Source organism: Streptomonospora nanhaiensis (assembly GCF_013410565.1).
Classification (GTDB): domain Bacteria; phylum Actinomycetota; class Actinomycetes; order Streptosporangiales; family Streptosporangiaceae; genus Streptomonospora; species Streptomonospora nanhaiensis.
The window spans coordinates 1,540,308-1,770,993 of sequence record NZ_JACCFO010000001.1 but is presented as its reverse complement, the minus strand read 5'-3'; the positions used below and the strand labels follow the sequence as shown (position 1 = coordinate 1,770,993).

Sequence of the window (230,686 nt, the reverse complement as noted above, 5' to 3'; positions counted from 1 at the left end):
ACCGCCACAAGACCTACATCACCTTCCAGCTGCCCGGGAGCAGCGAGGAGGAGCGGGTCGAGCACTACCAGAACACCGACTTCGAGGCGCTGCTGGAGGTCGAGGAGCTGGAGGAGCGCTTCGGCGGGCTGATCGCGGTCAACGACCAGTTCAACGGCATCAGCGCCGAGGACCTGGGTGTCATCGAGCTGGTCGCCACGCCGCTGCTGCTCGTCCTGCTGCTGTTCGTCTTCCGCAGCGTGATCGCCGCGCTCCTGCCGCTGTCCATCGCCATCGTGGTGGCCGTCGGATCGCTGGCCGTGCTGCGCCTGGTCGGCGGGTTCGTCGACCTGTCCACCATCGCGATCAACGTCGTCATCGTGCTGGGCCTGGGCCTGGCCACCGACTACGCGCTGCTGATCGTCAACCGGTTCCGCGAGCAGCTGGCCAAGGGCCAGCCGGTGGCCGAGGCGGTCACCCGCACCATGGCCACCGCCGGGCGCACCGTGGTGGTGTCGGGTCTGACCGTCGCCGCCACGCTGGGCGGCCTGCTGGTGTTCCCGTCGCGGTTCCTGATGTCGCTGGCCTGGGCCGGTGTCAGCGTGGTGATCTTCGCGGTCATCGCGGCCGTCACCGTGCTGCCCGCCCTGCTCTACATCGTCGGCCCCCGGGTCAACTCCCTGCGGGTGCCGCTGCCGCGGTTCGGCCGCCGCCGCGACGCGCGGCACGGCGCCGAAGGCGGCGGCCAGGGCTGGTACCGCACCGCCCACGCCGTCATGCGCCGGCCGGTGCTCACCACCGTGTCGCTGGTGCTGGTGCTGATCACCCTGGGCCTGCCGCTGCTCAGCGCCAACTGGGCGCGGCCCGCCGAGTGGGCGCTGCCGCCGGGCACCGACAGCCTGGTGGTCACCGAGGAGCTGGCGGAGGACTTCGGGTTCGACCCCAGCAAGATCGTCACCGTGGTCGTGCGCATGCCCGGCTCCGCCGAGACGCCCCAGGCGCAGGCGCAGCTGGAGGAGTTCACCGACGAGATGGTGGCCACCGAGGGCATCACCCGCGGCTCGGTCACCGGCACCGACGGCGACCTCGCCCGGATCACCCTGTACTACCTGATGGACCCCATGGGCCCCGAGGCCGGGCCCATGACCGAGGAGCTGCGCGCGCTCGACCCGCCGGAGGGCGCCGAGGCCCTGTTCACCAACCGCCCCTTCGGTGTCGTCGACATGCTCGACATGCTCTGGGAGCGGCTGATCTGGATGGGCCTCATCATCGCGGTCGTGTCGTTCGTGGTGCTGTTCATGGCCTTCGGGTCGGTGATCCTGCCGATCAAGACGCTCGTCCTCAACGCGCTGTCGCTGTCGGCGGCCTACGGCGGCATGGTGCTGATATTCCAGGAGGGATACCTCTCAGGCCTGCTGAGGTTCGAGTCGCCCGGTTACATCGACGCCAACATGCCGCTCCTCGTTGCGGCCGTGGCCTTCGGCCTGGCCATGGACTACGAGGTGTTCATGCTGGCCCGCATCCGCGAGAACTACCTCAAGACGGGCGACACCGTGGAGTCGGTGGCCTACGGCGTCCAGCACACCGCGCGCATCGTGACGGCCGCGGCGATCCTGCTGGGCGTGGTGGTCGCCTCGTTCATGCTCACCCGCATCAGCGTGCTGATGATGATCGGCGTCGGCCTGGTGATCGCACTGGCCGTCGACGTCACCATCGTGCGCGGACTCCTCGTGCCCGCCACCATGCGGCTGCTGGGCCGGTGGGCCTGGTGGGCGCCGGCGCCCATGGCCCGCTGGTGGCAGCGCTGGGGCATCCCCGAGGAGAGCGGCGACGACGATGACGACCCGGCCGCGCCGGGGACCCCGCCGTCGCCCGCCCGAGACTCGGCCGTGGCCCCCAAGGGCCAGACCGCCGCGACCTGACCCCGCGCGGCCGGCGGCTCCGTCCACCGCCGAGACCAGGAGCCCGCCGCCCCGGCCCAGCCGGGACGGCGGGCTCCGCCGTTGCGCGCCCCGGGGGCGGGCGCACGCCGGTCCGGGGGTGGGTGGCTGGTGTACGCGGCGTGGCGGCGAGGGGGTGGTGGGAGCCCTGGGTGTCTCACCATGTGGTCACTCGGACTTCCGTGTGGCCTGGTGGGTGCCTTCGGGATGACCCTGCGAGGGCGCGAAAGGGGCAGAGGGCGACAAAGCGCCGTCCTGTATACCGGCGACATCCGGGTTTCGGTCACCGTCCCGGCCGCATCATCCGCCAAGCCTCCACGCCGCCGACCTTACGTCTTCACGGCGCGGCCCCTCCCCGCACGCCCTCGCCGCCCCCGACGCGACCGCAGCCGACCACGAACAGCGCCGCTTATCGGTGTCCTCGGCCCCTGCCTGCCGTCGCCGCCCCGTTGGCGCCCTGACCCCCGCTGTGAGGACCGTTGCTCGCCGCCCCGGGCCCTGCTCACCCTCGCCGCCCTCGTCGCCGCCTCGGCCCCCGCCGCGAGGTCCGGTGGTCGCCGTCCCAGACCGGAAGTCCGCCGGCCACCATGTCCTGTCCTGGCCTGCCCTGTCGCGCCGAAGGGCCGCCCGGCGCCGGGCGCCGGGCGGCCCTCCTTCGTCGGTCAGGCCCGGGGCCCGGCCCCCGGTGCCGGGCCCCGGGCCGCCGGTCCGGCGCCGGGCGCCGACGCGGCCCCCGCACCCCCCGGACCCCCAGCGGCCCCCGCGGGCGCGGGCCGTCCGTAGGTCAACCGGCGCAGCAGGATCTCGGCCGGGCCCCGGTGCGCCGCGCGGCGCATCAGGTCGGCCAGCACCAGGGAGGCCGTCCACACGCCCACCGCCACCAGGGACGCCTCGGTCACGCTCAGTTCGGCGCCCAGGTTCAGCGCGTAAGGGGTGAACAGCAGCACGAACACCACCGACTGCAGCAGGTAGAAGCTCATCGACCGCTGGCCCAGCGCCTCCACGGCGGTGGCCAGGCGCCCCCGGGCCGCGTCCAGCCGCAGCGCCAGCAGGCCCATCAGCGCCGCCCAGCCCAGCCCGCCGGCGAACCCGGCAGGGTAGTGCAGGGTCGCCAGCAGTTGGTCCAGGGGCGCGGGCGGCGGCGTCCACGCGCCCGAGTACATCAGCGCGGCCGGCAGCCCGCCGACCACGGCGGTGCCCAGCCCGGCCACGGCGGTGACGACCAGGGGGCGGCGGTAGCGCGCCGGCTCGTCCAGGATCCGCCGCCGCGCCGCCCAGAAGCCCATCAGCAGCGCGGGGGTGACCCCCAGGATGCGTCCGGCGAACTCCACCGGCAGTGACTGGAACCGGTGGGCGGCCGACACCCAGGGGTCCTGCATGGTCATGGAGGTGGTGATGATCCCCGGCTCCCCGGCCAGGGCGCCGCCCGCCACGATCCAGCCGATGGCCGGCGTGGGCAGCATGGCCAGGCCGGCCCCCCACAGCAGCGCCCGGTCGGAGACCCGCAGCAGGCCCACGAACAGGATCGACACCAGCCCGTAGACGGCGATGATGTCCACGAACAGCAGGGTGTGGGCCAGCCCGATGACCACCATCCACAGGCCGCGGCGGCTGATGATCCGGCGGATCGGCCCCCACTCCTCGGCGCCGCGCGCCTGCTGGCGCAGCATGATCTGCACCAGGCCGTAGCCGAACAGGAAGGCGAACAGCGGGCGGGCCCGCTGGTCCACGAGCAGCGTGCGCACCGTCTCCACCATCCGGTCGGCGCCGGTGGCCTCACCGGTGGCGATGAACAGCGGAGCGTGGGCCAGCGCGATGAGCAGCAGCATGTAGCCCCGGGTCAGATCCGGCGCGAGCGAGCGCGTCCGGACGTCCACCGGGCCAGGTGCGGGTCCACCTGTCGATTTCACGTTGTCTCCTGTTCCTGACCTTCGGTCATGGCGTGCGGGTACGGGTGGGTGCCCGCCTCGGGGACGGGGCGGGGGGTACCCGCGGGGACGAACGGGGCGGGGGCGTCCGGGCGGGGCGTCCCGGCGCCGGCCGGCGCTCCGGCGAACCGGGGGCGCCGCCCGCCACCGCGCGCCCCCGCCGCGGCCAACCGAAAAGAACCGGGCGGGTCGGCCCGGTTCTTCTCGGCGCCGGACGGGGGCGCTCAGGGGTCTGCGTGCGGGCCCCGCGGGGCGGTGGTCGGTCGGAGGAGGGGCGAGGGCGGCGGACGGCAGGGGCCTCACTCGGCGATGCGGGTGCGCCCGGTCCACTGGAAGACGGGGGGCCGGCCGCGCCCCAGTGTGGAGACCACGCACTCGAAGTGCTCGTAGCCGCCGTTGTGCAGGAGCTTGATCGTGGACTCCCCGGCCCGGAGCCGGTGGACGCGCAGTTCCGCGGGGATGTCCGCGGGCCCGCCGACCAGGACGACCTCGGTGGCGTCCTCGGCGTCGCCGGTACCGGGGACCTCCGCGACCGCGGGCACGCTCACCTCCCCGGAAGGGGGGTCAGCTCGACCCGCCCCTCGGCCAGGCGCTTGCCGAACTGGTGCAGCCCCACCTCGACGGTCACGGCCCCCTCGGCCGACACCTCGGCCACGGCCGCCGTGCACTCCAGCAGGGAGTCGAACTCCCCGAAGCTGGTGAAGCGGGTGGAGCAGCCGGTGACGGCCATCAGCGGCGAGTCCGCGGCCCCGGTGCGGGTGGCGGTGACCAGCGCGGCCTGGCGGAACCCCTCCACGATGAAGGGCCCCGGCACGTGGTCGTAGTCGTGGTCGAAGAACGAGGGGTGGGTGCGGTCCACGACGAACGCGAACCGCGCCTCGCCGGCCCCGCTCGCGGCGGGGGAGTCGCCGACGACCACGTTGCGCCGGTCCAGCCGGCCCACCAGCTCCGGGGCGAAGGCCGGCGGCGGGGTGTAGGGCTCCCCGGCGGGCTTGCGCGAGAGCTGGAAGCGGCGCAGCGCGGCGTAGTCGTCGCGGGCCAGGAACACGACGTCGGCGTCGATCGTCATGGCCTGCCGCCCGCCGACGGCGACCTCGCCGCGCAGCCGCATCTGGCTGAAGTCGGCGCCCCGGTCGGCGCGGTCGGCCACCGTGTAGCGCAGAATCCCCTCCAGTGGGGCGGTCCCGCTGTCGCGGTAGCACTCCAGGTCCGCCACGGCGAACTCGAAGCGCTGCAGGGTGAAGGGCAGCCCCACCGGCACGCCCAGGTGCCGGTGCAGGGCCACGAACGAGCCCTGGCGGGCGGCCTCGGCCACCGAGAAGGTGTCGTGGAAGGGCGTCGTCCGGTCGAACCACAGCGTGTGCGCCCGGGGCAGCTGGAGGGCGAGGAAGACGTCGCCGTCGGGGCCCGCCGCCGAGTCGGCGACGAACACCTCGCCCAGCGCCCGGCGGTGGGCCACCGAGCACGGCACGGTCTGCTCGAAGCTGAGGGCGTCGAGGGGCGGCGCGAGGGCCTGGGTCGATTCGGTCATAGGGCGTGATCTCCTGCTCGGCGCGGACTGCGGATCGAATACGGGGTCGGGGTGCCCGCCGGGAGCGCCGGGCCGCGCGGGCGGCCCGGCGCCGTCCGCCCCGGCGCGCGGCGCGGCCGCCGCGCCGCGCGCCGGGGCGAAGGGCGCGAACGCGCCCGCCGGTCAGGCCGGGCGGACGACGCTGCGCCAGACGGTGTCCAGCACCCGGGCCGGGGCGTTCTCCAGGTAGAAGTGGCCGCCGGGGAACAGGTGGGCCTCGAAGCCCGCGCGGGTGTGGTCGCCCCATCCCGCCAGGTCGGCGGCCGACACCGTGGCGTCGGTCTCGCCGCCCAGGGCGGTGATCGGGCAGGGCAGCGCCGGGCCGGGCCGGTAGGTGTAGGAGTTGGACAACTCCAGGTCGGCCCGCAGGATCGGGGTGAAGTGGTCGCGCAGCTCGGCGGAGTCGCGCACCGCCGCGGGCACGCCCGCGTAGGCCCGGTCGACCGCGTCGAGCAGTTCGGCGTTGCCCGCCGGCAGGTCGATCCGGAAGCGGGGCTGCTGCGGCGCGGTGCGCGCCGACACCAGCAGGTGCACCGGCGGCTCGCCGGCGCGGGTCATGGCCCGCGCCACCTCGAAGGCCAGGGCGGCGCCCAGGCTGTGGCCGAACAGCGCGACCGGGCCGGGCACCTCCTCCAGGACGGCGGCCGTGGCCTCCTCGACCAGCGGCCCCCACGCGCCGGCCAGCGGCTCGCGGGCGCGCCCGGCGCGGCCGGGCAGGGTGACCGGCCACACCTCGATGTCGGGCGCCAGCGCGGCTGCCCAGCGGTGGTAGGCGGCGGGGCCGCCGCCGGAGTGCGGGAAGCACACCAACCGCACGGTCGCGGCCGGCTGCGGCGCGGCGGCCCGCAGCACCGCCGGGCGGGTGCGCAGCAGGGCGGCGGTCTTTCGCGGTGCGGAGGCGATGGTCATCTGGACTCCCTCCCGGCGGCCGGGGCGGACCCGGCGCCGGACTCGGCTCGGTCGGGGGTGGCGGAGGCGCCGTCGGGGGCGCCGGCGGCGGTCATCGGGCCTCCCCGGCGGCGGCCGGCGCGGCCACGGCGGCGCGCGTGTCGGCCTCGTCGGCGGCGATGGCGCGGGCCAGGTCGTCGACCGTGCCGCCCTCCAGCACCTCCAGCAGCGTCTGCAGGCGCACCAGCGCGCCCAGTTGCGTCTCGACCTGGTTCTTGAGTTCGACGATCACCAGCGAGTCCAGGGCCAGCGTCTCCAGGACGGCGTCGCCGGGCACGTCCTCGGCGCCGGGCCGGCCCAGCGCCTTGGCGATGCGCTCCCGGACGAACAGCGACAGCGCCGCCACCCGCTCCTCCAGCGGGACCTCGGCCCCGGCGGCGCCCGGGGCGAGCGCGGGGTCGGCGGCGGGTGCGGCGGCCTCCTCGGCCGCCTCGGCGGCCGCGGCGTCGACGACCTCGGCGGGCAGCCAGTGCCGCTCCCGCTGCCAGGGGTAGAACGGCAGCGCGACCGGGGCCGGCGGCACGCCCAGCACCGCCTCCCAGTCGGGGTCCAGCCCGGCGGCGTAGAGCCGGCCCAGCGACGCGTCCAGCGAGGTGGCCGGGGCGTGGCCGCGCCGCAGGCTGCCCACCGCCACCGGCGCGGCACCGGCGCGCTCGGCGGTGGCGGCGATATCGCGGACCAGCACCGGGTGCGGGCCGATCTCGACGAACACGGTCACCCCGGCCTCGGCCAGAGCGGTGACCGCCGGGGCGAAGAGCACCGCGTCGCGCAGGTTGCGCGCCCAGTGGGCGCCGGTGAGCGCGGCGGCCTCCAGCCGGGTTCCGGTGACCGTGGAGTAGAAGTGGATCCTTTCGGCCCCGGTCCGGGCCGCGATGTGGCCCACGGCCCCGGCCAGCTCCCGGCCCTGGGCCTCCAGCAGCGGGCTGTGGAACCCGTACTCCACGCGCAGCCGCCGGCTGGCCGCGCCGCGCTCGGCGACACGCGCCAGCACCGCCTCGACGCCCTCGGGCGCGCCGGAGACGACCGTGGAGCGCGGGCCGTTGACGGCGCCGATCCCCACGCCGGGCACCCCGGCGACCAGCGGCTCGACCTCCTCCAGCGGCAGCGCGACGCTGGCCATGGCGCCGCCGCGCGCGCCGGTCTCGGTCAGCCGCGCCCGCTTGAGCAGCAGCTCCACCGCCTGGTCGCGGTCGAGCAGGCCGGCCGCCGCGGCGGCGGCGATCTCGCCCATGCTGTGCCCCACGACCGCGTGGGGGCGCACCCCCCAGGAGCGCCACAGGGCGGCCAGCCCGGCCTGGAGCGCGGCGATGGTCACCTGGGCGACCTCGGTCTCGTTGACCCGGCTGGCGTCCTCGCCGGCGGTGAGCTGCTCCAGCACCGACCACCCGGCGCGGTCCAGGACGGCGGCGTCCCAGGCCGCCACCTCGGCGCGCACGACCGGCTCGCGGTCCAGGACCGCGCGGCCCATGCCCGCCCACTGCGATCCCTGGCCGCTGAACACGAACGCCACGCGCGGCCGGGTGCCCGCGCGCACCGGCACCGCCGGCGCGGCCACCGACGCCAGTTGCGCGCGCAGCCCCTCGGCGTCGGCGGCGCTCAGCGCGACCCGGTGGCCGTGGTGGCTGCGGCCGGTCGCGGCGGCGGCGCAGACCCGGGCGGCCTCGGCGTCGTCGGCGCCGGCCAGGCGCTCGGCGTAGCGGTCGGCCAGCGCCCGCAGCGCCGCGCCGCCGCGCGCCGACAGCGCCAGCAGCAGCTTGCGCGGCTCGTGCACGGCCACCGGCTCGGCCGGCGGGGCCGCCTCCAGCACGGCGTGCACGTTGGCGCCGCCGAACCCGAAGCTGCTCACCGCGGCAAGGCGCGGCCGGCCGTCGTCGGGCAGCGGCGCGGGCGCGGTGGGCAGCGTCATGCGGCTGCCGGCCAGGTCGATCTCGGGGTTGAGCCGGGTCAGGTGCAGCAGCGGCGGCACGACGCCGCGCTCCAGCACCAGCAGCGACTTGATCAGCCCGGTGATCCCCGCCGCGGCCTCCTGGTGGCCGAAGTTGGTCTTGACCGAGCCGACGGCGCAGGGGCGGTCGCCCTTGCCGTAGACCTCGCGCAGGCCCTCCACCTCGATGGGGTCGCCCAGCGGGGTGCCGGTGCCGTGCGCCTCGATGTAGACGACGTCCTCGGGCGCGGCCGAGGCGTCGGCCAGCGCCCGCCGCAGCAGGTCGGCCTGGGCGCGCGGGTTGGGCGCGGTCAGGCCGTTGGTGCGGCCGTCGTGGTTGGCGGCCGTGCCGCGGATGACGCCGCGCACGCGCCCGCCCCGCTCGCGGGCGTCCGACAGCCGGGACAGCACCAGCATGCCGCAGCCCTCGCCGCGCACGATGCCGTCGGCGGCGGCGTCGAAGGCGCGGCAGCGCCCGCCCGGCGCCAGCGGCAGCACCCGGCCGGTGACCTCGGTCGACAGCGGGGAGAGCACCAGGTTCACCCCGCCCACCAGGGCCAGGTCGCAGTCGCCCTGGCGCAGCGCCCGCACCGCCAGGTGCACCGCCATCAGCGAGGAGGAGCAGGCGGTGTCCACCGCGACGCTGGGGCCGTGCAGGTCCAGCAGGTAGGACAGCCGGTTGGCGGCGATGCTGTGCGCGCCGCCGGGCGCGGTGTAGGCGTTGATGCCGGTGCGGGTGAGCTGCATCGTCAGGTAGTCGGTGCCGTACACGCCGAGGAACACCCCGGTGGTGGACTCCCGCAGCCGCTCGATCGGCAGGCCGGCGTCCTCGGCGGCCTCCCACGCGGCCTCCAGCACCAGGCGCTGCTGGGGGTCCATCCGGTCGGCCTCCTCGGGGGAGATCCCGAAGAACCCGGCGTCGAAGGCGTCCACCCGGTCCAGCTGGCCCGCCTGGTGGCGGACGGCCGGGCGCTCGGCGACCGGCGGGCGCACCCCGTCGGGGCTGTCGGTCAGCGGCGCGACGGTGTCGGCGCCGGTGCTCAGCAGCTCCCAGAAGGCGTCGAGGTCCTCGGCGCCGCCGGGCATCCGCAGGCCGGCGCCCAGCACGGCGACGGGCTCGCCGCGCACCCGCTCGGCCGCCTCCAGGCGGGACCGGGTCTCGCGCAGTTGGCGCACCGCCTGCTCAAGCAGCCGGCGCTGGTCCTGGGGGGCTCGCTGGCTCATTGCTCCTCCATCGTGTCGAGCACGCCCAGCTCCTCGGCCAGGAGCGCGGAGAGCTGGTCGTCGTCCAGTTCGGCGAGGCCGTCGGCGTCGTCGCCCGGGCCGTCCTCGGCCGCCGCGCCGGGGCCCTGGGCCGCGGCGGCGGTGATGTCGGGGGCCAGCCGGTCCAGCAGGCCGGCGGTCAGATCGTCCACGGTGGGATGGGCGAAGACCATCGTGGCCGAGAGGCGGACCTCCAGCGCCGACTCCAGCCGGTTGCGCAGCTCCACCGCCATCAGGGAGTCGAAGCCCAGCTCCTGGAAGGGCACCCCGCTGTCCAGGCGGGCGGCCGGGGCACCCAGCACCGAGGCGACCTGCTCCAGCAGGAAGCCGCGCAGCGCCTCGGCGCGCCGCTCGTGGGTCTCCAGCGCCAGGACCGCCGCGCGGGCGCTGCCGCGCAGGGCCGCGGCCGCGCCGTCGGCGGGCAGCAGGTCGCCCAGCAGCAGCCGCACGCTCGGCAGCGCACCGGTGCGGCTGATGTCGGCCCAGTTAAACGCCGCCGCGACCACGTTGGGCGCGCCGCCGCGCATGGCCTCGTCCAGCAGTTCGAAGGCGACCTCGCCGGTCAGCGGCGGCACACCGCGCGCCGCCAGCCGGTCCACGCCGCCCGCGCTCACCGCCAGGCCCGAGCCGCCCCAGGGCCCCCAGTCCACGCACAGCGCGGGCAGGCCCAGCGCGGCGCGCTCGCCGGCCAGCGCCGCCAGGAACGCGTTGGCGGCGGCGTAGGCGCCCTGCCCCGGTGAGCCCAGCACCGCGGCCATGGACGAGAAGAGCACGAAGTGCTCCACCGGCCGGCCGCGGGTGAGGGTGTGCAGGTTCCAGGCGCCCAGCGCCTTGCCCGCCATGGCGCGGCGCAGGCCGTCGCCGCCCAGGTCGGCGACCAGGGTGTCCTCCAGGACCCCCGCCAGGTGGAACACCCCGCCCAGGTCGGGGGAGTCGGTGCCCAGCCCGGACAGGACCGCGCCCAGGGCGGCGGCGTCGGCGATGTCGGCCTGCTCCACGCGCACCCGGGCGCCGTCGGCGGCCAGTTCGGCGACGGCGGCCCGCGCCTGCTCCGAGGGCGCGGAGCGGCCCAGTAGGAGCAGGTGCCGGGCGCCGCGCTCCACCAGCCAGCGGGCGGTCTGCAGGCCAAGAGCGCCCAGGCCGCCGGTGAGCAGGTAGGTGCGGTCCGCGCGCACGGGGGCCTCGGCCGCGGCGGCGGCCGAGGGCAGCGGCGCCAACCGGGGCGCGAACGCGCCGTCGCGCAGCACCACCTGGGCGGGGGGGTCCTCGGCGCGCAGCAGCGCCGCGAACGCCTCCAGGTCGCCGCGCCGCACCGGGCGGTCCAGGTCGACCACGGTGCAGCCGGTCTCGGGGTGCTCGTTGGCGACCACGCGGCCCAGGCCCCATAGCGCGGCGCCGGGCAGCCCGGCGCCGCCGGAGCCGCCGAAGGCGGTCTGGGCGCCGGAGGTCGCCAGCCACAGGCGCGGCGCCCGGCCGGCGCGCGCGGCCTCGGCCAGGGCCCGGGTCAGCTCCAGCGCCTCGGCGGCGTGGCGGCGCAGCGCCGCCTCGTCCAGCGCCGCCTCGCCCGCCGGCTCGGCGCCGCTGGCCGGCAGCGCCCGCAGGTCCACCGCGCCGCGCAGCGGCGCGCCCAGCGCGGCGGCCTCGGCGAGCAGGCCGGCGTAGCCGGCCTCCTCCAGCGAGCGCTCGTCGGGCGCGGCGGGGGCGCCGGGGACGGCGACCAGGCTGCGGTCGCCGGCCCGGGCCAGCAGGTCGGCCAGGGCGCGCGCGGCGCCGCCGCGGTCGGCCAGCAGCAGCCAGGCCCCCGCGCCGGCCGCCGGGCGCGGTGGCTCCACCGGCTGCCAGCGCACCTGGTAGAGGCGGCCCTCCTCGGCCGCGCGGCGGCGCGCGGCCATGGTCACCCGCAGCCGCCGCGCCGACCACACCGGCGTTCCGGCGTCGTCGAACACGGCGACCTCGGTGTCCACGTCGCGGCCCCGGGCCGCCACCACCCGCGCGTGCACCCAGCCCGCGCGCAGCGGGGCGGCGTCCTGGCGCGACCACACGTGCTCGGCGCCCGAGGGCAGCGGCAGCTCGCCTTGGCGCTCGCCCACGGCCGCCGCGACGGTGTGGAAGCAGGCGTCCAGCAGCGCCGGGTGCAGCGGCGGCGCGCCGGCGCCCAGGCCGTCGGGCAGCGCGATCCGGCCCAGCGCCTGCCCGGAGCCCGCCCACAGCTCGGCCAGCCCCCGGAAGCGCGGGCCGTAGTGCAGGCCGGTGCCGCCCAGCCGCTCGTAGAGGGCGTCCACGGACTCCGGTGCGGAGCAGGCCGCCCGCAGCTCCGCCAGCGGCGGGTGCTCGGGCGCGCCACCGGCGGCGCCCAGCACGCCCCGCGCGTGGACCACCGGGGCGCCCGCGCGGAACGAGGTGATCAGCAGGGTGTCGCCTCCCTCGTCGGAGGGGCGCAGGGCCAGCTGCAGGCCGGGGTCGCGCTCGCCCACCAGGGGGCAGGGCTGCACGAAGGCCACCTCCTCCAGCAGCACCGGCCCGCCCGGCGCGGCGGCCGCGGCCGCCTGGGCGGCGGCCGAGAGCCAGTAGGCGCCGGGCACGACCGGGATGTCGTCGACCACGTGGTCGGCCAGCTCGGGTGCCGAGGCCAGGTCCAGCGGCAGGCCCCACAGCCGCAGGGCGGGGTCGGCCCCCACGGGGATGCGCGGGCCCAGCAGCCCGTCGGCCGCCGCGCCGGCGCCGCCTGCGCCCGGCAGCCCGGCCGGGGTGCCGGTGGGCCGCAGCAGCGGGAAGCGCCGGTGGTCCCAGCCGTGCGGGGGCAGGTCCACGTGTTCGGCGGTCCCGCCGTAGAGGGCGGTCCAGTCCACCGCCACGCCCACGGTGTACAGCTCGCCCAGGGCGCGCAGCATGCCGCGCGCCTCGTCCTCGTCGCGGCGCACCGAGGACACCACCGCCACGTCGGCGCCGCCGGAGGCGCCGGCGGTCTCGGTGACCGAGCGGATCAGCACCGGGTGCGGGGCGACCTCGATGAACGTGTCGTGGCCGTCGGCCAGCACCCGCTCCAGCGCCGGGGCGAACCGCACCGTGGCGCGCACGTTGCGCTCCCAGTACTCCGGCCCCAGCTCGCGGCCGTCGACGGGCTCGCCGGTGACCGTGGAGTAGAGCTCGGTCTCGGCCGGGCCCGGCGCGATCCCGCGCAGCGCCGCCCGCAGGCGCGGCTGCAGCGGCTCCACCTGGGGGCTGTGCGCGGCGAACTCCACCGTGATGCGGCGGGCGAACACCCCGCGTCCCTCCAGGTCGGCGATGACCCCGTCCAGCGCCTGGGGGTCGCCCGAGAGCACGGTCGCCCGGGGGCCGTTGAGCGCGGCGACCGCCAGCTCGTGCTCCCGGCCGCGCACCATCGCCTCGGCCTCGTCCAGGTCCAGCTCGACCAGCGCCAGCCCGCCCTTGCCCGAGAGCTCGGTGAGCAGGCCGCTGCGCTCGACCACGATCCGCGCGGCGTCGGTCAGCGACAGCGCCCCCGACACGTGCGCCGCCGCGATCTCGCCCATGCTGTGGCCCACCACGGCGGCCGGGGCCAGCCCCCACGCCAGCCAGGTGCGGGCCAGGGCGACCTCGATGGCGAACAGCGCCGGCTGCACCTCGGCGGTGCCCTTGGCGACCAGCCCGGTGTCGTCGCTCCACAGCGAGCGGCCCAGCCAGCGCGCGATCTCGGCGTCGCAGCGGCGGATCGCCGCGCGGAACGCCGGCACCGACGCGGCCAGCAGCCGGCCCATGCCCTCCCACTGCGAGCCCTGGCCGGGGAACACCAGCACCGGGCGGCGGGCCCGGCGCGACACCGTGTTGGGGCCGCAGACGTCGGCGGCCCGCTCGCCGGCGGCGAGCGCGTCCATGCCGGCCGCCAGTTCGGCGGCGTCGGCGGCCACCACGGCGGCGCGGTGCCGGTCGTGGTCGCCGCGCAGCGCGGCAGCGGCGGCGGCGCGGGGCAGCCAGGACGGGTCGTCGGCGTTGGCGCGGGCCAGGCGGGCCCACGCCGCGGCGCGGCGGGCCAGCGCGGCCTCCGTGCGCGCCGACACCGGCACCAGGTGGCTGCGCACCGGCGCCTCGGGTTCGGCGCCGCGCGCGCCGGCCGCGGTCTCGGCGGCCGCCGAGACCGCCGCGCCGGCGGCCGGCTCGGGCCCGGCGGCCAGCACCACGTGGGAGTTGGTGCCGCCGAAACCGAAGGAGCTGACCCCCGCCAGCGGGGCCCCGCCCGCGCGCCCGGGCCAGGCGGCCGCCTCGGTCTGCACGGCGACGGGCAGCCGGTCCAGGCCCAGCATGGGGTTGGGCCTCTGGAAGTGCAGGCTCGGCGGCAGCGTGCGGTGGTACAGCGCCAGAGCGGTCTTGATCAGCCCGGCCACGCCCGCGGCCGCCTCCAGGTGGCCCACGTTGGACTTGGCCGAGCCCACCCGCAGCGGCCGGTCGGCGGGCCGCCCGGCGCCCAGCACCGTGCCCAAGGCGCCCACCTCGATGGGGTCGCCCACGGCGGTGCCGGTGCCGTGCGCCTCGACGTAGTCGACCTCGGCGGGGTCCACCCCGGCGGCCGCGTAGGCGGCGCGCAGCACCGCCTCCTGGGCCAGGCGGTTGGGCGCGGCCAGCCCGTTGGTGCGCCCGTCCTGGTTGACGGCGCCGCCGCGCACCAGCGCGTAGATCCGGTCGCCGTCGGCCAGGGCGCGCGAGAGCGGCTTGAGCACGACCGCGCCCACGCCCTCGCTGCGCACGTAGCCGTCGGCGCGGTGGTCGAAAGTCTTGCACCGGCCGTCGGGCGCCATCAGGCCGCCCTTGCTGAAGCTCAGCGCGATCTTGGGGCTGGTGATCACGTTGACGCCGCCGGCGATGGCGAGGTCGGCCTCGCCGTTGCGCAGCGCCTGGCAGGCCAGGTGCACGGCCACCAGGGAGGACGAGCAGGCGGTGTCCACCGCCATGCTGGGGCCGCGCAGGTTGAGGCAGTAGGACAGCCGGTTGGCCACCACGCTCAGCGCGCCGCCCGTGCCGTCGTAGGGCTCGGACTCCGCGCCCGAGGACAGCAGCGCCGCCCCGTGGTCGTAGGTGGAGGCCCCCATGAACACGCCGGTGGCCGACTCCGCCAGCCCGGCCGGGGCGATCCCGGCGTCCTCCAGCGCCTCCCAGGCGACCTCCAGGACCATGCGCTGCTGGGGGTCCATCCGCCCGGCCTCGCGCGCGGTCAGCCCGAAGAACTCGTTGTCGAAGTCGGTGACCCCGTCGACGAACCCGCCCCAGCGGGTGTTCATCTTGCCCGGTACCGCGGGGTCGGGGTCGTAGAGCGCCGCGGCGTCCCAGCGGTCGGCGGGGACCTCGCTGATGGCGTCGACGCCCTCCAGCAGGGTCTTCCAGTAGCCCTCCAGGCCGCCGCCGCCCGGCATGCGGCAGCCCATGCCCACGATCGCGACCGGCTCGCCGGCCGACACCGCGGGCCGCTCCGCGGCCGGCGCGGCCTCGGGCGCGGCGCCCGCGGCCTCGGCGGCGACGAACGCGGCGGCCTCGGCGATGGTGGGGTAGTCGTAGGCGAAGGTCGGGGGGATGGTCAGCCCGGTCCAGCGCTGGAGGTCGTCGGTCAGCTCCACCGCCTGCACCGAGGACAGGCCGATCTGCATGAACGGGGTGTCGGGCGCCACCGTCTCGGCGGGCACCTCCAGCACCTCCGAGATCCGCCGGATCAGCCAGTCGGCGACGGCATCGCGGTCAAACATCACTTGGCTCCCTCGAATTGCCGCGACCCCTGGGCGGACGTCCCGCGGGCCGGGGTCAGCGCGCCCTGCTCGAACGCGGCGCGGCAGGCGCGGCGCTGCACCTTGCCGCTGGTGGTCTTGGGTACGGCGCCGGGCGCCACGAAGGCGACCTCCCCGACGGGGACGCTGTGCGCGCCGGCGACCGCGGCGCGCACCGCGCGGTCCACCTCGGCGAGGTCCACGGTCCGGTGGGCGGGGTCGATCTCGGCGACCACCACCAGGTGCTCGGCGTCGTCGCGCTCCACGGCGAACGCGGCGACGCAGTTGACCCGCACGGCCGGGTGCGCGGCCTCGACGGTGGCCTCGATGTCCTGCGGGTAGTGGTTGCGGCCCTCGACGATCACCACGTCCTTCAACCGGCCGCAGACGAACAGTTCGCCCTCGTGCAGCACGCCCAGGTCGCCGGTGCGCAGGAACGGGCCCTCGCCGGTGTCGGCCAGGTGCGCCCGGAAGGCGCGCTCGGTCTCCTCGGGGTTGTTCCAGTAGCCGGCGGCCACGTCGGGGCCGGCCGACCAGATCTCGCCGACCGTGCCGGGGGCCGCCTCCAGGTGGGTCTCGGGGTCCACGATCGCCAGCCGCCGGCCCTCCAGGGGGCGGCCCGAGCCCACGAGCCGGTGCCCGCCGCCCAGGGCCAGGCGGCGCTCGCTCTGGAGCACCGCGAGGTCAACCGCCAGGGTGACCGGGGGGTCGGCGATCCGCGAACCGGTGACCATCAGGGTGTTCTCCGCCAGCCCGTAGCAGGGGTAGAACGCGCGCCCGTCGAAGCCCTGGGGGGCGAACTCCGCGGTGAAGGACTCCAGGGTGGCGGCCCGCACGGGCTCGGCGCCGTTGAACGCGATGCGCCAGCCGCTGAGGTCCAGCCCCTCGCGGTCCTCGGGGCGCACGCGCCGCACGCACAGGTCGTAGCCGGAGTTGGGGCCGCCGGCCACCGTCGCCCTGTAGCGGCTGATGGCGCGCAGCCAGCGCACCGGCCGCTGCACGAACGCCAGCGGCGGCATCAGCACCGCCTCCAGGCCCACGTAGACCGCCGGCAGCACGGTCCCGATCAGGCCCATGTCGTGGAACAGCGGCAGCCAGCTCACGATCACCGTCTCGGGGGTGTAGTCCCCGGCGCGGCGGATGTACTCCTGGTTGTGCATGAGCGCCTCGTTGGTCACCACCACGCCCTTGGGCAGGGCGGTGGATCCCGAGGTGTACTGGAGGAACGCCACGTCGGCGGGCCGGGCGCGGTGCGGCCGGTAGTCGGCGGCGTCGTGGTCGGGGACGGCGTCCACCGCGATCCACGCGGCGGCGGCCAACTCGGGGGCGGCCGTGGCGAAGTGCGCCCGGTAGCCGACGGTGGAGCTGGACAGCACCGCCGCGACCCCGGCGTCGCGCGCGATGGCGCGCAGTGTCTCGGTCTTGCGAAGGGAGTTCAGCGGCAGCGGCGGGTAGACCGGCACCGCGATCACCCCGGCGTACTGGCAGGCCAGGAACGCGCGGATGAAGTCGGCCGACTCGGAGGTCAGCACCAGCGCGCGCTCGCCGGGGGCCACCGCCCGCTGGATGTGGGCGGCGATCGCCCGCACCTCCAGGTCGAGCTCGGCGAAGGTCAGCGCGCGTTTTTCGTTCTCGCCGTCCGGCAGGAACCGGTAGACGGTCGCCGAACCGCGCTCCCGCGCCTGTGCGGAAAGCGATTCGGCGAGAGTCGACGCCTTCGGGACAACCTTCATCTACGCCTACCCTTAGCTGGCCGGTGACAGAAATCCAAAGACAACGGGAAAGCTGGGAAATCGACGGGGAAATCCGCGGAGGGGGCCGCGTCAACGGTGCCGGCTCTTGCTGGATTCGCCATCGAAGCCATAATCTAGCTGCGGCGATGGCCTGCGCAAGCGGCGTCATTGCGGTGTAGGGGGACCTGTATGGCAACTGCACCGCGCTTTGATCCGCAATTCACCGCTACTTGAGTGCGCAGTGCGAGAATCCATTGGCAAAGTAATTCACAGCTGGTTTCCGGCGGGTTTGCCGCTACTCTCGGCCACCGGACGTGCGCAAAACAGCCGGGGCCAGGCAAAACAACGGCGCACACCGAGCGGCGACCCGGAGGGAATCCGAGGAGGCAGGCCACATGGACCGCAGCACCGTTCTCGGCCGGGATTCCGGCCCGCTCAGCGCCGGCAGCGGAATGGCGTCGCAGCGCGACGACTGGGTGACCGTCCTGCTGGGCGGCGTCATGACCATCGGCGTCACCCTCGACGGCTGGGCGCACAAGAACGTCATCGAGACCCTGGAGGGCTTCTTCACCTGGTGGCACGCCGTGCTCTACACCGGGTTCCTGGCCACGGTCGCCTGGACGTTCCTGCTCGCCTACCGGCGGCGCGACCGCCATCCCCGCTGGTGGTGGGACGGCTGGCCCAACGGCTACCGGGTCGGCGCGCTGGGCGTGCTGGTCTTCGGCGCCGGCGGCGTGGGCGACATGCTCTGGCACGAGATCCTGGGCATCGAGATCGGCCTGCTGCCCTCCTTCAGCCCCAGCCACACCCTGGTCAGCATCGGCGGCCTCCTGCTGGTCACCAGCCCGCTGCGCTCGTGGTGGGCCTCGGGCGAGAACGGCTGGCGGGCGGTGACCGGGATCGTGTCGGCGGCCATGTCCGCCATCGCCGCCACCGTGCTGCTCACCTACGTCTCGGCCTTCATGACCGGCGCGCCCACCGTGGCCTACGCGCCCCAGCTCGGCGACTACGGCGGCATCGTGGACACCCCCGACGAGTACGTCGCGGTGCAGGGCGTGACCGCCTACTTCATCACCACGCTGCTGCTGACCATCCCGCTCATCCTCATGCTGCGCCGCCGCGCCGCCCTGCCGGGCATGGGCACCGCCGTGACCACCGGCGTGATCGTCTACTTCCTGGCCATCAACCAGCTGCCCGACGTGCACACCCTGGCGGCCGTGCTGGCCATCGCCGGCGCCGCCGCGGCCGACGGCCTGCTGGTGCTGCTGGACCGGCGCCGGGGCACCACCGCCCTGCTGCGCCTGCCGCTGGCCGGCGCGCTCTTCCCCGCCCTGGTGTGGTCCTTCCAGATGCTGGGCCTGCACCTGGCCGAGGGCATCCGCTGGCCGGCCGAGATGTGGACCGGCACCGTGGTGTTCACCGCCTGCCTGGGCGCCCTGCTGGGCGGCCTGGCCACGCGCCCGGCCGAGTACGGCGCGCCCGCCGCGGGGCGGGCCGCGGCCGACCGCGCCCCCTCCTCGGCGCCGGCGGCCTGACCCCCCGCCCGCTGACTCTCGCGACCCGGCTGCCGGGGCGGGCGGCCCGCCGCCCGCCCCGGCAGCCGCGCCCCGCCCGGCGGACCCCCGCTGACAGGCCCACGCCGACCATCCACGCCCGAACCCGCGCCCACGCGCACGCACAGTTGAACGGGGACACCCCAGTGACGATCGAACCGACCACCATCAAGGCCGTCTGGACCGACTTCGGCGGTGTCCTCACCCCGCCGGTCGAGCACACCTTCGCCGCGTTCTGCGCCAAGACCGGGCTGCCGCCCGAACCGCTGATGCGGGCCGTGTTCGCGGTGACCGCCCGCTACGGCACCGACGACATGATGCTGCCGCTGGACACCCCGCTGGTGACCGAGCAGGAGTGGCTGGGCGAGGTGGCCCAGGTGCTGCGGGACTCCGACGGCATCGACGCCTCGCTGGTGTCCCTCGCCGACACCTGGTTCGACGACCGCGAGACCAACGAGGTCTGGCTGGAGGAGTTGCACGCGCTGCGCGCGCGGGGCGTGTTCGTCGGCATGCTCTCCAACATGCCCCCGGCCTGGGACGCGCACTGGCGGCGCATGGTGCCGCCGGAGTCGGTCTTCGACGACGTGGTGATGTCGTTCGAGGTGGGCCGGCGCAAGCCCGGCAAGGACATGTTCGACCTCGCCGCCGAGCGCGCCGGGGTGCGGCCCGAGGAGTGCCTGCTGGTCGACGACCTGGCCAAGAACTGCGAGGGGGCCGTGGCGGCGGGCTGGCAGGCGATCCGGTTCGCCGGCACCGGCGCGGCGGTGGCGGAGCTGCGCCGGCTGATGGCGCCGGCGCCGGCCGCCGGATGACCGGCGCGGTGCCCGCCCGCGCGGGGGCACCGCGCCACCCGTCAGGACTCCGGTGCCGGGCCCTCGGGTCCGGTGCCGGAGTCGTCGGCGTCCGCGGAGGTGCCGCCAGGGGCCTCGCCGGAGTCGGGCAGCCGGGGCGTGGCGGCGCTCTCCTGGGCGATGCGGCGCAGCGCGCTGAACATGACGTCGCCCAGGGCGATCCACACGACCAGGCCCTCGGCCAGGCTGTCGAGGTCGGGTCGGCGCAGCAGCACCTCGATCTCGTCGTCGACGATCCGCTCGGCGGCGTCGGCGTAGCTGTCGAGGAGGTCGAGCTTGTCGGTCTGGCCCAGGCGCTGGAGGGTGGCCAGGACCGAGGCGAGGGTCTTGCGGGCGGGGTTGGAGGGCACCGAGCGCCAGCCCCGGCGCTCGATCAGCTCGTCCACGCGGCGCACCGCCTCGTCCCACACCTCGTCCTCGACGGTGGCCGAGGGCGGGGTGGACATGGCGAACTGCACCTTGCCCAGGGAGGTGAGCAGGCCGTGCTCGGGGGCGTCCATGCGGGCCAGCACGTCGCGCGCGGTGGCGATGGACAGGCCGCCGACCTCGACCAGGGCGCGCACCAGCTTGATGCGGCGCACGTGGCGCTCGTCGTACTGCGCCTGGTTGCGGCTGGTGCGCTCGCCCGGGGGCAGGAGTCCTTCGCGCAGGTAGTACTTGATCGTCGGCGCGGGCACGCCTGTACTCCGACTCAGCTCCGCGATCCGCATGGACCGGCCTCCCTACGTTGTCGCCGCCTTCGGTGGCCACGCGCACGGTCCACTGTGATAGCGGACAGTATCGCTATCCATAAGGTTACACTCTCCGTGCCGCGGATCCCTAGGCGGCCGTCCCGTTGCCCGCTGCGCGTTTCGGGCGTACCGGCGTGTATGGTAGCCCACTTCGCCTGGTGGCCGGTGCGGCGCACCGCGTGGTCGCCAGGGGCGGCCCCCGCCGGAGCCGGCCCCGCGGAGCCGGGCGGCGGGGTGCGGGGAGAAGGAGGGGAGCGGGCGGGGGCGGGCGCTCAGGCCCGGCGGTGGTAGCGGTCGGCCACCACGGCCTTGTTCTTGTTGACCGCGTCCATGCGCGACTCGGCGCCGAGCTTGCCGAAGATGTTGCGCAGGTGCCGCTTGACGGTGCCCTCGGTGATGGACAGCCGCATGGCGATCTGCCGGTTGCTCATGGCCACGGCCACCAGCGACAGGACCTCCTGCTCGCGCTCGGAGAGCAGGCCCGAGGAGTTCGACCCCACCGACACCATGGTGTCGCGCGAGACCGACATCGTGACCTGCTGCTGGCCGTTGGCCGCGCTGTGGATGGCCGCGATCAGGTCGCGGCGGCTGATCCCCTTGTGCAGGTAGCCGCTGATGCCCACCTGGAGCATGTCCTTGACCAGTTGCGGCTCGTCGTACATGGTCAGCACGATCACGGCCGTGCCCGGCGACACCGCCTGCAGCCGGGTGGCCGTCTGGACGGGGGAGCTGCGCGGCATGTCGACGTCGAGCAGGACCACGTCGGGCCGCACCCGCGAGACGCACTCCACGACGGACTCGCCGTCGCCGGCCTCGCCGACGATCCGGAAGTCGCCTTCCGTCAACAAAACCTCACGGAGCGCTTCACGCAAAAGTGTGTGGTCGTCTGCCAAGACAATCCGAATAGTCAACGGAACCTCACGGAGCGCTTTGCCGGAAGTTGCGGTGGGCCATGAACGGAATGCACTGTGCGATCGGCGCCGGTGCGGGACGGGGGAGAGGGGGACTCGGCTGCGTTCCGGACTTTACCATCATGACCGTGAGCCATTCCTCTGCGTGTTTTGGCAGTGAACCGGGCGGGTGGCCGCGGTAGCCGGAGTTCACGTGCCGGGGGCGCTGGGATACCGGGCTCGACAGGTACCCCGCTGCGACTCCACCATAGCGGCGGCGATGGCCGGGTGAACAGGAATTGAAGACTCATTCATGCTTTCGGATTTTCTATCACGGCCTGATTTCCCTGTCCTGCTGCTATTGTTTCGGGAAGTTGAAGTTTCGGGGCCCGGAGGGGTCGGGCCGTGCGGAGCATATGCCGTGGTGGAACGAGTGGGGCCGCGCCGTTGCTTTCCCCGGCCGGTGCGGTCATTGCGAACCGCCCGCACGCGATCAGCATAGGCCACGGCCTGGTCGGCCCCGGCGATATGCCGGTGATAACACGGCGCGTTCGCCTGCCGGTCGGGCATTTCCGCGCGCCGCCCCGGAATTCGATCATGGTCTGACCTGCCGGGGGCCGGTGACCTCTCCCTTTGTATCCTGGCATGCACGCAAGGTGGCCGCCGCTCACCGGCCGATGTCGGCCAGCGGCCGAACTCATTGCCGTTGCCCCGCGTCCGCGACCGGAATGCCGACCCCGCAGACGAAGATCAACTCCCGGCAATTCCCCCGCCGCGTTTGCCGCCGCATGGGCGATCCCGGGCGAACCAGCAGGAAACAGCGCGGTTGCCCGCGCATTGGGCGATGCGGCGCGCGGGCGCGGCTCGCCGCCTCCGGCGTGACCCTCGGTGAACGGCGCCGGTCCGCGCTATTCTCAGGGCGGAGGCGCCGCGTGAATTGCGGGGGCGCACCGCCGCCGAACGGTATGTACACCTCCTCTCCGGTAAATTCGGTCGGTCCCTTTCCAGTGGTCTCGGGCCCGCCGGGTACCCCGGTTTCCCGCACTTCACACCGGGAATGTGAAGGAATTTCGCGATTTCCGGGACGTGGTGAATATCCGACCGCCGCGCGCCGGCCGCGCCGGCCCCGCCGACCGCGCGGCTCGGTAGTCTGCCCTCGGTGATCACGCCCGCGGCGTGGGCGGACTGTGGGAAGGCAGCCATGACCGACGACCCCTCCACCGCGGCACCGCCGCGCGTGCGCGACCCCGAAGCCCTGGCGCGGCGCCACGGCGCGGCCGGCCTGCGGCTGGTGGGCGCGGGCCTCCAGACGGGCGACCCCCTCGCCGACGCCGCCGCCGCCGAACTCGCCGACCGCGGTTGGGCCGGGCCCGCCCGCGCCGCGCTCGCCGCCGGCCTGCGCGACGGCCTGGCCGCCCTCACCGACCCGCCGCCCGCCGTGGCCGCGCTGCTCGCCGACTCCGAGGCCGCCGTCGCGGCGGCCGACCCCGCGCTCCTGGACCGCGGCGACCTCGCCTCCATGACCGTCGACCCGTTCTGGAGCCGCATGGGCTTCGCGCTGGGCTCGCTGGTGCACACCTACAGCTCTCCCGCCATCGCCCGGGTCCTCACCGGCACGGGCCGGCTGACCGGCGACGCCGCGCGGCGGCTGGCCGAGACCGGCCTGTGGCGGGCCAACGCCATCGTGCCCGGCGGCCTGCGCCGGGGCGCCCCCGGCTACACCGACAGCGTGCACGTGCGCCTCATGCACGCCCGCGTGCGCGCGTCCGCCCGCCGGCGCGGTTGGGACACCGCGCGCTGGGGCGTGCCCGTCAACCAGGTCGACCTGGCGCGCACCTGGCTGGACTTCACCGTCGTGCCCTTCCGCGCCCTGGAGCGCGTGGGGATCGTGCTCACCCCCGACGAGGAGCGCGGCCTCTACCGCTACTGGCACACCGTCGCAGCGCTGATGGGACTCGACCCCCGCTTATACGCCGAGGCCGCCGACCACGCCTCGGCCGGCGCCCTGCTCGACCTCGTGGAATCGGCCAACGACGCCCCCGACGACAGCGCCCGCGCCCTGGTGCACGCCCTCATCGAGGCGCTGGCCGGCGGCCGGCTGGGCTCGGTCCTGGGTCTGGAGGCCCCCGCCGCCCGCCGCATGCTGCACGCCCTCACCCGGCTGCTGCAGGGCGACACCGCCGCCGACGCGCTCGGCCTGGCGGCCGAGGACATCGGCCCGTTCGCGCCGCTGCTGGCCGTGTCCAACGCCCGCGTGCGCGAGCTGGAGCGCGCCACCCCGGAGTCCTGGGAGCGCGCCCTGGCCGGCTACACCGCCTACCGCCGCACCGAGTTCGCCCACCTGGAGACCGCCGAGTACCGCGCGGCCGCCGCGGGCGCCGACACCGGCGGGTAGCCGCGCCGCGCCCCCGGCGGGGCGGCGTGGCCGCCTCCGGCCAGCGGCGCGACGCCGGTCAGTGCCGTAATCTACCGTTTCGCTGCAAGGCCACCCTCACGACCGGTGTGTGGACGCGCGCGGCGGCGCGGTCCGCTGAATCCCGTCCGTTCCGCGGCGCGACGGCCGCGGCGGCACACACCCGGTCCGCCGGTGCCGCGCCGGTGCGGCCGGGCCATCCCGACCCCCGGCGCGCCACCGCGCGCCGGCGGCCCGAACCACCCAGAAAGGCCCCCGACCCCATGAGCGGCGCCTCCGCCACTCCCGGCGAGCCCACGGCCCCCCACACCGGCGCACCCGCCCCGGCCCCGCCCGCCGCCCCGCTCCCCGTGGAGCTGAGCCCCCTGCGGCCCGAGGACCCGCGCACCGTCGGCCCCTACCGCGTCATCGGCCGCATCGGAGCCGGGGGCATGGGCGCCGTCTACGGCGGCCTGGACGAGCACGGCCGGTGCCTGGCCGTCAAGACCGTCCACGCCGAGCACGCCGCCGACCCCGGGTTCCGCGCCGCCTTCGCCCGCGAGGTCGCGCTGCTGCGCCGCGCCAACGGCGTGTGCACGGCCGCCGTGCACGCCGCCGACCCCGACGCGCCCAGCCCGTGGGTGGCCACCGACTACATCCCCGGCCGCAACCTCCACCAGCACGTCCGCCAGGTCGGCACCCTCGACGGCGCGATGCTGCGGGCGTTCGCCGCCGGCACCGCCGAGGCGCTGGCCGCCGTCCACGCCGCCGGGATCGTGCACCGCGACATCAAGCCCGGCAACGTCATCCTGGCGCCCGACGGCCCCAAGATCGTCGACTTCGGGATCGCCACCGCGCCCGACGACGCGCAGGGTCCCGATGCCGCCGCCTCCTACGGCACGCCCGGCTGGGTGGCCCCCGAGCGCTACCGGGGGGCGCCCGCCGCCCCGCCGGTGGACGTGTTCGCCTGGGGCGGCCTGGTCGTGCTCGCCGCCACCGGGCGCGCCCCCTTCGGCACGGGCACGCCGGCCGAGCTGAAGGAGCGCGTCCTCACCGGCGAGCCCGACCTCGACGGGGTGCCCGAGGACCTGCTGCCGCTGGTGGAGCGGGCCCTGGCCAAGCGGCCCGAGGACCGCCCCGCCGCGCTGGAGGCGTTCACCGCGCTGCTGGACCTGGTGTCCGACGCGGAGGGCGCGGACGCCGCCGCCGGCGGGCTCGCCGAGCGCACCCGGCCGCTGGCCGACCGGCTGCGCTCGGCGCTGGCCCGGTACTGGCACGGCGTGGACGCCGGATGGCACGAGCCCGCGCTGTGGGCGGCCGCGGCCGGGATCACGCTGGGGGCCGGCGCCGCGGCGGCCGGCGCGACGGTCGCCGGGGCCGCCGCCCTGGCCGGCGCGGCGGGCGGGGCCGGCGCCTCCGGTACGGGCGCGGGCGGCACCGCCGGAGGCGCGGGGGCGCTCGGCGGGCTGGGCGGCCTGGGCGGCACCGGCGCGGGCGGGGCGGCCACCCAGGGGGCCACCGGCATCGCGCTGGGCAAGATCGCCGCCGCCACCGCCACCATCGTCGTGGGCGGGGGCGTGGTGGCCGGCGGGATCGCCGGCTACACCGCCTGGGCCGGGCCGAGCCCGGAGGAGGCCGTGCAGACGGCGGCCCAGCACCTGGAGCAGGGCCGGGGGTTCTCCGCCGAGGTCGTGCGCCAGTACACCGCCGAGTACGCCGAGCAGGAGGCCGCCGCCCAGGGGGTCGCCCCCGAGGAGCTGGTGGAGCAGAGCCGCTCGGAGATGGTGTACTCCTACGCCGGCGGGGAGCGGCCGGTGTTCCTCGCCAGCGGCTACTTCCTGCCGGGCGACGAGTCCACCCGGGGCCGCGGCGTGCCCCAGGAGTCGGTGGTGGCCGTGGCCAACGTCGACGGCGCCGTCTACGTCTACGGCACGGTCGCGGAGGACCCCCTGGCCGAGCCCACCGACCCGGCCGACCTCGCCGACCCCGCCGACTACCCGGCCGCCGCCTACGGCCCGCAGCTGATCGGCGACTCCCTCGCCTCGCTGGCGGAGTCGGGCGAACTGGCCGAGCAGGAGGAGCCCGAGCAGGTCGGCGCCTCGGCCGCCCGGGTCTACTCCGGCCCCATGACCGCCCAGGTGCTCTCCGAGGGGCGGGTGGAGCGCTCGCAGACCACCGGGCGGCTGTGGGTGGACCCCGAGACCGGGCAGCCGCTGCGGCTGGAGCACACCCACGAGGAGTGGGAGGTGCGGATCGACTTCACCGCCGTCGACGAGGCGGTCGAGGTCAGCGACCCCCAGCCCGCCGACACCACGATGGCGAGCCAGGACGCGCTGCCCCAGGTGAACGCCGTCATCGTGTCGCCGGTGTGCGGCCGGGTCGAGGCCGAGGGCGCGTCCTACGAGGTGCGGCCCCAGGTCTGGGACATGTCCTGCCCCGAGGCCATGGACCTGGCGGAGTCCTTCGCCGCGGGCGAGGGCGAGATGCTGATGGACTACTCCGGCACCGGCGTGCAGACCCTGCTGATCGGCGAGTACGCCTGCGAGCAGATCACGCCCTCCCTGCCGGAGGGCGGCCACGGCGGCCGGATGCTGGGCAACTGCACCACCGCCGAACCGGTGGAGGACCCCGGCGCCACGGGCTTCTCCCACCACCTCGGCACCAGACCGGTCATGGCGCTGGCGCCCACGGAGGGCTAAGGCGCGCCCCCGCCGGTCCGCGCGCCGCGGACCGGCGGGGGCGCCCTCCCTGCCCCGGCGGCCGCGAGCGTAGGATGCGCGGGTTCGCGCGCCCGCGGGGTAGCGGGCGCCTCAGCAGCGCGACGCGACGGGGGGAAGTCATGAGCGCTGAGGGAAGCACACGCGCGGTGGTCACGGCGCTGGGCGCCAACCTGGGGATCGCCGCCACCAAGTTCGTGGCCTATGTGCTGACGGGGTCGTCGGCGATGCTGGCGGAGTCCATCCACTCCGTCGCCGACTCCGGCAACCAGGCGCTGCTGCTGGTGGGCGGGCGCCGGGCGCGCCGCCGGGCCGACGCCGAGCACCCCTTCGGCTACGGCCGCGAGCGTTACGTCTACGCCTTCCTCGTGGCCATCGTGCTGTTCTCGCTGGGCGGGTGCTTCGCCCTCTACGAGGCGTGGCACAAGATCGCCGACCCGCACCCCATCACCGCCTGGCACTGGGTCCCCGTGGCGGTGCTGCTGGTGTCGATGGCGATGGAGGGCACCGCGCTGCGCACGGCCGTGCGGGAGTCCAACGCGGTGCGCGGCGACGCCGGATGGTTCGCGTTCATCCGCCGCGCCAAGGCGCCCGAGCTGCCCGTGATCCTGCTGGAGGACACCGGCGCCCTGCTGGGCCTGGTGTTCGCGCTGCTGGGGGTGGGCCTGACCCTGGCCACCGGCAACGGCGTGTGGGACGGCCTGGGCACCGGCGCCATCGGCCTGCTGCTGGTGGCCATCGCCGTGGTGCTGGCGGTGGAGGTCAAGAGCCTGCTCATCGGGGAGTCGGCCAGCCCGGAGCACGTGGGGCGCATCCGGCGGGCGCTGCTGGCGGGCGAGGACGTGGACACCGTGATCCACATGCGCACCATGCACCTGGGCCCCGAGGAGCTGCTGGTGGCCGCCAAGATCGCCGTGGACACCGAGGACGACGCGGTCGACGTGGTGCGGGCCATCAACGCCGCCGAGGAGCGGATCCGCGCGGCGGTGCCCATCGCCGGGCTCGTCTACATCGAGCCCGACCTGCTGCGCGCCGGGGGCGCCGCGCAGCAGGGGCCGGTACCGCGCACGCCCTAGCCCATCCCCATCAGGAAGCCGATGCCCAGGGCGTAGAAGGCGAACATCGCCACGCCCTCGAACCCGATGCCGTGCTCCTGGCGGCGGATCAGCCCGGCGGCCACGAGCAGGTTGAGCACGATGCCCAGGGACACCAGCAGCACCACGCCCTGGGTCATGGCGCCGTAGAGGGAGCCCTCGCGGTAGGCGACGTCGCTGGCCGACAGGAACAGCACGTCGAACCCGTTCCCGCCGATGATGTCGCCGATGGCCAGGTGCAGGGCGCGGATGCGCACCGCGTAGAGCACGGTCACCAGCTCGGGCAGCGACGTGACGAACCCGGTGACCACCGCGCCCACCACGCCGCTGGACAGCCCCGTCTGCTCGGTCAGCGCCAGGCCGGCCTCACCGGTGGCGTATCCGGTGAGGGCCACCAGCGCGGCGAGGCCGGCGAACTTCAGCCACATCGACCGCAGCGACTCCCCGGGCCGCCGCGACGCGGGGTCGGGCTCGTCGTGCTGGGTGTTGCGCGTGGGCGTGACCCGCCACATGGGGTCGTCGCCGACCTTGCGCGACAGCCGCAGCCAGTACCAGTACAGGAACACCAGCAGCACCGACACCGGGTGCACGCCCAGCACGGTGACCTGCGGTCCGGCGCCGGCCAGCAGCACGGTGGACAGCAGGATCGACAGCCCGATGGGCGCGAGGAGGTTGGGCAGCGAGGCCGCGGCGTGCTCCAGGTTGGCCCGCCGGTAGAACACGTCGGCCAGGGCGATGAACACCGTCTGCAGGGCGATACCGCCCAGCGCGTTGTTCATGGCGAACTCGGCGTCGCCCCGGGCCGCGCCCAGGACGCTGGTGATCAGGCCGGGCAGCGCCGTCACCGCGCCGACCAGGATGATCCCGGCCATCGTCCCGCCGAGCCCGGTGCGGTCGGCGAGGCGGTCCACCAGGCGGGTGAACGGCCCGCCGCCGATGAGCAGCGCCGCGGCGGCGGCCGCCATCACCAGGGCGCTGGCCCACAACGGCCACCCCTGCGTGCACGTGGTCCCCTTTCTTGAGGCGGTGCGGTCCGCAGGGTCCCGTACCCGATATATCGCCCTCGACCGTCGAGCGGCCGGCGCGTTGAGTGGGGTGCGTCACGACGCGGAGCGTCACTGCAGTTCCCGCGCGGTGTCCGCATGCGGTCGCCGCGCGCGCCGCCCGCCGGGGAACCCCGGCGCCCCCGGATCGATCCCAGAGGGTATGAGGCGGGCGATGGGGGCGGGGGCGGCCGCGGGGCGCGCGGCGGGCCGCCACGGGGCGCGGGCCGCGCTGCGGGCGGCCGCCGCCGGATGCGCGGCGGCGGTGCTGGCGCTGGCCGGGCCGGGCACCGCGGCCGCGGCCGCACGGGGCGGGGCGGCGGCCGAGGGGCACGCCGTCACGCGGCTGGACGTGGACATCACCGTCACCGGCGAGGGCGCGGTGCGGGTGCGCGAGGAGGTCACCTTCCGCCTCGGCGCGCCGCCGCACCGCCCGGTGCGCCGCGAGATCCCGGCGCGCGGCCGCGTGGACGGGCAGACCCGGCCGCTGGGCCTGGCCGGCGTGCGCGTCGCCGACGACGCCGGCCTGGGCCCGGTCGCCGTCACCGCCACGGCCGCGGCCGTCACGGTCCGCCTGGGCGGCGCGGGCGCCGAGGGCCAAGGGCCGCGCACGGTCGTGCTGCACTACCGCTACGACCGCCTGCTGTTCCCGCTCCCCGACGGCCGCCCGCGCCTGGAGCACGCCCTGTGGCCGGCCGGCGGGGCGCTGCCGGTGGAGCGCGTGCGCGCCGAGGTCCGCGCGGCCGGGGGCGTGGCGGCGGCCGACTGCCGCGCCGGCGCCCCCGGCGCCCAGCGGCCCTGCGCCGCGCGCCCCGGCGGCACACGCGCGCGGTTCAGCGCCGGCCCCCTCCGGGCGGGGGAGGGCCTGCTGCTGGGCGCGACCCTGCCCCCGGGCGCGGCCCCGGTGCCCGCGGGCCGGGGCGTGGACGCCCCCACGGTCCTGTGGATGGTGGGGGTCGGGGTCGCGGTGTTCGCGATCCTGCTGATGCTGGCCGTGGCCGAGCGCCGCTCCGGCGCCGCCCGCCCGCGCACCCGGCGCGCCCTGCGCGGGTTCGCCGACGACGAGGGGTTCGACCGCTACCGGTGAGCCCGCCCGCGCGCGCCGGGGGCCGGGGCGGCGCCCCCGGCGCGTCCGGCGCGCCGCCCGCCGGGCGGTGCCGCGTCCCGGCGCCCGCTGCCGGGCCGCGCTCAGCCGCGCGCGTCGCGCTCCTCGGCCGTGTCGACGATCTCGGCCAGGCGCTCGGGCATCGACAGGAACGGCGAGTGCGAGCAGTCCAGTTCCACGATGTCGGTGGCGGTGCGGGGGAAGCGGGCGTCGGCCTCGGCGATGAAGCGGCGCTGGAGGCCGGGGCGGAGGGCGTTGTCGCGGGTGCCCACCACGTAGGTGCGCGGCACCGAGCCCCACCCCTGCTCGGTTGCCTCGGGGGTGCCCGCCATCACCCCGATGGGGCCGTCGGGCGACAGCAGGGCGATCGCCGCGTCCGCCACGGCGGCGTCGACGTCGTTGTAGAACAGGTCGCGCAGGTGCACGCGGTAGTCGGGGTCGGGCGAGCCCGGGTCCAGCCGCATCGTGCCCACGGTGGAGGGGTCGGCGCGCAGCGCGGGCGTGGCCTTCTCGCCCGCGTTCTCCGGCGCCCCGATGTAGGCCATGGCGGGCAGCCCGGCGGTGGGCATGAACGCGCACACGTACACGACGCGGGCGAACAGGTGCGGCGCCTGCTCGACCGCCTGGACGGCCACCGGCCCGGCCGCGCTGTGGGCCACCAGCACGCACGGCCCGCCGCCGCCCACGTGCGCCACGCGCGCCACCACGTCGGCGGCCGCCGACTCCAGGGTGATCCCCGCCGTCAGCGACGGCTCGGTGGCGAAGGCGTCGGGGTCGAAGGGCCGCGCCCGCGCCGAGACCGGCGGGCGCGTGTCCAGGCCGTGCCCGGGCGGGTCCACCGCGACGGCGCGCCGCCCGCGCGCGGTGAGTTCGGCGGCCACCGGTGCCCAGCACCAGGTGCCGTGCCAGAAGCCGGGCAGCAGGACGACGGGCGGTCGGGAATCGTGGTGGGGCATGGGCGTGCTCCTGGTCCGGGCCGCGCGGCGGCGGCGAGGGGTGGTGGAACCGGAGCCGGCGGTGGGGTCCGCACGGTCGTCCCCGGCACCGCGCCCGCGCGCACGTCCGGCGGGCGCCGCGGGATCAGGTACCCGCCCCGCCCGCCGCTACCCGCCGGCCGCGCCGCGGGGCGGGCGGCGCGGACGCGGCCGAGTCTAGGGCCGGCCGGCCGCGGTCAGCAGGTCGTAGGCGGCGCCGGCCGCGGCGGCGTAGACGGCGTGGTGCAGCAGGTCGACGCCCACCTCGGCGGCGCCCCAGCGCCACGCCGGGGGAGCGGAGCCGGTGGCGGGCAGCACGGCCTGCTCGGCGCCCCAGACCACGAGCAGGTGCGCCAGGGCCGCGGGCACCCCGGCGGCGCCGGTGGCCGCGCCGATGACGCCGCGCACGGCGCCCCACATCGTGCCGTAGCCCCAGTGGACCAGCGTGTTGAAGCGCCGCTCGCCGCTCTCGTCGCGGGGCCGCACGCCCAGTACGGCGCCCGCCGCCTGCTCGGGGGTGCTGCTGCCGCCCCGGCCGCGCAGCCGGGCCTCCAGCGTGCTGGAGACCGTCATGGCGGCCGTGCCCGCGACCCCGGCGAGCATGCCCCGCCCCGCGGCCGAGGCCAGGGCGGCGAGCGTTGCGGTGGTGTCCATGGGGGGACGCTGCCCACCCGCCGCCCGCCCATGCGCGCGTCCCCGCCGCCTCCACCGCGCTCCGGGCGCGGGGAAGGGCGGCGGGAACGGCGGCCGGGGCGGGGGTGGGGGCGCCCCGGCCGCCGCGGGCCGGCCGGTGGGGGTCGGTGTGCCCGGCGCGGCGAGGCCGCGCCGGGGCTCCGGCCGGCCCGCCGTCAGGCGCAGGTCTCGCCGTTGACGGTGAACTCCTCGGGCGCGGGGTTGCTCCCGCTCCACCGGCCGTTGAAGCCGGCGGTCACCGAGGCGCCCGGGGCGATGTCGCGGTTCCACGACATCCCCTTGGCCGTGACGGTGGCGCCGCGCTGCGCCCACTCGGCGCTCCAGCCGTGGGTGAGCGTCTGGCCCGCGGTGAAGTCGAACGCCAGCTCCCAGGCGCGGATGGGCGCGTCACCGGTGTTGGTGACCGTCACCGACCCGGTGAAGCCGCCGCTCCAGTCGTGGGTGCGGTAGTCCACCGCGCACGTCTCGCCCCCGCCGCCCTCGGGGGAGGTGGTGAACGTGACGCTCGCGCTGGGCTCGGACTCGTTGCCCGCGCCGTCGCGGGCGACGACGCGGTAGGTGTACTCGGTCTCGGGCTCCAGACCGGTGACCGCGAACTCCGGCTCCCGGGTGGTGCCGACCCGCTCGGCGCCGTCGCCGGTGACCCGGTAGACGTCGTAGCCGGCCAGGCCGCTGCCGCCCTCGTCGGTCGCCGGCTCCCAGGCCAGGGTGGCGCCGTCGGCGGTGACGTCGGAGGCCTTGGGCGCGCCCGGAGCGCTGGGCGGCGTGCGGTCCTCGGGGTCGCCCCCGCCGCCGGTCTGGTCGGCGACGAAGGAGGCCACGATCGCCAGCGGCGCGTTCCAGTTGATGGTCAGCTCGTTGGTGGCCCAGGACTCGATGTCGTCGATGTAGCAGAACTGCGGGGCGCAGCCCTCCAGGTTCTCCTGGGCGACCGGGTCCCACGTGCTCTCCACCGAGTTGGGCCCGCCCGAGAGCGTGCCCGGCGGCGGGTTGGGCAGGTCCGGGTCGAGCTGGTGGGCGTACCAGCGGCTGTGCTGGTTCTCCGCCGCGTTCTCGCCGTAGCCGGTCACGTAGGACTGGTTGAGGGCGTTGCGGCCCAGGATGTAGTCCATGCCCTCCACGACGCCGTCGCGGTAGGCGGTGTCGCCGGTGAGGTCGAAGGCCGCGGCCATGACCACCATGTTGTTCAGCACCTGGCTGTTGGAGCCCCAGACGAACTCGCCGTCCTCGGGGGCGTAGGGCAGGCCGTAGGGGTGCTCGGCCACGGTCTCCAGGTACCGGTCGGCGCCGGCCACGACCGAGTCGACCACGCGGTCGCGGTCGGGCAGGTCGTTGGGCACCGCCGCCAGGTTCATCCGGCCCAGCGGGGCCACCGCGCCCCAGCTGAAGCCGGCGGCGGTGAACACGTCCTCGGTGTGCTGGGGGGAGTCCATGACGGCGTCCTCGTAGACCTGCTCACCGGTGGTGATGAACAGCTCGGCCGCCGCCCAGTAGAACTCGTCCTCGACGTTGTCGTCGTTGTAGGGGCCGCCGCCGACACCGGTCGCCGGGGCGTAGACCTCGGGGTTGTCCAGCGCCGCCTGCCACGCGGTCTCGGCCGCCGCCAGGCAGCGCGCGGCGAAGTCGGCGTCGTAGGGCTCGAACACCCGGGCGCACTGGGCGCCGGTGGCCGCCAGGTTCAGCGTGGCCGCCGTGGAGGGCGGCTGGAGGTAGCGCGGCTGGGGGTCGTCGGCCGGCATCAACGGCAGGCCGGTCCACTCCGCGTCGTGGATCTTGTGGTGGGCCATGCCCGCCAGGTCCTCGCCCTCGGGCACCTGCATGCTCAGCAGGAACTCCATCTCCCAGCGCGCCTCGTCCAGCACGTCGGGCACGCCGTTGTCGTGCTCGGGCAGCGGCAGGGTGTTGTCGCCCAGGCGGTCGGGGCTGGCGGTGTCGGCGTAGGTGGTGCGCTCCCACACGCTCATGACCTGGGAGGCCGAGATGCCGCCGTTGACGACGTACTTGCCGTGGTCGCCGGCGTCGTACCAGCCGCCGGAGACGTCCAGCTCGTAGTCGCAGCCCGACCCCGGCGCGCACGGCACGCTGGTGTCGCCCTGGTTGGGCGGCACGCCCACGTGGCCGGCCTCGCGGCCGTAGCCGGGCATGATCTCGTCGCTGATCTCGATGCCGCTGCGCTGGGGGTAGTACAGCGACAGCGCGTCCACCCGCAGGTCCTCGTAGAAGGCGCCGGAGATGTCGAAAGGGTGGCTGGTGGCGCCGTCGGCGGTGAGCGTGTACCCGGTGCCCTCGCCGGTGTAGTCGCCGAAGTCGATGGAGTGCACGTTCTCGCCGGAGCTGGGGTCCACGCCCTCGGGCACGGTCTCGCCCTCGGCCACCACCTCGCCGGAGGCGTCGGCCAGCTCCCAGGGCAGCGCCGTGGTGGCCTCGGTCACCAGCGTGGCGTTCTTGGGGCCGTCGGGCAGGTAGCCGACCTGGTTCACCCGCACCGGCGGGCCGGTGTCGGGGTCGTACTCGGGCGGCTCGGCGCCGCCGGTGAGCGACACGTCGTCCAGGCAGAAGGTCCACGCCTCGTCGGCGCCGCCGAGCTGGAAGGCGAGCTGGGCGTCGTCGCGGGTGGTGGTGGAGGTGAAGACGTAGCTGAAGGTCTGCGCCTCACCGCTCAGCACGGGGCGCTCGGCGAGGTAGGTGGTGTAGGGCGCGACCGGCTCCTGCACCAGGGCGCGGACGGCCACGTCGGTGGTTGCCGAGGCGGTGAAGGTCAGCTCGTAGGACTCGCCCTCGGCAAGGTCGATGTCGTCCTGGCCGACGATGGCGTCCCAGGCGTTGACGGTGCCGCCCTCGACCTCGGCGCACAGGCGGCCGTCGACCACCTGGGCCGGGGTGTTCTCGGTGTGCCACCAGCCGGTGGTGCCGTTGTCGAAGCCGCCGTTGACGACCTGCTCGGCCTCGTCGGCGGCGGCGGGCGCGCCGGCGAGCAGGGAGAGGGCCAGGGCGGAGGCGGCCGTGACCGCCCCCGCCGCGTGTCGGACGCGGGGGGAAACTGGGCTCATTGAGAGTCCTCGCGTTGAAAGGGATGGGGGATGAGGGGGATGGACGGGGTTCCTTCGCGGGTCTCCGAGCGTGCGGGAGCGGATTGGGAGCGCTCCCATGCGTAGCCGAATCGTGACAGCGGCATTGCGGATGTGTCAATGCACACACAGTGAGCACCGGCGCGCCGCCGGCCGTCGAATCGGTTCACCTGCTAGCGGGGCGCCGTTTCCCAGCTCGGCTTCCGTCCCCGAGGCGGATGCTCCGTAACAAACCGGTCTCAAGTGCGGCACGGCGGTAACCCGCACCCGTTGGGCCGCGCGGCGGCGGCCGGTGCGCGCGGCGGCGCGGACGGGGCCGGGGGAGGGGCGCGGCGGCGCGGCCGGCCAGGTTTGTCAGTCCAGTTCGTAGCACTGCGCGCGGGCGTTCCACGGCAGGTCGTGGTCGTCGACGCGCACGCGCCACACGGCGTCGGGGAGCGCGCGGCGCATCAGGGTCAGCATCGCCACCAGGTGCTCCACCTGCACGATCACCGGCTCCTCGCCGCACCCGGAGTGGGAGACCTTGCTCGCCCCCGCGAGGATCTCACCGGGTTCGAGGGAGTCCTCGGGGTAGAGGCGGGGGCCCTCGGCGATGAGCTCGGGGCGGTCGAGGGACGGCGGGACCTGGGCGCGGGCGTGCCAGTCGGGCAGGCGGCCGCGCAGGTCGTCGCGCAGTGCCTGCCACGTGCGCTCGGCCAGCGCGGCCAGGCGCGCGCGTTCGCCGGCGGTGAGGGCCCGGCCGCGCGTGGCGGAGTAGTGGAGGAGAACACCCATGCGGCCAGTGTGCGCCATCCCACTGACAGGCGCGGCGGGGCCGGTCGGAGCGGTCGGGCCTAGGCCGCGGGGTCGTGCGCGCCGACGAGGGCGGCGGCGGCCCCCTGGGCGAGGCGGTCCAGGTAGTCGGGGGAGACCGGGCTGCGCGTGACGGCCACCCGCCAGTACAGCGGGCCGAAGACCATGTCCAGGGCGAGTTCGACGTCGGTGTCGGCGGGAAGTTCGCCGCGCTCCACGGCGTTGCCGATCATGACGGCGCTGACCCCCTGCTGGGTCTCGCGCAGCGCCTTCTCCAACGTGTCGGCGATGTCCGGGTTGCGGGCGGCCTCGGCCAGGAGGTCGGGTACGATCTGCGAGGCCAGCGGGTGCCGCATCGCCTGGGCGCCGGCGTCGAGCAGTTCGCGGATGTCGCCGCGCAGGCTGCCGGTGTCGGGCACCGGCATGACCTTCACGGCGGCCGTCGAGACCACGTCGATCACCATTTGCAGCTTGGAGTTCCAGCGGCGATAGATTGCGGTCTTGCCGACACCCGCGCGGCGGGCGACCGCCTCGATGGACATCCGCCCGTAGCCGTGCTCGGCCAGTTCGGCGAACACCGCGGCCTGGATCGCCAGTGTGACATCCCGTTGCAGCACCGCCGCCCCGGCCGGGGCGCGGCGCGACGAGGGTTTCTCAGCGGCGGTCACGCGGCCATACTAGCGTAGGGACGAAACGGTTGCGTTCTGTCCTACTCCGCCCTACGCTACGAGGCGACGAAACGGTTGCGTTCTGTCGTATGCGCTTGGGCGCCGGGCCGGCCGGGAGCACGGCGCCACCCTTAACCGCTGAAAGATCCGAAGTGAGCAGACGCGTGGCACTAGACGGAGTCGCCGCACACGAGCGGCCGGAGTCCGACGCCGCGGAGCGGGCCGCCAGGTACGGGCTGTCCGTCAGCGGCGCCCGGCCCCACCTGGTCGAGTACATTCGCAGGTTATGGCGGCACCGCCACTTCATCACGGAGTTCGCCAAGGCGCGCTCCACGACGAAGTACACCCGCGCCCGCCTCGGCCAGCTCTGGCACGTCTTCACCCCGCTGCTGAACGCGGCGGTCTACTACCTCATCTTCGGCCTGCTGCTGGGCACCAGCCGCGGGGTCCCCGACTTCATCCCCTTCCTGGTCACCGGCGTCTTCATCTTCGACTTCACCCGCAAGTCGGTGATGGCGGGGGTCAAGGCGATCTCCGGCGACCGCGGCCTGATCCGGGCGCTGCACTTCCCCCGCGCGGCCATGCCGGTCTCGGCCGTCCTCATCCAGCTCCGCGAGATGCTGGTCTCGATGGCGGTCCTGCTGGTCATCGTGCTGGCCATGGGGCAGCTCCCCCGGGTGCACTGGCTGCTGATCGTGCCGATCCTGGTGGTGCAGCTGCTGTTCAACACCGGCCTGGCCATGTGGGCGGCGCGCATCGGCAGCAAGGTGAGCGACGCCTCGCAGCTGCTGCCGTTCGTGCTGCGGACCTGGATGTACGCCTCCGGCGTCATGTACAGCATCGACATCATGGCCGCCGACGCGCCGCGCTGGGTGCAGGTCGTCCTCGACGTCAACCCCGCCGCCGTCTACATCGACCTCATGCGCTTCGCGCTCATCGACAGCTTCACCTCCGCCCAGCTCCCCCCGCACGTCTGGGCGCTGGCGCTGGGCTGGGCCCTGCTCGCCTTCATCGGCGGATTCATCTACTTCTGGCGGGCTGAGGAGGAGTACGGCCGTGACTGAGCAGCGCACCGAGAACGGCACCGCACCGGTGACGCAGGCGGGCCCCGCCGCCGAGGCGGCCGCGGCCACCGAGGAGCGGCAGCCCACGGTCATCGTCGACAACCTGCACGTGGTCTACCGGCTGCGCGGCGCCGGCGCCAAGGGCCGCGCCGTCCCCGCCGCCAAGGAGAGCGCCCGGGCCCGGCTCAAGCGGTTCGTCACCGGCCGCCAGCCCAAGCGCGGGCGCGAGGTGCACGCCGTCAAGGGCGTCAGCTTCACCGCCTACCGGGGCGAGGCGATCGGGCTGATCGGCTCCAACGGCTCGGGCAAGTCCACCATGCTGCGGGCCATCGCCGGACTCATGCCGCCCGAGAGCGGGCGCGTCTACACCAACGGCCAGCCCTCGCTGCTGGGCGTCAACGCCGCGCTGATGAACGACCTCAGCGGCGAGCGCAACGTGATCCTGGGCTGTTTGGCCATGGGCATGACCCCGGAGGAGGCGCACGCCAAGCGCGACGAGATCATCAAGTTCTCCGGGATCAACGAGAAGGGCGACTTCAGCTCGCTGCCGATGCGCGCCTACTCCTCGGGCATGGCGGCGCGGCTGCGGTTCTCGATCGCCTCGGCCAAGAAGCACGACGTGCTGATGATCGACGAGGCGCTGGCCACCGGCGACCGCAAGTTCCGCAAGCGGTCGGAGGCGCGGATCCGCAAGCTGCGCGAGGAGGCCGGCACGGTGTTCCTGGTCAGCCACAGCAACAAGTCGATCAAGGACACCTGCAACCGGGTGCTGTGGCTGGAGAGCGGCAACCTGGTGATGGACGGCGAGACCGACGAGGTGCTGGCCGCCTACGAGGAGTTCATGTCCTCCTGACGGAGGCGTGGGAGCGGGCCGGGCGGTGGTGTTTCGTGGGTGCCACCGCCCGGCCTCGCTGTGGGCGGTGGCGCGCGGCGCCGGGGCCGGGAGTCCGGCTGCCGCGCACACCCCGCTGGAAAGTCTGCGCGAGACCCGCCGCGGCTGTCAACACTCCTCGTAGTCACGTGTTTACAGAAAAGAGTCGGACGCCGTACCCTCGTTGAGGGCGACGTGCCGCCGCGCGGGTGTGGAAAGCGGTTCCCGTGCGTTCGCCCGGCCGCGGCCCCCCGCGGCCCGCAGGCGCCGGCCGCCGCTCCTCGGGGCGGCGGGTCCGGCGGGATGGGGAGGCGCTACCCCGTAGCGCCGCACGCCGCAGCGGGTGCCCGCGCCGCCTCTCGTGCCTCCGGGCGGCCGGCCCCGCTGCGGCGGAGCCCCCGCCCCCGGGGAGCCCTCCGCACGGCCACCGCTCCGCCCGCCCACCCCCGCGCGGGCCGGGAATCCCGCGGCTTGCGCGCCGTGTTGCCGGAGGTATGCGAGTCATCGGAGTAGCCGAGTACGGCGGACCGGAAGCACTCCGCCCCTTCGACGTCCCCGAGCGCCACGCGGGGCCCGGCCAGGTGCGGGTGCGCGTCCACGCGGCCGCGGTCAACCCCACCGACACCTTCGTCCGCAACGGCGCGCGGGCCAGGCACCAGCGCAAGGACCCGCCGCCCTACGTCCCGGGAATGGACGCGGCCGGGGTCGTCGACGAGGTCGGCGCGGGCACCGACACCGACCTCGCCGTGGGCGACCGGGTCATGGCCGTGGTGGTGCCCGACGGCGCCCACGGCGCCTACAGCGAGAGCCTGGTCCTGCCGGCGGAGTCGGTGGTGCGCGCACCCTCCGGCGCCGACCACGCGGCGGCGGCCACCCTGCCCATGAACGGGCTGACCGCCCGCCTGGCGCTGGACGTGCTGGACCTGCGGCCCGGCCAGACCATCGCGGTCGCCGGCGCGGCGGGCGCCTTCGGCGGCTACGTCGTGCAGCTGGCCAAGGCCGACGGCCTGCGCGTGGTGGCCGACGCCGCGCCCAGGGACGAGAGGCTGGTCGCCGACCTGGGCGCCGACGTGGTGGTGCCGCGCGGCGCGGACGTCGCCCGGCGCATCCGCGAGGCGGTCCCCGAGGGGGTCGACGCCCTCGCCGACGGCGCCGTGCTCGACGCGGCGGTGTCCGGCGCGGTGCGCGACGGCGGAGGGATCGCCACGGTGCGCGGGTACGACGGCGCGGGCGACTCCGCGGCCGCCGAGCGCGGGGTCTCCTACCACCCCGTGCTGGTGGTGCGCTACGCCCGCGAGCGGGCCAGGCTCGACCGGCTGCGGCAGCAGGCCGAGGACGGCGTGGTGACCCTGCGCGTGGCGCGCACCCTGCCCGCCGAGGAGGCGCCGGAGGCCCACCGCCTCCTGGAGGCCGGGGGCGTGCGCGGGCGGCTGGTCCTCACGTTCTAGCGGCCGCGCGCCCCAGGGCGGCCCCGGCCGGACCCGATCTCGGGACCGGTCCGGTCGCGGTCCTGAGACGGCGGGCAGCGGGGGACGGCCGGACGGCGCGGGGGAGCGCGGCGGGCGGGGGCGGGCGCACCGCCGGGGTCAGGCCCCGCCGCCGGGCTTGCGCACTTCGTAGCCGCCGTCCCCGTCGAACACGAACACGGTGACCTCGCTGCCGTAGACGTCGCGGTAGTGCCCGCCGTAGCCGGAGTGGTCCAGGTGCGGCGCCACCAGTTCCAGGACGTCGCAGACGCGGCCGAGGTCGTCGTCCAGCCAGTGGCTGCGGCTGTACAGGCCCCACGCGTGGCGCTCGCCGCCGTCGAGCAGGCGCTCCCGCAGGCCCGGATCGGCGTCGGGCCCGTGGGAGTCCGTGCGCGACTGGCGGCGCAGGTGCCCGACGTCGCCGCCCGGAAGCGGGCTGTCGGGGTCGGGGTCCAGCAGGGGGGCGGGGCAGCGGTCCAGGTCGACGGTCTCGGGCGGCTCGTCGTCCACGCCCAGGTGCCAGCGCAGCTCCGCGAGGACCGAGCGGGGGGTGTCGTCACGGAGGAAGCAGGAGAAGACGACTTCGTAGTGGTCACTCATGACCGGCATTCTCCGCCATGGGGGCCGGGCCGGTCGGCGCAGCCGGGCCGCCCGGTGGTGGGACGTCCGATATGAGAGCCTGTTCCCATGTCACGGCCATCGCCCACCAGTACGGCGGCGCGGCGCGGCCGGCCGGGATACGACCAGGAGGCCGTGCTCCGCCGCGCCATCGACCTGTTCAACCGGCGCGGCTACGACGGCACGAGCGTGGGCGACCTCGCGCGGGAGCTGGGGCTGACCAAGTCGGCCATCTACCACCACTTCCCGAGCAAGTCCCACCTGCTCCAGGCGGCGCTGGACGAGGCGCTGGACGCGCTGACGGCGGTGATCGACGCCGCCGCGCGCGCGGAGCGGGGCGGCGGCACCGCCTACGCGCGGCTGGAGGAGGCCGTGCGCGGCAGCGTGGTGGTGCTGGTGGAGCACCTGCCGGCGGTGACCCTGCTGCTGCGGGTGCGCGGCAACAGCGAGGTGGAGCAGGAGGCGCTGCGGCGGCGCAGGCGGATCGACGCGGCCCTGGCCGGACTGGTCCGCGCGGCGGCGGAGGAGGGCGCGCTGCGCACCGACATCCCGCCGGACCTCGCCACGCGGCTGCTGTTCGGGATGGTCAACTCGCTGGTGGAGTGGTACCGGCCGGAGGGGCGCTACGACGCGGCGGCCATCGCGGAGGCGGTCACCACGCTGGCGTTCGACGGGCTGGCGCCGCGGGAGGCGTGAGGGGCCGGGCGCGGTTCGACGCCGGGGGCCGTGTGTCCGTTCTGTGGTGATTCTCCCGGTCGGTGGAAATCGGGGAACTCCCTCCCGGAGGAAGGGCGACGGCATAGAATCGCCGTGCATATGCACGTGCATATGACGCTCGGAAACGCGAGGAACGAAGTCGAAAAAGAGGGCCGCGTCCCAGCTTGCCGGCGACGAACGCGACCCCCTTGGCGATCCACCCGAAGAGGGAGAACCATGAAATCCCAGCGTACCCGTCCACCGGTGATTCCGCCGGAAAGTCGGCGGCTGCTGATCACCGCGATCCTGGCCGTGGCGGTGGGCGCCGCCGTGGCCGCGGTTTCGGCCCGCCGGTCCGGCCGCGCCCTTTCACGCCATAAGGGCCGCCACCGGCGCTGAGGCCGCCCGCCGAGAAAGAGGCGGCGGGGCGGCCGCCGAGAACCGTCCCGCCGCTTCTGCCACCCCTCACGGCCGAAAACGGCCGTATCGAGCATTGGAATCGCGGCCTTCATTAGGTGATTCGCCCACGTGCGTACCATTCGGCAGTATGTGGTGAATGCCGAGGGAGTGAAAATCCATTACTGGGACTGACGCCCGGCGTTCGAAACGGTCAGTCCAAGATCAACTCAGTCCGCATCCGGCCACTCGGTTTGCGGTGGTCGTTCCGTTTACGGGGAACGCCGTATGTTTCGACCACACACCGCCGTGGCGGCGACCGCCGTCCCCCGTGTGGGCGGGCGGGTCGCATAGGAGGTCGGCGACGTGGAGGAGGAGGGAAGGCAGGGCGGCGAGGCGCCGTTGACCGGGCTGCTGCGTGAGCTGACGTGGCTGAGTTTCGGCATCGCGACCCTGAGTTCCGGCGTCCTCGGTGCCGGGGTTCCGGACTCCGCGCCCGAGTGGGGGGTCCAGGCCCTCTGGTACGTGCTCGCCGGATCGGTGTTCGTCTGGCTGGTCGCCGGAGTCTGGTGGTGGGCGCTGCTGGCGCCGCCCGGACCGCCCCCCGGCGCCTCCTCTGACCCTGCACCACCCGGGGGCGCCCTTCCCCTCGGCCGCGCCGCCCGCCTGCGGCGGCGCCTCGCCGCGCTGTTCCCCCAGCGCGACGGCAAGCCCCGGGTCGCCCTGACCCTCGCCCGCTACGTCCTCGCCCCGGCCGCCGTCTTCGTCCTCCTGGGCGCCCTGCTGTCCTCCCCCTTCGACGACTCCTGCGCGCCGCCGACCGAGATCGTGGTCGCCACCACCCCCGACAGCGAGCCCGCCGTCGAGGCCGTCGCCGCCGCCTTCGCCGAGGAGCGCGCCGCCGACGGCGGCTCGGGCGAGCGCTGCCGCAGTGTCCGCGTCACCGTCTACGCCGTGGACGACGGCCAGCGCATGCGCAACGCGCTCCTGGGCACCTGGGACTCCCGGCTCGGACCGCTGCCGCACGTCTGGATCCCCGACTCCACCGTCGAGGCGCTGATGGTGCGCGACGCCCTCGCCGCGCGCGCCGCCGACGGCGCCCCCACCGCCGCCGACGACCTGGGCGGCGGCAGCGCCGCGGGCGCGGCCGGTTCCGCCGGCAGTCCCGCCGCCACCGCGCCGCCCGACGGCGGCGCGCCCCTCACCCAGGTCACCGCGATCGACGTCGGCGAGGCCACCCGCCTCACCCCGCTCGTCCTGGCCGTGCCGCGCGACCTGGCGGCCGAGGTCACCGGCGACGACCCCGACGCCGTGGTGCTGGACGACCCCTACGCGGCCCTGCGCGAGGCGGTCGGCCCGGCCGGGGTGCGCGTCGCCCGCGCCGATCCCGGCGACTCCGCCGCCGCGATGCTGCACACGGCCTTCCTCTACGCCGCCAACGGCGCCATCGCCCCCGGCGGCGACCTGCTCGACGCCGACCGGGCCGCCGAGATCGAGCACGAACTGTCCCTGGGCCTCACCGCCCACACCGAGCGCGACCTGGTCTGCCAGGTCGCCCAGCACGCTCACGACACCGTGCCCGTCGCCGCGCTGACCACCGAGGCGGCGGTCTACGAGGCGGCCGAGGGACCCGCCTGGCGGGCGGCCTGCCCGGGGCCGACCGACTCCGGCGCGGAGCTGACCGCGCTCTACTCCTCTGAACTCCCCGTCCTGGACCACCCCTTCGTCCGCGTCACGGGCGTGCGCGCGGGCGCCGACGCGGACGCGGCGCGGCCCGTGGTGGAGGCCCCCGAGGTGGCCGCCGAGCTGCGGCGCTTCGAGCGCTACCTGGACGGCTTCATGACCGAGTACCCGCCCGCCGCCTTCGACCGGCCCTACCGCGAGGCGGGGGCGAGCCCGTCGGCGGCGGGCGCCTACGCGGGCTACCGCAACGAGGCGGGGGCCGGGCGCGTGACGATGGGGGTCGGCTCGGCGCCCGCGCAGCTGCCCAACCCCGAGGGCGACCCGGAGGCGTGGCGCGACGCCGCGGGCGCGGTACTCGACCTCTACGACTCCTCGCAGGGGAGCGCGGCGCTGCTGCTGGCGGTCGACAGGTCCTCGTCCATGGGCACGCCCAACCGCAAGTTCGCCACGGCGCTGGAGGAGGCCGCCGTGCTGGCGCAGTCGGCCGGGCCGCGCGACGCGCTGGGGCTGTGGGCGTTCCCGCAGGGGCGCGGCCCCTCGGCGGCCGACGCGACCGCCCTGGTCGACCCGCAGGTGCGGACCGGCGGACTCATCGTGCGCGAGCTGGCCGCGCTCGCGCCCGACCGGGAGGCGACGCCGCTGCGCGAGGTGGTCGCCGAGGGCGCGGAGGCCCTGGCGGCCTGGGCCGACGCCCGGCCCGAGGAGGATCCGCCCGAGGGCGCCGACGCGGGCGGCGAGCAGGGCGCGGCCGCCGCCGAGCCCGTGCTCGTCGTCTTCACCGACGGCGTGGGCGAACCCGCCGGGGGCGGCCTCAGCGCCGATGCGACGGCCGATCGCCTCGACGCCGCCGGGGTGCGCGTGCGGCTGGTCGCGGTCGGCGACGAGACCCGCCGCTGGGGGCGCGTGGACCCCTGCGACGTGGCGGGCCTGCCGGAGCTGGCCGAGCACCCGCTGGTCGACTGCGTCCCCGCCGACGCCGACAGCCCCGGCGAGGCCGCCCTGCGCGTCCTGGGGGAGGCGCGGGCCCAGTGACCACGTCCGAACCGGAAGCCGCCGGCGCCCGCGCCGCCGCCGCGCCGATCACCCTCCCCGTGTCGGCCCCGCCCGCCGAGTGGACGGTTCCCGCCGCGCCCGCCTTGCCGACCCCGCCCACCGCGCCCACCCCGCCGACCGTGTCCGCCGCCCCGACCCCGCCTACCCCGCGGACGTCCCGGCGGCCGCACCCCCGGGCGCGGGAAGAGGGAGGTTGCCGATGACCGCACCACCGCCTCCGCTCCCGCCGCCCCCGGATGGCCGCGCGGGCGCCGTCCCCGGCCTCCGCGGCCGGCGCGGGTCCTCCCGGGCACTCGGCTGGCTGCTCATGGACCACCGCCGGCCGCGCGCGGTGCTGGCGACGGCCGTCACCGCCGTGCTGTCCGTCCTGGCCCTGGTCGGCGGGCTGCTGGCATCGGGGCCGATGGGCGCGGGCGCCCCGGCCACCATCACCGTGGTCACCCGGCAGGACGTCTCGGGCACCGGCCTCTACCGGCTGTTCGTGGAGGAGTGGAACGCCCGGCGGGCGCCCGGCGAGCCGCGCGCGGAGCTGGTCGAGATCTCCAGCGCCGCCGACCTGGTCCACGCCGAGTTCGTGCGCTGGACCCAGACCGAGGGGTTCACCTACGACGTCCTCAACATCGACAACCAGTGGACGGCGGAGTTCGCGCGCAACGGCTGGGTGGAGCCGGTGCCCGGCGACGTCGCGGTCGACGCGGTCCTGGGCCCCTCCATCGCCTCGGTCACCTACGACGAGAAGGTGTGGGCGGTGCCGTTCATCGCCGACGTGGGGCTGCTCTACTACCGCTCGGACCTGCTGGACGCCGCCGACCTCGAAGGGCGCAACTGGGCCGGCACGCTGGACCTGCTGCGTGCCACCGCCGAGGCCGAGGGCGTCGCCTACGGCTACAGCGGCCAGTTCGCGCCCTACGAGGGGCTGACCGTCAACATGCTGGAGCTGATGTACGGCATGCGCGGCGGCCAGGCCGACGAGGACCGGCCGGTGGCGTTCGCCTCCGGCCCGGGCCGCTCGGCGGTGGACCTGGTGGCGCGGGGGCTGGGCGACGGAACCGTGCACCCCGGTGTGCTCGGCGACGGTGCCACCGAGTACGACAGCTTCCGGCACTTCGTGGACGGCGAGGTCGTGGCCATGCGCAACTGGCCCGGCTGGTACGACGTGCTGGCCCGCGACCCGGCCGCCGAGCCGGCGCGCGGCGAGCAGGCGGGCGGTCCGCCGGCCGAGGCCGAGGACGGCTCGGGCGGCGGCGGGGCGGCGGCGGGCGCCGAGCCGATCGAGTTCGACGTCGTGCCGCTGCCCGGCGAGAGCGTCCTGGGCGGCCAGAGCCTCACGGTCAGCCGCGACTCCGACCAGGCGGAGGCGGCGTGGGACCTGGTGGAGTACCTGACCGCCCCCGAGCAGCAGCGCCGCCTCCTCTACTGCGGCGGCTACTCGCCCGCCCGCGAGGACGCCTACTCGGGCGCGGTGGCGGGCCCGTGCCCGGGCGGCACCGGGGACTCCGGCGCCTCGGTGGCGGACCGCCGGGGCGAGGAGTACACCCGCCTGCTCCTCGACGAGGTCGCCAACGCCCGCCACCGCCCCACCAGCCCCTACTACCCCCGCTACACCCAGGTCCTCTACACCGACCTCAACCGCCTCCTCCGCCAGTCCGACGGCCCCCCGCCCGAGAGCGAGCTGGCGGCTTTGGAGACCCGCTTGGAGGGGGCGCTGGAGGGCCGCTGAGGAGGACGGCGTCACGCCGGTCCGTGGACGCGGCGGCGGCCGGTGGCTACCACGGTGGCTCCGGTGGCGGCGAGGGTGAGCAGGACGGCGCCGAAGGCGGTGGTCGCGGCGGTGAGGCCCGCGTGGTCGCTCAGGTAGCCGGTCAGGACCGGCAGCAGTCCGGCGGGGACGTAGCCGCCGACGTTGAAGGCGGCGTTGGCCTCGGCCAGCCGCCGCGGGGGCAGCGCGGAGTTGAGCAGTGAGAGCCCGCCGAGTTGGCCCAGGCCCTGGCCCGCTCCGGCCAGCAGTGCCGAGGCGGCCAGGAGCGCGGCCGAGGACGTGTGCACGGCGGCCACCAGGGCGAGCATGCTCGCGGCGGTGCCGGCCGCGCCCAGGAGGAGGACGGCGCGGCGGGGGAGCCGTTGGAGGGCGGTCTGCGCGCCGATGGCGGCCAGGAACATCGCGAACACCATGGCCCCCGCGGCGGTGCCGCCGCGGACGCCGACGACGTCCGCCAGCAGGGAGGGGGCCGCCCGCTTCCCCGGCCTGCTCGACCTCGTCGCCGCCTGGACCCCCGAGGAGCCCTGACCGGCGGTCAGCGCCGGAGACGGCCGCCCCAGTGGGCGTCCCACGCCGCCGCGACTGCGGCGCCCGCCGCGGCGGCGGCCGGGACGGGCCAGAACCCCAGCACCGTGGCCGTCCCCTCGGCCAGCAGGGGCCGAGGCCAGGGCCGGTACCAGGGACGGGACCGCGGCGACGAACCGCCCGGCGCCGGCCGGCCAGGACGGTGTCTCCAGGTCGGTAAGGGAGAGCGCCACCGCCAGGAGGCCGCACGCCCCGGCGGCCGAACCGCTCACCCGCGGCGGTCGCATGGGGGCGTTCCGCCCGCCGGGCGCGGCGCGCGGGAGTCGTCCGCGCCGCCGGGAACGCGTGCCGGGCGGGCTATCCGGAGGCCGTCATCTCGCTCGATCTCAGCAGCGGCGGGTACAGGTCGCGGGCGGGGCCCCTGCGGTACAGGGCGGCGGGGCGGCCCGACTCCATGGCGCGGCGCTCGCCCGTGGGCACCACGAAGCCCGCCGTGCGGGTGACCTTGCGGCGGAAGTTGCTGGGGTCCAGGGAGATCCCCCACACCACCTCGTAGACGCCGCGCAGTTCGCTCATGGTGAACGGCTCGGTGCAGAAGGCCGTCGCCGCCGTCGTGTACTCCAGTTGGGAGCGGGCCCGCTCCACGCCGTCGGCCAGGATCGCGGCGTGGTCGAAGGCCAGGCCGAACCCCTCGCCCAGCGCCCGCGCCACCGGGACCCACCGGGCCGCGTGGGCGTCGGTGCCCGCCACCGGCACCGGAAGGTCGGGGCCCAGGGCCAGGTAGGCGACCGTGACCGTGCGGCCGCGCGGGTCGCGGTCGGGGGCGCCGTAGCTGCGCAGCTGCTCCAGGTGCAGGCGGCGGCCGTCCAGGCCGGTCTCCTCGCGCAGTTCGCGCAGCGCCGTCTCGTCCAGCCCCTCCCACGGGCGGACGTAGCCGCCCGGCAGCGCCGGGCTGCCCCGGAACGGCTCGTTGCCGCGCTCGATGAGCAGGACGTGCAGCGCCCCCTCGCGCACGGTCAGGATCACCAGGTCCACGGTCACGGCGGCGGGGAACGGGCCGCTCGGGCGGCTCGGCCTCTCGGTGGTCACCCCGCCAACGTACAACGCGCCACCACCTAAAAGTCACCTTGACCTGATCCCGGTCGCCCCCTTATGGTCGAACTGACCAGAAATGGCGGCCGGACCCTCCGGCCGGCGCGGCGGCCCGTGGGCGCGGCGGTGCGGCAGCCCGCCCGGACGGGCGGGCCGCCGTCGCTCGCCGCCCGGCCGGAAGGGGGCGTGATGGCGGAGTTCCTCCTCGGGCTGGCCAGCTCGCTGGCGACCACCGCGCTCGTCGCGGCGGTGGGCTGGCTGCTGTCCCGCCGCGCCCGGCGGCTGGTGCTGCGCCTGCTGGGCCGCGCCACCGGTTTGGGCGTGGAGCGCGTCTACCGCACCCAGCGCTCGGCGAGCACCGACATCGCCGCCGACATCCCCCGGGGCGAGTGGCTGCGCGTCCTGGCGGGGCGCGGCGGCGAACTCACCCGCGAGACCTTCCAGCCGCTGTGGACGGGGACCGAGTGGCCGCTGCGCGCGGTCGAGATCCTGCTGCCCGACCCCGAGCCGGGCCGCGACACCTGGCTGGCGGCGCGCGAGGACGAGCTGCGCGCCCGCGACCCCGGTTTCCGCCCCGGCCTCCTGGGTGAGCAGGTGCGGCTGAACGCCGCCTACCTCGCCGAGGCGGCCAAGGGCAGGGACCACTGCGAGATCCGCTTCTACAACCTGCCCAACCTGTTCCGGGTGGTCATGACCGACAAGGTCGCCTACCTGACCCTTTACCTGAGTACCGCACACGGCCGGAACTCCCCCTGTATCGTCGCCCGAAGACCCGGACACCTCTACGACTTCGCGGCGCGCGTCTTCGCGTCCGCGTGGGAGGCGGGGCGGCCGGCCCCGCGCGAACCGGTGCGCCGACCGTGAACCGGCGCCGAGGCGCTCCCGCCGCCGACCGGCCCTTGCCGTCCGCCGAGTCCTTCTCGTACGCGCGGCCTCTTCCGCCGCGCGGCCAGTTCCTTTCCACACGCCACGACGATCCCCCCGACCGCGCGCCGGCGGCGCCCGCGCCCCCGCCCCCGGCAGCCCTCAGCCCAAGGAGCCGACCGTGACCGAGTCCCAGCGCCCCGCGCCGCCGCCGGGCGGCCCCCAGTCGTCCCCGCAGCCCCCGCCCCCGCAGCAGCCCCCGCCGTCCCCGCAGCCGCCGCCCCCGCGCGGCGTCGACGACATCGCCGGGGTCAGCGAGTTCGACCCCACCACGGTGCTGCGCTGCGCCGCCTGGCAGGACGTCGACTTCCGGCGGCGGGTTTTGGCCGAACGCCAGGACCACGCCTACCGCGCCCTCTCCCGCGAACCCGGCCTGGACCCCCGGGCCGTGGTCGCCGAATGCGCCCGAGCGCGACGCGCCGCGAGCGTCGCCGGCGCCGCGCTGGCGAGCCTGTGGGTTCCGCTGCTGTTCGTGCACCTGGTGGTCGCGCTCCTCGTGCTCGCCGCCTTCGCCCTGGTCACGCTCACCGCCTTCCAGCAGGGCACCGGCCAGCCGGGATTCCGGGGCACCGCGCTCCAGGGCAAGGCGATGTCCGTGGCGGCCGGTGCGGTCCTGCTGATGTGCGTGGTGGTCGCCGGCTACGTGGCCTACATGGCCGCCGCGCCGCCCGAACCCGACCCGTGGACCACGCCCGAGTCCGACCCCTACGCGCCCGGCGCCGCCGATCCCGACGCCCCCGCCGTGTTCCGGATCATGCCGTGGCCGGCGGCGCTGGCCTGCTACGCCGTCGGAGCCTTCGTGATCGCGCTGTGGTACCACCAGCGGCGCGGCGCCGCCGTCGAGGACATCCTGCGCCAGGACGGAGGCGAGCGCGCCTCGGCCAGCGGCGTCGGCACCGTGCCCGTCGGCTTCTTCAGCCGGTTCAACCCGTTCATCGGCACCGGCGTGCGCTACCAGGAGTGGCCGCTGACACTGGACCTGCGCCCCGCCCGGGCGCCCGGCGACACCGGCGAACCCGGCGACACCCACGGCGGCGAGGCCGGCGGCGCCCACGGCACCCCCTCGCGCTCCGGTCCCGCGCTGGTCGAGGCCCTGTACGAGGGGCTGCGCACCGACCTGCGCCGACTCGGCGCCGAGGACGGCGGCCGCGCCACCCCCCGCCCCGTCGACGTGGCCGACTGCGTGTTCCTCACCGGCCGGCGCACCCACACCCCCGAGACCGTGCGGGACGCACTCGTCGACCCGGCCACCGGGGCGCTGCGCCCCGAATGGGTGGCCGAGTTCATCCGCGGCTCCCACGAGCGCGCCCGGCACTTCCTGGAGGCGGGCGTCAGCATGTGGGACGGCCAGATCGTGGTGACCGCCTTCGTCCGCCTCAGCGTCCACGGCGGCTCGCTGCGGGTGGAGGGCGAGACGTTCGTGATGCCGCCCATCGACCCGCGCCACATGGCCGCCGTCGACGCCGGCACCGAGTCCGGGGGCCGCCGCGCGCTCACGGCGCTGCGCCGGCTGCTGCCCGACCTCGGTGGGTTCGTCACCGAACTCGTCAGCCACAACCTCACCCGCTGGCGGGCGGAGCGCTTCGCCGCCGACTACCGGCGCCACCTGCGCGAGGGGCGCACCTACATCGACTTCGCCCCGCGGCTCAGCATCCGCGAGGCCGCCGCCGGCACCGACTACCGTCAGCTCTTCCAGCTCCACGACGTGCGGCGGGTCTCGGGCGCCATCACCAAGCGCTGCCTGACCTCGCTCAGCCGCGCGCTCAAGCGCGAGGGCTACGACACCAGCGACCTCGACGGCATCGTGCAGAACATCAACCTCGGCCTGCAGCAGTTCGGCGGCACCGCCACCTTCTCCGGACCGGTGTCGGTGGGCCCCCGCTCCACGGCCACCCAGAGCCTCGCCGACAGCCCGAAGCGGCCGTGACCCCGGCCCGCGCCACCGCCCGCACCGCCCCCGCCGAAGGACGGACCACCCGATGAGCACCCCCACCCCCAACGAGGGCATCGCCAACCACGGCGGCCGCATGACCTTCACCGGCCCGGTCAGCGTGGGCCGCGGCTCCTCCGCCCACCAGTACGCCCCGCCGGAGCCCGGCCCGGACACGCCCGCCGGCCCCGCGGAGCGCGCCGCGCCCGGCTGGGCCGACGGTCCCGGACTGTCCGGCGGTGCGGTGGTGATCACCGCCGTCGACTGCGAGTACCGCGCCGTCGCCGCCCACCTGGGCGGGCCGTTCGAGGAGCGCACGGTCAGCGGCACCCTCTACCGCCTGGGCACCTTCCGCGGCCGGGAGCGGGCGCGCCGGGTCGCCCTGGCCCAGATCGGACCGGGCAACACCGGCGCCGCCCTGCACGTCGAGCGCGCCCGCACCGCGTTCGCGCCCGAGCTGATCGTGTTCGCGGGCGTGGCTGGCGGCCTCAAGGACGTGCGGCTGGGCGACGTGGTGGCCGCCGACGCCGTCTACGACTACGAGAGCGCCAAGGAGGGCGCCGGCGAGGACGTTTGGCCGCGCGCCCGGACCGCGGTGCCCTCGCACGCGGTGGTGCAGCGCGCCATGGACGTCGTGTTCCGCCAGGAGTGGACCGACTACATCATCGACCCCGAGCCGGGCGTGGCGCCCCGCGCGTTCGTCAAGCCCATCGCGGCCGGGGGCAAGCTCCTGGCCCACGCCGACTCTCCCACCGCCCGGCGCGTCCGCGCCTTCGCCGGCGACGCGGTCGCCGTGGAGATGGAGGGCTACGGCGTGCTGCACGGGGCGTCCCTCGCCGACCACGCCGACGTCCTGGTGGTGCGCGGCATCTCCGACCTGCTCACCGGCAAGGACGCCGCCTCCGACGCGCGCTGGCAACCGGTCGCGGCCCGCAGCGCCGCCGCGTTCACCTGCGCGTTCCTGGACCTGTTCACCCGGACCTGACCCGCGCCGGGGACAGGGCGCCGAGGGGGCGGAGTGGCGCCCCCTCGGCGCTTCCCACGCGCCCGGACCGCCCGGAAGACCGGGCGGCGGGGAACCGGGCGCGGCGGATCAGCGCCCCGAGCGCCAGGTGCCCTGGGCGACGTCGGGGACGAACCCGGCCAGCTTCTCGGCGGTCGCCGGGTCGGCCAGGTCGACCCGGCGGCCCTCCTGCGCCGACAGGTAGGCGGCCATCAGCAGCCGCGTCACCTGCAGGCCGTCGGCCAGGCTCTCGGCGGGGGCGGCGCCGTCGAGGAACCGCGTCACCATGTGCCGGTTCTCCTCGGTGTAGCCGTAGGCCCCGGCCTCGTCGGGCAGGACCGGCATCAGGCCCCCCTCGGCGTTCTGCTTCTCGACCAGGTCCTCGCCCGGACGGCCGGCGATCTCGCGGCTGAGGAACACCTTGGCCTCGGTGTCCAGGCTGTTCACCGACATGGCGTACTCGGGGCCCAGCAGCTCGAAGGTCAGCCGCAGGCCCGCGCCCACGTAGCTCCAGGACGTCGTGCCCTCGGCCACCACCTCGTCGCCGTCGCCGTTGCGGTAGACGATGGTGGCCCGCGCGTAGTCCTCCGAGGGCCGGGACCGGTAGTCGACCTCGGCGCCGTAGCGGCGCGCCAGCTCGTCGGCGTAGGAGGGGCGCGACCACTTCAGGCTGGCGATCGTGGCGTCCACGCTGACCGGGGTCAGCCAGTCGTCGGCGGAGACCCCGGGCGGGGTCAGCAGGAACCGCCCCGCCTCGACGCTGTGGCACATCATGTCGCTGAGGACGCCGCCGCCCTGCTTGTCGCCCTGCCAGAACCACCCGTTGTGCGGGCCGCTGTGCTCCTCGGCGCAGCGCGCCAGGTAGGGGGTGCCCGACGCCGCCGCGCCGCGCTTCCACGCCAGCTCGTGCGCGCGGGTCACCCCCGGCGCGAACACCTGGTTCTCCAGGTAGCCGTGCAGCAGCCCCACGCTCTCCACCAGCCGCAGCACCTCCTCGGCCTCGGCGACCGTGCGGCCCAGCGGCTTCTCGATGGCGATCCCGCGCAGCGAGGCCCGCCCCGCGGCCACCTCCTCCACGATCGCCCGCACGGTCTCCACCCGCACGTGGTTGGGCGTGGTCACCCACACGGCGTCCACGGCCGGGTCGCGCACCATGTCGCGGACGTCGGCGTAGGCGGTGGGGTCGCCCACCCGCAGCTCGCGCGCCAGGTCGCAGATGCGCCGCACCCGCTCCTCGGTGCGCCCGCAGACCGCGGTCACGTCGGCGTCGCGCACGCCGCGGAAGGCGCGGGTGTGGAAGTCGGCGATGAACCCGCTGCCGACGATGCCGACTCCGAGCCGGCCGCTCGCCTGTGCTGTCACGTTGGTCACTCCATATCCGTGGACGGGTGCCGCGGCGTGATCGGGGTCGCCGATCACTGCCGCAGCCGCTTCTGCCTGCCGTAGGCGGTCAGGACGATGATCAGCACCACGCCGTAGATGATCTGGCGGGGCGCGTCGCCCCACTCGCCGCCGCCGATCTGCATGATCCGCAGCAGGGAGTCGAGGACGGTGAGCAGGATGGCGCCGATGACCGTGCCGAGGTAGCCGCCCACCCCGCCCACCAGCGCGGTGCCGCCGATCACGGCCGCCGCCACGCTGTTGAGCATGTAGTCGGTGCCCAGGCTGGTGTACACGTTCTGCGCGTAGCCCAGCAGCAGCATGCCGCCGACCCCGGCGAACAGCGACGACAGCACGTAGGCGGAGAACCGCACGGCGGTGGGGCTGACCCCCGACAGGTAGGCGGTGGTGGGGTTGCCGCCGACGGCGTAGAGCCGCCATCCGAAGGACGTGCGCCGCAGCAGCCACACCACCAGCACGGCCAGGCCCAGCCACAGCCACAGCACCCCGGGGATCCCCGCGACCGTGTCGCCGGTGACCAGCGTGCGCAGCAGCGGCGCCGCCGAGCCCTCGGGCCGGCCGCCGGTGTAGAGGCGGATGAACCCGGTGACCACCGCGATCATGCCCAGGGTCATCACCAGCGGCGGCACCCGGAACACCAGCACGCCCACGGCGTTGACGACCCCCACCACGCAGCTGGCGCCCAGCGCCAGCAGCACGGCGACGACGATTCCCTCGTTGGAGCCGTCCATGTACCGCGAGGCGACGATGGCCGACAGGGTGGCGGTGGCGCCCACCGACAGGTCGATGCCCTCCCCGCCGGCGATGATCACCAGCGTCTGGCCGATGGCGATCACGCCCAGGAACGAGGCGACGGTCAGCAGGGTGACGATCTGCCCCCAGCCGGCGAACTCGGGGGAGTACAGGGCGGCCACCACCCACAGCAGCACCGCCACCGCCCCCGAGACCACCACGGGGTCGCGCAGCAGGCGGCGGGCCAGGGGGGTGCGCGCCGGCGCGCCGGGACGTTCGGGCGCCCGCTCGGGCGCGGTGGACACGGTCATCGGGGGCCTCCCGCGAGGGCGGGCCGCCGCGCGCCGCGGGCGGTCAGCAGCCCGGCCAGCGCGATGGCGGCGATGATGATGCAGCCGTAGACGAACTCCCGGGCGTCGGTGGGCACCCCGGCGAAGAACACCAGGCCCTGGATCAGCGACAGCACGATCGCGCCCACCAGCGCGCCGCCCACGCCGCCGACCCCGCCGCGCAGCCGGGTGCCGCCGATGACCAGCGCCGCGATCGAGCCCAGCGTCAGCTCGGTGCCCAGCGTGGGGTCGCCCGCGCCGGAGTCGGCCAGCAGCGCGACCCCGGCCAGGGCCGCCACCAGGCCGCCGGCGGTGTAGGAGAACACCCGCACCGCCGACACCGGCACCGCCGAGGTGTAGGCCGCGTCGGCGCCGCCGCCCACGGCGTAGAGGTACTGGCCGAAGCGGTGTCGGCGCAGCACGCGCCAGGCGACCCACAGCAGCACCAGCAGCACCGCCGGGACGGGCACGTAGAGCGCCACGACCATGCGGAAGGTCTCGGTGAGGGCGGGGGACGCCTCGCCGCCGGGCTTGGGCAGCACCAGCAGCGCGGCCCCGCCGAAGATTGAGCTGGTGGCGAAGGTCGCCACGATCGGCTGGAGGCGCAGCCCCGCCACGACCAGGCCGTTGACCAGACCGCACGCCGCGCCGGTGGCCAGCCCGGCGGCCAGCGCGAGCGGCAGGCGGGAGTCGTCGCCGTCCATCAGCACCACCGAGACCGCGGCGGAGAGCGTGACGATGGTGCCCAGCGACAGGTCGATCCCGCCGGCCAGGACCACGATGGTCTGCGCGGCGGCGATGGTGGCCAGCGGCAGGAACGTCGCGAAGCCGGCCGTCATGGAGTAGGCCGAGAAGAAGTTGGGCTGCAGCACGGCGGAGGCCGCGACGGTCACCACCAGCAGCGCGGCGACCGCCAGGGCCGGCATCCGCGCGGACAGCACCGACCGGCCCGCCCGCAGCAGGATCGGCGGCGCGCCCGCGGCGGGGCCCGGGGCGGTGCCCGGTGCCTCGGTTCGACTGGGGGGTGTCATGGCCTTCCTCGGTCTCGGGCCGGCCACAGGGCGGCCGGGGGCGCGGGGTGCGCGGGGTGCGGGGAACGGGTGCGGGCGCCGCCGGGGCAGGCGCCGGAGGCGGTGCTCACGCGCGGCCTCCCGGGTCCAAGGGCGCGGGCTCGGGCGCCAGGCCGCCGGTGCCGGCGGCCGGCGAAGGCGCCTGGTGGGGTTCGGGCAGGGCCGACGTCGCCTCGGGGTGGCCGGCGCCGGTGTCGCGCCCGGCGATGTGCATGGAGCTGGCGATCAGGGTGTCCTCGGTGAGCCGGTCGCCGGAGACCTCGTCGACCACCCGGCCCTCGAACAGCACCAGCACCCGGTCGCAGACCTCGACCAGTTCGCGGTCGTCGCTGGCCCCCAGCACCACCGCCGCGCCCGCCGCGGCCAGTTCGGCCACCACGGCGAACATCTCGGCCTTGGCCCGCAGGTCGATGCCCTTGGCGGGGTCGTCCATCAGCACCACCATCGGCTCGGTGGGGAACCACTTGCCGACGACGATCTTCTGCTGGTTGCCGCCCGACAGCGTGGAGACGGGGTCGTCCAGCGAGCCGTAGCGGGTGCCGATGCGCTCGGCCACCGCGCGCGCCGCGGCGACCTCGCGGCGCCGCGACAGCGCCACGCCCAGCGCGGCGCGCCGGCCCACCGAGGGCAGCGCGAAGTTCTCCAGGATCGGCCGGCCCAGCGCCAGGCCCTGGGCGCCCCTGTTGCCCGGGATGTAGGCGAATCCGGCGCGCACCGCCTGCTTGGGCGAGCGCGGGTGGACCGGGCGGCCCTTGAGCAGGACGGTGCCGCCGGTGCGGCGGCGCGCGCCGAAGAGGGTCGCCATCAGCTCCGACTGGCCCTGGCCCTGGAGGCCGCCCAGTCCCAGCACCTCGCCGGGGCGCACCTGGAAGGAGACGCCGTCGATCCGGTCGCCGGAGAGGTCGCGCACCTCCAGCAGCGGCTCGGCCGTGGCGGTCCGCGCCGCCGCGGCGCGGGGCCGCACCCGGGACGCGTCCGTCCCCGCGCCCTCGGGTGCGGCGGACCCGGCGCCCTCAAGGGAGTCCTCGGCGGAGCCCGCGGAGCCCTCCGGCGCCGCGCCGGTGAGGGCCGTGCCGCCCGACATCAGCTCGACCAGCTCCCGCTCGGGGGTCTCGCCGACGGTCACGGTGGCCACGGCCGCGCCGTTGCGCATGACGGTGGCGCGGTCGCACAGCGCCAGGATCTCGGCCAGGCGGTGGGTGATGAACAGGATCAGCACGCCCCGCTCGCGCAGCTCCCCGACCACCTCGAACAGCACGTCGACCTGGGCGCGGCGCAGCGAGGCCGTTGCCTCGTCCAGGACCAGCACCCGGGGGTCGCGCACCAGCGCCTTGCAGATCTCCACGATCTGGCGCTCGCCGGGATCGAGGTCGGCGGCGCGCTCGTCGGCGGGCACCCGGCCGCCGAAGGCAGGGGCGAACCGCTCCAGCCACGGCAGCGCGCGGGCGCGGGCCGCGCGGGTGTCGCGCAGCCCGAACCGGGTCGGCTCCACGCCCAGGACCAGGTTGTCCAGGACGCTGAACTCCTCGATCAGCGACAGCTCCTGGTACACGGCGCTGACGCCGGCGGCCAGCGTGTCGCGGGGGCCGCGCGGGCGCAGCCGGCGGCCCTCCAGCAGGACCTCGCCGGCGTCGGGCGCCACCACACCGGTGAGCACCTTCAGCAGCGTCGACTTGCCCGAGCCGTTGGGCCCCAGGACGGCGTGCACCGTGCCGGCGTCGGCCTGGAAGTCGGCGCCGGCCAGGGCGGTGACGCCGCCGTAGCGCTTGCGCACGCCGCTCATGTGCAGAAACGGCGGTGTGTCCACGATGTCTCCCTGTCCTGGTCGCCGGCGCGGGGGCCGGGCGCGGGGCGCGGTGCGCCCCGGCCCGCCCCCCGCACCGGCGGCGGGCGGCGGCCTACTCGAAGTAGGAGTCGGCTTCCTCGGGGGTGATGCTGTGGTCGAGCGCGTAGGCGTCGGGCTCGTCCTGGACCTCGGCGAAGCGCTCGTCGAAGGTGTCGTCGGTGACCGTCTCGGGCATCGGCAGGTAGAGGGTGTTGCCGTCGAGGGCGTCGGAGCGGAACTCCTGGCCCTGGAGCATCCGGACCACGACGTGCAGCGCCGAGACCGACACCGACGGCGGGTTGGGCACGCCGATGCTGGAGAAGTCCTCGTTGTCCTGGCGGAGCCGGTCCCATTCCTTCATGTAGCCCACCCGCGCCTCGCCGGTGATGGCGACCTCGTCCTCCAGGCCCTCGGCCTGGAGCGCCTGCATGGCGCCCAGCGCCATGCCGTCCTGCACGAAGATCCCGTCCACGCCGGGGTTGCTGGAGAGCAGGTCGCGGGTGACGGTCTGGCCCTGGCTCTGGTCCCACTCGGCGAAGTCGTTGGCCACGACCTCCACGCCGGCCTCCTCGAACACCTGCTGGGCGCCGGACCAGCGGTCCTCGTTGGCGGGGTGGCCGTCGATGCCGTTGACGGCGATGATCTCGCCGCCCTCGCCGACCTCCTCGGCCAGCCACTCCGCCGAGATCGACGCCCACTCCGACTGGTCGATGACCACGTTGGTGACGTGCTCGGACTCCACGGCCTGGTCGATGGCGACGATCTGGATCCCCTGGTCGGCCGCCTCGGCGAACACCTCGTCCAGCGCGGTGGGGGAGTTGGGGTTGACGATGATGGCGTCCACGTCGGAGCGGATCAGGTTGCGGATCTGCTGGATCTGGCCGTTGACGTCGACGTCGGCGCTCTCCACCACGAGTTCGTCGACGACGCCCTCGTCCTGGTACTCGGCGAAGGCGTCCTCCAGGACGGAGAGCATCTGCTCGCGCCACTCGCTGCCGATGAAGCCGTTGCTGACGCCGATGGTGAAGGGGCCGTCGGACGCCCCCTCACCGCCGTCGCCGCCGCCGGCCTCGGGGGTGCTGCACGCGGTCGCGGCGAGCACGACGCCGGCCGCCGCCAGCGCGCCGAACGCGTGCCTGCGGGTGCGCCAATGCGGAATCGAACCCATCGTGGGGCCTCCATGTACTTCGACGGGATGGGGGATAGGGGGTCGCGGGATCAGGGGGACGGTGGGGTGGGGGCGGAGGGGTGCGGCGGCCGGGCGGGCCCGGCCGCTACCGCGCCGCCGGTGCGGCGCCCGCCGCGTGCGCGGCCAGCGCCCGGTCGATGTTGCGGGGGTCCAGGATGTGGTCGATGGCCAGGCGGCCGGCGCCCAGCGCGCCCCCGGCCTCGCCCGCCTCGGTGGGCACGACGGTGAGCCGGTGGGTGGCCAGCGGCAGGGAGCGCTGGTAGATGACCTCGCGCACCCCCGCCAGCAGGTGCTCGTGGGCGGCGGCCATGACCCCGCCCACCACGATCGCCTCGGGGTTGAAGAAGTTGACGAGTCCGGCGAGGACGTCGCCGATGTCGCGGCCGGCCTCGCGCACCAGGCGCACGGCCAGCGGGTCGCCGCTGCTGACCAGGTCCACCACGGCCCGGCCGTCGGCGGCGGGCACGCCCGCCTCGGCCAGCCGCGCCGCCAGGGCGGCGCCGCCGGCCACCGCCTCCAGGCAGCCGGTGTTGCCGCAGCGGCAGGCGGCGGTGTCGGCGCCGGGCACCCGGATGTGCCCGATGTCGCCGGCCGCGCCCTGGGCGCCCCGGTGCAGGCGGCCGCCGGCGATGATGCCGCAGCCGATTCCGGTGCCGACCTTGACGAACAGCAGGTTGTCGGCGGCGGTGCTGCCGTGGCGGACCTCGCCGAGGGCCAGGGCGTTGACGTCGTTGTCGACCAGGACCTCCAGGTCGTAGCGGCTCGTGAAGTAGTCGGGGATGGGGAACTCGTGCCAGCCCGGCATGATCGGCGGGTTGACCGGCCGCCCGGTGGCGAACTCGACGGGGCCGGGGACCCCGATCCCGATGGCCTTGACGGCGGCCAGGGGGCGCCCGGCCTGGGCGAGGAGTTCGTGCATGCGCTCGTCGATGTGGCGCAGCACGGCCTCGGGGCCCTCGGTGATGCGCAGGGGGTCCTCGCGGTCGGCGAGGAGGGTGCCGCCGATGTCCATCAGCGCCACGCGGCAGTGGGTGGCGCCGAGGTCGACGCCCACCACGCAGTTGCGCTCGGTGGCCAGGCGCAGCACGCGGGGCGGCCGGCCGCCGGTGGAGGCGCCGGTCTCGCGCTCCTCGACCAGGCCGTAGGCGATGAGGGTGTCGACGCGCTGGGCGACCGTGGAGCGCGCCATACCGGTGACCCGGGCCAGGTCGGCGCGGGTCGCGGCATCACCCCGACTGATGAGGTCGAGGATGTCGCCCGGAGAGGACACGGCTGCTCCTGCGGAGGTCGGCGCGCGGACGCGGCGGGGGCGGGTGGAGACGGCAGGGGGACGGGTGCGGTGGGGCTGGCGGCGCTCCCGGCGGCGGAGGGGCCGCCGTTGTGAGCCAGGCCACGAAGCTACGCCCCCTTGTGTCGGGAGTCAATACCGCTTTTGACGGAAATCGAACTAAGTAAGCGGGCATCCACCCGCTGTAGCGCAAAAGGGGTGCCGGGCCGGGAGGTGGGCACGGACGGCCCAAGGCGCCCGTGGACCGGAGCGCGGGGCGGCACGGGGCGGGCGCGGGGCGCGGAGGACGTCGCGGAAGGGGGGCCGTGAGGGGGCCGCGGACGTGCGGGTCGGCGAGGCGCCGGGGCGGGGAGCGGGACGCGGGAGCGCGGGAGGAGAGCGGGCCGACCGGGGCGGCCGGAGGGAGCCGGGGTCGGCGGGCCGGGCGCTAACGGGCCCGAGGCGGCGGGGGTAGGCGCGGGCGCACCGCGCGGGGCCGAACGCGGTCGGGGGGCGGCGGTGGTGGGGGCACCGCCGCCCCCCGAGGGGAGGCCGGGCGCGCCGCCACCGGCGCCCCCGCCCTCCCCGGGAGACCTGTCACCGCACGCTGGTCGCGGTGAACACCTCCGCCTTGACCCCGTTCTCGTCAACGGTGTGGCCCGTCGAGGAGAAACGGAAAGTGGCATTGCCCCGCTTGAACCGGTAGCCGCTCTTGGGATCGGCCACCTCGGTCCACGTACCGTCAAGGTCGCGAATGTCCGCGAACTCCGGAGCGTCGGGCACCTCGAGCTTGATGCGCTTCATATCCGGCTGCAGGATCGACACCGTACTCCTCAGGTCCACAGGGGGTGCGGATGCGGGCGCAGCCCCGCCGCTTCATTAAAGCCGCCGACAGAGCCCGTCCGCCACAGGGTTGATAGTGGTATTCCCACAACCACCCCACCGTCCCACCACCCCATCCCCCGCCTTCGCGCGCCGCCGCGGAGTCGCGGGGGGCGGGACGGCCCGGGGCCCGGCCGCACGGCGGCCGGGCCCCGAGAGGCGGGTACGGGAGCGCCTACCCGCGGTCGTACTCGGCGCGCTTGAGGGTGGACCAGAGGGCGTGGTAGGCGGGCTTGCGGGTGTAGTCGTCCGTCATCACCGTGGCCGAGCCCTCGCCCTCGAAGAAGACGGGGACCCAGGAGTACTTGTCGGTGAAGCCCCAGATGGTGAAGGAGTCGCAGCCTTCCACGGCGAGGCAGGCCGCCAGACCCTGGCGGTAGTAGTCCGCCTGCTCGCGGAGTTGGGCGGCGGTGGGGCGGCCGTTCTCGGGGACGTTCATGCGGACGTCCATCTCGGTGACGGCGGTGGCCAGGCCGAGGTCGTCGAAGCGGCGCAGGTTCTCCTCCAGGCCGGCGGGGAACGGGTAGTTCAGGCTGAGGTGGGCCTGGGTGGAGAACCCGTGCAGCGGCACGCCGTCGGCCAGGAGCTGCTGCGACAGTTCGTAATAGGCGTCGCTCTTGGCGTTGACCTCCTCGACGCCGTAGTCGTTGAGGAACAGTTCGGCGTGCGGGTCCGCCTCGTGCGCCCAGCGGAAGGCGTCGGCGATGACCCCCGGGCCCAGTTCGCGCAGCCAGATGTTGTCCTCGGTGCGCAGGTTGCCCGCCTCGTCGAAGATCTCGTTGGTGACGTCCCACTGGTGGATCCGCCCGGAGTAGCGGCCCACCACGGTGGTGATGTGGTCGCGCAGGATCTCGCGCAGTTCGGCGTCGGTGAAGTCGCCCTCCTCCAGCCAGGCGGGGTTCTGGCTGTGCCACAGCAGTGTGTGCCCGCGCACGACTTGCCCGTTGCGCTCGGCGAAGTCCACGATCCGGTCGGCCATGGCGAAGTCGTAGCGGTCGCGCTCGGGGTGCAGGTACTCCCACTTCATCTGGTTCTCGGGGGAGACCGAGCTGAACTGCTGGGCGAGCACCCGGCGGTAGCGCCCGTCGGAGGTGAAGGGGTCGGGGTAGTCCTGCTCCAGGTGGTGGCCGCCGCCGGCCACGGCGGTGCCGATGACGAAGTCCTCGGGGGCCGCCCAGCGCAGCCGGTCGAACTTCGCGTTGGAGTGGGGCGGGGTGTGCCGGCCGTCGGGTCCGTGGTGCCGGTCGGCGGCGGCCGGCGCGGCCCCCAGCGGCAGGAGCAGGGCGGCGGTGGCGGCCGTCGCGAGGGTGGCGGTGACGAAGCGGATGGGTTGCATGGGGGACTCCCATTCGGGTCGGCCGTCGAAAGTTCCGGAAAATTCCGGTGTACGGCGACGTTGGACACTAGGCGGTGCCCGGCGCGACCGTCAATACCCCTGCCTGCGGGAGGGGCGCGGACGGCGGAGCCGTGCGGCGAGTCGGGCGGGGGCCGGGACGGGAAGCGGGCGCGGCCGCGGGTCCACGCGTCCGATCCCGGCGGAAAGTGGGGGCTGAACGGCGTGGGAGCCGGGGCCGGCGGCGATCCGGGGCGGGGCGGCGGGCCGCCGGTGCGGTCGGCGGCGCGCCCGAGGCGTGCTCCGCGGTCCACGGCACCGGATTCGGCTGGTCGGGAGCCCTGGGGCGGTACGGCGCGTTGGCATGGGCGGTGCCGAAATCCGGGCCCGGTCCCGCTCCGGCCGCCGACACCGGTCCCGACGGGGATCCCGATCGATGTCGCGGCGGCCGGGCGCTCGTAGGCTGGGCAGGTACGAAGGAGGAGCAGTGCCCGAGACCCCGACCCCTGCCGTGACCATCTCCGCCATCGCCGCGGAAGCGGGCGTGTCCGCGCCGACGGTCTCGCGCGTCCTCAACGGGCGGGGCGACGTCGCTCCCGCCACCCGCGAACGCATCGAGTCCCTGCTGCGCGCCCGCGGCTACCGGCGGCGCGGCAGCAAGGCGGGCGAGGCGGTCGGCGCGCGTGCCGGTGCGCAGGTCGGGCTGCTCGACCTCGTCTTCAACGACCTCGACAGCCCGTGGGCCGTTGAGATCATCCGCGGCGTGGAGGACGCCGCCCACGGCACGGGCGGCGGAATCGTCGTCTCGGCGATCCACCGCCGGGCCAGCTCCACCCGCCAGTGGCTCGACAACGTGCGCTCGCGCGCCAGCGACGGCGCCATCCTCGTCACCACCGACCTGGACTCCGCGCTGCGCGCCGAGTTGGAGGAGTTGCACGTCCCGGCGGTGGTCATCGACCCCGTGGGGGTGCCCGACCTGGCCGTGCCCACCATCGGCTGCACCAACTGGGCGGGCGGGCTCAGCGCTACCAACCACCTGACCGGCCTGGGCCACCGGCGCATCGGCTTCGTGGCCGGCCGCCCCGAGCTGTGGTCCAGCCGCGCCCGCCTCGACGGGTACCGCGCCGGGCTGGAGACCGCCGGGCTCAGCGTCGACGACGCGCTGGTGGTGCAGGGGGAGTTCGACTACGAGTCGGGCTTCCGCGCCGGGGAGCGGCTGTTCGCCCTGCCCGATCCGCCCACGGCGGTCTTCGGTGCGAGCGACCAGATGACCCTGGGCGTGTACGAGGCCCTGCGCCGCCGGGGCCTGCGGGTGCCCGCCGACGTCAGCGTGGTCGGGTTCGACGACCTCCCCGAGGCCCGATGGTCCTCGCCGCCGCTGACCACCGTGCGCCAGCCGCTGGCGGAGATGGGCCGCCTGGCGGTCCGCACCGTCCACCGCCTCATGCGCGGCGAGTCGATCGAGAGTCCGCGCATCGAACTGGCCACCGAACTCGTCGTCCGCGACAGCACCGCCCCGCCGCCCGCCTCGGTCTGAGACCGGCCTACGGCCTCACCGCGGCCGGGCCCCTCGGGAGGGCGGTGGCGCCTGCCTGGACCTATGCGGCCCATGGCGGTCCGCCGCGCGCCCGACCCCCGAGGCGCGGACCGATGCTCGGCCGCTCACCCGCCCGCCCGCCTACCGGTCCGGTCGCCGCTCACCCGCCCGCCCTTGCGGGCACCACGCCCGCGCCCCCGCACCAGGGCCGGGAGAAACCGTGAGGGACCGTTGACAGGGCGCCGCCGCCTGCTTATGTTGCCTTTACATTCCGGAAACTTTCGGAAAATCCCCCATAGCGGTCAAGGAGACCCGTGTGACGACCGTCCGCCGCCGCAGACCGGGCCGACTGCTCGCCCTCCTGCTCACCTCCACCGTCGCCCTCACCCTCTGCGCCGCACCGCCCGCGCAGGCCGCCGGCGCCACCGCCGCCGCGAAGCCCGGCCGCACCGGGCCCGCCACCCCCGACATCGTGGACTCCACCCCGGGCGGCGGCCAGGCCCTCGCCCTCACCTTCGACGACGGCCCCGACCCGCGCAACACCCCCCGGCTGCTGGAGGTCCTGCGCGAGCACCGCGTCAAGGCCGTCTTCTGCCTCTGGGGAGAACACGTCCGCCAACACCCCGACCTGGTGCGGCGCATCGCCCGTGACGGGCACACGCTGTGCAACCACACCATGCGCCACGACGACATGAGCACCTGGTCGGCCGCCGACATCCGCGCCGACCTGCGCGCCACCAACGCGGCCATCCGCGACGCCGTCCCCCGCGCCCGCATCCCCTACTTCCGCGCCCCCTACGGCGCGTGGGGCCAGACCCCGCAGGTCGCCGCCGACATGGGCATGCAGCCGCTCGGCTGGCGCCTGGCCGTCGAGGACTGGGAACCGCCCGGCACCGGCGAACTCGTCCGGCGCCTGGAAGAGGGGGCCGCACCCGGCGCGGTGGTCCTCCTGCACGACGGCGGCGGCGACCGGTCGCAGACGGTCGACGCCGTGGACCAGGTCATCCCCCGGCTCCAGGCCCAAGGCTGGCACTTCACCCGGCCCGCCCGGCGCGGCTGAGCCCCGGCCGAGGAGACACCGTGCCCCCCACACCGACCCCCGCCGCCGCACCCACCCCCGCCCCCGGCCGCACCGGCACCCGCGCCCTCACCCGTGCGCGGTGGGGCGTCGCCGCCGTCCTGCTGAGCGCCCTGCTCGTGCTCGGCGGCGCGGCCGCCACCGGACCCGGAGCCGGCCCCGCGGCAGCCGACGACGGCGGCCGCGGCGGCGCCTGGGTCGGCACCTGGGCGACCGTGCCCACCGCCACCCCGCCCACCGCCACCCCCGTGCTCCACGACGAGACCGTCCGCCAGGTCGTCCACACCAGCGTCGGCGGCGACCGCCTGCGCCTGCGGCTGACCAACGAGTTCGGCGACGCCCCGCTGCGCATCGGCGAGGTACGCGTGGCCCGCCGCGCCGGCGACGCCGGGACCGACATCGTCCCGGCGACCGACCGCGCGGTGACCTTCAGCGGGCAGACCGCCGTGACCGTGCCCGCCGGGGCGCCCCTGGTCAGCGATCCGGTGAAGTTCGACCTCCCGCCCCGCGCCGACCTGGTCGTCAGCGTCTACCTGCCCGAGGAGACCCCCGTCACGACCCTGCACGCCTTCTCCTACCAGGAGAACGAGGTCGCCCAGGGCAACGCCACCCGCGCCGCCTCGGTCGAGGCCACCGAGACCATGACGCAGTGGCACCTGCTCTCCGGGATCAGCGTGCGCACCCGCGGGCACGGGGCGGGCGCCGTCGTGGCCCTCGGCGACTCCATCACCGACGGCGCCGAGACGCGGGTCAACGCCAACAACCGCTGGCCCGACCTGCTCGCCGAGCGGCTGCGCCACACGGGCGTGCTCAACCTCGGCGTGGCCGGCAACCGGCTGCTGCACGACCCCAATCCGCCCGAGGGCGGCGACGCCGAGAACTACGCGGCGTTCTTCGGCGAGAGCGCGCTGCGCCGCTTCGACCGCGACGTGCTGGCCCAGCCCGGCGCCGAGCACGTCATCGTGCTGCTGGGGGTCAACGACCTCGGCCACCCCGGCACCACCGCGCCGGAGTCGGAGACGGTGAGCGCCGAGCAGATCATCGGCGCCCACCGCCAGATCATCGCCCGTGCGCACGCCGCCGGCCTGCGCGTCTACGGCGGCACCATCCTGCCGTTCAAGGGCGACACCCTCGGGTTCCACTCGGCGGAGAACGAGGCCAAGCGCCAGCGGGTCAACGACTGGATCCGCGGGAGCGGCGAATACGACGCGGTCATCGACTTCGACCGCGTCATGCGCGACCCCGCCGACCCCCTGCGGCTGCGCCCCGCCTACGACAGCGGCGACCACCTGCACCCCAACGACGCGGGCATGGCGGCGATGGCCGAGGCGGTGCCCGCGTCCCTGTTCCGCCCCGACCGGGGCAGGTAGCGGCCCGCCGCACCGGCCGGGACGCCCCGCCCGCGGCACGGCCTCCGACCGGACGCCCCGCCCGCACGGCACCCGGCCGGAACCGGACGCCGCGGTCCCCGCGTATCGGACCGGGCGCCGCTCCCAACAGCGGCCCCGGCGGGGACCGCGGCCCGCCCCTGCGCGCGTCCGCGCCGATCCCCCCCTGGCCGCTTTAGGCCACAGCGTCCGATCCTGTCCCCGCCCGTCCCTATCGTTGAGGCGCGGCGTCGCCACGCCGCATCGGGAGGGCCGGGTGTCCGCGGACACCCGGGTCGGGGGAGCACAGCGGGGTGTGCGATGACAGGGGACCTGTTCGGTACGGAGCCGTGGCCGCCGCAGCACGGGGTCGACGGGCGCGCGGCGGCCCGCTACGCGGCCACCATGGAGTTGGTCGACCGGGTGGTCGGCGCGCTGGCCACCCGGTCGAACTCCGCGCCGCCCGAATCGGCCGAGGCCCGGCGCGCCGGCGCGGCGCTGGACGAATGGGCCGCGGTCCGCGCCGGCCTCGGCCCCCAGGACGGTGCGGCGGTGGAGCGCGTCCGCGCCGCCGCGCTGGCCCTGCTGCGCGGTGAGGCCGGCCGACCGTGATCGACCCCAACCAGGACCGCTACCGCAGCGTCGACCGCACCCGGTACCAGTTGGACGAGAAGGAGAGCGACCAGCTCTACGCCGTGGTCAAGCGCGCGCACTTCGGGCACCTCGAACCCCAGGACCAGCCCTATGAGGTCACCGCCGGCGCGCAGGTCGGCGCGGGCAAGACCACCCTGATGGCGCGCGTGGTCGAGGCGTTCCGCGACAGGGGCGGGATCGCCCGCATCGACCTCGACTTCTGCAAGACCTTCCACCCCCTCTACGAGCGGCTGCTGGCCGAGGACCCCGAGACCGCGGGGGCCTACACCGGCAACGACGGCCGCATCTGGATGGAGCGGCTGCTGCGCGACGCCGCGGCGGAGGGCTACAACGCCCTCTTCGAGAGCGCCATGGCCAAGGAAAGGGACTTCGAGGGCGTCATCGACGTCTTCCGCTCCACCGACGACGAGCGGCGCGCCGCCGGCAAGAAGCCCTTCCTGGTGATAGCCCCGCTCCTTGTGGTGCACCCCGCCGTCAGCCGGCTCGGCCTGCTCACCCGCCTGGCCGTCCAAAGGGCCGACGGCCAGCCCGGCCTGCTGGTCGGCAGCGACTACCACGCCCGGAGCTACGCGGGGGTGCTGCGCGGTGCCGCGGCGATCGACGAGCGGCGTATCGCCCATCAGGTCTACGCCGTGCGCCGCGACGGCGAAGTCCTCTACAGCAACAGCCTGGGCCCCGACGGCCGGTGGCTCGGCCGCGCGGCGGCGGTCGAGGCCGTGGCCCGGCGCGAGGAGCGGCTGAGCCTGAACGAGAGCACCGCCTTCCGCAACCAGTTCCTGTGGACGGCGCACGAGCTGGGCTCGGCCGGCCGGGACGCGCTGATGGAGGTCTACGAGCTCGCCCGCCCCGCGCTCCATCCCGCCGTGGCCGCCCAGCCGTTCTTCGGTGAGCGCCCGGCGGGCCTGGACCTGCCGCACCCGCCGGGGCTGCGCCCCGGCGGCCCGGGCCTGCCCGGCACCGCACCCCGGCGCAGGGAGCCGGGGCACGGACCCGACGACGGACGGAAGGGGCTCCGATGACCGGCGGCCACGACAACCACCCGACACCCCCCGCCCCCGGCGGTGACACCGCCGGCGACTACCGCCGCGTCTACTCCGCCGCCGCGCGCATGCTGTGGCTGCAGGGCACCCCGGCGTGGCGCGAGCCCGGCCCGTGGCCGGCCGACCGCCGCGCCGCGTGGTCGCGGCTGGCCGACCTCCTCGGCCAGGACCCCCACCCCGCCGCCCCCGGCGCGCCCGCCGCCCCGGCGCGCCACATGATCGCCGCGGTCAACGGCCACCGCCCCGGCACCGCCCCCGTGACCTTCGGCGCGGCCGTGGAGTCGTGGCGGGCCCTCCTGCGCGCCGAGGCCGCCCGGCCCCCGGGGGAGCCGCACGGTGCGGCGGCCGCCGTCTCCGCGGGGTGGCTGCTGGTCGCGGTCTCCCTGCTGGACGAGCTGGCCCACCGCCTCGCGCCCGGCCGCCCCGCCCACACCGTCGCCCCCGAGGGGGCCGTACTGGCCGCCGCGCTGCACGAGAACGCCGACGCGCTGCGGGCCGCCGCACGCGGCACCGGCATCCCCGCGCCCGTGCCCGCGGTCCGCGAGGTCGCGCAGATCGCCGACGGTCCCGGACCGGTGGGCGAGCGGGCCGACCTCGCCGAGCACCACCCCCGGCTGCGGGCCGCGGCCCGCGCCGCCGCCGAGACCGTGCCCACCCGCGCGGAGCTGCGCGCCGCCGGCGACTTCTCCGTACCGCGCCCCGTCGCCGACGCCGCCCAGGACCTTCTCGCGGTCCTCGCCGATCCGCGCCGCCCCGCCTGGCGGGAGGCCCACGACACCCTCGACCCGGCCCGGCACCTGGTCGCCGCCCCGCGGTGGGAGGGCACCGAGGCCCGGCCGGTCGGGTTCGCCGAGCGCGCCGCCGAACTGCGCGCCGCGTCCGACGGCGAAGCGGGACCGCGCCCATGGGCGGGGGACCCCGACTTCGGCCCCGAGCCCGGCGAGCGCATCGCGGTGCTGACCCCGGCCCGCGCCGCCGTGCTCGCGGCCGCGCTCGACGAACTGGCCGCGCGGCTGCGGCCGGGCCGCGTCGTGGGCACCGTCCACGTCGACGGCCTGCACGCGGGGCGGTTCCTCGTCCACGAGTTCGGCGCCGCCCTGCGCGCGCTCTACCCGCTGGCGCCATGACGGCCGAATCCGCGGAACCCGTCCGGCGCCGGATCCTTGTGGTGTCGGACATGAGCGGCCGCCGACCGGGCGGCGGCGGCATGACCGTCCTCAACCAGCGCCTCACCGAGGCCCTCGCCCTGCACCACGACGTCACGCTGCTCACCGTCGGCCCGGCCGACCCCCACGGACGGGCCCGCGTGGTGGAGCTGCCCGCGTTGCCGGGGATCCCGGCGCGCGCAAGCCTCTTCAACGGCATCCGGACGCACCGTCCCGAGGACTTCGGACTGGAGGGTCCGATGGACATCGTCGTGGGCCACTCGCGGTTCTCCGGGTTCTCGGCGCTGGAGGCCGTGCGGCGGTGGTACGGCGGACGCGCCCGCCTGGCGCACTTCCTGCACACCACGCCCGAGCGCTACGCCGAGATCAAGGGCGTGCCCCGGCAGGGGCAGCGCCACGCGCAGATGGAGCGGGGGGTCCTGCGCGCCGCCCACATCGCCGTGGGCATCGGCGAGATCTTGACCGAGGAGGCGGCCCGGCTGATGGCGGCCCACCCCGCCGCCCAGCGGCCGCACCTGCACGAGGCGGTGCCGGGCGCCGACCTCGCGGCGCCGGGGCGGCGGCCCACGCCGGGCATGACGCTGGGCCTGCTGCTGTCGGGGCGCGCGGGCGACACCCTCAAGGGCGCCCGGGTGGTCGCGGCGGCGGTTCGGATGCTGCGCGACGACGGGCTGGACGTGCGGCTGCGCCTGCTCGGCGCGCCGGCCGGCGAGGTGGACGAACTCCAGCGCGAACTGGAGGCCGTCGGGGGCGGCCCGCCCGCCATCACCGTGCTGCCCTTCAGCACCGACGACAACGTCCTCCGAAACGAACTCCTGGCGGCCGACGCGGTCGTGATGCCCTCCGAGCACGAGGCGTTCGGCATGGCGCCCCTGGACGGTCTGGGGGTCGCGACGCCGGTCCTGGTCAACGAGGACAGCGGGATCGCGCGGCTGCTGCGCGACACCCGGCGGATGCCCGAGGGCGTCGGAGACCTGTTCGTCGTGCCCGACCTCGGCCTGGGAGAGGAGCGCCCCCAGGCCTGGGCGCAGGGCGTTCTGCGGCTGTTCCGCCGGCTGCCGGAGTTCCGCGAGGCGGCGGGCCGCACCCAGCACCGGCTCGCGGCGTTCACGTGGGAGCACATGGGACAGGCGTTCGTGGCGGCGGCCATGGCGGCGCCGCCGCGCTGGAGCACGGCGCCCGGCGAGGCGCGCCGCCACACCGTCCAGGGGCCCCACGGCACCCTGCTGGCGGGCCGCGCGGCGGACGGCGCCGGCGCGGTGCCCGAACGGGCCGCGGGACCGGACTTCCCGGGCTCGGTGGCCGACGCCGTCCGCCGCGGCCACTCCGCCGTGCGGCACCCGCGCTCCGCCGGCCTGCGCGGACGGCCGGTGAACAAGCCGCCCAGGCAGGCCTAGGGCGCGGTCCACGGGGCGTCCGCTCCCGCCCGCGCGGGCGGGACGGGGCGTCAGCCGCGGGCGGGGCGGCCGTAGGTCATGCGGCGCAGGAACCACTCGGCCGGGCCCTGGCGGAAGCCGGCGCGGCGCAGCATGTCGCAGATCACGACCGTGGCCAGCCACACCCCCACGCCCAGTGCCACGGCCTGGGCGTCGCCGAGGCCGGGGGCGACGTTCAGCGCGTAGGGCGGGATGAGGGCCGCCCACACCACCGACTGGAGGAGGTAGGCGGTCATGGAGCGCCGGCCGGTGGCGGCGAGCGCGGCCGTGACCGGTCCGCGCCGCCGGCCGAGGCGCGGCGCCACCAGGGCGATCGCGGCGGCGTAGCCGAACCCGCCGGCGTAGCCGGTGAGCAGGTGCACCCAGAAGACCGCCGTGGCGGCCACCGGGCCCACGCTCCACACCTCGACGTTGACGAGGGCCTGCGGGATCCCGCCGAGCACCGCCAGGCCGATTCCGCCGGCGGCGATCCGCACCAGCAGGGCGCGGTGGCGGCCGGGCGCCTCCAGCAGCCGGCGGCGCTCCGCCCAGACGCCCATGAGGAACGGGAACACCGAGATGGCGATCATCAGCGGCCAGAACACGGGCAGGGTCATCAGCCGGAACAGGACGTCCAGCAGGGGCCCGGGGTTCTGCCCGCCCGTCGGCTCCTGGGCGGCGCCGAACACCAGGTTCTGCGCGGCGGAATAGGCCAGGGTGCCCGCCGCCATCCAGGCGAAGGCGTGGGTGAGCAGGCGGCGGTCGGTGAAGCGCAGCATCGCGACGAAGGCGAGCGCGATGAGGCCGTAGACCGAGATGATGTCGCCGTAGAACAGCAGCGCCGTGTGGGCGACGCCGATGACCACCAGCCAGCGGCCGCGGCGCCGCAGCAGGCGGCGGACCCATGGCCAGGGCCGCCCCTCGTCGGTGCGGCGGCGGTGGATCTGGGCGAGGCCGTAGCCGAAGAGGGCCGCGAACATCGGGTAGCCGCGGTTCTCGGCGAACAGGGCCATCACGGCGGTCGCGACGACGTCGAGCGTGCCGTCGAGGGTGAAGCCGCCCGCGCCGGTGGCCACGCGGAACAGGTGCGCGTGCACGGTGGCGATGACCAGCAGCATGAAGCCGCGCGCGAGGTCGGGGGCGAGGTCGCGCCGCGCCGGCGGGAGCGGGGCGGGCGGTGCGGTGGGCGGGGTGCCGGCGGCGGTGCTCGGCACGCGGCCGGCGCCGGACACCGGGTCGCCGGGAGGCTGCCGCATTGCGGGCGCGGAGTGGGGCGGGGCGTCGTCGGACATGCGGGGACCACCTCAATAAGCTACGGAAGCGTATCTAATGTGGGAGCGACCAATATAGACACGATTGCGTGGCTTAAGGCGGTGTGGGCGTGAACGACCGGAAGCGGACAGCCGGTGCCGACGCGGACGCCGGCGTCGCGCTTCCCCGCGCCCGCGCCCGCCGCCGCTGAGGGGCGCGGACCCCGGTGTGGCCGGGCTCTCCGGGGCCAGCCAAGCGGGCGGACGGTAGTTCCGCGCCGGTCGGGGTAGCCGCGCGACCCACGGACGACGGGAACAGTGGAGGTTTGATGGACACCGGCGAGCCGAAGAACGTCTTCGTCGTGGGACTGGACGCCAAGAACCGCGAGACCCTGGAGCACGTGCCCGACGCGGCGCGGCTGCGGTTCCACGGGCTGCTGGAGCCCGAGGAGCTGCAGGAGGGCGAGGTGGACATCGAGGCGCTGCTGGACAAGGCGCGGGCGCAGCTGGACGGCTTCGACGGCGACATCGACGCGATCGTGGGCTACTGGGACTTCCCGGTCAGCATGATCGTGCCGATCCTCACCTCCGAGTACGGCCTGCCCGGCACCAGTGCGAGCACAAGTACTGGAGCCGCCTGGAGCAGAGCAAGGTGACTCCGAGCTGCCGCGCTTCGCGCTGGTGGACCTGGAGGGCGACGCCCGCCCGCCCGAGGGGCTGGAGTTCCCCATGTGGCTCAAGCCGGTGAAGTCGTTCTCCTCCGACCTGGCCTTCCGCGTCGAGGACGAGAAGGAGTTCACCGAGGCGGTGGACCGGATCCGCGAGGGCATCGGCCGTATCGGCCGGCCCTTCGAGCGGATCCTGGCCCGGTTGGACCTGCCGCCCGAGGTGGCCGAGGCCGGCGGGCAGGCGTGCCTGGCCGAGGAGGCGCTGCAGGGCGTCCAGGTGGCGGTCGAGGGCTACGTGCACAACGGCGAGGTGGTCGTCTACGGGGCGCTGGACTCCGTCGACTACCCCGGCAGCCCCGTGTTCCTGCGCCACCAGTACCCCTCGGTGCTGGGCCAGGACGTGGTGGCCCGGCTGGACGACATCTCCCGCCGCGTCATCGCCCAGGTGGGCCTGGACTCCGCCACCTACAGCATCGAGTACTTCTACGACCCGCTGACCGGCGACATCAACCTGCTGGAGATCAACACCCGGCACTCCCAGTCCCACGCCGAGCTGTTCGAGTACGTCGACGGCCTGCCCAACCACGACTTCATGGTCAGCCTGGGCCTGGGCCGCGAGCCCCGGATGCCGGAGAACCGGGGCCGCTACCCCCTGGCCGCCAAGTGGTACTACCGGCGGTTCACCGACGCCCGCGTGGTGTCGGTGCCCGGCCGGGAGGAGATCGACCGGCTCACCTCCGAGATCCCCGGCCTGAAGATCAAGGTCGTGCCCCGGCCCGGCCAGCGCCTGTCGGACATGATCGACCAGGACAGCTACAGCTTCGAGCTGGCGCACATCTTCATCGGGGCCGAGGACGAGACCGCGCTGCGCGCCAAGTACGAGCGGTGCGTGGAGGGCCTGACCTACGAGTTCGACGACATCGAGGCGCCCGAGAGCTGAGCGGCCCCGCACCGATCCCCCGAGCCGACCCGACCCCCGAGCCGAGAGGGAGGACCACGGCCTTATGCGCGAGGTCACCGCGCTGCCGCACGCCATCAAGGAAGAGGAGCACGTCTGGATCCCGATGCCCGACGGCGTCCGGCTGTCGGCCCGCATCTGGCGGCCCGCCACGGCCGAGGAGGAGCCGGTGCCCGGGGTCCTGGAGTACATCCCCTACCGCAAACGCGACCTCACCTCCGTGCGCGACTCCATCCACCACCCCTACATCGCCGGGCACGGCTACGCGTGCGTGCGCGTGGACCTGCGCGGCACCGGCGACTCCGAGGGCGTGCTCGTCGACGAGTACGTCGAGCAGGAGCAGGCCGACGCCGAGGCGGTCATCGACTGGGTCGCCGCCCAGCCCTGGTGCGACGGCGGCGTGGGCATGATGGGGATCTCCTGGGGCGCGTTCAGCGCCCTCCAGGTCGCCGCCCGGCGGCCCGAGCACCTCAAGGCGATCGTCATCGCGTCCTTCACCGACGACCGGTTCGCCGACGACATGCACTACATGGGCGGCTGCCTGCTGTCGGACAACCTCGCCGAGGCCGGCACCATGTTCGCCCACGGCACCTGCCCGCCCGACCCCGAGGTCGTGGGGGAGCGCTGGCGCGAGATGTGGACCGAGCGGCTGGAGGGCACCCGGCCCTGGGTGCTGCGCTGGCTGGACCACCAGCGGCGCGACGACTACTGGCGGCACGCCTCGGTCTGCCAGGACTACTCGGCGGTGGCCTGCCCGGTGCTGGCCTCCAGCGGCTGGGCCGACGGCTACTCCAACGCGGTCACCCGGCTGCTGGCCCGCCTGGACGTCCCGCGCAAGGGGCTCATCGGGCCCTGGTCGCACAAGTTCCCGCACCTGGGCGAGCCCGGCCCGGCCATCGGCTACCTCCAGGAGGTGGTGCGCTGGTGGGACCACTGGCTCAAGGGCGTGGACAACGGGGTGATGGACGGCCCCGTGCTGCGCGCCTGGATGCAGGACAGCGTGCCCCCCTCAACCTCCTACGAGGAGCGGCCGGGCCGCTGGGTCGGCGAGCCGGAGCTGCCCTCGCCCAACGTGGACGTGCGCGCCTACCCCCTCAGCGAGAACCGCATCGAGCCGCCGGGCAGCCGCCCGGCCGACGCCGGCGCCGACTCCGGCGGGGGGCTCACCGTGCGCTCGCCGCTGTCGGTGGGCCAGTTCGCCGGCAAGTGGGCCTCCTACAACGCCCCGCCCGACCTGCCCTACGACCAGCGCGAGGAGGACGGCGGCTCGCTGGTGTTCAACACCCCCGTGCTGCGCGAGCGCACCGAGATCCTGGGCGCCCCGGTGGTGGAGCTGTCGGTGTCGGCCGACCGGCCGGTGGCCATGGTCGCCGCGCGGCTCTCCGACGTGGCCCCCGACGGCCGCGCCACGCGGGTGACCTACGGCCTGCTCAACCTCACCCACCGCGACAGCCACGACCACCCCGAGCCGCTGGAGCCCGGCCGCCGCTACCGGGTGCGGGTGCAGCTCAACGGGGTGGCGCAGGCGTTCCCGGCCGGCCACCGGATCCGGCTGTCGCTGTCCAGCTCCTACTGGCCCCTGGCCTGGCCGCCGCCCGAGCCCGCGCTGCTGACCGTCTACCCCCGGGACAGCGCGCTGCTGCTGCCGGTGCGCCCGCTCGACGCCCCCGAGGGCACCGAGCCGGAGCCGTTCGGCGAACCGGAGGGCGCGCCGCGCGCGGCCACGACCCGGCTGGAGCCCGACGAGCACCGCTGGGAGGTCCGCCGCGACCTGGTGGACTACCGCTCCGCGCTGGAGATCGTCAAGGACAACGGCACGGTGCGGTTCGACGACGTCGGCATGGAGGTGGGCCGGCGCGCCTACGAGGAGTACGAGTCCTTCGCCGACGACTTCACCTCGGTGAGCGGGGAGTCCACCTGGACGATGCGGTTCGGGCGCGGCGACTGGCAGACCACCACCGTGACCCGCACGGTGCTGTCGTGCACCGCCGAGGAGTTCCTGGTGCACGCCACCCTGGACGCCTACGAGGGCGACCGCCGGGTGTTCTCCCGAGAGTGGTCCGAGACCCGACCGCGCGACCTGCTGTGAGGGGCGGGGGGCGGGCGCCGGGCGCGCCCGCCCCGCGCGCCGCCCCGGCCCGCCGCGCGGGCTACTCCTCGGCGTCCTCCTCCTCGCCCTCGAAGAGGTCGCCGACCTCGTCGACGATCTCGGCGGCGGCGTAGCCGGCCGCCAAGCCGCCCGCCGCGCCCAGCGCCAGCCCGGCCACCCCGCCGAGCCCGCCGCCGTGGTCGTCGTCGTGGCCGGGGTGGTAGCCGCCGTGCCCGTGGCCCGAGTAGCCGCCGAACAGCGCGCGGTGGCGGTCCAGCGCGTGGTCGATCCAGGAGGCCGCCACCTCGGTCCAGTCCAGCCGGTCGGCGTCGCGGTGCTCCACGCGGAACAGCCCGTAGAGGTCGCCGCCCGGGGTGAACATGCCGCCGCGCCGGTCGAACTCCACCACCACGTCCATGCCGTGGGGGTCGGCGACGAAGGTCAGCTCGACCTCGCCGATCTCGTGGGCGTAGTGCGGCGCCGGGTGGAACTCGATCTCCTGGAACAGGGGGAACTCCTGGCGGGTGCCGGCCAGGTGCCCGGTCTCGATGTCGGTGCGCTTGAGGGTGAACCCGAGCCGGGCGAACGCGTCCAGCACCCGCTCCTGCGCCGCCAGGGGGTGGATCCGCACCGGGTCGAGGTCGCCCTTGTCGGGGGCGCGCTCGATCACCACCTCGGTGCGCAGGCCCAGCACCGCGCCCGGCAGCGGGCCGTGCGCGGTGTCGGTGATGGGCGCCTGCCAGGGCACCGGGTAGCGGAACGGCAGCGAGCGCCGCTCGCCCGGCGCCAGGGTGAGGGGGCCGATCACCGGGACCCGGGCGAACTCCGCGCCCGCGGCCTGCTCGCCCTCGTCCGACTCCAGTTCCACGCGGGCGGCCAGCGCCACGGCGATCTCGTCGATGCGGGCCTCGACCTCACCGCCGGTCAGCTCGACGTGGCCCTCCAGCAGCGCGCCGGGGCGGGTGCCGTATCCGGTGAGCACCGTGTCGACACTGGGGCCGCCCACGCCGAAGGCCGCGAGAAAACGTTTGAAGCCCATCCTGACCTTTCCAAGGGGAGGACGCGCCCGCGTGCCGCCCCGCTCCAGCCGGGGCGGCGGCGCGTCCGTCGTCATCCGCGCCAACGGCACGCCGGCCCGCGCGGTTCCGCACCCGATGTTTCGGCCGGCGGCGGGCTGCGGTCCGACCCGCCCCTAACCGGCGCGGCCCGGATGCGCCGCGTCGCGCGGGGGCACGCCCCCCCACCCCCGCCGGCCCGCGACGGGGGCGGGCGCGGCGCAGGTGGCGGCGGGCGGGCGGTGCCGCGCGCCCGTGGAGCGGGGCCGCCGGGGGTGCCGGGGGCCGGTCCCCGGCGGGAGCCGGACGCGCGAAACGTTGTGACCACCGCCACAGTGGACGGGCGCCGGCGGGCCGGCGGGCGTTGTCGTAGCCGGGCGGTAGTCTGCTCGCGCTTTCAAGCCGAACCGCCAGAACCCCGCCCCCTCTCCCGGGTGCCCGTCCCCCCGAGGAACCCCATGCCCGACACCGCCGACACCCCCGGCGCCGCCGACACCCCCGAGTCCCCCGACGCGCCCGCCGCCGCACCGCGCGCCCTCGCCTTCCGCACGGAGCGCCGCCCCTTCGGCGGCGGGGAGTGGCACGCCTACCGGACGCTGACCCTCCGCTTCGAGCCGGGCGAGCCCGTGGCGCTCGCCCAGCTCTCCTGGCGCGACATCGGCGGCGCCGACGCGGTGGTCTCCTTCGCGCCCGACATGTCCGCCTTCCTCGGCGTGCGCACCGCCGCCGGCGGCACGCCCGAGGAGTGGCGCGGCCACGCCGTGGAGCCGGCCGTCGACCCCGAGCCGCAGCGGTTCGCCGTCACCACCGGGGGATCCGACGGCGAGGAGCTGGCGCTGCTCGTGGCCGACGGCGGCGCCACCCTGACCCGCCTGTCCTGGACGGACCGCGCCGGCGGCGGGGGCGCCGTCGCGCTGCGGACCGGCGGGCTGCCCGCCGGCGGCGAGGTCACCGGCAGCGTGCGCGAGGTCGCCGCCAGCGCCGAGTTCACCGAGGCCGGCGAGGTCGCCGAGTCCGTCCTGCACGTGCGCTCCGACAAGTGGCTGGCGCCGGAGCCCGGCCCCTGCTGGCTGCGCTTCACCATGGTCGAACCCGTGGTGGTCCGCTACTACACGCTGACCTCCGCCAACGACTTCGCCGAGCGCGACCCCCGCGAGTGGGTGCTCAGCGGCTCGGTCGACGGCGAGACCTGGACCGAGCTGGACACCCGCACCGACGAGGTGTTCCCCGACCGCCACCACCTCCGCGGCTTCGACATCACCGGCCCCGCGCGCGAGACCCCCTACCGCCACTTCCGGCTGCGCGTCCTGCGCAACGGCGGCGCCGACTGCACCCAGCTCGAGCGGGTGCGGTTCTTCTCCTCCGGCCCCCTCCACGAGTCCTTCGCCGGCCACCGCCACGCGCCGGGACGGGAACCCGAGCCCTACGGCGGGGTCGCCGCCCGCCCCTCCACCGAGCCGATCGTGCCCGCCTCCGGCCCCTTCCGCGGCTACGTGGAGCAGGGCCGCCGACCGCCCGCCGTCCTCTCCGACCCGTCCCGGCTGACCACCCCCGAGGACTGGCGCGCCTTCCTGTCCTCCTACAGCGCCGACATGCTGCGGGTGAGCGCCGACGACCTGATCGACGTCACCGACGACCAGCGCGCCGCCTCCTGGCTGGGGTTCGAGGGTGCCACCGAGGCCGAGCTGGCGGCGCTGGAGGAGCGGTTGGGCACCGCGCTGCCGCCCAGTTACCGCGCGTTCCTCGCCGCCTCCAACGGCTGGACCAACATCAGCGGGTTCACCTACGAGCTGCTGGGCGCCGCCGACGTCCACTGGCTGCACGAGCACCCGGACCAGCCTCTGGAGCCCGACTACGTGTTCGACGAAGACGGACTGAAGGGGCCGGCGCTCTTCATCTCCGGCGAGAGCGACGCCCAGTTCTGGCTGCTGGACGCCGGCGACGTCTCGCCCGACGGCGAGTGGGCCGCCTACATCTGGGCGAGCTGGTTCCCCGGCCTGAGCGACCGCTTCCGCTCCTTCGCCGACCTCGTGGTCGAGGAGCGCCGCGGCTGGGAGTCCCTTGAGGGCTCCTCGGGCAACCCGGTGCACCCCGAGGGCGCCGACGACCTCCTGCGCGAGGGCAACCGCGCCGCGCTGCGCGGCGACGTCCAGGGCGCGCTGGACGCCTACGAGAAGGCCGAGGACAAGGGCTCCGGCGCCGCCTCCTACCTGCGCGTCCTGCTGGAGGCGTTCACCGAGCCCCGCTTCAGCCACCACGACCTGCGCCACGTGCTGCACCGGGAGCACGTGGCCGCCGCCGTGGGCCCCGAGCGGCTGCGCGCCGAGGCCGTGCCGCTCTACCTCAACCGCAGCCGGTCCGACCTCAACGCCGCCACCCCGGCCGACGCCCGGCGGCACTGGGCCGCCCAGCTCGCCGAGATGCTGCCCGGCGTGCCGGTGCCCCAGGGCGACGCCCTGGACGACCCCGCCGTGGCGGACTGGCTGGCCGGGCGGGAACTCCCCGAGCCGCCCGAGTTCGAGGCGGCCCTGGCCGCCGCCCGCGCCCTGGCGGCCGAGGGCGACACCGACGCCGCCTGGGCCGCGATCGAGGCGGCGCTGCCCGCCTGGTACCCGGTCGAGGAGAACCGGATCGCCCCCGTGGTGCTGCTGGTCGACCCCGCCCTGCGCGAGGTGGTCACCCCGCGCCGGGCGCGGTCGGTGGTCTACACCCCGCGCGGCGCGGAGCGGACGGCCTAACGCCGGGCCGGCCGAGACCGGGCCGGGCGGGGTCCCGGCGGGGCGCGTCGCTCCGCCGGGGGCCTCCGCCGAACCTCCGCGCGCCGCCGCCGGCCCGTGCGCGGACCTGCGCGGTCACCCACTGCGACCGGACCACCGCGTTTCGCGGTCGCGGCCGCGGGTAGTCCGGCCGCGACCCATCGCGAACGGGACGCTCTCCGCCGCGCCCCCGACGCGGCCCGCACGCGCCCGGCCGGCCGGCCCCGCACCGGCCTCCCGGGCCGCCGGCCCCCCAGGAGCAGCGCATGGCCCCACCCCCGCCCCGGGAGCACCCCGCCAAAGCCGCCCGCACCGGCACCGCCCTCCGCGCCCGCCGCCTGCCCCGCCCCGGCGGGGCGGCCGTGGCGGCGGGCGCGCTGCTGTGGCTGGCCCAGCCGCTCTACCTGGCGGCCGAGGCCGTCACCGCAAGCCGCTTCACCGCGCCCTACTCCTTCCTCGACAACGCCATCAGCGACCTCGGGGCCACCTCGTGCACGCGGGTGGAGTACGCCCACGGCCCGGTGCCGGTGTGCTCGCCGTGGAGCCCGGTGATGAACACGGCGTTCGTCGTGCTGGGCCTGGCGCTGGCCGCCGGCGCGGTCCTCCTGGCCGCCCGGCTGCCCCGCGACCGCGCCGCGCGGGCGGCGGTGGCGCTGTGGGTGGCCGCCGGGCTGAGCGCCGTCGGCAGCGGGGTGTTCCCCCTGGACCGCGCGCCGGCCGCGCACACCCTCGCCTCCCTGCCGGTGTTCGTCGCCCAGCCGTGCGCGCTCATCACCACCGGCGTGGCGCTGCGCCGCCACCGGCGGCTGCTGGGCTGGTCCACCATCGCCGTGGGCGTGGTGTGCGTGGCGGGCACCGCCGTGTTCGCCGCCCGGGTGGACGTCGAGCACTTCAGCGGCCTGTTCGAGCGCCTGGCGCTGTGGCCGGGCCATCTGTGGGCGGTGGTGCTGGCGGTGGCGCTGCTGCGGTGGCGCCCGCCGGCGGCCGCGCGGCCCGGCGCGGCCGCGCGCTGAGGGGACGGCCGAGCGGGGCCGCGCCCCGGGCGCGGCCCCCGCCGTCACGACACCGTGTCGGTCAGCCCCAGTTCCTGGGCCACGATCGCGGCCTGCACCCGGCTGCGCAGGTTGAGCTTGCTCAGGATCCGGGCGACGTGGGTCTTGGCGGTGGTGTGGGCCACGCGCATCCGCGCGGCGATCTGGGTGTTGGACATCCCCCGCCCCAGGTAGGCCAGCACCTGCTGCTCGCGCGGGGTGAGCGCGTCGGCCTCCCAGCCCACCGAGATCGACCGGGCCGAGAACGTCCGGATCAGCTTGGTCGCCACCACCGGGGCGAGCACGCCCTCGCCCCGGTGCACCGAGCGCACCGACTCCACCAGCCGCTCGGGCTCGACGTCCTTGAGCAGGAACCCGTGGCAGCCGGCGCGCAGCGCGCCGAACACGTACTCGTCGTGGGCGAAGTTGGTCAGCATGAGCACCTTGGTCAGGTCGCAGATGCGGCGCGTCGCGGAGATGCCGTCCATGCGGGGCATCCGCACGTCCATCAGCACCACGTCGGGCCGCAGCTCCCGCGCCATCGCCACGGCCTCCGCGCCGTCGACGGCGCTCCCGACGACCTCGATGTCCTCGGCGTAGTGGTCGAGTATGAGCGCGAACCCGGTTCTGACGGCCGCTTCGTCATCGGTCAGGACCACTCGGATCGTCATGGGTGTTCTCCATCCGGCAGGTGTGCGTGAGCGGGCAGGGCCGGGACGCGGCGAAGGCCGCGCCCCCAGGGCGGGCGGCCGCGCGGACGCCGGGGGTAGGGGCGCCGCGCGGCCCGGCGGCGGCCGGCGGCCGCCGCGGCCTTACGGGTCCCCGGTGGTGCCCTGCTCCTCGACCGCCGCCAGCAGCCCGGCGAGGGTCGGATGGTCCTGGACGAGGGTGAGGGGCAGGCGGCGCCCGGACGCCTCCTGCAGGCGCTCCCGGAACTCCGCCGCCATGAGGGAGTCCATGCCCAGCTCCAGCAGGTCGTCGTGCGGACCGATCGGCCGGGCGGCGCGCAGGGTCTCGCGCGCCAGGGCCTCGGCGGTCTCGGCCAGCGACGCGGCCCGCGCGGTGCCCGCCGCGGCCGCGGGCGGCCGGGGCGCGGGCGGCGCGCCGGGCCGGGCGCCGCCCCCGGCCTCCGGCGCCGGGCGCCGGGGCGCGAACCAGTGGCGGGTGCGCTGGAAGGGGTAGGTCGGCAGCGCGGCGGGCCGGCGGTGCGCCCGGTGGTCGCGCTCCACCGCCCGCCAGTCGAGCGCGGCCCCGCGCACGTACAGCGCGGCCAGCGCCTCCAGCAGGGCGCGCCACTCGCCGCCGGGCCCGATCCCCGCCAGAACGGCGGCCGCGCCGGGCTCGGCCGTGCCGGGCTCGGCCGCGCCGGCCGGGGCCTCGGCCGGGCCGACCTCCACCACGACGGCGCCCTCGGCCGGAGCGGCGGCCGTCGAGGGCGGGGCGGCTCCGGCCAGGAGGGCGGCGGCCACCCCCTCGGGGTCCAGGGCGCCCGCCGCGCAGGCCGCCGCCCAGCGCCCCGCGCCGCCGCCCGTGCCGGGCTCCAGCGCCACGCCCCAGGAGCGCCACAGCTCCCACAGGGCGTAGCCCACCGCGAACAGCGCGAACTCGGCGAGCGGCGGGGCGGCCGCGCCGGGCGCGCCCCCGGCCAGGTCGGCCGCCGCCACCGGCGCCCCCGCCGCGCGGGTCCACGCGCGGGCGCACCGCTCCACGGACCCGGCGAACGCGGGGCTGGTGGCGAGGAGTTCGCCGCCCATGCCCGGGTAGGCGGTGGCGCCGGTGAAGCGGGCGGCGACGCGCGGCGCCGCCGCCCGCCGGACGAACCCGTGCGCGGCGCCGGGGCGGCCGTCCAGCCAGTCGGCCAGCCGGCCGGCCAGTTCGGCGTGGTCGGCGGCCGGCAGGCACAGCCGGTGGGCGAAGTGGGCGCGGCCGGTGGCGGCGGTGTGGCAGAGGTCCCCCAGCGGCGGCGGGTCCTCGGCGGTCCGCAGTTCGCGCAGGTGGCGCCGCGCGAGGTCGCGCAGTGCCGCCGCGCTCTTGGCCGACAGCGCCAGCGCGTGGCACGGCCGGTCGGGGCCCGCCGGCTCCGGCTCGGGCGCCGGCGGCGCCTCGCCCAGCACGATGTGGCAGTTGGTGCCGCCGAACCCGAAGGAGTTGACCCCGGCCACGCGCGGCCCCGGGGGCCAGGGGCGCGCCTGGGCGCACACCCGCCAGGGCGCCGCGTCCCAGGCGATGTGGGGGTCGGGCGTGCGGAAGGTGGGCGTGCCCGGCAGCGTGCCCGCGCGCATCGCCAGCAGCACCTTGATCAGCCCGCCGACCCCGGCGGCGGCCTCCATGTGCCCGACGTTGGCCTTGGCCGAGCCGACCGGCAGCGGGTCGGCGCGCCCGGCGAAGACCTCCGACAGCGTCGCGGCCTCGATCCGGTCGCCCAGCGCGGTGCCGGTGGCCTGCGCCTCCAGGTAGCCGACGTCTCCGGGCGCCAGCCCGGCGTCGGCCAGCGCGGCGCGGACGGCCGCCCGCTGCCCGGCGCCGTGCGGCACCGTCAGCCCGGCCCGGCGGCCGTCCTGGGAGACGGCCGAGCCCAGCACGACCCCGAGCACGGGGTCGCCGTCGCGGCGGGCGTCGGCGAGCCGCTTGAGCACCAGCACCCCGCAGCCCTCGGCGCGGCCGTAGCCGTCGGCGGCGGCGTCGAAGGGCTTGCACCGCCCGTCGGGGGCGAGCATGCCGGCGGCGGTGAGGCCGACGTGCTCGTGCGGGGTGACGATGCGGTTCACCCCGTCCGCCAGGGCGAGGTCGCACTCGCCGGAGCGCAGCGCGCCCACCGCCAGGTGCACGGCCACCGCCGAGGAGGAGCAGGCGGTGTCCACCGACAGGCTCGGCCCGGACAGGCCGAAGAGGTAGGACAGCCGGCCGCTGGCGGTGCTGGCGGTGGCGCCGCTGGCGAAGTACTCGTCGACCGCGCCCGGCCCCTGCGCGGCGGCGGCCTCGCGGTAGTCGCTGTTGCCGATGCCGACGTAGACGCCGGTGCGGGCGGGCAGGTCGGCGGGCGCCCGCCCGGAGTCCTCCACCGCCTCCCAGGCGACCTCCAGCAGCAGCCGGTGCTGGGGGTCCATGCGCGCCGCCTCGCGCGGGGCGATCTGGAAGAACTCGGCGTCGAAGTCGGCGAGGCCGCCGACGAACCCGCCGCGCGCCGGGGCGCGGACCCCGCGCTCGGCCAGGGCGCGGGGGTCCCACCGGTCGGCGGGCACCTCGCGGGTGGCGTCCCCGCCGCGCTCCAGCAGCCGCCAGAACGCGCGGGGGTCCTCGGCGCCGGGGAAGCGGCAGCCCATCCCGACCACGGCCACGGGCTCGCGCCCCCGGCGCAGGGCCGCCACCTCGGCCTCCAGTTCCTCGATCCGGGCCAGCGACCGCTCGAACAGGGCGTCGTAGGAGTCCATCGGCTCACCCATCGCTGCTCAGCCCAACCCCCAGCTTGGCCGCGAGCCGCCGGGCGGCGCCGCCCGCGCCGCCGTTGGCCCCGCCGCCCGCCGGTGCGCTCCCGGGTGCCGGGCCGCCGGCCGCCCCGACGACCTCGGCGAGGTGGTCGGCCAGGTCCGCCAGCGTGGGGTGGTCGTAGGCCAGCGTCAGGTCCAGCCGCAGGCCCAGCTTGCGCTGGACCCGGTTGCGCAGCTCGATCGAGGCGACGGAGTCCAGGCCCAGCGACGCGAACCCCTGGCCGGGGTCGATGTCCTCGTCCACGCCCAGCACCAGCGACAGCTCGCGGCGCAGGTGGTCGGCCAGCAGCCGGCGGCGCTCCTCGGGTGGCGCGGCGGCGACGTCCCACGCCGGGGCGCCGCCCTGCCCCGGCTCCTCGCGCGGCGGGCGCGCCAGCTCGCTGAGCAGCCGGGGCAGGGCGCCCTCCGCCCGGGCGCGCACGGCCCAGTCCACCCGCAGGACCGCGGCGGCGGCGTCCTCGGGCGGGGCGGCGAGCAGGTGCGCCAGCGCCGCCAGCGCGTCTGCGGGCGGCAGCCGGTACTCGCCGTGGCGGGCCGCCTTGGCGGCGTCCTCGGCGCGGGCGCTCATGCCGGCCTCCGCCCAGGAGCCCCACTGCACCGCCAGCGCGGGCACGCCCTCGGCGCGCAGCAGCGAGGCCAGCGCGTCCAGGTAGGCGTTGGCGGCGGCGTAGTTGGCCTGGCCGGGGGTGCCCAGCACGGCCGACACCGACGAGTACAGCACCAGGAAGTCCAGGCCGCGGCCGCCGAGGAGGCGGGTCAGGTGCCAGGCGCCCGCGGTCTTGGGCGCCATGGCGCGGGCGAACCTTTCGGGGGTCAGCTCGGTCAGGGCGCCGTCGTCGAGCACGCCGGCCAGGTGCGCCGCGCCCGCCACCGGCGGCAGCGCGGGGTCGGCGTCGAGGGCGGCCACCAGCGCGGCCGCCTGGCCGGGGTCGGCGACGTCGGCCTGGTGGGCCACCACGCGCGCACCGGCCGCCTCCAGCTCCGCCAGGACCGCGCGGGCCTGCGCGCCGGGCGCCCCGCGCCCGGCCAGCACCAGGTGGCGGGCGCCGCGCTCGACCAGGAACCGGGCCAGGCGCAGGCCCAGCCCGCCCAGGCCGCCGGTCACCAGGTAGGTGCCTTCGGGGCGCACCCGCACGGCCGCCGCGGGCCCCTCCGGCGGAGCGGCCACCAGGCGGGCCGCGTGCCGCACGCCCCCGCGCAGCGCCGTCCACGGCTCGGCGGGGCCGCCCGCGCGGGCCGCCGTGGCGAGTTCGGCGCCCGCCAGCGCGGCCGGGTCGGGGTCGGCGCCGGCCACCACGGTGCAGCGGGCGCCGCGCTCGCGGGCCGCCGCGCGCAGGGCCTCGCCCAGGCCGGCGTCGGCCAGCACCACCCAGCGCGTGCCGGCGGCCCCGCTGTCGGGGGTGAGCGGCAGGGGGCGCCACACCGTGCGGTGCAGCCACGCCCGCCAGGGCTCCGCGGCGCGGCCGATCATGGTGTGCCGCTCGGCCCGCTTGAGCACGATCCCGGTCAGCTCCACCAGGACGCGGCCGTCGGGCGCCGTCAGCCGGGCGTCGCCCACCAGGGTCTCCGGGGCCTCCGTGCCCGCCGGAACCGGGCGGATCCGCGCCGCGCACCGGACCTCCTCGCCCAGCGGCGCCCACGCCCGCAGCCGCTCCACCCCGGCCGGGACGTAGGTGCGGTGCCCGTGCTCGGCGGGGTAGGCCACCGTGAGGGCCAGGAACAGCGCCTCCAGCAGCACCGGGTGGGCGCGGTAGCGGCCCGTGCGGCCGCGGAGGGCCTGGGGCGCGGCGATCTCGGAGCGGGCGCCCAGGTCGGCGCGCCACAGCCGCCGGGTGGCGTGGAAGCTCGGCCCCAGGTCGATGGAGCGCGCCCGCTCGCCCGCGTAGATCACCTCCGGGTCGGCCGCGGTGCCCGGCTCCGCCTCGGGCAGGCCCGCCCACACCGGCTCGGGGGCGGGGTCGGCGCCAAGGGCGCGCAGGCGCGTGGAGAAGTGGTGCGTCCAGGGGGCGCCCGGCGCGGCGCCGGCCGGGCGGGAGTACACGCGCAGCGCCCGCGCGCCCGCCTCCTCGGCGGCGACCAGGGTCTGCACGGTGCGCGGGGCGCCGTCGGCGAAGTCCATGGCGCGGTGGATGACGGTGTCGGCGAGTTCGCCTCCGGGGCCGCCGAGCACCGCGCCGGCCGCGGCCAGGGCGATCTCCAGGAACGCCACCCCCGGCAGCACCACCGTGTCGAACACCCGGTGGTCGGCCAGCCAGGGCAAAGTGTCCGGCCCCACCACCGCCTCGAACCGCGCCTCGTCGCTGGCGGCGAGGTCGATCCGGGCGCCCAGCAGGGGGTGGGCGCCCCGGTCGGGCGCGGGCCGCGCGCCGCGCGGCGGGGGGTCGATCCAGTGCCGGACCGCCCGCCAGGGGTAGGTGGGCAGGCCGACGCGGCGGCGGGTGCCGGGCGGGTGCAGCGCCGACCAGTCGATGTCGCGGCCGGCGCCGTAGAGCTCGGCGACCGCGCCGCAGAACCGCTCCCACTCGCCCCGGGGGTGCATGCAGGCCACGCGCGGCCCCGCGCCGGCGTCCCCGGTTCCGGCGGTGCCGGACTCGGCGGCCAGCAGCGGGAGCAGGCTGGGCCGCCCCGACAGCTCGACGTAGGTGCCGCAGCCCAGCCGCCGCAGCGCCGCCAGCCCGGCGGCGAAGCGCACGGGCTCGCGGGTGTGGCGCACCCAGTACTCCGGGGTGGCGACCTCGGCGCCCACGCGCTCGCCGGTGACGTTGGAGACCACCGGCAGGCGGGGGCGGAGAACGCGACCCCGGCGGCGGCCTCGGCGAACTCCGCCAGCATCGGTTCCATCATGGGGGAGTGGAAGGCGTGGGAGACCGCCAGCGGCGAGGTCCGGACCCCTCGCTCGCGCAGGGCCGCGCACACGCGCTCCACGGCCGGGCCCGGCCCGGAGACCACGGTGGAGCGCGCCCCGTTGACGGCGGCCACGGCCACCGCGCCGCCCTCGGCCGCCGCCAGCGGCGCCACCGCGTCCTCGCCGGCCATCACCGCCGCCATGCGCCCGCGCGGCAGCGCCGCCATCAACCGGGCGCGGGTGGTGACCAGCCGTGCGGCGTCGGCCGGGGAGAACACCCCGGCCACGCAGGCGGCGGTGTACTCGCCGAGGCTGTGGCCCAGCACCGCGTCGGGCTCCACCCCCAGCGCCGCCCAGGCGCGGGCCAGGGCGTACTCCACGGCGAACACCGCGGGCTGGGCCCAGCCGGTGCCGTCGAGGCGGTCGCCCTCGGCGGTGAAGAGGACGTCCAGCAGCGGCTCGGGCAGGTGCGGGTCCAGCAGCGCGGCGCACTCCTCCAGGGCCGCGCGGAACGCGGGCAGGCGGCGGTGCAGCTCCCGGCCCATCCCCGCGTAGTGCGAGCCCTGCCCGCCGAAGAGGAACGCGGTGGCGCCGGCCGGGGCGGGCGGGGCGCCGGCGGCGTCGGCCGCGCGGCGCAGCCGCTCGGCGGCCTCGGCGGGCGAGCCGGCGACCACGGCCAGCCGGTGCTCGAAGTGGCGCCGCCCGGTGGCGGCGGTGGCCGCCGCGTCGGCGAGGTCCAGGCCGGGCCGCGCGGCGAGGTGGTCGGCGTGGCGCCGGGCCAGGTCGGCCAGCGCCTCCGGTGTGCGGGCGCTGACCGGCAGCACGTGCGGACCCGCGCCGGCCTCCGGCGCCCGCCGCGCCGCGGGCGGCGCCTCCTCCAGCACCACGTGGCAGTTGGTGCCGCCCATGCCGAACGAGCTGACCCCGGCCCGGCGCGGCGTCTGGCCGGCGGGCCAGTCCAGGGTGGCGGTGTTGACGTGGAACGGCCCCGAGGCGAAGTCGATCGCCGGGTTGGGGCGCTCCAGGTGGAGGGTGGGCGGGATCGCGCCGTGGCGCAGCGCCAGGACGGCCTTGATCAGACCGGCGACTCCGGCGGCCTCGTCCAGGTGCCCGATATTGGACTTCACCGAGCCCACGGCGCACCGCCCGGCCCCCTCGGGCCGGGCGCCCGCGCGCGCGAACGCCTCGGTCAGCGCGGCGATCTCGATGGGGTCGCCCAGCTGGGTGCCGGTGCCGTGGGCCTCGACGTAGCCGACCGTGGCGGGGTCCACGCGCGCGGCGCGCAGCGCGCGTTCGACGACCTCGGCCTGGCGCTCGACGCTGGGGGCGGTGAACCCGACCTTGTCGGCGCCGTCGTTGTTGACCGCCGAGCCCCGGATGACCGCGTGGACGCGGTCGCCGTCGGCGAGCGCGTCGGCCAGCCGCTTGAGCAGCACCACGCCGCAGCCGCTGCCGAACAGGGTGCCCTGGGCGCTGGCGTCGAAGGGCCGGCAGCGCCCGTCGCGGGAGCGGATCATGCCGTCCTCGTACAGGTAGCCGGTGGCCTGGGGGACCGGGACGGACACCCCGCCGGCCAGCGCGGCGTCGCACTCGCCGCCGGCCAGGCTGCGGCACGCCTGGTGCACGGCCACCAGCGAGGTCGAGCACGCGGTCTGCACGTTCACGCTCGGCCCGGTCAGGCCGAGCTTGTAGGAGACCCGCGCGGCCAGGTAGTTGCGGTCGTTGCCCAGCTTCAACTGGAACTGGCGCAGGTCGGCCTCGGTGAGCGGGCCGCGCGCGGGGAACCCCTCGGCCGGGGCGACGTTGTTGAGCAGGTAGGTGCTCATGCCCGAGCCCGCGAACACCCCCACGGCCGCCGAGTCGCCCGCGCCGGGCACGTACCCGGCGTTCTCGCACGCCTCCCACGCGCACTGGAGGAAGAGGCGCTGCTGGGGGTCCATGGTGGCGGCCTCGCGCGCGCCGATCCCGAAGAACGCGGCGTCGAACAGCTCCACCCCGGGGATCACGGGCGCGGCGGGCACGTAGTCGGGGTGGCCGGCGAGGTCGGGGTCGGGCTGGTCGAGCTCGGCGCCGGTGAACCGGCTGACCGACTCGGTGCCCGCGACCAGGTTGGCCCAGAACTCCTCGGCGTCGGAGGCGCCGGGGAACCGCAGCGCCATGCCCACGACCGCCACGGCGTCGCCGTGCCCGCCGGAATCCGCCCCGGCCGAAGGCCGCGGCCCGGCGGCCGGGGCCGCCCTTTCGCCGCTGATCCGGCGGGCCAGCGCGCGGATGGTGGGGGTGCGGAAGACGTCGACCACCGACAGCTCGACCCCGAGCCGTTCGGCGATCCCCCGGCGCAGCTCCACCACGTGCGCCGAGGTCCCCCCGGCGTCGAAGAGGTTGTCCTCCACGCCGACCTCGCCGAGGTCAAGGATGTCGCGCCACAGCTCGGCCAGCACCCGCTCGGCCTCGGAGGCGGGCGGCAGCGCGGCGGTGTCCAGCAGCCGCGCCCGCGCGGTCGGCTCGGGCAGCCGGCGCCGGTCCTTCTTGCCGCTGGAGGTCAGCGGCAGCGCCGCCAGGGTCTCATAGCCCGTGGGCCGCAGCGCGCGCGGCAGCCGCTCGGCGGCGTGCCGGTGCAGCCGCCGGGGCAGGTCCGCCCCGGACCCGTCGCGCGGCACCACGTAGGCGACCAGCCGCTCGCGGCCGGCGGCGCCGCGCGCGGCGACCGCGGCCTCGGCCACGTCGGGGTGCTCCAGCAGCGCGGCCTCGACCTCGCCGGGCTCCACCCGGACCCCGTTGACCTTGATCTGGTCGTCGGCGCGGCCCAGGATCTCCAGCACGCCGCCCGGACCGATCCGCGCGAGGTCCCCGGTGCGGTAGAGCCGCCCGGTGCCGCCGGGGCCGGTGACGAACCGCTCCCGAGTGAGGTCGGGGCGGTTGACGTAGCCCGGCGACACCTGCGCGCCGCCGATGTACAGCTCGCCCTCGCGCCCTTCGGGCAGCGGGCGCAGGGCGTCGTCCAGGACGTGCACCGCGACGTTGTCGACCGGCCGCCCGGCGGGCACGTCGGCCGGCCAGGCCGCCGCGGGCGGCTCCAGGGTGTGGGCGGCGGCGTCCTGGAACTCGGTGGCGCCGTAGTGGTTGTGCAGCCGCGCCCCGGTGCGGGTGAACAGCTCGCGCAGCGCCGGGGTGACGCGCAGCCGCTCCCCGGTGGTGACGACCTCGCGCACGGCCAGCTCCACCGGCTGCTCGCCCACCGCCTCGGCGAACCGGGTGAGCGGGGTGACCGGCAGGAACAGCCGCTCGACGCGGTGGTCGGCGACGAAGCGGGCCAGGGCGAACGGGTCGCGCCGCACCGCGTCGTCGCAGATCACCAGCGTGCCGCCGAAGCACAGCGTCGAGAAGATCTCGTGCACGGAGAAGTCGAAGCTCACCGCGCAGAACTGGAGCGTCCGCAGCGCGCAGGAGCCCGGCCGGGTGCGGTCGTGCCAGTTCAGCAGGTTGGCCAGGGCCCGGTGGGTCATGGCCGCCCCCTTGGGCGCCCCCGTGGAGCCCGAGGTGAACAGCACGTAGGCGGGGGCGTCGGGGTCGGCGGGCGCCGCCGGCGCGGGGGCGGCGGCGTCCTCGGGCCCGGCGCCGGGCCGCACCGGCCGCAGGCCCAGGGGCGCGGCCGCCTCGGGGGCGTCGGTGACCAGCACCGCCATGCGGGCCTGGGCGGCGATGTGGCGGAAGCGCTCCTCGGGGTCGCCGGGATCGACGGGCACGTAGGCCGCGCCGGTCTTGAGCACGGCGATCATCGCGGCGATCATCGCCGGGCCGCGCGCGGTGCGGACGCCCACCAGGTGCCCGGGGCCGGCGCCGGCCGCGCGCAGCCGCGCGGCCACGGCATCGGCGTGCCGGTCCAGCTCGCGGTAGGTCGTCGCGGTCCCGCCGTGCACCAGGGCGGCGGCCCCGGGCGCGGCGGCGGCCCGGTGCTCGAACAGCCGGTGCAGCTCCAGCGCCGGCAGGCGGTCCAGCGGGTCGACGGTGCGGGTCACGCCGACACCTCCTGGCCGTCGTACTCCTCGGCGTCGGCCGGCCCCGGCGGCAGGGCCAGCGAGGGCAGCCCCACGCCGCCCAGCGCGGTGCGCAGGCCCAGTTGGAAGCGCGTGGTGGAGCCGGTGTCGCGCATGAGCGAGCTGATCTCGCGGCGCACCGTGCGGTCGGTGACGTTGAGCCGCTTGGCGATGGCGGCGTCGGTGAGCCCGCGGGCCAGGCACAGCAGCACCGCCGACCTGCGCTCGGTGGCCCGCGCGGGAGAGCCGCGCCGGGCGCCGCACCAGGCGAGTTCGAAGAAGCCCTTGGCGGTCCGCACGTCGTCGGAGTCGGTCGTGATCCACGCCCGACCGCGGTGATGTCCGGACGCCGGTGCGATGAAGGCGGCGCGGCGGTCGCCGATGGCCAGCCAGATGGGGGAGGCCGCCAGTTGGCGGACCTCGGTGGAGGGCGGCCACGCGGGCGCCGAGGCGCCGGTGCCGCCGCCCACGCAGGCGACGCGGCAGGAGGCGGGGCCGCCCGGGGCGGCCCGGCGGTCGCCGCGCGCGGCGGTCATCACCAGCCCGGGGACCCACTGCCAGGGGACGATCGCGGAGAAGTCCTTGGTGAAGGACGCGGCGAACCTCAGCAGTTCGCCGTAGGCGGGCTGGGAGGGGGTGGTGGCCCGCCAGGTCGGGTGCGTAGACGCGGTTCTGCGCATGGGGGTACCTCGTGTGCTCTAGGGGTGGTGCGGCACCGTGTTCCAGGCCGTGCCGCCGATGAGCAGGCGGTGGTGGGGGTGGCGGACCGGGGTCGCCGGGTCCGCCCGGCGGCCCTCCGCGCGGTGCGGTTCACGCGTGCGCGGCGGGCGGTGGCGGTGCGGGCGCGGGGGCCGGGCGCCCGCACGGCGCCCTCGGGTGAGCGGGGGAGTGCGGCCGGCGCAGCGGCCGCGGTGTCGGCGGTGGTCACAGCTCGTGCTCGTGTTCCTGGGCGAGGATGGCCGCCTGCACGCGGCTGCGCAGCCCGAGCTTGGACAGGATGCGGCTGACGTGGGTCTTGGCCGTGGCGTCGGCCATCTCCAGCCGCTCGGAGATCTCGTAGTTGGACAGCCCCTCGCCGATGCACCGGAGCACCTCGCGCTCGCGCCGGGTCAGGGAGTCCAGGCGGTGCGCCTCCTGGCGGGCGGCGCCCGCTCGGCGAAGGAGCGGATGAGCCGCCGGGTGACCGAGGGCGAGATCATGCCCTCGCCCCGGGCGACCGTGCGCACCGCCTGCAGCAGCGCGTCGCTGTCGGCGCTCTTGAGCAGGAACCCCGCGGCCCCGGCGTGCAGGGCGCCGAACACGTACTCGTCGAGGTCGAACGTCGTCATGATCAGCACGTCGGTGACCCCGGCCAGTTCGCGGGTGGCGGTGATGCCGTCCTTGCGCGGCATGCGGATGTCCATCACCAGCACGTCGGGCCGCAGGTCGCGGGCCAGCGCCACGGCCTCGTTGCCGTCGCCGGCCTCGGCCACCACGTCGATGTCGGGCGCGCCGTCGAGGATCAGGGACAGCCCCGTCCGCACGGCGACCTGGTCGTCGGCGATCACCACGCGGATCACAGCACCGCCTCCGTGGCCGCCTTGGCCGGGAGCACGGCGTGCACCCGCCAGTCGCCGGTGCCGGGGACCGGGCCGGCGCCGAAGCTGCCGCCCAGCACCTCGGCGCGCTCGCGCATGCCCGTCAGGCCCAGGCTGCCGCTGGGCAGCCGCGACACCGCGCTGCCGGTCATCGGGTTCTCGATCGTCAGCTCGATCTCGTCCTCCCGGTAGGTGACGCGCACGTGGGCGGGGCCGCCGCTGTGCTTGAGCGCGTTGGTCACCGACTCCTGCACGATCCGGAAGGCGGCCAGCTCCACGGCCGCGGGCAGCGGCCGGGGCTCGCCCTCGACGTGCAGGGTGGCCTCCTCGCCCAGGCTCTCGGCCAGGTCGTGGATGTCGCCCATGCGCCGGGGCACGGCCACCGGTTCCTCGTCGCGCTCGTCGCGCAGCACGTCGATCATGCCGCGCAGCTCGGCCAGGCCCTGGGTGCTGTCCTCGCGGATGGTGGTGAGCAGGCGGCGCCGGGTCTCGGCGTCGAGGTCGTCGCGCCAGCAGGGCGGTGGACTGCAGCACGATGATGCTCAGCCGGGTCGCCACGGAGTCGTGCAGCTCGCGCGCCATGCGGGTGCGCTCGGTGGCCACGGCGTTGCGCCGGTCCAGTTCGGCCAGCCGCGCGGTCTGCTCGGCGCGCACCCGGGCGTCCTCGGCGCGGTCGCGGTTCTGGCGCACCACCGCCGCGGTCACCACCGGGCTGACCAGCACGGCCGCGATGACCGCCATGAGGATGATGCTGCCGGCCAGGTGGCGCTGCATGGCGAAGACCACGCCGCCCATGACGATGCTCATGGTCGTGGTGACCATCAGCATCAGCTTGCCAGGTCGAGCGCGGGCCGTAGGTGCAGGCGGCGTAGATGTTGTCGGTGTAGATGAGGATGGTCGCCAGCGACGCGCCGATGACGATGTCGCTGACGAACCCGACCGTGCCGATGGCCAGGCCCAGCAGCGGCGCGCGGTAGCGCAGGGCCACCCCCACGCACACCAGCGCCAGCGTGCCGATCAGCAGCGGCGCGGGGTAGCCGTACTCGGTGGTGGCCCACGCCGTCGAGGCGTCGCGCGAGGCGTAGGCGCCGGAATGGAGCAGCACGAACCCTGCGGAGAAGACCGCGACGGCTATTACCACGGCTTTTGCGTCGCGCTTTCCCAGTACCTGCCACACCATGCGCACCATTGCATCACCCTCCGATGCCGCGGACATCCTTCTTTAAAAGGAGACGGCGTACATACTTCTATGTACGCCGGAGTTTACGCGACTGCGGGGCGAGCCATTTCCGGGCAGGTAAAGGCATTCTCATCGGTGGCATGCCATGCAGGCTAGCAGGGGAAATATGGCGCGGGCGGGCCATGTCCGGTTCAGGACACGCGCGTTGACCCGCTCGATAACGCGCTCCTACGTTGGGCATGCTTTCCGCATCCCGGCAATGCATGGTAGCAATGCGTGACTTCTTTGGCCGCCGCCGCGGCGGAATAGGTGAACCGTGATCAACGATATTCGAAAGCTATTTGTCCAGGTCTACCAGCTCGACGTGCGCCCCGAAGAGGTCGCCGCGGACGAGCCCTTGTTCGGTCTCAGTTCACGCTTCGGACTGGATTCCATGGACACTCTGCGTTTCATCTCCGAGCTGCACGAGCGCTACGGCTTGGACATCGCCTCGACCAACACCGACTCCTTCCGCACCCTCGCCCGCATCGTCGAGACGCTCGACGCCGACAGCGCGGCGCGCCAGGCCGTGCGCGAGCCGGTCGGCGAGGGCGACTGATGGCCGACCGCACCGGCGCGGCCCCGGGCGCCGACACCGCCGCGCCGCTCACCCCGTTCACCGCCGACCCCGCCCTGGCGGCCGCCCTGGCCCGCGCCGCCCGCGACCTGGCGGCCGCGGGGCACTCCCCCGAGGACGTCGCCGGCGGGCCGCCCCATCCCGTCACCGCCGCCCTGGCCGCGGCCCTGCCCCGGCCCGACCGCGAGCGCGGCTACCGGGTCGTCACCGGCCTGCTCGACGGCTTCGGCCCCGTGGGCCCCACCCCGCCGCACTGGAGCGGCCCTCAGGGGAGGAGGCCAACGCGCTCGACACCGGCCTGGCGCTCGTGGCCGCCGCCCTGGGCGACCTCTACGGCTGGGCCAACCAGCAGGGCGGGCGGCTGGTGCACAACATCTTGCCCATCCCCGGCCAGGAGCGGGCCCAGGTGGGCGCCAGCAGCACCACCACCCTCACCCGCCACACCGAGGACGCCTTCCACCCCCTGCGCCCCCACATCCTGCTCCTGGCGGCGCTGCGCAACCCCGACGGCGTGGGCAGCCTGGTCTCCAGCGTGCGCCGGGTCGGCCTCACCGACGCCCAGCGCGCCCAGCTGGAGCGGCCGCGCGTGGTCATCACCCCCGACGACTCCTACCGCCCGCCCGAGGACGCGGGGTCCTGGACGGCGGTCGCCGCCCCCGGCATCGCCACCGTGTGGGCCGCCCCCGACGGCCCGTGCCTGCGCTTCGACCCCGCCTACAGCCGGCTGCCCGACGACCCCGGGTTCGCCGACGCCTACGCCGCGCTGGAAAAGGGCCTGGAGATCCACGAGGAGGAGGTCCCGCTCCAGGCGGGCGACATCATCCTCATCGACAACGACGTGGCGGTGCACGGCCGCCGGCCCTTCCGCCCCCGCTACGACGGCACCGACCGCTGGCTCAAACGCGCCATCGTCCGGCTGGACCGGCCCCGGCCCGAGGCCGAGGCGCGGGAGAGCGGGTTCGGCCAGCGCGCCACCGGACCCCGGGCGCCGCGATGAGGGCCGACGACGTCCTGCCGCGCCCGCTGGCCGACTACCTCGCCCGGCCGCTCACCGCCCAGTTCCCCGGGCGCCGCCCCGGCCAGGCCCGCTTCGACGGGCCCGCCGGCACCCTGGTGCACGCGGCCGTGGCCGACGCGGTGGCCGGCTACCTGGCCGGCCCCGCGGTCTCCAACGACGGCGGCGCCTACCCCGCCGGCCGCCACTCCGACGCCCTGGCCGCGTGGGCGCGCGCGGCCGTGCGGCGGCTGCTGGGCGCGCCCGGCGGGCACGTCGTCTTCGGCCCCAACATGACCACGCTGACGGCCCTGTTCGTACGCGCCGCCGCCGAGCACGTGCGCCCGGGCGACGAGATCGTGTGCACCGAACTGGACCACGAGGCCAACGTGGCGCCCTGGCGCGCCATGGCGCGGCGCCGCGGGGCCGTGGTGCGCACCGCCCGGCTGGAGGAGGGCGCGCTGCCCGCCTCCGCGGTCGCCGACGTGCTCTCCGCGCGCACCCGCTGGGTGGCCGTGAGCGCGGCGTCCAACGCGCTCGGCGCAACCCCCGACCTCGCCGCCGTCTGCGCCGCCGCCCACCGGGTGGGCGCCCGCGTCTTCGTCGACGCCGTGCAGGCGGTGCCGCACCGCGCGGTCGACGCCGCCGCGTGGGGGGCCGACGCCGTCGTCGCCTCGGCCTACAAGTTCTACGGGCCGCACGCCGGCGTGCTGTGGATCGCCGACGAGGCGGCCGAGCCGCTGCGCCTGGCCGAGCAGCCGTCCTCGGCGGGCGACGACCTGCCCGGCCGCCTGGAGCCGGGCACGCTGGCCTTCGAGCAACTGCTGGGCACGGCCGTGGCCGCCGAGGTGCTGCTGGGCTGGGACCGGGCCGCCGTCGCCGAGCGCGAGGCCGCGCTGGCGCGCGACCTGGCGCAGGTCCTGGAGGCGGCCCCGGGCGTGCGCAGGCTGACCCCCGGCGGCGACCGCGTGCCCGTCGAGGTCTTCTTCCTGCCCGGGATGCCGGCCGCCGAGGCGGCCGAGGCGTTCGCCGAGCGCGGGGTCAGCCTCACCCACGGCCGCTTCTACGCCCCCGGCCCCCTGGGCGCGGTGGCCCCCGGCCTGCCGGCGGCGCTGCGCGCGGGCGTGGCCTGCTACACCACCGGCGAGGACGTGGCCGCGTTCGCCGGCGCCCTGAAGGAGGTGGCGGCCGATGCCCGCTGACGCCGCGGCCGGACCCGAGCGGTCCGGCCCCCCGCCCGGCGCCCGCGCCGCCGGCGCGCCCGCCGCACCCCAGGCACCCGTCCCGGGCTCCGGCCTGGACGGGCGCGTCGCGGTGGTCACCGGCGGCTCGCGCGGGATCGGGCGCGCCGTCTGCGCGGCCCTGGCCCGCCGGGGCGCCCGCGTGGTGGTGGGCTACCGCTCCGACGCCGAGGGCGCCGAGGAGACCGCGGCGCACTGCGCGGCCCTGGGCGGCGCCGCCGTCCCCCGCCGATTCGACGTCGCCGACTACGCGTCGGTGACCGCCGCCGTCACGGCGGTGGCGCGCGCCCACCGCCGCGTCGACATCCTGGTCAACAACGCCGGGGTCGGCGACGCCGCCGCCGTGCTGCCCACCGGCCCGGTCGAGGAGTGGGCCGCGCCCGTGCGCACCAACTGCATCAAGGCCGCCTCGGCCTACCTGCTGATGAGCGGCCGCGGGGCGATCGTCAACGTCGCCTGCATCGCCGGGATCACCGGGATCGCCGGCCTCAGCGGCTACGCCGCCAGCAAGGCCGGGATCCTCGGCATGACCCGCGCACTCAGCCGCGAGTACGCCCGGCACCGCGTCCGCGTCAACGCCGTGGCCCCCGGCTACACCGCCGACACCGGCATGGTGGCCCGCATCGACGACGTCTCCCTGAAGGAGATCGTGGGCCGGGTGGCCCTGGAGCGCCTGGCCCGCCCCGAGGAGATCGCCGCCGCCGTCGCCTTCCTCGCCTCCGACGAGGCCGCCTACATCACCGGGCACACCCTCGTCGTGGACGGCGGGCTCACCGCCTGACCCGCGCACCGCTTCGATGGGAGACCCGCCCGTGCCGACCTCCGCCCACGCCTCCACCGGCCCCGACGCCCGCACCGCCGCCGCCCCCGCCGACACCGCCGGCCCCCGCACCGCCGCCGGCGGCGGCCCCGGCAAGAGCGCGGTCCTGCTCAACCCCCAGGTCGTGGTGCAGCCCGGCGACTACCGCGACCTCTACGACGCCCAGCCGCTGGTGCGCCGCAGGTTCGCCGAGGCGTCCGACGTCCTGGACACCGACCTGGCCGCCGCCTTCTTCGGCGACGACCCCGCCGCCGTCAACAGCGGGCGCGTGGTGCGCCCCGCGTCACTGGCCATCGCCGCCGCCATCCACGAGCTGACCGGCGCCGGCCGCGACCGCCCCGACTACATCGCCGGGCTCAGCCTCGGCTCGATCGTGGCCGGCCACCTCAGCGGCCACATGACCTTCCGCGACGCCGTGCGCATCGTAGCCGCGCTCGGCCAGCGCGGCGATCAGCCGGGCGCGCTCGGGGCCGGCCTCGGCCTCGTCGGCGCTGAAGCGGGCGCTGCGGTTGTGCAGCAGGTCGTGGACGCGCCGGGCGAGGGGGTCGCGCACGTAGAAGACACTGCCGCGCAGGGAGTTGTAGAGCACCGCACCACCGGCGTCGTGTGGTGCCAGCACCGTGAACCGCGAGGGCCTGTAGACGCGGTTGCTGCTCATCGGGGTCCCTCCGTACGGGTGGGGGCCCGGCGCGGCGCGCCGGCGGGGACGCGTGCCGCCGCGGCGAGGTGTGTGGCCACGCCGCGGCGGCTGGGTCGCGGTCCGCGTCCCCGGGTCTTTCGGTGAACGGACCGTTCACGCGGGATGTCAGCAACCGAAGTCGATGTCGGACACCTCGGGGGTCTCCTGCGACTCCACGACGATCTCCTCGAACTCGTCAAAGCTCTGCATGCTGGTTCACCTCCTTCGCGGGGGTCGAGGGGGCACCGGCTCTCGGCGAGCCGGAGCGGCTGGGCGTCCGCGTGCGCCGCGGGCGGCCGCGGCGGCGGCCGGGGGCGGCGGGGACGAGGCTGCGGGGGGCGCCGCCGGGGTGGGGGTGGGGGTCGGCGGCCGCGCCCGGAAGGGGCCGGTACGTGGGGGGGCGCTCCGGCGCCGCGGTGCGCGATTTCCGTTGTTGTCATCGCGGAAATGACAATAGGCAGCGCGCCGTGAAAGGGGCATCGTCCGCGGGAGCGACGTTGCGCTACTACGCCCGGGATGCCGCGGGTACATAAAAAGGTGTACGTCGGCCGGGGAGCGGACAATCGCCCGGTGCTCCACCCGGCCGGTCCTCGCGCGGGGCGGACGACCCCCGCACGGGCTCTGGGGCGCCGCCCGGGGCGCCCGCCCGTCGGATTTCGGCGGCAATGCGGCGAGAAAAGGGCCCCGGAGGCGATCTCGGCGCGCCGGACGGAAAGCGCGCCTGCTCGCGACCGGGGCCGGCCTACTTCAGGTTGGCGATGACCAGGACGACGATCAGGCCGAGGACGACCAGCCCGCCCACCAGTCCGATGTTCAGCTCCCAGGGGCCGATACCGATCGTGGTGTCGTAGACGAGCGTCATCGCCTGCGTGTGTCCCACCGTGTTCACCCTCGTTCACCCTCTCTCGTGGTTGGCGCCCTCACTCGCCCAGGAGCGCGCGCATTATGCGGCCGCGGCGCCGATTGTTGGAAATCCGGATACTTCCCGGCATCGCGGTGGCGTGGATTTTGACGACCGGGGAGCCGGGACGCGCGGGGACGGTTTCGACCGACCGGTCACCGAGGTAGGCGGTTCCGTGGAGTTCCACGCCGATACCCGGCGGAACCCAGACCATGATGCTGCCCAGCACGGTGCGCAGATGCAGCGTGACGGTCGGGGAAACGAAAAAGGATTCCCGCAGGTCCAATTTGATGTGGCCCAGGACCGCAGTGGCGGTGAGGCCGTCGTCCACGACCCACCGCCCGCCGCGCTCCAGGTCGTCGCCCAGGGCGAACAGCCGCGGCGCCTCGGCGGTGCCGCCGGAGGCGTCCACCACTTCGGCCGAGGGGCGCTCGGGCAGGTCCCGCACGACGCGTGCGAGTTGGGCGCGGGTGCGGGCGGTGAACACCGCCTCGGTGCGCTCGCTCAACTCCTCAAGGGTGAGGCGCCCTTCGGCGCACGCCTCGCGCAGGCGCTCAACGGCGTCGTCTCGTTCGGTGTCCGAAGCCCGAATGTCGTCGGTTTCCACGCTTTTGATGCTAGCGACGCGACCCCGCCCGCGGATCGTCCTTGAAGCGGAGATCGGTGTCCTCACAAATGTGTATGCGCGGATTATGGTGACACCGATACGGAGTCCGAAACGATGCTGAATCGCGATATCGGAGTGGTCCGCGGTAAAAGCACAAAGTGCGGTACTTTGCCGCGCCGGTTAAACAGCGCCGGGCCCTCGCGGGGCCCGCGCGGCATTGGCGGCGCCCGTGCGGCCCGCCGCCCCCCGGGGGCCGGCGGGCCGCACGGGCCCGGTGGGGCCCAAGGGCCGACGGACCGGCCGCGGTCAGGCCGCCGGGGGCCCGGCGGCGGCCTGAGCCGCCCGCCGGGCGCGGGCCGAGCGCGACCCCAGCACCGCCGCGGCCAGCGCCGCCGCCGCCAGCGAGGCGATCAGCACCCCGGCCTTGGCGTGCTCCAGGGTGGCGGGGGCGTCGGCGAAGGACAGGTCGGCGATCAGCAGCGAGACGGTGAACCCCACGCCGGTCAGCAGCGCCAGCCCGGCGATGTCGGGCCACCCCAGGTCGGGGTGGAGTTCGGCGCCGGTGAGCCGGGTGGTCGCCCACGAGCCGCCGAGGACGCCGACGAACTTCCCGGCGACCAGCCCCACCACGATCCCGGTGGCGGCGGGGTCGGCCAGCACCGCGTCGAGACCGCCCATCGGCACCCCGGCCGACAGGAAGGCGAAGACGGGCAGCGCGAACCCGGCGGAGAGCGGGCGCATCCGGTGCTCCATGCGGTGGCTGGGCGAGTGCTCCTCGTCGGCGTGCGTGCTCGTGCGCATGAGCAGGCCCATGGCGACCCCGGCGATGGTGGCGTGCACGCCGCCGGCGTGGACCAGCGCCCACACCGCGAAGGCCAGGGGCGTGTAGACCGCCCAGGCCAGGGCGGGGCGGCGGCGCAGCGCGGCGGCCGGGCCCGTGCCCCGCTGCAGCCAGGCGAAGAGGGCCAGGCCGGCGGCCGCACCGGCGAGCGGGCCGAAGGCGATGGTGTCGGTGTAGAACACCGCGATGACCAGCACCGCGCCGAGGTCGTCCACCACGGCCAGCGTGAGCAGGAACGTGCGCAGCGCCGGGGGCAGGCCGCGCCCCACCACCGCCAGCACCGCCAGCGCGAACGCGATGTCGGTGGCCATCGGGATGCCCCAGCCGCCCAGGGTCTGCGGGCTGGCCATGTTGACGGCCACGTAGGCGGCGGCCGGGACGACCATGCCGCACACGGCCGCCACGATGGGCAGCGCGGCGCGGCGCGGGTTGCGCAGTTCGCCGTGCACGAACTCCTGTTTGAGTTCGTTGCCCACGATGAAGAAGAAGACCGCGAGCAGGCCGTCGGCGGCCCACGCCTCGACCGACAGGTGGAGGTGCAGCGCCTCGGGGCCGAACTCGAAGTGGCGCAGGCCCTCATACAGGGCGGCGGCCGGGGAGTTGGCCAGCACGAGAGCCAGCACGGCGGCGGCGAGCAGGACCAGCCCGCCCACGGTGTCGCCGCGCAGGGAGTCGGCAAGGCGGGTCAGGGGCGCGGGCACGGTGAAGGACACGGGGCGGCTCCGTCGGGTCGGCACGGCTGCGGACGACGCCGACCAGACTTCCCGGCACACCAGGCGCGCGTGGTGCGCACCGCCGCCCATACTCCCTGACCGCGGGGCGGTCTGTCCAGTTCGCCCGGTACGCGGGCCTCGTGGGCCCTGCGGGGGCCGACCGGTGCCGGGCGCGGACGCGGCCGTGCCCGGCACCGGAGCTCTCGCCCCGGTACCGGGCACGGCGGACGGGCGGCGCACGGGCGCGGCGCGGTCAGCCGCCGACGCTGACGCCGAACACCTCCAGCACCGAGTAGACGCCCAGCACCGCGATCAGCGCGCTGCTGACCACCAGCGCCCCGGTGAGCCAGCGGTTGGCGCGGAAGCGCCTGTCGACCTCGGTGGTGCGCAAGTACCACACCGCGACCACCACCGCCAGCAGGAAGATCCCGCCGGCGATGCCGCCGATCTGCACCATGATCACCGGCGACTGGAGGAACAGGAAGAACGACGCCCACAGCGGCGGCAGGCAGCAGGTGAGGATGCGGATGGTGCGGGTGCGCACCTTCATGTCGGTCCAGTCGATCACCCCGAGCAGGCCCAGGGTGTTGGTCCACAGCCGGGGCACGCTCGCCGTGGAGCCGACGTTGGTGGAGAACAGCACCGCCACCGCGCCGACGACGAACAGGGTCAGCCCCCACTCGCCCATGGTGTCGGTGTAGATCCGCGCCAGGGTCGAGATCATCGCGTTGCCCTCGGGCACCAGGCCCTGGGGGTGCAGCACCGAGGCGCCGATGACGTAGAACGACAGCGTGCACACCGTGCAGACCAGCCACGACACGCCCACGTCCAGCCGCATGACCCGCAGCCAGCCCTCGGCGCGGCGGGCGCGCGCCTCGCTGCCGTCGTCGGGGCCGGTCCAGCGGGCGTAGCCCTTCTCCATGCACCAGTAGGTGTAGGTGGTCATCTCGTCGGCGCCCACGCCGGTCAGGCCGAACATCGCCACCGCGATCCCCACGGTCCCGGCGGGGATCATGAAGCTCAGGCCGGTGCCCAGGTCGTCCAGGCCGTAGGCGAACTCGGTCAGCGGCAGGCCCAGCGCGAGCGCCACGATCGAGGCGGTGAACAGCACCACCGTGGCCACGGTGACCCGCTCGACGGCGCTGTAGCGCCCGCTCTGCAGCAGCAGCACCGTGGTGGCCATGACGATCACGGTCCAGATCGCCAGCGATCCGAAGCTCAGCGGCTCGCCGTGGATGGGCCAGATGATGGACAGCGCCGAGGCGGTGCCGCCGATGATGCCGCCGCGCTGGAGCATCTTGGCGAAGTCCATGCCGATCCACAGCCAGTTGATCCAGCCGACCCGGCCGATGCGCGGGCCGACCTGGCTGTAGCCCTCCAGCGCGGGCTTGCCGGTCAGGATGGTCCAGCGGGCCAGTTCCATCTGCACCCACACCTTCACGGCGGTGGAGATGACGACCAGCCACAGCAGCACGAACCCGGCCTCGGCGCCCAGCGAGGTGGTGACGATCAGCTCGCCCGAGCCCACCACCGCGGCCGAGAGCACCAGGCCCGGCCCCAGGTGGCGCAGCCGGCCGGTGAACGTCGTGGGCGGGTCCTGGGCGTCCTGGGGGCGCAGCGCGTAGGGGTCGGCGGGGCCCTGGGCGGGTGCCGCCGCCGCGGATGCGGATTGGTTCATGGCACGACTTCCTCTTGGCGCGGCGCCGCCGCGCGGGGATCAGGGAACGGGGGAACGGCGAAGGCGATGGGCAGGGGGCGGAGCGGGAGGGTTCGGCGAGGGGCGCCGCGGCCGCCGCCGGGACGGAGGGATGCGGCGGCGGCCGCGGCGCTGGGGGCGCGGCGGGCGGTGCGGGCCGGCGGTCAGCCCACGGGGTGCAGCGGCTCCTCGCCGCGCAGGACGCGCACGACGTCCCGGGCCACCGTGAGCCCCATGTCGCGGTTGGCCTCGTGGCTGCACGCCCCGATATGGGAGGTCAGCACGGTGTTGGGCGCCGAGCGCAGCGGGCTGTCGGCCCGCAGCGGCTCGGGGTCGAAGGCGTCCAGGGCGGCGGCGCCGACGTGGCCGCTGTGCAGCAGCTCGGCCAGCGCGTGCTCGTCGACCAGGTCGCCGCGCGCGGTGTTGACCAGGCAGGCGCCTGGCTTCATCGCCGACAGCGCCGCGCGGTCCAGCAGCGGGGGGCCCGACCCGCCCGGCATGTGCAGGCTGACGAAGTCGGCACCGGCCAGGCAGGCGGCGAGGTCGAGGGGGCGCACGCCGCGCTCGGCGAACTCCGCCTCGGGCAGGAACGGGTCGTAGGCCACCACGGTCATGCCGAAGGCCTGGGCGAACCCGGCGACCAGCCGCCCGATGCGGCCGAACCCGATCACGGCCAGGGTGCGCCCGGCCAGTTCGGGGCCGAAGTGCTTGGGCCAGGCGCCCGCCAGCACCTCGGTGTGGGTGCGGGTGATGCGCCGCGCGGCGTCCAGCAGCAGGCCGAACGCCAGCTCGGCCACGGCCCGGCTGTTGCTGCCCGGCGCGAACGTGACGCGGACGCCGCGCTCGCGGGCGGCCGCCAGGTCGATGTTGTCCACGCCCACGCCGTGCTTGGCGACGACCTTCAGCCGGGGCGCGGCGTCCAGCACCTCGGCGGTGATGGCGTCCAGGCCCACGACCAGGGCGTCGGCCCCGGCCACGCGGTCCCTCAGCTCGTCGGCGGGCAGGACGCCCGACTCGCAGGCCAGGACGGCCTCGCCGGCCTCCCGCAGGACGCGCCAGGGCTCGTCGGAGAACCGCCCGAAGGTGGGCGTGGTGATCAGCGTCGTGGGCACGGGGCCGCCTCCTTCCCGACTCCCGGCGCCGCGCGCCGCGCGCGGCTCACGCGCCGCCGCCTTCACCGGCCGCGTCCAGGTGCCCCCTGGCGGCCTGCTCCAGGTGGACCAGGTCGGAGGCCACCGTCGCGAAGGTGTAGCCCTCGGCCAGCCGGCGCGCGGCGGTGGCGCCGTCGGGGGTGTGGATGCCGGCGGCGATCCCGGCCGCGGCGGCGGCCTCGCGCACCCGGGTCACGGCGGCCTCGAACACGTCGGTGACGGCGGGGTCGCCCGGGCGGGCACCGCCCACGGCCAGGCACAGGTCGGAGGGGCCGACGTAGACCCCGTCGAGGCCCGGCACCGCGCAGATCTCCTCCACGTTGGCCAAACCCTGCGGGGTCTCGATCATCGCCAGGACCAGGGTGGCGGCGTCGGCCTCGGCCGGGGTGGGGCCGATCCGCAGGCCCGACCGCATCGGGCCGTAGGAGCGGGTGCCGTGCGGCGGGTAGCGGGTGGCCGCAACGGCCGCGGCGGCGTCCGCGGGGCTGTCGACCATCGGGACGATCACGCCGCCCGCGCCGGAGTCCAGCGCGCGGCCGATGGCGGCGGCGTCGTTGGCCTCCACGCGGACCAGGCCCGTGGAGCGGCCCCCGGCGTCCACGGCCATCAGGCCGTTGAGCAGCCCGGAGTAGCCGAAGAGCCCGTGCTGGGCGTCGAAGGCGACGTAGTCGTAGCCCAGCCGCGCGATGCGCTCGGCGGCGGCGGGGGCGTCGAGCACCATCCAGTAGCCCACGGCCCTCTCGCGGGCGCGGATGCGGCGGGCGAACTCGGCCGCGCTCATTGGCAACACCTCTTGTCCCTCTCTCGGCAGCCGGACGGGGGCCGGCTCAGCGGTTGTAGGCGGGCATGGGGCCGCGCAGGGAGGCGCCGACGGCGTCGCACGCCTGGGCGACGTCGGGCGGCAGGGGGCCGGCCGCGGCGGCGGCCAGGTTGGCGCTCAGGTGCTCGGGGCGCGAGCCGCCCAGCAGCAGGGCGCCGGTGGCGGGCCGGCCGAGCAGCCAGCGCAGCGACAGGTCGGTCAGGGACAGCCCCGCCTCGTCGGCGACGCGCGCCAGTTGGGCGGTGGCGTCGAACAGGGCGGCGTCCCAGTAGCGCTCGCGGTACATGGCGGCGATCCGGGAGTCGCCGAAGCGGCCCGAGGAGGGCGCCCGGCCGAAGTGGTGGCGGCCGGTGAGCAGGCCGCCGGCCAGCGGGTTGTAGACCATGGTGAGCAGGCCCGTGGCCGCGGCGAACTCGGTGTACTCCTCCTCGATGCGGCGGGCGAGGAGGTTGTAGAGCTGCTGGGCGACGACGGGACGCGGCGCGCCCGCCGCGTCGGCCGCGTGGTTGAGTTCGGCGATCTGCCAGGCCGCGTAGTTGGACACCGCGAGCGCCCCGACCTTCCCCTCGGCCACCAGTTCGGCCACCGTGCCCAGGGTCTCGGCCAGGGGCGTGGCGCGGTCGGGCTGGTGCAGGTAGAAGAGGTCGACCCGCTCGACGCCGAGGCGGCGCAGGCTGCCCTCCAGGCTCGCCCGCAGCCCGGCCGCCGACAGCGGGGCGTGGCCTTCGGCGTCGGGGTGGGGGATCCCGGCCTTGGTGGCGAGTACGACCTCCGGGCGCCGGGCGGCCAGCAGGCGGCCGACGATCTCCTCGCTGTTGCCGCCGGCGTAGCCGTTGGCGGTGTCCACGGCGTTGACGCCCGCCTCCAGGGCGAGGTCGAGGATGCGCCCGGCGCCCGCCTCGTCCACCGTGTCGCCGAAGGTCATGGTGCCCAGCACCAGGCGGGACATCGGCACCGGCAGGCCGGGGAGTTCCACCGGGTCGGGGCGGGTCGCGCTCGCGGTCATCGTGCCTCCTGGGTCGGCGCGCGGGGCGGCGGCCGGCGCCGCGCTGCTGTTGCCCGCGTCACTCTGACACGATTGCGTGTTCTGCGCAATATCTCCGGCTCGTTTCACGCGAATTCGGGTGGCGTTTCGGTGCGGGCGCGGCCCGCCCGGGGGAGAGCGCCGCCTGGGGGAGAGCGGAGAGGCAGGTGGGAGCGTGCGGCGCGGGAAGGCGGGCGGGGGTGGCCGGGGCGGCGGCCGCGCGCGGCGTGTCCGGCTGTTTCTGCGTACAACGCGCAATTCCGGGATGCTGCTGTATTCTCAGGCTCGCCCGTGGCCCCCGCCCGCTCCGGACACGAGAGGACGTCCATGTCCCGCGGTACCAAGGCGCGTCGCGACGCGATCGTCCAGCTCGCCACGACCTCCGGTCTGGCCAGCGTCGAGGAGCTGTCGGCGACGTTCGGGGTGACCGCCTCGACCATCCGGCGCGACCTCGCCCGCCTGGAGTCCGACGGCCGCCTGGCGCGCACCTACGGCGGCGTGGTGTCGCTGGTGGCCCACCCCGAGGCGTCCCTGCGCCAGCGCCTGGGCGAGGCGTTCGAGGCCAAGCGGGCGATCGCCCGGTGGGCGGCGGCCCAGGTGGGGCCGGGCGAGACCGTGCTGCTGGACTCCGGCTCCACCACCGGTGCGCTGGCCCACGAGCTGCGCGAGCGGCGCGACCTCACCGTGGCCACCACCGGCCTGACCGCCCTGGAGGAGCTGGTCGGCGCCCCGCACCTGCGCGTGGAGTGCCTGGGCGGCACCCTGCGCCACCTCAGCCAGGGCTTCTTCGGCCCGCAGACGGAGTCCGCGCTCAGCCGGATGACGTTCGACCGCGTCTTCCTGGGCGCCGACGCGGTCACCGCCGAGGAGGGCATCTGCGAGGCCACCCTGGAGCAGACCCACCTCAAGGAGCTGATGGCCCAGCGCTCCGACCGCGTCTACGTCCTGGTCCACGCCGCCAAACTCGGCCGCCGCCCCTTCCACGCCTGGGCCAAGCTCCCCGACCACTGGACCCTGGTCACCGACCACACGGCCCCGGAGGAGGCGCTGGCGCCCTTCGCGGCGGCCGGGGCCGAGGTCGTGGCGGTGGGCCCCGACGGAACGGCGCGGCCGCCGGAGCCCGGCGGCCGCTGACGCCGCGCGCCCTTCGCCCGCTTCACGCCCCGCGCACCGCGCCGCCCGGCGCGGGATGCGGCGGGCGGCGCGGTGCACGGGCGGCGGGTCCTAGCAGCGGTAGGTCCGGCCGTCGGCGGCCCGGCCCCAGTTGCACGAGGTGATACTGCCGCTGGAGGTGTTGTTGTCGGAGCTGCCCGGCTTCTTCAGGCGCAGGTCGGGGTTCTTGGGGCCGTCGTTGTTGAGGACGTGGCGGGCGTAGCCCCGGTAGATGTGGTGGACGCCGTTGGAGTCGCGGCGGTTGGTCCCGCTGCCGGTGTGCACCTGGGCCGATGCCCCGGCCGGCAGGGTGTAGGAGGGCAGCGCCCGGCCGTAGCCGTTGCTCGTGATGTCGGGGACGTAGCCGCGGACGTTGACGGGGCGGCTGGTCACGTTCTTGATCACGAAGAACTCGCCGTTGAGGTTGACCTGGCGGCCGTTCTTGACGTCGGCGCCGTCGGCGTTGGGGCGCACCTGGGTCAGCATGAGCGCGCCGGTGGTGGAGGCGGCCTGGGCCGGCGCCGACAGCAGGCTGAGGACGGCGGCCGCGGCGGCGGCGACGGCGGCCGCGCGCAGGAGGGGTCCGGGCATGAAAAGGCTCCTTGGAGTGGGATGTCCGCGGGGCCTCTCATTCTTCGCAGGTCGCGACCGCCGTGATGGCATTTGTCCATATTGGGTCAGAAATGCCGGAAAGGCCCACCGGGGCAGGTGGGGCGTGCTAGGCAGTGTTTTTTGATTTGGTGAGGTCGCGAAGCCAGATGCGGATGGAGGCGAGCTGGACGGTTCCGTCATAGACCGCAGCCCTCTTGTCGTACCTGGTCGCGACCGCCCTGTTCTGCTTGAGCAGGTTGATCGCGCGCTCGACGGTGTTGCGGCCCCGGTAGGCCTGCCGGTCGAAGGCCGGCGGCCTGCCTCCCCGTGATCCGCGCCTGCGCCGGTTGGCCCGCTGGTCGGCGGGCTGGGCGATGGTCGCCTTGATGCCGCGCGCCCGCAGACGGGCGCGTATCGCGGCCGAGGAGTAGGCCTTGTCGCCCAGCAGGCGGTCGGGACGGGTGCGGGGCCGGCCCCGGGTCCGCGGCAGCCGCAGCGCACCCATCAGCGGCGCGAACATCAGCGTGTCGCCGCGCTGGCCCGGGCTGGTGGCGATGGCAAGGGGGCGGCGGCGGGAGTCGGCGAGCAGGTGGATCTTGGTGGTCAGCCCGCCCCGGGACCGGCCCAGCGCTTCGGATCCGTCCCATTCCTCCCGAACCGCGTCCCCTTTTTCGCCGCTCCGGCGGCGTGGTGGTGGGCGCGCACCAGGGTGGAGTCGATTCCCACGTCCAGGGGCCGGCCGGTGGCGGCGTTGATACGCAGCCGCTCGGCGATCCTGTCCCAGGTTCCGTCCAGGCACCAGCGGCGGTGGCGTCCGGCGGCGGTTTCCCAGGGGCCGTAGCGTTCGGGCAGGTCGCGCCAGGGGATACCGGTTCTGGTCCGGAAGAGGATGGCGTTGATGACGCGGCGGTGGTCGGCCCACCGCTTGCCTTTGCGGGGGTGGGCGGGCATGAGCGGGGCGAGCAGGTCCCACTCGGCGTCGGTGAGTTCATGGCGTCGGACCATGGATCCCAAGGATTACCGAAGACCAGCCCGCCCCGCAGACCTTTCAAAAAACAGGACCTAGGCGGGCCGGGGTGCCACTGCCTCAAGGAGTCGGTCGAGGGCCCGGTGCGCGGACTCCCGTGCGGCGGCGTCGTCCGCGCGCTCGGCCAGCCACAGCGCGGCCTCGTTCATGGCGCCCGACAACTGCGCCGTCAGCGCGTCGAGGAGGCCGCCGTCCACCCCGGCCTCGGCCAGTGCGTCGCGGAGGTGGGCGGCGGAGTGCTCGGCGTCCAGAGCGCGCCACTGGGCCCAGCCGATGACCGCGGGGGCGTCCACCAGCAGCACCCGCACCGCCGGCGCGGCGGTGATGGCGTCGAGGAACGCGTGGCTGCCCGCCCGCAGCCGCGCCCGGGGGTCGGGCTCGGCGCGCTCGGCGGCCCCCACCACGGCCGCGGCCACGTCGGCCTGCAGGTGCGCGGCCACCGCGCGGAACAGCCCGGTCTTGTTGGCGTAGTGGTGGTAGACGGCGCCGCGGGTCACTCCGGCGGCGCGGGCCACGTCGTCGAGGGAGACGGCGGCGAACCCCTGGGCGGCGAACAGGTCGGTCGCCGAGGCCAGGACCTGGCGCGCGGTCTGGGCGGCGGCGGAGGCGGAGGCGCGGGGCACGGGCGGGTTCCTTTACGTGCGTTGTGTATGTAAGCTGGCCGCAGCACTGATACATACGCATTGTACGTAAAAGGGGGACCCATGGCGGTCACGAGCTTCTACCCGGTCGTCATGTCCGGCGACGTCGCGGCGGCGGCGGACTTCTACCGGGACGTGCTGGGCTTCGAGACGACCTTCGCGAGCGACTGGTACGTCAGCCTGCGGCTGGGGGACGCCGAACTCGCCGTGCTCGATCCGGGGCACCAGACCGTCCCCGAGGGGTACGGCACCCCCGCCCGGGGGCTCCTCCTCAACCTGGAGGTCGACGACGTTGACGCGGTCCACGCGCGGCTGACCGGCGAGCACGGGTGCGTGCCGGTGCTGCCGCTGCGCGACGAGCCCTTCGGTCAGCGCCACTTCATCGTGGCCGCCCCCGACGGCGTGCTGCTCGACGTCATCCAGCCGATCCCGCCCGCCGCCGAGTACGCCGACGCCTATGCCGACGGCGCCGCCGCCTCCTAGCCGGCGCCCGAGGGGCACCCGCCCGGCCCGGCCCGCGCCGGGCGGGGCCGCTCAGCGGCAGGCGCGGTCGGGGCCGCAGCCGCAGGAGTCCTCGGCGGCGGGGCGGGCCGCGAGCGCGATCCCGGCGGGCGCGCAGCAGGAGTCGCCGCGCCAGGCCTCGCGGCCCTCCTTGACGGCCAGCGCGGCGATCACCAGCGCCGCCGCGGGGTCGGCCCAGGACCACCCGAGCAGCGCGTTGGCCAGCAGCCCCACCAGCAGCGCGGCCGAGAGGTAGGTGCACAGCAGCGTCTGCCTGGAGTCGGCCACCGCCGTGGCCGACCCGAGTTCGCGGCCCGCGCGGCGCTGGGCGAGGCTCAGGAACGGCATGACGGCCACCGAGGCGGCGGCCAGCACGATGCCGGGCACCGAGGTGTCGGCCCCGCCCGCCCCGGCCGGCGCGCGCACCGCCTCCACGGTCACGTAGGCGGCCAGCGCGAAGAACGACACCGCGATGACGCGCAGCGCCCGCCGCTCGCGGGCCCGGCGCGCCTCGGCGGTGCGGGCGGAGAACTGCCAGGCCACGGCGGCGGCCGAGGACACCTCGATCAGGGAGTCCAGCCCGAACCCGATGAGCGCGGTGGAGGAGGCGGCGGCGCCGGCGGCCAGCGCCACCCCCGCCTCGACGGTGTTGTAGGCGATGGTGGCGGCCACCAGCAGCCGGACGCGGCGCACCAGGACCGCGCGGCGCGCCCCGGCGGGGGCGGCGGGTGGGGGGAGCGCGGCCATCAGCAGCAGCCCTCTTCGGCGGCGTCGGGGCACGAGGCGTCGGTCCGCACGGCCGGCACGGCCGAGCGCAGGTCGTCCAGCGCGTGGCCGAGCCGTGCGTCGGCGAGTTCGTAGCGCACCCGGCGGCCCACCGGCACGGCGACCACCAGCCCGCAGTCGCGCAGGCAGGCCAGGTGGTTGGACAGCCGGGTGCGGCTCACGCCCAGGGACTCGGCGAGGTCGGCGGGGTGGGCGGGGGCCTCGCGCAGCGCCAGCAGCACGCGGCAGCGGAGGGGGTCGGCCAGGGCGCGGCCGAAGCGGGCGAGGGCGTCGATGTCGGAGGCGATGGTGAGCACGGCACCACCATACAGAGATTCCTGAATCCAGGGAACGGTGGATCCAAGGCGCCGCGGATCCACGAAGCGGTGGACCCGGGCGGCCCCGGCCCCCGGAACACCGCCGCCCCCACCGCGCGGTCGGCGGTGGGGGCGGCGGTGGCGGGCGCGGCGGCTAGCCGTTCAGCTTCTCGGGGGAGAACCGCTTGTTGCGGGTGATGGCGTAGTTGGCGAACCAGAACACCACGCCGATGGCGAGCAGGATGCCGGCGATCGCGTACTCGCGCAGCGGCCGCCCGGTGAGCGGGCTGGCGAAGAACACCGACAGCACCACGGCCAGCACCGGCGCGATGGTCGGCGCCTTGAAGTGCTCGTGCTCGACCTTCTCGCGGCGCAGGACCAGTACCGACACGTTGACGACGCTGAACACCATCAGCAGCAGCAGCGAGGTGGTGCCGCCCAGGGAGGCGATGTCCAGGAAGCTCACCATGATGATCGCGAGCCCGCTGGTGAACAGGATCGCCACCCAGGGGGTGCGGCGGCTCGGCAGGACCGACCCGAGCTGGCGGGGGATCACCCGCTCGTTGGCCATGCCGAAGAGCAGGCGGCTGGACATCAGCATGTTGACCAGCGCCGTGTTGGTCACCGCGAACAGCGCGATCACCGCGAACAGCACCGGCGGGAACCACGGGGCGGCGGCCTGCACGACCAGCAGCAGCGGCGCCGTGGAGTCGGCCAGCTCCTCACTGGGCACCAGCGTGGAGGTCACCACGGCGATCACGAGGTAGACCGCGGCGGCCACGCACATGCCCAGCAGCAGGGCGCGCGGGAAGGTCTTGACCGGGTTCTTGACCTCCTCGACCATGTTCACCGAGTCCTCGAAGCCCACCATGGCGAAGAACGCCAGCGCGGTCGCCGATGTCACCGCGATGAACGGCGAGGTCTCGGTGTTGAACTCCAGCAGCCGGCCCGGGTCGGGCGCCACGGTGGGGTCGGCGGTGCCGAGGAAGATCGCGTAGAGGCCGGTGCAGATGACGATGACCAGGCCGGACAGCTCGATCACGGTCAGCACGGCGTTGAGCCCGGCCGACTCCCCGATGCCCCGCAGGTTCACCGCCGCGATCACCAGGATGAAGCCGATGGCGAGCAGCACCGGCGGGTACCCGGTGCCCAGCACCTGCTGCAGGTAGTCGCCGCTGAACGCCTGCGCCGCCGAGGAGGCCGACGTGATACCCGAGCACATGACGGCGAAGGCCACCATGAACGTCAGGAAGTGCACCCCGAACGCGCGGTGCACATAAAGCGCCGCCCCGGCCGCGCGCGGGTACTTCGTGACGAGTTCCAGGTAGCTGAACGCGGTCAGGAAGGCCACGACGAACGCGACCACGAAGGGCACCCAGAGGGCGCCGCCGACCTGAGCGGAGACCGCACCGGTCAGCGAGTAGATGGTGGTGCCGAGGATGTCGCCCACCACGAGGAGAAGCAGCAGTTTCGTCCCCAGGACCCGCTTCAGCGGGCCCGCGGACTCCCCCGACTCCGGTGTCGGGGTGGCCTTGGTGCTATCGCTCATGCGCTCTCACTTGTCGTCCGGCAACGGCCCGGGGCACGCGCGTGCCCCGGGCCGTCAGTGGCTGTCGGAACGGGCGCTGGGGGAGCGCCCGACGCCGATGGCTGACCGGACGGCCCCTGTGCCGTCACCCCTGGTCATGGGGGGTGGGCAGCACAGATGGCGACCAGCCGCCACCGGACAATCTGCCTATGGTGTCCGACCGGGTGCATACCTGTCCACTCGGCCGAAACCACGCCATATCCACGCGCACGCGGCACCGGCCCGCACCCGGTCGGGCGCCCGGGCCCGACTTCGGTACCGGGGAAGCATGGCCCCGCGGTGCGCCGCCGCGCAAGCGGTGCCGGAGGGCGCGGCGCGTGTCAGCGGAACACGAAGCTGCCCGACCAGCGCCCCCAGCGGGAGCTTTTGACGCCGTTGCGGCTGGCGGCGCCGTAGGCGCGCTGGCCGGGGCGGATCTCGAAGGTGACGGCGCCGCCTTCGGCCAGGGACACCAGGCCGGAGTGGACGGCGGCCAGGCCCACCGAGGAGTCGTCGGTGTAGACGCCGTCGCCCCACACGTGCCCGGCGTGGTGGGCGCCGCCGGGCGGCAGCAGGAAGGTGAAGGACTCGTGGTCGCGGCCCCGGAACGCGGTGGCCGTCGAGCTCCAGTCCATCGGGCCGACGAACACGGGCTGGGGCTTGGGCCGGCCGAGGACCCCGCGCTCGGTCTGCTCGGGGAACACGAAGCTGCCCGACCAGCGCCCCCAGCGGGAGCTTTTGACGCCGTTGCGGCTGGCGGCGCCGTAGGCGCGCTGGCCGGGGCGGATCTCGAAGGTGACGGCGCCGCCTTCGGCCAGGGACACCAGGCCGGAGTGGACGGCGGCCAGGCCCACCGAGGAGTCGTCGGTGTAGACGCCGTCGCCCCACACGTGCCCGGCGTGGCGGGTGCCGCCGGGCGGGTACACGGCCGTGAAGGTCTCGTAGTCGCGGCCCCGGAAGGTGGCGGCCGTGGTGCTCCAGTCCAGCGCGCCGAGGTACACGGCGCCGCGGCGGGGCGCGCACGACAGCGGGGACGCCGCCGTGCGCGGCTCCTCGCGGCGGGTGGGCCGCGGGGGCGCGGAGAGGTGGCGCAGCCGCGCGGCCAGCGCGGTGGGGTCGCCGGGGCGCTGGGCGGGGTCCTTGGCCAGCAGCGCCATCAGGAGGTCGTCGAGGGCGGGCGGGACCTCGGCGCGCAGCGCGGAGGGGAGGTCGGGGGTGCGGGAGAGGTGCCCGGCCAGGACCGCCACGTGGGTGTCGCCGGTGAACGGCGGGCTGCCGGTGAGCAGGTGGTAGAGGGTGCAGCCCAGGGAGTAGAGGTCGGCGCGGCCGTCAACGGCGGTGTCGGAGATCTGCTCCGGCGCGGCGTAGGCCGGCGACGCGTAACCGCGCGCGGTCACGCCGGCGGTGGCGCCCACGGCGCGGGCGATCCCGAAGTCGCAGACCTTGATGCGGCCTTCGTCCACCAGCATCAGGTTGGCGGGCTTGATGTCGCGGTGCACCACGCCCGCGCGGTGCGCCACGGCCAGGGCGTCGGCCGCCTGCGCGCCCCAGTCGGCGGCGTCGGTCACCGCCACCCCGCCGGGGCTGGAGTCGAGCACGGCGGCGAGGTCGCGGCCGGCGAGGAGTTCCATGACCACGAACCGGCAGGCGGAGTCGACGCCGACGTCGTGCACCACGGTGATGCCCGGGTGCGACAGCCGCGCCGCGAGCTTGGCCTCGCGCTCGAACAGGCGCGCGGCCTGGCCGCCGCCGTCGCGGGAGCCCAGCAGGACCTTCACCGCGACGTCGCGCTCCAGGCGGTGGTCCACGCCCCGCCAGACCTCGCCGAAGCCTCCGGCGCCCAGCGGCTCCACCAGCCGGTACCGCCCTGACAGCACCCGCCCCGCCTCGACCATCGTCCACCGTCCGACCTACGAAGTAACAGCCCGCTACCGATCGCGCGCCCCGCGCCGCCGGACCCGGCGGTTCCCGGTGCCGCCGTGTTGCGCATAACGCGCCCGGATCCCACGAGGATCTCTCGGACAGCGGCCCGGGGCCGGGGCCTGCTCCGGCGGCCGCGGGAAGGGGCGCCGGCCGCCGGACCAGGGCGGACGCCCGGCGGACCGCCGCCCGCCGGTGCGCGGCGACCTGGTGTCCCGATGCGCGCGGCGGGCGGGCCCGGCCTCAGCGGCGGCCGCGGCGGCGGAAGGTGTACCCGGCGTGGTGCAGGACGCCGCCGCAGAACCGGCCGTAGGCCCAGAACCCGAGGTCGTCACGGTAGACGATCCGGTCGCCGGCGATCCAGAACGCGCCCTGGTAGGCGTGCGGACGCCCGCCGCGCGCCTCGTCGTAGCGGCCGCCGGGCGCCAGGTCCTGCACGATGAACCCGGTGTCGTCCACCCACCGGCCCAGGTGCGGGCCGTCCACGGCGCTCGGGCGCGGGCCCGACCATGGCGCCGCGCCGGCCGCCGGGCGGCCGTCCAGCAGCACCACCCGGCCCGCCGCGAGGACCGCGACCGCGTTCTCGGGCCGCCAGATGAGCGACTCCAGTACCGGCGGGCCGGACGCGGGCGCGGGGACCACGGCGAAAGTGGCCGGGCCGCCGGGGGCGAGCCCGCCGATACGGCCGGCCGGGCGCTCCCGCGCGCCGGCGCCGTCGGCCGGACCGGCCACGGCGGGCACGACCGCCAGGCCCGCGCAGTCGAGCACGACCGCGCCGCGGGCCTCGGCGGCGGCGCGGAGCCCGGGGCCCACCCCGGCGACCTCCGCGCCCGCCGTCAGCACGTCGGCGTCGGCGAGGTCGCCGACCGCCGGGTCGAAGGTGTGGACGCGGGCGTGCGCGAACAGCAGCGGCCGCCCGGCTGCGGCAGGGGAGGCGGGGGAGCGGTAGGGCTCCAGGAGGGCGGTGTCGAACGCGGGAGGGGCCATGGCCGGGCCTGCCTTTCGGGCTGGTGGAACGGGTGGATCGCGTGCAACGGGCGGGGGGTCCGGGTGGATCGGTGGTGCCGAAAACCCACTCTGGGCGCGTTCGGGCGCCCCAACCAGGCCGCACCGCTCCCCGGACGAACACACCCCGGCAGGGCACCGGCAATCCCGGCGGCCCCTCATCCCCCCGGCGCAGCGCGGCGCGGGCGCCCCGGCCGCGCCCGCACCCGCCGTCGCCACAAAGAAGGGGCCGCCGAAGCGCCTCGGCGGCCCCCGTTCCCTCCTCCCCGGCCCTCTCGGGCCGGGTCAGCGGATCACCCCGAACGCCGCGACCCGTGCCCCGCCGCCTTGGCCGGCGCGGGCCCGCCCCCGTCCTCCAGCACCGTCGCCAGTGAGGCGCCGAGCCCGGCGATGGTCGGGGTGTGCTCCACGTCCAGCGCCCCCGGCCGGGAGAGCGCGGGGTCCAGGCCGGCCAGGCGGGCGCGCAGGGCCAGCCGGGCGTGGGAGGTCAGGCCCAGCTCCTCCAGGCTGGTGTCGCGGTCGTCGGGGCCGACCGGCACCGGCGCCAGTTCGGCCACCAGCGTGCGGGCCAGGTGCTCCAGCCGGGCCCGCCGCTCGGCCGCGCCCAGCCCCGACAGTTGCTCCTGCAGCGGGGGAGCCGCCTCGGCGGTGGCGCGGTGCCAGCGCAGCGGCGGCAGCGGCGCGTGCGGCAGCCCGCGGTCGGGCCAGGCCGGGATGCGGCCGTGGGTGTAGCAGGCGGCCACCGCGTGCAGCAGCGCGGTGTGCTCGTCGGCGTCCAGCGCCCCGGGTGCGCTGAGCGCGGCGGGCAGCGCGTGGTGGGTGAGGATCTGGGTGATCGGGGTGGCCAGCGTCGCGTTCGGCGACACCTCAACGAACAGCGCGGGCCCGGCGTGGGCGGTGCGGGCCACCGCCGCGTGCAGGTCCACGGGGTCGCGGAGTTGGGCGCTCCAGTAGGCGGCGTCGGTCACCGGCGCGGGCGCGCCGTGCCGGGCGGTGGAGGCCATCGGCACCGAGGGCGCCGCCGCCTCCAGCCCGGCCAGTTCGGCGGCCAGCCGCTCGGCGCCGGGCCGCACGATCCGGGAGTGGGCGGGCGGGGCGTCCTCCAGCAGGCGGTGCCACACGCCGTCGGACGCGAGGTCGAAGGCCAGGCGCTTGAGGGGGCCGTGGGGCCCGGAGACGACGGTGGCCCGCGGCCCGTTGAGCACCGCCACGTCCAGTTCGGGGTAGTCCGCCAGGCGCTCGCGGGCCTGGGCCTCGGTCAGCCCGGTGGCCAGCATCGCCCCCTCCGCGACCACCTCCTGGAGCGCCCGCGAGCGGGCGACGATGACGCGGGCGGCCTGGTCCAGGCTCAGCGCCCCGGCGACGTGGGCGGCGGCGACCTCGCCCAGGCTGTGGCCGATGACCGCGTCGGGGGTGAGCCCCCAGGCGGCGAGCGTGCGGGCGGTGGCGACCTGGAAGGCGAAGACGGCCTGCTGGGTGGCGGCGTAGCCGGCCGGCTCGCCGCGCAGCGGGTTCCACGAGGGGTGGGCGCCCCACGCGTCGAGGTGCTCGCCGACCTCGGCCAGCGCGGCGGCGAACACCGGGGAGCGCTCCGCCAGCACCCGCCCCATGGCCGGACGCTGGGCGCCGTGCCCGCCGAAGGCCCACACCAGGCGCCGGGGGGCGGTCTCGGCGGCCCGTCGGGGCCCCACCAGGCACGCGTGCCCCTCCCCGGCGGCCAGCGCGCGCAGCGCCCGGGCGGCCTCGGCGGTGGTGGCGGCGACGACCGCGGCGCGGTGCGCGTGGTGGTCGCGGCGGTGGCCGGCGGTGGCGGCGAACCCGCGCAGCCCGGCGCCGGCCGGCGCGCCCGCCTCCTCCTCTCGCGCGGCGGCGCGCTGCAGGGCCTGGGCCCAGGCGCCGGCGGTGGCGGCCAGCGCCTCGGGGGTGTGCGCCGAGACGGGCAGGACGTGGGCCCGCTCCGGCCCGCCTCCCCGCGCCTCGGCGCGGTCGGGTGCCGGCGGGCTGGTGAGGACGGCGTGGGCGTTGCTCCCGCCGAACCCGAAGGACGACACCCCCGCCACGCGTTCGGGCCCCCGGTCGGGCCACGCCACGACCTCGGTGGGCACCCGGATCGCCAGTCGGCGCAGCGCCGGGCGCAGGTTCGTGTGCCCGGCGGTCGGCGGGATCTCGCCGTGGTGGACCGCCAGCGCCGCCGCGGCCAGCCCCGCGACCCCCGCGCCCCCCTCCTGGTGGCCGATGGCGCCCTTGCTGGATCCCACCCACAGCGGGTCCTCGGCCGTGCGGGCGAAGACCCGGTGCAGGGCCTGGGCCTCGATGCGGTCTCCGGCGCGGGTTCCGGTGCCGTGGGCGTGCACGTAGCCCACCCGCGCGGGGTCGATCCCGGCGCGGGTGTAGCAGTCGGCCAGAAGTTCGGCCTGGGCCTCGGCGCTGGGCGCGCCCAGGCCCTGGGGGGAGCGGCCGTCGCTGTTGACGGCGCTGCCCGCGATGACGGCGTAGACCCGGTCGCCGCGCGCGCGGGCGTCGGACAGCCGCCGCAGCACGACCACCACCACGCCCTCGCCGCGCACGTAGCCGTCGGCCTTGGCGTCGAAGGGGCGGCAGACGTCGGAGAGCACCCCGCCGTCGTTGAAGGCGCGGGTCACCACCGGTGAGGACACCGAGTTGACCCCGGCGATGATCGCGAGGTCGACGTCCCCCGACTCCAGGTCGCGCCGCGCGTAGTGGAGGGCGGTAAGGCTGGAGGAGCAGGCGGTGTCGATGGTGGTCAGCGGCCCGCGGGCGTCCAGGAAGCGGGCCAGTTGGGTGCCCAGCATGCCGGTGCCGCCGCCGCCCACCTCCAGCAGGCCGGGGCGCTGCCCGGCCCCGAACACGGCGGCGGCGGAGTCGACGCTGGCCGAACCGGTGTAGACGCCGGTGCGCCCGCCCGCCTCGGCCACGGTGACGCCGGCGTCCTGCAGGGCCTCCACGCCCGTCTCGGCCAGCAGGCGGTGCAGCGGCTCCGTCCGCTCGGCCGTGGCGGGGTCGATCCCGAAGAACCGGTGGTCGAAGGCGGCGACCTCCTCGGCGGTGAGGGCGCCCGCCGTCCACGGGGCGCTGGGCCGGTCCTCCTCGTGCAGCAGGTCCACCATGCCCGCCCACCGGTCCTGGGGGAGGGGCCCCAGGGCGGTGCCGCCGCTCCGCAGCAGCGCCCAGAGCGCGTCGGGGCCGTCCACGCCGCCGGGCAGGCGGCACCCGATGCCCACGACCGCGGCCCGCTCAGGGGCGCCGCCCGCGTCGGGGAGTCTCCGGGGGCCGGCGGGGCCGGTGTCGCTCGGCGCCGTCATGAGGACCTCCGCTCGCGCCGGCCGGCCGCGGTGCGCGCGGTACGGGGGAGAGTGGCGGGGGCGGAAGCGGTGCGCCGGCCGGATAGGAAGCCGGGCGGCGCCGGGGCGGCGTGGCCGCCGAGGGCGGACGGAGTGCTGCAGGGGACGGGGAAGGACATGAACCACTCCTCGTAGCAGCGCGTGTGCGCGTGGTGACTTCAGGGGATCATCGGATGGCGCGGTCGGGCACCGGGTGCGCGAGAACGCGGGGACCGCGGGGCGCGGGGGTGCTGCGAGTGGAAACGCGCGGCGGGCGGTGCTGGTGCGGTTCCGATGGCACAGTCGGGGGCGGGGCGGTGGCTGGAGGCTGTCAGCGGAACGCGGCCGGGGCCGGCGGGACGCGGGCGGGCGGGGGCGGGAAGGACCGGGCGCCGGCGGCGCCATCGGTCGGGCGGTGCGTGCGGCGGTCGGGGCGGGGCGCGGCCCGGCCGCCGTCCGCGAGCGGGATCGTGCGCATATTCCTCCTGTCTTTTCCGGCTGTGGGCGCTATGCGAACAATGGCCGGTTTGCCCACTAATGACCTAAAGACAGTATCGCTTCGTAATCCTGGGGACGGCCTGCGGAACGGGCGCGATCGCCTGTCCCGCAGGGGATGCGGGCCAGGGGGGCGCGCCGGCTCCGCGCGGGGTGCTGCCCTCGCGCGCACTCCACCGGGCGGCCGCGGATGCCGGCAGGACACCGGTGCGACCAGCAAATCCGGAGGAGTGAGACGTGAGAGGAGGAAGGTGGTCAAGCAGCACGAATTCGATCTTTCCCACCGCCACTTCCGCAGCGAACATGACCTTGATCACAAATTCGTATTTTGTGCGTGCCGCTGCCAGCGGCCGTGGCGGTATTGGCGTGCCGGACGAGGGAGGCGTGCCTCGCCTGGCGGGTGTTCTCCGTGGTCACCAGCGTTTCCCGCGGGGCGCGAACGGCGAATCGGGCTCTGCTCCGCGGGTGCGCGATCCCGGGTGTCGTCGACGCTTCAGGGTGCGGGAACCCGGGAAACGGGCCACCCTAAATCCATGATCCGGTAAGGCTGGATCACCGGACATGCGGGACCGTTGAATTTATCCCGCTACTTGTCCGATTGTGCGTGCTGTGACGAATTAAGGGTGGTTTGCCGCCGATTCTGCGACTTTCGTCCCGCCCGCGCAATAACATCGTTCCGGCGTGCCGCCCCACTGCGCCGAACCGCTGCTCAGCGCGCCCCCTCCGCCTCCGCGCTCCGCCGCCCCGCGTCCGCCGGACGCGGCGTCGGCGGTGCGCGCCGCAGGGCGGCCCGGCCCGCCGGCGGGCCGGGCCGCCGCGGACTTCCGCGGCCCCGTGCGGAGCGTCCGGTGGCCCGCCAAAACATTCCGGAAAATTGCGCTCCGAGACTGGAATGTTGCCGAAAGTCGTCCTTGCGATGGAAACCCTTCCACGCCGGTTCCGCCTCGGCGCCCGCGCGACGGCAGCCCGCAGGACGTCCGTACGCGTCCGGGCGGCGGCCGCGCCGGGGATCCCGCGCGGCGGCTCCGGCGCACATCCCCCAACCGGTGCGCGGCGGCGGGGCGCTTCCCGCCGGCCGCGCGCCCCCCTGGAGGTCCCCCTTGCGGTTCCATCGACCCCGCCCCCGGTGGGCGGCGGCCGCGGCCGCCGCCGTGCTGAGCCTGGCCGCCGTCCTGAGTTCGCAGACCGGCGCCGCCGCGCAGGCCGACCCCGAGGACGGCGGCGCCGACTGCGCCGTCGCCCCCGGCCGGCCCGCGTCCACCGCCCTGCTGCCCGACCCCTTCACCCGCCTCGACGGCACGCGCATCACCCGCACCTCGGAGTGGCGCTGCCGCCGGGCGGAGATCCGCGAACTCGCCGAGACCGCCGTCTACGGGCAGAAGCCGCCCAAGCCCGGCAGCGTCACCGGGACGGTCTCGCGGACCGGCATCACCGTGAACGTCTCCCACCAGGGCCGCAGCGCGAGCTTCACCGCGAGCGTCGACCTGCCCGGCGGCACCGGCCCCTTCCCGGCCGTCGTGGTCCTGGGCGGCACGGGCGCCGACACCGCCACCATCAAGTCCTCCGGCGCGGCCGTCATCAACCTCGACCCCTACGCGATCGGGCGGGAGGGCACCCCGCGCAGCAACAAGCAGGGCGCGTTCTACACCCTCTACGGCTCCTCCAGCAGCACCGGGCTGCTCATGGCCTGGTCGTGGGGCGTGAGCCGGGTCATCGACGTCATCGAGCAGTCGGGCGGCGGCGTGCTGCGCGCCGACGCCACCGGTGTCACGGGGTGCTCCCGGTTCGGCAAGGGCGCGTTCGTGGCCGGGGCGTTCGACGAGTGCGTCGACCTCACCATGCCCATCGAGTCGGGCACCGGCGGCGTGCCCGCGTTCCGCTCGGCGGCCCGGGAGAGCGGCGCCCAGCCGCTGAGCAGCGCCTACTCCGAGCAGCCGTGGCTGGGCGACGCGTTCGGCTCCTACACGGGCAACCCGGCCGCGCTGCCGGTGGACACCCACCAGATCGTCGCCATGGTCGCCCCGCGCGGGCTGTTCATCATGGAGAACCCGCACGTCGACTGGCTGGGCGCGACATCGGGCAGCGTGGCGGCCCGGGGCGGCGCCGAGGTGTACCGGGCGCTGGGCGCCGGCCAGAACATCTCCTACTGGTCCGACGTCCAGGACGGCACCCACTGCGCGTCGCGATCGGAGTGGAGCGGTCCCCTGCGCCAGCACATCCAGCGCTTCCTGCTCGGCAGCGGCAGCGCGCCCGGCGTGTTCCGGGTCTCGCCCCGGGAGTCCGGCGACCTGTCCGCGTGGCGCACCTGGCAGACGCCGACGCTGACCGACGACGGCACCGGCGGCGGCGACAACGGGGGCGGCGACAACGGCGGCGGCGATCCGGTCGGCGCCTGCGCCGCCGACTTCACGGCGGTCAACACCTGGTCCGGCGGCTACCAGGGCGAGGTCGAGGTCCGCAACACCTCCGGCGGCGCCCTCAACGGCTGGACCGTCACCATGGACCTGGCCTCCGGGCAGTCCATCGCCAGCCTGTGGAACGGCCGGCACACCACCGGCGGCGGCACCGTCACGGTGACCAACACGCCCTGGAACGGCGCCCTCGCGGCCGACGGCACCGCGACGTTCGGCTTCACCGCCACCGGCTCGGCCGCCGCGCCCACCGGCATCGGCTGCAGCAGTCCCTGACACACCCCGGAACGAGCCCCCGCCCCGGCCACGCCCGGCCGCCGGGGCGGGGGCCCGGCCGCGGGCGCGCCCCCGTCGTCGGCCCGACGGCCGCCCGTGCCGACCGTTGCCGTTGTTGCAGTCATGACTGCAATGAGCGTAGGGTGGCGGTATGGGAGACCCCGCACCGACAGAGCTGGAGTTCGCCGACGAGGTCGCGGCCTTCTTCGAGCAGGAGGGCATGCCGCTGATCGCCGGCCGCGTCATCGGCTGGCTGCTGGTCTGCGACCCGCCGGAGCAGACCCCCGCCCAGCTGGCCGAGGCCCTGCAGGTCAGCCGCAGCTCCATCAGCAGCGCCGTCCGGCTGCTCACCCCCAGCGGCCTGGTCCGGCGCACCCGCAGGCCCGGGCGGCGCGACCAGTACCTCAGCATCCCGCCCGACGGCTGGAGCCGGATGCTGGCCGCCCGCTACGCCAAGACCGCCGCCTTCCGCCGTGTCGCCGAGCGCGGACTGGCGGCGCTGCCCGACTCCCCGCCCGAGCGGCGGGAGCGGCTGGCCAACGTGCACCGCCTCTACCTGTTCCTGGAGGACGAGCTGCCCGCGCTGTGGCGGCGGTGGGAGCAAGCCGCCGACACCCCCGAGGGCACCGGTGCCAAGGGTTTCGATGCCGCGGCTTCCGGCGCCGGGGACCGGACGTGACCGCCCCCGCGCCCGGCACGCGCGACCACTGGATCCGCCGGCCCGAAGGCGCCCTGCACGTCGTCGAGGCCGGCGCCGAGGGCACCCCCGTGGTGCTGCTCAGCGGCGCCGGCATCGACAGCGCCCTGCTGAGCTGGCGGCGGCTGATCCCCGCGCTCGCCCCGAGCCACCGCGTCCTCGCGCTCGACTGGCCCAAGCAGGGCCGCAGCCGCCCCTGGCGCGGCCGGGCCACCCACGCCGCCATGCTCGACGTCCTCAGCGGCGTGTTCGACCACTTCGGCCTGGAGCGGGCCGCCCTAGTCGGGCTGTCCCAGGGCGGCGCGCTCGCGCTCGCCTACGCCATCGACCACCCCGACCGGGTGGACCGCCTGGTGGCGCTCGCCCCGGCCGGCGTCCTGTCGTTCCCGCCGGTCCTCCACCAGCTCCTGTGGCTCACGGCGAAGGCGCCGCTGCTCAACCGCACGCTCCCGACGCTGGCGTTCCGCAGCCGCTCGGCGGTCGAGCGCTTCACCCGGCGCGCCCTGATCCCCGGTCCGGCCGCCGACCTCGACGAGATCGTGGACGAGGTCCACGCCGAGGTCCGCGCCGCCGGCGCGGGGTCCTCCGACTGGCAGAACGACTCGATCGGGTTCTGGCGCATGCGGGTCGACCTGCGCCCCCGGCTGCCGGAGATCTCCTGCCCCGCCCTGTTCGTCCAGGGCGACCGGGACGCGGCCGTCCCCCTCGCGCGCACCGCCGAGGCGGCCCGCCTGGTCCCCGGCGCCCGGCTGGAGGTCCTCGAAGGCCACGGCCACTGGCCCAACCGCCAGTCGCCCGAGCGGGTCAACGCCCTGATCGCCGACTTCCTGGCCGGCTAGCCGGCCGCCCGCGTCAGCGCCTGCCGCGGCCCCGGCGCACCACCAGGCCCAGACCGATCATGCCGACCCCCAGGACGAGGTGCAGCCAGTTGTCGGCCGTGTTCAGCGGCACGAAGTTGGCGCCCGAGTGCGGATCGACGAGGAGGCCGTACAGCCACAGCAGCAGGTAGACCGCCCCGCCGCCGATGAGGTACCCGCGCGCCGCCGCGGGCACCGCGGCCGCCGCCAGTCCGGCCGCGCCGAACAGCAGGTGCACGATGTTGTGCAGGATCGACACCTGGAACAGGCCGAAGAGCATGGCGGTCGAGTGGTGCCCCGCCCAGCCCAGGTCGTCGTACCCGGTGGTCACCCCGGGGATGAAGCCGAGGATCCCCACCACGAGGAAGACGGCGCCCACGACCCCCGCCGCGATGCGCGCGGGACCGCGGGTGGCGTCGGGGACCGCGGGCTGCGATGAGCGGCTCATCGTGCTCCTCCTGAGTGTCGCGGCGGCCGGGCGGTGTCCGGGCCCCGGCCGAAAGGTCCGCTACCCGGGCGCGGGCGGGGCAACCGGCCCCGCCCGGCGGGCGCGCGGCGCGGTGTCAGACCGGGTGGCGCACCCGCTGCCGCTCCCGCTCGTCGAGCTTGCGGGTGCTGCGCGGCCGGGCGTAGGGCTCGGCCTCGGGCGGCTGCCCGGCGCGGATCGCGCGTCCCCGCTGCATCTCCGCGTCGAACTCCACCCCCAGCAGCACCGCGATGTTGGAGATCCACAGCCACACCAGGAACACGATCACGCCGGCCAGCGTGCCGTAGGTCCGGTTGTAGGAGCTGAAGTTGGCCACGTAGAACGCGAACGCCGCCGAGGCGGCGAGCCACAGCACCACCGCGATGGCGCTGCCCGGGGTGATCCAGCGGAACCCCGGCGGCTTGACGTTGGGCGCGGCCCAGTACAGCAGCGCCAGGATGAAGATCACGAAGAGCAGGATGACCGGCCACTTCGCGATGTTCCACACGGTCACCGCCGTCGGGCCGATCCCCAGCAGGCTCGCCGCCTGCTGCGCCAGCCCGCCGGTGAAGACCACCGCGACCGCGCTGACGGCCAGCAGCACCACCACCACGAGGGTGATGCCCACGCGCAGCGGCAGCAGCATCCACCAGGGCCGCCCCTCGGGCATGTCGTACACCGCGTTGGCGGCGCGCATGAACGCCGCCACGTAGCCCGAGGCCGACCACAGGGCCACCGCCAGACCCACGATGAACGCGATCCCCGAGGCGCCCCGGTTGTTCTGCAGGCTGGTCAGCACCCCGGTCAGGATGTCGCGGACGTTGGCCGGGGCCACCCGGCCCAGGCTGTCGATCAGCGGCTGGATCGCCCCGCTGCCGAACAGCCCCAGCAGCGACACCAGTGCCAGCAGCGCCGGGAAGATCGACAGCACCGCGTAGTAGGTGAGCGCCGCGGCCCAGTCGCTGAGGTTGTCGTCTTTGAACTCCGCGGCCGTGCGCTTGAGCACTCCCGTCCACGACCGCTTGGGCATGTCGGTCGGCTGCTCGGGCGGAGCCTGCTGGGGCGGGATCCGCCCCGGGCCGGCTTCGGGCCGCGCCTGCGCGTGCTGCTCCCCATGCCGTGCCACCCGCCTCACCTCCGAAGTGCGGGCCGCCGCCCGCGCGGCGGGCGCGGGACGGCGGCGCGGCCCCCGCGCCCGGGCCTGCGCCGTCGTGGAGGCGGCGGCCGGCGGGCGCGGGGACCGGGTTCTCGGTCCTCTGCTGCCCTCCGGCTACCCAGGCACGGCCCGCCGATTCACCGCATCGCGCGCCGAGGCGGACCGAGGCGCCGGCGCCGCGGCGCTCCTAGGGCTTGCGGGCGACGCCGCCGTACTCGGCGACCGGGCGGAGGCCGCCGACGTCGGAAGGGCCGGGCCGCCACAGGGAGCACGACACCACGCCGGGCTCCAGGAGCTCCAGGCCGTCGAAGAGGGCCGAGATCGCCTCCGCCGAGCGGATCGTCAGCTTGGGCGTGCCCTGCTCGTTCCACGCGCGGGCGACCTGGTGGGCCCGCTCGTGGTCGAGGTCGTCGGTGGGGTGGGAGACCACCAGGTAGCTGCCGGGCGCCAGCGCGCCCAGCAGCCGGTCCAGGACCGCGCGGACCTCGGCGTCGTCGGCCACGAAGTTGACCACGCCCAGCAGCATCAGCGCCACCGGCCGGGTGAGGTCCAGGGTGGCGCCTGCGGCGGCCAGGATCGCCTCGGGGTCGCGCAGGTCGGCGTCGACGTAGGCGGTGGCGCCCTGCGGGGTGCCCGTGAGCAGGGCGCGGGCGTGGGCGAGCACGAGGGGGTCGTTGTCCACGTAGACCACGCGCGCCTCCGGCGCCAGGGACTGGGCGACCTCGTGGGTGTTGTTGTGGGTCGGCAGCCCGGTGCCGATGTCGAGGAACTGCCGCACGCCCCGGTCCCGGACCAGATGGGTGACGGTGCGGACGAGGAACGCGCGGTCGGCCAGGGCGTTGTCGACGATCTCGGGGAAGAACGAGCGGATCCGCTCGCCCATCTCGCGGTCGACGGCGTAGTTGTCCTTGCCGCCCAGCCAGTAGTTCCAGATGCGGGCGTTGTGCGGCACGGAGGTGTCGACCGCGGGCCGGGGGGTCTCGGTGGGCACGGTGATGGGTCCTGCTTCCTGCGGGGGCGCCCCGGCGGGGCGCGGGGAGGGGTACGCCGACCATTCAAGGGGGCGGGCGGATCGACGGGCAAGCCCGGCGGCACCGCCCGGCGCGGCCGGATCGGGCCGCGCCCCCCTTTCCCCTCAGCCCCGTCCCGCCTCAGCCCTCCTTCTCCTTGTCCTCCGCCGTCGCCGTGTGCTCCGTGTGCTCCGTGTACAGGCAGCCGACGCCCTTCTCGATCCACTCCGGCTCGGACCAGTCGGGGTAGCGGGCCGTCAGCACCGCCGCCACCTCGGCCGCCGTCCGCTCCTCGGGCATGCCCGCGTCCCGGCGTGCCCACGTCTCGTCGCGCAGCAGGCGGAGGCAGCCCTCGGCGTCGGCCAGCAGGTCCGGCCCGCCGACCGCGCCGTGGCCGGGGACGACCGTGCGCGGCTCCTCGGCCGCCAGCCGCCGCAGTGCCGCGATCCAGCCGGTGCCCGACACGTCGGTGTCGTGGGGCGGGAACCACGGGAGGATCGGGAACTGCCCGGCCTCCACCAGGTCCCCGGTGAACACCACCCCGGCGTCGGGCACCTCGACCACCTGGTCGCCCCGGCTGTGTGCCCGTCCCACGGCCCGCAGGCGCACCACGCGCCCGCCCAGGTCCAGTTCGGCCGACTCCTCGTAGACGACGTCCGGCGCGGGCAGGTCCACGCCGCTCAGGCGCCGGGCCACGTGGTCGCCCAGCCCGCGGAACATGTCCAGGTACCCCGGCCCCTTGGCCGCCAGGTCGGCGGCCTGCGCCCGGTTGGCCAGGTAGACGGCCCGGCCCGCGAAGGCCCGGGCGCCGAAGGCGTGCTCGGGGTGGAAGTGGGTGGTCGTCAGGTACAGGCGGCGGTCTCCGGCGCGGGCGGCGGCGTAGGCCAGGACCTCCTCCGCGCTGTCCGGGCCGAGGCCGGTGTCCACCACCAGCACGGCGCGGGTGCCGCCGATGACGCCGATGTTGGGGACCAACCGCACCCCCTGGTCGGGGATGACCACCAGGTCGGGGGCGATCTCGCGCGCCCCCTCGGTCCGCACCCGGGGGTCGGTGGTCTGGCGCTGCGCCATGGTCGGGGCTCCTCACACATGCGGGTTGCGGGCGGCCGAAACCAGCGACGCCCGCCGACGTCCTTGCACCCCAAGTCCAGCGCCGGACGGGTGCGGGCGTCCAACACCGGTCCGGTCGGCCCGATACCGCGCGGATATCGTGTCTGCTCATGGAACTGCGCCTGCTGCGCTATTTCGTGGCGGTCGCCGAGGAGCGCCATTTCGGCCGCGCCGCCGAGCGCCTGCACATGACCCAGCCGCCGCTCAGCCGCGCCATCAAGCAGCTGGAGGCCGAGGTGTCCGCGCAGCTGCTGCGCCGCTCGGCGACCGGTGTCGCGCTCACCCCGGCCGGGGCCGTGCTCTACGAGCGGGCGCGCGCCCTGCTGGACCAGGCCGAGCGGGCGCGCGCCGACGTCGCCGCCGAGGCGGGCGCCGCCGCCATCACCGTGGGCACCCTCGCCGACAGCGCCGAGCAGGCCGGGCCGCTCCTGGCGGCCGCCTACCGCGAGCGCCATCCCCGGGTCCGGGTGCGGGTGCGCGAGGCCGACTTCGCCGACCCCACCGGGGGGCTGCGCGCCGGGCTGGTGGACGTGGCACTGACCCGGGCGCCCTTCGACACCGCCGGGATCAGCGTCCGCGTCCTGCGGGCCGACCCGGTCGGCGCGATCCTGCGGGCCGACGACCCCCTCGCCGCCCGCCCCCGCCTGCGCGTGGCCGACCTCGCCGACCGCCCGTGGTTCCGGCTGCCCGAGGGCGCGGACCCGGTGTGGAGCGCCTACTGGACACCGGCCGGGCCGGGCGGCGCTGGGGGAGCGGGGCCCGTGGTCCGCACCGCACAGGAGTGCCTCCAGGCGGTGCTGTGGAACGGCACGGTCGGCATGGCGCCGCTCACCCGCACCCCGCCCGAGGGACTGGCGGCGGTGCCGCTGGCGGACATGCCGCCCAGCCGCCTGGTCGTGGCCTGGAACAGGGGCGACGCCAACTCGGCGATCCGCGCCTTCATCCGGGTCGCGGCCGAGCTGTGGGGCGGGGCGGCGCGGTAGCCCCGCCCGCTCAGTCCAGCGCGCCCGCGACCCGGCTCAGGTAGGCGTCGCGCGAGGGGAGCAGGTGGGCGCGGCAGGTGTCGGCCAGCAGGTCGGGGTCGCCGCCGCGCAGGGCCTCGATCATGGTCCAGTGCTCCCGCCGGCTGCGGTCCAAAAAGTCCGGCGAGGTCACGGTCACCGAGCGCATCGCGTGCGCCATGCGGGCGTGGCGGCGGATCGTCTGGGTGAGGACGGTGTTGTCCGTCAGCGCGAAGAGGGCGTCGTGGAAGGCCATGTTCGCCCGCACGACGGCGCGCAGGTCGCCGGCCTCGATCGCGGAGTCGTGCCGGTGCTGGAGTTCGGTCAGCTCCTCGACGCAGCCCTCGGCCGCCGGCAGGTCGATCATCCGCGCGGCGCTGACCTCCAGGATCTCGCGCACCGCGTAGAGGTCGCGGACCTCCTTGGCGGTGTAGGAGCGCACGAACGCGCCCGCGTTGGGGCGGCGCTCGGCCAGCCCGCGGGTCTCCAGTTCGCGCAGCGCGCTGCGCACCGCGTGCCGCTTGGCGTCGAAGCGCGCCATCAGGTCGTCCTCGACCAGCCGCTCGCGCGGATAGCGCAGGCCGAGCACGATCTCCTCCTCCAACTGCTCGGCGAGGTCGACCGAACTCGTGGCGCGTGTGCCGGGCACGTCCATCCCTTCCGTGGCGGGGCCGCGCGTGATGCGCGGCTCCCATCGTAGTTGCGCGGACCACACGGCCGTGGTTCCATGGCCGAGCTTCATTGCCAAGATTATCAATAATGGAGTCGATAATGACCGATGATCGGGCCGGGCACCCGGCGGCGCCGCGCGGCATGCGCGGCAACCTCACCGACTACGGGGACGCCGGGTTCGCGCTCTTCCTGCGCAAGGCGTTCATCAAGGGCGCGGGCTACACCGACGACGCCCTGGACCGGACCGTCGTGGGCATCGTCAACACCGGCAGCGGGTTCAACCCCTGCCACGGCAACGCGCCGCAGCTCATCGAGGCCGTGCGGCGCGGCGTGCTGCTCTCGGGCGCGCTGCCGGTCGAGTTCCCCACCATCTCGCTGCACGAGAGCTTCTCCCAGCCCACCAGCATGCTGCTGCGCAACCTCATGTCCATGGACACCGAGGAGATGATCAACGCGCTGCCGGTGGACGCCGTGGTGCTCATCGGCGGCTGCGACAAGACCGTCCCCGCCCAGCTCATGGGCGCCGCATCCGCCAACAAGCCGGCCATCCAGCTGGTCACCGGGTCCATGCTCACCGGCGCCTACCGGGGCGCCCGCGTGGGCGCGTGCACCGACTGCCGGGCGTTCTGGGGCCGCCACCGCGGCGGCGAACTCGACGAGGCCCAGATGGCCGAGGTCAACGGCAGCCTGGTCGGCAGCGTCGGCACCTGCTCGGTCGCCGGCACCGCCAGCACCATGGCCTGCGTGGCCGAGGCCATGGGCATCGCCCTGCCCGGCAGCGCCACACCGCCCGCGGTCACCGCCGACCGGATGCGCGTCGCCGAGCTGACCGGGCGGCGCGCCGCCGAACTCGCGGCCGAAGGGCTCACCGTCGACCGCGTCCTCACCCCCGAGGCCATCGAGAACGCGCTGCGCGTGCTCCTGGCCGTGGGCGGCTCCACCAACGCCATCGTGCACCTGGCCGCCATCGCCGGGCGCCTGGGCTACACGCTCGACCTGGACCGGTTCGACGCGATGAGCCGCGAGACCCCCGTCCTGGTCGACCTCAAGCCGGCCGGCAGCCACTACATGGAGGACCTGCACAAGGCCGGCGGCGTGCCGCGGCTGCTGCGGGAGATCCGCGACCTGCTGCACCTGGACGCCCTCACCGTCACCGGCCGCACCCTGGGCGAGGAGCTGGACCGCTCGCCCGAGCCCTTCGCCCAGGAGGTCATCCGGCCCCGGAGCGAACCCGTCTACCCCGCCGGCGGTATCGCCGTGCTGCGCGGCAACCTCGCCCCCAACGGCGCCATCATCAAGCAGGCCGCCGCCGACCAGGACCTGATGGAGCACCGCGGCCGCGCCGTCGTCTTCGAGGACTCCGCGGACATGGCCGCGCGCATCGACGACCCCGACCTCGACGTCGAGCCCGACGACGTGCTCGTGCTGCGCAACATCGGCCCCGTCGGCGCCCCGGGCATGCCCGAGGCCGGGTACATCCCCATCCCGCGCAGGCTCGCCCTCAAGGGGGTCCGCGACATGGTGCGCGTCTCCGACGGCCGGATGTCGGGCACCGCCGCCGGCACCATCGTCCTGCACGTCTCGCCCGAGGCGGCGGTCGGCGGCCCGCTGCGCTACGTGCGCACCGGCGACACCGTCCGCCTCAGCGTGCGCGACCGCGTCATCGAGGTGGAGGTCTCCGAGGAGGAGCTGCGCCGGCGCGCCGAGGAGGCCCCCGCCGCGCCCCCCGCTCCCGAGCGCGGCTACCGCAGGCTCTACGTCGAGCAGGTGACGCAGGCCGAGGAGGGCTGCGACTTCCGCTTCCTCCGGTCCGCCACCGACCGCGGCGCGGTCCCCACCGGCCCGGCGACCGGGCCCGGACGGGAGTGACATGGAGTCCACCGCGTGGCTGGTGACCGCGGCCGTGCTCGCCGTGGTCCTGCTGCTGTTCCTGGTCATCCGGCTCAAGTTCCAGGCGTTCATCGCGCTGCTGCTGGTCAGCATCACGTTCGGCCTGGCCACCGGCACCCCGCCGGTGGAGCTGGTGGACCTCGTCGTCGAGAAGATGGGCGGCGGACTGGGCGAGGTCGCGCTGGTCATCGGGCTGGGGTCGGTGTTCGGCGAGGTGCTGCGCAGGGCGGGCGCGGCCGAGCGGCTGGCCGCCACCCTGATCGACCGCTTCCCCGACCGGCACGTCGCCTGGGGGCTGGGCTGCGCCGGGTTCCTCGTCTCGATCGCGGTGTTCATCGACGTCGCAATCGTGGTCCTGGTGCCGATGCTCTACCAGATCGCCCGGCGCACCAAGCGGTCCCTGCTCTTCTACGGGATCCCGCTGTGCGCGGGGCTGAGCGTCACCCACACCTTCATCCCGCCCACCCCCGGCCCGATCGCCACCGCCGGGATCATGGGCGCCGACATGGGGCTGGTCATCCTGTTCGGGGTCGTCTGCGGCGGCGCGGCCGTGGTCGTCGCCGGTCCGGTCTTCGGCCGCTTCATCTCCGAGCGCATCTACGTGCCGGCGCCGATCGAGCCCGCGGGCGCGGAGGTGGGCGGGCGCCCGGCCGGCACGGGAGCGGCGGGCGCCGAAGGCGCTGAAGGCGCTGAGGCGGCTGAGGGCACCGGCGCCGGCGGATCCGGCGAGGGAGCGGGCGGCCCGCAGGCGCGGGCCGACGGCGGCACCTCCCCGGCCGCGTCGCTGCCCGGATTTGGCTCGGTCATCGGGGCGCTGCTGCTGCCGCTGGTGCTGATCCTGGCCGGCACCACGGGCGGCGCGCTGCTGCCCGAGGGCGGCGCCGCCCACACCGCGCTGGCGTTCGTCGGCCACCCGGTGATCGCCCTGCTGCTCACCTGCCTGTACACGCTGTGGTTCTTCGGCGTGCGGCGCGGCGCCACCCTCGCCGAGCTGCAGGAGACCGCGACGGCCGCGCTCGCCCCGGCCGGCGTGATCATCCTGATCACCGGCGCGGGAGGCGTGTTCGGCGGGCTGCTGGTGGACTCGGGCGTGGGCGAGATCCTGGCCGACGCGATGACCGGCTGGGGCATCCCGATCGTGGCGTTCGGGTTCATCTCCTCGGCGGTCATCCGGATCTCGCAGGGGTCGGGCACCGTCGCCATGATCACCGGCGCCACGCTCACCCAGCCGCTCGCCGCCCAGATGGACGTCAGCGACCCCGTACTGGCCCTCACCTGCATCGCGATCGCCTCGGGCGGGACCGCGTTCTCGCACGTGAACGACTCGGGATGGCCAACCGGTACTTCGGCATGTCGGTCTCCGACACCCTGAAGTCCTGGACGGTGATGAAGACGATCGTCGGCCTCACCGGGTTCGCCTCGGCGCTGCTGCTCAGCCTGGTCGTGGCCTGACGCGGTCGGCGCGGCCCCTGCGCCCGGCCCCCTCCGGCCCCGCGGCCGCGGGGGACCGGGCGGACGCGCTCCCGTGCGGCTACCAAACCTCGGCGGAGAAGCCGTGGTACCGCCCCCGGCCGGGCGCGGGCAGCCCGGGGGGCAGCCGCGTGCCCGCCGGTTCGGGGACGGCAACGGCCGACCGGTCCAGGCGGGGCCGGCGCCCTCGGCGCTGATGAAGGGCCCCAGGCTGACGGAGCCCACCTCGGTGCCGGCCGCGTAGGCGGTGAGCACGGGACCGCCGCTGAGCCCGCCGTCGGAGCGGGCGAGCCAGGTGTCGCAGGCCCAGCGGATCTCGCCATGCGCCGACGCCGGCGGCCGCCGCCGACACCCGGCGCCCCTCCCACTCCGGGCCGTCATACCGGGGGCGGAGGCGCCCGCCGGGGCCGCGCGCGCCTCGGCCCCCGGTCGGAGGCGCAAAACCGGCTCGCGGCCCGATGCGGGGGAAGGTCCGCGCGCGGGAGAGTGTGTGCGCCGCAGACCGCACCCCAGACCGCCTCGCCTCCCAGGGAGCCGCCATGCACCGCAGACCCGCCGCGACCGCGGCCGTGCTGCCCCTCGCCCTCGCCGCCGCCCTCACCTTCCCGCCGGGCCCCGCGTGGGCGCAGGAGGCCGACGCGGCGGAGGCCCCCGCCGCCGGGAGCGGGCAGCGCCTGGACTGGGGCGCCTGCCCCGAAGGCGACTACGGGACCGGCATGGAGTGCGCCACCCTGCGCGTGCCGGTCGACCACGACCGACCCCGCGGGCGGCACATCACGCTGACCGTGGGCCGGCTGCCCGAGACCGGCCGCGGCGGCGCCGAGGGCAGCGTGGTGGTCAACCCCGGCGGGCCCATCGGGTTCAGCATCGCCTACCTCGGCGCCTACGGCGACTCCTTCGCCGGCCTGCGCGAGCACATGGACATTGTCACCTGGGACCTGCGCGGCGCCCCCAACGGCCAGGGCGGCTTCAGCACGCCCCTGGACTGCGACTGGCGCTACGCCGCCACCCCGGCCGTGCCGGCCGACCAGGCCGCGTTCGCCGAACTGGCCGCCGCCAACCGGGCCGTGGCGCAGGAGTGCCGCGCGGCCGGCCCCGCGCTGTTCGACCACATGAGCTCCGCCGACCACGCCGACGACCTGGAGGCCATTCGCGCCGCCCTGGGCGAGCGGCGGCTGAACCTGCACATGACCTCCTACGGCGGCGTGATCGGCCAGAGCTACGCCCGGCAGTACCCGGACCGGGTGCGGACCCTCTACCTCGACGGGACCGCCGACCACACCCGCGAGGGCGACGCCGTCTACGAGGGCTTCGCCCGCGACGGCGACACGGCGTTCGATCGCTTCGCCGACTGGTGCGCCGCCGAGGAGTCCTGCGCGCTCCACGGAAGCGACGTGGCGGAGCGCTGGCGGGCGCTGACCGCGAGGGCCGACGCCGACCCGATCCCCGCCCCGGTCGCCGGGGTCCACTACACCGGCCGCGACCTGGAGGCCACCGCGTTCGCCGTGCTCACCGCCAACCGGCCCGGCGCGACGTGGCGGGAGCTGGCCGAGGCGGTCCTGGCCGCCGAGGACGGCGACGCGTCGGGGTTCGTGCGCGACCCCGACCGCCCCTTCCCCGGGTTCCCCCAGCCCGGCGTGGTCGAGTGCCTGGACTGGAACCGCCCCGCCGACCACGCCCAGATGGCGGCGACCGTGGCGCGGCTGAGCGAGGTCGCGCCCAACACCGGCGGCCGCCTCCACATGTACGGCAGCATCCTCACCTGCGCCGGCTGGCCCACCCCGGTCACCAACCCGCCCGGCCCGCTGCCCGAGGGCGTGCCGCCGCTGCTGGGCGCCGGCACGTGGAGCGACTTCGGCTCCACCTCGCGCGCGGTCGCAAGCGTGCCGGGCAGCGTCTCCATCGTCCACGACGGCCCCGGGCACGGCCTGTACTGGAACGGCAACGCCTGCGTCGTCGCCCACGCCGACACCTACCTGCGCACCCGCGAACTCCCGCCGCCCGGCACCGGCTGCTGACCCCGGTGGGCCGTCCGGGGCACCGCCCGCGCGGCACCCGGACGGCCCCGGCCGCGGTGAACCGGACCTCCGCGGCGGCCACTCCCCGGCCTCGGGCGCCCGCGCCTCCCGCAGCCGGGCGCCACCGGCCGGTGCGGCGGCGCCCGGAACCCCCGGACGCGGGTGAGACGAGGGTGAATTGACCCCGGCGTGGTGGGTAGCCGAACGGGGACCGCACCCAACGGACCGTCTTGAGGAGGCACCGGTGATGAGATCTGAGACCAGCGCCGGGCCGGAGCAGCAGACCGGTCAGGTGGCCAAGGAGCAGGCGTCGCGGACCGCCGGGGAGGCGCGGTCGGCCACCGCCGACGTCGCGTCGACGGCGCGCGACCAGGTGCGCCACGTCGCCGCGGAGTCCCGCTCGCAGGCCCGCGCCGTCGCCGAGGACATGCGCGGCCGGATCGCCGACGAGGCCGAGGAGCAGACCCAGCGCCTGTGCCAGGGCCTGCGGCAGTGGTCGCGCGACCTCGGGTCGATGGCCGACAACGCGGACACGGGCTCACCGGCGCGCGGCGCGGTGCACCGGCTCGCCGAGCGCGGCGACGCCGCGGCCGACTACCTGGAGCGCAACGGCGCCCAGGGCGTGCTCGACGACGTGCAGTCCTTCGCCCGCCGGCGCCCCGCGCTCTTCCTGGCCGGTGCCGCCGCGGCGGGCTTCGCGGTGGGCCGGCTGGTGAAGTCCGCCCGCGCGGCCGACTCCGGCGACGCGGCGGGCGGCCCCGAAGCGGAGTCCCGACCCCAGGCCGAGACCGCCCACGAACCCCGCGGCATCCCCGAGCAGCAGACCGGGGTCCCGCCGCAGTACCGCGAGGTGAGGTGAGATGACCGTCCCGTACGCCACACCCCCGGAGCAGCGGGCCGCCCAGGAGGTGCCCGCGCAGCGCGCCGACCACGACCGGTCGCTCGGCGACCTCGTGGGCGAGCTCGTCGCGGACGTGCAGAAGCTCCTCCGCCAGGAGGTCGAGCTGGCCAAGGCGGAGGTGCGCGAGGAGGCGACCAAGGCCGGCAAGGCCGCCGGCATGCTGAGCGGTGCCGCGTTCGCCGGCTACATGGTGCTCGTGCTGGTGAGCCTGGCGGCCGTCTTCGGCCTGGCCGCGGTCATGCCCGCGGGCTGGGCGGCGCTCATCGTCGCCGCCGTGTGGGCCGTGATCGGCGCGGTCCTGTTCGTCGTGGGGCGGAGCAGGATGCGCCAGGTATCGCCCAAGCCCGAGCGGACCGTCGAGACGCTGAAGGAGGACGCGCAATGGGCACGGCACCCGACCAGATAAGAGGCGACATCGAGCAGACGCGGGCCGAGTTGACCCGCGACGTCAACCGGCTCACCGACCGCACCAGCCCGCGGGCCATCGCGCGCCGGCGGACCGAGGGGATGCGCCACCGCGCCCGGCACATGCGCGAACGCATGATGGGCAGCGCCTCCCAGACCTCCGGTTCGATGAAGGAGGGCGGTGGGCAGGCGATGGAGGCGGTGCGCTCCGTGCCCGACAGGGTCGCCCACCAGACGGAGGGCAATCCGGTGGCCGCCGGGCTGATCGCCTTCGGCGCGGGCCTGCTGGCGGCGTCGGTGCTCTCCGAGAGTCGGGCGGAGCGGCAGGCGGCGCGGCGGCTCCGGGAGCAGGCGGGCGACGTGGTCACCCCGGTCGAGCAGTCGGTCACCGAGTCGGCCGAGCGGCTGAAGGGCGGCGCCAAGGAGTCGGCCCGCCAGGCCGCCCAGGAGGTCAAGGGTACGGCGCAGGGAGCCGCCCAGACCACGGGGCAGCAGGCCCAGGAGAACGCGCAGCACGTCTCGGCCGCGGCCAAGGAGTCCGGCCAGACGGTGGCCTCCCACCAACGCGACCGCTGAACCGCCGGCCCGGGCCCCGATCGGCCCGGGCCGGACCGGGAACGGCCGGCCGGCGACCGGTGCGGTCACGGGCCCGCCGCCCCGCGCTCCACGCGCCGGGCGGCGGGCCCGGCGCGTGCGGGGGAGCGGCGCACGAGCGAGCGCGGGGCATGGGCCGTGGTCGGTTCCGTCCGGCGACCGGCCGACATCGCCGCTTCGCCGGTCCGTCGGGGACCTGACCTCGGGGGACCGGTACCGCCTCTGCCTCAGCGCCACGCCGCGACGGCGCGCCGCGCCCGCCCCGCCCACCGCGCCACCAGGGCGCGGGGCGGCCGGGGGGCGCGGTGGGCCAGCCAGGCGCTGGCCGCGCCGATGGCGGCCCCGGCGGCGACGTCGCTGGGGTAGTGGCTGGCCGCGTGCACCCGCTCCAGGGCGACCAGCCCGGCCGGGACCGCGCAGGCCGCGCCCCACGCGGGCGACACCCCGGCCACGGCCGCGGCGAACCCGACCGCGGCGGCGGTGTGCCCGGACGGGAAGGACGATCCGTTGGGCCGGTCGCACGCCTCCTCGTCGGGCGCCAGGTCCTCGGGCGGGCGGTGGCGGTGGTAGACCCGCTTGCACACGCCGTTGGACAGGAACTCGGCCAGCCCCATGCCGACCAGCCCGAACGCGGCGGCGCGGCGCCCGCGCGGCCCTCCGGCCGCCGCCATCAGCGCGGCGGCCGCCCACCACACGCGCGTGTGCTCGCTGGCGGTCTCCAGCGCCGCGCGGAGCCGCCGGTCCCACGGCGGCCGCCAGGAGGCCGCGTGCCGGACGAGCCTGCGGTCGACGCGGTGCAGCCGCTTCGATGCGCCCATGACCAGCGGTTACCCGGTCCAGCGGCGGTCACACGGGCCGTGTCCGCCGCCACCCCGCCGCGACCGCACCGCCACCGCCCCGGCAGGGCGCCGACCGGGCGCTGCGGGCGCCGACTGCGCGGGGGCTCAGCCCCAGGTAAGCGGGTCGAGGTGGAGGTAGAAGCGCTCCCGGTCGCGGTCGAGGGCGATCCCGTAGCGGGCGGCGAACGCCTCCTCGGCCTCGGCGGCCCGGCGGGCGCCGTTCCGGTCGCCGCCGTCCTCCTCCGCCCACCTCTCGCGCGCGGTCGCGAACAGCAGGGCGAGGTCGGCATAGGGGTCGGCCCGGCCCAGGCGGCCGAGGTCGATGAACCCGGCCACGCGCAGGGTCTCGGGGTCGAGGACGATGTTGGGCAGGCACAGGTCGCCGTGGCAGACCACCGCGTCGGCCGCCTCCTGGGCGAGGCGCCGCTCGACCTGGGGCTCCAGACGGGCGAGCAGGTCGGCGGCCGGGGTGTCCTGCTGCTCGACCGGCAGGAAGTCGGGGTTGACCGCGCCCCGGGCGACGACGTCGCGCGCGGTGGCGGCCATGGCGGCGAGGTCGCGCGAGAAGGGGCAGGCGGCCACCGGCAGCGCGTGCAGCCGGCGGACCGCGTCGGCGATCGGCTCCCAGGCCGCGCGCAGCGCCGCCGCCGGGACGCGGTCGGCGGGCACCCCCGGCACGGTGCCGGTCACCAGGCAGGCCCCGGTGGTGGTGGCGGTCCAGTCCAGGACCCGGGGAGCGGGCACGCCCTGGGCGCCGAGCCACTCCACGCGGTCCCGTTCGGCGGCAAGCCCGGCCGCCGCGTCGCCGAAGACGCACTTGGCGTACCGCGTGCCGTCAGCGGACCGAAAGACGAGCGCCCCGGACTCACCACCGGTGACGGGTTCCCACCCGTCACCGGGGAGCAGGGCACGGGATTCGGACACGGCCGCAGCATAAGGGCTGTCCCGTAAACGATCTATGGAAGTGCCGGTTGACCGGTCCGTTCTTCGTTACCCGGCCAGGGCGAGGTCGTGCAGGCGGGCGATGCCGAGCATGGCGTGGTGAACACCGTCACCTTTCAGGCGGCAGTCGCGGAGGAGCTTCCAGCCCTTCATCCGGGCGAAGACGTGCTCGACGCGGGCGCGGACCTTGCGGTGAGAGGCGTTGTGCTCCTCTTTCCAGGCCGGGAGTTCGGCCTGGCCGCGCTCGCGGCGGTGCGGGACGACCAAGCCGGTGCCCCGGTAGCCGCCGTCCGCGATGACCGTGGTCCTGCCGACAGCCCCCTTCGCGCCGGACAGTTCCCACGCCTTGCAGTCGTTGCGGTTGCCGGGCACCGGCCGGCCGACGGCGACCACGAGCCGGGTGTCGGCATCGATGACGACCTGGTGGTTGGTTGAGTACCGGTAATTCTTCGACTGGTCGGCGACGGTGTGGTCACGGGTGGGCACCATCCGTCCACCATCGGCACGGTGTCCTTGGGACCGCCCGCGCGGCTGGAGCGCGAGCAAGAGCCCGAGGTGGGCGATGCTGCGGTCGGCGGCCGACTTCGAGATGCCGAACAGCGGCGCAAGCTGCCGCGGCGTCAGGTTCGTGCGCCGGTACGCGGCGACCAGCAGAACCCGATCCTCCAACGGCAAGCTCCAGGGCCGTCCTCTGCGGACCGCATCCGCGCCTTCGCGGCGCAGCGCGGTCATCGGCTTGCTGAACTGACGTGGGCCCAGCCCAGTGAACGGGACCGTCCGGGAAGGCTCCGACGCCGTGATCACACCGGCCACCCCAAGATCATCTCTTGTGGTGGGGCTCTGCGCGATGTCCCGCAGAATCCAATGGCGCAACGCAGCTCAGGCGTCAAGAATCGCCGGATGCATGAGGTGAAGCTGTCCGACGGGATCATCACTCTGTCCCCGCTACGCCTGGACGACACGGAGGCGCACCTCGCGGGGGAGGATGAGCGGCTGGTGCGCTGGCTCAGCGGCGGTCCCGGCACACGCGAGGGCGTCGAGGCCTACATCCGGCACTGCCGGGAACAGTGGGACACAGCCGGCCCACTCCGCGCTTTCGGCATCCGGGTAGGCATCGACGAGGCGCTCGCGGGGACGATCGACCTGCGCTTCACAGCAGAGGGCTTGTCTCCCGGCCAGGTGAATGTCGCCTACGGCCTCTACCCGTCCTGGAGAGGGCGCGGCCTGGCCACCCGCGCGGTCATCCTGGTCTCCCGATATGCGGCGAGTGAGGGAGCGAAGCAGGCTGTGATCCGGGTGGAGCCGGAGAACGCCGCGTCTTCCGCGGTCGCCCCCCGGGCGGGCTTTACCCCCGACAAGCACACACGCGGCGCGGACGGGACACGGCTCGACTGGTACATGCGGGATCTGTGCATCGATACCCGGTGACGACCCTGACGCTCGCAAGCCGGCGCGGGGCTTGGCGACGCATGACCAGCGGTTACGGGACAGCCTTTAGCGCCCGCAAAGGATCGACGATGACGACGCGAGCGCTCCCGCACCGGCCGTCCCGCTTCTGTGGGCGGGCGATCCGCGGTTCGTCGCCGTGTCCGGCGACCGTGGGCGGGGGAGCGGAGCGGGCTCGGCGCCCGTTCCGCCGTGTTCGGTGCCCCTGAAGGCGCGGAGGACCGGGACGCGCATGGAGGTACCGGCGGCCGAAGCACCGGACCCGGCCGGCCGCCGTGGCGCCGGACGGGGACCGGCACCCGCGGCCCCTCACGCCCCCGTCGCCGGGCGGCGGTAGACGGCGAGCAGCACCCGCAGGACCAGAGCGCCGCCGACCACCATGAGCAGGTAGCCCAGCAGGTCGAAGAACGACGTCCGCGGGGTCAGGCCCGGCCCGCCGGGCACCGCGAGCAGGGCCACCCCCAACGCGCCCGACGCGATCGCCAGCAGGGTGAGCATCGCCTGGTGCGCCAGCCCGGCCACGAAGGCGCGTTCGGCGCCGCCGCCCAGCAGACCCACCTCGACCCGCAGCCGGCCCTCCTCCAGCGTGGCCGCGATCCGGTCCAGGCGGCGCGGCAGCCGCCGCAGGGTGGGTAGCAGCGCGACCACCTCGTCGGTCAGCGTCGCGCGCAGCGAATCCGGGCGCAGCCGCTCGCCGACGCGCTCGGCCGCGTACCGGCGCGCCTGCCCGACCAGGTCGAACGTCGGAGACAGGGCGCGCAGCACCCCTTCCAGGGTGCCCAGAGCGCGGAAGACCGCCGCCACCTCGGGCGGCAGCCGCAGCCGGTGCCGGGCCGGCAGCAGGACCAGGTCGGTGAACATCCGGACGTCGGGCACCGCGCCCTCGTGCAGGTGCTGGACCATGAACCGCCCCAGCGCGCGGCGCAGCCGGTCCGCGTCGACCTCCCGGGCGTCCTCGGGCGGCACCAGCGCCAGCAGGGAGTCGGTCAGCCCCGCCGGGTCGCCCCGGTCGATCGCCGCCATCATGAACCGCAGGCACTCCCGGGTGCCCGCGTCCAACCGCCCGACCGCCCCGAAGTCGAGCAGCCCCAGGCGGCCGTCGGGCAGCAGCAGCACGTTGCCCGGGTGCGGGTCGGCGTGGAAGACGCCGTGCTCGGTGACCTGCGTCAGCAGGGTCTCCAGCAGGGTGCGGGCCAGGGCGTCGCGGTCCTCCTGGGTTGCCTCCGGTACCGTCCCGGCGGCGCTCAACGCGACGCCCGGCAGCCGCTCCATGACCAGGACGCGGCGCGTGGTGTAGGCGTCGAACACGCGGGGGACCACCACGCGCGCGGTGTCGGTGGTGGCGGCCACGGCGGCGATGTTGGCGGCCTCCACGCGAAAGTCCAGCTCCTCGGTCAGCGCCTCGGCGAAGCCGTCGGCGAGGTCGCGCACCCCCATGGACCGCGCCCAGGCCGCGCGGGCGTGCAGGAAGCGCGCGAGCCTGCCGAGGATGTCGAGGTCACGCCGCACAGCGCGGGCGATCCCGGGCCGCTGCACCTTCACCACCACCGCCGTGCCGTCGCGCAGCCGCGCCGTGTGCGCCTGGGCGATGGAGGCCGAGGCCAGGGGAGCGGCACCGAACTCGGCGAACACCTCCTCCACCGGAGCGCCCAGCTCCTCGCGCAGCACGGCCCGCACCTGCTCGGCCGGCACGGTCGCCACGCGGTTGTGCAGCCGCGACAGCTCCGCCACGAACACCGGCGGAAGCAGGTCGCGGCGGGTGGCCAGGACCTGGCCGAGCTTGACGAACGCCGCCCCGCCGTCCTCCAGCGCGGCGGCCAGGGCGGCCGCCAGCCGCTGCCGGGGCCGGTCCCCGGCCGACGGGGCGCGCCGCCCCGCCAGGTAGGGGCCCAGACCGTGCCGTGCGGCGATGCGGAGGATGGCGGCGTAGCGCAGGGCGCGGCCGGCGGCGTCCCGCACGCCCTTCGCCCGGGCCAGCGGACGCAGCCGCGAACCCGTCGGGAACAGCACCTCGCCGACCACCAGGACGGCCATGGCCGCGATGACCACCCCGCCGGAGGACACGACGCCGATCGGCACGGCCTCACCGGGCGCGCGGGAGACCAGTTCGGTGGTGACGCCGCCGACGGCGAAGCCGGCGAAGCCCGCCGCCAGCGCGCGGGGCACGGACACGCGGATACCGAGGACCAGGCCGGCGACCCAGGCGACGGCCATGGCGGTGGCCAGGCCGGCGATCCAGACCACCGGCGCGAGAAGGGCGGGGGGAAGCGTGGTGACAGCGGCGGGGTGCATGGCGGCAAGCGTGGCAGCGGCCCCGGGCGCACGGATCCCCTGGCAGGGGGGTGGGGGCTCCCTCGGGCGGGGGAAACCAGGGCGGCCGGCCCCGCGGGCCGGGACCGGCCGGTCCGGTTGGGGGCCGCTACTCGCGGGCCTCCACCGGCACGCTCCCCGCCAGCTCCGCGGCGTCATCGGGCCAGGTCAGGGCGCCCGACTCCAGGTCGGCGAGAATCCCGCGCACCCAGGCCAGCTCCGCCGCCCACACCGCCCGCGTGTACTCGTTCTCCAGCAGGAGCAGCCGGGGCAGCTCCCGCCGGAGGTCGGCCGCCTGCGCGTCGGCTCCCGCGATGGCGCCCTCCAGGGCCGCCGCGCGGCTGCGCAGGCAGTACCGCACCTCCCCGGTCGGCAGGCAGCCCATGAAGGAGACGGCGGCGGCCAGCAGCGTGGTGTCGGGGTCGGGCCGCTCCAGCAGGTAGCGCAGCCGCGACCGCAACTCCCGCCGCCCCTCGTCGGTGATGCGGTAGACCGTGCGCTCGGGGCGGTGCCCCTCGCGCTCGGTCTCGACCGCCTCGATGAACTCGTCCCGCTCCAGGCGGCCCACCGCGTGGTACAGGCTGCGCGGCAGTCCGGTGACGAAGTCCTTGTGGGTCTGGGTGATGACGCGGTGCAGCTCGTAGGGGTGGCGCGGGCCGGTGAGCAGCAGCGCCAGCACGGTCAGGCCGGTGAGGTCCCGGACCCCTCGGCGAGTCGCCGCCATCGCGCCTCCGTATCCACCGTGACCGCGTCCACCCCGGTCAGCTCCGCCGCCGATCAGCCTAGCGCCGGCCGGGTGGACCCGCGGATCCCGGCACTCCGACGACCCCGCCCCGACTACCGTGCCCGCCGTGCCGGTCCCCGGCCGCGCGCCGGACCGCCCACGCCCAGCTCCGACTGCCGCGCAGTGTCGTCCTCGGCCACGTCGAGCAGGGTGCGGGCGTAGTCGGCCCGGGTGAGCCGCCAGTCGCCGCCGGTGGCGTCGGCCGCGCGGTCGATGTGCACGGCGCCCGCCGCGGGGCCGTCGACCAGCATCACCGCCCGCACGATGCGCCAGTCCAGCCCGCTGGCCTGGAGCATGCCCTCGGCCCGGGCGAGGTCGGCGTAGACGGCGCGGAACCGCAGCCACGCCAGTCCCACGGCGAGCCGGGGCCGGGTGGCCGTGACCGAGCGGCTGCTGGTCATGACCAGTCGGCGCACCCCGGCCTCGGGCATGACCTCGATGAGGGCGCGGGCGATGGCGCTGCCGCCCACCGCGCACAGCACCGCGTCCTGCTCCCGCACGGCCGCGCGCAGGTCCTCGGCGCGGGCCGCGTCCCCCTTGACGACGGCGCGCAGCCCCGCGACCCCGGTCGGCGCCGCGCCGTCGCGCGCGAAGGCGGTGATGGCGTGGCCGCGCGCCACACCCTGGTCGAGCACGTGGCGGCCGGTGCGCCCGGCGGCCCCGATGACAAGGATCCGCATTACGCCCCTCCCGCCGCACGGCCCCGCGCGCGGCCGGACAGTTCGGCCGCGGCACGCTCGGCGATGTCCGCCAGCCCTCGTTGGGTGGCGGCGCGGAAGCCGACGAACCCCCGGTTGGCCAGGGGGACCAGCCACCGGCCGCGCCGCGCGACGTCGTAGACGCGATGCACGATCCGCGCGCCGGAGGGGCAGGGCTGCACGGCGAACTCGCCCCGGTACCACCATCCGCCCTGGAGGGCGATGGTGCGGTGCGCGCGGTCGACCTCGACGGTGAAGCGGTGGTCGGGGGCGTGCGCGGTGAAGGTGTTGGGACCGCCGGTCAGCGTGAGGTTCTCGGGCCCGCCTCGGGCGATCAGGAGCCATCCGTTGTCGGGTCCGGCCGGGCCGGACCGCACGGACAGCAGCAGGTCGGCCACGGAGTCGCGGGGAGCGGGCACGGTGGCGGACGCCTCGGCCAGCAGGCGCCGCCTTGGGGGGCTCAGGGCCATGGGGACTCCTATTGCGTAGTTCTATAGTGCATTGCGCACTATAACAATGTGCGGCACAGAGGAGGGAGACGGTGGCGAGGGGACGGCGCCGCCCGGCGGGTGCCGGCGCGGCGGGACGGCCGGGGGCGCGCGGATGGGCGGTCCGTGCGTGCCCCGCGTGGTCGCCCCGGACGGGCCGGGGGTCGCCCCGGCCCGCCCAGGGCCCCGGCCGGATTCGGGGCCCGCCCGCTACTCGCTCGACGCCACCCGCGCGAGGGCGATGCCGCCGATGATCAGGGCCGGCGCCACCCTGTGTGACGAGGGTGCTGGAGGCTGTCCCGCGCCTTGGTGGCCACGGTGAGGCGAATGGACTCCGCGGGCGGGTGTTGCGTCCTCGATGCCGGTTTTGGAGAACGGCGATCCATGCTTTTCGTCCGCCGGGGTGACCGTGGATGCTGGATCGCCGTGTAAGCGGCTGGCTTTGTCTCGCAGTGGGAGATGCCGGCAGGCGGAGGTCTGTTCCGTGTGGACGTGCGGGCTGAGACCGGCGTTGACCGCGCGCCCCTTTCCCTCCTCTCGGTGATGCCGCTGCCCGCGAATTCAGGTGAATTCATTTTAGTGAATCCCCTTTTTGTCCCCCATTGCGGTTTCGGTGCGTCGGGTTCCCTTTGTTTGGGGGGGGCGCTCCGCTTTGGCCCGTCGATTTGCCGCCGAGTGTGTCCTCCGTAACACGGTCGGTTCCGGAGGCCGGGGATTGCGGTCAGGAAAGGACTGATTCAGGCGGTTGTGTCACCTGTGCCGCCCGCGCGGCCACGGGTTACGACCGTGAATTCATCGCCCGAATGCCGGAACAAAACCCGGTCTCCGAGCTGATTTCGCTGTGAGGCTCTGCGATGTCCTGGGGCGCGAGAGTGCGTTTCCGGTCTATTCCCCATTGCATATCAAGGCAGGAACTATGCGGACAATCCAAAGGGCCACCGTGGTCGCGGCGACCGTTTTCGGTATCCTCCTCGCCCCTGTCGGGCTCGCCGTCGCCCATGCGAGTACGGGCGACACGGACGCCGGGGCCGGCGGTCTGCTGTCCAACCTCTCCGGCCGCAACTCCTCCGGACACGCCAACCTGTGCGGCACCGGCAAGGTCGCGGTCCTCAAGGAGCGCAACTGCTTCACCGAGGACACCGGGCGCGGTCCGGGCGGCGGCGACGTGGCCGGACCCAGCGGGGGCACCCTCTCCAACCTGCTGTTCGCCCGGAACGCCTCCGGCCACAGCAACAACTGCGGCAACGAGACCGTCTCGGTGCTGAGCCGCACCACCTGCGTCACCGTCGACCACCGCTAGGACGTGCGTGCCGCCGGGGGCCCGGTGCGGCCGGGCCCCCACCCCCTCTTCGCCCCACGACCGTGACCGAGGTGACCATGCGGACCGACCCGCGGCTGTGCATCGCCGCCGTTGTCCCCCTGACCGGCCGGCTGGCCCGGCTCGGCGACCCCCTGTCCTTCGTCCTGCGCCGCCTGGCACCGCTGCTGCCCCCGGTGCGCGCCGGCGCGCACCGGCTGCCCGTCCACATCGCCGTCCGCGACAGCCGGTCCGACCCCGACCACGCCCGGCAGGCGGTCAAGGAGCTGGTGACCGACGAGGGCGCCCACATCGTCATCACCATGGCCGGCACCCAGGTGCTGCCCGCCGTGGCCGACGCCTGCGCCGACCTGCGCACCCCGTGCCTGTCCACCACGTTCCCCCGGCAGGCCTACGAGCACTGCCGCACCGCAGCCGAACGCGACCGGTGGACCTACCACTTCGCCTGGGGGCTGGAGGACATCGCCGCGGTCTTCGCCGACATGTGGGAGCGCGTGGGCGGCGTCCGCCGGGTCGCCTGCCTGTGGAACGACGAACTCCAGGGCGACCTCCTGCGCCGCTGGTTCGCGCCCGTGGCGGCGGAGCGGGGCCGCCCCCTGGTCGACCCCGGCGCCTACCGCGAGGGCACCGCCGACTTCGGCGCCTGCGTCGAGCACCTGCGCCGCCACGACGTCAACGCGGTCACCAGCGCGGCCACCGGCGCCGACCTCGCGCGGTTCCACCAGCGGGCGCGCGAAGCAGGGCTGGACCTGCGGCTGCTCACCTGCTCGCGCTGGCTGACCTACCCCCACGCCGAATCCGCCCCGGCCCCGCGCGACCGCGCGGCCTTCGAGGGCCTGGTCCGCGCCCGGGTCGCGACCCTGGTCTACTGGACCCCGCGGCACCCGCACCGGTCGTCGGTCGACGGCACCACCAGCGCCGAGCTGGCCGACGCCTACCAGCAGGCAACCGGCCGGATGTGGCTGCAGCCCCTCGGCCTCGCGCACGCGCTGGTCGACGTCGCCCACCACGCGCTGTCCCGCGCCGACGACCCCACCGACCGCGCGTCCGTCGCGGCGGCCCTCTCCCGCACCCGGCTGGAGACCGTGGTGGGCCCGCTGGACTGGACCGCCGGGGACAGCCCGAACGTCGCCCGCGTGCCCCTCGCCGGCGGTCAGTGGCATCCCAAACCGCCGACGGCCACGAACTGCACGTCGTCGCCAACCCCACGGCCCCGCACGTGCCCGTCACCGCGGACCTGCTCCCCGCGGGCTGACCCGCGCCGCGCCCCGGCCGCGCAGCCGCCCCGGGCAGGGGCGGCGGCGCGGCGTTCCCGCGGCGGGGCGGCCTCCCGTCGCCGGCGCCTGGCGCCAGGCCCGGCTGCGCGCCTCCTGCGCCGGCGCATCCCTCGCGGCCGCCCGGCCCCCTTGGGCGCCACTGCGGCCGCTATTGGTATGATTTACCTGATCTGATTTGCAAACATGCTTTTTGATGTGAGAGAGGTGGGGCGATGGCTCCGGCTGAGCAGGCGCCGTTCTACGGACGCGGCTTCTACGGGGCCGTCACGGTGAGCGAGCGCGGGCAGATCGTCATCCCGGCCCGGGCCCGGCGGGACCTGGAGATCGGCCCGAGGGACAAGCTGCTCGTGCTGGGCGACCCCGAACAGGGGCTCGCGCCGATGAAGCTCGACCACCTCATGCGCAACCTCCAGGGCTCCTCCGCCCTGCTCCAGCAGATCCAGCAGGTCGCCGGGGCATCGGACGCCGCGGGGCCCGCCGGCGCCCCCGGGCCCGCGGAGGGCGCCGAGGAAGGCGGCGGCAGCGGTGACGGGGAGGGCGGTGCGCACGGCCGGTAACCGCCGACCGCCCCCGGCGCCCGCCCAGCACGCTTGACCCCCCCTCGCGCTCTCAGTGACACGCCGCCGCGCCCTGCAGCGCGGCGCCCCCACCCACCTCTGAGGAGTCACCCGTGAGTACGCCGACACCGGCACCGGCACCCGCCCGCGGCGCGACCGGCGCCGTCGACCGCGCACTGGCCCCCGACCTCGCCCGCGGTGTCATGCTGCTCGCCATCGCGGTGGCGCACGCGCCGCTCTTCGTCACCGCCGTCGAGCGCGGCCCGGCCCTGGCCAACGACATCGCCGGCGTCTTCCACCTGCTGTTCGTTCACAACCACGCGCGCCCGATGTTCGCGTTCCTCTACGGCTACGCCCTGGTCCAGCTCTACGACCGCCAGACCCGGCGCGGCGCCGACTGGCCGCGGACGCGGCGCCTGCTGCGCCGCCGGGGGTGGTGGCTGGCGGCCATCGGTTTCGCCCACGTCGTGCTGCTGGTGCCGATCGACATCCTCGCCGCCTACGGGATCGCGGGGGTCCTGCTCGTCGGGCTGCTGCGGGCCCGGGACGCCACCCTGCTGTGGACGGGCGGCGTCCTCCTGGTCCCCGCCACCCTGCTGACGGCCATGAGCGTGTGGCTGCCCCTGACGCAAGGCGTCTCCAGCTACACCGTCGGCAGCATCGCCGCCGGCGACCGGGGCGCGGTAGAGATGCTCGCCGACCGGCTGGCGGCCTGGCCCTTCGGCCTGGCGGTCGCGGTCGTCTCGGTGGCTCCGGCGGTCGTGTTCGGCATGTGGGCGGCGCGCCGCCGCTACCTGGAGGAGCCGGAGCGCCACCGCGGCCTCCTCGTCCGCTTCACGGCGGCGGCGACCGGGGTGTCCGTCCTCGGCGCGCTGCCCGCCGCCGCCATGCAGGCGGGTGTGTGGGCCGACCCGCCGGCGGCGGCGGTGGGCGCGGCGTCGCTGGTCCAGCCGCTCACCGGCTACTTCGGCGGCATCGCCATGGCGGGCGCCGTCGCCCTGGCCGCCATCGCCGCCGCCCGCAGCCGGGGCCCCCTCACCACCGCCCTTCAGGCGCTGGGGCAGCGGTCGATGACCGTGTACCTGGCGCAGTCGGTGGTGTTCACCTTCGTGTTCTTCCCCTTCGGCCTGGGGCTGCAGGACGACCTCGGCCTCGCGGGCGCCACGGCGGTGGCCGCCGCGAGCTGGGTCGCCGCGGTCGTCGCCGCCGACCTCATGCGCCGGGCGGGCCGCCGCGGCCCCGCCGAGGTGCTGCTCCGCTGGCTGGCCTACCCCCGGCGGCCGCGCGCCGGCTCCGCCTGAGCGGCCCGCCGCCCTTGCGGCTCACCCCTGCGCATCCGCCTCCGGCAGGGTCTCCAGGGCGATCGCCAGGGCGAAGCGGGCGCCGTGGTCGGCCAGGCGCAGGTCGGCGAGTTCGGCCATCCGGCGCATGCGGTGCCGCACCGTGTTGGGGTGCACCCCCAGCGCGCGGGCGGCCTCGTTGGGGTCGCCCTGGGCGCGCAGCCAGGCCCGCAGCGTGGGCACGTAGCGGGTGCCGCGCTCGGCGTCGTGCCGGGCCAGTTCGGCCGCGGGCCCCTCGGCCGGGCGGCGCCCCGAGGTGGAGGCCAGGCGCAGGCGGTGCAGCAGGACCGCGTCCCAGGACTCGTCGTAGGCGACGGCCGGGGCGCCGGCGCCCAGCGTGGAGTGCAGGTTCAGGCTCTCGTCGGCCTCGCGCCGGCTGTCGGGCAGCCGGGGGAGGTCGGCCGGGCCGCCGATACCCGCGTGCACCAGCACGTGGTCGGGCAGGCCCGCGCAGGTGGCCCGCAGCCACTCGCGGGCCGGGGCGGGGTCGCCGCCGCACGGCAGCAGCGTGTAGACGGTGCTGCCGAAGATCGTGCTGCGCGCGGCCCGCGACCACCCGAAGCCCGTGGTGGCGCGCTCGAACGCCATCAGCGCCGCCGCGTGCCGCTCCCCGGGGGTGTGCGCCTGCAGCGCGATGACGCGGTGGCTCTCGGAGATCAGCCCCAGCCGGCTCGCCGACTCCGTGGGGTCGATTCCCCCCTCCAGCAGCCGGGTGACCAAGTCGGACTCCACCTGGCGCTCCAGGTCGGCGCTCACCCGCGTGCGCAGCAGGTGCAGGGCGACCGTGTGCGCGCCCTCCTTCAGCAGCGCCGACCGCTCGGCGTCCAGCGGACGCTCGGCCATCGCCCACAGCGACCCCAACGTCTCCCGGCCCGCCCGGACCGCGATGGCGGTGCGGCCGCGCAGCCCGTGTTCGGCGGAGGGCGGCACGAACACCGGCTCCACCGAGGCGGCCAGCCGCGCGACCACCCCCGCGTCCTCAAGGTGGCGCTGCACGTCCGGGGGCACGCGCCGGCCCAGGATCGTCTCCAGGCGCGCCCGGTCGGCCGACTCCTGGCCGTCGGAGTGCGCCAGCACCCGGAAGCGGCGGTCCTCGATGGTCACGGGCGCGCCCACCCGCGCGGCGATGGTGTCGGCCAGCGAGGGGAGGTCGGCGGGGCCGCGCCCCGACTCCGTCTCGCCGCCCTCCAGGACCAGCCCGAAAACGATGCCCGCCACCTGGCTCCACGACACCGCCGGGTCGACCGCCAGCAGCACGGTCCCGCGCTTCCGGGCGCGGTGCGCCGCGGGGCAGCGCTCATCGGCCGCGCCCCGCACCACGGCGGTCTCGGCGCCCGCGCGCAGCGCCAGGTCCAGGGCCTCGGCCGCGTCCGGCACGCCCACCGCCAGGAAGATGTCGCCCTGGTCGGGTTCGGGGCGGGTGGCGTCGTGCACGGCGACCCCGCGCACCAGCGCGCCCGGCCGGGGCCGCGCGCCGACCGACCGGGCCCCGTACCCGCCGAGGATGGCCAGCAGCCGCTCCAGGCGAATCATGCCGCGCCTCCTGACGCCGTTGTCCGCTCCCGACAAGAGGCTAGCCGCATTTCGGCAGGCTGGGACAATGCGCGGGCGGCCGGGGTGGGCGACGCTGAACGTGCGACTACCACTGGTTGGCTACTGGTTGGCTGAGGAGAAGACCGCATATGGAGGGGACCCGGAGCGCCGGGATTCCGGACACCGTCGTCGTTGTCGGCGCCGGAGTCGTCGGGCTGTCCACCGCGTGGTTCCTGCAGGAGAACGGCATCGGGGTGACGGTCGTCGACCGCGGCCGGGTGGCCTCGGGCGCGTCCTGGGGCAACGCCGGCTGGCTGTCGCCGGGCCTGGCCCTGCCGCTCAACGAGCCGGGCGTGGTGCGCTACGGCGCGCGGGCGCTGGTGGACCCGCGCGCGCCGCTGTCCATCGCCTCCCTCACCGAGCCGGGGCTGGTCCGGTTCCTCACCCGGTTCGCCCTCAACAGCCGCGCCTCGGCGTGGCGGCGCGCCCTGGAGGGGACCCTTCCGCTCAACCGCGCCTGCCTTGAGGCCTACGACGTCCTGGCCGACGCCGGGGTCGCCGTCGGCGACACCACCTCGCCCATCACGGCGCTGTTCTCCTCCGAGCGCGCCGCCGCCCACCTGCTCGCCGAGCTGCGGGGAGCCGCCGCCGCGGGACTGCCGCTGCGGTTCGACGCGCTGACCGGCGCGCAGGCGCACGCGGCGCTGCCCCAGGCCGCCGAGCGGGTCCGCGCCGGCGTGCGCATCGAGGGCCAGCGCTACCTCAACCCCGGCGTGTTCACCGAGGCCCTGGCGGCGTCCGTACGCCGGCGGGGCGGCACCGTGGTCGAGGACTTCGAGGTCGCCGGCCTGGAGTACGACAGCGGCACCGGCCTGACCGTGCGCTCCACCCAGGGCGAGACCGAATCGGCGGGTGCGGTGGTCGTGGCGACCGGAGCGTGGCTGGGCCGCCAGGGCGGCGAGTGGGGCATCCGGGTGGCCATGGGCGCCGGGCGCGGCTACAGCTTCCTGGTGCCCACCGCGCAGCCGTTCGCCGGGCCGGTGTACCTGCCCGAGGTGCGGGTGGCCTGCACGCCGCACAGCGGCGGCCTGCGCCTGGCCGGGACGATGGAGTTCCACTCGCCCGACGCCCCGGTCAACCCCGCCCGGCCCCGGGCCATCGCCGACTCCGCGCGCGGGTTCCTGCGGGGCCTGCGCCTGGAGGAGCGCAGCGACGAGTGGGTGGGTCCGCGGCCGGTCACCGACGACGGCCTGCCGCTCGTGGGGCGCACCCGCGTCCCCGGGCTCTACGTGGCCGGCGGGCACGGCATGTGGGGGCTGACCCAGGGCCCGGTGACCGGGCGGCTGCTGGCCGAGGCCATCAGCACCGGGAAGACCCCCGACGCCCTGAGACCGCTCGACCCCCTGCGCTGACCCGCCGCGCCGCCCCGCGGCCGCCGGCCCCGCACCGCACCGTGCCGGGGCCGGCGGCCGCATATCCGACATCCGAGTACTCCCGCAGTGCCGCGCCGCGGACGTGCGGACCGCTTCTCGCGTCCGCCCGTCCGCGGTCCCGGTCTTCTTCGTGAAACGAGAGAACCGCATGGCCCGTACCACGCACTGGCTGACCCCGGCGACCTACGACCGGCTCCGCCGCGAACTGGACTTCCTCTCCGGACCGGCCGGCGACGCCGCCGGAGCGGCGGAGTTCGGCGCCTACCCCGACGAGGCGGCCCGCAAGGCGCGCGTCGCGCGCATCCAGGAACTGCTCAAGGACGCCGTGGTCGGCCAGGCGCCGCCCGACGACGGCGTGGCCGAACCCGGCATGGTGCTGACCGTCGACTACGGCGACGGCGGCGAGCCCGAGACGTTCCTGCTGGGCGTGCGCGACCGCGCGGGCGAGGAGGACATGACGGTCTACTCGCCGGAGTCGCCGCTGGGCGCGGCCCTGCTCGGAGCCCGCCAGGGCGAGCGGCGCTCCTACCGCGCGCCCAACGGGCGCACCGTGACCGTCACCCTGCTCCGCGCGACGCCCTACCGCGCCGAGGGCGCCGCCGACGCGGCCCGGGGCTGACGAGGGACCGCCGCCCGGCCCGAGGGCCGGGCACCGTTGGGAGGCGGTGCCCGAGCAGGGGGAGGGCCGGGCGGCGGCGGGGAACCGGGCACCCCGCCGGAGGCCGGCCCGGGGGCCGCGCGGGCGGCGGACGGCGGGAGAATGCCCCAAGGCCGCCCGCGCGCGGCGGCCGGAGGGGAGGCCCGCGATGCCGATGACCGCGGCGGTGGCGGTGCGCGCGGGCGCGGCGGCCGAGGTGGTGGAGCTGGAGCGGCGCGAACGCCCCCGGCCCGGGCCCGGCGAGGTCGTGGTGCGCATGACCGCGGCCACGGTGAACCCCTCCGACCTGCTCACCATCGCGGGCGTCTACCCGTCGCGGACGGTGTTCCCGTTCGTCCCGGGCTTCGAGGGCGTCGGCGTGGTCGCCGCCACCGGTGTCGGCGTGCCCGAGAACCTGGCCGGCCGGCGCGTGCTGCCCATCGGCTCGGCCGGGGCCTGGCAGGAGCACAAGCGCGTCGAGGCGGGCTGGTGCGTGCCGGTGCCCGACGACATCGCCGACCGCGCCGCGTGCTTCGCCTACGTCAACCCGCTGACGGCGCTGGCGATGGTGGACCTGTTCGTCCCGCCCCGGACGCGCGCGGCGGTGGTCACGGCGGCCTCCTCGGCGATCGCCGGGCAGCTGGCCGAACTGCTCGCCCTGCGCGGCGTGCCCGCCGTCGGGCTGACGCGCGGCACACCCGGGCGGAGCGTGGCCGATCCCGGCCTGTGGGCTGGCGTGGTCCGGCTGGGCGCGCCCGGGTGGCCGCGCGAGCTGGCGGCGCTGCTGCCGGCGGACGGCGCCGACGTGGTGTTCGACTGCGTCGGCGGACCGCTGGGGGCGGCGCTGCTCGACCGGCTGGCCCCCCACGGGCGGCTGGTGCAGTACGGGCTGCTGTCGGGGCGGCCGATCCCGGCCGCGGCCGGGGGTGCCGCCGACCCCCGGATCGTGCCCTTCCACCTGCGGCGGCTGGTCCACGGCGCGCCCCGTCCGCAGCTGCTCGGCCTGTTCGACCGCGCCTTCGCCCACCTGCGGGCGGGGCGGCTGGCCACGCGTGTCGGCGCGGAGCACCCCTTCGGCGACCTGCGGGCGGCGCTGCGGCGCCCACCGGCCGGCGGGGGCAAGCCGCTGATCGTCTTCTGACCCGGGGCACGGCGCCCGCCCGGGCCCTCGGACGCCGCGGGCCGGGCGGGGGAGAAGGGGGCGTGCACCGCTCTTGGCCGCGCGCCGAGACCACGGCGGCGGGCGGCCGGGGCAGGCGGGGCGGAACCGGCACGCCGGGTCGCAGCGGTCCCCACCGCCCCCATCTCGGACGATGCTCCGGAAACCTTGCAGCACCGCCGAAACGGGTCATCAGGAGTCCGCCGCGACCGTAGAGTCGGGTGCCAAAAGGACGCGTGACACGAGAGGCCCCCCGCCTGATGACCGACGCATCGGCTCCGCAGCAGATCGACACCAGCCGGCCCACCATCGCCCGCGCCTATGACGCGCTGCTGGGCGGCAAGGACAACTTCCAGCTCGACCGCGACCTCGCCACCCGGGTCGAGGAGATCAACCCCGGCACCACGGTGCTGGCGCACGAGAACCGCGCCTTCCTGTCGCGCGCGGTCACCTACGCGGCCACCACCCTGGGCCTGCGCCAGTTCCTGGACCTGGGGTCGGGCCTGCCCACCGTGGAGAACACCCACCAGGTCGCCCAGCGGGCCGCGCCCGACGCCCGCGTGCTCTACGTCGACATCGACCCCATGGTGCTCGCCCACGCCCGCGCGCTGCTGGCCGAGAACGACCACACCGCCGTGATCACCGCCGACCTGCGCGACGTGGAGACGGTGATGTCCGCCGACGACACCCGCCGCCTGGTCCGCACCGACGAACCGGTGTGCCTGATGCTGGTCTCGCTGCTGCACTGCATCCCCGACCACGACAACCCCTTCGATCTCGTGCGCCGATACCTGGAGCCGTTCCCGTCGGGGTCGGCGCTGGTGTACTCCCACCTGTGCTCCGACCGCCCCGAGCGGGCCCAGGACTTCACGGCCGGTGTGCTGGCCTCGGGGACGCCCTGGGGGCGGGTGCGCTCACCCGAGGAGTGCGCGCAGGCGGTCGAGGGGCTGCGGGTGGTGTCGCCCACCGAGGACGACTCCTACCCCGCGGTGCTGGTCGACTGCGACACCTGGCGGCGCGCCGGGGTGGCCCCGGTGGAGCGCCCGGGCGACAAGCCGATCTGGGAGCACGCGGGGGTCGCCGTGAAGCCGTAGCCCGGCGGCACCGGGCGCCCCGGCCGGCGGGCGGGCCGCCCGCGAGGGCCGTCGGGCGCAACGCCCCTGTGTGGGCGCCCGCCCGGCGGCCCCGCCACGGCGCGCCCGCACTCCTACACCGGCCCGCCCCCGGCCGAAGCCGCTTCCTGCCGCAGGACCACCGCGGCCCCCAGGGCGAACGCGGCCGGCACGTGGACCTCGGCGCCGCCGCGCGCCTCGCGGAACGGCACGGCGTTGCGCCGCAGGTGGGCCGTTGCCGCGCCGAGGTCGCCCACCTCCACGCCGTAGGCGGCGAAGAACGGCGGCGCGCCGCCGCGCCGGTGGCCGGGCACGATGGAGTCCAGGCCCGCGGGGGTGGCCAGGACGAGGCGGGATGCGCCGAGGTCGAACGCGCGCACACCGCCCTCGCCCCGTGCCGTCCGGCCGAGGTAGGCCGCGTACCGGTCGGCGTAGCGGTGGAGTTCGCCGTCGGGGACGCACAGGACCGACTCCACCAGCGCCACGGCGCCGTTCGGGTGCGCGGGCCCGGCCGCCCCCTCGCCCCTCTCCGCGCCCTCGGCCGTGCCCGTCGGCGCGGCCTCGGCGACCGCGAGGCGCCCCTCGGGGGTGCGCCCCGGCGCGTCGTCCAGTTCCAGGTAGCCGACCTCGACCGGGCGCCCGCCCTCCCCCGAGGCCGCCGGCCGCCGCAGGCGGTGCACCCCGCTGTGGCCGATCCCCTCGGCCGTCAGCCGCGCCGCCGCGGCGTCGGCGTCGGGGGTGTGGAAGGCGAGGATGTGCAGCCCCTCGAAGCGGCCGAGGGCGGCACGCAGCCGCTCGGTGGTCCGCCCGGCGCTTTCGGTCAGGCGCGCGCGGGCCTCGGGCGGGACGGCCAGCGGGTGCAGATGGACGCCCTCGCCCGCCGTGTCCCCGGGACCGAGGACCGTCGCCAGTTCCACGAAGCCGCGCGCGAACACCGCGCGGGTGTTGCCCGCGCCCAGGGCGCGGGGCGGGCCGCCGTCGTCGGCGGGCAGCGCCGGGAACGCGGCGGGCGGCAGGGCGAACCCCAGGCGCCGGTACACGGCGGTGGCCGCGGCGATGTCGCGCACCACGTGGCCCACGTGGTGCAGCCCCGTGATCACCGGAGCGGCGCGCGACCCGGCGGAGGCCCGGGCGGAGGGCGAGGAGGGGGCGGCCATGGCGGCTCCTAGGGTCCGATGCGTGTGATACCCGATATCAACTGGGATACTACTGCCTTTTGGGAGTCGACTCTCGTTTTCGTTCCCCGCCGTGGGCGGGACGTTAGGCTGGGAGCCGCCCGAGCCGCGGCCCGTCCGCGCGCCGTCCCGTCGGCGGCAACGCCCCACCCGACCACGCGGAACCACACATGACACCCAGCCCTGAGCACCGCCCACCCGCCACCGGGCTGCGTGAGCGCAAGAAGGCGAAGACGCGGACCGAGATCCAACGGCAGGCGCTGCGGCTGTTCCGCGAGCAGGGGTTCCACGCCACCACCGTCGAGCAGATCGCCGAGGCCGCCGAGGTCGCGCCCAGCACGGTGTTCCGCTACTTCGCGACCAAGGAGGAGCTGGCGGCGCTGGACGACCACTACGCGCTGCGCCCGCTGATCGTGCGCGTCTTCACCGAGCAGCCCGCCCACCTCAGCGCCCTGCAGGCCCTCCGCGAGACCCTGCGCGCCGTGTTCGCCGAGCTGTCCCCGGAGGAGCGGGCGGCGCGCCGCGACCGCGACGCCGGGCTGGTCCTCGTGCCCGAGCTGTGGGCGGCCAACGCCGGGCTCCTGGCCAAGGGCCTGGAGGTCCTGGGCGAACTCGTCGCCGAGCGCACCGGCCGCACCCCCGAGGACCCCGCGATCCGGGCGCTGACCGGCGCCGTGCTGGGTGTGGCCCTCGCGGCGTTCCTGCGCTGGTCGCAGGAGCCCGGCGGCGACCCCATGGCCGACCTGGACGACGCGCTCGCGCACCTGGCGGAGGGGGCGGCGCTGTAGCCCGCCCCGCCGCGTCCCCGCGCCCGCGCCTGCGGCGCCGCGGCGCCGCAGGCGCCATCACCGGGGGACGGCGGCCTCCTCCGCGTCGCCGGGCGGTTCGCCGGCGGTGTAGGCGCAGTCGATGTCGACCTCGGCCCGCGCGGCCCCGCGCGACGTCATGGTCGTGCAGGCGCGCCCGTGCGCGTCGGTGAACGCCACGACCGAGGCGCGGTCGTCGTCGGACTCCGGGTCGGGGTCGGGCGGTTGCCGCCGGGTCTGCTCGCCGGGCTCCACGCCCTCGGGCGGGTAGTCGCAGTCGATCCGCGTCTCGTCGACCACGCCTGAGCCCAGGGTGGAGGCGACCAGCGTGCACGCGCGCCCGTGGGCGTCGGTGGTGGTGATCAGCTCCTCCCACTCCCAGTCGCGTTCGGGCTCGGGCTCGGGCAGCGGCCGCCGGTCCTGGCGGACCGGCTCGCGGCCCCGAGGCGGGGCCTCGCAGTCGATGCTGGCGTCCGTCTCGTCGCCCGCGTTGGTGTAGGTGTCGGGGCTGGCGGGCGACACGGCCACCAGTACGGTGCACGCCGTGCCGCCGGCGCCGGTGAAGCTCACGATGTCGACCGTCTCGGTCGGCACGTGGCCGCACCCGGCGGCCGTGAGCGCCACTGCGCCGAGGAGGAGCGGCAGCCGCACCGGCCGCACGCGATCGCGCATGTCTCCCGCCTTCGTGTCGGGGTCATCCGGGCAGGGGTGCCTCGGTCGGCCGCTCGGGCGGCTCCCGCTCGGTGTACTCGCAGGTGATGTCGATCTCGGTGGAGGCCCCGCCGGCGGCCGTGGAGGTCACGCAGGTGCGGCCGTGCGTGTCGGCGAAGGTCGCGACCGCGACGCGCTCCCAGTCCGAACGGGTGTCGGGGTCCGGCGGCTGCTGCTGCGTGGGGGAGCCGGGGCGCACGCCCGGGGGCGGGTAGTCGCAGTCGATGCTCGTCTCGTCGACCCCGCCGACCAGTACGGTGGCCACCAGGGTGCAGGCGCGCCCGTGGGCGTCGGTGGTGGTCACCAGTTCGGCCCGCCGCTGGTCCGTCGACAGGTCGGGGACGGCCACGGGCACGGCCCGCCGGTCCTCGTGGACGGGCTCGTGGTCGGCCGGCGGGACCTCGCAGTCGGCGCTGCCCTCGATCTCGGCACCGGCCCGGGTGACGACCAGCGCGGTGCAGGCGGCACCGCGGGGGTTGGCGGAACTGACGATGTCCACCGTCGAGGTCGAGTAGAGGGTGCACCCGGAGGCCGCCACCGCCACCGCCGCGAGGACAAGAGGAAACCCGGACCGCAAACGCGCGGGCCCGGTCGCAGCGCGCATGTCTCCCGCCTTTCGTGCCGGTCGCGGTGTTCGACGCGAAATATCGGTAAGGCGTTCCCCGCCGCGCCCGGAGCACATATTCCCACGGCGGCCGTGCCGGTAGGCGCGAAACCGGGGAAACCGCTGTTCGGGAATGGCCGCGTGTTCGCTGTTCTGGTGTTTCGTCAGTCGAAGTAGACCTCGATGACGTACACGGCGAACCCGAAGGCCAGTGCCGCGATGAGTCCGGCGGCCAACTGGAGGGCCACGCGCGGGACGACGCCGCGCAGGGGCACCCGGTCCTCGGCGGCGCGGGGGCGGTCCTCGGCGGCGCGCGGGGGCGGCGCCGCCCCCGCCGAGTCGGCCGCCCGGTGGGCGAGGTGCAGCCGCTCCGCGAAGTCGCGCAGCCCCTCCAGGACCGCCCGGCCCTGCTCGCCGGCCAGCCAGTCGAGGCCGCTCTGCTCCCGGGCCCGCTCGCTCACCTGCTGTTTCAGCAGGTGCTCCTGGGCGCGGAGCGTCGTGACGGCCTCGCCCAGTTCGGCCCGCTCCCGGTTGAGCCCGTCGACCCGTTCCTCGGTCTCCTTCAGCCTGTCGAGGGCCTCTTCCAGGCGGATGTCCTTCAGGCGGTCCTCGCGCGTGTTCAGCATCTCCACGCCGATGTGGGCGCCGAAGAGCACCAGGGCGACGGCGATCATCCAGCCGCGCTGGTACCAGGCCGACCCGTCGAGGGTGCCGATGAAGTCGCCGGAGAGGCCGAGCATCGCCGCCATGCCCAGAATTCCGGTGCGGATGCCCGCACGGTAGTGCAGTAGTTTCTTGATGGCCGTTCCCCTCTGGCCCGGGGGCCGCCGCGAATTCCGGTGCGGCACCGAAACCGCGGTCGACGGAGCGGTGAGCCTACCACTCGCCCTCACCCGGAAAAGGCCCGGCCTCCGGCGCTTTCGCCATTCCTCACGTGCCGTTCACGCAATGGCCGCGCGCGCCGCAACGGCCGTCGAACGGCGGAGGGCGGGTGCGGGCCTTTCCCCACGCGAAACGGCGGATCACGGCGTCACCGCGCCTGCTCCAGGTAGGCCTCGCGGTGGATTGGGCGGGCGGCGTGCACCGCGCCAAGGCCCTCGGCGAGGCCGGCCCCGAGCACGGCGACCGACTCCAGGGGCAGCGGCCCGTGGTCGCCGACGGCCCGGTGCAGGGAGGGGCCGGGGATGTAGGCGGTGGCCATCCACGGCGGGCCGGCCTCGGTGTCGGCGTCCACCACCTGGGCGGTGTAGAACCCGCCGACCCTGCGCGCCGCCCGCACCTCCTGGGCGAAGCGGATGCGAAACTCCGCGTCGCCGGCCAGGGCGGCCCGCACCACCTTGACCGCCACCGGCCGCCCACCGGGGGAGAGCCCCAGGTACACCTGCCCCATCCCGCCGCCGCCCAGCCGCCCGTGCAGCCGGTAGGGGCCGATCGCGGCGGGATCGCCGTCGAGGAGGGGGCTGGCCATGGCACCGCTTCCACAGGGTCCGACACGGGGGCAGGCGAACGGCCCGATGATCCCAGACTCCCGTACGCGCCGGTTCCGGCTGACCGCACCCGGCCACCGTCCGTGCCGCCCCCGTTTCCAACCGGCCGGTAGCCGGGTTCCCGCCCGCGCGGCCGGTTCCGGCCGCGTCCAGGGGCGCGCGGCGGCGCGCGGCGGCGGTCCATTCCCTGACCAGGGCCGTTGCCGCGCACCGGCGGGCGGGTCGGCGGCCGGTGCGCCCCGGGCGGCTCGCGCGGGGTCAAGGAGCTGGTCCGGGGTGCGCGACAATGCGTCTGGTCTGCCACGAAGCGCCCGACCTCTCCTGGTCCGCGTGCGCCCGCCCTGAATCCCGGAGACCGCGAATGCCCCCTTCCGCCCCCGCCGCGCCCGCCCGCCTGCTGCGCCCCGCCGCCCTCGCGGCCGCGCTGCCCCTCGCGCTCACGGCCTGCGGCCCCGACCTGGGTTCGCTGCGCTCGGCCCCCATTCCCGACGAGGCGCCCCGGCTCGCCGACGCCGACCTGCCCCCCGAGCCGGGGGAGGACGCGCCGTTCGCCGACAGGATCGAGTGGGACCTGGTGGCGGCGGCCAGCCGCTTCGCCCGCGTCGCCGACCCCGACGCCGCGGCCGAGTGCCCGGAGTTCGACACCGGCGCCGACTCCGAACTGGTGTGCACGGTCGTCTTCCGGGGCACGGAGGCCGAATGGGAGGTCACCGTCAACGGCGGCGACTACTTCGCCTCCTCGCAGATGCGGCCCCTCGGCCGCCAGGTGGTGCGCGACGTCGCCGAGGACCTGGTGCGCTTCGAGATGGACACCGAGACCGTGCGCTGCGACATGGACGAGGTCCACGTCATCCCCACCGAAGCGGGCGAGGGTGAGCCGGTCACCTGCGCGTGGGGGCGCGACCGCGACAGCTGGCGCACCGAGGGCCGCGAGGGCACCGTCCGCATCGAGGTCTCCACCCCCCACGCCGGGCAGGGCGGCGGCGAGGAGTTCTGGCTGTCCCCGGTCGAGTAGCCCGCGCGTCCGCCGGGCCGCTGCCGCCCGCGCCGCCGCACCGCCTTTGCCGTTGAGGACCGCTGATGGACGACCTGCACGGTGACCGCGCCCGCTCGGCAACGGGGGCCGGGAGGACGCCGTGGCGCTGCTGAGGGACGACCGCCATCACCGCCCGCGCGTGGGCGGGCGCGCGGCCGGAGCCGGAGTGGCCCCCGCCCCGGGCGCGCCCGGCCGCCCGCGGGCCGAGGCGGCCGCGCCGCGGATGTGACCGGCTGCACTCGGTGCGTCGTTGCACTGAGTGCAACCTCGTCCCTAATGTGATGACGTGCACTCCTCACCACCGTCCGCGCGGCCGCCCGCGCCCGACCGGCGCGAGGCGCTGAAGTCGCGGCACCGCCGCGCCCTCGTCGAGGCCGCCGCCGCGCTCATGACCGAGCGCGGGGACACCGGCTTCACCGTCGACCAGCTCGCCGAGCGGGCCGACGTCTCCCGCCGCACCGTGTTCAACCACTTCCGGTCCCTGGACGACATCGTCCTGGAGGCGTTCGGCACGATGCTGGCGGCGATCGTCGACAGCATCGAGGCCAACCTCCCCGCGGCCGCCGGAGAGGGCCCGCACGACATGTTCGACGGCTTCGCCGCGGCGATCCGCCGCACCGACCTGCTCACCCCCATCACCCGGCTCAAGCACCTGCTCGGGCCGGAGGGGCGCGAACCCGCCTCACCCAGCCGCGCGGCGCTGTTCGAGCGGGCGCTCAACGACGTGGGCGCCCGCCTGGCCGCGATCGTGCTGCGCCGCCACCCCGGCGCCGACCCGCTCCAGGTCGACCTCATGTGCGGCGCGCTCATCAGCGGCGGCGCGGTCACCGTCCAGCACTGGGAGCGGATCACCGGCGGCGTCGACGACGCGGACTCCCGCCGGGTCTGGCTGGAACTGCTGGACCGCATGATCCTGATCATCCGCAACGGGTACGGCCCGCCCGGACCCGCCTCTTCCTGAGCGCTGCGCGCTCCCCCCACTACCTTCCGTTGGGCACCCCACTCATGGCTGAACTTCTCTACCGACTCGGGCGCGCGTGCGCGCGCCGCGCCCGCACCGTCATCGCGGTCTGGCTGGCTCTGCTCGCGGCGGCCGGCGCCGCCTACGTCCTCTACGCGGGCGAACTGGAGGACAGCTTCTCCATCCCCGGCACCCCCACCGACGAGGTGAACCGGCTGCTGTCGGAGAAGTTCTCCGACATGGGCGGCGGCGCGGGCATCGTCGTCTACCAGACCGAGGACGGCTCGGCCTTCACCCACGACCAGCGCGAGGCGATCGCCGAGCGCGCCGAGCGGGCCGCCGAGGTCTCCGGCGTGGCGGACGCGGTCGACCCGTTCGCCGCCGAGAGCGAGCGCGCCGACCAGCGCCAGGAGCTGGCCGACGGCCGCGAGGAGCTCGACGCGGCCATGGCGGAGCTGGAGTCCGGCCAGGAGGAGCTGGACCAGGCCCGCGAGCAGGCCGAGGCCGCCGGGCTGCTCGCCCAGGCCCAGGCCCAGTTCGACGCCGAGCAGGCCGAGATCGACGAGGGCCGCGAGACCCTGGAGGCCGAGTACGGCCGGCTGGAGCAGGGCGAGGCCATGATGGAGATGGCCGAGGGCATCCGCACGGTCTCCGAGGACGGCGACACCGCGCTGGTCAACGTCTCCTTCACCGAGGACCAGATGGAGGTCTCCCAGGAGACCCGCGCCGCCGTCATGGAGGTCTTCTCCGGCAACCCGGTGCCGGGCACCGAGGTCGACTTCAACAGCGACCTGGCCCGCACCATGCCCACCCTGGTCAGCCCCGCCGAGGTCATCGGCGTGATCGTGGCCGGCGTGGTGCTGGTGGTCATGCTGGGCACCCTCCTGGGCGCCGCGCTGCCGATCGTCACCGCGCTGGTGGGGGTCGGCGTCGCGACCCTGACCGCGATGTCGCTGTCGGGCGTGGTGGAGATGGCGTCGGTGACGCCGATCCTGGGCCTCATGCTCGGGCTGGCCATCGGCATCGACTACGCGCTGTTCATCGTCAACCGGCACCGCCGCCAGCTCAAGGAGGGGGTGGAGGTCGCCGAGTCCATCGGCCTGGCCGCCGGCACCGCGGGCAACGCCGTGGTGTTCGCGGGCACGACCGTCCTCATCGCGCTGCTGGGCCTCAACCTCATCGGGATCGGCTTCCTGGGCCTCATGGGCAGCATCGGCGCGCTCGCCCTGGCCGTCGCCGTGCTCGTCGCGGTCACGCTGGTGCCCGCGCTGCTGGCGCTGCTTGGCCACCGCGTCCTGGCGCGCCGCGAGCGCGCCCGCCTCGCCGAGCGCACCCCCGCCGCTGCGGAGGAGGAGGCGGCCGCGCGGCAGCCGCGCCCGATGCCGACCGGCCGGGCCCTGGCCCAGGCCGGCGCGGCCGTGGCGGCCCTGGTCGTGATCGCCCTGCCGGCCCTCGACCTGCGGCTGGGCATGCCCGACGGCTCCTCCGAGCCCACCCACTCCACCCAGTACCAGGCCCACACCGCCGTTGAGGAGAACTTCGGCGCCGGGCAGAACGGCACCCTGCTGGTGGCGGCGCGCCTCACCGGCGGCCCCACCGAGGAGGCCGCCGAGCGCAACGCCCAGCGCGAGCAGGCCGAGATCGCCGAGGAGATCTACTCCTTCGACGACGTGGCGGCGGTGGCCCCCATCGGGGTCTCCGACGACCACACCACGGCCATCTTCCAGGTCGTGCCCGTCGACGGCCCGGCCAGCGCGTCCACCGAGGACCTGGTGCACTCCCTGCGCGACCTGGAGCCGATCGAGGGCACCGGCCCGCTGGGGGTCGCGGGCGTGGCCAGCGGCAACATCGACATCTCCGAGACCCTGAGCGGGGCGCTGCCCACCTACCTCGCCGTGGTGGTGGGCCTGTCCCTGGTCATCCTGCTGCTGGTGTTCCGGTCGGTGTTCGTGCCGGTGGTGGCCACGCTCGGGTTCATCCTGTCCTTCTTCGCCGCGCTGGGCGGCGTGGTGGCCGTCTACCAGTGGGGCTGGCTCGGCGGCCTCATCGGCGTCGAGAACACCGGACCGGTGCTGAACTTCCTGCCCACGCTCCTGGTCGGGATCCTGTTCGGCCTGGCGATGGACTACATGCTGTTCATCGGCACCGGCATGCGCGAGGCCTACGTGCACGGCGCCCCGGCCCGGACCGCGGTGGTGCAGGGCTTCCGGGCGGGCCGCGCGGTGGTCACCGCCGCGGCGGTCATCATGATCTCGGTGTTCGGCGGGTTCGTCTTCTCCGAGACCGTCATGATCAGCTCCATCGGGTTCGCGCTCGCCTTCGGCGTGCTCATCGACGCGTTCGTGGTGCGCATGGTGCTGGTGCCGGCCCTGATGCACCTGGCCGGGGACGCGGCGTGGTGGCTGCCCCGCCGGCTGGACCGGCTCCTGCCCGACATCGACGTGGAGGGCGCCGCCCTGGAGCGCCGCCACCAGCGCCCAAAGCCGCCCCGGGCCGCGCCCACCGCCGAGGCCGACCGCCCCGCACAGGACCGGGTGCCCTCCGAGCGGCACTAGCGCACTCGCGCCCGCTTTCACGCCGGTGCCCGGGCGGCCGCAGGCCGCCCGGGCACCGGGTGTGGCCAACCCACTAGGGTGCGGGCGTGCCGAAGACGACAGACCACCGTCCTCCGGGCCGCCGGGCGGCCTCCCCCGCCGTGCTGGTCGCCGGGCTGCTCCTGCTGGGCGCCTCCGTCGCGTGGCTGGTCCTGAGCGGGGCCACCGAGATCCGCTACACGGCCGACCACAGCGGCACGGTCCCCGTGTGGCACCGCTGGGTGCCCGCCCTGGTCGGCCTGCTCCTGGTGCGGCTGGTGCCGCCTCGACTCGGGGCGGTGCCGCCGGCGATCGGGTCCGCGGGGGATCGGGCGCCGCGTCTCCAGGCGGCCGTGCTGGCGGCCTCGGCCCTGCTGTTCGCGGTGGCGCTGGGTCTGCTGGGCGGCGGGGAGCCGGCGCACACGGTCCTCAAGCTCGTTTTGCTGCTGGCCGTGCCGCTGGTGCTGTTCCGGCTGACGCGCCCGGCTCCCCGGGTGCCCCGGCCGGCGCGCGAACGGGCCGGGGCGTGGCGCCGCTACGGACCGCTGGTGCCGGTGGCCGCCTGGTTCGCCCTCACCTACACCGGGCCGTCGGCGGTGCCGCCCAGCGACTACGCCGCCCAGGTCGATGTGGGCACCCTGCTGGTCACCGTGGTCGTCGTGTTCGCGGTCAACAGCCTGCTCGAAGAGGTCTTCTACCGGCGCTGGCTGCAGTCCCGGTGGGAGCGCCTCCTGGGACCCTGGCCCGCCATCGTGCTGTCCTCGCTGCTCTGGGCGTCCTGGCACGTCGCCATCCAGGGCACGGGACACCTGCCCACCGATCTGGCCTCGGCTTTCGCCAACCAGGGGGTGCAGGGATTGTTCCTGGGCTACCTGTGGAGCCGGTACCGGATGATGTGGCCGCTCCTGGCCGTGCACGGCGCGGTGAACGCCGTCCCCGTGCTGCTGGGCCTGCTCTGACCGCGACCGCGGGCCCCCGACCGATCGCCGACGGCGACCTCGGGGGCGCCGGACCACGCGCGCCGCCCACGCGTGCGGCCCGCCGCGGCGCCGGTCGGCACCCGGGCAGGCCCCCACGGCGGCTCGCGTCCGGGCGCTCGTCCGAAGCTGGAAGACTGGTCGCCCACGCACCCGCCACCGCCAGTCCGCGTTCACCCGAAAGGGCGGCCATGCCCCTCCACGTCATCGTCGGTGCCGGCCCGGTCGGCACCGCGCTCGCGCACCTGCTCGCCGACTCCGGTGAGGAGGTGCGGGTCCTCACCCGCTCCGGCGGCGGCCCCGAGCGGGCCGGGGTCACCCGGGTGCGGGCCGACGCCTCCGACGCGGCGGAGCTCACCCGGCACGCGCGCGGCGCCGCCGTCCTCTACAACTGCGCCAACCCCGGCCCCTACACCCAGTGGGCCGAGCACTGGCCCCCGCTGGCGGCGGCCCTCCTGCGGGCCGCCGAGGACACCGGCGCGGTGCTGGCCATCACCGGCAACCTCTACGGCTACGGCCCGGTCGAGGGCCCGATCACCCGCGACCTCCCCCTGGCGGCCACCGACCACAAGGGCCGGCTGCGGGCGCGCATGTGGCGCGAAGCCCTGGCGCGCCACGAGGCGGGCGCGGTGCGGGTGACCGAGGTGCGCGCCGCCGACTACATCGGCGCGGTGCGGCCGGCGAACAGCGTCCCGCTCCTCTACGCCGCCCCGGCGCTGCGGGGCCGCCCGGCCTTCGTCTTCGGCGACCCCGACCTGCCGCACAGCGTCAGCTACGTCCCCGACGTCGCGCGCACGCTGGCCGCCGCCGCCGCGAGCGAGCGGGGCTGGGGGCGGGCCTGGCACGTACCCTCGCCGCCCGCGCGCACGGTGCGCGCGATGGTGGCCGACCTGGCGCGCGAGGCGGGGGCGCGGCCGCCCCGGGTGGTCCGCGTCCCGCGGCCGCTGCTGCGGCTGGCCTTCCCGGTCTCGCCCCTGCTGCGCGAGGTGGGGGACCTGCTCTACCAGTGGGACCGCCCCTACGTCCTTGACGGCGCCGCCACCACCGAGGAGTTCGGGATCGAGCCGACCCCGTGGGAGGAGGCCGTGCGCGAGACCGTCCGCGCGCTCGGCGCCGGCCCGGCGGAGGCGTCCCGGCCGTCCTGACGCGCCCGCGAGCCCGCGCGGTGCCGATCTTTCCTCTCGATCAAACAACGGGGCGTATCCAGTGTCGTAACCCCTGTCCCGCCGGCCTGGGGGCGCGTAATACGGTTCGTCCAGCCTTGTGCCCGACGACACGGGGGCGGGCGGGGCGTTTCACTGTCACGAGCAGAACTGGACGCGACCATGGCATCCACCGGGAAGGCGGGCCCCGCACGAGGGGTGTTCCGCCGCAAACCGATCGACCAAATCGAGGAAACGGGCAGCGGAGGGCTGCAGCGGTCCCTGGGCCTGTGGCAGCTGACCGCGATCGGCGTCGGCGCCATCATCGGCGCCGGCGTGTTCTCCCTGGCCGGAGAGGTCGCCAACGGCACGGCCGGGCCCGGTGTCCTCTTCTCGTTCCTCGTCGCGGGCATCGCCAGCGCGGCGGCCGCGTTCTCCTACGCGGAGTTCGCCGGCCTGATCCCGCGCGCGGGGTCGGCCTACACCTACGGCTACGCCGTGCTCGGCGAGATCGTCGGCTGGTTCATCGGCTGGGACCTGCTGCTGGAGTACATCGCGATCGTGGCGGTGGTCGCGATCGGCATCTCGGGCTACTTCAACTTCTTCCTGTCCTCACTGGGCATGGAACTCCCGCTGTGGATGATGGGCGCGCCCGGCACCGAGCCCGAGGGGGTCCCCGACGGCTCCTACCGCATCAACCTGTTCGCGGTGCTGCTGTGCCTGTTCATCGCGTTCCTGCTGACCCGCGGCGTGAAGAACGCGGCGCGCTTCGAGACGTTCTTCGTCGGCCTCAAGGTCGCGATCGTCCTGGTGATCATCTTCGTCGGCGTCTTCTACGTCGACACCGCCAACTACTCGCCGTTCCTGCCCTACGGCGCCGGCGGGGTGATGGCGGGGGCCGCCGTGGTGTTCTTCGCGGTGTTCGGCTACGACGCGATGAGCACCGCCGCCGAGGAGTCCAAGGACGCCCAGCGCCACATGCCCAAGGCGATCATCCTGTCGCTGGTCATCTCGATGGTGCTCTACGTGCTGGCCTGCCTGGTGCTGACCGGCATGCAGTCCTACACCGACATCGACCCCACGGCCGGCTTCGCGGTGGCGTTCGAGGCCAACGGCCTGGGCTGGCTGGCCAACCTCATCGCCATCGGCGCGGTCATCTCGATCCTGACCGTGATGTTCACGTTCATGCTCGGCGCCACCCGCGTGTGGTGGGCGATGAGCCGCGACGGCCTGCTGCCCCGGTGGTTCGCCAAGACCGACCCCAAGCACCACGTTCCGGTGCGCGTGACCTGGATCGCCGGCGTGGTCTCGGCGGTCCTGGCGGGCCTCCTGCCGATCGGCGAGGCGGCCGCGCTCACCAACATCGGCATCCTCTCGGCGTTCGTCGTGGTCTGCATCGCGGTGATCGTTCTCCGCTACCGCCGCCCGGACCTGCCCCGCACGTTCAAGACGCCGGGCATGCCCGTGGTGCCGCTCGTCGGGGTGGTGTTCTCCATCTGGCTGATCTCCTTCCTCGACGTGCAGACCTGGCTGCGGTTCCTGGTGTGGCTGCTCATCGGCCTGGTGATCTACTTCGCCTACTCCTACCGCAGGTCCAACCTGAACACCGCGCCGCCGCCGACCGACGTCGGCGCGGAGCGGTAGCGCGCCGACCGCGCGCGTGCGGGCGGCCCGGGGCCTCGGCGCCCCGGGCCGCCCGCCCCGTTTCAGGCGCCTGGCGCGGGCGGCGCTGGACCCTCCCACCGTGGGAGGGTCCACCATGAGGGGATGCACGACGACCTCCTCACCATCGGGCGCTTCGCGCGCCTGTGCCGGCTCAGCGTCAAGCGGCTGCGCCACTACGACGAGCTGGGGCTGCTGTCCCCGGTCCGCGTGGACGCCGCCTCCGGCTACCGCTACTACGCGCCCGGACAGGCCCGCGACGCGCTGACCATCGCCCTGCTGCGCGAGATGGACCTGCCCCTGCCCGTGATCGCCCGGGCGCTGGCCGCCGCACCGGAGCCCAGGGCGCGGATCCTGCGCGCCGAGCGCGACCGCCTGGCCGAGCGGATCCGCCGCGACCAGGCGCGGCTGGCGCTGCTGGAGCGGCTGGCCGAGGGCGGGCTGCCCGGCTACGAGGTGGAGACGGCCGCCGAGCCCGAGCGGCGGCTGGCTGTGGTGCGGGCGGAGGGCGCGCCCGAGCGGATCGGCGAGGTGTTCGGCGCGTGCGCCGGCCGGCTGCTGGCCGCGCTCGGCGGCGCGGGCGCGGCCTGCGATCCGCCGCTGTGGGGGCTGTACCCGCTGGACCCGGCCGATCCGATGGAGGTCGCCGCGGGCGCGGCCGCGCGGCCGGGGGAGGCCCCGCCCGGCCTGGAGACGGTGGCGCTGCCCGGCGGGCCCGTCGTCCGGACCACCCACACCGGGCCCTACGCCCAGCTGCCCCTGGCCTACAACGCCCTCTTCGCCGCCGTCCACGAGCGCGGGCTGCGCCCGCTGGCGCCGGTCCGCGAGACCTACCTCGTCGGGCCCCGGGAGGCGGCGCCCGACGAGCTGGTCACCCGAGTGGCCGTCCCCGTCGAGGAGGGCGCGGCGTGAGCACGGTGGTCGGCGTGGAGGCCCGCGGCGGGCAGCACTGCGAGACGACCGCCCTGGGCGTGCTGCTGCGGCACCAGGGCGTCGACCTGTCCGAGCCCATGCTCTTCGGCCTGGGCTCGGGGCTGTCGTTCGTGTACTGGGACGCGCGGAACATGGGGTTCCCCTTCCTCGGGGGACGGGTGCGGCCCTTCGAGCTGACCCGGAACCTGGCCGCGCGGCTCGGCCTGGACCTCCGGGTCCAGGAGACGGCCTCCCCGCGCCGGGGCTGGGAGAACGCGGCCGCCGCGATCGACGCCGGCCGCCCCGTCGGGCTCCAGCTCGACAGCCGCCACCTGGACTACTTCACCCCTCAGACGCGCTTCGGCGGCCACATCGTCGCCATGTACGGCTACGACGACCACCGCGCCTACCTCGTCGACACCCGGCAGCAGGGCGGCGCGGTCACCACCGGCCTGGCCGGGCTGGCCCGGGCCCGGGCCGCGCGCGGCCCGATGACCGCCCGGCACCGGTCCTTCACCCTCACCGTCCCGCCGGACGCCCCCGCGCCGGCAGACCGGATCGTCCCCGCGATCACCGCCTGCGCCCGCGCCTTCCTCGACCCGCCTATCGCCAACCTCGGCCACCGCGGCATCGACAAGGCGGGCCGGCTGGTGCGCACCTGGCTCGAGCGCGGCGGAGACCCGCGGCAGGACCTGCCGCGGGCCGCGCTGCTGATGGAGTCGGCGGGCACCGGCGGGGCCCTGTTCCGCAACCTCTACCGCGACTTCCTCGGCGAGTGCGCCCGCCTGCTGGACAGCCCCCGCCTGCGCGCGGGCCACGAGCTGTACGCCGAGGCCGCCGCCGGGTGGACGGAGGCCGCGGCGCTCATCGCCCGGGCGGGCGAGACGGGAGAGGCCTGCCACCTCGACCGGGCGGGCAGCCTCCTCGCCCGCCTCGCGCGCACGGAGCGCGCCGCCATGCACGAGCTGAGCGGCCTGGACGGCGGCGCCCCCGGTGCCGGCCGCGCCTGAAAGGGCGCCGCGGGGCGGGGCATTGCCGCGCCTGCTTCAGCTGCGGCCGAGCACGTCCGCGTTCAGGACGGTCCCGCCCAGGGACCACCCGCCGTCGGCCACCTCCTCCAGGACGACGAGCGTGGTGGGCCGGGCGCGTTCCCCGTACACGTCCACGAACGCCTGGGTGACGGCGTCCTGGAGCCTCTTCCTCGACTCGGGGGTCAGCGTGTCGGCGGGCACCTTGAGATTGGCGAACGGCATGGGAGTCCTTTGCTGGGTCTGCGGTGAGTCGGCGGGTGGTCAGCGGGAGTGCGGGTCGGCGGCGTTGAGCGCGGCGACGACCTGGTCGTAGTCGCCGCGCGCCTCGCCGTAGCGGAGGAACCGCACCCGCTCCACGAGCACCTCGCGGGCGTCGGGGTCGGCCTCCAGCAGGGCCATGGCCTCGTCGGCGAACGCGTCGAGCGGCATGGCGAAGTCGGAGGTCTCCTGGCCGGGCAGGAGCTTGGTGCGGACCGAGGGCGGGACCAGTTCGACCACCTGTACGCCGGCGCCGGCCAGCTGCAGGCGCAGCGACTCGCTGAGCATGTGGATCGCGGCCTTGGTCGCGTTGTAGGTGGGGGTCACGCGCAGCGGGGCGTGCGCCAGGCCCGAGGAGACCGTGACGATCGCGGCGCCGGGCCGGGTGCGCAGGTGCTCCACCAGGGCGGCGATCAGCCGGATCGGGCCGAGCAGGTTGGTCGTGACGACCTCCTCGGCGTCGGCCAGGAAGCCGGCCGTGCGCCAGTCCTCGACGCGCATGATCCCGGCCATGGCGACCAGCACGTTGAGGTCGGGGTGTCGGTCCACGACCTCGCGCGCGGCCGAGGCGATCGACGCCGGGTCGGCGGTGTCGACGAGGACGGTGTCGAAACCGTGCTCGGCGGCCAGCAGCTTGAGGGCCTCGGCGCGGCGCCCGCCGATGACGACCGTGTTGCCCCGGTCCCGCAGGCGCAGGGCCAGGGCGAGGCCGATCCCCGAGGTGGCGCCGGGGATGAAGACGGTGTTTCCGGTGATGTCCATGCCTCCACCCTGGGCGCCGCGCGCCGGCGGCGGGAGAGACCCGGCGATCGTAGGAGCGGCGGTCCCTGGCTGGGCGGGGCCCGATGGGCCACCATGGAGGACGTGAACCGCGCCGCTCTCGCCGACTTCCTGCGCCGCCGCCGCCAGGCGCTGCGGCCCTCCGACGTGGGCCTGGTGCCCGGGCCGCGCCGCCGCACCCCCGGCCTGCGGCGCGAGGAGGTCGCCGGGCTGACCGGGATGTCCACCGACTACTACGTGCGCCTGGAGCAGCAGCGCGGCCCCCAGCCCTCCGAGCAGATGCTGTCCGCGCTGGCCAGGGCCCTGCGGCTGACGGCGGACGAGCGCGACTACGTCTACCGGCTGGCCGGGCACAACGTGCCCCGGCGCACCCTGGACGACACGCACGTGGCGCCGGCCCTGCTGCGGGTCCTGGACCGCCTGGAGGACAGCCCGGCGCTGATCCTGTCGTCGCTGAGCGAGGTGCTGGTGGCCAACCGGCTGGCCACCGCCGTCTTCGGCGACCGGTCCCGGCTGCGCGGCTGGGAGCGCAGCGACACCTACCGGTGGTTCACCGATCCCGCCTCCCGCGCGGTGTACCCGGCCGAGGACCACGACCGGCAGGGGCGCAGCATGGTCGCCGCCCTGCGCGCGGCCTACGGCGCGGCGGGGGAGCGCTCGCGCGCGGCCGAGCTGGTCCGGGTGCTCCACGCGGAGTCGGAGGAGTTCCGCCGCGTGTGGGACCGGCACGAGGTCGCGCGCCGCTTCGAGGACCACAAGACCCTCGTCCACCCGCGGGTCGGCCGGATCGAGGTGGACTGCCAGGCGCTGTTCACCGAGGACCAGTCGCAGGCCCTGCTGGTCCTCACCCCCGCCCCCGGCAGCGAGGCCGAGGACAAGATCCGCCTGCTCGCGGTCCTCGGCCACGAGGACTTCGCGGCCGGGCGCTGACCTAGGCCGGCGGTCGGAGTCCGGCCAGGACGGCCTCGACCTGGCCGGGGACCTGGCGCGGGCTCAGGGGGTCGGTACCCAGCAGGAACCGGTAGTAGACCGGCGCGTAGAGCAGTTCGACCATCACCCGGACCGGGACGTCGCCGCGCAGCTGTCCTTCGGCGACGGCCTTGGCCAGCCGGTCCTGGCACACGCGGGAACGGGGCTCGACGACGGTGTCGCGCAGGGCGGCGGCGAGGTCGGGGTCGCCCTGCGCCTCGGCGATCACGCCCCGGTAGACGGTGCCGAAGCCGCTGTTGAGCAGGGTGACCAGGGCGGTGATCTGGCTGGTGAGGTCGGCGGCGATGTCGCCGGTGTCGGGGAAGTCGAGCACGCCGCCGACCCTGTCGCTGATGGCCTCCAGGGCGAGCGCGCCCTTGGAGGGCCACCACCGGTAGATGGTGGGTTTGCCCACGCCGGCGGCGGCGGCGATGGCCTCGACGGTGACCGCGGCGTATCCCCGCCGCACGGTCAGGTCGAAGACGGCGTCCAGGGTCGCGCGGCGGGAGCGCTCGCTGCGCCGGGCCGGGCGCGCGGAGTCGGAGGTGGCAGCCACGGCGACCAACCTATCCCAACGTTACGCCGCGTTCTACCTTGACAGGAAACCGCAGATCACAGTAGCTTCCGACGCGTTACGAAACGTTCCGTTACGCATGACGCGGCGCCGCCGGCCGTTCCGGGGCGCCGACACCCTGAATCGGGAGTCCACCATGAGCAGCACCGACCACAGCACCGACCAGGGGTTCACGGCCGAGGAGCGGGCCGCGATGAAGGACCGCGCCACGGAGCGGAAGAAGGCGGCGCGCCGCGCCACCAAGGCCGAGAAGGCGGCGGAGGCCCTGCGCGACGTGCTCGACAAGATCGCGGCGATGGACGAGCCGGACCGGAGCATGGCCGAGCGCGTCCACGCCGTCGTCACCGCCGGCGCGCCCGGGCTGGAGCCCAGGCTCTGGTACGGCATGCCCGCCTACGCGCTGAACGGCAAACTGGTCTGCCACTTCCAGGCCCGGGCCAAGTTCAACACGCGCTACGCCACCCTCGGGTTCAGCGACCACGCGCGGCTAGACGAGGGGCCGATGTGGGCGACCGGGTTCGCCCTGAGCGAGATGACCCCGGAGGTGGAGGAGCGGATCGCCGCGCTGGTGAAGCGGGCGGTGGGCTGAGCCCGCCGGGCGGCCGGGGGCTCCGGGCGGGCCGCGCTGGGGAGGGGGCGCCCGCCGGGGCGGCGGTCCCGTTTCCGGCGGTACCTCGGAATCCGGGTGATCCACCGGTTACCGGTGCAAACCATCGTGTCGCTCCCGGCGTCACATGCGCAGTAGCCGACCGTGTTCGACGGATCGGCACCCCCCCGGAATTGAGGAGCATGTTCGCAATGACACGCGCACGTGGAGCCGGTTCGGTCCGAGCAGCGGCCCTGGGAGCGCTGGCCCTGCCCGCCCTCGTGCTCGGCGCGCCCGCGGCCGCCGCCGACGACACCGCCGGCGCGGGCGCCCTGAGCGTCCGCGACTGCACGGCGGTGGACCTGGAGGTCGCCGAGACCGGGCGCGAGGCCGCGGCCGGCACCGTCTACATCGAGTTCGAGCTGACCAAGCGGGACCCGCTCAGCCCCTGGGACGACGAGGCGTGCACCATGTACCCCTCCGTCGCCGACATGTACTGGGGCGACTCCGAGGGCAACCCCATCGGCGCGCACGCGATCCGCGAAGGCCAGGGCGGCAGCGTCTTCGCGCTGTTCCCCGGCGACACCGCCACCGTGACCGTGGCCCGGCCCAACCCGGACGACTACGACCCCGCCGAGTGCCGGCCCACCCAGGTCGACGGGGCCGCCCTGTTCTTCCAGAACGACGAGGGCGCCGAGTACGTCCCCACCGGCGGCCTCGACCGCGTCTGCGCCAACCCCGACCTCGGCGCCTCCACGGTCTCCGCGATCACCCCCGCCTGACCCGCCCCGGCGGCCCGGCCCCGCGGCCGGGCCGCCGGGGCCCCGTACGGTGCTGCGGCCCCGCTCCCTGCCGGTGAGGGGGCAGGGCCTTCCACTCACGCCCGGCGGCCGTAGACGAGCCGCCGCAGCAGGGCCTCGGCCGGTCCGGGCAGGGACCGGCGCCGCAGCAGGTCGGTGGGGCCGCACCGCGCGTGCGCGGGCACTGGGGTAGCATGCGGTCAGTTTGATAATGATTTTCATTTTCATTGGAGTGCTTATGGAGGAACGCGCCCCCTTGCGTGTGGTGGTCGCCACGGGCCTGCACCGCGCGGCTCGGCGGCAGGCGGTCGAGGCGCTGCTCGCCGCCGTGCCGAGGTCCGTCGCGGTGCACCACGGCTTCGAGGAGGTCGGCGAGGGCGTCGTGCGGCGCTCCATCCGGGACCGGTGGGGAACACACGACGAGCGCCCCATCGAGCTGGTGCACGCGTGCGCGTCCTGCGCGCTGCGCGAGGACCTCGTCCCGCTCCTGCGGCGGCTGGCCGGCCAGAACGCCTACGAGCTGTGCGTGGTCGAGGGCTGGGAGTCGGTCGACCCCCGCGCCGTGTCCACGGCCGTGGCGGCCGAGGAGTCGCTGGCCCTGGCCGCCGTCGTCACGGCCGTGGACACCGGGCGCCTGGTCGCGGACCTGAGCGGCCACGACGACCTGGTGGACCGCGGGCTGGACATCGCCCAGGACGACGACCGCACCGTGGCCGAGGTGCTCACCCGCCAGATCGAGTACCCGAGCGCGCTCGTGGTCGCCGGCGACCGGCGTCCCGAGGACGCGGTCCCTCTCCTGGAGCAGCTCAACCCGGCCGCCGCCGTGATACCGCTCGGACCGGGAATCGCCGACATCGCCCGCGGCGCGTTCGACCCGGACGCCGCGGCCGCGCGGGCGAACCCGGCCTGGGCGCAGTACACGCCGTGCTCCGGTGGGCGGGTGGCCACCTTCACCTGGACGCGCACGCGGCCGCTGCATCCCGAGCGGCTGCACGACGCCCTGGCCGAGATCGTCGCCGGCTGCCTGCGCGGCCGCGGCCGCATCTGGCTGGCCAGCCGGCCCGACACGCTCCTGGTGTGGGACTCCCACAGCGACCTGCTCGCCATCGAGAGCGCGGGGCCGTGGCTGGCCTCGCTGCCCGAGGCGGCCGCGGAGCTGGTACCGCCGGCCCGCCGCCTCTCGGCCCGGCTGGACTGGGACCCGGCCGTGGGCGACCGCCGCCAGCACCTGGCCTTCACCGGTCTGGACCTGGACACCGAACGCCTGACCGCGCTCCTCGACTCCTGCCTGCTGGCCCCCGGCGAGACCTGGCCGGCGTTCCAGGAGGACCCCTTCGACCAGACGCTCGGCACGCAGTGACACCGAACGGCCCCCGCGGCCCGGCCGCCGCCGCGAGGCCGCTCCGGGCCCCGGCGGCGGGGGCGGCCCGCCGCCGGGGCGTCTCCCGCGCCCGCGGGCCTAGAACGCGTCCGGGTACAGCTCCTGGGCGATGAGTTCGACGGCGTCGATGTTTCCGAGGGTGCCGGGGAACAGGTCGCTCTTGGGGACGGCGATGAGGCGGTCGTTCTTCACGGCGGCCACGTCGGGGAAGGTCCGCTCAAGGTAGTCGCGGGTGTTCTCCTCGGACTCGGGGCTCGACACGCTGAAGACGATGGCGTCGGGGTCGCGGCTGATGATCTCCTCGGGGGTGATCTCGGCGGCGAAGAAGTCGGCGAACTCGGGTGCGTCGGGGTCGAAGACGTTCTCCCCGCCGGCGGTGGCGATGATGTCCGCCTCGATTCCGGCGCCGATCGCCTGGAGCGAGTTGCCCTCGACGTAGACCTGGGCGACCGTGCGGCGGGGCACGTCGCCGATCGCGGCCTCGACGTCGGACAGCCGCGCCTCGGCGTCCTGGGAGAGCTCCTCGGCGACATCGGGCACGCGCAGGATCGCACCGAGGTTCTCGATGTCGGTCAGCACGTCGGTGACCTCCGCGGTGTTGCGGCGGTCGAGGCAGCCGCCGGTCGCGACGTAGGCCTGGGCGCCGTTCTGCTTCAGCTGTTCGATGCTGGCGAAGCCCTGCTCGGCGGTGAACTCGTACTCCGTGGGGGAGACCACCAGGTCGGGGGCGGCGGCGAGGAGGTCCTCGCGCGCCGGGGGTACGTCGGTGCTGAGCACCGGGATGTCGGCGGCCTGGTCGGCGATGTCGTCCGGCAGCGGTGAGACGTCGGTCTGGGCCTGGCCGACGAGGGAGTCCAGGGCGCCGAGGCGGATCAGCAGTTCGGTCTGCGAGGGCATCATGCCGACGACGCTGGTGGGGGTTGAGTCAAAGGAGAGCTCGCGGCCGCAGTTGGTGATCGTCACCGCCTCGCCCGAGCCGTCGGCCGCATCGGAGCCGCTGGTGACCCCTGTCCCGCAGGCGGACAGCACCAGCGGCAGGGCCGCGGCGGCGGCGAGCGCGGGCAGGGGGGTGCGGCGGCGGGCACGGCTCGCCGCGGCGGCGGGGGACGCAGAGCGGATCATGGGAGGGTGATTCCTTCCGGGGCTGAAACGGACGGGTCGTGGGCCGGGCCTTCGGCGCGCCGCGGGGTGCTGCGGGCGTCGAAGATGAAGTGCCGCCGGCCCGAACGCGGGTGGACGACCGCGGTGGAGTCGACGTCGAACGCCGAACGGATCAGGTCGGTGTCCAGGACCTCCTCCGGGGCTCCCAGCGCGGTCAGCCGCCCGCCGACGAGGACGCCGACGGTGTCGCAGAAGCGCGCGGCGAGGTTGAGGTCGTGGAGGGCCACGACAACGGTCCTGCCGGCGGCCTGGACGAGGTCGAGCAGCTCAAGCTGGTGGGCGATGTCGAGGTGGTTGGTGGGCTCGTCGAGGACGAGCACGGGGGTGTCCTGGGCGAGCGCGCGGGCGAACAGCACCCGCTGCCGCTCGCCGCCCGAGAGCGCCGAGAACGAGCGGTGGTGCAGGTGCGCGGCGCCGACACGGTCCAGGGCGTCCAGGGCGACGGCGATGTCGCGGTCGGAGTCGCGGCCGAAGCCGTGCCCGTGCGGGATGCGCCCGAGCAGGACCATGTCCAGGACGGGGATCTCGAACTCCTCGCTGTGCTCCTGCGCCATGACCGCCACCCGCAGGGCGACCTCCTTGCGGCTCAGCGACGCGACGTCGGCGCCGTCGAGGCGCACCCGCCCCGACGACGGGGCCGCGATGCCCGACACGGCGCGCAGCAGCGTGGACTTGCCGCTGCCGTTGGGCCCCAGCAGCCCGAGGACCGTGCCCGAGGGCACGGAGACGGTCACGTCGGCCACGACCGGCCGGCCGCCCCGGTGCGCGGAGAGGTTCTCGATGTCGACTCTCATCGGCTCATCCCCACGCTCTCCGCGCGGTCGCGCCGCAGCAGCCACAGGAAGAACGGCGCACCGACCAGGGCGGTCAGCACGCCCAGCGGGATCTCCGACGGCGCCGCGAGCGTCCGCGCCAGAAGGTCCGAACCGGCGAGGAACACCGCTCCGGCGAGCACGGCGACCGGCAGCATCTTCCGGTGGTCGGACCCCACCACGATCCGCGCGATGTGCGGGATGACCAGCCCGACGAACCCGATCCCGCCCGAGACGGCGACGACCGAACCGGTCAGCAGCGCCGCGGCCACGAGGACCGCCGTCCGCAGGCGGTTCACGTTCACGCCGAGGGACGCCGCCGCGTCGTCGCCGACGAGGAGGGCGTTGAGGGCGCGTGCGCGGAAGGCCGTGAGCACGCCGACGGCGAGCAGCGCCGAGGCCGGGAGGGCGAGGTGCCCCATGGTGGCGGCCGAGACCGAGCCGAGCAGGAAGAACATGATGCTGAACACGTTCTGCGCGTCGGTGGTGATGGTGAGGTAGCTGGTCACCGCGCTGAACAGGGAGCCCAGCGCGACGCCCGCCAGGATGAGCCGCTGCGGCGCGATGCGCCCGTTCTTGCGGGCGAGGAAGTACACCGCGCCGGTCGCCAGCAGCGCGCCGACGAAGGCGGAGGCGCCGATCCCCAGCGAGCTGATCCCGATCCCCAGGACGATGAACGACACCGCGCCCACGCCCGCCCCGGCCGAGACGCCGAGGATGTAGGGCTCGGCGAGCGAGTTGTGGACCACCGCCTGGATCAGCGCGCCCGCCAGGGCGAGCGAGGCACCGGTGAGGGCGGCCAGCAGGACGCGGGGCAGCCGGAACTGCCAGACGGCGTTGTCCTGCACCGTGGTCAGCGACCCGTCCGACATCCACGGCATCCCGGGCACGAGGTGCCCGAGGATGATCCGGAAGGCGTCGGCCGGCGACACCCCGATGGTGCCGATGCTCGTTGACAGCAGCAGCAGCGCCGCCAGCGCGAGCGTCAGGGCGGGGACGAGGACGCGCACCGCGAGCGCGCCGCGCCGGCGGGGCGCGGCCGCGGCGGGGGCGGGCGGGACGCCGCGGGGGGTGTCGTGCGCTGCGCGCGAGGCGGTGGGGGAGCGGTCCGGCGTCGTCGCCCCGGGGTGTCCGCTCGTTGTTTCGGGCATGGAGTCAGAAGCCCTTTCCGGCCGTTGACGGGGTGGTCGGCGTCGATCGCGTCGCGATCGCGGCGAAGCTGAGGACGGTGGCGCCCAGGCGGTGGAGGCTGTCGAGGTGGTTGCCGCCGTGGCCGGTTCCAGGCGCGCGCCACAGGGCCGCGTCGCCGCCGGCCCGGCGCAGCGTGTCGACGACCGCCTGGGTGTCGTCGGCGACCACGCGGGAGTCCTCGTCCAAGACGATGCCGAGGAAGCGGGGCAGGGCGGTGCCGGCGGGGAGCTCTCTGGCGCGGTGCAGGGGCGAGATCCGGCGGAGGCGCTCGGCCCGCCCGCCGTCGTCCGGACCGCCGAACTCGCCGATCCAGTGCCTCCCGAGCGGATGGGCGCCGAGGTTGAGCAGGTCGAGCGGCGCGGCGGTGCTGACGACCCCGGCGCACAGGCCGGGGGACTCGAACGCGCAGCCGGCCGCGACGACGCCGCCGTGGGACGCGCCGGCCAGGACGAGCAGGTCGGGGCGGGTGAGTCCGGCGCTGACGAGCCCGCGTGCCGCGGCGGCCAGATCGCCGATGCCGCGGGCCTTGGCACTGCCCCGCCCGGCCTCGCGCCACGCCGCCCCGTGCTCGCCGCCGCCCCGGATCTGCGCGATCGCGTACCGTCCGCCGTGCGCGATCCACGCCGGCACCGTCGGTTCGAACGTGGGCAGGCTCGGGACCCCGAAGCCGCCGTAGCAGGTCAGGATCAGCGGGGTGGGGCCGGTCGCGCCCGCGGGCGAGGTGACCACGACCGGCACGCGGGCGCCGTCGTCGGCGGTGACCGCGTGCCGGTCGGTGCGCGCGAAGGCGGGCGGCGCGGTCGCGGCGGGCCGTTGGGCCAGGAGCCGGTCGGCCGCGACGACCCGCGGGGGAAGGACCGGGCCCTCGACGAGGACGTGGAACCCGTCGGCGTCGGCGCCCACCTCGGTCGCGACGGCCGGACCGCCCCGGTAGGCCACCGCCCGGTCGGCGGTGACCGCCCCCTGGGCGACCCGCAGTAGCACACTGCGGCCCGCGCGCACGCCGGCCACGAGCACGTCGGTGCCGCGGGCGGCGATCGAGGTGATCCGCAGGGACGGGTCCGCCCAGGACCATCGCGGGGTGCCGCTGCGCGGGTCGACGGCGTGGAGGCGTGCTCCGTCGTGGACCAGGACGTCGTCTCCGGCGGCCAGCACCCGCATGACGGCGCTGAACGCGCCGAGCCGGGTGCCGGTGGCGCGGTCGGTGAGGACGGTGGGCCGGCCGGGGCGGCTTTCGGCGAGCACCCCGCGGGCCCCGCCGGGAAACAGCCGGAGCCGTACGTCCGGCGGCACCGCCCAGGTCCGGAGCCGGCCGGTGGCCGCGTCGAGGCCGACGAACCGGCGCGACCCGCCCGCGGCGAGTTCGACCAGGGCGGAGTCCGCGCTCCAGAGCATGGGGTCGTAGCGGCAGCGGACCTCCGGGTAGGTGCGCAGGGCGCCCGTCGCGGTGTCGACCACCGCCAAGGCGGCGTCCTCGTCGGCGCGGTCGGCCAGCTGAACGGCGATGGAGCGCCCGTCGGGCGAGGGCGCCATGCGCAGGATGTGCCCGTCAGGCTCGAAGACCGGTGCGGTGCCGCCGACCCGGTAGATCCCCCGCCGCCGGCGGCCCGGAAGCCTGCTGAGAGCGAATCCGCGGTCGGGAAGGCCGGGGCGCCCGTGGCGCTCCCACGAGGCCAACGCGGCGTCGAGGGCGGGCACGGTCATCGGCGAGGGGGTGCGAGAGGTGTTCGGCATTACCGGCCAACGGGGTCGAAGCCGCCGCCGGACCAGTGCAGGTGCCCGCCCTCGTCCAGCGGGCTCGGCATGCCGACGGTGTCGAGGCGGTCCTCGCGGACCAGGTGGAGTTCGGCGTCGCCGCCGCGGGTCACCGCGGCGGTCGTGCCGGAGGGGTCGAGGGCGACGGCGCGGCGCTGCGCGGGAGCGTCGCCCACCGGGTCCCACGGCAGGCGCCCGGCGGCCGGCGGACGCGACATCGCGGGAAGCGGCCTGCGGTACAGGACGCGCAGTTCCGGCCCGGCGCGCTCGACGAGGGTCAGTTCGTCCTGCTCGGGGTGGATCGTGGCCACCGCGGCCCGCCCGCCGCCGAGCGCGAACCGGAACGCCAGTCCCGGTGGAAGTTCCAGGCAGCGCGTGTCGCCGGTGGACAGGTCGATGTCGACCAGGTGGTTGGTCCAGCGGGTCCACGCGGCCGGTGCGGCCGGCCCGCCGCGCACCACGCCCACGGCGCGGCCGGTGGCCGGGTCGAAGCGCAGGTAGAAGGCGCGTCCGGGCACCGGCCAGGGGACGACGCCGATCGTCCGCGGCACGCCGTCGTCGACGACGAACCGCTCCAGGCCCCTGCTCGTCGCGGTCGCCGCGACGCCGGTGCGCTGGTCCACGACATCGCCGTGGCCGTCGTCGGCGATCCCGTCGAGGACGGCGCCGGCGAGCGCGGGCACATGGGCGCCGGCGTCGAGGCACCGGGTGAGGGGGAGCGCCTCGACGGCTCCGGGCTCGCGGTGGCGCAGCACGGCCACCGGCTCGCCGCCGGCCTGGTCGGGGACCACCAGCGCCCCGGGCTCGCCCGTCCGCGAGCGGAACCGCACGGACTCGCCGGCCGGCAGGTCGACAACGGTGACGACGTCGCTCCACGCCGACGCGTTGGCGCCGAGACCGGTGGTCACCACCACGTAGCGCCCCGAGGGGTCGCAGGCGAGGTGCTCACCGGGGATGGCCACGGGAACGCGCCGCTCACCGCCGGGGCCGAGCGCCACGAGCGCGCCGGACCGGTCGTCGACGAACGCCCACTGCGCGTCGGTCGCACCGCCGCGCGGCAGCGCCAGGACCCCGGCGTGCTCGGCGAGCACCCCGCGGCCGAGCACGCGGGCGCCACCGCCGTCGACGGCGTAGGTGCGGCCCGCGCGGTAGTCGGCCACGAAGAGCTGGTCCACGGTCATGAAAAAAGACAATATTGGTAATGAAAACCGTTATCAAGTAGAGTGCGCTGTGCTCCCCGAGAGCACGTGCCGACGCACACGCGCCGGTACGTCAGTCGCACAGAGAGGACATCGCCATGGACCAGCAGACGGACCAGCAGATCGTCGCCGAGATCGAGGAGCCCGAGCAGCTGGCGCACCTGTCCGCCTCGCACTCCAACGCCCTCGTCGAGAACCCCTTCGACTAGTCATCGTCCGCGACGCTGTCAGGCGGATATGAAACCCGGTCGGGCGGCCTGCGCCGCCCGGCCGGGCCGTTCGAGAGGCGCAGATGACCCCAGAACCCGTTGTCGCCCGCGTACCGGGGAGCGGTGCCGACGTGCTCGTCGACCACGACGGCACCGGCGTCGTGCGCACGTCCTCGGGGACCTTCCTCCGCCTGCGGCACCCGCCGGCCGGCCTCGTCGGCGCCTTGTCCGGCGCGCCCGCCGACGACCCGGAGGCCGGCGCCTACGCCGAGAAGCTGGCCGCGCAGATGGCCGCCCGCGAGGACGCCGACGCCGAGCGCCGCTGGCCGAGCGCGCGGCGCGGCGTCGGGCTGGTCGGACACGGCGCGCCGGTCGAGGCGCTGGCCGACGCCCTCACCGGATGGGGCGTGTCCCCCGCCCGCCTGTCCGCCGACGCGGCGGCGAGTGGCCGCGGACGGCCCGGCCGGCCCTGGGACCTCGTGATCGCCTACGCCGACTCACCCGCCGAACGCGCCCGGTGGGACCTGCTCGACACGCTGCCCGGCGAGGGCGTCGCGTGGCTGCGCGCCTACCGTGAGGGCGGGGTCTGCTTCGTCGACCCGATCAGCCTCACCCCCGGCGACCCCACCGCCGATCAGGTCCGGCGCCGCCGCCTGGCGGCGAGCCCCGTGCCCCGCCAACTCGACGCCTGGCAGCGCGCCGCCGCCGGCCCCCGCGACGAACTCCCGCCCGCCGCGCGCACGCTGCTGGCCGGCCGGATCCTCACCGTCGCCCTCGCCTGGGCGCAGCAGGCGGACACGCTGGAGGGCTACCGCAACACGCTGTGGAGACTCGTCGCGTCCACCGGCACGCTCAGCGAGCACCCGGTCCTGGCCTACGACCCGCCGCCGGCCCTCGACGGCGCGGCGGCCCGGCCGTCATGACCGCCGCCGCCGCGCGCGACCACCACTGCCCGTCCCACGACGGCACCGTCCTGCGCGGACGGTGGTGGGAGTGCGCGCACGCCGAAGGCATCGTGCTGATCCGCACCCCCTACGACGCGGACCGGCACGCGCCGATCGCGCGCTCGTGGAACGAGCGCGGCTACCACTGCCTCGTGCAGGACGTGCGCGGACGGTACCGGTCCGAGGGGCACTGGTCCCCCTACACGCACGAGCACGACGACGGCGGCGCGGTCCTGGCGCGGCTGGCGGCGGAGCGCCCCGGGCTCCCGGTGGTCCTCTTCGGAGCCTCCTACGCCGCCCACACCGCTCTGGAGGCCGCACGCGCCGCCGCCGAGGCGGCCGGCGGCGGCCCTTTGGGCCCCGTCGCGGCGGTCATCGTGCTCGTCCCCGCGCTCGGGCCGGCCGAGACCGCGTGGGGCCCCGACGGCACCCCGCAGATCCGGCACCGGATCGGCTGGTGGCACGAGCACGGGCGGACCCCCCGCTCCGAACCCCCGCTGCCGCCCGCCGAGCTGGACCGGCGCGTCGCGCACGCGCGCGAGCGCGGCGTCATCGAGGCCGCCGCCGACTGGGGCTGGTCGCCGCGGGCGCGCGCGGGCTGGAGGCGGCTGTGGACCGCCCAGCGGCTCGACCTGCCGTCGCGCTACGGCCGCGTCGCCGCGCCGCTCCTGGTGATCAGCGGCGACGACGACTTCTTCCACGCTGACGCCCAGCGCCTCGCACGCTCCTGGAACGCCGCGAGCCACTTCGCCAGCGGCCCCTGGGGGCACGGCCTCGTCGGGGGAGTCGCCGACACCGCCCAGCGGGCCCGCATCACCGCGGCGGGCGGACTGGCCCACATCATCGACCCGTGGCTGTCGGCGCACGGGCTGCCCGGTACCGCGGCGGCGTGGACCGGCGTCCTCGCGCCCACGGCCGCGCCGCGCACGCGGTCGCTCCTCGACCCCGCGTCAGGGACCTGGCGCCACGAAAGGACCCCACCGTGACCCTGACCGCAGCCGCCGGCCACGCACCGCGGGAGGCCGGCGGGACCGCCCCCACCCCGCACGCCGACGAGCGCCCCCTGCCCGTCGAGGCACTGGTCGACCCCGAGTGCGGGATCATCCGGTCCGTCCGGGCGGTGCCGCACCCCGCCGGGGCACCGGCGTCCTACGTGGCGATGACCGCTGCCGTCTCCGACGCGCGGCGGCTCGGCGAGTGGCCCGCCGACCGCGTCTCGCTGGGCACCTCCTTCGGCGACCCCGCCCAGGCCCGGATCGCCGCGATCGCCGAAGGGGTCGAACGCTACTGCGGCAACTGGCTCCCCGCCGAACTCCCCGACGACGACCTGCGCGTCGCCTCCCGCGCGGACCTGGTGGCCGCGGGCGCCGACCCGATCGCGTTGGCGGACCTGCCGGTGTTCGCCCCGTGGCAGTACGCCCGCGAGGGGTTCCCCTACCGGCCGCTCACCGAGGCCACGCCGACCCTGTGGGCGCGGTGCGCCGGCCTTGACGGCGCCCCGGTGTGGGTGCCCGCCTCGCTGATCCACCTCAACTGGCGGCAGGCGCGCTTCCGGAGCCTGCCCCGCACCCACCACCTCAACTACGCCGGTATCGCCACCGGCCAGGGCGCCGACGACGCCCGCGACCGCGGGGTCCTGGAGATCGTCGAACGCGACGCCCTCGAACTGTGGTGGCACCTCGACGGCCCCGCCTTCGGCATCGACCCCGCCAGCGTCCCCGGCCTCCAGGCGGACCTCGGCGGCGGCTCCCTGCGCGTCTTCCTGGTGGCCATGCCCTCGGAGTTCGCCCCCGCTGTGGCGGCACTCGTGCACGACGAGGAGCGCGGCCTGTACGCGGCGGGCTTCTCCGCCTCCTGCGACCCGGTCCGGGCCGCCCGCAAGGCGGTCCTCGAAGCCATCCACACCTGGGTCTACACCCAGGGGTGCACCACCGCCGACGGCTGGGTGTTCCGCGCCGTCGAGCACGGCCTGCTCGCCCGCGGCCTCTACCTGGACTTCCGCGACGACGCCGCCTACCGCGACGCCGCCGGCGAGCAGTGCGAGAACATCATCGACCTCGGCGCCCACGTCCAGCTCTGGCTCGACCCGCGCGTCCACGAGGAGGCCCGGCGCTTCACCGCGCCGGTCCTGGGCACCCGCCCGATCACCGCCCTGGAGCCGGTCACGATGGACGAGGTCTACCGGCGGCTGGCCCGCCGCGGCCACCGGATCCTCACGCGCGACCTGACCACGACCGACATCCGCCGGACGCCGCTGCGCGTGGTGCGGACCTTCATCACCGGGCTCGTCCCCAACGCCCCCGCCGCCTTCGCCTATCTCGGCATGCCCCGCTTCGCGGACGCGGCCGCGGAACGCCGGTGGCGCACGACGTGGAGCGGCGGCCCAAAGGACTTCACCCTCGTCCCGCCCCCGCACATGTAAGGCCCCCGTGTTCTCCACCGACCATCCGCCCGGCCGGGCACGCCGCGCGCCCCGCCCGACGAAACCGCCCCGCCTTCCCGCCGTCCTCGCGCGCGCGTTCGCCGCCGACCCCCCGGGCCCGGCGGCCCCGCCCGGGCCGCGCGTCAACCCCTGGCACCGGGTCGGCGCCGTCCCGGTGGCGGTCTGCGGCCGCGAACGGGACCTGCTCACCGGGCTGTGGTCCGGTGAGGGGTTCCACCGGCTGCCCGACGGCACCCTCACCGGGGTCCGCAGGCGCCCGGTGCCCTCGGCCGGAGGGGCCTACCCGGTGCAGACCCACCTGGTCGTCGGCACCGCCGGCGGCACCCTGGAGGCGGGCCGGTACGTCTACGACCACGAGCACGACACGCTGCTGCGACGTGACGACCGCGCCGAGCGCGCGGTCGGCCGCCGCACCGACCCCGCCGGCCACCCGCCGGCGGGGACGCACGTGGTCCTGACCGTCCAGCCGGGCCGCAGCTTCGGCCGCTACCGCCATCGCGCCTGGCCGCTGTGGATCGCCGACACCGCCTACGCGCTCGCCGCCGTGGAGTTCCTCGTCCGCGCGGAGCCCGCCCGGGTGCTGCTCGGCCCGAGCGCGGCGCTGCGCGGGCTGCTCGGCGTGCCCCGCGCCGCCGAGCACGAGCGGTGGCTCGCCCAGGGACTCGCCCCGGAGATCCCCCTCGCGGCCGTGGAGCTGCCGGCCGCCTGGGCTCCGGACCCCGGGCGCCGTGCCGCCCTGGCCGGCCGCCGGTCGCCGGCGATCAGCGAGTTCACCCGCGCGGCGCGGCACCGGCCGCGCGCGGCCGGAGCCGAACGCGCCGCGGCGGCGTGCGGGCAGGCGTGGATCCTGGGCGCCCACCGCCTCGAAACGTGGTCGGTCGCGACCGCCGCCCCGGCCGCCGCCGTCGCCGGCGTCCTGTGGCGGGCCCACCGGGCCGCGGCCGCCCTGTGCTACGCGGGCGCCGCGTCGGGGCGGTGGCGCTGCCGTCCGGTGTCCGGCTTCACCGCCACCCGCGGCCGCTGGACCGTGCACGCCCTGGCGATGCTTCCCGGCGGCCCGGGCGCGGACGGGGAGGCCGCGCCATGATGATCGTCGCCGAACTCTGGCGGGAGGCGGCCCGGTTCCCCGCGGCGCTGACGCGCAGTACCGCGCTGCTGGTGCTCGTCCTCCTCACCCACCTCGCCCAGGCCGTTGCCGTCGCCTGGGCGATGTCCGCGGTGCTAAGCGGAAACCCCGGGGACGTGTCCGCCGCGCTGGCGCTGATCGTCGGGATCGCGCTGGCGCGCACGCTGCTCTCCCTCGGCCAGACCTCCGCCGCCGCCGGGCTGGGCGGCCGCGTCCGGCAGCGCCTGCGCCGCCGCGCGATGCGGGCCGCGCTGGTGCCCGAACGGCTGCACGACACCGCCGCCCGGGCCGGGGCGGTGCGGGCCGGCCTGGGCGACGGCGTCGACGGCACCGACGCCTACGTCTCGAAGTACATCCCCGCCGTCGCGCAGGTGCTCCTCGCCTGCCCCCTCGTGGTGGCCGCGCTGCTCCTGATCTCGCCGGCGGCGGGGCTGTGCGTGGCGGCGGGGATCGTGCTGGCGCTGCTGGGGCCCATGGCGTGGAAGCGGATGATGGCCCGGCGGGGGCTCGACCACTGGGACAGCTACGAGGCCCTCAGCGCCGACCTGCTCGAATCCCTGCGCGGCATGGCGACCCTGCGCGCACTCGGCGACGTGCCCGGCACCCGGCAGCGGCTGGACGCCCGCTCCGAGGCGCTGCGCCGCGCCACCGAACGCGTCATGCGGGTCTCGCTGGCCGAGACCGCCGTGATCGACTTCGCGGTGCAGGCGGGCGTCGTCGCCGCGGCGGCCGCGGCCCTCGGCCACGCCGCCACCGGGCAGGCCCCCGCCGTCGAGACCTACCTGGTCCTCCTGCTCGCCTCCGAGGCGTTCCGCCCGATCCGCGACCTCTCACGGCACTGGCACGCCGGATTCCTCGGGCTCACCGCCGTCCCCGGCCTGGCCGAGCTCGGCGCCTTCACCCCGGACCACGACACGGCGCGGCGCGCCGCCCAGGGCGGGCCGGCGTCCCACCCCTCCGGAGGCGCCGTGCCCGGCACGGCGGCCGCGGACGGCCGTGCGGAGGTGCTGCACGTCGCAGACCTGAGCTTCCGCTATCCCGGCGCCCGCGACGACGTCCTGCGCCACCTCAGTCTGACCGCCCGGCGCGGATCGCTCACCGCGATCGTCGGAGAGTCCGGAGCGGGGAAGTCCACCCTGTTCGACCTGCTCCTCGGCTTCCTCACCCCCGACTCCGGCCGCATCACCCTCGACGGCCGGCCCGTGCGCCCCGACGACATCGCGGTGGTCTCCCAGCGCCCGGTGCTCTTCGCCGGAACCGTCCGGGACAACCTCGCCGTCACCGGCACGCCGGAGGAGTCCGACCTCGCCGCCGCGTGCCGGGCGGCCGGAGTCCTCGACGAGATCCGCGGCCTTCCCCGCGGGTTCGACACCGAGGTCGCCGAAGCGGGCGCGAACCTGTCGGGCGGGCAGCGCCAGCGCCTCGCCCTCGCCCGGGCCCTCCTCGCGCGCCGCCCGGTCCTCCTCGTCGACGAGCCCACCAGCGCGCTGGACGCCGACCGCGCCGCAGAGGTCGTCGAGACACTCCACCGCGTCGCCCGCGACCGCATCGTCATCATGATCAGCCACCGTCCCGAGGCACTCGCCGGCGTCGCCACCGTGCTGCGCCTGGACGCCGGACACCTGGAGATGAGTACCCGGTGAACACCGCCTCCGCGCTCCGGACCCTCCGCCGCCTGCTGCCCGCCCTGCGCCCCGAGTGGCGCGGGATGCTGTGGAGCTACCTGGTCGGCACGGTGAGCGCGCTCGCCCTGGCCGCCCTCACCGTGCTCACGGCGTGGGCGGTGGGCCACGCCGTCGTCGACCGGACACCGCCCGGACCGGCCTGGTGGGTCCCGGTCATCGGGCTCGTGCTGCTGCGCACCGTCCTGACCTGGCAGGAGATGGACGTCTCCCACGCCCTGGCCTACCGCGTCCTGGCCCGGCTGCGGATGGCGCTGTTCGACGCCTACGCGCGCAGCGTCCCCGGACGCCGGCGCGAGCACTCCGGACGCGCGGCCACCGTCGCCATGGGCGACATCGAGAAGCTCGAGTTCTTCTACGCCCACACCGTCGCCCAGCTCGGCGCCTCGATCACCGTGTTCCTCGCCGCCCTGGCCACCGCGGCCGTCCTGCTGCCGGAGGCCGGGGCCGTCATGCTCGCCGGCGGCGCGGCCGTGGCGACGACCGCCCTGTACTGGGCGCGGACGGCGCGGCGGCTGGGGGAGCGGGAGCAGCACGAGCGGTCGGCCCTGTCCGCGCGGACCGTCGACGCGCTCGGCGCCCTCCGCGAGGTGCTCGCCTACCGGCTCGCCCCCCGCGTGATCGCCGACACCGACACCGCCACCAGGCGCGCCACCGCGATCACGCGCCGCCGGGAACTTTTGGCGCAGCTCGTCACGGCCGTGCGGGAACTCATCGTCACCGCCGTGGTCATCGGCGTCATCGCCGTCAGCGCCGCCGCCGCGGGGGTGCTGACCGGGGGCACCGACGCGCGGCTGTCCCCGGCGCTCCTGCCCGCCCTCGTGGCGCTGGCCGTGGCCGGGGTCGGGGCGATCACGGACGCCACCACGACGCTCACCCAGCTCCACCCCCTCGTCGCCGGCGCCGACCGGGTCGCCGCCGGCATCAACCGCCCCCCGGTCGTGGCCGCCCCGCGCGCGCCGCGTCGGCTGCCCGAGGGGCCGCTCGGGCTCCGGTTCCGCGACGTGTCCTTCGCCTACGACGCCCGGCCGCCGACCCTCACGTCCTGGTCCACCGAGGTGGCACCCGGCGAGCACGTCGGACTGGCCGGACCCTCCGGGGCCGGCAAGAGCACCGTCATCGCGCTCGCCGCCCGCCTCTGGGACCCCTCGGCGGGCACCGTCGAACTCGTCACCGCGGAGGGTGCGGGCGTCCCCCTCACCGAACTCGACGACGCGGCGCTGCGCGGCGCGGTCGCCCTGGTCGACCAGGACGCGACGCTGTTCCACGGCACCGTGCGCGACAACCTGCTCCGCGGAACCGGACCGCGCTCCGACGGCGAACTGGCCGCCGTGCTCCAGCGCGTGGGCGCCGCCGGCTGGATCGGCCTCGACGACGACCTCGGCGAGGACGGGGTACGGCTCTCCGGCGGACAGCGGGCCCGCCTCTGCCTGGCCCGCGCCCTGGTCCGGCGCCCCCGCGTGCTGCTCGTCGACGAGGTCACCGCCAGCCTCGACCCGGACACCGAACGGGCGATCTCCACCGTCATCGCCGACTTCGACGGCACGGTCCTCATCGCCTCGCACCGCGCCGAGACCCTCGCACGCTGCGGACGCGTCATCGACATCGCCGCACCCGCCGGCCGCGCCCCGGAAGCCCACGTCCACTGACGCCGTTCGAAGCGGAACGGCCGCAGACGGCTCTACGACAAGAAGGGGATCACCGCGGCCGTCGCGTCCCTGCTCGACCCGGTCTGACCCCCCACGGATCGGCGGGGTGCGGGCGTGGGCGGCCGCACCCCGGTCCAGGAGACCGCGCGGAGTGAAGGCGGTCGCCGGGGCGCGGCGATACCGGCTCCCCGGTCACCGGCTTCCACCGGATCCGCCCCGCGGGAACGGGCGTTGCGGCACCTCACGGATTCTCGGGTTCGGCCCGCGGCCGGGACTCGGCGAGGGCGAGGGCGGCGATGGCCCCGAGCAGGACCACCGTCCCCGCGACGGTGGCCCCCGTGAGGCGTTCGCCAAGGAGCAGCACGGCCAGGGCGGCGGCGCTGACCGGTTCGAGCAGCATCATCACCGACGCGGTGGCGGCCCTGAGCACGGCGACGCCGGCGAAGTACAGCGGATAGGCGAGCGCCGTGGTGACGGCGGCGATGTAGAGCATCAGCAGCGCCGCCTCAGTGGGGTCCCCGCCCTGCGGGAGGAGGCCCTCGTGGCAGGCCGGCACCAGCAGCACGGCCGCGCCGACGAGGAAGGACCACAGGGTGAGCGTCAACGGGTCCGCGCCGGTTCCGTGCCGTCCGGTCCACCGGCCCAGCAGGTTGGAGACGGCGTACCCGGCGGCGGACAGCAGTGCCATGGCCACGCCCGCGGGGTGGACGGCGCCGGGCTCGTTGCCCAGTACGAGCACGGCCAGTCCGGCCAGCGCGCCGGCGACGGCCGGCACTCCGGCGCGGCCGAGGCGCTCGCCCAGAAACAGGCGCCCGCCGGCGGCCGTGAACACCGGTGCGGCGCCGAGCGCGACGATGGTGCCCACCGCCAGGCCGGTGTCCCGCACAGCGGCGAAGTAGGCGGTCTGGAAGACGGCCAGCCCGATTCCCGTGCCCACCGGCAGCAGCACGCGCCGCCCGGCGGGCTGCGGCGCTCGGGGGGCCGTGCGGGCCGGACTCAGGGCCCAGACCGGCAGCAGCAGCACCGCTCCGGCCAGGAAGCGCCAGAACGAGACGGCCATGGGCCCCAGGTCGCTGCTCCGGTAGACGACCGCCACCGCCGCGCCGGTGGTGCCCCAGGCGATCCCGGCGAAGGCGAGGAAGGCGAACCCGCGCCGTACCGGGGGCAAGGCGGGCAGCGGCCGGCTCCTGCCCCGGCCCGGCGCCTCCGCGCCGACGGCGTGTTTCCGCGAGGTCGTCATCTCCTCACCGTGGGCCCCCGAGCGCCATACGCAAAATGCATCCGGCCACCCATCGATACGCTGAACGCATGGACGCACGCGGGAAAGGCGGGCCGGGGCTTGAGCTGAAGCACCTGCGCTGCCTGGTCGCCATCGTCGACACCGGCGGCTTCACGGACGCGGCCCTGGAGCTGGGCGTCTCCCAGGCCGCGGTCTCCCGCACCCTGCGCGCCCTGGAGAAGACCTTGGGGGTGCGGCTGCTGCACCGCACCAGCCGCACGGTGGAGCCCACCGCGGCGGGTGCGCGGGTCCTCACCCGCGCCCGACCGCTGCTGGCCGGCGCGGACGAACTCGTCGCCGAGGCCGCCTCGGGCCGCAGCCGCCTGAACATCGGGCACGCCTGGTCGGCCTTCGGACCCACACCACCGAGTTCCAGCGCCGCTGGCGCCGCGACCACCCCGACGTCGAGCTGCGGCTGGTCCGCCACAACTCCTCCACCGGAGGGCTCGCCGAAGGACTGTGCGACCTCGCGGTCGTCCGCAGCGCCCTCGACCTCAAACCCTGGTCGCACGCCTTCGTCGGACACGAGGACCGCTACCTGGCCCTCGCCTCCGACGACCCCTGGGCCCGCCGCCGCGGTATCCGCCTGGCCGAGGTCGCCACCCGCACCCTCGCCCTCGATCGCCGAACCGGGACCACCGCCTTGAACCTGTGGCCCGAGACGGAGCGGCCCGCCGCCGAACACGTCCACGACATCGACGACTGGCTCGCAGCCATCGCCTCCGGCCGCTGCGTCGGCGTCACGCCCCAAGCCACCGCGGCCCAGTACCGCCCCTCCGGCATCACCTACCGCCCCCTGCGTGACGCCGAGCCCGTCCCCGTCCACCTCATCTGGCGCCGCCAGGACCCCCACCCCGCGACCCGCGCCGCCGTCGCCCTCGCCGTCGAGCTCTACCGCACCGACCGTCAGGCCCCGCGCCGATCCCGCGGATGAGCGGCACGCGCGGCGGGCCGCCCGCCCCGGCCTCCCGACTGGCTCCCCCCATCACCGGTCCGCGGGCGGGAGAGAGGTCGCGGTGAATACACGGCCGGGGTCATAGCGCTGCTTGGCGTCGAGCAGGCGGCGGGTGTTCGGACCGTAGGCGTGGGCGATCTCGGCGGAGTCGTCGGGGCCCAGCAGGTTGGGATAGCCACCCGGGACCGCCTCCGGAGCGAGCGCGGAGTGGAGGGCGTCGGCCCAGGCGCGGTGCCCGGGAGCGGCCTCGTCGCCGGGTTCCCAGACCGCGATGATCTCGGCCATCAGATGCGGCTTTCGGTTGCCGAACGCGGTGTCGGCGGCTGGAACCCGGGCGGCGGCACCGTGCAAGGCGTGCAGGGCGATGGCGGACGCCCGGGTGGGCAGTGCCTCGCCCTGGGCGAGCAGGGCGGAGCGCACCCCAGAGGTGAGGCCCGGCAGGGTGCGTGTGCGAATGCCGACGTGGCGCCCGGAAGGGAAGAGGGCGTCGGTGCCCGCGAGAACGTCGGACATCCGGGCCGGTCCGGCCTGCGCGAGGAGCGGTTGCCCCAGAGCGCCGAGGCGGGCCAGTACCTTCTCACCTTCCGCGCGGCTCTTGTCGCCGCCGCCGCTCCAGGTCGGTGCGAGGAACAGGGCCGGGTTGCCGTCAGGGCCGGCGACAACGCCGACCTGCACGGTCAGTTCGTCCGGTCCGCCGAGGAGGACGTCCTTCAGTGTGTGGAGCACCGACGGCGCCTGCCGCCACGGGTACACGCTCATTCCGGAGAGGAGTCCGGGCACGCGATGCAACCGGACGTCCATACTGGTGACTACACCGAAGTTGCCGCCTCCGCCGCGTACCGCCCAGAACAGTTCGGGCTCGTCGGTGTCGCTTGCGGTCACGGTGGAGCCGTCGGCCAGCACGAGGGTGGCGGACAGGATGTTGTCCGCGGCCAGGCCGAACCTGCCGCTAAGCGGACCGTAACCACCTCCCAGGGACAGCCCGGCCAGCCCGACAGCGCCCGAGGTACCGGTGACCGCGGTCAACCCGTTCCGCTCCGCGGCGCAGACGAGGTCCGCCGAGGTGGCCCCGCCTTCCACCCGTGCCACCTGGGCCACGGGATCCACGCTCACCCGCCGCATCCCGGTGAGGTCGACGGTGATGCCCCGGTCCGCCAAGGCCCGTCCGGCCCAGTCGTGGCCGCCGCCGCGCACGGTCAGCGGAACGCCGAGGTCGACGGCGGTACGCACCGCAATGGCGACGTCGGCGCGCTTCTGGGCGCGCACGACCACCCCGGGCCGGTGGGCCACCGCACCGTTCCACAGGGCGCGTGCGGCATCGAAGGCGGGGCCCGAGGTCACCACGTGGTCCGGGGAGAGGGCGGCGCGAAGCGCGCCGGCGGCGCGGTCGATCAGGTCGTTCGTCGGTGTGGTCATGGCTTCTCCACGAGGTGTCGAGTGGTCCGCAGGGCGGTGAACGGAGTGGCGGCGCTGCGGGGAGCGCCGACCGCGTGGGCGAATGGTGCCCACGCCGATGGCCGAAGGGCGGCAGGCGGCGGCGTACGCGGGGGCGGTGGCGACCGCGTATCCGCCGCCACCGGTGACGGAGGGTCCGAGACCGCCGACGAAGAGCGCGGCAGCGGAGACCGGCGTGAGCCGGGCACCGGGGCTGGAGTGGACGAAATCGCGGCGCGCGGCCCCTTCGCTGAGGCGGACCAGGCCGACGACGGTGCCTTCCCGCCCGAGGCGTGGGCCGCGGTCGGCGGTCAGCCGCCGTGCGGGCCTGGTGCGGCGCTGCCCTCATAGCCGCCGAGGCCGCCGACGAGCCTGGCCAACTCGGGGTCCTGCGCGTAGCGGCGCCGGTGCAGCGCGGCGATCTTCTCGCCCATGTCGGGGTCCGGGTCGTCGGTGATGTCGTATGACACGAACTTGTCGACCAGAGGCAGCCCGAGTTCGTCGGTGCGGCGGTGGGCGGGGTGGACGAGGTACTCCCAGTAGCCCTTGAGGTCCTCGATCACATAGGTGCCGCCCCACTCGTACTCACCGCCGAAGTCGCGGCCGACGAGGTAAGACAGTACGGACGGGATGACCTCGCCTTGGCGGCGCAGGCTCTCCAGGGCCTCGTCGAGCCTCGCGGCATCGACACCGGGCTTGACGGTCAGACGGACGCAGTGGTGGATCATCGGAGCGCTTCCTTTCGGGGGCGGGCTTCCATCGTGGTGCGGGGTGCGGGTGCCGCAGAGGGGCCGCGCCGGTTCCTCGTCCGACGGTGCGATCGACGCCCTGCGGGCGGCACTCGGCAGGGGCGAGTGCGGTGAACGCGGCGCCGGCCGCCGTCGCGGTCCGGTCCGGGTGAAGGCGTCGGCGAGTCCAGCGGCCTGGACGAGGGCTGGAGGAGTGGGGAAGAGGGACGGCCCGAGGAGGATCCCGGTGGTGAGCCGGCTGAGTACGCGAAGCGGACGAGGAGGCCCGCGCCGGGACCGCCGGCGTACTCCTCCTGCGGCGCGGGTCGGCCGGGGCGGCGATCGCGGCCGCCACGGGGGTTGACCGGTGCGGTGGGCAGCGCTCAGAGGCGAGCGCCGTAGGCCGCGCGGACCGCGGCTTCGAGGCGGGCGTCGGCGTCGGTGTCGTCGACGGCGCGCAGGGCGACGTGTCCGTCGGGCCGGACGAGGATCGCGCCCGTGCTGCCGACGTCGCACAGGGCGAGCCAGTCGCGGTCGCAGGCCATGTCGCGGCCCACCGTGAAGGCGTCGATCTCCGCCATGGCGTGGCGGTCCGCCGCCGCTTGCCAGGCCGTACCGTGCTCACCTGCCAAGAGCAGGAACCGGCCTGGTCGGATCAACCGGTGGGTGCTGGTCCGTGCGCCGCGGAGGGTGAACCACGTGTGGGGGGCGCGCGCACCCGGGCGGGCACTGGGCAGGTGGACGCATCCGAGCGGGTCGCGTTCCCGCGCCGGCGTCCCGTCCGCGACGAGCGCACCCTCCTCGTAGCCGTAGCCGAGCTCGATGTCGTGGTGCTGCCACTCGGTGCGCATCGTGTGCAGCAGTTCCCGTAGCCGGGCGCGGCGGGACGCGCCGTCCGCACCCGCGGCCAGCACCGCCTGGAACGCGGCGAGGTTCGGGGCGGGCGGGGCTCCGCCGATGACGCCCCAGGCGGCCTGCGCGGTGGTGAGGTGGTTGAGCGCGCTCAGCATCGCCCATTCGGTGTTGCGGACGGCAACGGGGCGGCGTTCCTGCTCGTAGCTGTCCAAAAGGGCCTCGGCGGCGTGTCCCTTGAGGACCGCGGCGAGTTTCCACGCGAGGTTGTGGGCGTCGCCGATACCGGTATTGAGCCCCAGCCCGCCGGTCGGGGGAAAGCGGTGGGCGGCGTCCCCACGGCTTCACCCGCGGTGCGCCCCCCGTCGGCGGCGATCACATACCGTGCGCGGACCACGCTCGCCACACCGTCGGCCGAGCGGAGCGTGGCGGTGACGCCGCTCCCGTCGCCGTGAGCGAGACGACCTCCTGCTCGAACCGCACCTTCCCCGGGTTCTTCCTTTCGGCGGCCCTGCGCAGCCGCGGTTCCAGGTGCTTTTGCGGCAGGTTGCCGCTCCTGCAGGCGCTGACGTCGGCGTACGCGGGAGCGAGGGTGCCGCTGCCGAACGCGTCCAGGCTCATCACCAGCTCACCGTCGGGGGCCAGGCTCGTGTACCAGGCGACGCCGCCGGGGCGGTGGGCTCCGAACCCGTAGATCTCATCGGCCATGTGGACCGAGTCGAAGATCTCCATGCTGCGCGAGTTGAGGTAGTGCGCCTTGGGCAGTCGTGAGGTGCCGTCGCGGCGCTCCGCGACGATGTGGTCGACGCCGAGGTCGCTGAGCAGCAGGGAGCCGGTCAGTCCTACGGGACCGCCGCCGATGATGAGAACGTCGGTTTCGTCGGGTGGTTCGTTGCCAGCGGGCGTGGTCGGGTTCTCCAAAAACGGAATCGCAGTGGGCGTCGCCCGGCCGGTCTTATGCAACTACTAGGTGCGTTTGCGATAGTAACACCGCCCACCGCCAACTGCAACGGTCCGGTGCGTTTGTTAGGGTTGCGGCATGCCGCATGAAACGTCCGGCCAGGTCGAGGGTCTGCGTTACGACTCCGCGTGCGCCCGCCCCGGGGGGCGTACCGCCCGCACCGGAAAGGCGGTGATGGACGCGACCATCGCCGAGCTCAGTGAGGTGGGCTACGCCGCCCTGCGCATCGAGTCCGTCGCCGAGCGCGCCGGCGTCAACAAGACCACGATCTACCGGCGTTGGGGGAGCAAGGCGGGTCTGGTCGCCGCCGCTTTCATCGAGCGCCAAGGTGAGGTGTCGCCTCCTGTGGACACCGGCGACCTCCGCACCGACCTCCTGTCCTTCCTGCGCGAGGTGCGGCGAGCCTTCGAAAGCCCGTGGATCGCGGCCCTCATCCGGGAGACCGGCCCTCGCTCGGTGAGGAACGACGAGATCCACGAGGTCCTGGACCAGATCTGGCCCGCGCGCTTCGCCCTGTCCCGCGCGATCTTCACGAGAGCTGTCGAGCGTGGCGACCTGCCCCGATCCGCCGACCCGGACTTCCTTGTCGAAGCCGCTGCCGGGCCGCTGTACTTCCGCTGGCTCTTCTTCGGCCGCGAACTGACCGACGACTTCCTGGAGTGCACCACCGAACTGGTCCTGCAAGGCGCCTCCAGACCGCGGTCGAGCGGTGCGGCCCACGCGGACGGACCGTAGCGCGCGGCTCCCCCGCGGCCCCGCTCCCTCCGGCACTGAGGCAGAGTTCCCGCGCGCCGGCTGCGGTGCCTGGGCGCGCTGCATGCGCAGGAGCGGGCGGGAACGGCCCAGGGAGGTGGTTTGGCGGCTTTGTGAGCACTACCGCGTGCGCTGAAAGGAAGGGCTGCGCAGGCGGGTGGAGACAAGACCGGCTCCATGCCGGCTCCACGACCCGGTGCCGGACATGGAAAAAGGCCGCCGAAGCAGCCTTTGACCTGGGGTGATGCTGGTGGGCGATACAGGATTCGAACCTGTGACCTCTACCGTGTCAAGGTAGTTCGGGTCATCCGCTGACCTGGCCCTCCGTGTGAAAGCGCAGGTCAGAGGCCGCCATTGGGAGCCGTTCGACGCCGTTCAGCACCCTTGGGACGAGTTGGCGTCTCCATTTCGTCTCCATGCCCCCGGCGGAGGAAGGCCGTCTCCACGACCGGCCGCGGCATGCGTCCTGGGTAGTGCTCACCGGCGAACGGCTCCCGTGTATGGCTGATGACCTGCGAGGGAGTGCGAGTCCCCATGTCGAGTCCGGCGTGGTCCCGCTGGATCACCACGACCACCGTCCTGCTTCTGGCCGCGATCGCGGCCGTGGTGTCCTACGCCCACATGTTCGAGTTGGCCCTGCGTCATGGCGAGCCGGCCTGGCGTGCGGGGTTGTTCCCGCTGTCGGTGGACGGCATGATCGTCGCGGCGTCGATGGCGCTGCCGGCCGACGCCCGTCAGGGTCGGCGCGGGGGAGTGCTGCCGTGGGCGCTGCTGGTGGTGGGCAGCGCGGCGTCGCTGGCCGCGAACGTGGCGGTGGCCGACCCGACGCTGTGGTCGCGGGTGATCCATGCCTGGCCGAGTTTCGCGTTGATGGGTGCCTATGAGTTGCTGATGCGCCATTTCCGCGTCGCCGCCGGCCGCGAAGAAGCGGCGAACGCACCCGGTGAGCACAGCGGAGGGGACGAGAGCGAGCACCTGGTTTTTCCTGGTACGCGGCAGCGCGGCGGCGAGGCAACCGCTTCTCTCCATGTCGTTGGTTCGGACGGCACCTCTTGCCACGCAGCATCAACGCTTCCTCGGGTCCAGGTCGAAGCGTGGCGGTGGGCGCTGGAGCATCGCAGGCCTGATGGGTCGTTGCCGAGTGGGGAGGAGATCGCCGCGGCCTTTGGTCGCAAGCCGCGGTGGGGGAGGCTGGTCAAGCAGCGGGGCCGGCAGGGGCTGCTGGAGCCGTCAGCAGCGTGACACCCGTTGAAAGACTGCGAATGCGGCCGTCGATCGGTACGCCCAGCATGGGGGAGCGCAGAACCTCGCCGGTCGTTGCCCCTGGCCTGCGGATTTGTGCTGGTGGCCGGGAAGCCGCAGGCTGCGGGCTTGGCTACTTCTTGCCCGGTGTTGTGACCACTGCGTTGACCCATGCGCGCATATCAAGCCGGGAAGCATTCGAGTGCTCCATGGGCTGGTAAAGCCCCCTACGCTGGCGGGCGAGCAGGTCCCACTCGGCGCCGGGTGAGTTCAGGCGGCGGACCATGTGACTTGAGGATCCCCGGGCAGCGGCCCGTCCTGCCGGCCCTTCACTAGCAAGACCTCGCCAGGCGCCCTCCTGCCGCCCCGTCGGATCATGCGTACCGGGTCCACGGCTGGGCGGCGCGGCGGCCCAGCCGTGGACCCCGGGTTAGCGGAGGGCGGGGAAGCGGCGGATGAGGGGCAGAGCGGCCCATGGGCGGCCGAGGCCCCAGGTGGTACCGGAGTCGATGAGCGCGAGACCGACCATCGTCACGGCCATGACGAGGTGGTCGTCCAGGATCGGGTTGTTCTCCGGCGGGAGGGCGGCCGACCACATCAGGACGAGCAGCAGAGCACCCGAAGCGGCACCGACGCGCATGCCGATCCCCAGAGTGAAGGCCAGCCCGATACCGAGCAGCCCGACCATGAACAGGGTGTCGGCCCACGCGGCACCGGCGATGGACCTGTAGAACCCGGCCAGCGGCCCGGTGGTGGCGTGGGCGAGGAAGCCCTGAGTGGGGCTGCCGCCGTTGAGCCAGGCGCCCTCCGCCGGGGTGGCGTAGCCCAGTCCCAGGAGTTTGTCGGTGAAGGCCCACAGGAACGTACAGCCGATCGCCAGGCGTGCGGCCGCGAAGACCTTGTCCGCCGCCGAGGGGTGGGTGGTGTCCTGGGCTGTGCCGGTCGCGGGTCGGCCGCCGACCGCGTGGCCGGGGGTGGCGGAGACGTGCAGGTCGTCGTGCGTCATGGCGGTGTCCTTCCGGGGGCATGGGCACCGGTTCCCGGCGCCTCTCCCAGACAACCGCGATGGGTCGAGCCGCGGCAGGGGCGTCCGGACCGCCTCGGGGTGACCGACGTCCCCCCGTCGCCGGGACCTCCGGTCCGCCGCAATCGCGGGGGTCGTGGCGAGGGCACCGCCTCGGCGTACTGGCGGCTCCGCTGTGGCGCCCGGGCCGTGCTGTGGCGGTGAGGCGCCTCAGTCCGGATCGTCGTCGACCGGCACCCGCCACTCCAGGACGGTCCCCCCGCCCCCCGGGCGCTGCCGCGCGTCGAAGGTCCCGCCCAGGGATTCGGCGCGCTCCCGGAGGTTGCGCAGCCCGCTCCGGCGTCCGCCCTCGGGAAGGCCGACGCCGTCGTCCTCGACCACCACCGCCACCTCGTCGTGGACCTCGATGCGGATGTCGGCCCGCGACGCGCGGGCGTGGCGGGCGATGTTGGACAGCGCCTCCCGCAGTACGGCCAGGACGTGGTCGGAGACGTGGTCGGGTACCCGGCTGTCGATGGGGCCCTCCAGGCGGAGGTTGGCGGAGAAGCCGAGCGGCCCGGTGGCGGCGTTGACCACGTCGAGGATCTGGTTGCGCAGCCACGGCCGGTCGTCGGTGTTCTGGAGCGCGAAGATGGTGGAGCGGGTCTGGCGGATGGTGTCGTCGAGGTCGTCGACCGCCTGCTGGACCCGCTGGGCGGGACCGGGGTTGTCGATCCGCTTGACGCAGCCCATCAGCGACATGGCGATGGCGAACATCCGCTGGATGATGACATCGTGGAGGTCCTTGGCGATGCGGTCGCGGTCTTCCAGGACGCTCAGCCGCTCGGCGTCGCTGCGTGCCTCGGCCAGGCGCAGGGCCACGGCCGCGTGGCCGACGAACGTGTGCAGCAGGCGCTGGACCGCGGGGGTGAAGGGCGGCGCGCCGACCCCCCGGCCCAGGACGAGGACCCCGCGGGAGTCGGTTCCCGAACCCAGCGGGACCATCAGGGCGGGCCCGAGTCCCAGCCCTTCGAGCAGCGGGGTGGGAGCGGTGCCGGGGCGGGTGATGTCGGTGATGAGCGGTTCGCCGCTGCTCAGAACGGCCCCGGCCAGGGTATCCGCCACCGCGGAGCTGCGGCCCGCGACGCCGTCGGCTCCGGGGCCGTCGGCCGCCCGGACGGTCAGGTGGTCGGCGCCGGCCTCGGGGGTGGCGATGGCCACCAGGTCGGCGCCCGACATCTGCCGTGCGCGCTGGGCGATCAGGTGCAGCACGTCGTCGGGGTCGGCGCCGGACAGCAGCCGGGTGGTGATCTCGTCGGAGGCCGCCAGCCACGTCTCGCGGCGTCGGGTCTCGTCGTAGAGGCGGGCGTTTTCGATGGCCACGCCGGCGGCGGTGGCCAGGGCGATGACAATGGCCTCGTCGTCCTCGTCGAAGTCGCCGCCGCGGGTTTTTTCCGTGAGGTAGAGGTTGCCGAAGACGCGGTCGCGCACCCGCACGGGCACGCCGAGGAAACCGCGCATCGGCGGGTGCCCGGAGGGAAAGCCCCGGGACTCCGGGTGGTCGCCCAACTCGCGCAGCCGCAGCGGACGCGGGTCCTTGATGAGCAGTCCGAGGATCCCCCGGCCTTCGGGCCAGTGCTCGATGCCCGCGATCTCCTCCGCCGAGAGCCCCACGGGAATGAACCGTTCGAGTTCGCCGTCGTCGCCGATGACGCCCAGGGCGCCGTAGCGGGCCTCCACCAGGTCCATGGCGGCCTCGACGATCCGCCGCAGCAGGGTTTCGAGGTCCAGCCCCGTGCCGATCATCACGACCGCGTTGAGCAGGGAGTGCACGCGGTCGCGGGCCACCATCACCGCGCCCAGGCGCCCCTGGAGTTCGGCGAGCAGTTGGTCGAGGCCCATGTCCGGGAGCAGCATGCTGGTGCGCTCGGCCTCGTGCGTACGGTCGTCCGTCACGTGCCACCCCCTTACGCCCGGTGATCGTGCTCCTGCCACGAGTCTAGGAGGCGGGGGCGGCGACGGATCGGCTTGCGACCGGAACGCCTCTGCCAGGTCGGCTGTTCCGAAGCGGCTTCAGGCGGCGCCTGCCGCGGTGCGGCCCAACCGCATGACCATCTGCGGGTGGGCTCCCTCGCAGAACCGCTCGGCGAGGAACGCGCGCAGCGGGGGCTCCTCCAGCGGCTGAGTGTGGAAGGCCGCGGCGACACCCGCTGCCGCCGCGGTCAGCAGGACACGCTGGAGCGCCTGCCCGGCGGCCAGCCAGGCAGCGCGGGTGTCGGTGGCGGTGGTGAGCAGCGCGACCGTTCCGGTGGCCATGCCCCGGACGGCCAGCATTCCCCGGACGCGTCCCTGCCCGTAGTCCCGTCCGGGGAACAGGGAGTCCGCGTCGGAAGTGTCGGGGAAGTCCTCGGCGTGCACGCCCTCGGGGGCGCGGTCGCCGGGAGGACGTACCCAGCGGGCCAGCTCCAGCGACCGCTCCCTGTCGTGCCGCTGGAGGTGCTCGGCGGCGCTCACCAGGCCGGCCAGCGACCGGATCAGGGGTTCGTCGGTCAGCGGGCGCAGTTCCGCGCCCTCGTCGGCGGCCGCCCGCAGCAGCGCGCGGACGAGCCGCACGTCGTCCACGTCGGAGGCGAAGAGGCCGCGGTGGGTGCGGCGCCGGGTGACGGCCGCCCACTGCGCTTGGGCGGCGCCGTCGGGCTCCAGGCGGCCCTCGGCTGTGACCTCGGCCAGGCGGCCGGGAAGGTCCGGGTCGGGCAGCACGGTGAGCGCCGGTGCGACGCCGTGGGCGCGGAGGGCGACCCGGATCGTGTACAGGGCCGCGCCGCAGCTCAGGACGAGCTCGCGGGATAGCGGGTCGGCCACGTCCAGGCCGCGCTCGGGATCGGCGCCGAGCACGATCCGCCCCGCCTCCACGCTGATGGCCCAGGGACGGGTGTTGCAGACCGACGGCGCGTGCTCGGCGGCGCGGGCCGCGGCCGAGAACGCCTCGTCGCGGGTGGTTCCGGTGTCGCGGGTGTCCATTGCCACTGGCCTTTCTCAGAGTGTCCGGCGGGGTACCGCAGTGGTCCCGGCGGAAGCGCGCGCCGGATCCGCGCCCGCGGGAACACCGCGGTCGGGTTCGGACGCCGGCTCAGAAGTGCGACGGTCGACCACCGCCGCCGCCTCCCGGGCCGAACGGCGGCTTGAGGTGCGGGAGGTGTCCACGCGGTGGGCCTGGGGCCAGGGGTCGAAGGCCGCGGCCATGGCCCGGGCCACGGCCACGTCGGCGTCGGACTCGCTTCCCGTGCGGGCCCGTTCGGCGATGCGGCTGGTCACGACGTCGTCGTCGGCGGTGCAGCGCAGTTCGACGAGGTCGGCGGCCGTCTCCGCGGCGAGGGCCCGCGCGGCGGCGCGGTGGGCGGCGCTGGACCATGAGGCGTCCAGCACCACCGACTCGCCCAGGCCGAGCAGGCGCCGGGCACGTCCCAGCAGGTCGGCGTAGACGCGGTCGGTGGCCTCGGGGGCGTAGAGCCCCGACCGGTAGGCGGCCGCTGCGGAGGCCGTGGGTGCGATGCCGGCCGTCTCCTTGCGCAGGCGGTCGCTGCTGAGCCGCACCGCGCCGGTGTGGTCGGCCAGTTCACCGGCGAGGGTGGACTTGCCGGTCGCGGGGGTTCCGCCGACAAGGATGAGTCGCACCGCGCCGGCGCGCAGGTGCTTCAGGGCGAGAGCGGAGAGGGCGCGCGCCTGCTCCCCGGAGCCGGGGTCCCCTTGCCCGTGGCGCAGCCCGGCCACCTTGGCGCGGACGAACGCCCGGTAGGCGACGTAGTGGTGGTGCAGCGCGCTCGGAGCGGGATCACCTGCCAGGTCGGCGTAGCGGCGCAGGAAGTCGCGCGCCGCTTCGGGGGCGCCGAGGCGCTCCAGGTCCATGGCCAGGAACGCGGCGTCGTCCAGGCCGTCGACAAAGCGCAGCCGGTCGTCGAACTCCAGGCAGTCCAGGACGCGCGGACCATCGTCCAGGCAGAACACGTCGTCGGCCAGTAGATCGCCGTGGCCGTCCACGACGCGGCCCTCGGCGATGCGCGCGGAGAACAGCGCCCGCCGGCCGTCGATGAAGCGCAGGACCAGGCGTTCGATTTCGTCGACGCGACCTCCGGTGATGTCGCCCGGAAGCGAGCGGACCTGGGCGAAGCCCGACGTCCAGCGCCCGCGCAGCGCCTCGGCGGCACCCTCGGCCGCGACGCGGGAATCCCGCGCGGCGCGGCTGTGGAAGGCGGCGAGCAGGTGGGCGATCTGGCGCAGGCAGCCGCCGATGTCGGCGCCGCGGCGCACCAGGGTGGACAGCCGGCGGTCCTCGGGCATGCGGCGCATGGCGACCAGATGCTCCACGGGTCGGCCGCCGGCGTCGACCACGTCGAGCACACCGTCGTACACGTCGGGGGCCAGCCGCCTGTTCAGCTCCGTCTCGCGCAGGCACGCCGCCCGCCGCAGCTCCCGTGTGCTGTAGTCGAGGAACCCGAAGTCCTCCGGTTTCTTCAGCTTGTAGGCGCGCTCGCCCACCAGGAAGACCACACCGGCGTGGGTCTCGTGAACGGCGGCGTAGGGGGTGGTGGGACTGTGCTGTGTCGGCATGGTCGGCGTCCTCGCTTCGGTCGGCTGATGTGTGAGGCCGGGAAGACCGCGCGCGGCCTCGCCGGTGCCGCCCCCGCCTCGGTACCAGTCCATCGCCGCTTGGGCATGTGGTACAGGCGTCGTTGGTCGGGCCGGGCGGGGGCGAAGGTCCCGTGGATCCGGGACCCTCCCGGCGGCGCGTGAGACAGGGAGCCGGAGCTCGGTACGGTGCCTGCGGCCGGGGCGGGCCCCAAAGCGCCCGCGTCAGACGAAGTCCCCGGCACCCAACTCGGCCAGGTCCGACACCACCACGTCGGCCCCGCAGGTGTGAAAAGCCGCAGCGGAACGCCGGGTCCAATCCACTCCGATTACGCGTCCGAAACCATCGGCCGAGGCGGCCGCAACGTCCTCCAGAGCGCATTCGACCGCTGCGGCCCGCTGCGGGGGCACACCCGAACGGCGCACCGCCTCGGCGCGGAGCACTCGGCCGGAATCGCCCTTTTCCCACGCCAGGCGGTCGGAGTCGCGCCCGTCCACCACCAGGTCCACCCAGCGCGCCACTCCCGCGGCGGCCACCACCGAACGGGCCCCGCACTGGGCCGAGACGGCGGCGACGCGCAGTCCGGCCTCGTGCAGGTCGCGCAGCAGCCGCACCGAGGAGCGCGCGGCGGTGATCCCGAAGACGCCCACGTGGTCGCGGACGTAGTACTCCGCACGCTCCCCGAGGGCGGTGAGATCGGGGCCGTGTCCCGCACCGGCGTCCTCCGGGGACAGGCGGACCGCGCGCGAGGCGAGGAACGCCTGGACGCCGTCGCGCCAACCGCGGCCGTCGAAGAACTCCAGGTAGTCGTCGCGCAGATCGAAGGGGCGGAACCGGTCGCCGCGGCGCCGGGCCCGCCGGCGCAGGAGGTCGTCCATGGTGAGTTTCCAGGCGGCCGCGTGAACGCCGGCGGTGTCGGCCACCACTCCGTCCAATCGGAGGACGGCCGCGGCGAGCCGGAGCGCACCCCGCGCCGCACCGGCGTCGCCCACCGTGCTCACCGCCCTCCGATCGTGCCCGGGGAGGTTCGAACCGAGTGGTCAGGACCTTCCCGGTATCAGACGCCCATCTGGGGGTAGGGCGCGACGTCGTCGATCTCCCAGTCGAGGTTGTTGGTCACCGCCACCACCCCCTCGACACCGCAGACGGCGCCCGCCAGGGCGTGGGCGACGCTGCGGCGGCGGACCGGCCCGGACAGCGTCACGACGCCGTCCTCGACCACGGCGTTGATTTCGCCCCGGTCCCATCGGGACACCTCCGCCACCTGGTCCTCCACGGCCGCCGCGATGTCGCTGTCGCTGCGGGAGAACACCCGCAGCAGGTCGCGGCGGGACACCACTCCGACCAGCGCTCCGGTGCCGTCGACCACCGGGAGGCGTTTGACCCCCCGGCGCTCCATCAAGCGCGCCGCCTCGATCACCAGGGCCGCCGGGGCGACGGTCACCGCGGGCGTGCTCATCAGGTGTGCGGCGGTGCGCCCGGCCGCCTTCTCGTCGGCGCGCTCGGCCAGTGCGCCGGCCCCGCTGAGGCGGGCGCGCAGGCGGGCGCGCATGGGCGGCCAGTAGGCGCGGGCGGAGGTGTCGTTCTCGAACTCCACCTTGTGCAGCAGGTCCTCCTCGGACACGACCCCCACAACGCGGTTCTCGCCGTCGAGCACGGGCAGGGCGCTCACCCCTCGTTCCAGCAGCGTGCTGACGATCTCCTTGTAGCCGGCGTCCTCGCCAACGGAGGCGACCTCGGTGGTCATGACGTCGGCGACCGTGCTTCTCATGCTTCCTCCTGGTTATTGTGGACGGCCGGGGCGGCAGCCCCGGCTCACGGCCTCATCGGCAGCCGCCGGACCGTCCCGTGCCCGAGGGGGCGGCGAACTCGATGGAACGAATGCCGGGAACGGTGAGCGCCAGGTCCGACACCGCGCGCCGGGTCGTGTGGTCGTCGGCTCCGGCGACCTCCACCGCGCCGTCCACGACCGACACCGCAACGTCCTGGTGGCCCGGGATGACCTCGGCGATCGCCGCCCGCACATCGCGGCGCACCTCGGCGTCGGGGCGCAGGTGCAGGCGCAGGATGTCGCGCCGCCGTACCAGCCCCACGACGTGGTCCCCGCGCAGCACCGGCACGGCACGGATCCGGTTTTCGAACATGCGCCGGCTCAGTGCGCAGGCGTCATCGTCCTCGGCGGCGGTCACCACAGCTCTTGTCATGACCTCGCCGACCAAGTGCGCCCGGCGTCCGGGCTGACAGTCCACGTTGCGGGCGAAAACGTCCGGCGCGGCGGCGAGGTGGCTGCCGAGCAGGTCGTTCTCGGTCACGATGCCGACAAGCGCGCCCTCAGCCGAGGCCACGGGCGCCCCTTCGCAGCGGTACTCGAACAGCAGGCGCGCCGCCTCCCGCACGGTGGTGTCCTCCGTCAGGACCACTTCGGGCGGCGACATCATCTCGCGTACCAGCATGGTTTCTCCGTTCACATGGTTCAGCGGAAGGTTGCCCGTGGCGCCCTTCGTCCGAGCGTGCGGCAGGGGCCGGTGGCGGCGGTCAGACGTCCGCGGCGTGCAGGACCGCCACCGGGCTCGCCGCGTGGGAGAGCACGGTGCGGCTGACCGAGCCGAGCAGCATCCCCGCGAACCCGCCGCGCCCCCGGGAGCCGACGACGAGCAGGTCGGCGTTCTCGGCCTCGTCGACGAGGAGTTGGGCGGCGTGCCCGGCGGCGACCACCTCCTCCACCGCCACGCCGGGGTGGCGCTCCCGCTCCCCGGCGACCGACTCCGACAGCAGCCGACCCGCCTCTTCGCGGGCGGCGGCTTCGTCGGCCGGCCCCAGGCGAAGGGCCGCCGGCAGGTCCAGAGGGCTCCACGGCCCGTGGGAGACACGCCCGTGGACGGCCACGGCGCGCACCGCCGCCCCGCGCTCCTCAGCGGCGGCGAACGCCCATGCGGCCGCCGCCCGCGCGGGGGCGGAGCCGTCCACTCCGACCACGATCCGGCCCGTCGGGGGCTTGGGATCGCGGTCGGGCACCACTACCACGGGGCAGCGGGCAGAGGCCGCGAGTTCCTGGCCGACCGAGCCGAGCGCGGCGGCGCCGACCGAGGAAAGGCCGCGCGACCCCACCACGACCAGATCGGCTCTGGCGGCTTCCAGCAGGAGCCGCGGCGCGACATCGCCCACGTGGAAGTTGGCCGTTACCGCGAGGCCGGGCGCGCGCTCGCGGGCACGGCGCTCGGCGGGGTCGATGACGCGCAGCGCGTACTCGTCCTGGTTGAAACCCGGGAGTCCGCGGGGATCGGAGTGGCGCATCGGCCAGTCGAAGACGTGGTGGATGCGCAGCGGCCGGCGCCGCCGCACCGCCTCGTCGGCGGCCCAGTCCAGCGCGCGCAGACTGGCGTCCGTCTCGTCGACCGCGGCCAGGACCGGAGCGGTGTTCGTGGCGGCCATCGTGTCCTCCAGGGGTTCGCCGTCGCTGACGTCTACGACGCTAGACGGCGTGACCCCCCTGCGGCGTTCGCGAACGTCCTCGGCGGCCGGGCCGTTGCGCGGCCGATGGCGGGACGTTGCGCGTCCGCGCGCGGGTCGAACGTCCCTACTCGGACGCGCCGCGCGGGGGCCGGGACTTCAGGCGGGCCGCGTAGGCCGCGGCCTGCGTGCGGCGCTGCATCTCCAGTTTGGCCAGCACGCTTGAGACGTAGTTCTTCACGGTCTTCTCGGCCAGGAAGACGCGCTCGCCGATCTGCCGGTTGGTCAGGCCCTCGCCGATCAGTTCGAAGACGCGCCGCTCCTGCTCCGACAGGGCCGCCAGGGGATCCTCGCGCTGGGCGTCCTCGCGGATTCGGCGCAGCATCCGGGCCGTGCTGCGAGGGTCCAACAGGGACTCCCCGGCGGCGACGGTGCGGATGGCGCCCACCAGGTCTGAGCCGTGGATCTGCTTGAGCACGTACCCGGAGGCGCCGGCCATGACCGCCTCGTAGAGTGCGTCGTCGTCGGCGTAGGAGGTCAGCATCAGGCAGGCCAGGCTCGGCAGGTGGGAGCGGACCTCTCGGCAGACCTCCACCCCGGTGCCGTCGGGCAGGCGCACGTCCAGCAGCGCCACGTCCGGGCGCACCGCAGGGATGCGTGCGATGGCCTCGGCCGCGGTGCCGGCCTCGCCCACCACCTCGATGTCGTCCTCGTCGCCGAGCAGTGCGCCGACACCGCGGCGCACGACGTCGTGGTCGTCGACGAGGAACACCTGGATGGGGCCGGAGGTGTCGGGCATGGGGACTCCTCATCTCGGTACGGGACGCCGGCCGCACCCGGTGCTCGCGCGGCCCGGTCCCATTGTCGAGTACCCGCCCCGCCGCGTGTTCAGCCGGCGCGGACTCGAAGCCGCGTGCCAGGGGGATCGGAAGGGAACCGGACCGGTGCCGCCGGGGGCGCGGACGGGCAGAGGTGCGCGGCTGAGCGTCGGCGGTCGGCGGCTCTTCCCGGCCCCGCAGCCGCGGGTGTCAGGGCCGGCGGGCGTCGGCCACCCGCCGGCCGCTCACGGCCTCGGGGACGACGCGGATCCAGACCTCCCGTTCCCCGCCCGCCCACGGGCGGACGTCGGTGTCGGCCTCCAGCGCGGCGCGTTCGGCGGCGTCGCGCACACGGTGGGCGACACCTCTTACCAGGACGCTCCAGCCCTGGCTCATGGCGTCGTCGATGCGGTCGACCTCGAACGCCACCGGGCCGGGTGCGTGCTCGGCGATGACGCCGCCCTCCCGCGTTCTCAGCACCACCGAACCACCGGCCAGCGCGAAGTTGACCGGAAGAACGGTGGGAACGGCGGTGCCCGCGGAGGTGAAGGCGATGCGCCCTATCCCCCCGCGCGCGATCAGTTCCATGCACTCCTGGGAGTCCAGCGCGGTCAGGAGGGGGGCGGGTACCGCCGTGGCGGTGCTTCCTGGCGGAATGCCGGTGTCGGTGCCCAGGAGGTGGTCCGGAGTGGTTTGCAGCGCTTCGGCGAGTCGGTACAGCGATCCACGCGTGACCTGGGCGGGGTTCTCCTCCATGTAGGCCACGTAGCCGGGCGCCATCCCGGCGCGCTCGGCGACCTCCTCGCGGGTCAGTCCCAGTTCCCGTCGGCGCCGTGCCGAACGGCGTCCCAGATCGCCGCCGTCGAATCCGTGCGTCTGACCCATGTGTCCCCCTGCGTTGTCTCTCCGCGCTCCTGCACGCGGTCGCCTCTCTCCATCTTCCGTTCGCGCCCGGCCTCGGGACCACGGCCGTTAGCGGGGATGCTCCGGGCCCAACGGCACGGGGCGAGCAGCGGCCCGCTGAGCGGCTCCGGCCCGTTGTCATCGGGCGGCCAGCCGGACGGGCATCCCCGGAACCGCCTCGACGGTTTGTCCGCGGACACGCACAGGGACGGGCGGAAGCCGCGAAGGCGGAACCCCGATCTCGGTTCCCCCGGCGCGGAAGCGGAGCCGGACGTTCCAGTGGCCGCGGAACCGCAGCGGAAACGCCAGGAAGCCGAACTCCTCGGGGAGCACGGGATCCAGGCAGAGGCGCCCGTCCCGTATGGTCAGCCCCGTGTAGCAGCGGGTCACAAGGTCGACGGTGCCGGCCATGGCCCCGAGGTGGATCCCCTCGGCCGTGGTACCCCTCTGGACATCGTCGATGTCGGACCGCAGGGCGTCGCGCAGGAACCGCCACGAGGCCCTGCGGTCGGCACGCGCGAGGACCCAGGCGTGGACGACGGAGCTGAGGGTCGAACCGTGAGCGGTACGTGCGAGGTAGTAGTCGACGGTTCGGGCGAGGAGAGCGGAGTCCGACTCGTAGCCGAGGCCGTGCAGGGTCGCCGTCAACTCTTCCTCGGAGAGCAGGTACATCAGCATCAGCACATCGGCCTGCTTGCCCGCGCGGTAGCGGTTGCACGTGTCCCCTTCGGCCTCAAGGATGCGGTCGAGGCGGCGGATGTCGCCGTAGGCGGCGCGGTAGCCGGCCCAGTCGAGTTCGGCCAGGTTCTCGTACCCCGCGAACTGGCTGATCACGCCGTCGTGGAAGGGGACGCGCATCCGACGGGTCATCCGGGCGAACCGGTCGGTTTCGGCCCGGCTCAGATCCAGGCGCTCGCGCAGGTCGCGGCGGGCCGGCCCCGGCAGGGCGTCCAGGACCTCCGGGACCCGGCGCAGCACCCACACCGTCATGACGTTGGTGTAGGCGTTGTCGTCCACGCCGGGAAGGTCCCGGCCGGGGTAGGCGTCGTGGTACTCGTCGGGGCCCATGACACCGCGGATGACGTAGCGGCGCAGGCGGTGGTCGTACACGGCGAGGTCGGCCAGCGTCCGGGCGGCCTCCAGGAGGAGTTCGGCGCCGAAGTCGGTGAGGAACCGCGTGTCCCCGGTCGCCTGGTAGTGCTGCCACACGTTGTAGGCCACCGCGATGTTGACGTGGCGTTGCAGCCGGGAGTTGTCGACGAGCCAGCGCCCCGATCGCGGGTTGAGGTGCCATCGCTGCGTCTCCTCGCGTCCGGTGGTCGCGCTCTGCCACGGGAACGCGGCACCGCGCAGCCCTTGGGCCCGCGCGGCGGCCCGCGCCTCCGGCAGCCGGCGCCAGCGGTAGCGCAGCAGGCCGCGGGCCGTCTCCGGGAAACGGAGGTTGAGGAAGGGGAGGACGAACAGTTCGTCCCAGAACACATGGCCCCTGTACGCCTCACCGTGCAGGCCGCGGGCGGGTACTCCCACGTCGAGGTCGGCGGTGTGCGGCGACAGGGTCTGGAGGATGTGGAACAGGTGGAGGCGCAGGATCCGCTGGTCCTCCTGGTCGTCGATGTCGACGGAGCAGCGCTGCCACAGGCGGCGCCACGCGGCGGCGTGGCACCGCAGCAGCGTGTCGAAGGAGTCCGCCCGCGCCAGGCTCGTCCGCGCTGCGGAAAGTGGGGAGCCCGCGGCGTGGTCGCGGGAGGTGTGGAGAGCGACGGTCTTCTCCAGTGTCACCGCCTGCCCCAGGACGGCGGGGAGCCTCAACTCGCACCCGATCCAGTCCCCGCGCGCCCGCACCGCCGCCGAGCCGGGTGCGGCACCCCGCGACACCCGGGTGCGGGCGGCGAGCGCTATGCCGACGTCTGAGGCGCGGGTCGCGGTCCGCAGCCACAGCTCCTCGGGCGTACGGCCCCCCGAGCCCAACGACCGCAGGTGACGGCCCGGCAAGGTCCGGTAGCGTGCGACCCCGGAGTTGGCCACCCCACCGTCCAGGGCCGAGAGCACCGTCAGTTCGCCGTCCCAGTTCTCGGGCAGAAGGCTGACCTCCAGGGCCGCGAGGTGCGGATCGCTCATCGAGACCAGGCGGCGCTGGCGGACCAGAGTGGTGGCGCCGCCGTGGTGGCGGACCCGGAACACGCGTTCGAGGACGCCGCGGAGCATGTCGAGTTCGACGCGCTCCTCGGTCAGCCGGGGGTCGCCGCCGGCGAGCCAGTCCTCCCGCCCGGCCCGGAAGGTCAGCGGGAGCCAGTTCGGTACGTTGACCAGGTCCTCGTTGTCGACCGGGTGCCCCCCGACCGACGAGGCCGCCCGGTCGTAGCAGCCGGAGATGTAGCTGCCCGGGTAGCGCACGCCGTCGGCGACCGCCTCCGCGGCGGCCCCGCGGGTCGCGAAGTAGCCGTTTCCAAGGGTGCACAGCGCCTCGCGAAGCCCTTCGTCCTCGGGGCGGGGAGACCGGTAGACGAGCCGCCACGGGTTCACGCCGACCTCCCGACCACGGTCACCTGAGACAGGTCCGACACCACGACGTGGGCCCCGTGCCGGTAGAGTTCGCGCTCCTGGCCGGTGCGGTCCACACCGATCACCAGGGCGAAGCCACCGCGGGCGCCCGCCTCGACTCCCGCCACCGCGTCCTCGACCACCGCCGTCCGGGCGACGGGGACGCGCATGCGCCGCGCGGCCTCCACGAACAACGCGGGGTCGGGTTTGCCCGGCAGGTGCAGCCGAGCGGCGTCACCCCCGTCGACCCGGACGCCGAACAGGTCGGCGAGTCCCGCCGCCTCCATTACGGCGGTGCAGTTGCGGCTCGCCGAGACGAGCGCCGTCGCCGCTCCCGCCCGCCGAAGCTCGCCCACCAGCGCCACGGTGGAGGCGAACCCCGCGACGCCGAAGCGGCGTACGCGGTCGAGGAAGGCGGCGTCCTTGCGCTCGCAGACCAGTGCCACGGCCGCCGCGTCCGGCGCCTGCCGGTCCGTGCCCTCGGCCGACGCCATGCCCCGTGAGGCGAGGAAGGCGCGGGCACCCTCGGCCCGGGTGCGGCCGTCCAGGTAGCGCAGGTAATCGCCGTGGACGTCGAACGGGGGGATACGCTCCCCGGCCGATCTGGCGTAGTCGCGCAGGAACGGGTCGAGCGCCTCTTTCCACGCGGCGGCGTGCACTGGAGCGGTGTCGGTCACCACACCGTCCATGTCGAAGGCCACGCCCCCCACCTCGTCGAGGGCGATGGCGGCACGGGTCGCTGCCATCGGAGGACCGCCTTTCCCGCCACTGCCGTAGCGTTCCGCCGTGCGTCCGCCGCCGGCGCTTTCGATGGGTCCGTGACGCACCGCTACCCGCCGCCGGCCTCCATCCGACGGCGATGACGCAAGCGGCTTGGCCCGCCCGGACCCCGCCGGGGCCGTGGAACGCCGCCACCAGGGCCTTCCGGGGGGCCGGTACCGTCCTCACCTGCGTCCCCTCCGCTCTCCAGGGCGGTGGCCAGGGCGTGGTAGTTCTCCTCCTCCTGGGCGAAGTGCAGGCGCAGGAGCGCGTGAAGGCCCAGTAGGAGTTCGGCGGCCCGGTGCCGCTCCTCGTCGGTGCCGGTGTCGGCGAGGCGCGGCAGCAGTTCCTGGACACGGCGCGCCGCGGCGTTGATCTCCGCGTGCGCTCGGCTCATCGTCGCCGTCGCCTCAGACGTGCGCAGTGCCCGGTCCACCGCTGGATACAGCTTGCGCTCGTCGGTGCGCTCATGGCGCACGAGGTCGTCGAGGAAGTCGGCGAGTTCCTCCGCCACCGGTCCCAGGCGCCCAGGCGGGAGCCGGACAACGGAGTCGGCCGCCTGGGGCAGCCGCTCGATCCGGGGCCACAGCGCACGGTGCTCCGCGTCGAGACGGCGCACCAGGTCAGCCTCCTCGCGGCGCAGGGCCGGCGGTCGGCGCCACCCGCCGGAAGCGAGGGCACGCAGGGCGTTGAGGATCACCGCGACGTCGACCACCTCCTGGAAGACGGCCCCGGCGACCGGAGGCAGGTACCCCAGCGCCGCCGCGACCATGGCTGCCAACGACAGTCCCATGCCGGCGAAGGCGCTCTGGCGGGCGATCAAGCGCGTGCGCCGGGCGATGGCCAGCACATCGGCCAGCCGCGCCAGCCGGTCGACGGCGATCACGATGTCGGCCGCCTGGGAGGAGGCGGTGGCGCCGCGCGCGCCGAGGGCCACGCCGACACCCGCGCACGCAAGGGCGGGGGCGTCGTTGACCCCGTCGCCCACCATCACGGTCGGTGCCCGGCTGTTCTCCGCGCGCGCCAACTCCGCCTTGGCCTGGGGTGACTGCTCGGCGTGCACCTGGTCGGCGCCGACGTAGTCGCCGATCACCGCCGCGGCCGGTGCCCGGTCACCGGTCGCCATCACCATGCGATCGATGCCGGCCTGGCGGAGCAGGCGGAAGGTGCGCGGGGCGTCAGGGCGCAGCGGGTCGTGCAGCAGCAGAGCCCCCGCCATACGCCCGCCCAGGCCGACGAACACGGTGACGGCGTCCTCGTGTTGAGCTCGCGCTCGGACGTGCGCCACCCACTCCCTCGGGGGATCGGGGGCCGCCCACGCGGCCTTGCCCACCCGTACCCGGACCTCGCCGACCCGTCCCGCGATCCCCGAGCCGGGGACCTCGACCACGTCCGCGGGCATGGCGGGCGACAACCCCCGTTCCCGGGCCGCGCGGACGATCGCCGCGGCGAGCGTGTGCGGAGAGAACTGGTCCAGCGACGCCGCGGCGGTCAGGGCTTCTTCGACCCCGACCCCTTCAACGGTGGCGATACCGGTCAGGCGGGGGCTGCCCGCGGTCACCGTGCCGGTCTTGTCGAACAGCAGCGTACGGGCGCGCGCCAGGCGTTCCAGAGCGTCCCCGCCCTTGACGATGACTCCGCGGCGCGCGCTGCGCGACATGCCCGAGGTGAACGCGATCGGCGCGGCCAGAATGAGGGGGCAGGGCGTGGCCACCACCAGGACGGCGACCGCCCGGACGGGGTCGCCCGACAGAAGCCAGGACGCCGCGGCCAGAACCACGGTGATCGGAAGGAACACCGCCGCGTAGCGGTCGGCCATCCGGACGAACGGCGCACTGCCCGCTTCGGCCTCCCGGACCAGCGCGATGATCGCCGCGTACGTGCTGTCCCGCGCCTCGGTCGTGGCCCGCAGGCGGAAGGCGGGGCCGGCGTTGACCACGCCGCTGGCAAGGGCGTCGTCGGTATGCCGCTCCACCGGAAGCGGCTCGCCGGTGACGGCCGCTTCGTCCAGCACCGCGGAACCGTCCTCCAGGCGGCCGTCGACGGGCACGGTCTCACCGTTGGCGACCACCACGAGGTCGCCCACCCGGACCTCCTCAGCCGCGACGGTGACAAGGGAGCCGCCGCGTTCCACACGGGCGGTCGTGGGCGCGCGTTCGAGCAGGGCCCCCAGGTCGGCGTGGGCCCGGCGCGAGGCGCGGTCCTCCAGGAGGCGGCCGCCGGTGAGCATCACGGCGATAACCGCACCGGCGAGCGCCTCGCCCACCGCGATCGTGCCCGCCAAGGCGAAGAGTGCGATGACATCCGTACCGAACCGCCCGCGGCGAAGCCCCTCGACGACCCACCACGCGGCCGCCACCGCGCCGGCCGCCGCGACAGCGACCCACACGGCGTCGCCCTCCGCCGATGCGCCCGCCACATGCAGCAGGGCACCCGCCGCCAACCCGGCCGCCGACGCTCCGGTCAGGACCGTGCGCGGTCGCGGCGCGCTCATCCTCCGTTCCACGGCGTATCTCCCCCCACTCCGCAGGCGAGTTCGGCGGTCACCGACGAATACGCCGGCGCCCCGTCCGGCGCACTGTCCGGCACCGACCCGTGCCTATCCCCGCCCGCCCTCGGGCAGGGAGCGCACCACCATGACGGGGACCTTGGCGTGGTGGAGGACCGTCTGGCTCACCGAGCCCAGCAGCAGGCCGGTGAAACCGCCGCGGCCGCGCGAGCCGACGACGATCAGATCCGCGCCCTCGCCTTCCACCAGGAGGGCATGGGCCGCGTGATCCTCGCGCACCGCCACCCGCACGGTGAGGTCCGAGGCGAGGCCGGAGCGAGCGTCCTCCACGATTCCCTGCACGTACTTGTCGGCGCGGATGCCGAAGTACTCTCGATCGGCCTGGTAGGAGCGGGCCTCCAACGCCAGCGCGTCGATGGGTACGGGCACCGACCAGGCGTGAACCACGACCAGTTCGGCCTCCAACCGGACCGTCTCGGTGAGCGCGCGGTCGAGTGCCGCCTCGGCCGCGGCCGAACCGTCGACGCCGACCACCACACGGCGCCTCGGGCGGTGAACCGCCTCCTGGTCGGGTGCCGGCACGACGACCACGGGGCAGGACGCGTGGGCGCTGACCCGCGTGCTGACCGAGCCGAGGAAGACGGCTCCGACGTCGCCGAGCCCGCGCGAGCCGACAACGAGCAAGGAGGCGTCCTTGGCGGCTTTGAGCAGGGCCGGAGCCCCTTCGGCGGCGGACACGCGGGACCGCACGTCGAGGCGCGGCCGCGTACGGGCGACGTGGTCGGCGGCCTCGGAGAGCAGGATCGAGGCCCGCTGGGCGTATTCCGGAGGCGGGGTCATGCGCATCGGGGCCGAGAAGGGCACGGATATCAGCGGCATGCTGAGGGCGTGCACGACCAGGAGTTCGAGACCGGCGTCCTCGGCCGCGCGGGCCGCCCAGTCGAGCGCCGCGCGGCTCGCCGCCGAGCCGTCCACTCCCACGACAACCCCGGTGAAGCGGTCGGTGTTCTCGGTCGAGGGCGTGTTGTGGTGTGTGGTCATGGCGTGTCCCTTCTTCAGACCCGGTGGCCTGTCGCTGCGGCGCACCGCGGCAGCACCGGTGTACGGGAGCGGCGGGCCCGCACTCGGCGGGCGTCGTGTCCGCCGCGGTCGCGCGCACCGAGGGTGCGCCCGTGTCGGCTCGCGGTTTCGGCGGCCTAGGTGGCCGGCTGCCGTTCCAGTCTTGTCCCGGCGGATGCGGTGCGTAAGCGCCGTGCTTCCCGGACAGGAGGGACCTTGGTCCCGGCGCGGAGGCCGGGAGCGCGGCATCGGACCTGTACGGACACCGGCCTTGTGGCCCGCGCGGCACGCACCCGCGGCCGTGCTCGTCAGTCCGGTGGCATCAGCGGATGGTGCGGGATCCACTCCGGGAGCGGCGGGCGGGGATCCGCAGCGGCCGCGGCGCGCGCCAGGGCGTCCTCCCGCGTCCGCGAGGTGTCGATGGTCGTGGCCTCGGGCCAGGGCTGGAAAGCCGCCCCCTGCGTGACCGCGGGCCCGTCATCGGTCGGTCGCAGGCCCAATCGGCGCATGACAAGGTCGTCGGGTGCGGCGCACCTGAGTTCGATGATGTCGGCGCGGGAGGCGTCCGCCGTCCGCCGAGCGGCCCGCCGGTGTGCCTCGCGGGCCCAAGGGGCGTCCATCACCACCGATTCGCCCATGCGCAGCAGTCGGCCCGCATGGTCGAGCGGATCCACGGAGCCTCCGTCGGCGGGTCCGTAGAGGCCGCCATCCGCGATGAGGGCCATGCCCAACCGATCCGCCAGGAGACCGGCGACCGTGGTCTTCCCCGTACCGGGCGGTCCGCCGACGATCACGAGGCGTACCGCTCCGCTGCGCAGATGGTCCAGCGCGATCCGTTCGAGCAGCCGGGCCTCGAACGCCGCGTCTCCGTCTCCCTGGGCGTAGCGGTGGCAGGCCACTTTGGCGCGGACGAACGCGCGGTAGGCCACATAGTGGTGGTGCAGCGCCTCCGGGGCGGGATCGTTGGCGAAGGCGGCGTAGGACCGCAGGAACGCGTCGCCCAGTAGGGGGACGCCCAGCCGCTCCAAATCCATGGCCAGGAAGGAGGCGTCGTCCAGACCGTCGACCCGGCGCAGGTCGTCGTCGAACTCCAGGCAGTCCAGTACGCGCGGGCCGTCGTCAAGGCAGAAGACGTCCTCCGCGAGGAGGTCTCCGTGTCCGTCGACGACACGCCCCTGGCCGACACGCGAGTCGAACAGTTCGCCGCGCCCCTCGACGAACCGCAGCGCCAGTCGCTCCGTCTCCGCCGTCGCCTCGGTCAGGACGCGCGAACGGAATCGGTAGACCTGCGCGAGGTTGTCGGCCCAGCGCCCCAGTAGGGCGGCGGCCGACCCCTGCGCCGACACCTCGGGTCCGCGCAGAGCCCGCGCGTGGAACGCGGCGAGCAGGCGCGCGAGGCGGTGGAGTTCGCCGTGTACGGAGGAACCGCTGCGGACCAGGGTGGCCAGCCGCCGCGAATCCGGCATGCGTCGCATTCAGCGTCGACAACGTCGAGGACCCCGAGGTAGACGTCCGGCGACAGCCGCCGGTTCAGGTCCACCTCCCGTTGGCACGCGGCCAGCCGGAGTTCAGGCGTGCTGTAGTCCAGAAACCCCAGGTCCTCGGGCTTCTTGAGCTTGTAGGCGTGGTCTCCGAGAAGCAAGACCACGCCCGCGTGGGTCTCCCGCACGTCCGCGTAGGGCGTTGTCTGTGGAGTGCTTCCGTGCATGTGCATGAGTCGGCCTTCCGGCCGCGGCGTCGCCGCGGCCCTTCCTCGCGGGCGCCCTGGCGGCCAGCGGTTGCCACCGGGCCCGGGCCGTGGATGGCGCCATTCCCTGCGGACCGCCGCGGCGATCGCGCCACCGGAGCCCGCGCTAACCGGCGTAGGACGTCCGGGTCCGCGGAATGGTGGCCTCGCGTGACACAGGGCGGAGCATGTCGGCGAGCAGTGACTGGCCGCGCAGCATCACGTCGTCGAGCGCCACGATGCCCACGGCGACGCCGCGCTCGTCGACGATGGGAATGCGGCGAAACGCATGGTCGGAAAAGCACGCGAAGACGGCGTCCACCTCGTCATCGGGTCCGAGCGTCACCACCTCGTCCGTCATCACGTCGCGCACCAGGGTCGATTCCGGTGAGCAGTTCGCGGCGACGCAGCGCAGCACCGTGTCGCGGTCGGTGAGGATGCCCCTGACCTGCGGGTCGGCGACGACAAGGCAACCGACGCCGGTGCGCTGCATCTCCTGCGCGGCCTCGGCGACAGAGGCCACCGGCGGGATGGTGTCCACGGGCGTGGTCATCAGGTCGCGCGTCCTCATAGCGTCTCCCTTCCCTCTCGGCTACGCGGTCCGCGCCTGCGGGGCGTGCCCGCGCTCTCTCCCCTCCCATTGCAGGCGTCATGGCGCCTTGGGGGAAGGACCGCACGGCGCGGCCTGGGAGGACGTTGGTCCCTCCGGGGGGTGTCCACAGGCGGATCCGGCGAGGCCGCCACGTCAGAGGGTCGACGCGGCCGCGACGCCGCCGCGCCCTCGGCGCTTACGGTCCTAAATCGCAGGCCGCGATCGGGGCAGACGTCCCCGGAGAGCAGGACGTCCGCATGTGTCCGGGGTGACGGCGTTCGGTCAGGCTCAGGGTGAGGGCCGGCGTGCCGGTCGACCCTGCGAGCGACACAGCGCGGCCGTGCCCTCCGGAATGCCGTCACGTTCCCCGAGCGGGCACGGGCTCCCGTGCCGCCGCTCTGCCGTTCAGCCACACCGGAGGAAGCATCCCATGGCGAACACCATGCTCGTCGGAGTCGACGGCTCCGCGGCCAGTCTCCTCGCCGTCGAATGGGCCGCCTGCGACGCGGCCGCCCGCGGACTGCGCCTGTTGCTGCTCTACGGCAGTCCACTGCCCGCGGCCCGGCAGCCCTTGGAGCGGCAACGAGGATACGAGGAGTACTACGACCGCTTGCTGCGCACCGCCGAAGAGCACGCCAAGGCGTGCGAAGCCTCGATACCGGTCACCTCGGAGGTCGTGTACGACCCGCCTGAACACGCGCTGGTCGCGCCGCGCCCGGAGGTAGCCCGAATCGTTGTCGGCCTCCGCGGCAGGGGCGGTTTTCCCGGACTGAAGATCGGGTCGGTCGCCTACAAGGTGGCGTCACACGCCGACGTTCCGGTGACCGTGGTGGGGCCCGAACGTCCCACCCCGCCCCGGGGAGGGGCTGTGGTCGTCGGAGTCGACGGGTCGCCCGGCGGGAGCGCCGCACTGGCCGAGGCGTTCGAGGTCTGCGCGATGCGGAACGCGCGCCTTCACGCGATCCACGCGGAGCGCCTGTTCACCGATCCGATGGTGGGTTATCTCCCATCGGAGCCCGCTTACCTGGGTCCGTGGGGCGCCGAGACCGAGCGCACGGTGGACGGGATCTTGGCCCCATGGAAGCGTGCCTATCCCGACGTAGCGGTCTCCCGGAACGTCGAATGGGACGACCCCGTCCACGCGCTCGCCACCGCGTCGAGAGACGCCCAGCTCGTGGTTGTCGGCGCCAGGGGGCGTCGCGGCCTGCCTTACCTGGCACTGGGATCGGTCACCCACGGCCTGCTGCACCACGCCCTGTGCCCGCTCACAGTCGTCCGACGCGGGGCCGCCGTCCCTCCGGAGCCGCAGCAGCCCGCCTGAGGAGACGGCGCCACGAACGGAGGCGTACCGGCCGGGGCTCTACGGTGGACGGCCCGCGGGGGCGTGAGCTCGAAGCCGTGCCGCGCTATGCGGGACTTTCGTACCTCACCTCGCGCCCTCGGTCCCGCGGACGCGGGCGGGCGAGGGGAAGCGGCCGGGAAGGCGTGCTCCGTCAACGACGAGGACAAGCGGGAGGAGAGACCAATGCGAGCACTGGTCTACCACGGGCCGAAGACGAAGGGCTGGGACGAGGTACCCGATCCCGGAATCGTGCAGGACACCGACGCCGTGGTGCGCATCGACGCCACCACCATCTGCGGCACCGACCTGCACATCCTTGGCGGTGACGTCCCCGAGACCGAGCCGGGGTGCGTACTCGGTCATGAAGCGGTGGGCACCGTTACCGCGGTCGGCGGCGGGGTGAAGAACCGCCGTCCGGGCGACCGGGTCCTGGTCTCCTGCATCAGTGCCTGCGGCCGGTGCGGCTATTGCCGTGCGGGGCGGTACGGGCAGTGCAGGGGAGGGGGCGGCTGGATCCTCGGGCACCTCATCGACGGAACCCAGGCGGAGTACACACGGGTTCCGTTCGTCGACCACTCCACCCACCTGGTGCCGGCAGGCGCGGCCGACGAAGCGGTGCTCATGCTCGCTGACATCCTACCCACCGGGTACGAGGTGGGGGTCCTCAACGGTGTTGTGCGCCCAGGCGACACGGTGGCCGTCGTCGGCGCGGGCCCGATCGGCCTGGCCGCGATACTGACCGCCACGCTGCTGTCGCCCAGCCAGGTGATCGCCGTGGAACCGGTGTCAAGCCGTCGGGAAGCCGCCCAGAGATTCGGCGCCGACGTCACGGTCGGAGGCCGCGCCGACGCGGCCGTCTCATCCGTTCTGGAGGCGACGGAGGGGTTGGGGGCCGAGGTCGTGATCGAGGCGGTCGGCGTTCCCGAGACCTTCGAACTGTGCACCCGATTGGTGCGGCCGGGCGGCCACGTGGCCAACGTGGGGGTGCACGGGCGCCCTGCGGACCTCCACCTGGAGGACCTCTGGATCAAGGACGTCACGATTACGACGGGGCTGGTCGACACGTACTCTACTCCGACCCTCCTACGGCTGATCGCGGCCGGGCGTCTTACGCCGGAGGAATTCGTGACCCACAGGTTCGCGCTTGAAGAGGTGGTTGCAGCCTACGACGCCTTCGAACGCTCCGCTGAAACGGGAGCGCTCAAGGTGGTCATGACCCGCTGACGACGCTGAAGCCGCTTAACATGAGAGAGGTTCCGGGTTTGCTGGAGTGACGCCGCGTCAGGTATCTGCACGACAAGTTCGACATACTGAAAGCCCGGTGATGGTTTTTGGGGAAATGTGCCTTTGGTGGCTTTTTTGGCGCAGGAATCATGATTTCTGCATGTGCTCCTATTTTTGGCTGAGAAATACCATATCTCCCTCAGCTTGGGAGAGGTCGTAGAGGATGGCGGCCAGTCCATGATGAGGCTCGCGGCCGGGCGCAGTCCGGCCGCGAGCGCTTTGCGGTGTCCATGTGCGTCTGGAGGTGTCGCCGCCCCCGGGACTGCCGTGGCGGTTCTGGGCGCGCATGGCAGGCGTCAAATATCGAACCGGATGTCCGGTCTATCCCTCATAGGGCTGATAAGTGTGCCGATATGCGTGCACGGACATCCTTGCGATCCCTCCAGGCGTGTCGACAGCATAAAGCGGCCTAGATGCAATGAACATGCTCCGATCCGGAGGATGTGAGTCTGGAACCGTGCCAAATAGGTCATTAAGTACATAATCCCCGGTGTGCTGATTTTTGTCCTCCCTGGCAGCCGAGGACTGGTTCCAGGACTCTGTGGTCCACAACTGGCGCCACGGCGAGAAACTTATTCCCCGGGAATGGATTGACCAGGTCGTTCAGGCTCCCCGCGAGTCGCCGTGACGCTCGCTGCTCGGCGGGAGTTCGAAGGTGAGGGGAAAACCTGTGACGCCGGGCTGCGGTGCTTGGGAGCCGCGCATTGTTGAACGAACCTCGACGTCCCCGACACCACATACCGTGATCTGGTGTCCGCAATCCTCGGGTGCCGCTGAAAGTTGATCGGCTCCGCTGCAGGCTATGTCAGTGATGTCGGTCTCCTTCCGCCACCAGCCCATGCGGAGGTAGCGGTTGCCTCTGCCATGCCGGTCCCGGGGTGCAAGGCCTTATGGGGAGGATCCAGACGTACTCGTGGAGGGACCCGTAGCGGTCGCTTCGTCCTTTCGAGCTAGAGCCGGGGGCCCTGCTTTCCGGCCGGTCTTCGTCGGTCAAGTGAGTCAAGTTTGTGCGCTTGCTCCAGCGACCCCGCCCGGGGCGCCGCCCTTCGTTGATCACGCTCGGCTCAGGCGCTTCAGGTGAGGACCATGGTGATGTGGCGCTTGGTCACCGTGCGGCCTAAGGCTTCCGTTTGGCCGCTGTCGGCGGCTTCGCGCGGGGCGGCGGTGATATGGAGGTCTTCACCGCGGTCGGAGCTCCAGGCCTGCACCGTGGCGACCAGGCGTGCGCACAGTTCCTCAGCGGCGGGACCGTGGCCGTAGGCGCCTAGTTCACTGCGTCCCGGCTCCAAAGGCCGGTTGGCGAGGTCCCGGGCCGACGTTGTGCACTGCTCAGCTCCACCAAGTCGCCGACCAAGTCGCAGATGAACGGGGCCATGCGGCTGTAGTGGCTGGGCTGACCCAGCCAGAGCTCCCTCGCGCGGTCCAAACGCACGCGGAACTCGCGGCGTCGACCTCGCACGGGAAAATGACGCTGGAGGTGACCGTCGCGCGCCGGATACGGTGCCATCGCCGGCGGCACGGCAAATTCAGCCTGTGCTCGCAAGGCTGGCCGGCCTCAACTGCGAGCCCATACCAACCGGAGACGTGATGCCTGCACGCCTGCTGCTGCTCTGGGATGTCGACCACACCCTGATCGAGACCGCCGGGGTCGGCGCAATAGTGTTCGCGGAGGCTTTCGAGCGTGCCACGGGCCGTCCCATGAGCGCCGGCATGGCAAAGGCCCAGGGCCACACTGAGCCGGTGCTGTTCGCCGAGACCCTCGCCATGCACGGTCTCCCCGACGACGAGGGCCTGTTCCGGCGGTTCGCACAGGCCCAGGCCGCCAGCTACACCTCCCGCATCGTGGAGCTGCGCGAGCAGGGCCGGATCCTGCCCGGGGTGTCGAGGCTGCTGCGCGATCTCGACGCCGATCCCCGGATCGTCCAGACCGTGCTGACCGGCAACACCCGTGCTGCGGCCGCCATCAAACTGGGCACCTTCGGGCTCGATCAGTACCTTGACCTGCGCATCGGTGCCTACGGCGATGACGACGCCCACCGGCCGCTGCTCGTCGACATCGCCCGCCGCAGAGCCGAGCACAAGTACCAGACCCAGTTCCGCCGCGACGACACCGTGGTGATCGGGGACACTCCGCGCGACGTGCACGCGGCCCATGCCGCCGGTGTCCGCGCGGTCGCCGTGGCCTCAGGGATCGGATCCGCAGGGGACCTCGCCGCAGCCGGAGCATCCATCGTCCTGGAGTCGCTTGAGGGGGTCGAGGGGGTCAATCTGGTGGATGGCCTCCTCTCCCCCCGGAGCTGATCTGCGCGCGTCAGCGCTCGGCTGCACCACCGGCACTGGGTGTCGCCTTTGGGCTGCGCGCCACGCCGCCTGGCACCGTGGTAGACGACGACATCGTGTGCTGGTCGCCGGCGGAGGCGACTGGTTCGCAGGCGTGCAGCGGCGCGGCCGCGCCGGGGCGCCACTACCCGACGCCTGTGGCCCCGCACCGAGCCTTGCCACTACTTCGTGTTCGACCTGATGGGCGTTGAGGAGGCCGACCTCACCCGGCGGCCGCTGGACGAGCGGCGCGCTGGGGGAGAAGCTATCGGTGTACTGACCCGAGAGGTTGGGATCTCCCACCCGTCTCCCACGGTGGCGGGCGCTGGGTGCCGTCTCCCAGTCGGTTTCCAGCGCTTGTGCCGCCATCACGCACAGCGACGCGGCCGCGTTTCGGCTCCCTCGCCGTTCCTCTCGCCAGGGAAAGGGTGAGTGACCCGCCATGCTTCTGTCCTCTTGGCCGCGGTGGACCTCCGTGGCGGCCGTGTGCCTGCTGACCGTGATCGCGGCCGTGGTGTCCTACGCCCACATGTTCGAGTTGGCCCTGCGTCATGGTGAGCCGGCTTGGCGTGCGGGGTTGTTCCCGCTGTCGGTGGACGGCATGATCGTCGCGGCGTCGATGGCGCTGCTGGCCGACGCCCGTCAGGGGCGGCGCGGGGGAGTGCTGCCCTGGGCGCTGCTGGTGGTGGGCAGCGCGGCGTCGCTGGCCGCGAACGTGGCGGTGGCCGACCCGACGTTGTGGTCGCGGGTGATCCATGCCTGTCCGAGTTTCGCGCCCCTCAGTCTGGGGCGATAGAGGAGGGGCTGTCGTAGGCGGGTTGCGGGCGCAGGTTTTGGTGAGGGATGTGCGGCGTATGGTTGATGTGATCGAAGCCTGTAGGTGTATTTTTGATAACGGCCCGCGTTTGTGCAGTTCGTGAAGGGTCCTCCCCGCCTGCGCGGGGGTGAGTCCTCGTGGAAACCGCCCGGGCGGCCCGCGACCGGGTCTTCCCCGCCTGCGCGGGGGTGAGTCCGCGCTGTCGTAAAGGCGCCGTCCCGAGGCGGGGTTTTCCCCGCCTGCGCGGGAGTGAGTCCTGATCACCGAGTACGCAACCCCGGCGGAGTTGGTCTTCCCTGCCTGCGCGGGGGTGAGTCCGGCAGTTGGTTGGCCGCCCTAGTAAGGGCTTGTCACTCCAGAAGCCGTGGCTTGTTCCGGCCGCATGGGGTGAACGGTTACGCGGCTGCCTGCTCTGGACCAGTGAATGACCCGGCTCGCTTTTTTGGTAGCAGTTGACTGTTCTCTGCGCATGTGGAGGTGAGCCGGGGGCGTCGCAGATTTGGGAGGACGGGAGGTGTCACGCTTTGCTCTTCCTTTTCGGTGTTCCTCTCATGTCGTTTTGTATGACCTTGTCGCTGGCGGAAACGGCGTCTGCGAGTGCGTTGGACCATTCCTTTCGTATTCGCCGGGACCCTAGGGCGCACGCCGAGACCAGGTCGGCGCAGCGCGTCTTCTGGTGGTCTGTGGCGAGGTCCATGAAAGCGGTGTGCTGGAGGCATTCGCGGGCGGCGTACCCGTCCGTTGCGGCCTCGGTTCGCTTGTACAGTTCGTCGACGATTCGGCGTCGGGCGGAATGGTCCGTCTCTCTTGCGATGTCAAGGACGGTGAGACGGATTCGGATCGCGAAGACGGTCAGCCCTGGAGGGACGTGCTCGGCCTCGCAGGCGTCGAGGAGGCCGGTGAGGAGTCGGTGGACGTTGTCGCCGCGAGCGCGTCGGCACAGGGCGGACAGGCACGCGGTCACGGTCTGCTCCCAGGGCTCTCCGGCGCGGGTGGTGGCGAGTAGTTCGGTCGCCGTGGCGGTGTCGTGGGCAGCGAGGGCGGCGATGACGGCCACCTGGCGGCCATCCAGCATGCGCTCGCCGATGCCGCGGTGGGTCTCGATGTAGGCGCGGGCCTCGGCCCAGCGGCAGGCCGTGGTGAGGGTGCGCGTGCCGTCGGCGAGCAGGACCCGCCACAGCCAGGACCCGACGTGGTGGCGGTCCTGTCGGCTTCGGGCGAGCCCGGCGGGGATTGTGACGCCGTCGAAGGCGGCGCTGGTGCCGGTTGTGACGGCGTCGTGCAGCGCGGTGAGGCGGCGCCGGGCGTCGTCTCCATGGCCGGCGCGCACCCGCAGGCGGGCGAGGTTGACGACCGGTTCCAGGGCGCGGACGGCGACCGCACCGGCCAGGGGGCAGGCGTGCAGGTAGGCGGCGGCGTGCCGCCGGCACAGTCGGCGTGCGAGGGCGGGCAGGCCGAGGTCGGATGCCAGGAGAGCGGCCTGGTTGTAGACGGCGGAGGCCAGCGCCGGGTCCTCCTGCGCCACGGCGGTCTCGGCCAGTTCGGCAAGTGCGCCCACCCGCCGGGGCAGGGGCAGGCACGGCGGACGCCACCGCGCGACGAGCGGGAAGCGCCGCGCGGCCGGATTCTGGGCGTCCATGGGTACTCCCTCGGGGTGGGGCGGTGGGGCGAGGCGGTGTCCGCCGGGGCTGATGCCGGCGGACACCGGGTCAGGCAGCGCGCGCACCCTCAGGTGAAGTCGACGACCACCCGGTTGAGAGGGGTGTCGAGGACGAAGCGTCCGGGATGCGCTTGCTCCAGCGGCGTTGTGCGGTCGTGAAGCTCGAAGTGGGCAGCGCGGCCGCGGTAGTCGCGGTCCCAGGTCCGCACGGCCTCGGCGACGCGTTGCGCCAGGTCCTGGGCGCCGGGTCCGTGCGCGGCGACGCCGAACTCCCACAGCCGGGCGCCCTGGGGGCTGGTCCTGGGGGAGGGGCGGCGGGTGAGGTAGGCGAGGGTGCCCTTGTCCAGGGCCGCGGTCGAGGAGGGGTAGGGGTCCGCGGTGAGCAGCCCGCCCTTGGCCTCCGGAGGAAACAGCATGCGGATCAGTCCGCTGGGCAGGGCGCAGCTCACGAACAACTCCATCCACTCGGGCGACTCCGCCGCACCGACCGTCATCTCGGTCCAGACCTCCGTGCGCGGCTGCTCCAGCACCCCGGCCAGTTCTTCGGCGTCGGCGCCGATTCCGGCGGGCGCCTGCAACCGCACCGTCCCGTCGGCGCTGAGGGGGATCAGTTGGCGCTCGTCGTCGGCGATGCCCCGGCGCAGGGGCATGAAGGTGTTCATCGCCGATCCCATCGAGACCCATCGGCCTTCGCGGTGCTCCCAGACAATGGAGCGGGAGACGCTGCCCTTGAGCCGCTGGGGTGCCACGAGGCGCCCGGCGGGTGCGAGCTGCTCCAGCCACGCGCGGGGGATGGCGTGGGCGCCGACGGTGGCGATGACGCGGTCGTAGGGCGCGTTGGGGGCGTGGCCCAGGGCGCCGTCGCCCAGCACGACCTCGACGTTGTCCACGCCGGCCGCGACCAGGTGCGCGCGGGCGCCCTCGACCAGGTCGGCGTCGACGTCCATGGTGGTCACATGCCCGGTAGCGCCCACCAGGTGGCCGATCAGGGCGGCGTTGTAGCCGGTGCCCGCGCCCAACTCCAGGACGCGGTCGCCCGGCCGGGCATCGAGCTGGTCGAGCATGAGGGCGACCACTCCGGGTTGGGAGGCGCAGGAGATCGACGTGCCGTCGGGGGCGTACTTGATGTGGACGGGGCTGTCGGCGTAGGCGTCGGCCAGCGGCGCCTCGGGCACGAAGAGGTGGCGCGGCACGGTGCGCAGAGCGCCTTCCACGCCGGGCGCCCGGGCGTGCCCGTCGGCCCGGATCCGCTCGACCCAGGCATGGCGCAGCGCTTCGGCACGGTCGGCGCGGGCGGATCCCGGCGCGGGCGAGACCGTGCTGGTGGTGTCAGCCGGAACGGCCTCGGCGGCTGGCGCGGTGCGGTCGTCGGTACCCATGACTGCCTCTTCTGCTAGGTGGGAAAGGGTGTGCTGGTCCTGTGTGGACAGGCCGGCGCGGTTGGCGTGGAACAGGATGTGGTGGGCGATGACGGCGCGCAGACCGCGGGTGAGCCGGCCGCCGGCGGCGAGGTCGCCCAGTGCCGCGCCGGCGCGTTCGAACTCCGCCACCCACGCCAGGTGGCCGTGGAGCGGGCGGCCGGTGCGGGCCAGGGCGGTGGCATCGGTGATCATCAGCGTGCGCACGGCCTGGCACGGCCGTCGATCGTGAACTCGACCTCCTGGCCATCCAGGCGCAGCGCCCGGGCGCGAACGCGGGTGGACGCCATCAGGTCACCGGGGTGCAAGATGAGCAAGGGATTGATACGGATTCCAATACAGGGGGCCAGCATGGTTTCTGCGTTGAGAATTTTTTGGTCAAGGAGGACTGACGGTGCCCGCCTTGCTCAGAGTCACATAACGGATACATCGTGAAGATGGGCAAGGCGTCGTGGCGCGCATGACGCGACAGTTCGCAAAGCATCCACAGCAAGATAAGTGAAAAACCTAGGCGAGCAGAAGCTGATCCATGATCTAGGATTTGAACTGCGAAGACATGGCAAGGTCTGGCATATCAGACGTCTATGCAATTGCATGCCCGCCCCGTATGGGAGTAACTCCGCAGGAAGTTCGATATGATGCTTTCGTCTCACCTCGTGATGGGTGGTAGCGAAGTTGTCATATTCTTCCACTGGTGATCATGAAAGTGGTCCACCGGTAGCCAGATCTCGCGCGCTAGTGGATCAACGTCGCGCAATAAGCAGGTGGATTGTCAACCTTGGGCACAGATGGTGGTCCGGCGTTGGGGCGATAGCGGGTGTCGTCGGCGTCCTCGCGGCAGTTGTATTCGGTGTCGTCGCATGCCAGCAAGGATCGATTCCTCCCGCCCAGCCCCCTGCCGAGCAGCAACGAATCAACGGATGCAACGCCAGCGGAGAGAGCAATGATGTTCGCTGCCAGATCGGGTGAGCGCCGGGGGTTCCTTCAGATGCCAATAAGCCACAGATTCAACGCTGCGGTGTTGACGAGTGGCTTCTTGCTTTCCGTGACCGCTTGTCAATCCGCTGGGGAAGTAGATGATGAGGCGGATATCGAAACGTCACCGGCTACCTCATCTCCCACATCCTCGACTTCCGCAGACAGCCCGATGACTATCGACGGTTGCTGGGCTGACGGACACCACAATGACATCGAGTGCACCATCACCGGACCTCCCGATTATCCGATTATGGCTGGCGTTGAAATGGAATTCACGTTCGCAAGATTTTTGTTTGCCGGCCCTCCTGAAAAATTGCCAACCCCACCCGAAATACCTCCCGGGCAGGAGTTGGGGCATTGCGACGACTGGCACGATTGGGTCGTTCGTCGCACGGACATGTATGTGATCTGGCCGACTGTCCTCATGGAGATGGATACAGGAATAATCGATGTACTGAAAGTCGACGATATTGAATTGACTCCCATTAGGCGATATGAGGCCCCGGAAGAATGGACAGATATTGAATGCCAGTTCGGTGCTGGGCTCAATCCAGGATACTGGATATCGGCAGACACTCGAAATAATGAGGTAACCGTCAGTGACCAGGATGGAGAATTCTCCGGGATGGCGATGCCTCCGGCGTCAATAACTCTCCAGGAAGGGCAATCGCAAAATGCTGCAATATCGTTCATTTCGCACTCTGGAATGCTATATGAAGGAACTCTCAGTGTAACGGCCGAGGTGAACGGTGTAGAAGACATTGCAGCGTTTGGTAGCCAGGAGATGCCGATCCGATGGGTGGGCCGTGACGGAACAGAAACCGATCTCTCAGGCGACACTTACACTTGGGATGTGAAAGAAAAAGAATGGAAGGAAAATTTTCGTCCAATACCTGGCCTGCAGTGAAGGACGCAATCAGGACGTGGGGCGCGTAGCCGCTCTAACGTGCGCTTGGACCCCTACGCCGACTCCGCGGCCGTGTGGCGGTTCCGCGCCCTGCCCCCGTCCCCCCCGCACTGGCCTGACTCAGGTTCGCGGTTCGCGGGGGCGCAGGGAGGCGATCCGGTGAGCGGCCTCAGTGCGCAGCCGCAGTTCCCGCCCGGTGCGCGCACGGTCGCGCGGTCATCCGCACCAGCCGCATCTGCAGCCGCGTCGCACATCCCGCCAGTTTCAGACGTCGAAGCCGTAGGCGTCGACGAAGTCGGTGTAGTCCTGCAGGCTGTACCCTCCCACGCGGGCGTAGGCTGCGGCGGCCACGCCTGGCCGTGGTGCAGGGTCAGGGCGGTGGCGGCCACCCCGGCGAGCCCGGCCGCTCCTTCCAGGTGCCCGACCGCGCCCTTGATGCTGCACACCAGCAGCGGGTCCTGGCGTGTGCGCTTGAAGACCTTGGCCAGGGCGCGGGCTTCGGCGCGGTCCCCGGCCCGGGTCCCGGTGCCGTGGGCCTGGACGACCCCGACCGAGTCGGGGTCGAGGCCGGTCTGGGTGTAGGCGGAGCGCACCAGGTCGGCCTGGGCGCCGGCGTGGGGGGCGCCCACCGCCGTCGGCGCCGCGCCGTCGCCGCCCACCACCGAACCCGCCACCAGGCAGTAGCCCGGGTTCCCGGCCGCGCGGGCCCGGGAGGCGCGCTGGAGCACCAGCACGACCACGCCTTCTGCGCGCACGAACCCGGCGGCGCGGGCGTCGAAGGGCCGACACACCCGGGCCAGGACGCCGCCGGCGGCGAACGCCGAGCTCACCGCAGCGTTGTCCACGGAGTTGAGCCCGGCCACCAGCGCGGTGTCGACGCGCTGGTCCTGGAGGTCGCGGCAGACGTAGTGCAGGGCGGTCAGCGAGGCCGAGCAGGCGGTGTCGATGCTCAGGAGCGGGCCGCGGGCGTCCAGGTGGCGGGCCAGGCGGGTGCCGATCATGCCCGTGCAGGCCCCGCCCACCTCCAGCAGGCCCGGCGAGCGCCCCGGGGTGAATTCCCGCACCACCGGGTCGACCTTCACCTCGGGTCAGGGTGTGGGCGCGGTCGATGCCCGGGGCGTCTTTGGCGAACCGCCGCAGGAGCCAAGAACAATTCGCTGGTGCTTTTTTGGTTCTGCGCTCGCACTTCGACGCGGTCGGGGGCGACGGCATGATGGTCCCCTGCACTGGGCGGTACGCTCGCGCAGCAGCCGGATCGATGTTTCCTCAATCGGCCAACTGCTTCTCTATCCGTTTAAGGTGATCGCATTTCCGGGAGGCCAGAGCATGATAGCTGCAAAGAAGTGGCATGGATGATGCAACTGTGTTGGGGCACAAAAAAGGGCCCCCTCGGAGTCCGAGTGGGGCCCGGATGGGCGAATATCAGCGGTTTCGATGCCCCGGAGAAGGGGGAATTCTGAAACGCGGTTTAGCTCTACCAGGGATGCGGTTCTCGATCGTAGTAGAAGCCGCCGGTCGGGCCGCCGTCCGGTAGTGTGGCAAGCCACACCGGAGTTTCGGCAGCGGTGCGAACGTCCCGCGGGGCGCGCGGTCCGCCCATCGCTGTTCTTGTCCAGCCCGGAGAGGCGGCGTTCACCAGGATCCCTGTGCCCGCGAGTTCCGCTGCAAGGACGCGGGTAAGTGCGTGCAGCGCCGCCTTTGAGATTCGGTATGCAGGCTCAGAGTCGCTGTCCATTTCTGCGAGCGAGCCAAGACTGCTGGTGACGTTCACGATGCGGCCGTAATGGGTGGATCTCATGGTCGGGAGCACCTTTTGAGTGCACCGCCAGGCGCCCATTAAATTTGTGTCGATCACTTCCTGGGCCGTTGCCAAGTCGAGATCGCTCGGGTGGGTGTCGCCGTCCGTTATTCCCGCGTTGTTCACGAGGACATCGATCCGGCCGTGCTGGGCGAGCACGCGGTCTACCGCGGACTCGACCGATGAAGTGTCTGTGACGTCGAGTTGCACCCCGGATGTGGGCAGCCCTTTCTCGCTGAGCTTTCGTGCCTGTTCCATCCCGGCGTCCTCGGAGCGCGATCCAAGGACGGTGGCGATCCCCTTCTCGGCGAGCTGGCGGACTATCTCCAGCCCTATTCCTCGGTTGGCTCCCGTGACCAGGGCAACGCGGTGTTCACTCATCTACTGCTCACTGTCCGTAAGCGCCCGGATTTGCTCGTTCAGTGCCCGCACGCCGGGATCCTTGGTGTTCAAGCCCACCCGGACGTCCTCGAGGTCCGCGAGCGGCCGCGTGGCCCGCGCCCGCCGGGCCAGAGCGGCGGCCTCGGCCAGTGCTGCGGACCCGTGGTCGAGGTCGCCGAGCCCGATGTGTGCCCTGGCAGTGCGTATGCGGTAGATGGCCCCGTCCCGCACGTAGGCGGGATCCTGGTGGTGCAGGGCGCTCTCCAACGCGTCGAGCGCGCGGCGCGGCCGGCCCAGATCGAGCCAGCACGCTCCGGCCTGAGCGTGGAGTTCGCTTTCGTCCAGGTAGTAGATCCACTCCGGAGTTGAGTCGTCGCTGTCACTCCGCTGAAAGTGATCCTCGGCTTCGTTCAACGACCGTTCGCAGTCCGCCCTGTCACCGCTCAACGCGTACGCCCGCGCCTTGCGAGAGGCGAGCAGCGCGCGAATGCGCGGCGGCTGGTGAGCCGCCTGCTGCGCTCCGGCCTCCGCGAGCTGGGCTCCATCGGCCGGATGCCCGGTCAAGGCCGACTGGAAGGCCATGGCAGCCAACGCGTTGCACACCAGTCCGGTGTCGTTCGCCCAGTGCGCCGCCTTCAGGCTTGTGGTGAAGAGGCTTTGCGCTGCAGCGTTCCACCCCTCGTCAAAGCTGATCCAGCCGCCGAGTTGAGCCAGGTGGGAGACCACGGTGAGAGTGCGGCGCTCGTACTCCTCGCCCCGCGACTCCCCCAGAAGGTCGACGGCGATCCTCAATTCGCCCAGTACCACTTGGCGCAGGGCCTCTCCGGCGACCTGGTCGTCCATCCGGCGGAGGCGAGGCACTTCTTCTTCCAGCCAGGCGAGCACGCCGACTCCTGGGGCCGCGGCGGGGGAGAAGGTCTGGGACGTGAAGCTGTAGGAGCCGGCACCGGTGATCGATGCGGCCAACACCGTTCCCGTGAGGGCGAGGAACCGTCGTCGATCCTGCACTGCCCGTTCCACCTCTTCCTTCAGCGAGACCGCAGGCGAGGGCGATCTGCCCGAATGCTCCACCGCCGATATGGTGACCTGCCTGTCGTCTCCGCTCGCGGCGTCGAGCCTCAAAAGCGCCGTCAGCTCAGAGAGGGAGACGTCAAGCACCGCTGCCATGCGTTTGCGCTGTTGGGGTATGGGAGTCGCCTTTCCTGTCTCCCACCGATGCCACGTCGACCTATCCACTCTCGCCGCGTGGGCGGCGGCCTCTTGGGACAGGCCGAGTTCTTCCCGGCGCCGACGTAGCGCGGATCGGGCAGACGTACCCATACGGTTCTCCTTCCCCACGCGAACCGTATCCCGGACTTCGCCGGTGGCCGTTGCCGGGGGCGGAGATGCCACAAAGTCGCCGCACGCGCGCTCCGGGAAAACCATCGACCCGGCGGACCGGTGCCGAGGTGCGGCTACGAGGGGGAGCAGTTCTTCTCCACGCCATGGCCTGGGCGCATAGTCGACGGCGAAGCCGAGGGCCACCGGGCCGGTATGGAAGAGGCGGCAGAGCAGGTCCTGATATGTCGCATTCGGACGTTCGCCGGCTTCCCAGCTCTTCCATGAGCGTTCCGCGACGGCGGCGCCGCGGTAGCGATCGGGGTGTTGCTCGGCAAGCCGGCGGGCTGCTTCGGCAGCCTGCTGGACCGTCCATTTCCAGGCGAGCCGATGGGATTTGACCTTGGTGTGTCCGCAATGGTCAGCGATCACCTCGGCAATGCGGTGCAGTTCGCTCACCTGCGGGTGAGCGTCGCCCAGTTCTTCGGCGCCGATTCGACGTGCGCATTCCACGGGGTGGGCGCTTCCCATGCGAACGGCCTCTCTCGCTACCCGGAGTGTGGGGTGACGCTAACACCGGTGCGGTGCCGGCGCGAGCGGTTCACGCCGTTCGCACGCTCCTGATGGGCGGGAGGGTGCAGCGAATTCTCACTACCGTGACGGCAGAGGCGGCGGCACGGTGGAAGGGCCGAGGAACCGTCGGCGCGCGGTCGGCGCGAGCCCTTCGCAGCCGATCCGCGCAGCCGTTCGCCGGGGGAGTTGACGCCGCCGTCGGCCGCCCCGCACCCGCCGCACGCTCGGCATGTCCGACGACAGCGACTAGGTCCTGTTTTTTGAAAGGTCTGCGGGGCGGGCTGGTCTTCGGTAATCCTTGGGATCCATGGTCCGACGCCATGAACTCACCGACGCCGAGTGGGACCTGCTCGCCCCGCTCATGCCCGCCCACCCCCGCAAAGGCAAGCGGTGGGCCGACCACCGCCGCGTCATCAACGCCATCCTCTACCGCACCAGGACAGGCATCCCCTGGCGCGACCTGCCCGAACGCTACGGCCCCTGGGAAACCGCCGCCGGACGCCACCGCCGCTGGTGCCTGGACGGCACCTGGCAGCGCATCGCCGACCGGCTGCGCATCGACGCCCTCACCGGCGCCGAACTCACCGCCGGTATCGACTCCACCGTGATCCGCGCCCACCACCACGCCGCCGGAGCCCCAAAAAAGGGGAGGCGGCCCGGGACGAAGGGGACAGGGCCCAAGCACTCGGGCGCTCGCGGGGCGGCTGGTCCACCAAGATCCACCTGATCGCCGACACCCGCCGGCGGCCGCTGGTCCTGGCCCTCACCCCCGGCCAGCACGCCGACACGGTGATGCTGCGGCCTCTGCTGGAGCGGCTGCGCCTGGCGCGCTCCGGGGGGCGGGCGCGCACCCGCCTGGACCGGTTGCTGGGCGATAAGGCCTACTCCAGCCGCGCCAACCGGTCCTACCTGCGCCGGCGCAAGACCAAGGCGACCATCGCCGAGCCCGCCGACCAGCGGGCCAACCG

The 230,686-nt window shown here is 75.0% G+C and carries 180 protein-coding genes, 1 tRNA gene and 10 pseudogenes (2 of these 191 only partly in view); 84 read left to right on the top strand and 107 right to left on the bottom strand.

Annotation, left to right across the window (positions count from 1 at the left end; genetic code table 11):
* Positions 1-1,901 carry the 3' portion of an MMPL family transporter gene (locus tag HNR12_RS07610; RefSeq protein WP_218901888.1) on the top strand. Its footprint begins 328 nt before the window's first position, so only the last 1,901 of its 2,229 coding nucleotides appear in the window; the start codon falls outside the window, past its left edge; the stop codon is at positions 1,899-1,901.
* A gap of 680 nt (positions 1,902-2,581) precedes the next feature.
* On the opposite strand, the gene HNR12_RS29475 is transcribed toward HNR12_RS07610, so the two are convergent.
* The 7 genes from HNR12_RS29475 to HNR12_RS07575 all read right to left on the bottom strand — a co-directional run bounded on the left by HNR12_RS29475 (position 2,582) and on the right by HNR12_RS07575 (position 17,035).
* Entirely contained in the window at positions 2,582-3,829 is a 1,248-nt protein-coding gene (locus tag HNR12_RS29475) for a DUF418 domain-containing protein (protein ID WP_179766821.1), read from the bottom strand.
* A 317-nt stretch (positions 3,830-4,146) separates the two neighbouring features.
* Entirely contained in the window at positions 4,147-4,389 is a 243-nt protein-coding gene (locus tag HNR12_RS28295; RefSeq protein ID WP_179766820.1) for a DUF5988 family protein, read from the bottom strand.
* Positions 4,390-4,391: 2 nt separating this feature from the next.
* The gene (locus HNR12_RS07595) at positions 4,392-5,378 is read right to left on the bottom strand and encodes an AfsA-related hotdog domain-containing protein (protein WP_179766819.1); all 987 of its coding nucleotides are present in this window, start codon (positions 5,376-5,378) and stop codon (positions 4,392-4,394) included.
* 162 nt (positions 5,379-5,540) lie between these two features.
* Positions 5,541-6,326: a thioesterase II family protein gene (locus HNR12_RS07590; protein ID WP_179766818.1), complete on the bottom strand. Its 786-nt coding sequence runs from the start codon at positions 6,324-6,326 to the stop codon at positions 5,541-5,543.
* A 91-nt stretch (positions 6,327-6,417) separates the two neighbouring features.
* Positions 6,418-9,513, bottom strand: coding sequence for a type I polyketide synthase (locus HNR12_RS07585; protein ID WP_179766817.1), 3,096 nt, complete (start codon positions 9,511-9,513; stop codon positions 6,418-6,420).
* Positions 9,510-15,284: a type I polyketide synthase gene (locus HNR12_RS07580; RefSeq protein WP_179766816.1), complete on the bottom strand. Its 5,775-nt coding sequence runs from the start codon at positions 15,282-15,284 to the stop codon at positions 9,510-9,512. Before HNR12_RS07580 ends, HNR12_RS07585 begins: the two co-directional genes overlap by 4 nt.
* Positions 15,284-17,035, bottom strand: a complete 1,752-nt coding sequence (locus HNR12_RS07575) for a fatty acyl-AMP ligase (RefSeq protein ID WP_179766815.1) — start codon at positions 17,033-17,035, stop codon at positions 15,284-15,286. Before HNR12_RS07575 ends, HNR12_RS07580 begins: the two co-directional genes overlap by 1 nt.
* A 395-nt stretch (positions 17,036-17,430) precedes the next feature.
* Between HNR12_RS07575 and HNR12_RS07570 the strand changes: the two genes are divergently transcribed.
* On the top strand, positions 17,431-18,570 hold the full coding sequence (locus tag HNR12_RS07570; RefSeq protein WP_179766814.1) for a hypothetical protein: 1,140 nt from the start codon (positions 17,431-17,433) through the stop codon (positions 18,568-18,570).
* Positions 18,571-18,734: 164 nt separating this feature from the next.
* Complete coding sequence (locus HNR12_RS07565; RefSeq protein ID WP_222601309.1) at positions 18,735-19,400, top strand: HAD family hydrolase; 666 nt, start codon at positions 18,735-18,737, stop codon at positions 19,398-19,400.
* A gap of 41 nt (positions 19,401-19,441) precedes the next feature.
* On the opposite strand, the gene HNR12_RS07560 is transcribed toward HNR12_RS07565, so the two are convergent.
* Positions 19,442-20,149, bottom strand: coding sequence for a MerR family transcriptional regulator (locus HNR12_RS07560; RefSeq protein WP_179766813.1), 708 nt, complete (start codon positions 20,147-20,149; stop codon positions 19,442-19,444).
* Between the two features lie 293 nt (positions 20,150-20,442).
* Positions 20,443-21,063, bottom strand: a complete 621-nt coding sequence (locus tag HNR12_RS07555; protein ID WP_274706650.1) for a response regulator — start codon at positions 21,061-21,063, stop codon at positions 20,443-20,445.
* Between the two features lie 1,198 nt (positions 21,064-22,261).
* Here HNR12_RS07555 and HNR12_RS07550 point away from each other — a divergent pair.
* From HNR12_RS07550 to HNR12_RS07540, 3 genes are all read left to right on the top strand, one after another.
* Positions 22,262-23,455: an oxygenase MpaB family protein gene (locus HNR12_RS07550; protein ID WP_179766811.1), complete on the top strand. Its 1,194-nt coding sequence runs from the start codon at positions 22,262-22,264 to the stop codon at positions 23,453-23,455.
* 281 nt (positions 23,456-23,736) lie between these two features.
* Positions 23,737-26,151 (top strand): serine/threonine-protein kinase, encoded by a 2,415-nt coding sequence (locus tag HNR12_RS07545; protein WP_179766810.1) that lies wholly within the window; start codon positions 23,737-23,739, stop codon positions 26,149-26,151.
* A gap of 140 nt (positions 26,152-26,291) precedes the next feature.
* The gene (locus tag HNR12_RS07540) at positions 26,292-27,245 is read left to right on the top strand and encodes a cation diffusion facilitator family transporter (RefSeq protein WP_179766809.1); all 954 of its coding nucleotides are present in this window, start codon (positions 26,292-26,294) and stop codon (positions 27,243-27,245) included.
* Here HNR12_RS07540 and HNR12_RS07535 read toward each other — a convergent pair.
* Entirely contained in the window at positions 27,242-28,249 is a 1,008-nt protein-coding gene (locus HNR12_RS07535) for a sodium:calcium antiporter (RefSeq protein WP_246425024.1), read from the bottom strand. The genes HNR12_RS07540 and HNR12_RS07535 overlap by 4 nt on opposite strands.
* Positions 28,250-28,469: 220 nt before the next feature.
* Here HNR12_RS07535 and HNR12_RS07530 point away from each other — a divergent pair, with 220 nt between their 5' ends.
* Positions 28,470-29,393 (top strand): DUF2207 domain-containing protein, encoded by a 924-nt coding sequence (locus tag HNR12_RS07530; protein ID WP_179766808.1) that lies wholly within the window; start codon positions 28,470-28,472, stop codon positions 29,391-29,393.
* Between the two features lie 101 nt (positions 29,394-29,494).
* On the opposite strand, the gene HNR12_RS07525 is transcribed toward HNR12_RS07530, so the two are convergent.
* The 5 genes from HNR12_RS07525 to HNR12_RS07505 form a co-directional block, all read right to left on the bottom strand.
* Entirely contained in the window at positions 29,495-30,367 is an 873-nt protein-coding gene (locus HNR12_RS07525; protein ID WP_179766807.1) for an alpha/beta fold hydrolase, read from the bottom strand.
* A gap of 195 nt (positions 30,368-30,562) precedes the next feature.
* On the bottom strand, positions 30,563-31,039 hold the full coding sequence (locus tag HNR12_RS07520) for a hypothetical protein (RefSeq protein ID WP_179766806.1): 477 nt from the start codon (positions 31,037-31,039) through the stop codon (positions 30,563-30,565).
* 194 nt (positions 31,040-31,233) lie between these two features.
* Complete coding sequence (locus HNR12_RS07515) at positions 31,234-34,128, bottom strand: glycoside hydrolase family 9 protein (protein WP_179766805.1); 2,895 nt, start codon at positions 34,126-34,128, stop codon at positions 31,234-31,236.
* A 372-nt stretch (positions 34,129-34,500) separates the two neighbouring features.
* Complete coding sequence (locus HNR12_RS07510) at positions 34,501-34,920, bottom strand: hypothetical protein (protein WP_179765510.1); 420 nt, start codon at positions 34,918-34,920, stop codon at positions 34,501-34,503.
* A 59-nt stretch (positions 34,921-34,979) separates the two neighbouring features.
* Positions 34,980-35,606 (bottom strand): TetR/AcrR family transcriptional regulator, encoded by a 627-nt coding sequence (locus tag HNR12_RS07505; protein WP_179766804.1) that lies wholly within the window; start codon positions 35,604-35,606, stop codon positions 34,980-34,982.
* 164 nt (positions 35,607-35,770) lie between these two features.
* Between HNR12_RS07505 and HNR12_RS07500 the strand changes: the two genes are divergently transcribed.
* The 3 genes from HNR12_RS07500 to HNR12_RS07490 all read left to right on the top strand — a co-directional run bounded on the left by HNR12_RS07500 (position 35,771) and on the right by HNR12_RS07490 (position 38,989).
* The gene (locus HNR12_RS07500; RefSeq protein WP_308118457.1) at positions 35,771-36,670 is read left to right on the top strand and encodes an ABC transporter permease; all 900 of its coding nucleotides are present in this window, start codon (positions 35,771-35,773) and stop codon (positions 36,668-36,670) included.
* Positions 36,663-37,523: an ABC transporter ATP-binding protein gene (locus HNR12_RS07495; RefSeq protein ID WP_394353909.1), complete on the top strand. Its 861-nt coding sequence runs from the start codon at positions 36,663-36,665 to the stop codon at positions 37,521-37,523. The genes HNR12_RS07500 and HNR12_RS07495 overlap by 8 nt, the downstream gene beginning before the upstream one ends.
* A gap of 512 nt (positions 37,524-38,035) precedes the next feature.
* A complete protein-coding gene (locus HNR12_RS07490) occupies positions 38,036-38,989 on the top strand; it encodes an NADP-dependent oxidoreductase (RefSeq protein WP_179766802.1) in 954 nt (317 codons plus the stop codon).
* A gap of 138 nt (positions 38,990-39,127) precedes the next feature.
* Here HNR12_RS07490 and HNR12_RS07485 read toward each other — a convergent pair whose 3' ends face one another.
* Positions 39,128-39,607 carry a hypothetical protein gene (locus HNR12_RS07485; RefSeq protein WP_179766801.1) on the bottom strand — a complete coding sequence of 160 codons (480 nt, stop codon included), beginning with the start codon at positions 39,605-39,607 and terminating at the stop codon, positions 39,128-39,130.
* Positions 39,608-39,694: 87 nt separating this feature from the next.
* On the opposite strand from HNR12_RS07485, the gene HNR12_RS07480 reads away from it, so the two are divergent.
* From HNR12_RS07480 to HNR12_RS07470, 3 genes are all read left to right on the top strand, one after another.
* Positions 39,695-40,321 (top strand): TetR/AcrR family transcriptional regulator, encoded by a 627-nt coding sequence (locus HNR12_RS07480; RefSeq protein WP_179766800.1) that lies wholly within the window; start codon positions 39,695-39,697, stop codon positions 40,319-40,321.
* Between the two features lie 762 nt (positions 40,322-41,083).
* Complete coding sequence (locus tag HNR12_RS07475) at positions 41,084-43,432, top strand: vWA domain-containing protein (RefSeq protein WP_179766799.1); 2,349 nt, start codon at positions 41,084-41,086, stop codon at positions 43,430-43,432.
* Positions 43,433-43,760: 328 nt separating this feature from the next.
* Positions 43,761-45,173, top strand: coding sequence for an extracellular solute-binding protein (locus HNR12_RS07470; RefSeq protein ID WP_179766798.1), 1,413 nt, complete (start codon positions 43,761-43,763; stop codon positions 45,171-45,173).
* 11 nt (positions 45,174-45,184) lie between these two features.
* Here HNR12_RS07470 and HNR12_RS27795 read toward each other — a convergent pair whose 3' ends face one another.
* Entirely contained in the window at positions 45,185-45,625 is a 441-nt protein-coding gene (locus HNR12_RS27795) for an MFS transporter (RefSeq protein WP_218901886.1), read from the bottom strand.
* 469 nt (positions 45,626-46,094) lie between these two features.
* Entirely contained in the window at positions 46,095-46,826 is a 732-nt protein-coding gene (locus tag HNR12_RS07460; protein WP_308118456.1) for an NUDIX hydrolase, read from the bottom strand.
* Between the two features lie 192 nt (positions 46,827-47,018).
* On the opposite strand from HNR12_RS07460, the gene HNR12_RS07455 reads away from it, so the two are divergent.
* The 3 genes from HNR12_RS07455 (at position 47,019) to HNR12_RS07445 (ending at position 50,668) form a co-directional block, all read left to right on the top strand.
* Entirely contained in the window at positions 47,019-47,693 is a 675-nt protein-coding gene (locus tag HNR12_RS07455) for a hypothetical protein (RefSeq protein WP_179766796.1), read from the top strand.
* A 181-nt stretch (positions 47,694-47,874) separates the two neighbouring features.
* Positions 47,875-49,680, top strand: a complete 1,806-nt coding sequence (locus HNR12_RS07450) for a hypothetical protein (RefSeq protein ID WP_179766795.1) — start codon at positions 47,875-47,877, stop codon at positions 49,678-49,680.
* A 52-nt stretch (positions 49,681-49,732) separates the two neighbouring features.
* Positions 49,733-50,668: a 5'-methylthioadenosine/S-adenosylhomocysteine nucleosidase family protein gene (locus tag HNR12_RS07445; RefSeq protein WP_246425023.1), complete on the top strand. Its 936-nt coding sequence runs from the start codon at positions 49,733-49,735 to the stop codon at positions 50,666-50,668.
* A 108-nt stretch (positions 50,669-50,776) separates the two neighbouring features.
* On the opposite strand, the gene HNR12_RS07440 is transcribed toward HNR12_RS07445, so the two are convergent.
* The 8 genes from HNR12_RS07440 to HNR12_RS07405 all read right to left on the bottom strand — a co-directional run bounded on the left by HNR12_RS07440 (position 50,777) and on the right by HNR12_RS07405 (position 60,717).
* A complete protein-coding gene (locus HNR12_RS07440; protein ID WP_179766794.1) occupies positions 50,777-52,048 on the bottom strand; it encodes a Gfo/Idh/MocA family oxidoreductase in 1,272 nt (423 codons plus the stop codon).
* A gap of 53 nt (positions 52,049-52,101) precedes the next feature.
* The gene (locus tag HNR12_RS07435) at positions 52,102-53,130 is read right to left on the bottom strand and encodes an ABC transporter permease (protein ID WP_179766793.1); all 1,029 of its coding nucleotides are present in this window, start codon (positions 53,128-53,130) and stop codon (positions 52,102-52,104) included.
* Entirely contained in the window at positions 53,127-54,179 is a 1,053-nt protein-coding gene (locus HNR12_RS07430) for an ABC transporter permease (protein ID WP_246425022.1), read from the bottom strand. The genes HNR12_RS07435 and HNR12_RS07430 overlap by 4 nt, the downstream gene beginning before the upstream one ends.
* Before the next feature lie 106 nt (positions 54,180-54,285).
* Complete coding sequence (locus HNR12_RS07425; RefSeq protein ID WP_308251334.1) at positions 54,286-56,025, bottom strand: sugar ABC transporter ATP-binding protein; 1,740 nt, start codon at positions 56,023-56,025, stop codon at positions 54,286-54,288.
* 91 nt (positions 56,026-56,116) lie between these two features.
* Complete coding sequence (locus HNR12_RS07420; protein WP_179766792.1) at positions 56,117-57,211, bottom strand: ABC transporter substrate-binding protein; 1,095 nt, start codon at positions 57,209-57,211, stop codon at positions 56,117-56,119.
* 106 nt (positions 57,212-57,317) lie between these two features.
* On the bottom strand, positions 57,318-58,502 hold the full coding sequence (locus HNR12_RS07415) for an ROK family transcriptional regulator (RefSeq protein ID WP_179766791.1): 1,185 nt from the start codon (positions 58,500-58,502) through the stop codon (positions 57,318-57,320).
* A 594-nt stretch (positions 58,503-59,096) separates the two neighbouring features.
* Positions 59,097-59,324 (bottom strand): hypothetical protein, encoded by a 228-nt coding sequence (locus tag HNR12_RS07410; protein WP_179766790.1) that lies wholly within the window; start codon positions 59,322-59,324, stop codon positions 59,097-59,099.
* Positions 59,325-59,556: 232 nt separating this feature from the next.
* A complete protein-coding gene (locus tag HNR12_RS07405) occupies positions 59,557-60,717 on the bottom strand; it encodes an endo-1,4-beta-xylanase (RefSeq protein WP_179766789.1) in 1,161 nt (386 codons plus the stop codon).
* A gap of 484 nt (positions 60,718-61,201) precedes the next feature.
* Here HNR12_RS07405 and HNR12_RS07400 point away from each other — a divergent pair, with 484 nt between their 5' ends.
* The 7 genes from HNR12_RS07400 to HNR12_RS07370 all read left to right on the top strand — a co-directional run bounded on the left by HNR12_RS07400 (position 61,202) and on the right by HNR12_RS07370 (position 68,953).
* Positions 61,202-62,251, top strand: a complete 1,050-nt coding sequence (locus tag HNR12_RS07400) for a LacI family DNA-binding transcriptional regulator (RefSeq protein ID WP_179766788.1) — start codon at positions 61,202-61,204, stop codon at positions 62,249-62,251.
* 316 nt (positions 62,252-62,567) lie between these two features.
* A complete protein-coding gene (locus tag HNR12_RS07395) occupies positions 62,568-63,311 on the top strand; it encodes a polysaccharide deacetylase family protein (RefSeq protein WP_179766787.1) in 744 nt (247 codons plus the stop codon).
* A gap of 20 nt (positions 63,312-63,331) precedes the next feature.
* Complete coding sequence (locus tag HNR12_RS07390) at positions 63,332-64,699, top strand: SGNH/GDSL hydrolase family protein (RefSeq protein ID WP_179766786.1); 1,368 nt, start codon at positions 63,332-63,334, stop codon at positions 64,697-64,699.
* Positions 64,700-65,017: 318 nt separating this feature from the next.
* Positions 65,018-65,308 (top strand): hypothetical protein, encoded by a 291-nt coding sequence (locus tag HNR12_RS07385; protein WP_179766785.1) that lies wholly within the window; start codon positions 65,018-65,020, stop codon positions 65,306-65,308.
* A complete protein-coding gene (locus HNR12_RS07380; RefSeq protein WP_179766784.1) occupies positions 65,305-66,369 on the top strand; it encodes a zeta toxin family protein in 1,065 nt (354 codons plus the stop codon). Before HNR12_RS07385 ends, HNR12_RS07380 begins: the two co-directional genes overlap by 4 nt.
* A complete protein-coding gene (locus HNR12_RS07375; RefSeq protein WP_179766783.1) occupies positions 66,366-67,517 on the top strand; it encodes a hypothetical protein in 1,152 nt (383 codons plus the stop codon). Before HNR12_RS07380 ends, HNR12_RS07375 begins: the two co-directional genes overlap by 4 nt.
* A 50-nt stretch (positions 67,518-67,567) precedes the next feature.
* Positions 67,568-68,953 (top strand): glycosyltransferase family 4 protein, encoded by a 1,386-nt coding sequence (locus HNR12_RS07370; RefSeq protein WP_179766782.1) that lies wholly within the window; start codon positions 67,568-67,570, stop codon positions 68,951-68,953.
* Between the two features lie 50 nt (positions 68,954-69,003).
* On the opposite strand, the gene HNR12_RS07365 is transcribed toward HNR12_RS07370, so the two are convergent.
* Positions 69,004-70,227, bottom strand: coding sequence for a DUF418 domain-containing protein (locus tag HNR12_RS07365; RefSeq protein WP_179770464.1), 1,224 nt, complete (start codon positions 70,225-70,227; stop codon positions 69,004-69,006).
* 323 nt (positions 70,228-70,550) lie between these two features.
* Here HNR12_RS07365 and HNR12_RS29470 point away from each other — a divergent pair, with 323 nt between their 5' ends.
* The 3 genes from HNR12_RS29470 (at position 70,551) to HNR12_RS07355 (ending at position 73,936) form a co-directional block, all read left to right on the top strand.
* Complete coding sequence (locus tag HNR12_RS29470; RefSeq protein WP_308118454.1) at positions 70,551-70,877, top strand: hypothetical protein; 327 nt, start codon at positions 70,551-70,553, stop codon at positions 70,875-70,877.
* On the top strand, positions 70,834-71,829 hold the full coding sequence (locus HNR12_RS07360) for an ATP-grasp domain-containing protein (RefSeq protein WP_338119739.1): 996 nt from the start codon (positions 70,834-70,836) through the stop codon (positions 71,827-71,829). The genes HNR12_RS29470 and HNR12_RS07360 overlap by 44 nt, the downstream gene beginning before the upstream one ends.
* A 64-nt stretch (positions 71,830-71,893) precedes the next feature.
* Positions 71,894-73,936 carry a CocE/NonD family hydrolase gene (locus HNR12_RS07355; protein ID WP_179766781.1) on the top strand — a complete coding sequence of 681 codons (2,043 nt, stop codon included), beginning with the start codon at positions 71,894-71,896 and terminating at the stop codon, positions 73,934-73,936.
* A 61-nt stretch (positions 73,937-73,997) separates the two neighbouring features.
* On the opposite strand, the gene HNR12_RS07350 is transcribed toward HNR12_RS07355, so the two are convergent.
* The gene (locus HNR12_RS07350) at positions 73,998-74,975 is read right to left on the bottom strand and encodes a sporulation protein (RefSeq protein WP_179766780.1); all 978 of its coding nucleotides are present in this window, start codon (positions 74,973-74,975) and stop codon (positions 73,998-74,000) included.
* A gap of 474 nt (positions 74,976-75,449) precedes the next feature.
* On the opposite strand from HNR12_RS07350, the gene HNR12_RS07345 reads away from it, so the two are divergent.
* Both HNR12_RS07345 and HNR12_RS07340 read left to right on the top strand, forming a co-directional pair.
* The gene (locus tag HNR12_RS07345) at positions 75,450-77,729 is read left to right on the top strand and encodes an SMI1/KNR4 family protein (protein ID WP_179766779.1); all 2,280 of its coding nucleotides are present in this window, start codon (positions 75,450-75,452) and stop codon (positions 77,727-77,729) included.
* Between the two features lie 284 nt (positions 77,730-78,013).
* Positions 78,014-78,760: a DUF998 domain-containing protein gene (locus HNR12_RS07340; RefSeq protein ID WP_179766778.1), complete on the top strand. Its 747-nt coding sequence runs from the start codon at positions 78,014-78,016 to the stop codon at positions 78,758-78,760.
* A gap of 44 nt (positions 78,761-78,804) precedes the next feature.
* Here the strand turns inward: HNR12_RS07340 and HNR12_RS07335 are convergent, their stop codons facing one another.
* From HNR12_RS07335 to HNR12_RS29730, 8 genes and pseudogenes are all read right to left on the bottom strand, one after another.
* Positions 78,805-79,449, bottom strand: coding sequence for a response regulator (locus HNR12_RS07335; protein WP_179766777.1), 645 nt, complete (start codon positions 79,447-79,449; stop codon positions 78,805-78,807).
* Positions 79,450-79,590: 141 nt separating this feature from the next.
* Positions 79,591-82,221, bottom strand: a complete 2,631-nt coding sequence (locus HNR12_RS07330) for a type I polyketide synthase (protein WP_179766776.1) — start codon at positions 82,219-82,221, stop codon at positions 79,591-79,593.
* Positions 82,214-84,805, bottom strand: a complete 2,592-nt coding sequence (locus HNR12_RS07325; protein WP_179766775.1) for an SDR family NAD(P)-dependent oxidoreductase — start codon at positions 84,803-84,805, stop codon at positions 82,214-82,216. The genes HNR12_RS07330 and HNR12_RS07325 overlap by 8 nt, the downstream gene beginning before the upstream one ends.
* 233 nt (positions 84,806-85,038) lie before the next feature.
* Positions 85,039-89,130 (bottom strand): annotated as a pseudogene (locus HNR12_RS28290) (amino acid adenylation domain-containing protein); the annotation flags it as partial.
* A complete protein-coding gene (locus HNR12_RS07300; protein ID WP_179766774.1) occupies positions 89,127-89,828 on the bottom strand; it encodes a helix-turn-helix transcriptional regulator in 702 nt (233 codons plus the stop codon). The gene HNR12_RS07300 and the pseudogene HNR12_RS28290, both read right to left, overlap by 4 nt.
* 244 nt (positions 89,829-90,072) lie before the next feature.
* Positions 90,073-90,707 (bottom strand): annotated as a pseudogene (locus HNR12_RS07295) (response regulator).
* Entirely contained in the window at positions 90,704-91,147 is a 444-nt protein-coding gene (locus tag HNR12_RS07290) for a sensor histidine kinase (RefSeq protein ID WP_179765509.1), read from the bottom strand. Before HNR12_RS07290 ends, HNR12_RS07295 begins: the two are co-directional and overlap by 4 nt.
* A 115-nt stretch (positions 91,148-91,262) precedes the next feature.
* Positions 91,263-91,307: pseudogene (locus HNR12_RS29730) on the bottom strand (hypothetical protein); the annotation flags it as partial.
* 914 nt (positions 91,308-92,221) lie between these two features.
* Here HNR12_RS29730 and HNR12_RS07280 point away from each other — a divergent pair.
* The 5 genes from HNR12_RS07280 to HNR12_RS07260 all read left to right on the top strand — a co-directional run bounded on the left by HNR12_RS07280 (position 92,222) and on the right by HNR12_RS07260 (position 96,360).
* The gene (locus HNR12_RS07280) at positions 92,222-92,503 is read left to right on the top strand and encodes a phosphopantetheine-binding protein (protein ID WP_179766773.1); all 282 of its coding nucleotides are present in this window, start codon (positions 92,222-92,224) and stop codon (positions 92,501-92,503) included.
* Between the two features lie 325 nt (positions 92,504-92,828).
* Entirely contained in the window at positions 92,829-93,518 is a 690-nt protein-coding gene (locus HNR12_RS07275) for a TauD/TfdA family dioxygenase (protein WP_179766772.1), read from the top strand.
* Positions 93,515-94,717, top strand: a complete 1,203-nt coding sequence (locus HNR12_RS07270) for an aminotransferase class V-fold PLP-dependent enzyme (protein ID WP_179766771.1) — start codon at positions 93,515-93,517, stop codon at positions 94,715-94,717. Before HNR12_RS07275 ends, HNR12_RS07270 begins: the two co-directional genes overlap by 4 nt.
* Positions 94,707-95,537: an SDR family NAD(P)-dependent oxidoreductase gene (locus HNR12_RS07265; protein WP_179766770.1), complete on the top strand. Its 831-nt coding sequence runs from the start codon at positions 94,707-94,709 to the stop codon at positions 95,535-95,537. The genes HNR12_RS07270 and HNR12_RS07265 overlap by 11 nt, the downstream gene beginning before the upstream one ends.
* 31 nt (positions 95,538-95,568) lie before the next feature.
* Positions 95,569-96,360 (top strand): ACP S-malonyltransferase, encoded by a 792-nt coding sequence (locus HNR12_RS07260; protein ID WP_179766769.1) that lies wholly within the window; start codon positions 95,569-95,571, stop codon positions 96,358-96,360.
* Between the two features lie 637 nt (positions 96,361-96,997).
* On the opposite strand, the gene HNR12_RS07255 is transcribed toward HNR12_RS07260, so the two are convergent.
* The 7 genes from HNR12_RS07255 to HNR12_RS07225 form a co-directional block, all read right to left on the bottom strand.
* Positions 96,998-97,135: a hypothetical protein gene (locus HNR12_RS07255; protein WP_179766768.1), complete on the bottom strand. Its 138-nt coding sequence runs from the start codon at positions 97,133-97,135 to the stop codon at positions 96,998-97,000.
* A 40-nt stretch (positions 97,136-97,175) separates the two neighbouring features.
* Positions 97,176-97,763 (bottom strand): DUF1707 SHOCT-like domain-containing protein, encoded by a 588-nt coding sequence (locus tag HNR12_RS07250; protein WP_179766767.1) that lies wholly within the window; start codon positions 97,761-97,763, stop codon positions 97,176-97,178.
* A 306-nt stretch (positions 97,764-98,069) separates the two neighbouring features.
* The gene (gene nhaA, locus HNR12_RS07245; RefSeq protein ID WP_338119738.1) at positions 98,070-99,317 is read right to left on the bottom strand and encodes a Na+/H+ antiporter NhaA; all 1,248 of its coding nucleotides are present in this window, start codon (positions 99,315-99,317) and stop codon (positions 98,070-98,072) included.
* Positions 99,318-99,570: 253 nt separating this feature from the next.
* Positions 99,571-100,995, bottom strand: coding sequence for an Nramp family divalent metal transporter (locus HNR12_RS07240; RefSeq protein WP_179766765.1), 1,425 nt, complete (start codon positions 100,993-100,995; stop codon positions 99,571-99,573).
* Positions 100,996-101,177: 182 nt separating this feature from the next.
* Positions 101,178-102,125, bottom strand: a complete 948-nt coding sequence (locus HNR12_RS07235) for a phosphoglycerate dehydrogenase (RefSeq protein WP_179766764.1) — start codon at positions 102,123-102,125, stop codon at positions 101,178-101,180.
* Between the two features lie 46 nt (positions 102,126-102,171).
* On the bottom strand, positions 102,172-102,945 hold the full coding sequence (locus tag HNR12_RS07230; protein WP_179766763.1) for an HpcH/HpaI aldolase family protein: 774 nt from the start codon (positions 102,943-102,945) through the stop codon (positions 102,172-102,174).
* A 46-nt stretch (positions 102,946-102,991) separates the two neighbouring features.
* Positions 102,992-103,990 (bottom strand): aldo/keto reductase, encoded by a 999-nt coding sequence (locus HNR12_RS07225; protein WP_179766762.1) that lies wholly within the window; start codon positions 103,988-103,990, stop codon positions 102,992-102,994.
* Positions 103,991-104,335: 345 nt separating this feature from the next.
* Here HNR12_RS07225 and HNR12_RS07220 point away from each other — a divergent pair, with 345 nt between their 5' ends.
* Complete coding sequence (locus HNR12_RS07220) at positions 104,336-105,142, top strand: DeoR/GlpR family DNA-binding transcription regulator (protein WP_179766761.1); 807 nt, start codon at positions 104,336-104,338, stop codon at positions 105,140-105,142.
* 90 nt (positions 105,143-105,232) lie between these two features.
* Here the strand turns inward: HNR12_RS07220 and HNR12_RS07215 are convergent, their stop codons facing one another.
* The 3 genes and pseudogenes from HNR12_RS07215 to HNR12_RS07205 form a co-directional block, all read right to left on the bottom strand.
* Entirely contained in the window at positions 105,233-105,751 is a 519-nt protein-coding gene (locus tag HNR12_RS07215) for a lamin tail domain-containing protein (RefSeq protein ID WP_179766760.1), read from the bottom strand.
* Between the two features lie 127 nt (positions 105,752-105,878).
* A pseudogene (locus tag HNR12_RS07210) lies at positions 105,879-106,756 on the bottom strand (IS5 family transposase).
* A 57-nt stretch (positions 106,757-106,813) separates the two neighbouring features.
* Positions 106,814-107,401, bottom strand: a complete 588-nt coding sequence (locus tag HNR12_RS07205) for a TetR family transcriptional regulator (protein ID WP_179766759.1) — start codon at positions 107,399-107,401, stop codon at positions 106,814-106,816.
* An 81-nt stretch (positions 107,402-107,482) separates the two neighbouring features.
* Here HNR12_RS07205 and HNR12_RS07200 point away from each other — a divergent pair, with 81 nt between their 5' ends.
* Positions 107,483-107,902, top strand: a complete 420-nt coding sequence (locus HNR12_RS07200) for a VOC family protein (protein ID WP_179766758.1) — start codon at positions 107,483-107,485, stop codon at positions 107,900-107,902.
* A 51-nt stretch (positions 107,903-107,953) separates the two neighbouring features.
* Here the strand turns inward: HNR12_RS07200 and HNR12_RS07195 are convergent, their stop codons facing one another.
* The 6 genes from HNR12_RS07195 to HNR12_RS07170 all read right to left on the bottom strand — a co-directional run bounded on the left by HNR12_RS07195 (position 107,954) and on the right by HNR12_RS07170 (position 116,817).
* A complete protein-coding gene (locus tag HNR12_RS07195) occupies positions 107,954-108,667 on the bottom strand; it encodes a cation transporter (protein ID WP_179770463.1) in 714 nt (237 codons plus the stop codon).
* Positions 108,667-109,002: an ArsR/SmtB family transcription factor gene (locus tag HNR12_RS07190; protein ID WP_179766757.1), complete on the bottom strand. Its 336-nt coding sequence runs from the start codon at positions 109,000-109,002 to the stop codon at positions 108,667-108,669. Before HNR12_RS07190 ends, HNR12_RS07195 begins: the two co-directional genes overlap by 1 nt.
* 154 nt (positions 109,003-109,156) lie before the next feature.
* Positions 109,157-110,551: an APC family permease gene (locus HNR12_RS07185; protein ID WP_179766756.1), complete on the bottom strand. Its 1,395-nt coding sequence runs from the start codon at positions 110,549-110,551 to the stop codon at positions 109,157-109,159.
* Positions 110,552-110,910: 359 nt separating this feature from the next.
* Complete coding sequence (locus tag HNR12_RS07180) at positions 110,911-112,446, bottom strand: protein kinase domain-containing protein (protein ID WP_179766755.1); 1,536 nt, start codon at positions 112,444-112,446, stop codon at positions 110,911-110,913.
* 286 nt (positions 112,447-112,732) lie between these two features.
* On the bottom strand, positions 112,733-113,476 hold the full coding sequence (locus HNR12_RS07175; protein ID WP_179766754.1) for an Atu4866 domain-containing protein: 744 nt from the start codon (positions 113,474-113,476) through the stop codon (positions 112,733-112,735).
* Positions 113,477-113,787: 311 nt separating this feature from the next.
* Positions 113,788-116,817 carry a beta-ketoacyl synthase N-terminal-like domain-containing protein gene (locus HNR12_RS07170; protein WP_179766753.1) on the bottom strand — a complete coding sequence of 1,010 codons (3,030 nt, stop codon included), beginning with the start codon at positions 116,815-116,817 and terminating at the stop codon, positions 113,788-113,790.
* Between the two features lie 1,613 nt (positions 116,818-118,430).
* Here HNR12_RS07170 and HNR12_RS07165 point away from each other — a divergent pair.
* From HNR12_RS07165 to HNR12_RS07155, 3 genes are all read left to right on the top strand, one after another.
* Complete coding sequence (locus HNR12_RS07165; RefSeq protein ID WP_179766752.1) at positions 118,431-120,017, top strand: glucuronyl esterase domain-containing protein; 1,587 nt, start codon at positions 118,431-118,433, stop codon at positions 120,015-120,017.
* Between the two features lie 151 nt (positions 120,018-120,168).
* Entirely contained in the window at positions 120,169-120,696 is a 528-nt protein-coding gene (locus HNR12_RS07160; protein ID WP_179766751.1) for a GbsR/MarR family transcriptional regulator, read from the top strand.
* Positions 120,693-121,553 carry an alpha/beta fold hydrolase gene (locus HNR12_RS07155; protein WP_179766750.1) on the top strand — a complete coding sequence of 287 codons (861 nt, stop codon included), beginning with the start codon at positions 120,693-120,695 and terminating at the stop codon, positions 121,551-121,553. Before HNR12_RS07160 ends, HNR12_RS07155 begins: the two co-directional genes overlap by 4 nt.
* A gap of 13 nt (positions 121,554-121,566) precedes the next feature.
* Here HNR12_RS07155 and HNR12_RS07150 read toward each other — a convergent pair whose 3' ends face one another.
* The 4 genes from HNR12_RS07150 to HNR12_RS07135 all read right to left on the bottom strand — a co-directional run bounded on the left by HNR12_RS07150 (position 121,567) and on the right by HNR12_RS07135 (position 125,274).
* Complete coding sequence (locus HNR12_RS07150) at positions 121,567-122,019, bottom strand: DUF4383 domain-containing protein (protein ID WP_179766749.1); 453 nt, start codon at positions 122,017-122,019, stop codon at positions 121,567-121,569.
* Between the two features lie 115 nt (positions 122,020-122,134).
* Positions 122,135-123,163, bottom strand: coding sequence for a YihY/virulence factor BrkB family protein (locus HNR12_RS07145; RefSeq protein ID WP_308118355.1), 1,029 nt, complete (start codon positions 123,161-123,163; stop codon positions 122,135-122,137).
* 217 nt (positions 123,164-123,380) lie between these two features.
* Positions 123,381-124,184 (bottom strand): SAM-dependent methyltransferase, encoded by an 804-nt coding sequence (locus tag HNR12_RS07140; RefSeq protein ID WP_179766748.1) that lies wholly within the window; start codon positions 124,182-124,184, stop codon positions 123,381-123,383.
* 160 nt (positions 124,185-124,344) lie between these two features.
* On the bottom strand, positions 124,345-125,274 hold the full coding sequence (locus tag HNR12_RS07135) for an MBL fold metallo-hydrolase (RefSeq protein WP_179766747.1): 930 nt from the start codon (positions 125,272-125,274) through the stop codon (positions 124,345-124,347).
* Between the two features lie 149 nt (positions 125,275-125,423).
* On the opposite strand from HNR12_RS07135, the gene HNR12_RS07130 reads away from it, so the two are divergent.
* Positions 125,424-126,296: a LysR family transcriptional regulator gene (locus HNR12_RS07130; protein WP_179766746.1), complete on the top strand. Its 873-nt coding sequence runs from the start codon at positions 125,424-125,426 to the stop codon at positions 126,294-126,296.
* 10 nt (positions 126,297-126,306) lie between these two features.
* Here HNR12_RS07130 and HNR12_RS07125 read toward each other — a convergent pair whose 3' ends face one another.
* Positions 126,307-127,056, bottom strand: a complete 750-nt coding sequence (locus HNR12_RS07125; RefSeq protein ID WP_246425021.1) for a GntR family transcriptional regulator — start codon at positions 127,054-127,056, stop codon at positions 126,307-126,309.
* A 29-nt stretch (positions 127,057-127,085) separates the two neighbouring features.
* Between HNR12_RS07125 and HNR12_RS07120 the strand changes: the two genes are divergently transcribed.
* From HNR12_RS07120 to HNR12_RS07095, 6 genes and pseudogenes are all read left to right on the top strand, one after another.
* Positions 127,086-128,855, top strand: a complete 1,770-nt coding sequence (locus HNR12_RS07120; protein WP_179766745.1) for a dihydroxy-acid dehydratase — start codon at positions 127,086-127,088, stop codon at positions 128,853-128,855.
* A 1-nt stretch (position 128,856) separates the two neighbouring features.
* Positions 128,857-130,328, top strand: a pseudogene (locus HNR12_RS07115) (GntP family permease).
* A gap of 557 nt (positions 130,329-130,885) precedes the next feature.
* Entirely contained in the window at positions 130,886-132,364 is a 1,479-nt protein-coding gene (locus tag HNR12_RS07110; RefSeq protein ID WP_179766744.1) for an alpha/beta fold hydrolase, read from the top strand.
* Between the two features lie 247 nt (positions 132,365-132,611).
* The gene (locus HNR12_RS07105; protein WP_179766743.1) at positions 132,612-133,223 is read left to right on the top strand and encodes a hypothetical protein; all 612 of its coding nucleotides are present in this window, start codon (positions 132,612-132,614) and stop codon (positions 133,221-133,223) included.
* 1 nt (position 133,224) lies between these two features.
* A complete protein-coding gene (locus HNR12_RS07100; RefSeq protein ID WP_179766742.1) occupies positions 133,225-133,671 on the top strand; it encodes a phage holin family protein in 447 nt (148 codons plus the stop codon).
* The gene (locus HNR12_RS07095) at positions 133,647-134,246 is read left to right on the top strand and encodes a DUF3618 domain-containing protein (RefSeq protein WP_179766741.1); all 600 of its coding nucleotides are present in this window, start codon (positions 133,647-133,649) and stop codon (positions 134,244-134,246) included. Before HNR12_RS07100 ends, HNR12_RS07095 begins: the two co-directional genes overlap by 25 nt.
* 245 nt (positions 134,247-134,491) lie before the next feature.
* Here the strand turns inward: HNR12_RS07095 and HNR12_RS07090 are convergent, their stop codons facing one another.
* The 3 genes from HNR12_RS07090 to HNR12_RS07080 all read right to left on the bottom strand — a co-directional run bounded on the left by HNR12_RS07090 (position 134,492) and on the right by HNR12_RS07080 (position 136,858).
* Entirely contained in the window at positions 134,492-135,082 is a 591-nt protein-coding gene (locus tag HNR12_RS07090; protein WP_179766740.1) for a phosphatase PAP2 family protein, read from the bottom strand.
* Between the two features lie 126 nt (positions 135,083-135,208).
* Complete coding sequence (locus tag HNR12_RS07085; protein WP_179766739.1) at positions 135,209-136,027, bottom strand: APH(3'') family aminoglycoside O-phosphotransferase; 819 nt, start codon at positions 136,025-136,027, stop codon at positions 135,209-135,211.
* A gap of 66 nt (positions 136,028-136,093) precedes the next feature.
* Entirely contained in the window at positions 136,094-136,858 is a 765-nt protein-coding gene (locus HNR12_RS07080; protein ID WP_179766738.1) for a transposase, read from the bottom strand.
* Between the two features lie 87 nt (positions 136,859-136,945).
* Between HNR12_RS07080 and HNR12_RS07075 the strand changes: the two genes are divergently transcribed.
* Entirely contained in the window at positions 136,946-137,473 is a 528-nt protein-coding gene (locus HNR12_RS07075) for a GNAT family N-acetyltransferase (RefSeq protein ID WP_179766737.1), read from the top strand.
* A gap of 327 nt (positions 137,474-137,800) precedes the next feature.
* Here HNR12_RS07075 and HNR12_RS07070 read toward each other — a convergent pair whose 3' ends face one another.
* The 4 genes from HNR12_RS07070 to HNR12_RS07055 form a co-directional block, all read right to left on the bottom strand.
* Positions 137,801-139,783 carry an ABC1 kinase family protein gene (locus tag HNR12_RS07070; RefSeq protein ID WP_179766736.1) on the bottom strand — a complete coding sequence of 661 codons (1,983 nt, stop codon included), beginning with the start codon at positions 139,781-139,783 and terminating at the stop codon, positions 137,801-137,803.
* Positions 139,784-139,910: 127 nt separating this feature from the next.
* Positions 139,911-140,525 (bottom strand): PadR family transcriptional regulator, encoded by a 615-nt coding sequence (locus tag HNR12_RS07065; RefSeq protein WP_179766735.1) that lies wholly within the window; start codon positions 140,523-140,525, stop codon positions 139,911-139,913.
* A gap of 113 nt (positions 140,526-140,638) precedes the next feature.
* The gene (locus tag HNR12_RS07060; protein WP_179766734.1) at positions 140,639-141,265 is read right to left on the bottom strand and encodes an NAD(P)-dependent oxidoreductase; all 627 of its coding nucleotides are present in this window, start codon (positions 141,263-141,265) and stop codon (positions 140,639-140,641) included.
* Positions 141,265-141,753 carry a hypothetical protein gene (locus HNR12_RS07055; protein ID WP_179766733.1) on the bottom strand — a complete coding sequence of 163 codons (489 nt, stop codon included), beginning with the start codon at positions 141,751-141,753 and terminating at the stop codon, positions 141,265-141,267. Before HNR12_RS07055 ends, HNR12_RS07060 begins: the two co-directional genes overlap by 1 nt.
* A 934-nt stretch (positions 141,754-142,687) precedes the next feature.
* Here HNR12_RS07055 and HNR12_RS07050 point away from each other — a divergent pair.
* The 4 genes from HNR12_RS07050 (at position 142,688) to HNR12_RS07035 (ending at position 146,224) form a co-directional block, all read left to right on the top strand.
* A complete protein-coding gene (locus tag HNR12_RS07050; protein ID WP_179766732.1) occupies positions 142,688-143,071 on the top strand; it encodes a hypothetical protein in 384 nt (127 codons plus the stop codon).
* A gap of 77 nt (positions 143,072-143,148) precedes the next feature.
* Positions 143,149-144,540 carry an ABC transporter substrate-binding protein gene (locus HNR12_RS07045; RefSeq protein ID WP_218901883.1) on the top strand — a complete coding sequence of 464 codons (1,392 nt, stop codon included), beginning with the start codon at positions 143,149-143,151 and terminating at the stop codon, positions 144,538-144,540.
* 38 nt (positions 144,541-144,578) lie between these two features.
* Positions 144,579-144,923, top strand: coding sequence for an AbrB/MazE/SpoVT family DNA-binding domain-containing protein (locus HNR12_RS07040; protein ID WP_179766731.1), 345 nt, complete (start codon positions 144,579-144,581; stop codon positions 144,921-144,923).
* 113 nt (positions 144,924-145,036) lie between these two features.
* Positions 145,037-146,224, top strand: coding sequence for a DUF418 domain-containing protein (locus HNR12_RS07035; RefSeq protein ID WP_338119737.1), 1,188 nt, complete (start codon positions 145,037-145,039; stop codon positions 146,222-146,224).
* Positions 146,225-146,245: 21 nt separating this feature from the next.
* Here HNR12_RS07035 and HNR12_RS07030 read toward each other — a convergent pair whose 3' ends face one another.
* Positions 146,246-147,796 carry a PucR family transcriptional regulator gene (locus HNR12_RS07030; RefSeq protein WP_179766730.1) on the bottom strand — a complete coding sequence of 517 codons (1,551 nt, stop codon included), beginning with the start codon at positions 147,794-147,796 and terminating at the stop codon, positions 146,246-146,248.
* 149 nt (positions 147,797-147,945) lie between these two features.
* On the opposite strand from HNR12_RS07030, the gene HNR12_RS07025 reads away from it, so the two are divergent.
* The 4 genes from HNR12_RS07025 (at position 147,946) to HNR12_RS07010 (ending at position 152,119) form a co-directional block, all read left to right on the top strand.
* Positions 147,946-149,208, top strand: a complete 1,263-nt coding sequence (locus HNR12_RS07025; protein ID WP_179766729.1) for an NAD(P)/FAD-dependent oxidoreductase — start codon at positions 147,946-147,948, stop codon at positions 149,206-149,208.
* Positions 149,209-149,377: 169 nt separating this feature from the next.
* On the top strand, positions 149,378-149,848 hold the full coding sequence (locus HNR12_RS07020) for a GreA/GreB family elongation factor (RefSeq protein ID WP_179766728.1): 471 nt from the start codon (positions 149,378-149,380) through the stop codon (positions 149,846-149,848).
* A gap of 187 nt (positions 149,849-150,035) precedes the next feature.
* Entirely contained in the window at positions 150,036-151,007 is a 972-nt protein-coding gene (locus tag HNR12_RS07015) for a zinc-dependent alcohol dehydrogenase family protein (RefSeq protein ID WP_217781997.1), read from the top strand.
* A 254-nt stretch (positions 151,008-151,261) separates the two neighbouring features.
* A complete protein-coding gene (locus tag HNR12_RS07010; RefSeq protein ID WP_308118358.1) occupies positions 151,262-152,119 on the top strand; it encodes an SAM-dependent methyltransferase in 858 nt (285 codons plus the stop codon).
* A 113-nt stretch (positions 152,120-152,232) separates the two neighbouring features.
* Here HNR12_RS07010 and HNR12_RS07005 read toward each other — a convergent pair whose 3' ends face one another.
* On the bottom strand, positions 152,233-153,294 hold the full coding sequence (locus HNR12_RS07005) for a VOC family protein (RefSeq protein ID WP_179766727.1): 1,062 nt from the start codon (positions 153,292-153,294) through the stop codon (positions 152,233-152,235).
* A gap of 188 nt (positions 153,295-153,482) precedes the next feature.
* On the opposite strand from HNR12_RS07005, the gene HNR12_RS07000 reads away from it, so the two are divergent.
* On the top strand, positions 153,483-154,100 hold the full coding sequence (locus tag HNR12_RS07000; protein ID WP_179766726.1) for an acyl-CoA-like ligand-binding transcription factor: 618 nt from the start codon (positions 153,483-153,485) through the stop codon (positions 154,098-154,100).
* Between the two features lie 57 nt (positions 154,101-154,157).
* Here the strand turns inward: HNR12_RS07000 and HNR12_RS06995 are convergent, their stop codons facing one another.
* The 4 genes from HNR12_RS06995 to HNR12_RS06980 all read right to left on the bottom strand — a co-directional run bounded on the left by HNR12_RS06995 (position 154,158) and on the right by HNR12_RS06980 (position 156,901).
* Positions 154,158-154,790, bottom strand: coding sequence for a hypothetical protein (locus tag HNR12_RS06995; protein WP_179766725.1), 633 nt, complete (start codon positions 154,788-154,790; stop codon positions 154,158-154,160).
* A 22-nt stretch (positions 154,791-154,812) separates the two neighbouring features.
* Entirely contained in the window at positions 154,813-155,433 is a 621-nt protein-coding gene (locus HNR12_RS06990) for a hypothetical protein (protein ID WP_179766724.1), read from the bottom strand.
* A 164-nt stretch (positions 155,434-155,597) separates the two neighbouring features.
* A complete protein-coding gene (locus HNR12_RS06985; protein WP_179766723.1) occupies positions 155,598-156,182 on the bottom strand; it encodes a hypothetical protein in 585 nt (194 codons plus the stop codon).
* Positions 156,183-156,463: 281 nt separating this feature from the next.
* Positions 156,464-156,901, bottom strand: coding sequence for a protein kinase domain-containing protein (locus HNR12_RS06980; RefSeq protein ID WP_179766722.1), 438 nt, complete (start codon positions 156,899-156,901; stop codon positions 156,464-156,466).
* A 380-nt stretch (positions 156,902-157,281) separates the two neighbouring features.
* Between HNR12_RS06980 and HNR12_RS06975 the strand changes: the two genes are divergently transcribed.
* The 8 genes from HNR12_RS06975 to HNR12_RS29465 all read left to right on the top strand — a co-directional run bounded on the left by HNR12_RS06975 (position 157,282) and on the right by HNR12_RS29465 (position 167,193).
* Positions 157,282-157,935, top strand: coding sequence for a hypothetical protein (locus tag HNR12_RS06975; protein ID WP_179766721.1), 654 nt, complete (start codon positions 157,282-157,284; stop codon positions 157,933-157,935).
* 307 nt (positions 157,936-158,242) lie between these two features.
* Positions 158,243-158,917 (top strand): TetR/AcrR family transcriptional regulator, encoded by a 675-nt coding sequence (locus HNR12_RS06970; RefSeq protein WP_308118359.1) that lies wholly within the window; start codon positions 158,243-158,245, stop codon positions 158,915-158,917.
* Between the two features lie 44 nt (positions 158,918-158,961).
* The gene (locus HNR12_RS06965; protein WP_179766720.1) at positions 158,962-161,472 is read left to right on the top strand and encodes an MMPL family transporter; all 2,511 of its coding nucleotides are present in this window, start codon (positions 158,962-158,964) and stop codon (positions 161,470-161,472) included.
* An 86-nt stretch (positions 161,473-161,558) separates the two neighbouring features.
* On the top strand, positions 161,559-162,449 hold the full coding sequence (locus HNR12_RS06960; RefSeq protein ID WP_338119736.1) for a CPBP family intramembrane glutamic endopeptidase: 891 nt from the start codon (positions 161,559-161,561) through the stop codon (positions 162,447-162,449).
* A 209-nt stretch (positions 162,450-162,658) separates the two neighbouring features.
* Positions 162,659-163,612, top strand: a complete 954-nt coding sequence (locus HNR12_RS06955; protein WP_179766719.1) for an NAD-dependent epimerase/dehydratase family protein — start codon at positions 162,659-162,661, stop codon at positions 163,610-163,612.
* A gap of 180 nt (positions 163,613-163,792) precedes the next feature.
* Positions 163,793-165,253 (top strand): amino acid permease, encoded by a 1,461-nt coding sequence (locus tag HNR12_RS06950; RefSeq protein ID WP_179766718.1) that lies wholly within the window; start codon positions 163,793-163,795, stop codon positions 165,251-165,253.
* Positions 165,254-165,376: 123 nt separating this feature from the next.
* Positions 165,377-166,183, top strand: coding sequence for a MerR family transcriptional regulator (locus HNR12_RS06945; RefSeq protein WP_179766717.1), 807 nt, complete (start codon positions 165,377-165,379; stop codon positions 166,181-166,183).
* The gene (locus HNR12_RS29465; protein ID WP_179766716.1) at positions 166,180-167,193 is read left to right on the top strand and encodes a BtrH N-terminal domain-containing protein; all 1,014 of its coding nucleotides are present in this window, start codon (positions 166,180-166,182) and stop codon (positions 167,191-167,193) included. Before HNR12_RS06945 ends, HNR12_RS29465 begins: the two co-directional genes overlap by 4 nt.
* 36 nt (positions 167,194-167,229) lie before the next feature.
* On the opposite strand, the gene HNR12_RS06935 is transcribed toward HNR12_RS29465, so the two are convergent.
* Both HNR12_RS06935 and HNR12_RS06930 read right to left on the bottom strand, forming a co-directional pair.
* Positions 167,230-167,436, bottom strand: a complete 207-nt coding sequence (locus tag HNR12_RS06935) for a tautomerase family protein (protein ID WP_179766715.1) — start codon at positions 167,434-167,436, stop codon at positions 167,230-167,232.
* Positions 167,437-167,475: 39 nt separating this feature from the next.
* Complete coding sequence (locus tag HNR12_RS06930; protein ID WP_179766714.1) at positions 167,476-168,234, bottom strand: SDR family oxidoreductase; 759 nt, start codon at positions 168,232-168,234, stop codon at positions 167,476-167,478.
* 102 nt (positions 168,235-168,336) lie between these two features.
* On the opposite strand from HNR12_RS06930, the gene HNR12_RS06925 reads away from it, so the two are divergent.
* Positions 168,337-169,182 carry a helix-turn-helix transcriptional regulator gene (locus HNR12_RS06925; protein ID WP_179766713.1) on the top strand — a complete coding sequence of 282 codons (846 nt, stop codon included), beginning with the start codon at positions 168,337-168,339 and terminating at the stop codon, positions 169,180-169,182.
* Between the two features lies 1 nt (position 169,183).
* Here the strand turns inward: HNR12_RS06925 and HNR12_RS06920 are convergent, their stop codons facing one another.
* Positions 169,184-169,777, bottom strand: coding sequence for a TetR/AcrR family transcriptional regulator (locus tag HNR12_RS06920; RefSeq protein ID WP_179766712.1), 594 nt, complete (start codon positions 169,775-169,777; stop codon positions 169,184-169,186).
* Between the two features lie 154 nt (positions 169,778-169,931).
* On the opposite strand from HNR12_RS06920, the gene HNR12_RS06915 reads away from it, so the two are divergent.
* From HNR12_RS06915 to HNR12_RS06905, 3 genes are all read left to right on the top strand, one after another.
* Positions 169,932-170,384 carry an iron chaperone gene (locus tag HNR12_RS06915; protein ID WP_179766711.1) on the top strand — a complete coding sequence of 151 codons (453 nt, stop codon included), beginning with the start codon at positions 169,932-169,934 and terminating at the stop codon, positions 170,382-170,384.
* A 209-nt stretch (positions 170,385-170,593) separates the two neighbouring features.
* Complete coding sequence (locus tag HNR12_RS06910; protein ID WP_246425019.1) at positions 170,594-171,163, top strand: DUF4232 domain-containing protein; 570 nt, start codon at positions 170,594-170,596, stop codon at positions 171,161-171,163.
* A 256-nt stretch (positions 171,164-171,419) separates the two neighbouring features.
* Complete coding sequence (locus HNR12_RS06905) at positions 171,420-172,541, top strand: GTP-binding protein (protein ID WP_246425018.1); 1,122 nt, start codon at positions 171,420-171,422, stop codon at positions 172,539-172,541.
* A 99-nt stretch (positions 172,542-172,640) separates the two neighbouring features.
* Here the strand turns inward: HNR12_RS06905 and HNR12_RS06900 are convergent, their stop codons facing one another.
* From HNR12_RS06900 to HNR12_RS06880, 5 genes are read right to left on the bottom strand one after another with little or no spacing between them, the layout of a single operon-like run.
* Positions 172,641-173,684 carry an ABC transporter substrate-binding protein gene (locus HNR12_RS06900; protein ID WP_179766709.1) on the bottom strand — a complete coding sequence of 348 codons (1,044 nt, stop codon included), beginning with the start codon at positions 173,682-173,684 and terminating at the stop codon, positions 172,641-172,643.
* Positions 173,681-174,517, bottom strand: a complete 837-nt coding sequence (locus HNR12_RS06895; protein ID WP_179766708.1) for an ABC transporter ATP-binding protein — start codon at positions 174,515-174,517, stop codon at positions 173,681-173,683. The genes HNR12_RS06900 and HNR12_RS06895 overlap by 4 nt, the downstream gene beginning before the upstream one ends.
* A complete protein-coding gene (locus HNR12_RS06890; RefSeq protein ID WP_179766707.1) occupies positions 174,514-175,686 on the bottom strand; it encodes a FecCD family ABC transporter permease in 1,173 nt (390 codons plus the stop codon). Before HNR12_RS06890 ends, HNR12_RS06895 begins: the two co-directional genes overlap by 4 nt.
* A gap of 4 nt (positions 175,687-175,690) precedes the next feature.
* Positions 175,691-177,430 (bottom strand): prolyl oligopeptidase family serine peptidase, encoded by a 1,740-nt coding sequence (locus HNR12_RS06885; protein WP_246425017.1) that lies wholly within the window; start codon positions 177,428-177,430, stop codon positions 175,691-175,693.
* Between the two features lie 29 nt (positions 177,431-177,459).
* On the bottom strand, positions 177,460-178,662 hold the full coding sequence (locus HNR12_RS06880) for a hypothetical protein (protein WP_179766705.1): 1,203 nt from the start codon (positions 178,660-178,662) through the stop codon (positions 177,460-177,462).
* 116 nt (positions 178,663-178,778) lie between these two features.
* On the opposite strand from HNR12_RS06880, the gene amiA reads away from it, so the two are divergent.
* From amiA to HNR12_RS06850, 7 genes are all read left to right on the top strand, one after another.
* Positions 178,779-178,889 carry a streptamidine family RiPP gene (amiA, locus tag HNR12_RS28275; protein ID WP_246425016.1) on the top strand — a complete coding sequence of 37 codons (111 nt, stop codon included), beginning with the start codon at positions 178,779-178,781 and terminating at the stop codon, positions 178,887-178,889.
* An 83-nt stretch (positions 178,890-178,972) separates the two neighbouring features.
* Positions 178,973-179,812: a hypothetical protein gene (locus HNR12_RS06875; RefSeq protein ID WP_179766704.1), complete on the top strand. Its 840-nt coding sequence runs from the start codon at positions 178,973-178,975 to the stop codon at positions 179,810-179,812.
* On the top strand, positions 179,809-180,819 hold the full coding sequence (locus HNR12_RS06870; protein ID WP_179766703.1) for a CocE/NonD family hydrolase: 1,011 nt from the start codon (positions 179,809-179,811) through the stop codon (positions 180,817-180,819). Before HNR12_RS06875 ends, HNR12_RS06870 begins: the two co-directional genes overlap by 4 nt.
* On the top strand, positions 180,816-182,255 hold the full coding sequence (locus HNR12_RS06865; RefSeq protein ID WP_179766702.1) for a YcaO-like family protein: 1,440 nt from the start codon (positions 180,816-180,818) through the stop codon (positions 182,253-182,255). Before HNR12_RS06870 ends, HNR12_RS06865 begins: the two co-directional genes overlap by 4 nt.
* A 7-nt stretch (positions 182,256-182,262) precedes the next feature.
* Positions 182,263-183,363 (top strand): hypothetical protein, encoded by a 1,101-nt coding sequence (locus HNR12_RS06860; RefSeq protein ID WP_179766701.1) that lies wholly within the window; start codon positions 182,263-182,265, stop codon positions 183,361-183,363.
* Entirely contained in the window at positions 183,360-185,045 is a 1,686-nt protein-coding gene (locus HNR12_RS06855; RefSeq protein ID WP_179766700.1) for an ATP-binding cassette domain-containing protein, read from the top strand. The genes HNR12_RS06860 and HNR12_RS06855 overlap by 4 nt, the downstream gene beginning before the upstream one ends.
* The gene (locus tag HNR12_RS06850) at positions 185,042-186,733 is read left to right on the top strand and encodes an ATP-binding cassette domain-containing protein (RefSeq protein WP_179766699.1); all 1,692 of its coding nucleotides are present in this window, start codon (positions 185,042-185,044) and stop codon (positions 186,731-186,733) included. The genes HNR12_RS06855 and HNR12_RS06850 overlap by 4 nt, the downstream gene beginning before the upstream one ends.
* Positions 186,734-186,974: 241 nt before the next feature.
* On the opposite strand, the gene HNR12_RS06845 is transcribed toward HNR12_RS06850, so the two are convergent.
* Positions 186,975-187,973 (bottom strand): DMT family transporter, encoded by a 999-nt coding sequence (locus HNR12_RS06845; protein WP_179766698.1) that lies wholly within the window; start codon positions 187,971-187,973, stop codon positions 186,975-186,977.
* A gap of 35 nt (positions 187,974-188,008) precedes the next feature.
* Between HNR12_RS06845 and HNR12_RS29460 the strand changes: the two are divergent.
* Together HNR12_RS29460 and HNR12_RS06840 are read left to right on the top strand one after the other, a co-directional pair.
* Positions 188,009-188,194, top strand: a pseudogene (locus HNR12_RS29460) (LysR family transcriptional regulator); the annotation flags it as partial.
* Between the two features lie 158 nt (positions 188,195-188,352).
* Positions 188,353-188,946, top strand: coding sequence for a LysR substrate-binding domain-containing protein (locus HNR12_RS06840; protein ID WP_338119841.1), 594 nt, complete (start codon positions 188,353-188,355; stop codon positions 188,944-188,946).
* A 51-nt stretch (positions 188,947-188,997) separates the two neighbouring features.
* Here the strand turns inward: HNR12_RS06840 and HNR12_RS06835 are convergent, their stop codons facing one another.
* From HNR12_RS06835 to HNR12_RS06815, 6 genes and pseudogenes are all read right to left on the bottom strand, one after another.
* Positions 188,998-190,383 (bottom strand): FAD-binding oxidoreductase, encoded by a 1,386-nt coding sequence (locus tag HNR12_RS06835; protein WP_179766697.1) that lies wholly within the window; start codon positions 190,381-190,383, stop codon positions 188,998-189,000.
* A 329-nt stretch (positions 190,384-190,712) separates the two neighbouring features.
* Positions 190,713-191,129, bottom strand: a complete 417-nt coding sequence (locus HNR12_RS06830) for a Dabb family protein (protein ID WP_179766696.1) — start codon at positions 191,127-191,129, stop codon at positions 190,713-190,715.
* Between the two features lie 383 nt (positions 191,130-191,512).
* Positions 191,513-192,196, bottom strand: a complete 684-nt coding sequence (locus HNR12_RS29095) for an aromatic-ring hydroxylase C-terminal domain-containing protein (protein WP_449337896.1) — start codon at positions 192,194-192,196, stop codon at positions 191,513-191,515.
* 6 nt (positions 192,197-192,202) lie between these two features.
* Positions 192,203-192,265, bottom strand: a pseudogene (locus HNR12_RS29885) (FAD-dependent monooxygenase); the annotation flags it as partial.
* Positions 192,266-192,379: 114 nt separating this feature from the next.
* Positions 192,380-192,543 (bottom strand): annotated as a pseudogene (locus HNR12_RS29725) (hypothetical protein); the annotation flags it as partial.
* Positions 192,486-192,902: pseudogene (locus tag HNR12_RS06815) on the bottom strand (FAD-dependent monooxygenase); the annotation flags it as partial. The pseudogenes HNR12_RS29725 and HNR12_RS06815, both read right to left, overlap by 58 nt.
* A 118-nt stretch (positions 192,903-193,020) precedes the next feature.
* On the opposite strand from HNR12_RS06815, the gene HNR12_RS06810 reads away from it, so the two are divergent.
* The gene (locus HNR12_RS06810) at positions 193,021-193,677 is read left to right on the top strand and encodes a TetR/AcrR family transcriptional regulator (protein ID WP_179766694.1); all 657 of its coding nucleotides are present in this window, start codon (positions 193,021-193,023) and stop codon (positions 193,675-193,677) included.
* 266 nt (positions 193,678-193,943) lie between these two features.
* On the opposite strand, the gene HNR12_RS06805 is transcribed toward HNR12_RS06810, so the two are convergent.
* Positions 193,944-194,018: transfer RNA gene (locus HNR12_RS06805), tRNA-Val, on the bottom strand.
* Positions 194,019-194,229: 211 nt separating this feature from the next.
* On the opposite strand from HNR12_RS06805, the gene HNR12_RS06800 reads away from it, so the two are divergent.
* Positions 194,230-194,937: a DUF2637 domain-containing protein gene (locus HNR12_RS06800; RefSeq protein ID WP_179766693.1), complete on the top strand. Its 708-nt coding sequence runs from the start codon at positions 194,230-194,232 to the stop codon at positions 194,935-194,937.
* A 430-nt stretch (positions 194,938-195,367) separates the two neighbouring features.
* On the opposite strand, the gene HNR12_RS06795 is transcribed toward HNR12_RS06800, so the two are convergent.
* The 16 genes from HNR12_RS06795 to HNR12_RS06720 form a co-directional block, all read right to left on the bottom strand.
* Positions 195,368-195,943: a hypothetical protein gene (locus HNR12_RS06795; protein WP_246425015.1), complete on the bottom strand. Its 576-nt coding sequence runs from the start codon at positions 195,941-195,943 to the stop codon at positions 195,368-195,370.
* A 228-nt stretch (positions 195,944-196,171) separates the two neighbouring features.
* Complete coding sequence (locus HNR12_RS06790) at positions 196,172-197,857, bottom strand: GAF domain-containing sensor histidine kinase (protein ID WP_179770453.1); 1,686 nt, start codon at positions 197,855-197,857, stop codon at positions 196,172-196,174.
* Between the two features lie 156 nt (positions 197,858-198,013).
* On the bottom strand, positions 198,014-198,961 hold the full coding sequence (locus HNR12_RS06785) for an Acg family FMN-binding oxidoreductase (RefSeq protein WP_179770452.1): 948 nt from the start codon (positions 198,959-198,961) through the stop codon (positions 198,014-198,016).
* Between the two features lie 15 nt (positions 198,962-198,976).
* Positions 198,977-200,548: a bifunctional aminoglycoside phosphotransferase/ATP-binding protein gene (locus HNR12_RS06780; RefSeq protein WP_179766692.1), complete on the bottom strand. Its 1,572-nt coding sequence runs from the start codon at positions 200,546-200,548 to the stop codon at positions 198,977-198,979.
* A 243-nt stretch (positions 200,549-200,791) separates the two neighbouring features.
* The gene (locus HNR12_RS06775) at positions 200,792-201,490 is read right to left on the bottom strand and encodes a hydrolase (protein ID WP_179766691.1); all 699 of its coding nucleotides are present in this window, start codon (positions 201,488-201,490) and stop codon (positions 200,792-200,794) included.
* Positions 201,491-201,624: 134 nt separating this feature from the next.
* Positions 201,625-202,338, bottom strand: a complete 714-nt coding sequence (locus tag HNR12_RS06770) for a CBS domain-containing protein (RefSeq protein WP_179766690.1) — start codon at positions 202,336-202,338, stop codon at positions 201,625-201,627.
* A 52-nt stretch (positions 202,339-202,390) separates the two neighbouring features.
* Entirely contained in the window at positions 202,391-203,020 is a 630-nt protein-coding gene (locus tag HNR12_RS06765; RefSeq protein WP_179766689.1) for a CBS domain-containing protein, read from the bottom strand.
* An 82-nt stretch (positions 203,021-203,102) separates the two neighbouring features.
* Positions 203,103-203,999: a universal stress protein gene (locus tag HNR12_RS06760; RefSeq protein ID WP_179766688.1), complete on the bottom strand. Its 897-nt coding sequence runs from the start codon at positions 203,997-203,999 to the stop codon at positions 203,103-203,105.
* Between the two features lie 145 nt (positions 204,000-204,144).
* A complete protein-coding gene (locus HNR12_RS06755; RefSeq protein WP_179766687.1) occupies positions 204,145-204,816 on the bottom strand; it encodes a response regulator transcription factor in 672 nt (223 codons plus the stop codon).
* A 229-nt stretch (positions 204,817-205,045) separates the two neighbouring features.
* Positions 205,046-205,720, bottom strand: a complete 675-nt coding sequence (locus tag HNR12_RS06750; protein ID WP_179766686.1) for a helix-turn-helix domain-containing protein — start codon at positions 205,718-205,720, stop codon at positions 205,046-205,048.
* Between the two features lie 156 nt (positions 205,721-205,876).
* Positions 205,877-208,261 carry a glycoside hydrolase family 65 protein gene (locus HNR12_RS06745; protein ID WP_179766685.1) on the bottom strand — a complete coding sequence of 795 codons (2,385 nt, stop codon included), beginning with the start codon at positions 208,259-208,261 and terminating at the stop codon, positions 205,877-205,879.
* Positions 208,258-209,025: an HAD family hydrolase gene (locus HNR12_RS06740; RefSeq protein ID WP_179766684.1), complete on the bottom strand. Its 768-nt coding sequence runs from the start codon at positions 209,023-209,025 to the stop codon at positions 208,258-208,260. The genes HNR12_RS06745 and HNR12_RS06740 overlap by 4 nt, the downstream gene beginning before the upstream one ends.
* An 83-nt stretch (positions 209,026-209,108) precedes the next feature.
* Positions 209,109-211,532, bottom strand: coding sequence for a heavy metal translocating P-type ATPase (locus HNR12_RS06735; protein ID WP_179766683.1), 2,424 nt, complete (start codon positions 211,530-211,532; stop codon positions 209,109-209,111).
* 105 nt (positions 211,533-211,637) lie between these two features.
* A complete protein-coding gene (locus tag HNR12_RS06730) occupies positions 211,638-212,588 on the bottom strand; it encodes a universal stress protein (RefSeq protein ID WP_179766682.1) in 951 nt (316 codons plus the stop codon).
* A 326-nt stretch (positions 212,589-212,914) separates the two neighbouring features.
* Complete coding sequence (locus tag HNR12_RS06725; protein ID WP_218901880.1) at positions 212,915-214,081, bottom strand: bifunctional aminoglycoside phosphotransferase/ATP-binding protein; 1,167 nt, start codon at positions 214,079-214,081, stop codon at positions 212,915-212,917.
* Positions 214,082-214,459: 378 nt separating this feature from the next.
* Positions 214,460-214,903, bottom strand: coding sequence for a CBS domain-containing protein (locus tag HNR12_RS06720; protein ID WP_179766681.1), 444 nt, complete (start codon positions 214,901-214,903; stop codon positions 214,460-214,462).
* 451 nt (positions 214,904-215,354) lie between these two features.
* Between HNR12_RS06720 and HNR12_RS06715 the strand changes: the two genes are divergently transcribed.
* The 4 genes from HNR12_RS06715 (at position 215,355) to HNR12_RS06700 (ending at position 220,665) form a co-directional block, all read left to right on the top strand.
* Complete coding sequence (locus HNR12_RS06715; protein WP_179766680.1) at positions 215,355-216,245, top strand: universal stress protein; 891 nt, start codon at positions 215,355-215,357, stop codon at positions 216,243-216,245.
* 204 nt (positions 216,246-216,449) lie between these two features.
* Positions 216,450-217,490, top strand: a complete 1,041-nt coding sequence (locus tag HNR12_RS06710) for a zinc-dependent alcohol dehydrogenase family protein (protein ID WP_179766679.1) — start codon at positions 216,450-216,452, stop codon at positions 217,488-217,490.
* Positions 217,491-219,083: 1,593 nt separating this feature from the next.
* The gene (locus HNR12_RS06705; RefSeq protein ID WP_218901879.1) at positions 219,084-219,851 is read left to right on the top strand and encodes an HAD hydrolase-like protein; all 768 of its coding nucleotides are present in this window, start codon (positions 219,084-219,086) and stop codon (positions 219,849-219,851) included.
* Positions 219,852-220,311: 460 nt separating this feature from the next.
* Entirely contained in the window at positions 220,312-220,665 is a 354-nt protein-coding gene (locus tag HNR12_RS06700) for a DUF2637 domain-containing protein (RefSeq protein ID WP_179766678.1), read from the top strand.
* A gap of 538 nt (positions 220,666-221,203) precedes the next feature.
* On the opposite strand, the gene HNR12_RS06695 is transcribed toward HNR12_RS06700, so the two are convergent.
* Together HNR12_RS06695 and fxlM are read right to left on the bottom strand one after the other, a co-directional pair.
* The gene (locus HNR12_RS06695; RefSeq protein WP_179766677.1) at positions 221,204-222,325 is read right to left on the bottom strand and encodes a hypothetical protein; all 1,122 of its coding nucleotides are present in this window, start codon (positions 222,323-222,325) and stop codon (positions 221,204-221,206) included.
* An 89-nt stretch (positions 222,326-222,414) separates the two neighbouring features.
* Positions 222,415-223,971, bottom strand: coding sequence for a methyltransferase, FxLD system (gene fxlM, locus HNR12_RS06690; RefSeq protein ID WP_218901878.1), 1,557 nt, complete (start codon positions 223,969-223,971; stop codon positions 222,415-222,417).
* Positions 223,972-224,911: 940 nt separating this feature from the next.
* On the opposite strand from fxlM, the gene HNR12_RS06685 reads away from it, so the two are divergent.
* A complete protein-coding gene (locus tag HNR12_RS06685; protein ID WP_179766676.1) occupies positions 224,912-225,649 on the top strand; it encodes a hypothetical protein in 738 nt (245 codons plus the stop codon).
* A gap of 53 nt (positions 225,650-225,702) precedes the next feature.
* On the opposite strand, the gene HNR12_RS06680 is transcribed toward HNR12_RS06685, so the two are convergent.
* From HNR12_RS06680 to HNR12_RS06670, 3 genes are all read right to left on the bottom strand, one after another.
* A complete protein-coding gene (locus tag HNR12_RS06680; RefSeq protein WP_179766675.1) occupies positions 225,703-226,731 on the bottom strand; it encodes a beta-ketoacyl synthase N-terminal-like domain-containing protein in 1,029 nt (342 codons plus the stop codon).
* Between the two features lie 392 nt (positions 226,732-227,123).
* Positions 227,124-227,828 (bottom strand): SDR family oxidoreductase, encoded by a 705-nt coding sequence (locus HNR12_RS06675; RefSeq protein WP_179766674.1) that lies wholly within the window; start codon positions 227,826-227,828, stop codon positions 227,124-227,126.
* Positions 227,829-229,604, bottom strand: a complete 1,776-nt coding sequence (locus HNR12_RS06670; protein ID WP_179766673.1) for a helix-turn-helix domain-containing protein — start codon at positions 229,602-229,604, stop codon at positions 227,829-227,831.
* Positions 229,605-230,025: 421 nt separating this feature from the next.
* On the opposite strand from HNR12_RS06670, the pseudogene HNR12_RS06665 reads away from it, so the two are divergent.
* Positions 230,026-230,686 (top strand): annotated as a pseudogene (locus HNR12_RS06665) (IS5 family transposase) (it continues 217 nt past the right edge of the window).

Excerpts from the sequence above, each read along its gene's own strand:
- HNR12_RS07595 (WP_179766819.1), bottom strand. The coding sequence starts at position 5,378 with ATGACCGAATCGACCCAGGCCCTCGCGCCGCCCCTCGACGCCCTCAGC.
- HNR12_RS07590 (WP_179766818.1), bottom strand. The coding sequence starts at position 6,326 with ATGACCATCGCCTCCGCACCGCGAAAGACCGCCGCCCTGCTGCGCACC.
- HNR12_RS07585 (WP_179766817.1), bottom strand. The coding sequence starts at position 9,513 with ATGAGCCAGCGAGCCCCCCAGGACCAGCGCCGGCTGCTTGAGCAGGCG.
- HNR12_RS07580 (WP_179766816.1), bottom strand. The coding sequence starts at position 15,284 with ATGTTTGACCGCGATGCCGTCGCCGACTGGCTGATCCGGCGGATCTCG.
- HNR12_RS07575 (WP_179766815.1), bottom strand. The coding sequence starts at position 17,035 with ATGAAGGTTGTCCCGAAGGCGTCGACTCTCGCCGAATCGCTTTCCGCA.
- HNR12_RS07570 (WP_179766814.1), top strand. The coding sequence starts at position 17,431 with ATGGACCGCAGCACCGTTCTCGGCCGGGATTCCGGCCCGCTCAGCGCC.
- HNR12_RS07560 (WP_179766813.1), bottom strand. The coding sequence starts at position 20,149 with ATGCGGATCGCGGAGCTGAGTCGGAGTACAGGCGTGCCCGCGCCGACG.
- HNR12_RS07550 (WP_179766811.1), top strand. The coding sequence starts at position 22,262 with ATGACCGACGACCCCTCCACCGCGGCACCGCCGCGCGTGCGCGACCCC.
- HNR12_RS07545 (WP_179766810.1), top strand. The coding sequence starts at position 23,737 with ATGAGCGGCGCCTCCGCCACTCCCGGCGAGCCCACGGCCCCCCACACC.
- HNR12_RS07540 (WP_179766809.1), top strand. The coding sequence starts at position 26,292 with ATGAGCGCTGAGGGAAGCACACGCGCGGTGGTCACGGCGCTGGGCGCC.
- HNR12_RS07530 (WP_179766808.1), top strand. The coding sequence starts at position 28,470 with ATGAGGCGGGCGATGGGGGCGGGGGCGGCCGCGGGGCGCGCGGCGGGC.
- HNR12_RS07525 (WP_179766807.1), bottom strand. The coding sequence starts at position 30,367 with ATGCCCCACCACGATTCCCGACCGCCCGTCGTCCTGCTGCCCGGCTTC.
- HNR12_RS07520 (WP_179766806.1), bottom strand. The coding sequence starts at position 31,039 with ATGGACACCACCGCAACGCTCGCCGCCCTGGCCTCGGCCGCGGGGCGG.
- HNR12_RS07515 (WP_179766805.1), bottom strand. The coding sequence starts at position 34,128 with ATGAGCCCAGTTTCCCCCCGCGTCCGACACGCGGCGGGGGCGGTCACG.
- HNR12_RS07510 (WP_179765510.1), bottom strand. The coding sequence starts at position 34,920 with ATGGGTGTTCTCCTCCACTACTCCGCCACGCGCGGCCGGGCCCTCACC.
- HNR12_RS07490 (WP_179766802.1), top strand. The coding sequence starts at position 38,036 with ATGCGAGTCATCGGAGTAGCCGAGTACGGCGGACCGGAAGCACTCCGC.
- HNR12_RS07485 (WP_179766801.1), bottom strand. The coding sequence starts at position 39,607 with ATGAGTGACCACTACGAAGTCGTCTTCTCCTGCTTCCTCCGTGACGAC.
- HNR12_RS07480 (WP_179766800.1), top strand. The coding sequence starts at position 39,695 with ATGTCACGGCCATCGCCCACCAGTACGGCGGCGCGGCGCGGCCGGCCG.
- HNR12_RS07470 (WP_179766798.1), top strand. The coding sequence starts at position 43,761 with ATGGACCACCGCCGGCCGCGCGCGGTGCTGGCGACGGCCGTCACCGCC.
- HNR12_RS27795 (WP_218901886.1), bottom strand. The coding sequence starts at position 45,625 with ATGGTGTTCGCGATGTTCCTGGCCGCCATCGGCGCGCAGACCGCCCTC.
- HNR12_RS07455 (WP_179766796.1), top strand. The coding sequence starts at position 47,019 with ATGGCGGAGTTCCTCCTCGGGCTGGCCAGCTCGCTGGCGACCACCGCG.
- HNR12_RS07445 (WP_246425023.1), top strand. The coding sequence starts at position 49,733 with ATGAGCACCCCCACCCCCAACGAGGGCATCGCCAACCACGGCGGCCGC.
- HNR12_RS07435 (WP_179766793.1), bottom strand. The coding sequence starts at position 53,130 with ATGACCGTGTCCACCGCGCCCGAGCGGGCGCCCGAACGTCCCGGCGCG.
- HNR12_RS07430 (WP_246425022.1), bottom strand. The coding sequence starts at position 54,179 with ATGACACCCCCCAGTCGAACCGAGGCACCGGGCACCGCCCCGGGCCCC.
- HNR12_RS07420 (WP_179766792.1), bottom strand. The coding sequence starts at position 57,211 with ATGGGTTCGATTCCGCATTGGCGCACCCGCAGGCACGCGTTCGGCGCG.
- HNR12_RS07405 (WP_179766789.1), bottom strand. The coding sequence starts at position 60,717 with ATGCAACCCATCCGCTTCGTCACCGCCACCCTCGCGACGGCCGCCACC.
- HNR12_RS07385 (WP_179766785.1), top strand. The coding sequence starts at position 65,018 with ATGACAGGGGACCTGTTCGGTACGGAGCCGTGGCCGCCGCAGCACGGG.
- HNR12_RS07375 (WP_179766783.1), top strand. The coding sequence starts at position 66,366 with ATGACCGGCGGCCACGACAACCACCCGACACCCCCCGCCCCCGGCGGT.
- HNR12_RS07370 (WP_179766782.1), top strand. The coding sequence starts at position 67,568 with ATGAGCGGCCGCCGACCGGGCGGCGGCGGCATGACCGTCCTCAACCAG.
- HNR12_RS07365 (WP_179770464.1), bottom strand. The coding sequence starts at position 70,227 with ATGCGGCAGCCTCCCGGCGACCCGGTGTCCGGCGCCGGCCGCGTGCCG.
- HNR12_RS29470 (WP_308118454.1), top strand. The coding sequence starts at position 70,551 with ATGGACACCGGCGAGCCGAAGAACGTCTTCGTCGTGGGACTGGACGCC.
- HNR12_RS07355 (WP_179766781.1), top strand. The coding sequence starts at position 71,894 with ATGCGCGAGGTCACCGCGCTGCCGCACGCCATCAAGGAAGAGGAGCAC.
- HNR12_RS07350 (WP_179766780.1), bottom strand. The coding sequence starts at position 74,975 with ATGGGCTTCAAACGTTTTCTCGCGGCCTTCGGCGTGGGCGGCCCCAGT.
- HNR12_RS07345 (WP_179766779.1), top strand. The coding sequence starts at position 75,450 with ATGCCCGACACCGCCGACACCCCCGGCGCCGCCGACACCCCCGAGTCC.
- HNR12_RS07340 (WP_179766778.1), top strand. The coding sequence starts at position 78,014 with ATGGCCCCACCCCCGCCCCGGGAGCACCCCGCCAAAGCCGCCCGCACC.
- HNR12_RS07335 (WP_179766777.1), bottom strand. The coding sequence starts at position 79,449 with ATGACGATCCGAGTGGTCCTGACCGATGACGAAGCGGCCGTCAGAACC.
- HNR12_RS07330 (WP_179766776.1), bottom strand. The coding sequence starts at position 82,221 with ATGGGTGAGCCGATGGACTCCTACGACGCCCTGTTCGAGCGGTCGCTG.
- HNR12_RS07325 (WP_179766775.1), bottom strand. The coding sequence starts at position 84,805 with ATGCACCCCCGGGGCGAGTGGGAGCGGTTCTGCGGCGCGGTCGCCGAG.
- HNR12_RS07300 (WP_179766774.1), bottom strand. The coding sequence starts at position 89,828 with ATGCGCAGAACCGCGTCTACGCACCCGACCTGGCGGGCCACCACCCCC.
- HNR12_RS07290 (WP_179765509.1), bottom strand. The coding sequence starts at position 91,147 with ATGATCGACGTGCTGCGCGACGAGCGCGACGAGGAACCGGTGGCCGTG.
- HNR12_RS07270 (WP_179766771.1), top strand. The coding sequence starts at position 93,515 with ATGAGGGCCGACGACGTCCTGCCGCGCCCGCTGGCCGACTACCTCGCC.
- HNR12_RS07265 (WP_179766770.1), top strand. The coding sequence starts at position 94,707 with ATGCCCGCTGACGCCGCGGCCGGACCCGAGCGGTCCGGCCCCCCGCCC.
- HNR12_RS07240 (WP_179766765.1), bottom strand. The coding sequence starts at position 100,995 with ATGAACCAATCCGCATCCGCGGCGGCGGCACCCGCCCAGGGCCCCGCC.
- HNR12_RS07230 (WP_179766763.1), bottom strand. The coding sequence starts at position 102,945 with ATGAGCGCGGCCGAGTTCGCCCGCCGCATCCGCGCCCGCGAGAGGGCC.
- HNR12_RS07225 (WP_179766762.1), bottom strand. The coding sequence starts at position 103,990 with ATGACCGCGAGCGCGACCCGCCCCGACCCGGTGGAACTCCCCGGCCTG.
- HNR12_RS07220 (WP_179766761.1), top strand. The coding sequence starts at position 104,336 with ATGTCCCGCGGTACCAAGGCGCGTCGCGACGCGATCGTCCAGCTCGCC.
- HNR12_RS07215 (WP_179766760.1), bottom strand. The coding sequence starts at position 105,751 with ATGCCCGGACCCCTCCTGCGCGCGGCCGCCGTCGCCGCCGCCGCGGCC.
- HNR12_RS07200 (WP_179766758.1), top strand. The coding sequence starts at position 107,483 with ATGGCGGTCACGAGCTTCTACCCGGTCGTCATGTCCGGCGACGTCGCG.
- HNR12_RS07195 (WP_179770463.1), bottom strand. The coding sequence starts at position 108,667 with ATGGCCGCGCTCCCCCCACCCGCCGCCCCCGCCGGGGCGCGCCGCGCG.
- HNR12_RS07185 (WP_179766756.1), bottom strand. The coding sequence starts at position 110,551 with ATGAGCGATAGCACCAAGGCCACCCCGACACCGGAGTCGGGGGAGTCC.
- HNR12_RS07175 (WP_179766754.1), bottom strand. The coding sequence starts at position 113,476 with ATGGCCCCTCCCGCGTTCGACACCGCCCTCCTGGAGCCCTACCGCTCC.
- HNR12_RS07170 (WP_179766753.1), bottom strand. The coding sequence starts at position 116,817 with ATGACGGCGCCGAGCGACACCGGCCCCGCCGGCCCCCGGAGACTCCCC.
- HNR12_RS07160 (WP_179766751.1), top strand. The coding sequence starts at position 120,169 with ATGGGAGACCCCGCACCGACAGAGCTGGAGTTCGCCGACGAGGTCGCG.
- HNR12_RS07150 (WP_179766749.1), bottom strand. The coding sequence starts at position 122,019 with ATGAGCCGCTCATCGCAGCCCGCGGTCCCCGACGCCACCCGCGGTCCC.
- HNR12_RS07135 (WP_179766747.1), bottom strand. The coding sequence starts at position 125,274 with ATGGCGCAGCGCCAGACCACCGACCCCCGGGTGCGGACCGAGGGGGCG.
- HNR12_RS07130 (WP_179766746.1), top strand. The coding sequence starts at position 125,424 with ATGGAACTGCGCCTGCTGCGCTATTTCGTGGCGGTCGCCGAGGAGCGC.
- HNR12_RS07125 (WP_246425021.1), bottom strand. The coding sequence starts at position 127,056 with ATGAAGCTCGGCCATGGAACCACGGCCGTGTGGTCCGCGCAACTACGA.
- HNR12_RS07120 (WP_179766745.1), top strand. The coding sequence starts at position 127,086 with ATGACCGATGATCGGGCCGGGCACCCGGCGGCGCCGCGCGGCATGCGC.
- HNR12_RS07110 (WP_179766744.1), top strand. The coding sequence starts at position 130,886 with ATGCACCGCAGACCCGCCGCGACCGCGGCCGTGCTGCCCCTCGCCCTC.
- HNR12_RS07105 (WP_179766743.1), top strand. The coding sequence starts at position 132,612 with ATGAGATCTGAGACCAGCGCCGGGCCGGAGCAGCAGACCGGTCAGGTG.
- HNR12_RS07100 (WP_179766742.1), top strand. The coding sequence starts at position 133,225 with ATGACCGTCCCGTACGCCACACCCCCGGAGCAGCGGGCCGCCCAGGAG.
- HNR12_RS07095 (WP_179766741.1), top strand. The coding sequence starts at position 133,647 with ATGGGCACGGCACCCGACCAGATAAGAGGCGACATCGAGCAGACGCGG.
- HNR12_RS07090 (WP_179766740.1), bottom strand. The coding sequence starts at position 135,082 with ATGGGCGCATCGAAGCGGCTGCACCGCGTCGACCGCAGGCTCGTCCGG.
- HNR12_RS07075 (WP_179766737.1), top strand. The coding sequence starts at position 136,946 with ATGCATGAGGTGAAGCTGTCCGACGGGATCATCACTCTGTCCCCGCTA.
- HNR12_RS07070 (WP_179766736.1), bottom strand. The coding sequence starts at position 139,783 with ATGCACCCCGCCGCTGTCACCACGCTTCCCCCCGCCCTTCTCGCGCCG.
- HNR12_RS07065 (WP_179766735.1), bottom strand. The coding sequence starts at position 140,525 with ATGGCGGCGACTCGCCGAGGGGTCCGGGACCTCACCGGCCTGACCGTG.
- HNR12_RS07060 (WP_179766734.1), bottom strand. The coding sequence starts at position 141,265 with ATGCGGATCCTTGTCATCGGGGCCGCCGGGCGCACCGGCCGCCACGTG.
- HNR12_RS07055 (WP_179766733.1), bottom strand. The coding sequence starts at position 141,753 with ATGGCCCTGAGCCCCCCAAGGCGGCGCCTGCTGGCCGAGGCGTCCGCC.
- HNR12_RS07050 (WP_179766732.1), top strand. The coding sequence starts at position 142,688 with ATGCGGACAATCCAAAGGGCCACCGTGGTCGCGGCGACCGTTTTCGGT.
- HNR12_RS07045 (WP_218901883.1), top strand. The coding sequence starts at position 143,149 with ATGCGGACCGACCCGCGGCTGTGCATCGCCGCCGTTGTCCCCCTGACC.
- HNR12_RS07040 (WP_179766731.1), top strand. The coding sequence starts at position 144,579 with ATGGCTCCGGCTGAGCAGGCGCCGTTCTACGGACGCGGCTTCTACGGG.
- HNR12_RS07030 (WP_179766730.1), bottom strand. The coding sequence starts at position 147,796 with ATGATTCGCCTGGAGCGGCTGCTGGCCATCCTCGGCGGGTACGGGGCC.
- HNR12_RS07025 (WP_179766729.1), top strand. The coding sequence starts at position 147,946 with ATGGAGGGGACCCGGAGCGCCGGGATTCCGGACACCGTCGTCGTTGTC.
- HNR12_RS07020 (WP_179766728.1), top strand. The coding sequence starts at position 149,378 with ATGGCCCGTACCACGCACTGGCTGACCCCGGCGACCTACGACCGGCTC.
- HNR12_RS07015 (WP_217781997.1), top strand. The coding sequence starts at position 150,036 with ATGCCGATGACCGCGGCGGTGGCGGTGCGCGCGGGCGCGGCGGCCGAG.
- HNR12_RS07005 (WP_179766727.1), bottom strand. The coding sequence starts at position 153,294 with ATGGCCGCCCCCTCCTCGCCCTCCGCCCGGGCCTCCGCCGGGTCGCGC.
- HNR12_RS07000 (WP_179766726.1), top strand. The coding sequence starts at position 153,483 with ATGACACCCAGCCCTGAGCACCGCCCACCCGCCACCGGGCTGCGTGAG.
- HNR12_RS06995 (WP_179766725.1), bottom strand. The coding sequence starts at position 154,790 with ATGCGCGATCGCGTGCGGCCGGTGCGGCTGCCGCTCCTCCTCGGCGCA.
- HNR12_RS06990 (WP_179766724.1), bottom strand. The coding sequence starts at position 155,433 with ATGCGCGCTGCGACCGGGCCCGCGCGTTTGCGGTCCGGGTTTCCTCTT.
- HNR12_RS06985 (WP_179766723.1), bottom strand. The coding sequence starts at position 156,182 with ATGGCGGCGATGCTCGGCCTCTCCGGCGACTTCATCGGCACCCTCGAC.
- HNR12_RS06980 (WP_179766722.1), bottom strand. The coding sequence starts at position 156,901 with ATGGCCAGCCCCCTCCTCGACGGCGATCCCGCCGCGATCGGCCCCTAC.
- HNR12_RS06975 (WP_179766721.1), top strand. The coding sequence starts at position 157,282 with ATGCCCCCTTCCGCCCCCGCCGCGCCCGCCCGCCTGCTGCGCCCCGCC.
- HNR12_RS06965 (WP_179766720.1), top strand. The coding sequence starts at position 158,962 with ATGGCTGAACTTCTCTACCGACTCGGGCGCGCGTGCGCGCGCCGCGCC.
- HNR12_RS06955 (WP_179766719.1), top strand. The coding sequence starts at position 162,659 with ATGCCCCTCCACGTCATCGTCGGTGCCGGCCCGGTCGGCACCGCGCTC.
- HNR12_RS06950 (WP_179766718.1), top strand. The coding sequence starts at position 163,793 with ATGGCATCCACCGGGAAGGCGGGCCCCGCACGAGGGGTGTTCCGCCGC.
- HNR12_RS06945 (WP_179766717.1), top strand. The coding sequence starts at position 165,377 with ATGCACGACGACCTCCTCACCATCGGGCGCTTCGCGCGCCTGTGCCGG.
- HNR12_RS06935 (WP_179766715.1), bottom strand. The coding sequence starts at position 167,436 with ATGCCGTTCGCCAATCTCAAGGTGCCCGCCGACACGCTGACCCCCGAG.
- HNR12_RS06930 (WP_179766714.1), bottom strand. The coding sequence starts at position 168,234 with ATGGACATCACCGGAAACACCGTCTTCATCCCCGGCGCCACCTCGGGG.
- HNR12_RS06915 (WP_179766711.1), top strand. The coding sequence starts at position 169,932 with ATGAGCAGCACCGACCACAGCACCGACCAGGGGTTCACGGCCGAGGAG.
- HNR12_RS06910 (WP_246425019.1), top strand. The coding sequence starts at position 170,594 with ATGACACGCGCACGTGGAGCCGGTTCGGTCCGAGCAGCGGCCCTGGGA.
- HNR12_RS06905 (WP_246425018.1), top strand. The coding sequence starts at position 171,420 with ATGGAGGAACGCGCCCCCTTGCGTGTGGTGGTCGCCACGGGCCTGCAC.
- HNR12_RS06900 (WP_179766709.1), bottom strand. The coding sequence starts at position 173,684 with ATGATCCGCTCTGCGTCCCCCGCCGCCGCGGCGAGCCGTGCCCGCCGC.
- HNR12_RS06895 (WP_179766708.1), bottom strand. The coding sequence starts at position 174,517 with ATGAGAGTCGACATCGAGAACCTCTCCGCGCACCGGGGCGGCCGGCCG.
- HNR12_RS06890 (WP_179766707.1), bottom strand. The coding sequence starts at position 175,686 with ATGCCCGAAACAACGAGCGGACACCCCGGGGCGACGACGCCGGACCGC.
- HNR12_RS06885 (WP_246425017.1), bottom strand. The coding sequence starts at position 177,430 with ATGACCGTGCCCGCCCTCGACGCCGCGTTGGCCTCGTGGGAGCGCCAC.
- HNR12_RS06880 (WP_179766705.1), bottom strand. The coding sequence starts at position 178,662 with ATGACCGTGGACCAGCTCTTCGTGGCCGACTACCGCGCGGGCCGCACC.
- amiA (WP_246425016.1), top strand. The coding sequence starts at position 178,779 with ATGGACCAGCAGACGGACCAGCAGATCGTCGCCGAGATCGAGGAGCCC.
- HNR12_RS06875 (WP_179766704.1), top strand. The coding sequence starts at position 178,973 with ATGACCCCAGAACCCGTTGTCGCCCGCGTACCGGGGAGCGGTGCCGAC.
- HNR12_RS06870 (WP_179766703.1), top strand. The coding sequence starts at position 179,809 with ATGACCGCCGCCGCCGCGCGCGACCACCACTGCCCGTCCCACGACGGC.
- HNR12_RS06855 (WP_179766700.1), top strand. The coding sequence starts at position 183,360 with ATGATGATCGTCGCCGAACTCTGGCGGGAGGCGGCCCGGTTCCCCGCG.
- HNR12_RS06845 (WP_179766698.1), bottom strand. The coding sequence starts at position 187,973 with ATGACGACCTCGCGGAAACACGCCGTCGGCGCGGAGGCGCCGGGCCGG.
- HNR12_RS06835 (WP_179766697.1), bottom strand. The coding sequence starts at position 190,383 with ATGACCACACCGACGAACGACCTGATCGACCGCGCCGCCGGCGCGCTT.
- HNR12_RS06830 (WP_179766696.1), bottom strand. The coding sequence starts at position 191,129 with ATGATCCACCACTGCGTCCGTCTGACCGTCAAGCCCGGTGTCGATGCC.
- HNR12_RS06810 (WP_179766694.1), top strand. The coding sequence starts at position 193,021 with ATGCCGCATGAAACGTCCGGCCAGGTCGAGGGTCTGCGTTACGACTCC.
- HNR12_RS06800 (WP_179766693.1), top strand. The coding sequence starts at position 194,230 with ATGTCGAGTCCGGCGTGGTCCCGCTGGATCACCACGACCACCGTCCTG.
- HNR12_RS06795 (WP_246425015.1), bottom strand. The coding sequence starts at position 195,943 with ATGACGCACGACGACCTGCACGTCTCCGCCACCCCCGGCCACGCGGTC.
- HNR12_RS06790 (WP_179770453.1), bottom strand. The coding sequence starts at position 197,857 with ATGCTGCTCCCGGACATGGGCCTCGACCAACTGCTCGCCGAACTCCAG.
- HNR12_RS06785 (WP_179770452.1), bottom strand. The coding sequence starts at position 198,961 with ATGGACACCCGCGACACCGGAACCACCCGCGACGAGGCGTTCTCGGCC.
- HNR12_RS06780 (WP_179766692.1), bottom strand. The coding sequence starts at position 200,548 with ATGCCGACACAGCACAGTCCCACCACCCCCTACGCCGCCGTTCACGAG.
- HNR12_RS06770 (WP_179766690.1), bottom strand. The coding sequence starts at position 202,338 with ATGAGAAGCACGGTCGCCGACGTCATGACCACCGAGGTCGCCTCCGTT.
- HNR12_RS06765 (WP_179766689.1), bottom strand. The coding sequence starts at position 203,020 with ATGCTGGTACGCGAGATGATGTCGCCGCCCGAAGTGGTCCTGACGGAG.
- HNR12_RS06760 (WP_179766688.1), bottom strand. The coding sequence starts at position 203,999 with ATGGCCGCCACGAACACCGCTCCGGTCCTGGCCGCGGTCGACGAGACG.
- HNR12_RS06755 (WP_179766687.1), bottom strand. The coding sequence starts at position 204,816 with ATGCCCGACACCTCCGGCCCCATCCAGGTGTTCCTCGTCGACGACCAC.
- HNR12_RS06750 (WP_179766686.1), bottom strand. The coding sequence starts at position 205,720 with ATGGGTCAGACGCACGGATTCGACGGCGGCGATCTGGGACGCCGTTCG.
- HNR12_RS06740 (WP_179766684.1), bottom strand. The coding sequence starts at position 209,025 with ATGGCAGCGACCCGTGCCGCCATCGCCCTCGACGAGGTGGGGGGCGTG.
- HNR12_RS06735 (WP_179766683.1), bottom strand. The coding sequence starts at position 211,532 with ATGAGCGCGCCGCGACCGCGCACGGTCCTGACCGGAGCGTCGGCGGCC.
- HNR12_RS06730 (WP_179766682.1), bottom strand. The coding sequence starts at position 212,588 with ATGACCACACACCACAACACGCCCTCGACCGAGAACACCGACCGCTTC.
- HNR12_RS06725 (WP_218901880.1), bottom strand. The coding sequence starts at position 214,081 with ATGCGACGCATGCCGGATTCGCGGCGGCTGGCCACCCTGGTCCGCAGC.
- HNR12_RS06720 (WP_179766681.1), bottom strand. The coding sequence starts at position 214,903 with ATGAGGACGCGCGACCTGATGACCACGCCCGTGGACACCATCCCGCCG.
- HNR12_RS06715 (WP_179766680.1), top strand. The coding sequence starts at position 215,355 with ATGGCGAACACCATGCTCGTCGGAGTCGACGGCTCCGCGGCCAGTCTC.
- HNR12_RS06710 (WP_179766679.1), top strand. The coding sequence starts at position 216,450 with ATGCGAGCACTGGTCTACCACGGGCCGAAGACGAAGGGCTGGGACGAG.
- HNR12_RS06700 (WP_179766678.1), top strand. The coding sequence starts at position 220,312 with ATGCTTCTGTCCTCTTGGCCGCGGTGGACCTCCGTGGCGGCCGTGTGC.
- HNR12_RS06695 (WP_179766677.1), bottom strand. The coding sequence starts at position 222,325 with ATGGACGCCCAGAATCCGGCCGCGCGGCGCTTCCCGCTCGTCGCGCGG.
- HNR12_RS06685 (WP_179766676.1), top strand. The coding sequence starts at position 224,912 with ATGACTATCGACGGTTGCTGGGCTGACGGACACCACAATGACATCGAG.
- HNR12_RS06675 (WP_179766674.1), bottom strand. The coding sequence starts at position 227,828 with ATGAGTGAACACCGCGTTGCCCTGGTCACGGGAGCCAACCGAGGAATA.